The sequence below is a fragment of the Clostridium aromativorans genome, from assembly GCF_020908015.1.
GTDB lineage: Bacteria > Bacillota > Clostridia > Clostridiales > Clostridiaceae > Clostridium_B > Clostridium_B aromativorans.
On sequence record NZ_JAJJPB010000001.1, the window covers coordinates 230,686 to 461,371 of the forward strand.

224 protein-coding genes, 6 tRNA genes, 5 pseudogenes, 5 riboswitches and 3 other annotated features (2 of these 243 running past the window's edge) are annotated in these 230,686 nt (G+C 33.9%); of the genes and pseudogenes, 34 read left to right on the forward strand and 201 right to left on the reverse strand.

From position 1 onward, the window contains the following. The 7 genes from nadB to LN736_RS01115 form a co-directional block, all read right to left on the reverse strand. A protein-coding gene (gene nadB, locus LN736_RS01085; RefSeq protein ID WP_229980471.1) for an L-aspartate oxidase crosses the window boundary here: on the reverse strand, positions 1-917 show its 5' portion. 652 nt of this gene lie to the left of the window's left edge; 917 of the gene's 1,569 nt are visible here — the first part of the coding sequence; its start codon is at positions 915-917; its stop codon lies off the left edge, out of view. A gap of 48 nt (positions 918-965) precedes the next feature. Beyond that, a complete protein-coding gene (gene nadA / locus LN736_RS01090; RefSeq protein WP_326839058.1) occupies positions 966-2,027 on the reverse strand; it encodes a quinolinate synthase NadA in 1,062 nt (353 codons plus the stop codon). Position 2,028: 1 nt separating this feature from the next. Then, positions 2,029-2,931 carry a sensor histidine kinase gene (locus LN736_RS01095; RefSeq protein WP_229980473.1) on the reverse strand — a complete coding sequence of 301 codons (903 nt, stop codon included), beginning with the start codon at positions 2,929-2,931 and terminating at the stop codon, positions 2,029-2,031. Between the two features lie 16 nt (positions 2,932-2,947). Next, positions 2,948-3,700: a hypothetical protein gene (locus LN736_RS01100; RefSeq protein WP_229980475.1), complete on the reverse strand. Its 753-nt coding sequence runs from the start codon at positions 3,698-3,700 to the stop codon at positions 2,948-2,950. Beyond that, a complete protein-coding gene (locus tag LN736_RS01105) occupies positions 3,684-4,610 on the reverse strand; it encodes an ATP-binding cassette domain-containing protein (RefSeq protein WP_229980477.1) in 927 nt (308 codons plus the stop codon). The genes LN736_RS01100 and LN736_RS01105 overlap by 17 nt, the downstream gene beginning before the upstream one ends. 86 nt (positions 4,611-4,696) lie before the next feature. After that, positions 4,697-5,410 carry a response regulator transcription factor gene (locus tag LN736_RS01110; RefSeq protein ID WP_229980479.1) on the reverse strand — a complete coding sequence of 238 codons (714 nt, stop codon included), beginning with the start codon at positions 5,408-5,410 and terminating at the stop codon, positions 4,697-4,699. Between the two features lie 250 nt (positions 5,411-5,660). Continuing rightward, on the reverse strand, positions 5,661-6,107 hold the full coding sequence (locus LN736_RS01115; protein WP_229980480.1) for a DUF3021 domain-containing protein: 447 nt from the start codon (positions 6,105-6,107) through the stop codon (positions 5,661-5,663). Positions 6,108-6,529: 422 nt separating this feature from the next. Between LN736_RS01115 and LN736_RS01120 the strand changes: the two genes are divergently transcribed. Beyond that, on the forward strand, positions 6,530-7,003 hold the full coding sequence (locus tag LN736_RS01120; protein WP_229980481.1) for an alpha/beta fold hydrolase: 474 nt from the start codon (positions 6,530-6,532) through the stop codon (positions 7,001-7,003). An 11-nt stretch (positions 7,004-7,014) separates the two neighbouring features. On the opposite strand, the gene LN736_RS01125 is transcribed toward LN736_RS01120, so the two are convergent. Both LN736_RS01125 and LN736_RS01130 read right to left on the reverse strand, forming a co-directional pair. After that, the gene (locus LN736_RS01125; RefSeq protein ID WP_326839059.1) at positions 7,015-7,221 is read right to left on the reverse strand and encodes a type II toxin-antitoxin system RelE/ParE family toxin; all 207 of its coding nucleotides are present in this window, start codon (positions 7,219-7,221) and stop codon (positions 7,015-7,017) included. Between the two features lie 103 nt (positions 7,222-7,324). Beyond that, on the reverse strand, positions 7,325-7,588 hold the full coding sequence (locus tag LN736_RS01130) for a type II toxin-antitoxin system Phd/YefM family antitoxin (protein ID WP_179977960.1): 264 nt from the start codon (positions 7,586-7,588) through the stop codon (positions 7,325-7,327). Between the two features lie 47 nt (positions 7,589-7,635). On the opposite strand from LN736_RS01130, the gene LN736_RS18875 reads away from it, so the two are divergent. Beyond that, positions 7,636-7,767 (forward strand): hypothetical protein, encoded by a 132-nt coding sequence (locus LN736_RS18875; RefSeq protein WP_268253719.1) that lies wholly within the window; start codon positions 7,636-7,638, stop codon positions 7,765-7,767. Between the two features lie 100 nt (positions 7,768-7,867). Here the strand turns inward: LN736_RS18875 and LN736_RS01135 are convergent, their stop codons facing one another. From LN736_RS01135 to LN736_RS01150, 4 genes are read right to left on the reverse strand one after another with little or no spacing between them, the layout of a single operon-like run. Continuing rightward, positions 7,868-12,256, reverse strand: coding sequence for a coiled-coil domain-containing protein (locus LN736_RS01135; protein WP_229980483.1), 4,389 nt, complete (start codon positions 12,254-12,256; stop codon positions 7,868-7,870). Then, positions 12,256-12,993 carry a DUF6063 family protein gene (locus tag LN736_RS01140; protein WP_229980484.1) on the reverse strand — a complete coding sequence of 246 codons (738 nt, stop codon included), beginning with the start codon at positions 12,991-12,993 and terminating at the stop codon, positions 12,256-12,258. Before LN736_RS01140 ends, LN736_RS01135 begins: the two co-directional genes overlap by 1 nt. A gap of 4 nt (positions 12,994-12,997) precedes the next feature. Then, positions 12,998-14,491, reverse strand: a complete 1,494-nt coding sequence (locus LN736_RS01145) for a replicative DNA helicase (protein ID WP_229980485.1) — start codon at positions 14,489-14,491, stop codon at positions 12,998-13,000. Further along, positions 14,482-15,501: a Wadjet anti-phage system protein JetD domain-containing protein gene (locus LN736_RS01150; protein WP_229980486.1), complete on the reverse strand. Its 1,020-nt coding sequence runs from the start codon at positions 15,499-15,501 to the stop codon at positions 14,482-14,484. The genes LN736_RS01145 and LN736_RS01150 overlap by 10 nt, the downstream gene beginning before the upstream one ends. Positions 15,502-15,679: 178 nt before the next feature. Here LN736_RS01150 and LN736_RS01155 point away from each other — a divergent pair, with 178 nt between their 5' ends. The 3 genes from LN736_RS01155 to LN736_RS01165 all read left to right on the forward strand — a co-directional run bounded on the left by LN736_RS01155 (position 15,680) and on the right by LN736_RS01165 (position 17,234). Further along, positions 15,680-16,072: an ACT domain-containing protein gene (locus LN736_RS01155; RefSeq protein WP_150356560.1), complete on the forward strand. Its 393-nt coding sequence runs from the start codon at positions 15,680-15,682 to the stop codon at positions 16,070-16,072. A 170-nt stretch (positions 16,073-16,242) separates the two neighbouring features. After that, positions 16,243-16,401, forward strand: a complete 159-nt coding sequence (locus tag LN736_RS01160) for a hypothetical protein (RefSeq protein ID WP_229980487.1) — start codon at positions 16,243-16,245, stop codon at positions 16,399-16,401. Between the two features lie 434 nt (positions 16,402-16,835). After that, positions 16,836-17,234: a (deoxy)nucleoside triphosphate pyrophosphohydrolase gene (locus tag LN736_RS01165; RefSeq protein ID WP_229980488.1), complete on the forward strand. Its 399-nt coding sequence runs from the start codon at positions 16,836-16,838 to the stop codon at positions 17,232-17,234. Between the two features lie 14 nt (positions 17,235-17,248). Here the strand turns inward: LN736_RS01165 and LN736_RS01170 are convergent, their stop codons facing one another. From LN736_RS01170 to LN736_RS01190, 5 genes are all read right to left on the reverse strand, one after another. After that, positions 17,249-20,146 (reverse strand): DEAD/DEAH box helicase, encoded by a 2,898-nt coding sequence (locus LN736_RS01170; protein WP_407647091.1) that lies wholly within the window; start codon positions 20,144-20,146, stop codon positions 17,249-17,251. A 173-nt stretch (positions 20,147-20,319) separates the two neighbouring features. Then, the gene (locus tag LN736_RS01175; RefSeq protein WP_229980492.1) at positions 20,320-20,505 is read right to left on the reverse strand and encodes a hypothetical protein; all 186 of its coding nucleotides are present in this window, start codon (positions 20,503-20,505) and stop codon (positions 20,320-20,322) included. 541 nt (positions 20,506-21,046) lie between these two features. Further along, complete coding sequence (locus LN736_RS01180) at positions 21,047-21,295, reverse strand: hypothetical protein (RefSeq protein ID WP_229980493.1); 249 nt, start codon at positions 21,293-21,295, stop codon at positions 21,047-21,049. Between the two features lie 238 nt (positions 21,296-21,533). Next, positions 21,534-21,794: a Txe/YoeB family addiction module toxin gene (locus tag LN736_RS01185; RefSeq protein ID WP_229980495.1), complete on the reverse strand. Its 261-nt coding sequence runs from the start codon at positions 21,792-21,794 to the stop codon at positions 21,534-21,536. Further along, positions 21,775-22,053 (reverse strand): type II toxin-antitoxin system RelB/DinJ family antitoxin, encoded by a 279-nt coding sequence (locus LN736_RS01190; protein ID WP_229980497.1) that lies wholly within the window; start codon positions 22,051-22,053, stop codon positions 21,775-21,777. The genes LN736_RS01185 and LN736_RS01190 overlap by 20 nt, the downstream gene beginning before the upstream one ends. 399 nt (positions 22,054-22,452) lie before the next feature. Here LN736_RS01190 and LN736_RS01195 point away from each other — a divergent pair, with 399 nt between their 5' ends. Beyond that, a complete protein-coding gene (locus tag LN736_RS01195; RefSeq protein ID WP_229980498.1) occupies positions 22,453-22,923 on the forward strand; it encodes a helix-turn-helix domain-containing protein in 471 nt (156 codons plus the stop codon). Between the two features lie 322 nt (positions 22,924-23,245). On the opposite strand, the gene LN736_RS01200 is transcribed toward LN736_RS01195, so the two are convergent. The 33 genes and pseudogenes from LN736_RS01200 to LN736_RS01350 all read right to left on the reverse strand — a co-directional run bounded on the left by LN736_RS01200 (position 23,246) and on the right by LN736_RS01350 (position 56,958). Next, complete coding sequence (locus LN736_RS01200; protein ID WP_229980499.1) at positions 23,246-24,118, reverse strand: hypothetical protein; 873 nt, start codon at positions 24,116-24,118, stop codon at positions 23,246-23,248. After that, complete coding sequence (locus LN736_RS01205) at positions 24,087-24,905, reverse strand: ImmA/IrrE family metallo-endopeptidase (RefSeq protein ID WP_229980500.1); 819 nt, start codon at positions 24,903-24,905, stop codon at positions 24,087-24,089. Before LN736_RS01205 ends, LN736_RS01200 begins: the two co-directional genes overlap by 32 nt. Before the next feature lie 10 nt (positions 24,906-24,915). Next, complete coding sequence (locus LN736_RS01210; RefSeq protein ID WP_229980501.1) at positions 24,916-25,323, reverse strand: helix-turn-helix domain-containing protein; 408 nt, start codon at positions 25,321-25,323, stop codon at positions 24,916-24,918. Positions 25,324-25,457: 134 nt separating this feature from the next. Next, complete coding sequence (locus LN736_RS01215) at positions 25,458-25,658, reverse strand: hypothetical protein (protein WP_229980502.1); 201 nt, start codon at positions 25,656-25,658, stop codon at positions 25,458-25,460. Positions 25,659-26,209: 551 nt separating this feature from the next. Next, on the reverse strand, positions 26,210-26,449 hold the full coding sequence (locus LN736_RS01220) for a hypothetical protein (RefSeq protein WP_229980503.1): 240 nt from the start codon (positions 26,447-26,449) through the stop codon (positions 26,210-26,212). Next, entirely contained in the window at positions 26,434-26,838 is a 405-nt protein-coding gene (locus tag LN736_RS01225) for an AAA family ATPase (protein ID WP_229980504.1), read from the reverse strand. Before LN736_RS01225 ends, LN736_RS01220 begins: the two co-directional genes overlap by 16 nt. Beyond that, positions 26,814-27,299: pseudogene (locus LN736_RS19170) on the reverse strand (IS5 family transposase); the annotation flags it as partial. The gene LN736_RS01225 and the pseudogene LN736_RS19170, both read right to left, overlap by 25 nt. A 247-nt stretch (positions 27,300-27,546) precedes the next feature. Next, a complete protein-coding gene (locus LN736_RS01230) occupies positions 27,547-32,880 on the reverse strand; it encodes a DEAD/DEAH box helicase (RefSeq protein WP_229980505.1) in 5,334 nt (1,777 codons plus the stop codon). A 20-nt stretch (positions 32,881-32,900) separates the two neighbouring features. Then, the gene (locus tag LN736_RS01235) at positions 32,901-33,953 is read right to left on the reverse strand and encodes a hypothetical protein (RefSeq protein ID WP_106010495.1); all 1,053 of its coding nucleotides are present in this window, start codon (positions 33,951-33,953) and stop codon (positions 32,901-32,903) included. 1 nt (position 33,954) lies between these two features. Further along, positions 33,955-35,964, reverse strand: coding sequence for a hypothetical protein (locus tag LN736_RS01240; protein WP_229980507.1), 2,010 nt, complete (start codon positions 35,962-35,964; stop codon positions 33,955-33,957). A 4-nt stretch (positions 35,965-35,968) separates the two neighbouring features. Next, on the reverse strand, positions 35,969-37,546 hold the full coding sequence (locus tag LN736_RS01245) for a competence protein CoiA (protein WP_229980509.1): 1,578 nt from the start codon (positions 37,544-37,546) through the stop codon (positions 35,969-35,971). A 51-nt stretch (positions 37,547-37,597) separates the two neighbouring features. Further along, positions 37,598-40,849 carry a type I restriction endonuclease subunit R gene (locus LN736_RS01250; RefSeq protein WP_229980511.1) on the reverse strand — a complete coding sequence of 1,084 codons (3,252 nt, stop codon included), beginning with the start codon at positions 40,847-40,849 and terminating at the stop codon, positions 37,598-37,600. Positions 40,850-41,109: 260 nt separating this feature from the next. Next, positions 41,110-42,696, reverse strand: coding sequence for an SIR2 family protein (locus LN736_RS01255; RefSeq protein WP_229980513.1), 1,587 nt, complete (start codon positions 42,694-42,696; stop codon positions 41,110-41,112). Between the two features lie 34 nt (positions 42,697-42,730). Then, entirely contained in the window at positions 42,731-44,014 is a 1,284-nt protein-coding gene (locus tag LN736_RS01260) for a restriction endonuclease subunit S (RefSeq protein WP_229980515.1), read from the reverse strand. Then, positions 44,004-45,521: a class I SAM-dependent DNA methyltransferase gene (locus LN736_RS01265; RefSeq protein ID WP_229980516.1), complete on the reverse strand. Its 1,518-nt coding sequence runs from the start codon at positions 45,519-45,521 to the stop codon at positions 44,004-44,006. Before LN736_RS01265 ends, LN736_RS01260 begins: the two co-directional genes overlap by 11 nt. A gap of 45 nt (positions 45,522-45,566) precedes the next feature. Further along, complete coding sequence (locus LN736_RS01270) at positions 45,567-46,199, reverse strand: helix-turn-helix domain-containing protein (RefSeq protein ID WP_229980517.1); 633 nt, start codon at positions 46,197-46,199, stop codon at positions 45,567-45,569. 220 nt (positions 46,200-46,419) lie between these two features. Continuing rightward, positions 46,420-46,731 carry a hypothetical protein gene (locus LN736_RS01275; protein WP_229980519.1) on the reverse strand — a complete coding sequence of 104 codons (312 nt, stop codon included), beginning with the start codon at positions 46,729-46,731 and terminating at the stop codon, positions 46,420-46,422. A 13-nt stretch (positions 46,732-46,744) separates the two neighbouring features. Beyond that, on the reverse strand, positions 46,745-46,987 hold the full coding sequence (locus tag LN736_RS01280) for a hypothetical protein (protein WP_229980521.1): 243 nt from the start codon (positions 46,985-46,987) through the stop codon (positions 46,745-46,747). Positions 46,988-47,041: 54 nt separating this feature from the next. Next, a pseudogene (locus LN736_RS19075) lies at positions 47,042-47,110 on the reverse strand (CPCC family cysteine-rich protein); the annotation flags it as partial. Between the two features lie 41 nt (positions 47,111-47,151). After that, positions 47,152-47,361, reverse strand: coding sequence for a hypothetical protein (locus tag LN736_RS01285; protein ID WP_229980523.1), 210 nt, complete (start codon positions 47,359-47,361; stop codon positions 47,152-47,154). Between the two features lie 54 nt (positions 47,362-47,415). Next, positions 47,416-48,582 (reverse strand): phospholipase D family protein, encoded by a 1,167-nt coding sequence (locus tag LN736_RS01290; protein ID WP_229980525.1) that lies wholly within the window; start codon positions 48,580-48,582, stop codon positions 47,416-47,418. 212 nt (positions 48,583-48,794) lie between these two features. After that, positions 48,795-49,193, reverse strand: coding sequence for a TM2 domain-containing protein (locus tag LN736_RS01295; protein WP_229980527.1), 399 nt, complete (start codon positions 49,191-49,193; stop codon positions 48,795-48,797). Between the two features lie 106 nt (positions 49,194-49,299). Further along, a complete protein-coding gene (locus LN736_RS01300) occupies positions 49,300-49,977 on the reverse strand; it encodes a GIY-YIG nuclease family protein (protein WP_229980529.1) in 678 nt (225 codons plus the stop codon). Positions 49,978-50,195: 218 nt separating this feature from the next. After that, positions 50,196-50,612: pseudogene (locus tag LN736_RS01305) on the reverse strand (GTP pyrophosphokinase); the annotation flags it as partial. A 29-nt stretch (positions 50,613-50,641) separates the two neighbouring features. After that, positions 50,642-51,295 carry an SIMPL domain-containing protein gene (locus LN736_RS01310; protein ID WP_229980531.1) on the reverse strand — a complete coding sequence of 218 codons (654 nt, stop codon included), beginning with the start codon at positions 51,293-51,295 and terminating at the stop codon, positions 50,642-50,644. A gap of 72 nt (positions 51,296-51,367) precedes the next feature. Then, the gene (locus tag LN736_RS01315) at positions 51,368-52,357 is read right to left on the reverse strand and encodes a helix-turn-helix transcriptional regulator (protein ID WP_229980533.1); all 990 of its coding nucleotides are present in this window, start codon (positions 52,355-52,357) and stop codon (positions 51,368-51,370) included. A 59-nt stretch (positions 52,358-52,416) separates the two neighbouring features. Beyond that, entirely contained in the window at positions 52,417-53,004 is a 588-nt protein-coding gene (locus tag LN736_RS01320; protein WP_229980535.1) for a GGDEF domain-containing protein, read from the reverse strand. 238 nt (positions 53,005-53,242) lie between these two features. After that, positions 53,243-54,925, reverse strand: a complete 1,683-nt coding sequence (locus LN736_RS01325) for a hypothetical protein (protein ID WP_229980537.1) — start codon at positions 54,923-54,925, stop codon at positions 53,243-53,245. A 190-nt stretch (positions 54,926-55,115) separates the two neighbouring features. After that, positions 55,116-55,967, reverse strand: coding sequence for a DUF1186 domain-containing protein (locus LN736_RS01330; RefSeq protein WP_229980538.1), 852 nt, complete (start codon positions 55,965-55,967; stop codon positions 55,116-55,118). Positions 55,968-56,020: 53 nt separating this feature from the next. Beyond that, the gene (locus tag LN736_RS01335; protein ID WP_150356405.1) at positions 56,021-56,353 is read right to left on the reverse strand and encodes a DUF2399 domain-containing protein; all 333 of its coding nucleotides are present in this window, start codon (positions 56,351-56,353) and stop codon (positions 56,021-56,023) included. Further along, positions 56,314-56,484, reverse strand: a complete 171-nt coding sequence (locus LN736_RS01340) for a hypothetical protein (RefSeq protein ID WP_229980541.1) — start codon at positions 56,482-56,484, stop codon at positions 56,314-56,316. Before LN736_RS01340 ends, LN736_RS01335 begins: the two co-directional genes overlap by 40 nt. Further along, a complete protein-coding gene (locus tag LN736_RS01345) occupies positions 56,465-56,653 on the reverse strand; it encodes a hypothetical protein (protein WP_150356404.1) in 189 nt (62 codons plus the stop codon). The genes LN736_RS01340 and LN736_RS01345 overlap by 20 nt, the downstream gene beginning before the upstream one ends. 176 nt (positions 56,654-56,829) lie before the next feature. After that, positions 56,830-56,958 carry a DNA-3-methyladenine glycosylase I gene (locus LN736_RS01350; RefSeq protein ID WP_229980544.1) on the reverse strand — a complete coding sequence of 43 codons (129 nt, stop codon included), beginning with the start codon at positions 56,956-56,958 and terminating at the stop codon, positions 56,830-56,832. A 465-nt stretch (positions 56,959-57,423) separates the two neighbouring features. Between LN736_RS01350 and LN736_RS19080 the strand changes: the two genes are divergently transcribed. After that, the gene (locus tag LN736_RS19080) at positions 57,424-58,569 is read left to right on the forward strand and encodes a glycosyltransferase family 4 protein (RefSeq protein ID WP_150356403.1); all 1,146 of its coding nucleotides are present in this window, start codon (positions 57,424-57,426) and stop codon (positions 58,567-58,569) included. Positions 58,570-58,674: 105 nt separating this feature from the next. Here the strand turns inward: LN736_RS19080 and LN736_RS01360 are convergent, their stop codons facing one another. The 14 genes and pseudogenes from LN736_RS01360 to LN736_RS01420 form a co-directional block, all read right to left on the reverse strand. Beyond that, on the reverse strand, positions 58,675-59,634 hold the full coding sequence (locus LN736_RS01360; protein WP_150356402.1) for an SDR family NAD(P)-dependent oxidoreductase: 960 nt from the start codon (positions 59,632-59,634) through the stop codon (positions 58,675-58,677). After that, complete coding sequence (locus LN736_RS01365; protein WP_150356401.1) at positions 59,631-60,965, reverse strand: UDP-glucose dehydrogenase family protein; 1,335 nt, start codon at positions 60,963-60,965, stop codon at positions 59,631-59,633. Before LN736_RS01365 ends, LN736_RS01360 begins: the two co-directional genes overlap by 4 nt. Before the next feature lie 257 nt (positions 60,966-61,222). Next, the gene (locus tag LN736_RS01370; protein WP_150356400.1) at positions 61,223-62,569 is read right to left on the reverse strand and encodes a B12-binding domain-containing radical SAM protein; all 1,347 of its coding nucleotides are present in this window, start codon (positions 62,567-62,569) and stop codon (positions 61,223-61,225) included. A 30-nt stretch (positions 62,570-62,599) separates the two neighbouring features. After that, positions 62,600-62,812: a helix-turn-helix domain-containing protein gene (locus tag LN736_RS01375; protein WP_150356399.1), complete on the reverse strand. Its 213-nt coding sequence runs from the start codon at positions 62,810-62,812 to the stop codon at positions 62,600-62,602. Between the two features lie 10 nt (positions 62,813-62,822). Beyond that, positions 62,823-63,299, reverse strand: a complete 477-nt coding sequence (locus LN736_RS01380; RefSeq protein ID WP_150356398.1) for a DUF2975 domain-containing protein — start codon at positions 63,297-63,299, stop codon at positions 62,823-62,825. 296 nt (positions 63,300-63,595) lie between these two features. Continuing rightward, the gene (locus tag LN736_RS01385; protein ID WP_229980546.1) at positions 63,596-64,441 is read right to left on the reverse strand and encodes an EFR1 family ferrodoxin; all 846 of its coding nucleotides are present in this window, start codon (positions 64,439-64,441) and stop codon (positions 63,596-63,598) included. Between the two features lie 250 nt (positions 64,442-64,691). Further along, positions 64,692-64,976, reverse strand: coding sequence for a hypothetical protein (locus LN736_RS01390; RefSeq protein ID WP_179977976.1), 285 nt, complete (start codon positions 64,974-64,976; stop codon positions 64,692-64,694). Positions 64,977-65,126: 150 nt separating this feature from the next. Further along, entirely contained in the window at positions 65,127-67,742 is a 2,616-nt protein-coding gene (gene ppsA / locus LN736_RS01395; protein ID WP_229980753.1) for a phosphoenolpyruvate synthase, read from the reverse strand. Between the two features lie 234 nt (positions 67,743-67,976). After that, entirely contained in the window at positions 67,977-68,381 is a 405-nt protein-coding gene (locus LN736_RS18890; RefSeq protein WP_179977978.1) for an SDR family NAD(P)-dependent oxidoreductase, read from the reverse strand. A gap of 106 nt (positions 68,382-68,487) precedes the next feature. Next, positions 68,488-68,736, reverse strand: a complete 249-nt coding sequence (locus LN736_RS18895) for an SDR family oxidoreductase (RefSeq protein WP_179977979.1) — start codon at positions 68,734-68,736, stop codon at positions 68,488-68,490. A 252-nt stretch (positions 68,737-68,988) separates the two neighbouring features. Further along, a complete protein-coding gene (locus LN736_RS01405) occupies positions 68,989-70,113 on the reverse strand; it encodes a radical SAM protein (RefSeq protein WP_229980548.1) in 1,125 nt (374 codons plus the stop codon). Positions 70,114-70,303: 190 nt separating this feature from the next. Continuing rightward, a pseudogene (locus LN736_RS01410) lies at positions 70,304-70,420 on the reverse strand (DUF4180 domain-containing protein); the annotation flags it as partial. Between the two features lie 182 nt (positions 70,421-70,602). Beyond that, a complete protein-coding gene (locus LN736_RS01415) occupies positions 70,603-71,133 on the reverse strand; it encodes a GNAT family N-acetyltransferase (RefSeq protein WP_229980550.1) in 531 nt (176 codons plus the stop codon). A gap of 206 nt (positions 71,134-71,339) precedes the next feature. Next, entirely contained in the window at positions 71,340-71,807 is a 468-nt protein-coding gene (locus tag LN736_RS01420; RefSeq protein ID WP_229980552.1) for a MarR family winged helix-turn-helix transcriptional regulator, read from the reverse strand. A gap of 123 nt (positions 71,808-71,930) precedes the next feature. On the opposite strand from LN736_RS01420, the gene LN736_RS01425 reads away from it, so the two are divergent. After that, a complete protein-coding gene (locus LN736_RS01425) occupies positions 71,931-72,809 on the forward strand; it encodes a hypothetical protein (protein WP_229980553.1) in 879 nt (292 codons plus the stop codon). A gap of 311 nt (positions 72,810-73,120) precedes the next feature. Here the strand turns inward: LN736_RS01425 and LN736_RS01430 are convergent, their stop codons facing one another. From LN736_RS01430 to LN736_RS01445, 4 genes are all read right to left on the reverse strand, one after another. Then, positions 73,121-74,458, reverse strand: coding sequence for an MFS transporter (locus LN736_RS01430; RefSeq protein ID WP_229980554.1), 1,338 nt, complete (start codon positions 74,456-74,458; stop codon positions 73,121-73,123). A gap of 104 nt (positions 74,459-74,562) precedes the next feature. Further along, positions 74,563-74,762 (reverse strand) — a binding site (T-box leader). A 41-nt stretch (positions 74,763-74,803) separates the two neighbouring features. Next, positions 74,804-75,001: a binding site (T-box leader), on the reverse strand. A gap of 204 nt (positions 75,002-75,205) precedes the next feature. Beyond that, positions 75,206-75,676 (reverse strand): UPF0158 family protein, encoded by a 471-nt coding sequence (locus LN736_RS01435; protein ID WP_229980555.1) that lies wholly within the window; start codon positions 75,674-75,676, stop codon positions 75,206-75,208. Between the two features lie 49 nt (positions 75,677-75,725). Further along, on the reverse strand, positions 75,726-76,028 hold the full coding sequence (locus tag LN736_RS01440; protein ID WP_229980556.1) for a hypothetical protein: 303 nt from the start codon (positions 76,026-76,028) through the stop codon (positions 75,726-75,728). A gap of 142 nt (positions 76,029-76,170) precedes the next feature. Beyond that, complete coding sequence (locus LN736_RS01445; RefSeq protein ID WP_229980755.1) at positions 76,171-77,352, reverse strand: MalY/PatB family protein; 1,182 nt, start codon at positions 77,350-77,352, stop codon at positions 76,171-76,173. Positions 77,353-77,589: 237 nt separating this feature from the next. Here LN736_RS01445 and tnpA point away from each other — a divergent pair, with 237 nt between their 5' ends. The 4 genes from tnpA to LN736_RS01465 all read left to right on the forward strand — a co-directional run bounded on the left by tnpA (position 77,590) and on the right by LN736_RS01465 (position 81,318). Further along, positions 77,590-77,970 (forward strand): IS66 family insertion sequence element accessory protein TnpA, encoded by a 381-nt coding sequence (gene tnpA, locus LN736_RS01450; protein WP_106011221.1) that lies wholly within the window; start codon positions 77,590-77,592, stop codon positions 77,968-77,970. Next, positions 77,960-78,316: an IS66 family insertion sequence element accessory protein TnpB gene (tnpB, locus tag LN736_RS01455; protein WP_229980557.1), complete on the forward strand. Its 357-nt coding sequence runs from the start codon at positions 77,960-77,962 to the stop codon at positions 78,314-78,316. The genes tnpA and tnpB overlap by 11 nt, the downstream gene beginning before the upstream one ends. 88 nt (positions 78,317-78,404) lie before the next feature. Next, complete coding sequence (tnpC, locus tag LN736_RS01460; RefSeq protein ID WP_229980558.1) at positions 78,405-79,946, forward strand: IS66 family transposase; 1,542 nt, start codon at positions 78,405-78,407, stop codon at positions 79,944-79,946. A 445-nt stretch (positions 79,947-80,391) separates the two neighbouring features. Then, complete coding sequence (locus LN736_RS01465) at positions 80,392-81,318, forward strand: site-specific integrase (protein WP_229980559.1); 927 nt, start codon at positions 80,392-80,394, stop codon at positions 81,316-81,318. Here the strand turns inward: LN736_RS01465 and LN736_RS01470 are convergent. The 22 genes from LN736_RS01470 to LN736_RS01575 all read right to left on the reverse strand — a co-directional run bounded on the left by LN736_RS01470 (position 81,315) and on the right by LN736_RS01575 (position 102,650). After that, positions 81,315-81,815: a restriction endonuclease subunit S gene (locus tag LN736_RS01470; RefSeq protein WP_229980560.1), complete on the reverse strand. Its 501-nt coding sequence runs from the start codon at positions 81,813-81,815 to the stop codon at positions 81,315-81,317. The two genes, LN736_RS01465 and LN736_RS01470, sit on opposite strands and share 4 nt — an antisense overlap. Before the next feature lie 86 nt (positions 81,816-81,901). Beyond that, positions 81,902-82,147, reverse strand: coding sequence for a type II toxin-antitoxin system prevent-host-death family antitoxin (locus tag LN736_RS01475; protein WP_229980561.1), 246 nt, complete (start codon positions 82,145-82,147; stop codon positions 81,902-81,904). Between the two features lie 169 nt (positions 82,148-82,316). Beyond that, positions 82,317-82,574 (reverse strand): N-6 DNA methylase, encoded by a 258-nt coding sequence (locus LN736_RS01480; protein ID WP_326839060.1) that lies wholly within the window; start codon positions 82,572-82,574, stop codon positions 82,317-82,319. Further along, entirely contained in the window at positions 82,543-82,878 is a 336-nt protein-coding gene (locus LN736_RS01485; protein ID WP_179977986.1) for a type II toxin-antitoxin system PemK/MazF family toxin, read from the reverse strand. The genes LN736_RS01480 and LN736_RS01485 overlap by 32 nt, the downstream gene beginning before the upstream one ends. After that, on the reverse strand, positions 82,863-83,069 hold the full coding sequence (locus LN736_RS01490; RefSeq protein ID WP_229980564.1) for a DUF2281 domain-containing protein: 207 nt from the start codon (positions 83,067-83,069) through the stop codon (positions 82,863-82,865). Before LN736_RS01490 ends, LN736_RS01485 begins: the two co-directional genes overlap by 16 nt. 386 nt (positions 83,070-83,455) lie before the next feature. Next, entirely contained in the window at positions 83,456-85,045 is a 1,590-nt protein-coding gene (locus LN736_RS01495) for a type I restriction-modification system subunit M (protein WP_229980566.1), read from the reverse strand. A gap of 28 nt (positions 85,046-85,073) precedes the next feature. Next, a complete protein-coding gene (locus LN736_RS01500; RefSeq protein ID WP_229980568.1) occupies positions 85,074-86,330 on the reverse strand; it encodes a restriction endonuclease subunit S in 1,257 nt (418 codons plus the stop codon). A 74-nt stretch (positions 86,331-86,404) separates the two neighbouring features. Beyond that, positions 86,405-89,614: a type I restriction endonuclease subunit R, EcoR124 family gene (locus LN736_RS01505; protein WP_229980569.1), complete on the reverse strand. Its 3,210-nt coding sequence runs from the start codon at positions 89,612-89,614 to the stop codon at positions 86,405-86,407. Further along, the gene (locus LN736_RS01510; protein WP_229980571.1) at positions 89,611-90,186 is read right to left on the reverse strand and encodes a restriction endonuclease subunit S; all 576 of its coding nucleotides are present in this window, start codon (positions 90,184-90,186) and stop codon (positions 89,611-89,613) included. The genes LN736_RS01505 and LN736_RS01510 overlap by 4 nt, the downstream gene beginning before the upstream one ends. Positions 90,187-90,334: 148 nt before the next feature. Beyond that, entirely contained in the window at positions 90,335-90,763 is a 429-nt protein-coding gene (locus LN736_RS01515; RefSeq protein ID WP_179977993.1) for a DUF5655 domain-containing protein, read from the reverse strand. Positions 90,764-91,001: 238 nt separating this feature from the next. Beyond that, on the reverse strand, positions 91,002-92,447 hold the full coding sequence (locus tag LN736_RS01520; protein WP_229980574.1) for an ISLre2 family transposase: 1,446 nt from the start codon (positions 92,445-92,447) through the stop codon (positions 91,002-91,004). Positions 92,448-92,651: 204 nt separating this feature from the next. Then, positions 92,652-93,593, reverse strand: a complete 942-nt coding sequence (locus tag LN736_RS01525; RefSeq protein ID WP_229980576.1) for a transketolase family protein — start codon at positions 93,591-93,593, stop codon at positions 92,652-92,654. Then, complete coding sequence (locus tag LN736_RS01530; protein WP_150356745.1) at positions 93,593-94,417, reverse strand: transketolase; 825 nt, start codon at positions 94,415-94,417, stop codon at positions 93,593-93,595. The genes LN736_RS01525 and LN736_RS01530 overlap by 1 nt, the downstream gene beginning before the upstream one ends. Positions 94,418-94,691: 274 nt before the next feature. Further along, complete coding sequence (locus LN736_RS01535) at positions 94,692-95,042, reverse strand: type II toxin-antitoxin system PemK/MazF family toxin (RefSeq protein ID WP_150356746.1); 351 nt, start codon at positions 95,040-95,042, stop codon at positions 94,692-94,694. Beyond that, the gene (locus tag LN736_RS01540) at positions 95,002-95,322 is read right to left on the reverse strand and encodes a CopG family transcriptional regulator (RefSeq protein ID WP_150356747.1); all 321 of its coding nucleotides are present in this window, start codon (positions 95,320-95,322) and stop codon (positions 95,002-95,004) included. The genes LN736_RS01535 and LN736_RS01540 overlap by 41 nt, the downstream gene beginning before the upstream one ends. A 686-nt stretch (positions 95,323-96,008) precedes the next feature. Beyond that, the gene (gene alr / locus LN736_RS01545) at positions 96,009-97,172 is read right to left on the reverse strand and encodes an alanine racemase (protein ID WP_229980578.1); all 1,164 of its coding nucleotides are present in this window, start codon (positions 97,170-97,172) and stop codon (positions 96,009-96,011) included. Between the two features lie 105 nt (positions 97,173-97,277). Continuing rightward, positions 97,278-97,886 carry a germination lipoprotein GerS-related protein gene (locus tag LN736_RS01550; RefSeq protein WP_229980580.1) on the reverse strand — a complete coding sequence of 203 codons (609 nt, stop codon included), beginning with the start codon at positions 97,884-97,886 and terminating at the stop codon, positions 97,278-97,280. A gap of 83 nt (positions 97,887-97,969) precedes the next feature. Further along, positions 97,970-99,469, reverse strand: coding sequence for an NAD(P)H-hydrate dehydratase (locus LN736_RS01555; protein WP_150358448.1), 1,500 nt, complete (start codon positions 99,467-99,469; stop codon positions 97,970-97,972). Continuing rightward, the gene (gene acpS, locus LN736_RS01560; protein ID WP_150358449.1) at positions 99,429-99,845 is read right to left on the reverse strand and encodes a holo-ACP synthase; all 417 of its coding nucleotides are present in this window, start codon (positions 99,843-99,845) and stop codon (positions 99,429-99,431) included. The genes LN736_RS01555 and acpS overlap by 41 nt, the downstream gene beginning before the upstream one ends. A 122-nt stretch (positions 99,846-99,967) precedes the next feature. Then, positions 99,968-100,315 (reverse strand): DUF6514 family protein, encoded by a 348-nt coding sequence (locus LN736_RS01565; protein ID WP_150358450.1) that lies wholly within the window; start codon positions 100,313-100,315, stop codon positions 99,968-99,970. A 254-nt stretch (positions 100,316-100,569) separates the two neighbouring features. Beyond that, the gene (gene sleB, locus LN736_RS01570) at positions 100,570-101,268 is read right to left on the reverse strand and encodes a spore cortex-lytic enzyme (RefSeq protein WP_150358451.1); all 699 of its coding nucleotides are present in this window, start codon (positions 101,266-101,268) and stop codon (positions 100,570-100,572) included. 119 nt (positions 101,269-101,387) lie between these two features. Beyond that, complete coding sequence (locus LN736_RS01575; protein ID WP_150358452.1) at positions 101,388-102,650, reverse strand: magnesium transporter; 1,263 nt, start codon at positions 102,648-102,650, stop codon at positions 101,388-101,390. A gap of 212 nt (positions 102,651-102,862) precedes the next feature. Beyond that, positions 102,863-103,032: riboswitch (M-box (ykoK) riboswitch) on the reverse strand. A 308-nt stretch (positions 103,033-103,340) separates the two neighbouring features. Here LN736_RS01575 and LN736_RS01580 point away from each other — a divergent pair. Further along, positions 103,341-105,179 carry a YgiQ family radical SAM protein gene (locus tag LN736_RS01580; protein ID WP_150358453.1) on the forward strand — a complete coding sequence of 613 codons (1,839 nt, stop codon included), beginning with the start codon at positions 103,341-103,343 and terminating at the stop codon, positions 105,177-105,179. Between the two features lie 21 nt (positions 105,180-105,200). Here LN736_RS01580 and LN736_RS01585 read toward each other — a convergent pair whose 3' ends face one another. From LN736_RS01585 to LN736_RS01600, 4 genes are all read right to left on the reverse strand, one after another. Continuing rightward, entirely contained in the window at positions 105,201-105,875 is a 675-nt protein-coding gene (locus LN736_RS01585) for a hypothetical protein (RefSeq protein ID WP_150358454.1), read from the reverse strand. Positions 105,876-105,953: 78 nt separating this feature from the next. Next, positions 105,954-106,862 (reverse strand): YegS/Rv2252/BmrU family lipid kinase, encoded by a 909-nt coding sequence (locus LN736_RS01590; RefSeq protein WP_150358455.1) that lies wholly within the window; start codon positions 106,860-106,862, stop codon positions 105,954-105,956. A 175-nt stretch (positions 106,863-107,037) separates the two neighbouring features. After that, a complete protein-coding gene (locus LN736_RS01595) occupies positions 107,038-107,460 on the reverse strand; it encodes a CBS domain-containing protein (protein WP_150358456.1) in 423 nt (140 codons plus the stop codon). Positions 107,461-107,525: 65 nt separating this feature from the next. Further along, positions 107,526-108,194 carry a TVP38/TMEM64 family protein gene (locus tag LN736_RS01600; protein ID WP_150358457.1) on the reverse strand — a complete coding sequence of 223 codons (669 nt, stop codon included), beginning with the start codon at positions 108,192-108,194 and terminating at the stop codon, positions 107,526-107,528. A gap of 217 nt (positions 108,195-108,411) precedes the next feature. Here LN736_RS01600 and pssA point away from each other — a divergent pair, with 217 nt between their 5' ends. Next, positions 108,412-108,939, forward strand: a complete 528-nt coding sequence (pssA, locus tag LN736_RS01605; protein WP_179978054.1) for a CDP-diacylglycerol--serine O-phosphatidyltransferase — start codon at positions 108,412-108,414, stop codon at positions 108,937-108,939. 90 nt (positions 108,940-109,029) lie between these two features. Here pssA and LN736_RS01610 read toward each other — a convergent pair whose 3' ends face one another. The 3 genes from LN736_RS01610 to ppx form a co-directional block, all read right to left on the reverse strand. Then, complete coding sequence (locus LN736_RS01610; RefSeq protein ID WP_179978055.1) at positions 109,030-109,395, reverse strand: hypothetical protein; 366 nt, start codon at positions 109,393-109,395, stop codon at positions 109,030-109,032. Between the two features lie 69 nt (positions 109,396-109,464). Next, entirely contained in the window at positions 109,465-110,055 is a 591-nt protein-coding gene (locus LN736_RS01615; protein ID WP_179978056.1) for an acetate and sugar kinases/Hsc70/actin family protein, read from the reverse strand. 65 nt (positions 110,056-110,120) lie between these two features. Further along, positions 110,121-111,623 (reverse strand): exopolyphosphatase, encoded by a 1,503-nt coding sequence (gene ppx / locus LN736_RS01620; RefSeq protein WP_229980582.1) that lies wholly within the window; start codon positions 111,621-111,623, stop codon positions 110,121-110,123. Positions 111,624-111,845: 222 nt separating this feature from the next. Between ppx and LN736_RS01625 the strand changes: the two genes are divergently transcribed. From LN736_RS01625 to LN736_RS01635, 3 genes and pseudogenes are all read left to right on the forward strand, one after another. After that, complete coding sequence (locus LN736_RS01625; RefSeq protein ID WP_229980584.1) at positions 111,846-112,040, forward strand: hypothetical protein; 195 nt, start codon at positions 111,846-111,848, stop codon at positions 112,038-112,040. Positions 112,041-112,065: 25 nt separating this feature from the next. Then, positions 112,066-113,388, forward strand: coding sequence for a Ppx/GppA phosphatase family protein (locus LN736_RS01630; protein WP_229980586.1), 1,323 nt, complete (start codon positions 112,066-112,068; stop codon positions 113,386-113,388). A 13-nt stretch (positions 113,389-113,401) separates the two neighbouring features. Beyond that, positions 113,402-115,529 (forward strand): annotated as a pseudogene (locus LN736_RS01635) (RNA degradosome polyphosphate kinase). Positions 115,530-115,630: 101 nt separating this feature from the next. On the opposite strand, the gene LN736_RS01640 reads toward LN736_RS01635, so the two are convergent. The 35 genes from LN736_RS01640 to LN736_RS01810 form a co-directional block, all read right to left on the reverse strand. Beyond that, complete coding sequence (locus tag LN736_RS01640) at positions 115,631-116,857, reverse strand: prenyltransferase/squalene oxidase repeat-containing protein (RefSeq protein WP_229980588.1); 1,227 nt, start codon at positions 116,855-116,857, stop codon at positions 115,631-115,633. A 48-nt stretch (positions 116,858-116,905) separates the two neighbouring features. Further along, complete coding sequence (locus LN736_RS01645; protein WP_179978061.1) at positions 116,906-117,604, reverse strand: DUF4430 domain-containing protein; 699 nt, start codon at positions 117,602-117,604, stop codon at positions 116,906-116,908. After that, positions 117,594-118,310, reverse strand: a complete 717-nt coding sequence (locus tag LN736_RS01650) for an ECF transporter S component (RefSeq protein ID WP_150358067.1) — start codon at positions 118,308-118,310, stop codon at positions 117,594-117,596. The genes LN736_RS01645 and LN736_RS01650 overlap by 11 nt, the downstream gene beginning before the upstream one ends. Continuing rightward, positions 118,307-119,941: an ABC transporter ATP-binding protein gene (locus LN736_RS01655; protein ID WP_179978062.1), complete on the reverse strand. Its 1,635-nt coding sequence runs from the start codon at positions 119,939-119,941 to the stop codon at positions 118,307-118,309. Before LN736_RS01655 ends, LN736_RS01650 begins: the two co-directional genes overlap by 4 nt. Continuing rightward, positions 119,922-120,830, reverse strand: coding sequence for an energy-coupling factor transporter transmembrane component T (locus LN736_RS01660; protein WP_179978063.1), 909 nt, complete (start codon positions 120,828-120,830; stop codon positions 119,922-119,924). The genes LN736_RS01655 and LN736_RS01660 overlap by 20 nt, the downstream gene beginning before the upstream one ends. 111 nt (positions 120,831-120,941) lie before the next feature. Continuing rightward, positions 120,942-122,369 carry a cell wall-binding repeat-containing protein gene (locus LN736_RS01665; protein WP_229980590.1) on the reverse strand — a complete coding sequence of 476 codons (1,428 nt, stop codon included), beginning with the start codon at positions 122,367-122,369 and terminating at the stop codon, positions 120,942-120,944. Between the two features lie 297 nt (positions 122,370-122,666). Further along, a riboswitch (cobalamin riboswitch) is annotated at positions 122,667-122,848 on the reverse strand. Positions 122,849-122,957: 109 nt separating this feature from the next. Continuing rightward, positions 122,958-124,268, reverse strand: a complete 1,311-nt coding sequence (locus LN736_RS01670; protein WP_229980592.1) for an acetyl-CoA hydrolase/transferase family protein — start codon at positions 124,266-124,268, stop codon at positions 122,958-122,960. Between the two features lie 283 nt (positions 124,269-124,551). Continuing rightward, positions 124,552-125,802 carry a restriction endonuclease subunit S gene (locus LN736_RS01675; protein ID WP_229980594.1) on the reverse strand — a complete coding sequence of 417 codons (1,251 nt, stop codon included), beginning with the start codon at positions 125,800-125,802 and terminating at the stop codon, positions 124,552-124,554. Then, the gene (locus tag LN736_RS01680; RefSeq protein ID WP_229980596.1) at positions 125,777-125,989 is read right to left on the reverse strand and encodes a hypothetical protein; all 213 of its coding nucleotides are present in this window, start codon (positions 125,987-125,989) and stop codon (positions 125,777-125,779) included. The genes LN736_RS01675 and LN736_RS01680 overlap by 26 nt, the downstream gene beginning before the upstream one ends. Before the next feature lie 212 nt (positions 125,990-126,201). Then, a riboswitch (cobalamin riboswitch) is annotated at positions 126,202-126,401 on the reverse strand. A gap of 69 nt (positions 126,402-126,470) precedes the next feature. Continuing rightward, on the reverse strand, positions 126,471-127,577 hold the full coding sequence (locus tag LN736_RS01685; protein ID WP_229980598.1) for a M24 family metallopeptidase: 1,107 nt from the start codon (positions 127,575-127,577) through the stop codon (positions 126,471-126,473). An 87-nt stretch (positions 127,578-127,664) separates the two neighbouring features. Then, a complete protein-coding gene (locus tag LN736_RS01690; protein ID WP_229980600.1) occupies positions 127,665-128,456 on the reverse strand; it encodes an IclR family transcriptional regulator in 792 nt (263 codons plus the stop codon). A gap of 122 nt (positions 128,457-128,578) precedes the next feature. After that, the gene (gene larC / locus LN736_RS01695) at positions 128,579-128,818 is read right to left on the reverse strand and encodes a nickel insertion protein (protein ID WP_229980758.1); all 240 of its coding nucleotides are present in this window, start codon (positions 128,816-128,818) and stop codon (positions 128,579-128,581) included. A gap of 2 nt (positions 128,819-128,820) precedes the next feature. Then, positions 128,821-128,925 carry a LarC family nickel insertion protein gene (locus LN736_RS01700; protein WP_229980602.1) on the reverse strand — a complete coding sequence of 35 codons (105 nt, stop codon included), beginning with the start codon at positions 128,923-128,925 and terminating at the stop codon, positions 128,821-128,823. 69 nt (positions 128,926-128,994) lie between these two features. Next, a complete protein-coding gene (locus tag LN736_RS01705; protein ID WP_229980604.1) occupies positions 128,995-130,431 on the reverse strand; it encodes a hypothetical protein in 1,437 nt (478 codons plus the stop codon). Beyond that, a complete protein-coding gene (locus tag LN736_RS01710) occupies positions 130,431-131,048 on the reverse strand; it encodes a 4Fe-4S binding protein (protein ID WP_229980606.1) in 618 nt (205 codons plus the stop codon). The genes LN736_RS01705 and LN736_RS01710 overlap by 1 nt, the downstream gene beginning before the upstream one ends. 136 nt (positions 131,049-131,184) lie before the next feature. After that, positions 131,185-131,958, reverse strand: coding sequence for a 2-keto-4-pentenoate hydratase (locus LN736_RS01715; protein WP_229980608.1), 774 nt, complete (start codon positions 131,956-131,958; stop codon positions 131,185-131,187). Between the two features lie 25 nt (positions 131,959-131,983). Then, entirely contained in the window at positions 131,984-132,865 is an 882-nt protein-coding gene (locus LN736_RS01720; protein WP_229980610.1) for a molybdopterin-binding protein, read from the reverse strand. Positions 132,866-132,961: 96 nt separating this feature from the next. Beyond that, positions 132,962-133,759, reverse strand: coding sequence for a nicotinate-nucleotide pyrophosphorylase (locus LN736_RS01725; RefSeq protein ID WP_229980613.1), 798 nt, complete (start codon positions 133,757-133,759; stop codon positions 132,962-132,964). A 515-nt stretch (positions 133,760-134,274) separates the two neighbouring features. Beyond that, a complete protein-coding gene (locus LN736_RS01730) occupies positions 134,275-135,738 on the reverse strand; it encodes an aldehyde dehydrogenase family protein (RefSeq protein ID WP_229980615.1) in 1,464 nt (487 codons plus the stop codon). 98 nt (positions 135,739-135,836) lie between these two features. Further along, entirely contained in the window at positions 135,837-137,039 is a 1,203-nt protein-coding gene (locus tag LN736_RS01735) for an iron-containing alcohol dehydrogenase (protein ID WP_229980617.1), read from the reverse strand. A gap of 234 nt (positions 137,040-137,273) precedes the next feature. After that, complete coding sequence (gene dmpG, locus LN736_RS01740) at positions 137,274-138,287, reverse strand: 4-hydroxy-2-oxovalerate aldolase (RefSeq protein WP_229980619.1); 1,014 nt, start codon at positions 138,285-138,287, stop codon at positions 137,274-137,276. 1 nt (position 138,288) lies between these two features. After that, positions 138,289-139,161: an acetaldehyde dehydrogenase (acetylating) gene (locus LN736_RS01745; protein ID WP_229980621.1), complete on the reverse strand. Its 873-nt coding sequence runs from the start codon at positions 139,159-139,161 to the stop codon at positions 138,289-138,291. 489 nt (positions 139,162-139,650) lie between these two features. After that, positions 139,651-140,343 (reverse strand): HlyD family secretion protein, encoded by a 693-nt coding sequence (locus LN736_RS01750; RefSeq protein ID WP_229980623.1) that lies wholly within the window; start codon positions 140,341-140,343, stop codon positions 139,651-139,653. Positions 140,344-140,361: 18 nt separating this feature from the next. Further along, on the reverse strand, positions 140,362-141,123 hold the full coding sequence (locus LN736_RS01755; protein WP_229980625.1) for an efflux RND transporter periplasmic adaptor subunit: 762 nt from the start codon (positions 141,121-141,123) through the stop codon (positions 140,362-140,364). Positions 141,124-141,349: 226 nt separating this feature from the next. After that, positions 141,350-141,982 carry a prenyltransferase/squalene oxidase repeat-containing protein gene (locus LN736_RS01760; RefSeq protein WP_229980627.1) on the reverse strand — a complete coding sequence of 211 codons (633 nt, stop codon included), beginning with the start codon at positions 141,980-141,982 and terminating at the stop codon, positions 141,350-141,352. Beyond that, on the reverse strand, positions 141,969-142,208 hold the full coding sequence (locus LN736_RS01765) for a PD-(D/E)XK nuclease family transposase (RefSeq protein ID WP_326839061.1): 240 nt from the start codon (positions 142,206-142,208) through the stop codon (positions 141,969-141,971). Before LN736_RS01765 ends, LN736_RS01760 begins: the two co-directional genes overlap by 14 nt. Positions 142,209-142,323: 115 nt before the next feature. Next, a complete protein-coding gene (locus LN736_RS01770) occupies positions 142,324-142,713 on the reverse strand; it encodes a helix-turn-helix domain-containing protein (protein ID WP_179978070.1) in 390 nt (129 codons plus the stop codon). 261 nt (positions 142,714-142,974) lie between these two features. Then, on the reverse strand, positions 142,975-144,159 hold the full coding sequence (gene larC / locus LN736_RS01775; protein WP_229980631.1) for a nickel pincer cofactor biosynthesis protein LarC: 1,185 nt from the start codon (positions 144,157-144,159) through the stop codon (positions 142,975-142,977). Positions 144,160-144,379: 220 nt separating this feature from the next. Continuing rightward, a complete protein-coding gene (locus LN736_RS01780) occupies positions 144,380-144,967 on the reverse strand; it encodes a hypothetical protein (RefSeq protein ID WP_229980633.1) in 588 nt (195 codons plus the stop codon). Between the two features lie 19 nt (positions 144,968-144,986). Continuing rightward, positions 144,987-146,009, reverse strand: a complete 1,023-nt coding sequence (locus LN736_RS01785; protein ID WP_229980634.1) for a hypothetical protein — start codon at positions 146,007-146,009, stop codon at positions 144,987-144,989. A gap of 12 nt (positions 146,010-146,021) precedes the next feature. After that, on the reverse strand, positions 146,022-146,402 hold the full coding sequence (locus tag LN736_RS01790; protein WP_229980636.1) for a hypothetical protein: 381 nt from the start codon (positions 146,400-146,402) through the stop codon (positions 146,022-146,024). 278 nt (positions 146,403-146,680) lie between these two features. Continuing rightward, positions 146,681-147,610: a thiamine pyrophosphate-dependent enzyme gene (locus tag LN736_RS01795; RefSeq protein WP_229980638.1), complete on the reverse strand. Its 930-nt coding sequence runs from the start codon at positions 147,608-147,610 to the stop codon at positions 146,681-146,683. Positions 147,611-147,621: 11 nt separating this feature from the next. Beyond that, positions 147,622-148,797, reverse strand: coding sequence for a pyruvate ferredoxin oxidoreductase (gene porA / locus LN736_RS01800; protein ID WP_229980641.1), 1,176 nt, complete (start codon positions 148,795-148,797; stop codon positions 147,622-147,624). Positions 148,798-148,815: 18 nt separating this feature from the next. Further along, positions 148,816-149,112, reverse strand: coding sequence for a 4Fe-4S binding protein (locus LN736_RS01805; protein WP_229980643.1), 297 nt, complete (start codon positions 149,110-149,112; stop codon positions 148,816-148,818). Continuing rightward, on the reverse strand, positions 149,109-149,690 hold the full coding sequence (locus LN736_RS01810; RefSeq protein ID WP_229980645.1) for a 2-oxoacid:acceptor oxidoreductase family protein: 582 nt from the start codon (positions 149,688-149,690) through the stop codon (positions 149,109-149,111). The genes LN736_RS01805 and LN736_RS01810 overlap by 4 nt, the downstream gene beginning before the upstream one ends. Before the next feature lie 422 nt (positions 149,691-150,112). On the opposite strand from LN736_RS01810, the gene LN736_RS01815 reads away from it, so the two are divergent. Then, on the forward strand, positions 150,113-150,463 hold the full coding sequence (locus LN736_RS01815) for an alpha/beta hydrolase family protein (RefSeq protein WP_229980647.1): 351 nt from the start codon (positions 150,113-150,115) through the stop codon (positions 150,461-150,463). Positions 150,464-150,669: 206 nt separating this feature from the next. On the opposite strand, the gene LN736_RS01820 is transcribed toward LN736_RS01815, so the two are convergent. The 5 genes from LN736_RS01820 to LN736_RS01840 all read right to left on the reverse strand — a co-directional run bounded on the left by LN736_RS01820 (position 150,670) and on the right by LN736_RS01840 (position 155,698). Further along, complete coding sequence (locus LN736_RS01820) at positions 150,670-152,079, reverse strand: sigma 54-interacting transcriptional regulator (protein WP_229980649.1); 1,410 nt, start codon at positions 152,077-152,079, stop codon at positions 150,670-150,672. Between the two features lie 18 nt (positions 152,080-152,097). Next, on the reverse strand, positions 152,098-152,646 hold the full coding sequence (locus tag LN736_RS01825) for a molybdopterin-binding protein (protein ID WP_229980651.1): 549 nt from the start codon (positions 152,644-152,646) through the stop codon (positions 152,098-152,100). After that, on the reverse strand, positions 152,606-152,968 hold the full coding sequence (locus tag LN736_RS01830; protein WP_229980653.1) for a hypothetical protein: 363 nt from the start codon (positions 152,966-152,968) through the stop codon (positions 152,606-152,608). The genes LN736_RS01825 and LN736_RS01830 overlap by 41 nt, the downstream gene beginning before the upstream one ends. 183 nt (positions 152,969-153,151) lie before the next feature. After that, entirely contained in the window at positions 153,152-153,898 is a 747-nt protein-coding gene (gene larB, locus LN736_RS01835; RefSeq protein WP_150356984.1) for a nickel pincer cofactor biosynthesis protein LarB, read from the reverse strand. Positions 153,899-154,051: 153 nt separating this feature from the next. After that, the gene (locus tag LN736_RS01840) at positions 154,052-155,698 is read right to left on the reverse strand and encodes a nucleoside kinase (protein WP_179978344.1); all 1,647 of its coding nucleotides are present in this window, start codon (positions 155,696-155,698) and stop codon (positions 154,052-154,054) included. Positions 155,699-155,916: 218 nt separating this feature from the next. Here LN736_RS01840 and LN736_RS01845 point away from each other — a divergent pair, with 218 nt between their 5' ends. The 9 genes from LN736_RS01845 (at position 155,917) to leuS (ending at position 163,800) form a co-directional block, all read left to right on the forward strand. Beyond that, positions 155,917-156,597, forward strand: a complete 681-nt coding sequence (locus LN736_RS01845) for a DUF421 domain-containing protein (protein WP_179978104.1) — start codon at positions 155,917-155,919, stop codon at positions 156,595-156,597. Positions 156,598-156,608: 11 nt separating this feature from the next. Next, a complete protein-coding gene (locus LN736_RS01850; protein WP_179978105.1) occupies positions 156,609-156,989 on the forward strand; it encodes a DUF4363 family protein in 381 nt (126 codons plus the stop codon). 158 nt (positions 156,990-157,147) lie between these two features. Further along, positions 157,148-158,080: a class II fructose-1,6-bisphosphate aldolase gene (gene fba, locus LN736_RS01855; protein WP_229980655.1), complete on the forward strand. Its 933-nt coding sequence runs from the start codon at positions 157,148-157,150 to the stop codon at positions 158,078-158,080. Positions 158,081-158,248: 168 nt separating this feature from the next. Further along, positions 158,249-158,788 carry a class IV adenylate cyclase gene (locus tag LN736_RS01860; protein WP_179978345.1) on the forward strand — a complete coding sequence of 180 codons (540 nt, stop codon included), beginning with the start codon at positions 158,249-158,251 and terminating at the stop codon, positions 158,786-158,788. Between the two features lie 37 nt (positions 158,789-158,825). Beyond that, positions 158,826-159,704: a DUF5685 family protein gene (locus LN736_RS01865; protein ID WP_179978107.1), complete on the forward strand. Its 879-nt coding sequence runs from the start codon at positions 158,826-158,828 to the stop codon at positions 159,702-159,704. Beyond that, on the forward strand, positions 159,688-160,278 hold the full coding sequence (locus LN736_RS01870; protein WP_179978108.1) for a J domain-containing protein: 591 nt from the start codon (positions 159,688-159,690) through the stop codon (positions 160,276-160,278). The genes LN736_RS01865 and LN736_RS01870 overlap by 17 nt, the downstream gene beginning before the upstream one ends. A 30-nt stretch (positions 160,279-160,308) precedes the next feature. After that, positions 160,309-160,827 (forward strand): hypothetical protein, encoded by a 519-nt coding sequence (locus LN736_RS01875; protein WP_179978109.1) that lies wholly within the window; start codon positions 160,309-160,311, stop codon positions 160,825-160,827. A gap of 76 nt (positions 160,828-160,903) precedes the next feature. Then, positions 160,904-160,978 (forward strand) — tRNA-Gln (locus LN736_RS01880). Positions 160,979-161,074: 96 nt separating this feature from the next. Then, positions 161,075-161,285: a binding site (T-box leader), on the forward strand. A gap of 82 nt (positions 161,286-161,367) precedes the next feature. Then, on the forward strand, positions 161,368-163,800 hold the full coding sequence (leuS, locus tag LN736_RS01885; protein WP_229980657.1) for a leucine--tRNA ligase: 2,433 nt from the start codon (positions 161,368-161,370) through the stop codon (positions 163,798-163,800). 54 nt (positions 163,801-163,854) lie between these two features. Here leuS and LN736_RS01890 read toward each other — a convergent pair whose 3' ends face one another. After that, positions 163,855-164,643 (reverse strand): GTP pyrophosphokinase, encoded by a 789-nt coding sequence (locus LN736_RS01890; RefSeq protein ID WP_150358887.1) that lies wholly within the window; start codon positions 164,641-164,643, stop codon positions 163,855-163,857. 175 nt (positions 164,644-164,818) lie between these two features. Between LN736_RS01890 and LN736_RS01895 the strand changes: the two genes are divergently transcribed. Next, the gene (locus LN736_RS01895) at positions 164,819-165,619 is read left to right on the forward strand and encodes a DUF2225 domain-containing protein (protein ID WP_229980658.1); all 801 of its coding nucleotides are present in this window, start codon (positions 164,819-164,821) and stop codon (positions 165,617-165,619) included. Between the two features lie 41 nt (positions 165,620-165,660). Here the strand turns inward: LN736_RS01895 and LN736_RS01900 are convergent, their stop codons facing one another. The 4 genes from LN736_RS01900 to LN736_RS01915 form a co-directional block, all read right to left on the reverse strand. After that, complete coding sequence (locus LN736_RS01900) at positions 165,661-166,353, reverse strand: metallophosphoesterase (protein WP_179978112.1); 693 nt, start codon at positions 166,351-166,353, stop codon at positions 165,661-165,663. A 4-nt stretch (positions 166,354-166,357) separates the two neighbouring features. Then, on the reverse strand, positions 166,358-166,624 hold the full coding sequence (locus LN736_RS01905) for an EscU/YscU/HrcU family type III secretion system export apparatus switch protein (protein ID WP_179978113.1): 267 nt from the start codon (positions 166,622-166,624) through the stop codon (positions 166,358-166,360). Between the two features lie 48 nt (positions 166,625-166,672). After that, positions 166,673-168,388, reverse strand: coding sequence for a hypothetical protein (locus LN736_RS01910; protein ID WP_229980660.1), 1,716 nt, complete (start codon positions 168,386-168,388; stop codon positions 166,673-166,675). Between the two features lie 121 nt (positions 168,389-168,509). Beyond that, positions 168,510-169,136, reverse strand: coding sequence for an ECF transporter S component (locus tag LN736_RS01915; RefSeq protein ID WP_150358882.1), 627 nt, complete (start codon positions 169,134-169,136; stop codon positions 168,510-168,512). Positions 169,137-169,234: 98 nt separating this feature from the next. Continuing rightward, positions 169,235-169,351: riboswitch (FMN riboswitch) on the reverse strand. A 151-nt stretch (positions 169,352-169,502) separates the two neighbouring features. On the opposite strand from LN736_RS01915, the gene LN736_RS01920 reads away from it, so the two are divergent. Further along, entirely contained in the window at positions 169,503-169,763 is a 261-nt protein-coding gene (locus tag LN736_RS01920; RefSeq protein WP_150357884.1) for a glutaredoxin family protein, read from the forward strand. Between the two features lie 27 nt (positions 169,764-169,790). On the opposite strand, the gene LN736_RS01925 is transcribed toward LN736_RS01920, so the two are convergent. Continuing rightward, positions 169,791-171,944 (reverse strand): Tex family protein, encoded by a 2,154-nt coding sequence (locus LN736_RS01925; protein WP_229980662.1) that lies wholly within the window; start codon positions 171,942-171,944, stop codon positions 169,791-169,793. A gap of 120 nt (positions 171,945-172,064) precedes the next feature. Between LN736_RS01925 and LN736_RS01930 the strand changes: the two genes are divergently transcribed. Next, on the forward strand, positions 172,065-173,390 hold the full coding sequence (locus LN736_RS01930) for a M28 family metallopeptidase (protein ID WP_150357886.1): 1,326 nt from the start codon (positions 172,065-172,067) through the stop codon (positions 173,388-173,390). On the opposite strand, the gene LN736_RS01935 is transcribed toward LN736_RS01930, so the two are convergent. The 10 genes from LN736_RS01935 to LN736_RS01980 all read right to left on the reverse strand — a co-directional run bounded on the left by LN736_RS01935 (position 173,379) and on the right by LN736_RS01980 (position 184,637). Continuing rightward, positions 173,379-174,626 (reverse strand): MFS transporter, encoded by a 1,248-nt coding sequence (locus LN736_RS01935; RefSeq protein ID WP_229980664.1) that lies wholly within the window; start codon positions 174,624-174,626, stop codon positions 173,379-173,381. The genes LN736_RS01930 and LN736_RS01935 overlap by 12 nt on opposite strands. A 75-nt stretch (positions 174,627-174,701) precedes the next feature. Continuing rightward, a protein-coding gene (gene prfB / locus LN736_RS01940; RefSeq protein ID WP_150357888.1) for a peptide chain release factor 2 occupies positions 174,702-175,806 on the reverse strand; the annotation gives its coding sequence in 2 pieces (ribosomal slippage) (positions 174,702-175,739 and positions 175,741-175,806; 1,104 coding nt in all). Between the two features lie 23 nt (positions 175,807-175,829). Further along, positions 175,830-178,337, reverse strand: coding sequence for a preprotein translocase subunit SecA (secA, locus tag LN736_RS01945; RefSeq protein WP_150357889.1), 2,508 nt, complete (start codon positions 178,335-178,337; stop codon positions 175,830-175,832). A gap of 174 nt (positions 178,338-178,511) precedes the next feature. Further along, positions 178,512-179,039, reverse strand: a complete 528-nt coding sequence (hpf, locus tag LN736_RS01950) for a ribosome hibernation-promoting factor, HPF/YfiA family (RefSeq protein WP_150357890.1) — start codon at positions 179,037-179,039, stop codon at positions 178,512-178,514. 238 nt (positions 179,040-179,277) lie between these two features. Next, positions 179,278-179,472, reverse strand: a complete 195-nt coding sequence (locus tag LN736_RS01955; RefSeq protein ID WP_106008317.1) for an alpha/beta-type small acid-soluble spore protein — start codon at positions 179,470-179,472, stop codon at positions 179,278-179,280. Positions 179,473-179,577: 105 nt separating this feature from the next. Then, positions 179,578-181,713 (reverse strand): heavy metal translocating P-type ATPase, encoded by a 2,136-nt coding sequence (locus LN736_RS01960; RefSeq protein WP_229980666.1) that lies wholly within the window; start codon positions 181,711-181,713, stop codon positions 179,578-179,580. Between the two features lie 76 nt (positions 181,714-181,789). Then, complete coding sequence (locus LN736_RS01965) at positions 181,790-182,047, reverse strand: hypothetical protein (RefSeq protein WP_150357892.1); 258 nt, start codon at positions 182,045-182,047, stop codon at positions 181,790-181,792. Between the two features lie 27 nt (positions 182,048-182,074). Beyond that, positions 182,075-183,355: an HMA2 domain-containing protein gene (locus tag LN736_RS01970; protein WP_179978117.1), complete on the reverse strand. Its 1,281-nt coding sequence runs from the start codon at positions 183,353-183,355 to the stop codon at positions 182,075-182,077. Positions 183,356-183,363: 8 nt separating this feature from the next. After that, positions 183,364-183,810: a hypothetical protein gene (locus LN736_RS01975; protein WP_229980668.1), complete on the reverse strand. Its 447-nt coding sequence runs from the start codon at positions 183,808-183,810 to the stop codon at positions 183,364-183,366. A gap of 167 nt (positions 183,811-183,977) precedes the next feature. Beyond that, positions 183,978-184,637, reverse strand: coding sequence for a hypothetical protein (locus LN736_RS01980; RefSeq protein WP_179978118.1), 660 nt, complete (start codon positions 184,635-184,637; stop codon positions 183,978-183,980). Positions 184,638-184,872: 235 nt separating this feature from the next. Between LN736_RS01980 and LN736_RS01985 the strand changes: the two genes are divergently transcribed. Next, entirely contained in the window at positions 184,873-187,845 is a 2,973-nt protein-coding gene (locus tag LN736_RS01985) for a cation-translocating P-type ATPase (RefSeq protein ID WP_229980670.1), read from the forward strand. A 126-nt stretch (positions 187,846-187,971) separates the two neighbouring features. Here the strand turns inward: LN736_RS01985 and LN736_RS01990 are convergent, their stop codons facing one another. From LN736_RS01990 to LN736_RS02050, 13 genes are all read right to left on the reverse strand, one after another. Beyond that, positions 187,972-188,415 carry a C-GCAxxG-C-C family protein gene (locus tag LN736_RS01990; protein WP_150357895.1) on the reverse strand — a complete coding sequence of 148 codons (444 nt, stop codon included), beginning with the start codon at positions 188,413-188,415 and terminating at the stop codon, positions 187,972-187,974. Between the two features lie 52 nt (positions 188,416-188,467). Then, positions 188,468-189,448, reverse strand: a complete 981-nt coding sequence (arsS, locus tag LN736_RS01995) for an arsenosugar biosynthesis radical SAM (seleno)protein ArsS (protein WP_378060871.1) — start codon at positions 189,446-189,448, stop codon at positions 188,468-188,470. Positions 189,449-189,459: 11 nt separating this feature from the next. Continuing rightward, entirely contained in the window at positions 189,460-189,792 is a 333-nt protein-coding gene (locus LN736_RS02000) for an arsenosugar biosynthesis-associated peroxidase-like protein (RefSeq protein WP_150357897.1), read from the reverse strand. 341 nt (positions 189,793-190,133) lie between these two features. Further along, positions 190,134-190,649 carry a hypothetical protein gene (locus tag LN736_RS02005; RefSeq protein WP_179978120.1) on the reverse strand — a complete coding sequence of 172 codons (516 nt, stop codon included), beginning with the start codon at positions 190,647-190,649 and terminating at the stop codon, positions 190,134-190,136. 617 nt (positions 190,650-191,266) lie between these two features. Beyond that, positions 191,267-191,947: a ComF family protein gene (locus tag LN736_RS02010; RefSeq protein WP_150358607.1), complete on the reverse strand. Its 681-nt coding sequence runs from the start codon at positions 191,945-191,947 to the stop codon at positions 191,267-191,269. Beyond that, complete coding sequence (locus LN736_RS02015; protein ID WP_179978121.1) at positions 191,920-192,945, reverse strand: hypothetical protein; 1,026 nt, start codon at positions 192,943-192,945, stop codon at positions 191,920-191,922. Before LN736_RS02015 ends, LN736_RS02010 begins: the two co-directional genes overlap by 28 nt. Continuing rightward, a complete protein-coding gene (gene recD2 / locus LN736_RS02020; RefSeq protein ID WP_229980672.1) occupies positions 192,929-195,166 on the reverse strand; it encodes an SF1B family DNA helicase RecD2 in 2,238 nt (745 codons plus the stop codon). Before recD2 ends, LN736_RS02015 begins: the two co-directional genes overlap by 17 nt. A 109-nt stretch (positions 195,167-195,275) precedes the next feature. Then, on the reverse strand, positions 195,276-196,451 hold the full coding sequence (gene metK / locus LN736_RS02025; RefSeq protein WP_179978122.1) for a methionine adenosyltransferase: 1,176 nt from the start codon (positions 196,449-196,451) through the stop codon (positions 195,276-195,278). Between the two features lie 70 nt (positions 196,452-196,521). Next, positions 196,522-196,626, reverse strand: a riboswitch (SAM riboswitch). Between the two features lie 71 nt (positions 196,627-196,697). Then, a tRNA-Tyr gene (locus tag LN736_RS02030) sits at positions 196,698-196,782 on the reverse strand. Between the two features lie 5 nt (positions 196,783-196,787). Continuing rightward, positions 196,788-196,863 (reverse strand) — tRNA-Thr (locus LN736_RS02035). A gap of 21 nt (positions 196,864-196,884) precedes the next feature. Further along, positions 196,885-196,960, reverse strand: a tRNA-Val gene (locus tag LN736_RS02040). Between the two features lie 7 nt (positions 196,961-196,967). Beyond that, positions 196,968-197,052 (reverse strand) — tRNA-Tyr (locus LN736_RS02045). Positions 197,053-197,057: 5 nt separating this feature from the next. After that, a tRNA-Thr gene (locus tag LN736_RS02050) sits at positions 197,058-197,133 on the reverse strand. 275 nt (positions 197,134-197,408) lie between these two features. On the opposite strand from LN736_RS02050, the gene yyaC reads away from it, so the two are divergent. Then, positions 197,409-197,948, forward strand: coding sequence for a spore protease YyaC (yyaC, locus tag LN736_RS02055; protein WP_150358611.1), 540 nt, complete (start codon positions 197,409-197,411; stop codon positions 197,946-197,948). Between the two features lie 23 nt (positions 197,949-197,971). Here yyaC and mreB read toward each other — a convergent pair whose 3' ends face one another. The 28 genes from mreB to LN736_RS02195 form a co-directional block, all read right to left on the reverse strand. Next, entirely contained in the window at positions 197,972-199,003 is a 1,032-nt protein-coding gene (gene mreB / locus LN736_RS02060) for a rod shape-determining protein (RefSeq protein ID WP_150358612.1), read from the reverse strand. Positions 199,004-199,103: 100 nt separating this feature from the next. Continuing rightward, entirely contained in the window at positions 199,104-199,358 is a 255-nt protein-coding gene (spoIIID, locus tag LN736_RS02065; RefSeq protein WP_150358613.1) for a sporulation transcriptional regulator SpoIIID, read from the reverse strand. A gap of 195 nt (positions 199,359-199,553) precedes the next feature. After that, on the reverse strand, positions 199,554-200,261 hold the full coding sequence (locus LN736_RS02070) for a M23 family metallopeptidase (protein ID WP_150358614.1): 708 nt from the start codon (positions 200,259-200,261) through the stop codon (positions 199,554-199,556). A gap of 162 nt (positions 200,262-200,423) precedes the next feature. Then, positions 200,424-201,455 (reverse strand): stage II sporulation protein D, encoded by a 1,032-nt coding sequence (gene spoIID / locus LN736_RS02075; RefSeq protein ID WP_150357539.1) that lies wholly within the window; start codon positions 201,453-201,455, stop codon positions 200,424-200,426. A gap of 195 nt (positions 201,456-201,650) precedes the next feature. Continuing rightward, entirely contained in the window at positions 201,651-202,907 is a 1,257-nt protein-coding gene (gene murA, locus LN736_RS02080) for a UDP-N-acetylglucosamine 1-carboxyvinyltransferase (RefSeq protein ID WP_150357541.1), read from the reverse strand. A gap of 54 nt (positions 202,908-202,961) precedes the next feature. Further along, a complete protein-coding gene (locus LN736_RS02085; RefSeq protein WP_179978124.1) occupies positions 202,962-203,582 on the reverse strand; it encodes a hypothetical protein in 621 nt (206 codons plus the stop codon). A 352-nt stretch (positions 203,583-203,934) separates the two neighbouring features. Next, complete coding sequence (locus LN736_RS02090; protein ID WP_150357545.1) at positions 203,935-204,333, reverse strand: F0F1 ATP synthase subunit epsilon; 399 nt, start codon at positions 204,331-204,333, stop codon at positions 203,935-203,937. Between the two features lie 11 nt (positions 204,334-204,344). Next, on the reverse strand, positions 204,345-205,739 hold the full coding sequence (gene atpD / locus LN736_RS02095) for a F0F1 ATP synthase subunit beta (protein ID WP_229980674.1): 1,395 nt from the start codon (positions 205,737-205,739) through the stop codon (positions 204,345-204,347). A 12-nt stretch (positions 205,740-205,751) separates the two neighbouring features. Next, positions 205,752-206,603, reverse strand: a complete 852-nt coding sequence (gene atpG, locus LN736_RS02100) for an ATP synthase F1 subunit gamma (protein WP_150357549.1) — start codon at positions 206,601-206,603, stop codon at positions 205,752-205,754. A 24-nt stretch (positions 206,604-206,627) separates the two neighbouring features. Further along, a complete protein-coding gene (gene atpA, locus LN736_RS02105; RefSeq protein ID WP_150357551.1) occupies positions 206,628-208,139 on the reverse strand; it encodes a F0F1 ATP synthase subunit alpha in 1,512 nt (503 codons plus the stop codon). 4 nt (positions 208,140-208,143) lie between these two features. Further along, entirely contained in the window at positions 208,144-208,689 is a 546-nt protein-coding gene (locus LN736_RS02110; RefSeq protein WP_150357553.1) for a F0F1 ATP synthase subunit delta, read from the reverse strand. A 2-nt stretch (positions 208,690-208,691) separates the two neighbouring features. Continuing rightward, positions 208,692-209,171 (reverse strand): F0F1 ATP synthase subunit B, encoded by a 480-nt coding sequence (locus tag LN736_RS02115; RefSeq protein WP_150357555.1) that lies wholly within the window; start codon positions 209,169-209,171, stop codon positions 208,692-208,694. A gap of 58 nt (positions 209,172-209,229) precedes the next feature. Further along, complete coding sequence (atpE, locus tag LN736_RS02120) at positions 209,230-209,475, reverse strand: ATP synthase F0 subunit C (RefSeq protein ID WP_106008346.1); 246 nt, start codon at positions 209,473-209,475, stop codon at positions 209,230-209,232. Positions 209,476-209,516: 41 nt separating this feature from the next. Then, positions 209,517-210,200, reverse strand: a complete 684-nt coding sequence (locus tag LN736_RS02125) for a F0F1 ATP synthase subunit A (RefSeq protein ID WP_150357557.1) — start codon at positions 210,198-210,200, stop codon at positions 209,517-209,519. A gap of 17 nt (positions 210,201-210,217) precedes the next feature. Further along, on the reverse strand, positions 210,218-210,595 hold the full coding sequence (locus LN736_RS02130; RefSeq protein WP_150357559.1) for an ATP synthase subunit I: 378 nt from the start codon (positions 210,593-210,595) through the stop codon (positions 210,218-210,220). A 327-nt stretch (positions 210,596-210,922) separates the two neighbouring features. Further along, the gene (locus LN736_RS02135) at positions 210,923-212,101 is read right to left on the reverse strand and encodes an acetyl-CoA C-acetyltransferase (protein ID WP_150357561.1); all 1,179 of its coding nucleotides are present in this window, start codon (positions 212,099-212,101) and stop codon (positions 210,923-210,925) included. Positions 212,102-212,264: 163 nt separating this feature from the next. Continuing rightward, the gene (wecB, locus tag LN736_RS02140) at positions 212,265-213,413 is read right to left on the reverse strand and encodes a non-hydrolyzing UDP-N-acetylglucosamine 2-epimerase (protein ID WP_229980676.1); all 1,149 of its coding nucleotides are present in this window, start codon (positions 213,411-213,413) and stop codon (positions 212,265-212,267) included. A 15-nt stretch (positions 213,414-213,428) separates the two neighbouring features. Further along, positions 213,429-214,457 (reverse strand): MraY family glycosyltransferase, encoded by a 1,029-nt coding sequence (locus LN736_RS02145; protein ID WP_229980679.1) that lies wholly within the window; start codon positions 214,455-214,457, stop codon positions 213,429-213,431. Positions 214,458-214,500: 43 nt separating this feature from the next. Beyond that, the gene (locus LN736_RS02150) at positions 214,501-214,917 is read right to left on the reverse strand and encodes a deoxycytidylate deaminase (RefSeq protein WP_150357567.1); all 417 of its coding nucleotides are present in this window, start codon (positions 214,915-214,917) and stop codon (positions 214,501-214,503) included. A gap of 197 nt (positions 214,918-215,114) precedes the next feature. Next, on the reverse strand, positions 215,115-215,744 hold the full coding sequence (gene upp / locus LN736_RS02155) for a uracil phosphoribosyltransferase (RefSeq protein ID WP_150357569.1): 630 nt from the start codon (positions 215,742-215,744) through the stop codon (positions 215,115-215,117). A 68-nt stretch (positions 215,745-215,812) separates the two neighbouring features. Then, complete coding sequence (gene rpiB, locus LN736_RS02160; protein WP_150357571.1) at positions 215,813-216,262, reverse strand: ribose 5-phosphate isomerase B; 450 nt, start codon at positions 216,260-216,262, stop codon at positions 215,813-215,815. An 83-nt stretch (positions 216,263-216,345) separates the two neighbouring features. Continuing rightward, a complete protein-coding gene (locus tag LN736_RS02165; RefSeq protein ID WP_150357573.1) occupies positions 216,346-216,804 on the reverse strand; it encodes a low molecular weight protein arginine phosphatase in 459 nt (152 codons plus the stop codon). Positions 216,805-216,848: 44 nt separating this feature from the next. Beyond that, positions 216,849-217,901, reverse strand: a complete 1,053-nt coding sequence (locus LN736_RS02170; protein WP_229980681.1) for an L-threonylcarbamoyladenylate synthase — start codon at positions 217,899-217,901, stop codon at positions 216,849-216,851. A 62-nt stretch (positions 217,902-217,963) separates the two neighbouring features. Beyond that, positions 217,964-218,626: a ZIP family metal transporter gene (locus LN736_RS02175; RefSeq protein WP_378060945.1), complete on the reverse strand. Its 663-nt coding sequence runs from the start codon at positions 218,624-218,626 to the stop codon at positions 217,964-217,966. 122 nt (positions 218,627-218,748) lie between these two features. Further along, complete coding sequence (locus LN736_RS02180; RefSeq protein ID WP_229980683.1) at positions 218,749-219,384, reverse strand: hypothetical protein; 636 nt, start codon at positions 219,382-219,384, stop codon at positions 218,749-218,751. Between the two features lie 97 nt (positions 219,385-219,481). Continuing rightward, entirely contained in the window at positions 219,482-220,555 is a 1,074-nt protein-coding gene (gene prfA / locus LN736_RS02185) for a peptide chain release factor 1 (protein ID WP_150357581.1), read from the reverse strand. Between the two features lie 101 nt (positions 220,556-220,656). Continuing rightward, complete coding sequence (gene prmC / locus LN736_RS02190; RefSeq protein ID WP_179978131.1) at positions 220,657-221,529, reverse strand: peptide chain release factor N(5)-glutamine methyltransferase; 873 nt, start codon at positions 221,527-221,529, stop codon at positions 220,657-220,659. A gap of 24 nt (positions 221,530-221,553) precedes the next feature. Then, entirely contained in the window at positions 221,554-222,564 is a 1,011-nt protein-coding gene (locus tag LN736_RS02195; protein WP_179978132.1) for a DUF1385 domain-containing protein, read from the reverse strand. A gap of 273 nt (positions 222,565-222,837) precedes the next feature. Between LN736_RS02195 and rpmE the strand changes: the two genes are divergently transcribed. Next, positions 222,838-223,050, forward strand: coding sequence for a 50S ribosomal protein L31 (rpmE, locus tag LN736_RS02200; RefSeq protein ID WP_150357586.1), 213 nt, complete (start codon positions 222,838-222,840; stop codon positions 223,048-223,050). Positions 223,051-223,122: 72 nt separating this feature from the next. On the opposite strand, the gene rho is transcribed toward rpmE, so the two are convergent. From rho to ypeB, 6 genes are all read right to left on the reverse strand, one after another. Next, complete coding sequence (gene rho / locus LN736_RS02205) at positions 223,123-224,553, reverse strand: transcription termination factor Rho (RefSeq protein ID WP_378060947.1); 1,431 nt, start codon at positions 224,551-224,553, stop codon at positions 223,123-223,125. A gap of 230 nt (positions 224,554-224,783) precedes the next feature. Then, complete coding sequence (locus LN736_RS02210) at positions 224,784-225,128, reverse strand: hypothetical protein (RefSeq protein WP_229980685.1); 345 nt, start codon at positions 225,126-225,128, stop codon at positions 224,784-224,786. Positions 225,129-225,392: 264 nt separating this feature from the next. Further along, positions 225,393-227,006 (reverse strand): CTP synthase, encoded by a 1,614-nt coding sequence (locus LN736_RS02215; RefSeq protein ID WP_179978135.1) that lies wholly within the window; start codon positions 227,004-227,006, stop codon positions 225,393-225,395. A 268-nt stretch (positions 227,007-227,274) separates the two neighbouring features. Next, positions 227,275-227,583, reverse strand: a complete 309-nt coding sequence (locus LN736_RS02220; protein ID WP_150356174.1) for a ribose-5-phosphate isomerase — start codon at positions 227,581-227,583, stop codon at positions 227,275-227,277. Between the two features lie 121 nt (positions 227,584-227,704). Beyond that, the gene (locus tag LN736_RS02225; protein ID WP_150356173.1) at positions 227,705-228,118 is read right to left on the reverse strand and encodes a DUF1934 domain-containing protein; all 414 of its coding nucleotides are present in this window, start codon (positions 228,116-228,118) and stop codon (positions 227,705-227,707) included. 202 nt (positions 228,119-228,320) lie between these two features. Next, on the reverse strand, positions 228,321-229,691 hold the full coding sequence (ypeB, locus tag LN736_RS02230) for a germination protein YpeB (RefSeq protein ID WP_150356172.1): 1,371 nt from the start codon (positions 229,689-229,691) through the stop codon (positions 228,321-228,323). A 227-nt stretch (positions 229,692-229,918) separates the two neighbouring features. Here ypeB and LN736_RS02235 point away from each other — a divergent pair, with 227 nt between their 5' ends. Beyond that, positions 229,919-230,686, forward strand: partial view of an MGDG synthase family glycosyltransferase gene (locus tag LN736_RS02235; protein ID WP_179978136.1) — the 5' portion only. It continues 474 nt past the right edge of the window; the window shows 768 of its 1,242 coding nt (coding positions 1-768); it begins with the start codon at positions 229,919-229,921; the stop codon falls past the right edge of the window.

The following is a 230,686-nucleotide window of genomic DNA, read 5'->3' on the forward strand; positions in this document are numbered from 1 at the left end:
TATTTAGATGATACCTTATTCATCTCATGGAATATGGCCCTCGCAACAATATCCCTGGGTGCAAGCTCCATTCTTCTGTCATATTCTCCCATAAATCTCTTTCCTTCCATGTTTCTAAGTACTGCACCTTCTCCTCTTACGGCCTCGGATATGAGGAACAACCTGTCATTTGTATCTCCTGAATAAAAAGCTGTAGGATGAAATTGAACATATTCCATGTCCTTGAGTTTCACGCCTGCCCTTATTGCCATGGCAATTCCGTCTCCAGTGAGTACATCCACATTTGTGGTTTTTGAAAACAGCTGGCCTATTCCTCCTGATGCCATTATACAATACCGGGAGATAAAATACATTGATCTTCCTTTGTAAAATACCGTTACGCCGCAGCATTTCCCCCTGTTTTCCACAATATCCAGGGCAAATACATCTGGTATTATTTCTATATTGTGGGCATTTTCAGCATCTCTTACGAGCACTTCCATTATGCCCTTCCCCGTGGAATCGCCATTTACATGGAGTATTCTGGGTATGGAATGATTCCCTTCAAAGGATCTGTAGAAGTTACCCTGATCATCCCTGTCAAAATTCACACCAAGTTCAATCAAATTCTCTATGGCCTGCTGGGATTCATCTACCAGCACCTTCACGGCTTTTGCGTTATTCACATAACAGCCTGCATTCACAGTATCCTTTATATGGAGTTCCCTGTCATCATCTCCTATGCTGGCAGCAATACCTCCCTGAGCCATGTAGGAATCCGAATCATCTATTTCCTTTTCGCTGAGCACTGCTATCTTTAATTTTTTTGGAAGCATCAAAGCCGTGTAGAGGCCGGCTATTCCAGCCCCTATTATTACAATATCAAAATATCTACCTTCACAGGGTTCATTTTTAAAATCAACCAAATATCTTTTCATTCATATCACCAGCCTATTTTATAATTACTTGATTCCGATACCAACCTTTTACTCAATACACAACATTTTCTCCAGGGAGTTCTCAGCCTTTTTTCTGATATTTTCAGGCACTGATATTTCGTATTCCATATTTAAAAGACATGTATAAACATTTTCGAGAGATGTCATTTTCATATTCTCACATACGAGTCTGGGACTCATGAGATAAAACTTCTTGCCAGGATTATCCTTTTTCATCTTATGAAGCACACCTATTTCAGTACCTATGATGAATTCTGTATTTGAAGATTTACGGGCATGATCAATTATCTGTGAAGTGCTTCCAACAAAATCAGAACTTTCCCTTATTTCCCCGGAAACTTCAGGGTGAGCCAGTATTTCTGCTTTCGGATGCTCTTCCGATGTTTTTACAAGATCTTCCATCATTATCCTTGCATGAGTTATGCAGTGTCCGGGCCAGGGTATTATATGTTTTCCTCTTACTTTCTCAGCTATATAGCCGGCAAGATTTTCATCAGGTACAAACAGCACTTCATCCTCCTTCAAACTTTCAACAACCTTTACTGCATTAGAAGAAGTACAGCATATGTCACTTATGGCTTTGACTTCTGCTGAAGAATTTACATAACATACAACAGCTGCCCCAGGATGTTTGTTTTTCATAGTCTGAAGCTGTTTTGAAGTTATGGAATCCGCCAGAGGACACCCTGCATATTTTGAAGGAAGCAGCACTTTCTTATCCGGAGAAAGTATCTTTGCACTTTCCGCCATAAATCTGACGCCGCAGAACACTATAACTTCCTTGTCCATTTTTGCCGCCGCCCTGCTTAAGGCAAAGGAATCGCCTACAATATCCGATATATCCTGAACTTCAGGTACCTGATAATTATGTGCCAGTATACAGGCATTTCTCTCTGTTTTCAATCTTTTTATCTCATTTATTAAAAAACTTCTATCCATTTTTGTGCTCCTAAAATAATATTTTATAATTACTGTATATACATCAGTATATACCTTTTTTATTTTTTTAACAACACTATTATAAATACTTAATACAACGATTTGAACGTATAAAAAAACAGCAGAACTTTTAAAATCTGCTGAAACAATTTTAACGTTTGAAAGACAGCATAAAAGTCAGAGTATTATGCTTATAATCTGCAGTTATCCTACCCCGCTGTAGTTCCATCAGCTCTTTTGCAATGGCCAGGCCCAAACCGGAAGAGTGCCCGGAGCGATTAATATCAGCCCTATATGTACGGTTGAAAAGCTGTACTACAGTTTCGTCGCTTAAAGCTTCAGAATCATTGCTTATACTGATATGAACATGCTCTTCTGTCACTTTCAATTCAACCCTGCAGTATGACCTGGCATAGCGTATGACATTTTGAAACAGATTCAAGAACACTCTATTGGTGATCTTTTCATCCAGCAGCACCAACGGAACTTTTTCATCAAGATCCAGCTGCAGGGAGATACCTTTATCTTCAAAGTCCTGGTGAAACAACAGCAGACTGTCACACAGCAGCTGATATAAGGAGTGCGGATTCAGCTGCACAGGATACTCCCGGGCATCAACCAGGGACAAATCATATAGTGAATCCACCAGATTGTTTAAACTCTTCAGCTTATGCTGTACAATATTTAAATATTTTTCTTTATCTTTGATGGATAGATCCATATTCAAAACTATATCAATATATCCCATGGCAGAAGTCAGCGGTGTGCGCAAGTCATGGGAAAAGTTAGCCAGAGCTTCTTTATTCTGACGCTTCTCCTCAATATTCTTCAATTGCAATTCCTTATAGCGCTCAACTAAATGATTGATTTCAGCAGCCAGCTTTTCTGTGGTTTTATCAGGAGCAGCCACAGTAACCTGCTGATTGGTTTGAGAAATCAATTTAGTTAATTTTTTAACCTCCGCAGTTAATGTACGAATATTCATTCTGATAAAATAATGCTTTGTCAGACAGAGGACAGTTACAACTGTCAGTATACAGCTAATATAAATCATAACTCTCCTCCTTTCTCTAGGATAAATCCTTTTTCGTAAAAATTGCCAGCCCCATAATCAAGCTTACAAAAATAATCATCAGTCCCATCACCCAGCACTTCACATCAAAATAAGCACTGCCTGACATATAGTGGACTAAATTATTATCAATCAGTGAAGAAGGTGTCCATTTAGATATAGTTCTCAAAACACTTACTCTGCCGGCTAAAGTATCGATTAAACGTCCTAAAATACTGTAAATAAACAGCAAAATAAGCAGGTTCAAAACTTCTGAGACACCATTGACACTTAAAACATAACCTAGAACAAAACCGGAGGCAACAATGGGCAGTACATTGCTAAAGGCAATTAAAAATTGACCAAGAGTTGAATTATTCACCAAATCAAAAATAACATTACCGCTTAAAATGGTGACCGACAAAATAACAGCAGCCATAACAGCTACTCCCAGAGACAAAGCAATCAATTTTGACCAAAAGACAGCCCCTCGGGAATATCCGAAAGAAACCGCTGCACAGATTTTTGACTGACTCTTTCGTGTCAATATTAAAACAATTAATAAACATAAAACAATAATTAAAGTAGTCATACCAAATACATTACTGTAATAGAACATCCTTGTTCCGTAGGGAAAGATTGATTCCTTGAATCTGAAATACTGCAGTACCCCTGCGGCAGCCATGACTAGAAAGACACTAACTGCAATAAGCCCGTAGTACAGTTTTGAACGTATCAACCGGTAGACTTCACTTCTAATGAGATTCAGCATTATTATTACCTCCTATGAGCTCCAGAAAATATTCTTCCAGATTCTTGCTTTTAACTGTCATTTCCAAAATATCCACACTGCCTTCATTCAAAAGCCTATTGATTTTTTGACGGTCTTCAATATGATTGTAAACCTCCAGCTGCTGACCAGCTAAAACCCTATAGTCCATATCTGGAAAATGATTTTCCAATATAAAGCAGGCCTTCTTGGCATCATTGACACGAAGGAATATAAACTGCTGATTCATCTCCAATAGCTCTTTACGTGACAAATCCTGAATAATTTTACCTTTGTGAAGAAAAACAAAACGTGTTGCAATTGACTGCAGCTGTGATAAAATGTGACTTGAAATCAAAATTGTAATTTGATGCTCCTGGTTTAAATTAAGAAAAAGCTGACGCATTTCAGCCATTCCTTCCGGATCCAAACCATTGGCAGGCTCATCTAAAAGCAAAAAATCCGGTGAGGATAATAAAGCCAGTGCCAGTGACAGTCGTTGTTTCATCCCCAGTGAATATTCCGAGAATTTCTTTCCCTGATACTCTGCAAGTCCCACTATATTCAATACTTTTTTTATTACGGCTTTTTCAGGAATTCCCCGCTGCAGACGATAGTACTCTAAATTCTGGATGGCATTGAAGTTATCAAAAAATACATTGGTTTCAATCATGACCCCCATTCTCCTGCGGGCATTATGTTTACCGTAGGGTTCACCAAACAGTGCAATCTCACCCTTTGTAGGAAATATCTCTTCGGCAATCATCTTGAACAGAGTTGATTTACCTGCACCGTTTTTCCCTATAACGGCACATATTTCTCCCTGATACAGTTCAAAATCACTGCTTTCCAGGGCAACCTGATGCTTATACCTTTTCTCCAGATCAGTTATTTTCAAAACTGGTGTTTTCATCTCAATTCCTCCTTTACGCTTATCAGTTTACAAGGTGTTTTTTAAGAACCCTTAAGCAAATTATAAAGAAATCATAAAGATGATATCTAGACCAGTGAAAAGCCGATTCCCCAGATGGTTTTAATATATTCTTCTTTGGTAACAGCTGCAATTTTTTTACGAATATTCGACACATGGACACTGATACTATTGTCATTTCCCCGGTAAACATCATTCCACAGCAGTTCATACAGCTTGGCTTTTGAGAATACCTGTTTAGGATGCTTCAACATAATTTTCAAGATATCAAACTCCACATTGGTGAGATTCAACTCTGATTTTTCAACCATTGCCACATGTCGGCCTTCATCCAGAGTCAGTGCCTTCCAGTTTAAACACTTATCAGCCTGCCGTGAATAATTTTTACGCAGCTGGACTTCAATCCGTGCTGCAACTTCTTCACGGGCAAAAGGTTTGACCATGTAATCATCCGCACCCAGCCTCAGCAGGCTGACTTTGTCTTCAATCATATTTTTCGCAGAAACAACAATAACCGGGACAGATGAATGCTCCCTGATTTCTCCCAGCAATTCCTCCCCTGTCAGTCCAGGCAGCATAATATCCAGTAAAATCAGATCAAAGGACTGCTGCTGAAGTCTTAATCTGGCTTCCGTACCGGAAAAGCAGCAGGTTGCTTTGTATCCCTGCTCCTTTACAATCAGTTCCAGTATTCTATTGATGTCATCATCGTCTTCCACAATCATTATCTCCACTTGCTTCAAATTTTTCACCTCTCTGTTCGCTTCCCTAAATTTATCCATTAAATTATACTACCATTTCTTTTATAGGTAAATTTATTTTTTCTTCAGCAGCGCTATGTGATGTATTGGTCTTTAATACTGGGTTGATTTTAAAATATCTGCAACATGAAAAAATTATTTTGTCTTACCCCAAAAATCTGCCATGATCTGAATAAATTCACCTGGTTTTTCAAAATGAATATCATGTTCTGATTTTATTGTACGGGTTTTGCCTGCTTTAAAAACTTCTTTTGAAAACTGAAGATACTTATCATTTCACCCTGTCATTTTTAATTTTGTTGTTTATCTGCCTGATTCTATATTTCCACATGCTATACTGTATAAACCATATTATAATATATATTGCTATAAATATACCATAATAACTTACGATGCCGGCAAATGTATGCTCCATCCAATGTGAAAAATAAGCAATTGGCAGCATTGCAAAAGAGATTATAATAAAATGGACAATTGATTGTTTTATAATACTCCAGTTATCATTTTCCCATATGAAGGAGCTTGCACCCACAACGGCACCCAACACACCTGATAAAAGGAATTGCAGAACAACTGCACTGATTTGACTTCCGCATTGTGATGTCAAATCAGGAGAAACAGGTAAATAATATCCCTGAGTCGAAATCAAAGAAATTATGATTGTAATAGTGTAACCAATAAAAACTCCCAGAGGAAACCCTAAAAGCCCCCGGTACATTATTGCAAAGAACTATCAATTTTTATTTCAATCTGCATTGTTTCACTTCCTTTTCTCCTTTCACTTATAGTATAAAAAGTATAATTTGTTCTGTATATTGATTTCTTATAAACGGTCCTTTATATCATACAGATGGTAATCTATAGCTAATAGCTGTGCAGTGTTTTTAGTGCTGCACCTTGTAATATATAAATCATTTTATTACTATAACAACCATCTGCAATCCTTGCGTATACTTTTAAATCACAGTGGACAGCTAAGTAGATTTACTATATATTTTCCGATATAATTTTCATATAGATTTTTTATTGATAGTAAATTCTAATTACCTAATGTACTGTCTGTTCTTGTAAATAGCTGTAAGCTTGGACAATTTCACATGATATGGAGGGATATTGTGAGAAACAGAGTAGCAGGGAAGATTGAAATCGAAGGAGACACACTTTTTTACAAGGCAACAGGAATGGGAAAGCCTTTTTCTTCTAATTGCAGGAGGAGGTGGTGACGGAGACCTTTATTTACCTTTGGCAGATGAGCTTGCAAATCAGTATAAAGTTATCACATATGATCGCCGTGCAAATGCGAGAAGTACAATGAATTTTCCTGATCATTTCGATATTTCCCAGCAGGCAAAAGATGCCCTGGCAGTGCTGAAAGCTGCCGGAGAAAGCTCCGCAATAGTATTCGGCAACAGCAGTGGCGCGGTTATTGCCATTGAAATGGAGCGTCTTTTCCCCGGTAATGTACTGGGGGTAATTGTTCACGAGCCACCTATGGCCCGGCTTCATCCTGAAAGTAATAAATGGAGAATATTTTTTACAGCAAGAAATTTCGGCAAGAATGCAGTTGCAGATACAAAAGATATGGATTTAGATTCATCCATTCCCTATACTTAAGATTTTCTATTTTATAAAATATCTTTATGATTTCTAGCACCATAGAGAATGCGCATAATAATCACCTGTTGTTTATTATCATCCACCAGATAAAACGCAATATAATTATCTATTATAAGTTTTCTATAACCTCGCTGCTTCAATGTCTCATCTATTACCAAACTACAAGAATATGGAAAATCCTTAAGTCTTAGAATCTTACTTTCAAAATTGCTTATTAAGTTCTATGCTGCCTCGGGAGCAAAAAGATTTCCATAAATATAATCATATATTTGATCTAAATCTTCTTGAGCCTTCAGAGTAAATTTTAAGTCATACTCCCTATTTCCCATATTTCTCCCTCAGCTCTTTAAATACTTTTTCTCCATCTTTAAGCGGCATACCATCTGCAAGTTCTTTCTCCGCCTCAGATAATTTTTTATAAACTTCTAAAAGAGCCATTTTGCGCTCATAAATTTCCATACTCATTATTACCATATCACCATAACCATTTTTAGTAATAAACACTGGCTCTTTGCTTTTATGACATATTTCAGAAATTTCATTTGTATTTCTTAAATCTTTTATAGGCCTTATTTGCGGCATTTAAATCACCTCACTTTTATTGTGTCATAATTATAGCATAATTATGTATGAAATACAATGTAACTTCTGCTGTTTGTATAATGGCGTTGTCTGATAAAAAGTCAGATATTAAAATAGAAAATAAAACAGCTTTGAAACCTGATGAAATATCATCCGATACCAAAGTAAACATCAAGTGATTCTTAGGTTCAGATGAAGTTTGCTTATATTTGATCTATATTTAGACAGGTCAAATTTGTTAACCATTTCCTTATACTATATGGGCATATATACTCCCGGCTAAGTAAGCCTTGTTAAACTCTGTGGATCATTGTCCCTGAAAAATGCCTTCTTCATTTCCAGCTCTTTCGTCATAATCTGATTTATACCGTCGCTGGCTTCTCTGAGCTTGCAGCTGTATACAATTGGAAAATAGGTTCTTATAAATTTTCCTTCCGAATGTGCTGTAAGGGCTATTATTTGAAATCCAAGCTGTTCTGCAATAAAAAATACCGGATCCAGTACATGTTCACTGGAAGCCTTGCCAAAAGGATTATCCATTATAACTGCTCTGTGCCTTTTACAATCTGAAGCCATCCTGATTCTCTTCTTCGCCAGATAATTCAGTATGCCCAGAAACAAAGTCATGTTTTTGCTCCACTTTTCTCCGCCGGACCATTGATTTGATGTCTCCCATGAAAAAGGCAGACTGCTCATCTTTCCATCATTGGTCACTTTCCTGCATTTCACCTTTATGGTGTTCTGTTTCATCACATACTGCAGCAGCTGTTTTGACTGAAGCCATTTTTCAATGGATTTTCTGACTTTTTCCACATCTTCCTTGCCATTTTCATCCTTGAACTGATCCCCCTGAAGCTGATTCAGCATCCAGTCAATATATTCGGCCAGTCTTTCCCTGCCTTCTTTTTCATTCCATTCAGGTACTGTAAACAAAAATACCTCTTTCCACTTTCCATCAATCTTTATCCTGGTGCTTTTGGGAAGTCTCCTAAGTTCATCTGATATTGTCTTCAGATAGGAATGAAGCTGGTTTATAAACTGCTGAATTTCTCTGTCATGATTCCTCATGTCATCTTCTGTAATTTTAACTATGCGCATAATTCTTTCACTCATTTTATTCTGCCATTCTAAAATAGCTTCAAAATTTCTGTTATATTCTATACCTGTCACAGACATCTCTTTAAGTTTTACATCCAATATGCCATTTTGACAGAAATCAATAAAATTCTCCTTTTGTACTTTTACCCTGTCGGCTTTTTTATCTAGATTTCCGGCAATTTCATTCAGTTTTTTCTCCATTTCTTTTAAAACTTCCATTCTCTTATAGGGAAACCTCTCCTTTATATCTTCAGAAATAGTCACTTCTCCTGTTTCTTCTGCAGAAGATGGATATTTTGCATTTATGACTTTGATTTCCTGCAGGGCTTTTTCTATATCCACTTTCTGTTTCTCCAGGGATTCCTGTTCTGCTGTGAGGTAATCTTTTCTTCTATTTATATTTTTTCTTTCTCGGGACAAAACCTCAGGCACTCTCTCCAGGGGAATGGAAAAAGATATTATATCTTCATACTCGCCTTTAAAGTCCTTTTCCCTGATTTCATATTCATTTTTGCTATTTTGAAGTACGAGTTCAGCTCCATCATACTTTTTTTTCAGATTCTTCAAGGGCAATCTCATATCTTTTATTTCAACTGAAAGTTTATTTATATCCTCACCACTGTGGTAAATGAACTCTTCTTTTTCATCTATGGGAAATTCCAGTTCGTTTTTAAAAACTTCAAATTCGGACTCCAGAGAATTTTTCAATTCAACTGCACTTTTCATTTTCTGTTCAAGCAAATCTCTTCCCTTTTGCTTCCGGGCAAGTATATCCTTCAGGGCCATCCTCTCATCTTCAAGCACCTCCACACTTGTGAAAGTATATTTAGGATCAAATTCAAGTACCTCTGTATAAAGTTTTTGACCTTTTAGATTTTTAAGGGCAATGCAGAGACTTTTAAAATTATCTTCCAGATCCCTTTGTAATTTTGAGGATATGCTCTTCTCTCCATTGAGCTTTGAAAATTTCCTGTTATTTTCCAGAATATCTTCTTTTATCTCAGCCGCATCCATTTCACATTTTTTCTTTTTCTCTCTGTCATTTAGGTACTTTCTCGATTTTATTATTTTATTTCCCAGTACATTCTGTTCACCGCTTGAATCCTTTATATTATTGTTGAGTTCTTTTATCTTATCATCAATATGCTCAATTCTCTTCTCATCAGAGGATATATTTCCTGCTGTCACTGATATATTGTATTTGACACTCTTTTGATCTCTTTGCATGTCCATATACTGTTCATAGGGATATACTTCATAAAACTCTCTCACATCCATAAGCAGCTTACGGCATATTTCAACTTCCTTTTCCTTTTCAATTCGGATCTTGGTGGATTCATCAGCCTTTGACGCAATGCCCATTTTCCAGTTTTCAAAATTCTCCCGGAAAATGTTTTTCTTCCAGCTGGGTGGGAAAAATATATTTTCCTCTGTAATTGTATATCTATCTTCAATTTTTAATCTTGCTTCATTTTCATCCATTACTATAACAGGATGGGAAAGCTTACTGCAGTTGTCAGCTATCTTTTTCTTCAGCTTATCTGTCTCTGAACTGGAAGTTATTATGGATATAGTCCAGTAAGGATATACATTTTCACCGCCATCAAAAGCTCTTTGAAAATACTGGGTTCCGCTTTCTATATAATTGAATCCGTTTCTCCAGGCTCTAACCCATTTTTCTATAACAGGATCTGCAGTATAATACTCACTGTCACTGTAGTCATCCGCCCATCTGTGAGCTGTTCTCTCTTCAATTATAAGATTTTCCTTTTCTTCATAAAGACTTACGGCTCTATTTTCAAGCTGCTGCAGTATAGTTTCCTGTTTTGAGTACAATGAATCAAAGCTGAACCAGTTTCCCTTGAATTCTTTAAGTCTTTTCAGCAAAGCATCATGTTTTTTCCCATGGGCTTCCAGGTAGTCCCCAATACTGCTTTCCTCCCTTTTAAGCTCCTCCAGCTCTTCCCTTTTCATTTTGATATTCGTTCTCAGATCCTCTTTTTCTCTTTCAATGGATTTAATTTCTTTATTACACTCAAAAATATTGTTTTCCAGAACATCTATACGGAGCTGCCATTTGACTGCCTCTTCTTCAACACTTTCTTGTTCAGGATTGCTCAGTATTTCTCTCTCTATGGATTTCATATCTTCTTCAAGATATTCAATTTTAGCTTCCAGCCTGCTCCTATCTTCAATCAATTTTTTACCCATATCCTGAACCTTTGAAATTCTGTTTTCAATTTGTCTAATCTTATCCTCAATGTTTTTGAGATGATTCTCAGCTAAAGATCTTTCATTCTCCAGTTTTTTCTCCTGTTTTACATAATATCCTCTAAGGCAGCAGGAATTATCCTGAATTTTTTCAACAGTATCTACTGCTTTTCTGTCCCTATTGAATTCCTCAAGCTGGCTCTGTAAAAACTTTATTTTGTCATTTTGAATTTTGATACTGCTTTTATATTTTAAAAATCGGAGCCTCTCATAGACCTTCTGCTTTCTATTTCTAATATTCAGCATTCCATTATAACTGTCGGAAACTCTTTCAAAATTTCTCCTGTTTTCCTCCATCTTCACTTTCAGAAGTTGAAGCTTGTAGGAACTCTCCTTCTGTTTCCAGCTGTCTTCTTCCCTCTCCAGTTCTTCCAGCGCAGCACAGTTTTTATCTATTCTATTTTTATTTTCAGTCTGCTCTTCTCTGGCAAAATTATATACAGCCTTTACATTTTTCTTCATTTTACCAAATTTTAAATTCACATTATGGTAGTCCCTGTAAACTTCTACATATCTGTCTATTTCAGCTTCAATGGATCTGCTTTCCTCTACCCTGGCTTTCAGCTGCTTATATTTTTTAAAATGCTGTATCTGCTTTTCAAAAGTCTCGGCAAAATCCCTTGTTCCATCACCGGCTATAGCTTCTTCAACAGTTGGTATCAAAAGGTTGTCCACCAGCTGTCCCGTACTTCTGCAGTTATTGAAAAATTCCTCTACTCCTCCTTCTGCACTATTTATCAGTGCAATTTTCCTCCATTCCCAGGGAACTATTTTAAAATTTTTCTCTATATATTCCTGATATTCTTTTATGGTTGAAAATTCATGGGCATTTATCTTATTCCGGCTCATATTCAAATAGTATTCACCCATTTCCTCTTTTTCGGCAGGTCTCTTGTTTCCACTGCCGCTCTGTATCACAAAGGGCAGTTTTTCTATGGAATTTTCATCATTTTCTTCATATTCATAGACATATTTCAGAGAGCTCACCGATCCCCTGTTCATAAACAGAGTTACAGCTGTAAGTCCATATCTCCTGGGCTTTTCACTCAGTATCCACTCAATTGCTACATGTGCAGAAGTGTTTTCAAGCACCAGAGTATCTCTTATCTTCCTGTTTGCAACTTCCACATGGGGCAGCACAGCCTGAATGGCTGTCTGCACAAACACGGTTTTCCCTCCCCCGTTTGGAATCAAAAGGGCTCCATTGTGTCCATCAAACTGAAATATGTCGTCATTGAACCTTTTGGCACCATTTTCATAGATAACATTTGTAAATCTTATTCTGGAAATAGACGGCATTATTTTTCTTCCTTTCTATTATCAATATTGTACATAAAATCAAGTATACCCCTATTGTAGTCATATTCCATATAATACTTCTGAATTATGGTCCTGGCCTTTTCCGTAAGAGCCAGTTCCTCATTCCCAATGTCTTCTATAAGATCCTGAGACTCCAGAAAATGCTTTACTGTATTCAAAAAGCCCTTTCTGCTTGCAGTCCTGGCATCCTGAACTTTTGCAGTTTCCCTTATTTCATCTATATCCGTCCACTTTTTTACAACAGAGGACCAGTTATAATCGTATTTACTGTCAAGCTCTTTCAGCTTTTTATCCCCCTGTTCCTTCAGCGACGAAATCCTCTCATTCAAACTGGAAAGCCAGTCATTTAGAGATATGAAATCCCTGGTGGGTTCTATTGTCTGATAGCTGTCATAAAATTCTCCAAACAGAACTATTATTGATACGTACATCATGTATAAATCCACATTTACTGCCTTTGCAGGAAGATAGGTTTTTTTGATATAATCATTTGAAACGTGGAACACTGAATCTTTTAAAACAGGTATAAGATATATGTAATCCCCGGATAAAAATATGCTGCAGTCTACCTGCTTTGCGAACTGATCCACCAGCGATCTTATACTGTCATCGGACATGTAGAGATGAAGCTGTTCTTTTTCTCCATATCCCTGCACAGCCAGCACTGAATATATGCCAAATGCCTGCATCACCTGTTCATTACTGTAAAAAGCCATGTTTTCACTCCAATCTCAAATTCATATCTTTTATGGTAAATCTTTCTGTAACCTCTAATACTCCTTCTATTTCCTTTACACAAATACAGTCTGACTTCTGTGCAAATAAATCAAAAGATTTTCCAAACAGACTCTTTTCACTGCTTTCATAATTTTTCAAATTCACAGGAGATTTTTGATGAAGCAGGATCCAGTAGTTGTAAAAGCAGCGTCTTTCAAGTATATTTTCATATCCACTTCTTTTCATATATTCTACCACTTCCCTTAGGTCTATATCCTTCCCATCTCCTAAAGCATCAAGTAATATAGAAGTTATCTCCTTGAAATTATTTCCCTGGATTTCAATATCCTCCTCTGTGTCTTCCCTATCGGATACAGACAAAAAATCCTGGGATTTTTTAAGCCTGCTCCTGTTTTCTATCCTCTGTCTGGAAAAAACCGCCAGGGGTGACCATTCTTTATGCATTTCCAAAAACATGAAGGGCTCTATGAGCATTCTTGAAGCATGCAGGGGCAGTGGCGATGAAAACAATCTGCCGGTTATCTCCTGATCAAAATTGAAAGAATCTATTCCCGAATAATACAGTGCCTCCTGGGCTGCCTCAAGTGCCCTGGTCTTTAAAACTATACTTTCCTTCAAAAGCAGTCTGTGTTCATAATTGACCTGTCCCAATTCTCTGTCCACTTTAATTATGAGCTCATAGGCTTTTCTGTCTTTTTCATGGACTATCTCATTTCCCATTTTCTCCCCGGTGTCTTTCACAAAAGACTGCAGTTCGCTGAATTCCTCATCTTCCCGCTGCAGTCTTATATTGATGTCTTCAATTGTATTTTTATATCTTTCATAGATCTGATTTGAAATTATATTTCTGCTGACCTCATGCTTGATTCTCATTATTCTGTCACGAAGATTTCTCACATCGAGACTCATTTCGTCAATCTGCCTGAGTGCTCCTACAAATTCTCCCTTTTCCAGCTGCTTTCTTAAAACCAGCTGGTTTATGGAGAGCTGAAATTCATTGAAATACTCCTTTGTAGCAAATACAAGCTCCAGTCCCTGCTCATCAAGAGTATAGTACTGGGTGTTTTTTTCAAAATTCGCTCTCTCAGCCTTTATTATGGAATACTGAACGGTTTCCTCCCTTCCCGTTTCCCAATTGTAAAATTTTCTGGAATTTCTCTTTCCATTGGGCGGTCTGAAAATTTCTATTATATCTCTGGCAATCTTCTCAAAATCCTCGTAGTCAAGATCCAGCCTTCCCAGGTTAACCCTCTGAAAAAATTCGGCCAATTCCCTTATTCCAGTTTTTCTATTTCTCATGAGCATATTTTCAAAAAAGAACAATAGAGCCAGAAACCCCAAATTAAAGTAGTCAATGGGTTTATTGCTCCTGTCCCTTGAATTTTTATTAGACAGCTTGTAGAGGGGATCAAACAGTGCAAGCCTTTGAATTCTCTCTCTATAGTTTTCCGTAATGCTTTTTATATCTATGTCCAACAATCTTCCCTCCATATATTTTCAAGTTCCTCTTTTTTCAAAGCCTCCTGGGGCAAATACTTTCCTGAATGCAGTATATCCAAAATTCTTCGGCTTTCATCTCCGCTGAAAAATTTCAAGAAGTTGTCAACAGCACTGTGATTTTCAACCTGATTTTCCTTTCCCCTGCTGCAGGGCTTTTTGATGAGTTCACTGTAAAATTTCACTGCAATAGAGGCTTTTCTCCTTCCATTCAAGGAATTCCATATGGATATGCCTTCATTATCCAGATCTCCAAAATAATACAGTTTGTGTTTTCCAGTTACACCAAGCTGTCTTTCCAAAAGTCCTATATTGGAAACTATTTTCCATCCGGAACCAAATATGAGAGCAGTAAAATCAGTATCACAGAGCACGTCCACAAGTGCCATGAAAGTGGCTTTATTTTCCACAATCAAATGGCAGTATTCATCTTGGGGTCGTGAAAGTTTCTTTGGATTCACTGCCATCATAAGAGGATCACAATTGTTCATTATCTTCAATTTATTCCAAAGCCCAATCTTGTCAAGAAGTTTTCTGCCGGATTTTTCATCAATCCACTTTTCATCCCCTACAAGATAAAAAGATCTTTCCTGTGAAGTTGCATATTCCTTTGGCAGCCCATTTTTGCATATATATTCACTAATTTTATCGATATAGGGTTTATCCCTTTTTAATTCTTCAAAACTGCCGGCAAAATATTTTTGCAGGTCGATTTCACTGCTTATGCTCAAACTGTAATTCTGCAGAAAATCAATGTAGTCTTTTTTCAATTCATATTTATTGATGCCGAATTTATAGGGAAGTGGAATATCCTTTCCGTTATTTATTTCCGGCTTTTTTTCCACAAGTACATTATCTTTCACCAGCTCCATTATACAGCCGGCAAATTCGTCATATTTCATATTTCCCGGCACCAAGCTCTCCAATTCTCCCAGAGTTATAGTTGCTCTCTTATAGGATTTGAGATAGGAAATTATATCATCTTTCATCTTATCACCTTTATGTACAATTATTACCTGTTGCTCCCCGATTTGTTTGCAATAACCAATACAGTTATTATAGCATTATCTAATAAAAGTTCAGAGACAAAAACATTTCTTATGGGCAATTTCCATTTATGCTATAATTAATTCCATAAATATTCTAAATTTGGAGGGACAAAGAAAAATGGCAAAAAAGATATTAACACTGAAATTGTTAAAGGGAAAATATGGTGTCTGCAGATTGAATAAAACTCAATCAATACCTGAGTGGTCAAAAAAAGGTGAGTTTTTTTCCATAACAAAAACATCAGATGAACTATCAATCGTATGTTCTGAAAACAATATACCCAATGACGTAAAATGTGAAAAAGGCTGGAGAATTTTAAAAATCCAAGGTCCCCTTGACTTTTCCTTAATTGGAATCCTTGCTTCAATCAGTTTATTACTATCGCAAAATAAAATCAGTATATTTGCTATTTCTACTTATGATACAGATTATATCCTCGTCAAAAACAAAGACATAGATAACGCTGTAAAATCACTTGTTAAAGGGGGCTACGAAGTTGTGGATCAATAAATGATCACTATATGAATTTTTGCCATGTCTTTCTTGCTTTTAGTTTTCAGTAATTAGAGTATATGTTATAATTTAAAATGTAATAAGAAAATTTATGTGGTTACCTCTTCTTTATTCATGGGTGGATTATGGTTAATAATGTCTGCGTATGAAGATGAGGTGATGCATTTATGGCAGAAAGATATTTAATATTGTTCTTCAGTTTATTTTCAATAACTGCTATTTGTATAGTGGCATTGTCTGATAAAAAGTCAGATATTAAAATAGAAAATAAAATAACTTTGAGACCTGATGAAATATCATCTGATACCAAAGTAAACATCAAGTGATTCTTAGGCTCAGGTGGAGTTTGCTAATAAGGAATACTTTTCTCCACCTGAACCTTAGCAGAACTTATCCAGGCGCGTAGCAGTGCTTATCTCTCACTTTGAGAAGCTGGGAGTATTAGCAATGGTAGCGTTCGGATAAATAATTCTAAAAAAATAATAGATAGATCTTAGCCGGCCTATCTATTATTTAAACCATGTAATTTAATCAAGCAGACTAAATTCATAATCCACCCTTCTTATTACTGATATTATACCATAGAATATAAAAATTATACAGATAAATTTGTGAGTCATTTAAATATGCATTATTTAAGTTTTTATTAAATTCAAAAATCTTGTTAGCATTTTTCCTATCTGTACAAAATGAAATGTAATTCATTATAGAATTTTCAAAACTAACAGCTTTATGATACACTAATCAGGAGGTGTTGTTCATGAAAAAATTATTAAAAGTTGTTGGAGCAATTATAGAAAATAAAGACAAAGAAATCCTATGTGCTCTCCGTTCTCCCAAAATGTCACTTCCAAACAGATGGGAATTTCCAGGTGGCAAAATAGAACAAGGGGAGACTTTTAAACAAGCCATTGAAAGGGAGATCAGGGAAGAGTTGTCATGTACAGTTAAATTCATAGATGTTTTTAATGAAAGTACTTATGAATATGAAAAATTTATAGTGAACCTGATTACAGTTAAATGTAAATTGATATCTGGAACTCCGACAAAAAGTGAACATTCAAAATTAATATGGATGCCCAGGGAAAATTTACCTTCTTTAAACTGGGCACCTGCGGATATTCCAACCATGAAAAAACTACTGGAACAAAAAGTATAGCAAAATTAAATCTGCTATACTTTTTTGACAAATTCATTATACAATCCAAATGGCACTTGATTTTCCAGCTTTATCTTTACCGTTATAGGCTTTTCTCCCTGATACTCTATTACATTTCCCTTTCCTATATAGATATAGGGCTGAGTCAATCCATCTATCTGTCTGTATTTTCTTATAAAAATATGTAAATTTACACTTCTCCCTTTATTGTGTATTATATTTTGCCCTCTCTCAGAATTTTGAGATGTACTATTTGGGCTCTGCCACTGAAAAAGGCCTTCATTTATAAATTTATCCTTGTAATTAATACTTTCCTTAATTCCTTCTTCCTTATGCAAATCTACAAAAATAAAATATTCACTGCCATTACTTATAAGACCGCTTCCCCTAAAAGAGCTGTGAGCTTTTTCATAATTTGACAACAATGCAGTATCCGTCATTTTATACTGCATATACAGCTTAAAAAATGGCACTCCATAATACTTATTGGAAAATTCCTTCTCATATCTTATGAGTCCATAATTTATAATATCCTCTATATATTTTCTATATTCCCTGTTATGTGTTAACTTTTTAAAATCCCAGGCAGAATATAATTCTCTATCCTTTAATTCAAAACATCTAATAGTACCATTTATTTCAGCTTTGTCACAATAATTCTGATTCAAACATTTAAAAGCATGATGAATGCTTTTATCATCCACATATTCAATATGTTTTAAAATTTCATTTTTAGCCTGCTCAAGATTTATATTTTGATGATTTAAAAGATATTTTATTATGCTGAATTCATATACTCTTTTTATGGGCAGCTTTCCTGTGAATTTTTTCAGGACTTTAAAAAAGTCATCATTTTGCAGCAATTCTTTCAATCCTTCATCTTTTTCCATTTTAGCTACAAATGCAGTATAAATCTTTTCCTTATAAACAAACTTGAGTGGATCAGGTGCTCCGTCATATTTCATATAATCCATTAAAAAATATGGGACTCTTCCTCCATTCATCTTCTTAAACTCCATATACTCTTCCTTTAAATATTTCATGGAATTAAAATTTTCTTCATCCAGCTGCTTTAATATTCTCTCCTGGACAATCCTGTCCATTTGAATATTAGTACAACCGTGTAAATCCTCAAATTCGGTCGCCACTGCCACCTTCAAACTGTCCTTATCATAATATCTTGAACCATTAAGTGCTATGGCAATTAAAAATGCTCTTTTATAATTGCCTATAAAATCCAGCACCGTTAAAAAGCTCTTTTCCATGCACTTTCTAAGTCCTCGTCCAAGCTGCTGTATAAATACTACAGGAGATGTGGTAGGCCTGAGCATTAAAATCAAATTAACAGATGGTATATCTACACCTTCATTAAAGATATCCACAGTAAATATAATTTCCAGTTCATCAGTATCATCTTCAAGTTTCTCTATGTACTCTTTCCTTTCATCAGCAGAATTTTTTCCCGTCAGGTACACACTTTTTATACCCCGCTTATTGAATTCAGAAGTCATATATTGGGCATGGTCAATATTTGCACAAAAGCCTATGCACTTTCTCCTTTTTCCATCATATCCATAGAAATTCATCTTTTCTATAATAAAATCCACCCGTTCATTTACTTTGAGCCGCTTGACTATTTCGTCCACATCTTTCATGTTAACATCACTTAAATCAATAGAATCAATATCTGTTATACCAAAATAGTGAAAAGGAATAACTAAATTCAATTCCAGTGCTTCCCTAAGTCTAACTTCCAGTGCCACATTATTATCAAAAATATCAAATATACTCTCTCTGTCACATCTTTCAGGTGTAGCAGTCATTCCAAGTAAAAAATCCGGCCTGAAATACTCCAAAATTCTTTTATAAGATAAGCTTGATGCATGGTGAGCTTCATCTAGAATAATATAATCAAATTCATTTCTGCTAAAATGTTCTAAATAATTATTCATGGATTTTATTGTTGAAAATAAATAATCACAATTCAAGTCTTTGCTTGAACCTGTTAAAAGTCCTAATGTTCTATGTTTATTTTTCACCAGTTTTGAAAAAGTATTTTCAGCACTTCTTAAAATTTCTTCTCTATGAACCAAAAAGAGCATCTTTTTAGGATTGTAATTCATAATATCAAAAGCTGATAAATAAGTTTTGCCTGTACCGGTAGCTGCAATAATCAGTGCTTTTTTCTCACCTGAAGCCCTGAGTCTTTCTAAATTTTTCATAGCTTCGATCTGCATATCATTTGGCTTTACTATTTCATAATTACTAAAATATAGTGTTTCATCATGTCTTCTTTTTTTGATTTCTCTCAAAAAATTTCCATAGCTGTTTAAAAATCTATCATCTACAACAGAAGTTATTTTCCACAAATTTAAATATTCCTCAAGAACCTGGCAGCAAAAGCTGTCATCCTTTTTTAAAATTGTCCTCACATTCCACTCTACATTACTTTTTAAAGCCCTTTGAGTCATGTTGGATGATCCTATAATAATCTTGTAACTTTCACTATTTTCAAAAATATAAGCTTTAGTGTGAAAACCCTTATCTCCGGAAGCAATAAAAACTTTTAAATCAATATTACCAAACTTCCTTATTCTTTCGAGCGCCTTTGGTTCAGTAAAATTGAGATATGTAGAAGTTATAATTCTCCCTTTGACTCTCTTTTCTTCAAGTTCTTTAAAACTATCCAATAAAAGCTGTAACCCGCTGAAATTAATAAAAGCCACACTGAAATAAAATTTTTCACATTGACTCAGACACCTTTTGAGTTCATTTAACAGATTCCCTCTATGCGAATTTACTATTAATTTATTATTTACGAGATAAGTACTATCCTCTATTTCTTTATTTTTAATATCAAAGTATGTATTTTCCTGCTTTTCATTATTTATTTTATCAGGTATCGATTCCATAATTTTCATCTGCCCTTAAAATAATTTTTCAAATCTATCTGATAATTTACCCAAAAATCAAGTTTAATTTTCAAAAAATATGTTATAATATATTTAAAAGAAGCCATTGCGGTTTTAAATGTTTATACTTTTTTAGTTTAGTTTATTAAAATGCACTTGTGCCAGAGTGCATTTTAATTTTTTGAGTTTCTATCTTTATTATCATCAACGGTAATTGAAATTTCATTGCCACTGACACTGGAGTTATTCTTATATTTAAGAACAGCTCTTTCTTTCAAGTATGCGAGTATAGAAAAAATACCCACTACACCGACTATAGTAACACATACCATATCCGTAATAACAATATATCCACTCATGCCGCCACCTCCTCTGCTGTCAATTACCGCAACAGCTCCTTTTGTGAGAGATAAAACCCGGGAGGCGGCTGTCTAAAAAATATTTATACTCTCCTAAATATTATAAATCACTGTATGAATTTTTACTATGTCTTTCTTGCTTTTAGTTTTCAGCAATTAGAGTATATGATATGATCTAAAATATAATAAGAAAAATTTACATGGTTACCTCTTCTTTATTCATGGGTTGTCTGCGTATGAAGAAGAGATGATGTATTTATGTCAGAAGGATATTTAATATTGTTCTTCAGTTTATTTTCAATTACTGCTGTTTGTATAGTGGCACTGTCTGGTAAAAAGTCAGATATTAAAATAGAAAATAAATAATAGATAGTACCTGACAAGACCTATCTATTATTCAAACCTATAATTTAATCAAGCAGACTAAGTTCATAATCCATCCTTCTTATTACAGATATTATACCATAGAATATAAGAATTATAAGTCTCACTTCGTCCAAGTAACTTTTCCACTTAATTTACCTGATAAAATATGCCTTTATTAAGCTCCCTTAATCAGATCCCTGAGTTTATTTAAAAATTTCAAATTGTCCTTGTGATAATCAACATCCGGTTCTTTTTTCGACAATAGCTCTATTTTTTTATCCAATCCTCCAAAACTTATTATATTAGATGGCTTAACCAAATCAGTATCCAATTCTAAGTTTTCAAGCAACTCAATTAAATTTCCTGGCTTCTTGCCAAAATTTTCAATTATAAGTCTTTTCAATCCGAGGATTTTACTAAACAAGGGTATTCTGGTACAGAGTTAATTAATAATTTTAAAGAAATAACTGGAGAAGTAAGACCTGCAGTTGAATCCTTAATTGCTGAAGCAGATAGGGCAGCAACATAACAAAAAGGTACAGGTGATGAAGAATTAGAAGAAACTTTTTTAAAAATAATTCTACAAAAAATGTGTTCATGATGAACACATTTTTTGTATTTTGCTATATGAATAATTTTTATAATTTAAATCCTAAAAAATATTATTTTTCATAATGTGTCTTACATTGAGCTATTTCAATTTGATCATTTTCAATACGATATACTAAACGGTTGACTTCATCAATTCTTCTGCTCCAGAATCCTTGTAGTTCATATTTTAAAGGCTCTGGTTCCCCAATACCATCATACCCATTTCGATCAATATCTTTAATAAGTTTATTTATTCTTTTTAACGCTTTTTTATCCCGCGATTGCCAATAAATATAATCTTTCCAAGCTTCATCAGACCATAGTTTCTTCATTCTTCACCTCAACAATATCGTGTATTTTACCTTTACCCTCGTTAAGCTGATCTATAGATTTTTTCAAATGTTTCATATTAGATTCACTGTAAAATGGTTCACTGGCAGCAATATCAAAAGGTATCTTTCTTTCTCTCACAACTGCCCTCAAAAAAACATTAATTGCAGTAGTTGTATTCATGCCAAAATCTTCAAATAGACTTTCTGCTTTTTCTTTTAATTTTTCATCAACACGGATATTAATTGTCCTAAGAGCCATATAAATATCACCTCTTTTTTATTATATTATATAACAAAAAACTAATTTTGTGAATATATTATATATACATCATGTACATATTGTATTATTTTTATACACATAAATAGATAAAAGTCTCTAAAATTTTTCATTATAATTCTGCTAAACGATAAACATCATCTATGTCATCTTGAGAAATACCAAGGTATAACTTAGTTATAGATTGATTACTGTGGTTATACAACTCCATCAAAATAAGAAAAGGATTGCTTGAAATATACGGTGAAATAACCATAAATTCATTTTTTGCTTTATCTATATATGACGCATAGAATATTATGCACTGGAAATAATTAAGTTTTATAATTTTAGTCTAATAATGATATTATGTAAATACAAATCATTATTGGAGGTATAGCCATGCATAATGAAAATATTAATGAAAAAGAAGAAATTAAGGTGCTAAAGAAACTATTGAGAATCACTGATAATAAACGTATGCATGTCAGATATCAAGTTATATTATTGCATCTAAAAGGCTATACAAATGCTCATATAGCTAAAATAATGGACTTGAATCCCCATACTATAGGTATTTATATTAACTCATACAAGCGAAATAGAGCAGATGGCTTAAGAATTGGCAAAAGTAATGGCAGCCCTGGTTTTCTCAGCAAAGACCAGGAAAAAAAGTTATATGAAATAATAACTATAAAAACTCCGGACCAATTAGGGCTCGGAAACCGCAAAAACTGGAATGCCAACATAGCCCGTAAATGGGTTAGTGACAATTTCCATATCGAATACAGTAATAGAGGAATGCTTCAAGTGTTCCACAGATTAAATCTCAGTTATATACGGCCAACGTATACCCCTGGCAAAAGCAGATGAAAAAAAGCAGGAAGCCTTTAAACAAGAATTTGAGGTTTTAAAAAAACCTGATTGACGGAAATATCAACCATATTCTTTTTGAAACGGAAATATCAACCATATTCTTTTTGAAGATGAATCAATGATCCGGGATTATCAAGCTATTTCCAGGACATGGTTTTCAAAGGGTCGGCAGAGAATTATAGCGACCTATGGGTCATTTACACTTGACCTTTCTACTTAATTTACCTGACAAAATATGCCTTATATATTCATTCGATACTGAAACCACCAACGACACCTTTATTGAAATAGCAATTAAATACATAAATATAATTATCTATCAAAATATAATATTAAAAGTACTGTCCTTTAAATTTTCTATAAAAGCTTCATTGCTTAAAATTTCATCATGTTCTTCAACTGAAGTATCAAGTGCATTTTTTGTATACTTAACCCTCTTTTCATCTCTAAATCTTATAATAGAACAAATATCCTGTCTATAATTTATATAGTTATTTAAATAACTTTCTTTAATTATGAAATCATTAGATTTAAACGTTATAGAACTTTCTTTTAATTCTATAAACATACTATCTTTTGATAATTTTAACTTCGCAAACTCAATAAAATCATACGTATCCCTATCATTGGACAATATAGTTACAGTATGATTTGCCTTAAAATAGATATATGACATAGTCAAGGCCAAAACACTTATGGAAATCTCACCTGCATTTTTCTTTTTCATTCTTCCATTTTTAAGCATTTTACCTTCAAATCCATTATGATATAATAAGTTCAGCCAAACTTGATAATCTTCTAATTCTTCCAATGCTTGGCCTTTTTCAATATATCTCTTTATAAAACTTTTTAACTCACCAATTTTATATGAGGAATAGAGAAAAAATTTATACAGCCATACTGTTTTATAATTTATTAACTTTTCATAATCTCTCTCATCTACCACAAAAATTTTTATGCCTTTGTTGAAAATTTTCTCTATATAACCTACTCTTCCTTTTGAATCTCTTACTTCTTCATAAACCCAATTAGGTATTAGTAGCAGATCATAATTTGTCAATATTTTTTCTATACAAATATATTCACTTACATTTATTAAAAAACTAATTGTATTATTATCAAGGATCCCAATTTTTTTAGGAGTACTGGAACTTAATATTTCAATGAATTTCTTTACCTGAATTATTTCCATTATTTAGCTCTCCCTTCATTAGATCCTTGAGTTTATTTAAAAATTTCAAATTGTCTCTGTGATAATCAACATCCGGTTCTTTTTTTGACAATAATTCTATCTTTTTATCCAATCCCCCAAAACTTATTATATTAGATGGTTTAACCAAATCAGTATCCAATTCCAAGTTTTCAAACAACTCAACTAGATTTTCTGGCTTCTTATCGAAATTTTCAATTATAAGTCTTTTCAATCCAATGTCATTGAACACATCTACGGCATCCTCGTATAACTGGATTAATACAGCCTTATAGGGTGCTTTGAATACATCCACGCACCTGGCAATTTTATTTATGAACTCATCACTTTCCAGTGAATAATAATATTTATAGACATCTCCCAATAACATTCTGGCAGCAAAGTAATCTGCTTTTCTCTCATTCAGTTCCATTTTTTCCGCTTTTATATTGTGCTGTCCCTCAGCTATGGAATTATCATAAAGTAAATGAAATATTTCATGCCATGCAATAAAAAATTGATAAACTCTAGGCTGTGCTGAATTAATGACAGGTATTTTGAAATTATTTCTAATAAATATGGCTCCCCCCCAATATTCGTCATCTATTGGCAGCTGTATTAAATTATAATTTTTCTTTAGAACTTCAAAAGCTAACTTATCAAAACCAGTTATTCCAATTTTGTTATAATTAATAAAGAAATCACTTTTAAAGTTTTCAATTTCATTCCTTATTTTTTTATTTGCTTGTATAACTTCATTTAAATTCTGAGATGTTATATATTGAGACATATTTATCAACCTACCTATCCTCATTATAAACTTCATAAAGATCTATTATATCATCTAAAAATCCCAACATTCTCTTAGCACTGTCACTTAATTTATATTCCTCCGGTGCATTATCAGATGCTACAATTCTACATTTACTTTCTGACTCCAGATGTTTATAATCCATCAATTCTTCAAGATTTATATTAAAGGTTGCAATAATCTTATCCACATGCTTTTTTAGTGTTGTATTGTTGTCTATTTCACCCTTAACCAATTTATCAATAGTCGGTCTGGAAATACCAGCTAATTTTGAAAAAGATGACTTAGTGTACCCATTATCTCTAATAAATTGAAGAATGTTAGAGCCTATTTTATATCTATTGTCGTATATATAAGATTTTAACTGCATTTCACCATACTTTTCTGCTATATCCATACTATTACCTCCTTACTTATATTATAGACCAATATTGTAAAAAAAGATACATATGTAAAAAATATTTTTACATATGTATCTTTTTGAGCTTTTTACTTATAGATTTATATTATTATTAAAAATATTATTTATTTTTATTCATTTTCTACTTTTTCAAATTCACTTATATATTCCTTTAATATTGCTGCATTTTTAAGTAAACTTCCCAATCCACCAATAAATAATTTCCATGCATCTATAATATCTTCAAATTTTATTTGTTTCTCTAGTGGAGCAGCTGGAGTAATTATGTAATTAAATTTCTTTGCATTTTTTATTCCCAGTCTTTCATCCATTTGCAAAAGCATTTTTCATGTTAACAGATTCGGTTTTTTATATTCAAAACTTTTTAGTGAAATACAGTCTATTCCTGGATTGCTTCTATGTGTAAAAGGATTTCTGATTTCTTTAAAAATCTTCACATGTTCATCAGTATTAAATTGTTCCATAATATTTTTTATTAATCTAAATTCATCATTATTAATCCAAGAAATATTATTATTATAAATATCAATAATTTTCAGCTCTTTATTAATTTTCTAGCTTATAAAGTATTTCTCGTTCAACTAAATTATAATCTATATTAGCTATAATGTTTTCTTTAAGTATTATGCCTTCAATTGTATCATATAATTTATTTTAAACACTTAAAAATTCCTTTTTAGAAAATGAATATTTCATTTTATTTACCACCTGGTCTATTATTTCATAAATTTAATTACTCAATCATTGTGTATATCAGTATTATCGTAAATTACCAATGGAAATTCCTATGCAATTTTAATAGTAATCGTCTACTAATAACCCTATTTAATATACTTTACTTTCAAAAATTATAAATTATATATCATACTAAATTATCAAATCTTTTATCCGTATTTTTCATTAGATCAACTTGTGTTTTTGCCCAAGCTCCTCTACCAATATCTCGTATAGGTCTTGACTTATGTAAATATTTAATTGGTAAATTTTGAATAATACTATTAGGAGCCATAATATTTAAATCTTCAATCTTAGCTACTGGTTCAGTAGTCAAGAATTTTGGTAAACATTTATATGCATCTATTGCATCTAAACTTTTAACCAACTTTTTTCCACTACATATTTTATTCTTTCAAATTGTGCTTTATCTACTCCTGTTTTCTTATTCTTTCTTGTTTCAAATCCATTAAAAACCCATCCTGCAAATTTGGGTTGCCCCTTTGTAAGTATCAATTTATCATATTTATTTAAATTTATATATCTCGATTTACCCTGCTGCCAATCATTAATAAACATTGGTAATACTTCACCAATTAATCCAACACAATATGCAGAAAAAGAATCTGGGATACATGGAACTAAAAAATAATCTGAGCAATATAAAGCTGATCTCACTAATGCATTAAATACCGATGGTAAATCTACTAAAATGAAATCATATTTCTTATCATAATATTTTTCAATTTCATTTACCAAATGACGTTCTTTATACATTCACAAGCCCACGGGTTTTTTGCATTAGATTTTAGTTGAATAGTATATAAGACCTTCTTGAAAATAATATATTCTCTAATTTGGTTTGTACCGTATGCTTTATCTGCCAAGATATTACTATCTTTTATATCAATGTTGGAAAAAACATCTACAGCCTGTGTACTATCATGTAAATTACCAGATGATAATTGAAAATAGATTAGATTACCAAGCACGTCAACAACTGCATGAATTTTTATGATATATCCACCACAGCTTAGTCCAATATGCTGTTTTGTTTCACTGTTTATAAGCCCCTTTTTAGCACCAGTACTATGCTGGTGAGCTTTTATACATGTTGAGTCAATGCTTAATTTTTCATAATCTGCCTCTGAAGTTAATTCTCTAAAAATTGTTACTAAAGTACCATCATTACGCCACTTACAAAAACGGCTGCATACAGTTTTCCATGGACCAAAATGTTCTGGTAAATCATCACGCTATACTACACCACTTCTTGCAGTCCATAGTATGGCATTAAATATAAGTCAGTTATCTTTTGGAGATCTTCCTGTTTTTGCTATTGGAATTAAATTTTTTATTTGATCCCATTGTTCATCCAATATTTCATAACGTTTTCATGCCATATTTGCAACCTCCGAGTTTTTTATTTTACCTAAAACTCGATTTTTGCGCAATATTTAGTTTTCAGACACGATCTAATCTAATTTATAAATTAGATTTATTATAAATATATTTCTCTACTATTTTCCACACATTTGCAATAGACACCTTAAACAATCTATCAGGTATTAAAATTGTCTCTTTATCTCTATCTATTTTATTCATATTGCACATTGCAGGATATATTTTTATTTTTTTCTTTAGTGTTCCTATATTTATCCAATAATTATTTTCTCCTTTTATAATGTGACCTGGTTCTTCCTGCAATTGTGCTATTTCTTCAAGTGTTTTCATATAATCAATTTCTTTTTTTTGATCAACTTCAGCTAATTCACCCTTTCTCACCCAGTTTAACAACTGTAATCCTGCCTTGCGATCCAAATTTGCCCTGATAGATTGATTCCAAAAATTTTGCAAACAATTTGGGCATGCTGTTTCACAATTACATTTTTTTAATCTATTTTCAGCTTCGTCCATCACTTCCTCTATTAGATCTGCAACTCTATTTGCATATCCAGCTCCACTTGATAAACTATCATATAAATATATATCTACATAAATACTTTCCTTACCATATCTTAACCGATATCCTGATCTTAAATCACTAAATTCAATATCCAAGACCTTACTAGCTGCTAGTGCTAATGCTTCAGATAATGATGTCGCTGCGGGTATTACCCATATGTTTAAACTATCTTTAGCAATATTAATATATTCATTTTCCAATTTTAATTCTAAAACGAGCATATCAGTATGTATATCACAGCCCAAAAATACTTTTTGTCTCGTATGAGAACATTCTTGCATATCTTTCTTCCATTTATAAGAAACTTTATACGGTCTCTTTCGTTCTTTTTTATCTTTACCCGAGCTTACACATGGATCAATGGCACCACATTTAGTACATAAATCAAAACCTTCATCATCAGGTCCTTTATTGACGAGAATCAATTGCTGATCTTTTCTATTTTCCATACAAATCAGCCCTGTTTTTGATATTGAATCCATTTTACTTGTATCACCATAAACTGAAGCATAGGAAGGTTTACTTACAATGGAGTATTCTTGATTATCTCTCACTTCTGGAATTTTCATTCCATCTCTTGCTGTAAATCCCCAAGGTTTAATCAAAATTTCTTCCCTTAAACTACCTCCACACAATGGACAAACTCCTGTTTTGTTTTCTAATCCAAACCATCCACAGTCATGATTCTCACAACAATAAATGCGTTTATTATATTCATTCATCTTTAACCATGGTTCCGCAGCTTTATATGCATATTCCTTATTATACTTAGTATAATAATCATATAAACCGCCTGAAATATAGGACTTTTTATCAATAACAAGCATACGGCCCGGAGCATATTCACTAAGGGCAATATCAATACTTCTTTCAGGACTTTGTTCTACTTTACCATATTTATCTTCAACCCAAAAATGTACAATATCTCTTGGGAAAGAGTATGTTGGCAATAGGCCTTCCGTAAAGAGCTCATTCATCAATGAAATATATTTCTCTTTTTCGTCTTCTTCACATTTTTTACTTGCCCTGTAAATAATTGGATTTTTATTAACTTTTACTTTTATTTCTTGAAGCTGCTTTGTTATATCTTTTTCATATTTATCCCAACTAATTGAAATTTCATCAGGTATGAGTCTTCTTACTCTTTCTTGTGACAATGGTAATCTATCTTTTAGCCATTCAATGAAATTTAGATAATTGGGCTTTACTTCCTCTGAAAAGAAATTTATAACATCTATGTCAGCCATACTCATTTCATAGGACATAAAAAATTCTTGTAATAAAATCAAATTCAGATGTCTTCCGATTAGTTTTTCATTAGTATAGTCAATCCAGGGTATTCTGGGATTACCTGAAATAATCTCTCCTGGATGATTAAAATACCATGCATCATGCGGTCCATTTTCTGTATATGTTACAATGGTAGAAACAGCTGCACCTTTCCTTCCTGCACGTCCGGAACGTTGTTGATAGTTTTCCCTCATAGGCGGTATATTTCTCAAGCCAACTGCTGTTAATGACCCAATATCAATTCCTACCTCCATAGTAGTCGTACAACTTAAAATGTCAATTGGCTCACTATTCTTTTTTATTAAAATATTTCTAAAAAGCATTTCATTTTTTTCCGTAGTTGCCCAAACATCATTTTCTTGGCTTTTATGAGATAATTGTGCTGTATGCTCGTCAGTCACAAAGTTCTTAATTTTTCTTCCTTGTATCGCTTCTATTACAGGCTTTCTCCAAAAATCATATCTTTCTAAGTCTTTTTGTGACATCTCTGATAAATAATCCTTACTGCCACAATAAATACAACTATCAAATAAAGTAAATGTAGATGTGCCTGAACACCTATTGCATCTATACCATTTACCATTTTCATTTGTTTTTAACATCAAATTGCTCGACAGCAAATATCTATTATTATGAGATACATGGCTGTCTTTGTTTACATCAGTAAGCAGTAAAACAAAATTTCTTCTCATCTCTTCTATCTGATTTTTATTTATTCCATTTGACTTTAGTATTTCAATCAAATATTTAGGAAACTTATCTTCTTCTCTAATACCTAAGTTCCCTTTATCGAAAGGTAATATACTGTTCCTCACTTCATCAGATACTGATGGAAATATAGCTATATCTTTAACTAAAATATTTTGAATCCATGTATTATATATATTTCTAATAATATTTACATCTAATCCAGTATTTCTTTTTACTCCTTTTAATACTAATTCCTCCAATTCCTCTGCATCTTCACCTTTTTCTAAAAGAACAATTTGTCCTAAGCAAAGGTTATTAAAAGAACGATAACTATCACTGATGTTTTTTAAAAGAAGCTGATAAAACATTTTAGGTGGAGTTCCTAACCTTCTCGCCATTCTTTCATAATCTAACCCTTTTTTATTTTTACTACCATACATATCTCTATAACGTTCTAATTGTTCATTAAATTCTTTTTTTTCATCTCCATAAAAAAATGAAATATTATTTTCCTCAACAACCTTAAGAAATGCATAATACAATATATCAAGCGATTTCTGCTCTTCACCATATCTTTTATTTAACTCTTTTTGCGCCATAAAAATGGCTTGTCTTCCTGCATCTCCATCAGTCGCTATTGTCAAATCACGTGCTAGTGTAGCTGCACGCTGCCTACTGTCAGAAAACAGGAGCACTTTTTTTCCCTCATTCTTCAATTTTGCATTTTTAACTGGCTGATCTATCAACTGCTCTGTAACTAAATTGGCAAAAGGTTCATTTCCCCTTACCCTAAATGGTGTTGGATTATTTTTTTCTCTCCCGCAATTGGGACACATCTTAAAAGTATACATTTTTTTATCTTTATCATAAGTTCTCGGTATTAATACTCTAATAAATCCTTTTTTATTAGAAAATTCTTCTCCTTCATATAAAATTCCTGTCTGACTGTTAATATATCCAAATATAGATTCTTTTCTTGATTTACTATTTTTTACTCCCTCTTTAAATATATCATCTTTAGTTCTATACTTTGGTGCCAACCACAAATGTATTTCTCTAGGATTATCGATAAATTTACTGCTATCCTGCCATAAAAACGTGTGATATCCCATATCTTCACTTTCTTTAAATGCTCGAATAAATAATGTGCCACATCGTCTATCTCCGACAAGCTCAAAAACCCTTCCTCCACATTTAGGACATGTAAAATTAGGCTGATTGCTAATATGTCCTATTTTTATTCCCATTATTTCATGATTATCTTTACACTCCGGGTTTATACAAGCATATATACCATTTATTCCCCTGAATAATAAATGCACTTTAGCTGAAAGTAATACCTTACCATCTCTAGATCGTGATAATGCTCCTAATGCTAATAAAATCTCCGTTGCCTTTTCTGCATCTTCTTGAGAAACTCCTTTAAAAACACATTTGGCAATTTTCTTAAATGGAACAGCACTACCACTGCATAATCTAATCAGTTCCAACATAGGTGGATATTTAGATAATTTTTCATAGAGCCAATCATTATAATTATCTGTAATTTTCCCCCACTTGAATGATTGCGAGAGTATAATAAGCTGATCCTTTAAATTCTTTTCATCACCCTGTAATTTATCATAGTCAAGCTGTAAAAGGCAATTCACATCTTCTTTATTACCTTTTTCATGACCTAGTAGCAGCGTTTTCTCTCCTTCAATAATAGAAAATTTATCTTTTTTCAAACTTTGCCCTGTTAAACCACAAGCAAATTCTCGTAATTCCTTTTCACTGTTAGGCGGTACACTAGCACTAGTTAATATACATTTAACTTGTTCTCTGCTAATATCTAACTTATCCAATAGTCTTCTAATAAGTAAAGAAACTTCTCCCCCTGCAGCACCTCTATACATATGAGCTTCATCTATGACTAATAAAAGTTTATTATTTATTGAACGTTTTAACCATTTTCTTGTCTTTTCCCAAAAGCACTGCTCAATAGGTCTCATAAGCATAAATTCAAGCATACTGTAATTAGTAATAAGGATATCAGGGCATATTTTCTGCATTTCAGTACGCGTCAGAAGTTCAGCATCATTCTCCCCGGTTACTTGAATTCCCTTATCCAGGGCACAAATAAAAGCATTTAAATCTTTAGCTGGAATTTTTCCTGCTTTTTTCAATTCTTCATATAACATTTTCTTATATTCACCTTTTTGATAATATGTACTTTTCAATAATTTAGAAAGCTTCTTATTTTTATTTTTATCTTCTTTTCCTGAATAAGGTGTACGTCCCGTATACATACCAAACCTTAATCTTCTGACATCATTATTACTTTCCTGTTTCATAAGGTTCATATAAGCATCATCTGCTCTTCCTACAATATTGCGTATTCTTCCCAGTTGATCTGATACTAGAGCATTCATTGGATATAAAATAAGTGCTCTTATACCTTCTTGTTCCCAATTATTTATATCAGCAGCTGCTTGTCCTATCATCTCAGTTAATATAGGCCAAAGAAAACATTCTGTTTTACCTGAACCAGTCCCAGTCGTAACTAACATATCTTTATCATGATAAAAAGCTTCGAGTGCTTTAACTTGATGTGAAAAAGGTGTATCAAAAACACCTAAATTATTTTTTACTAAATAATCTAAGTATCTCTTTATATTTTCATCCAAATCTGCATTTTTAAATCCTTCTATCTCAACCTTATAATTTTGTGTTACTTCAATAAAAGGCTCCCGGAACAATACACCTTCTTCATTTAACATTGATTTTGTAGCTTCTAGTAACAAATCATTTTCTGCAAAATATTGAGCCTTAATATAATTTGCAAGTTTTTCCTTTAGCTTTTCATGTATCTTTCTGATTCCTAATTGACTCACTATTTTTCTCCTTTCTATAGTTATTTAAATACTACTTGAATCCCTAATCCATCCAGCATATCTTCTATATCTTCCCACATAAATACAGGAATTTCTCTTAAATAAATATCGTCATACGTTCTTTTAGGCCAGGATGACATTAAAAGTATTCTGGTCTCTGCATCAGGTAATCTACTATGGCAATGCAATTCTATTATTTTTCCATTTGTTTTTGCTTTAAATATTGCAGGCTTACCACGATAATAATCCAAAGCATACATAATTCTGTTTATCTCTTTCTCCCTATAATACCATTCATCCAGTTTGGCCGTAAAAAATTTTCCTTTTTCATGATACAGTAAAACATAATTGCATTTCTGATCACTTCTTCTAAGTAATGAAATACCATTAGGAATACATGATCTATTAAGTTTTCTCCAGGCTTTGCTGTGCCACAAGCCATTTTCTCCACTAAAATATTCATAGTCATCTTCTAATTCATCTAGCTGCCAGGAAGCATTTTCTTCTAAAGATCTATAATATTCCTCTAAGTTGCATTCAGGTATATTAAACACTTTCCTATAATTAGGTTCACATTGTTGCTTTTTATTTCTCCATTCTCCCAAGCCAACAGCACAAGCCCCTTTAAGACTACTGTTCCAATCTACACCACCCAAAATCAATTCATTGTTTTTAAAATATACTATTCGCTCAGGTGATGATGTCAGCCACTGTGTTTTACATGTTTTATTTATTTGATAACAAAAAATCAATTTTTCAATTATATAATTACTCAACTCTTTTTTTACTGACCGGGTGTCATTTACTTCTGTCCACTTTTTTAAATGAGGAATTGCATTAACTAACCCATTAGCAACATGTCTTAGTCTTTCATTTACATAGCGTTGACTTACGCATGGATATTCTCTTTCAGTTTCATTCATTATTTCAACATAGGAATTTCCTAGGATTTGAACTTTTGCCCATGCTGCCAATGCACAATATATCACTCTATTGCCATATTCCTCAGCCGTCTCGCCATCAAAAGGATACATTCTTAAATCTCTCGAAATTTGTAGTATCAATTCATCCATATCAATCACCTACTATAGATTCCTTTAACTCCTGTGCAAAATAATCAGGATAGTTATCTATATTACTCCCGATTTTTTCTCTTACATCATCTTTAAACATTGATTTTAAATCACATATACTTAAACATTTAAGAGCACTTCCCACATCTTCCATATTACACAAATAAGCTAGTATCAAACTTCTAGTAATTATATAGGAATCTTCAGCTTCAATATATTCAAGCAGTCTTTTTAGCTTTTTATAACTATCCTCTATATTCAATTTACTCTTTCTAATTGATTGCAATATTTTCATATTATCGGCATAATTATAATCAAATTGCACTACCGGTCTAATATTTGATATTTTAATAAGTGCCAAATATTCAAATAAATATGATGGTATTAAATTAGCCATATTAATATCTTCACACGATAACAATATAATTTTATTATCTTCTTTCGATTCAACATATTCTTTAAAGAGTGGAAGCAACAAGGATTCATTCATCTGACCTATTGCATTTTCTATTAAAATAACTTTAGCTTCAGAATTATGATAAAGATCTATCAATTCATTTACTTTATTATATCCTGGCGATAGAGTGATAATATAAGGTGTTTCTCCTGCATATGAACAACTTATGGCTTTGGCAATTTCTCTAGTCCTGTACCCAACAATAAGGGGTATCATTCTAGCTGCTAATACACTTATTATGTAATCTGACCATTCATATCTATCTTCCACTACACCTATATTTTTAAGATTATCTAATATTGTATTGCTCCATTCTTCTTCATCTATACCATTAAAAAGCTCCATTTTATTACACTTAATTTGATATTTAATATACAATTGCATGTTATTTTCTTTTTCTTGTAATTCTTTTATATTTAAAACCGAAGATTCTAGGGCTGATCTAATAAGTTCTTTATCAATATTATTAATAAAACCACTTACTACACCATTATATTCTTTTAATCTTTTCCGAGATTTTTCTTTTTCCTCATTTAAGTTTATAATTTCTTTTTTTAATTTTCTAACATTTTCCTTTAAACTATTCTTTTCATATATTTTTTTATCTATTACCAACTGATTCTCTTTTTCCCACCTTGCTTTGTATTCACTGCTATAATTTTCATATCGTCGATTTAATTCATTTTCTAGATACTCAATCTTTTTATTTTGATCTTCATTTATATTTTCTAACTTTTGATTTTTCTGCTTTTCCTTAATTATATTTTGCTGCCATTTTTCTTTGTTATCATTTAATTCTTTCTTGATTTCACCAATCTTAGATTCTAAAGACTCTGATTTCTCTTTTAAATAATCATAGTTCTTCTGTTGTTCATCTATATATTCATTTTTTTCATTAAGCATTTGATTTATATTTTCAATAGCCCTTTCTTTTTCCAAAATTTGTGAGCTTAAAATCTGATTTTCATTTTTGAATTTATTTTCTATAGCTTTAAGTTCTTTCTCATATTTTATTTCTAATTTTTCTTCTTCTTTTAGCACCCGCTTTTCTATTTTCCTGAGTTCAACAACCTTTTCAATACTGTTTTCAATCATTTCTCGTTGCTGTTCATTAATATAAATCCCATTTAAATTCAAAAATAACGAAACCCATTCCATACTTTTTCCTATATATTTTGACTCCATTTTTTCTAATAAAATATCTAATAACTTTATATAATTTTCTTCTCTATTACTTTGTATTGTCTTTTCTATATTTTGCATTGAGCCAAATTTTGATTTTATATATTGATTAATTTCATCTAACCTTCCACCTACATTTTTTTCAACAAAATTAATCACCACACTATTTTTTCGTTTAATCTCATTTGAAAAAACATTTGGTATTTTCCTTTGCAATACCAGTGAATTCATTTTTAAATCTGCTCCATCAAGTTCATTTCCAAACAGTTTTCTTTTTTTCTTTAAAAATTCTATCAGCCCAGGTGTTATAGGTAGAAAAAATTCTATTATTAATCTTATTTTACTTTTATCCAACTTTTCAAATTCAATCATTATATTATAAATTCTCCCCCATTTTATGTAAAAGTCCCTGCAGATTTACAGGTACTTTTTCTGTCCAAATCCACTTATATAAGATTTTATATATATCTTTGTTTTCTTTAGTAAGATTTTTTCTAAGCTTGTACATTAATATTTTATTTTCATAAGTTGCAGAACCTGTAACTCCTCCTCTATACATATAAAATTTTTCACGTATACCTTTCCAATTTATTTTTCTATACCTGCAAACTCTATTATATCTGTAATATATATTTCCAAATCCCCTGCAATCAATATTTATTGTTCTTCCATAATCTATTTTCTCTAAGCCATATTTACCCGAATATATACAATAATTACCTTTCATCACTCTTGCTATAATCGGAACATTAGAATCCATAGACAAAATACCTTTTTCAGGGACAGAATTATTATCCTTGTTATAATCGATGATATTTCCTCTAATATCTTTCATTATTATTTTAACTTCTAATAAATTTTTATAGTTTAATCTTTTTTTATAATTTAAAATATACTTAATCTCTGCTGAAACATTTGTATCGTCTGTATTGTCTAATATTTTTTGATCTTTAATTATTTTATTTGTAATTACAACGACTTTCTCACTAAATGCAGATATATCAGAGATTTTAAAGACTCTATTACCCGATAAAAAATACATTTTCCCATCTTGTATTTCGTAAAGGTATTCACTACTATTGTTAGGTAAATGATAAAACCATGCTGTATCACCATTAAAAGTAAGTTCTTTTCCATCACACACAGCAGGCGGCCACAAAGGTATAATTTCACTTATTTTATCAGCAAGATGATAACTTTTTCCTTCTATAAACTGTCTTACCTCTTCTGTAAATTTTATAATTTTCATCTCATATATATTAAATACTTTCTGTTTGCAGTTTTCTTTCAATTTAATTTGACCTACATTTTTAAATACAATACCATTAACCCAAGGTGCTCTTTCCAAAAACATCATTCTATATTTTTTACCAACATAAATATTAGCTTTTATAGCTACACGATATCCTCCATTTTCACTTGAGTAATATATGTCATTTTTTATATCAATGCCTTTTATTCCATACAGCCATTTCCTTTTTACTTCTTTAAATTCTGTACCTAATTTAGGTTTAATACTGATATCTATCCATTTGGTAATATCATATACTCTATAATAACTTAAATTTTCTATACAGCACCACTTCTTTTTGTTAATAAGAACTTCTGCCCGATTTTGTATCAATTTATTTCTGCAATTTTCACTTATAGTAGGAAAATAGGCACGGAGTTCAAACCTATTCCCATCATTACACAAATACAATGGAATTCCACCGTTCATCACATATGCAACATCAGTTGCATTATCAATTTTACTATACCCTAAACTTTCATGATACTCAGGACACATACGCTGCAAAGGTGTTCTCTCTTTTATCACATTATGTGCAAAACAAGGCTTTTTACCATTCCTCAGAACTAGTTTTTCTATACAATAAGGGCAAAAATATTGTTTCCATTGTAAAGCATTTTTATAATGTACTTTTCTGCCTTCTTTATCAATACCAAATTTCATTCTGTACCTCCACACAAATTACATAAGATTGCCAATATTCAATGTAGAATATCAGACTTTATAATACCCTTCATCTTCCGCAACTTTCCCATAACCTGAATATTCATGGCTTTCCACATTACCACACATTAATTCAGCCTGCTTCATTACAGTTTTCAAAGCACTTTTAGCCTGCTTGGGAGGATAATCATATTTTTTCAAAAGTCTCTTTATAATTCTCCTCATACCTGCCTGGGCACTTTTTCTTATACTCCAGTCAATAGTTATATTTTTTCTGATTGTTGCAGTCAGCTCATGAGCTATTTTCTTCAAAACATCATCTTTCATAAATTGTTTTACAGCATCATCTGCTGTCAGGGCGTAGTAAAAAGCAGCCTCATCTCTATTCATTCCCAAATCTTTTTCATTCTCCACATCTTTCTTCATTTCATTAGCCATTTTTATAAGTTCTTCTACAACCTCTGCATTGGTAATAGCCTGATTTCTATACTTATTCAGAGCCCTCTTGAGTTTTTCGGAGAATTTTTCCGACTTTACAAGATTGCCTTTCTCCATGGTCTTTATATTACCTTCAAGCAATTTTTTCAGCATTTCCACAGCAAGATTTTTATATTGTATATTTTTGATCTCTTCAAGGAACTCCTCTGATAAAATTGATATATCAGGCTTTTCAATACCCATAACATCAAATACATCTATTACTTCCTCCGATATTATGGAACGCTGAAGCATTTGGCTTACTCTTTCTTCAATCTCTCTTTTGGATTTTTTCCGGAGCTTTTTCTCCTGAAGCTTTGCAAGGCTTGCCTTTACACATTTAAAATAGCTTACCTCAAGTGCGGATTCTTTCCCTTCAGGTGTAGCCGCACAGAGCGAATGGGATTTTGCAAGTTCTACTGCTATCTGTTTGAATTCCTTCTGCTCTTTTTGAGATTTTCCCAATACAAAGTTCATTCCGCCGGTAATTGCCCTGATTCTTCCCGCCTGTGACTTACCCATATAATCGGAATAATCAAAACCGTACATCATGTTCTGTAAAATTTCCAGTTTTTCCAGCATGACAGCCACCGCTGCAGAGGTATCTATTCCAGTATTTTTCCTGTCATTGTCCGTATATTCATTCAAGGCTTTTTTTAAACTTTCAAGAATACCCAGATAGTCAACTATAACCCCGCCGGCCTTATCCTTAAAAACTCTATTGACTCTTGATATTGCCTGAATTAAATTATGGCCCTTCATAGGCTTGTCAATATACATTGTATGCAAAGATGGAACATCAAAACCTGTAAGCCACATATCACGGACAATGACTATTTTAAGTCCATCCTCATTATCCTTCATCCTTTTGGCAAGAGTATCACGTCTCTGTTTTCCTCCAATATGTTTTTGCATCCTGGGCTCGTCCGCAGCGCTTCCAGTCATTACAATTTTAATCTTACCCTTGTACAAATCATCACTGTGCCAATCCGGCCTCAATTTTACAATTGCATCATACAAATCCACACAAATCTTTCTGCTCATACATACAATCATGGCTTTTCCATCGACGGTTTTGGCCTTTTCCTCATAATGACTAACAATATCCTGGGCAAGTTTTTTAATTCTGTTAGGCGATCCAACCAATGCCTCAAGTCTTGACCATTTGGATTTATTCTTCTCCTTCTCCCTTTCTTCCTGACCTTCTGTAATTTCTTCAAATTCATCATCTATCTTCTTGAGTTCTTCATCATTGGTCTCAAGCTTTATTACCCTGTTTTCATAGTATATTTTAACTGTGGCTTCATCCTCAACAGCCCTTGTCATATCATAAACGTCTATATAATGGCCGAATACCGCCGGTGTGGATTTGTCTTCATTTTCAATGGGTGTACCTGTAAATCCTATAAAAGAGGCATTGGGCAATGCATCCCTCAAATGCTTTGCATATCCATATTTTACCTTACCTGTTTTAGTATCTGTTTTTGCTTCCAGACCATACTGGCTTCTGTGAGCTTCATCAGCAATAATTATCACATTTCTCCTGTCTGTTAAAACCGGCATTTCATCACTCTCCGGCCTGAATTTTTGAATAGTGGTAAATATAATTCCACCGGATTCCCTGTCATTTAACAGATCATAAAGTCCATTGATTTCTCTTACATTTTCTTTAACCTGCTGATTTTTCTGTTCATCGGTCAATTTTCTGACATCAGCCTGCCTGGGAGTCTGCCTGAGCAGATCTTCCGATTTGGAAAAGGTCCTGTACAACTGGTCATCCAAATCATTCCTATCAGTTATAACCACTATGGTAGGATTATTGAATTTTTCAGCAAGAAGCGCTGCATAAAATACCATGGTAAAGCTTTTCCCCGAACCTGTAGTATGCCAGACAACACCTATTTTCCTGTCTCCATGGGCACTTATTGCAATTTTAGTTTTCTCCAGTGCCTTTTTAACGGCAAAATATTGATGATACCCTGCAAGTATCTTTATTATGGTCTTTTTATCCCCAATTTTATTTCCATATGAATCCTTTTCCTCTTCTTTGGATTCCTGAAATAAAATAAAATTCTTAATTATATCAACAAATCTTTCTTTCTCAAACATTCCCTTAAACAGCACTTCGTACTGCGGAACAGACAGAGGCTCAATATTTTCTCCATCTATGGTTCTCCAATTCATGAATCTTTCTTCATTAGAGGTTATGGTTCCAGCTTTTGCATTAATTCCATCAGATATTACACAAAAGGCATTGTAGTTAAAAAGAGAAGGTATATCCCTTTTATAGGTTTGAATTTGATTGTAGGCATTTTCAATCCCTACATTTTCATCAGAAGCAGATTTAAGCTCAATGACCACCAGTGGAATACCATTTACAAATACTACAAGATCAGATCTTCTCTCTTCATTTTCAACAATGGTAAATTGATTTGCCACCAAAAACTCATTATTGCTATTGTTTTCAAAATCCACAATATAAGCTCTTTTTGTCCTTGCCAGTCCGCCTTCCATATAGGAAACTTCCGCACCCTCCGTTAAAAGTCTATGAAAATGCCTGTTGTTCTCCTCAAGCACAGGACTGTTAAAAGTTATTATCTGCCTGTAGGCATCTTCAAGGGCTTCCTCCGGCAAATCCCTGTTTATTCTAAACAGTGCATCCTTAACTCTATCCTTTAAAATGACATCCCTATAATCTTTCCTTTCAGGATAATCTCCGTCACAGGATATATCAGGAGCAAAGACATAATCATATCCAAGTTTCTTAAATATTTCTACAGCTGCCTGCTCCAGCTGATCTTCCGTAAAATTTTCAAGTGCACTCATGGCATAACCCCCTCCTTATACTTATTTTATCATCTTATATGACATTTTATACAAAAAACAACTATTTGCTTCTATGGAAAATTTTTATATTGCCTTAACAATCTTTTTCATGTATAATTTAAATATAATAACATATGTTAATAATATATTGCTTAAACGAGGCGGGTGATTTATTCCCTGCTATTCGTCAATTGGCAGTATTTAGTAGGTTATCAAGAATCTTAGTTGTTTGGTGGGTGATTTATTCCCTACTAAGTTGACTAGGATTCTTTAGTTCTATAATATTTTAACCAATCATATATCTTAATCAATCGTCTAAAATTAGTTTTATCAGCACTTCTACCATTACTAAAAATATCAGGATTATTTTTATAATAATCTCTTAAAAAATTGCCAAGTGATTCAATATCAATATTTTCCTCTTGTAAAAAGGAAATTAGCCATAAGCTCTTATTAGGATCATTATTTGATACAATATGATTTACAGTTTTATCAATGCAATCTTGTCTTTTTTTATTATTACGTATTGATCTGCTTAATAAATCCTCATATTTTGTCCTAATTGCATGCTGCACATATGCAGGTATTTCAACTGTCGCTTTTGATATATATTTGTATATTGGAACACTTCCCGTATTACGTTTAAGCAGTACAGGCAAACTTTCAGTAACTACAAGATTAGAGTCATAATTTCCATTATCAAATAGAACATCTTTAAATATTTCTTCAACCTTTAACCCACAATATCCTTTTTTACCAAATTCAGATAAAACTCCTACACCAATTACAACTTCTATATTATCCAGATTTTCATCATCTTCTATTCCAACAACTTTCATTTTTGTAGTAGGTTCATTATTAATAACCAAGTCATAAATTTCTTCCTTAAGTCTTCTTAATACAGCAGTATTATATTTAAATTTATTTTTTAGTAATGCTTTATATAACCTAGAATAATCCTTAATATATATCCTCGTCATATTTAAAGTTTTTTCATCTTCAAAAGATATACTATGAGTTGATATTTGATCCTCCTCACTTGAATTATTCCATTCTACAAAAATAAGCCTTTTTTTAAATTTCTCTAATTTTTCCTTTGAAAGACATTTCACTATGGCCTTTAAAATACTCTTAATATCTTTATCTTCAATAGAATACCCAAGAAAAATAATTGGATGTTCCAAGAAAATGGTCAATATCTTGGCTGCAAGATATGCATTATTTTCCTCAAAATTCAAGTAATCTTTCTCATTAATTACTATGGAATCCGGTTCAGTGCAACAGCCATGAATTTTATATATTTCACCTACTCCCTGTATATTTGAAAATATAAGCTCTTCTTGTCCTATAAATCTCCTATAATTATATAAACTGTCTTCTATAAAATTATCATAATTTGTTGTAATAACTGCTGCTATACTCTTTTTACCTAGTTTCTTGAACAATTTAATTTCATCAACATACTCTTCCTTAACACTTAGAGAATTATTTTTAATATATTTAGCAATTTCTATTTTCAATGGCGAGGCTCCTGCTAAGGCAAGTTCTTTATATTCTCTCCTACTCTCCTCAAACTTAGGATCTTCAAACCAAATATCCGATAAATCACATTCTATCAATTCTGCTATTTTCTGAAACTCACCAATTTTAAATCCCTCATTTTTAGCTTTTCTACTGTATATTTCAAATGCGAACTCATTATCTTTAGTCAATTTTGCCATTTCACGCAAAAGAGTTTCCCAATTTGCCAACCCCAAATATCTTCTAGAGATACCAGCACCAATAAATAGAACCGGTGCTGTATCAAAATTTCTAAATACATCTTCAAGTTTTTGTATTCTAATCACCCTCTTTAATAAATTAAATTTATTCAGTTGGTTCTCAATTGTTCAAAGGCACTCTTATTTCACCCGACATAAGTTTTGGAAGTAATGTATCTCTCAACTGAGTTAGCTCATTATTAATATTACAATTTAAAAATATTCTTTTCAACAAAGATAATATTATAATATCAAACTTATTAATTATACTTTTATCCGGAATTAATATTTTCAATGATTTAACTTGAACCTGATTTATACCTGGTTGTGCTGAATTCGCATTGAGATTTATAATATCTTTTGTCATACAATCTTGATCTAACCAAAAATAAAGGTAGCTTTGAGATATAAGTTCATTAGTTCTCAATATAAAAACATGGGAGTTTACACAACATTTTTCATGAGGATATCCATTCATAAATATTGTTTTTCTTCCTAATTTAGCACCATCTTTGTAAAGTAAAACGTCCCCAGATTTTATTATTCCTTTGTTCATATTTTTAAAATAATCATATGATACATACTTTTCTTTACTATAATTATATTTGCCTAATCCAATTATATTTTCAGCTCCTATACTTGGTATTCCCTTGTTTAAGTTACCCGCTCCACCTTTAGGTCTATTACCTGCTTCAATTGTATTTAGTACCTTGCCTAAAGCTTTTAGTTTCCACCCCTCAGGAATCATCCCCAGCTCACTTTGAACCATCTTTCCACCACTTGATTTATAAGGCTTCCCTTCTTCATTGGAAAACTCAAAATCCACAAACCAGTGTTTGAATATTAATTGAGCCATTTTTTCAAGAGTCTTGTTCATTTGATTGTTGACTTCTATTTTTTCATCCAGGGTTGAGAGGATATGGGCTATTGCTTTTTGTTCTTTTAAAGGTGGAATATATAAATTTATAACTTCTCCTAATCTAGTTTTAGACAATTCAGTCTGGCCAGTAGAACCTTCTGCTAATCTCTCAATATTTGAATGTTGCATAAAAAGATTATATCCTAAATATTCAGGATACACTTTTTCGTTAGCCCTAACTATAGTTACATGAGAATCACACGTAATAAGTTCTTTAACATTTTTAAGCTGAGCTACCCTTCCAAGTGTTCCTACACCTGTAGAATTTATAAGTATGTCATATGGTTTCAAATATTTTTGTTTTGAAATTCTTTTCTTATTAGGATTTGTAAGTCTTGATGCTTTAAAATTTACAGTATTATTTCTAATACATTTTTGATTAATTACAATAACCCCACCCTTGTTAGTGTATGATGGTGTTATCCCTCTAGAAATAAATTCACACACATCTATCAATTTTGCTTGCATCCATTTATCAGATATCATATCCAATCCCCCTAAGGTTTTTCCTTATCTCTTCTTCTAAGCAGTGGGATTTATCAAACAACTCTCCCAGCTCATCTGTCAGTGTTTTTATCTTTTCATCAAAGGGAATCCCATCATCTTCTGCTTCTTCTATTCCCACATATCTCCCTGGAGTCAATATATATTCGTTTTGTCTTACTTCATCAAGTTTTGCTGCTTTGCAAAAGCCCTTGATATCTTCATAGTTTCCATCTATATTTCTGTATCCGTGGTAGGTATCTGCAATTTTTTTTATGTCTTCTTCACTCAGCTCCCTGTGCCTTCTGTCAATCATTTCTCCCAAATTTCTGGCATCTATAAAAAGTATTTCATCTTCCCTACACCTAAATTCAGGATTATTCTTTCTATTTCTGTTTAATATCCACAGTGAGGCTGGTATGCCTGTTGAATAAAACAGCTTATCCGGTAATGCTACTATTGCATCTACCAAAGGTGCTTCAATTAAATTTTTTCTTATTTCTCCCTCATTTGAAGTATTCGAGCTTAGTGACCCATTTGCCAGTACTATGCCTGCACAGCCATTGGGAGCCAGATGATACACCATGTGCTGAAGCCACGCATAGTTTGCATTTCCCTCCGGTGGAATACCATATTTCCATCTGACATCTTCCGTCAATTTATCCCCACCCCAATCACTTATATTGAAAGGTGGATTGGCTAAAATAAAATCAGCTTTTAATGTTTTATGCAGATCATTATGGAAAGTATCATCATTATGTGGTCCTATATTTGCATCCAGACCTCTTATGGCAAGATTCATTCTGCAGAGCTTCCATGTAGTAGAGTTTAACTCTTGACCATAAATAGATAGGTCATTGATTCTTCCCTGATGTTCTTTAATAAATTTTTCACTTTGAACAAACATACCACCGCTGCCACAGCAAGGATCATATATTCTTCCCTGATATGGCTCTATCATTTCAACTAATGTTTTAACAACTGAAGTTGGAGTATAGAATTCTCCACCGCCTTTTCCCTCTGCATCGGCAAATTTTCCTAAAAAATACTCATATACTCTCCCAAGCAAATCCTTCTCACCATTTTTATGAAGTTTTATAATAGAAATTAAATCTATAAGCTCTCCAAGCCTTCTCTTATCAAGCTCTGGTCTTGCATATCTTTTATCTAAAACACCTTTGAGTGTAGCATTTTCTTTTTCTATTAAAATCATGGCATCGTCAATTAATTGCCCTATTTTTGGACTTTTAGCATTATCTTTTATATAATTCCATCTAGCTTCTTTGGGAACCCAGAATATATTCTCTGCTTCATATTCATCTCTATCCTCTTCAAAACCTTCTCCCTCTTCCACAAGTTCGTTGTATTTGGTTTCAAATTTATCAGAAATATATTTTAAAAATATAAGTCCCAATACCACATGTTTATACTCTGATGAATCCATGCTGCTTCTCAGTTTATCCGCAGACTTCCACAGTGTTTCCTCAAATCCAATATTTCCTGTTGACATTGTTTTTATTCCTCCCTGTTTATTCTTCTGTATTAAGCAATTGATCTAAAAATTATAATCATCAAATATTTCAAATATTTCACTTTCAAACTCATCCTGGCTTTCATCACTGTTTATTTTATCCGGAAGAACCTCCATGTAGTGTGCCAGTGCTTCGATGGTTCTATGTAGAACAACTTCCTGCTGAGCTTTGCTCAGCAATTCAGTAATAAGCCTATAGGTATCCATATATGGATTGTCATCTACTACATCCAAAGCTTGTTTAAATTTAGAAACAAGTTTTGCTTTTTCAATCTTTCTCTCAATTCTGTTCATCTCTTCTTTATCGTAGATAGGCACTTTATAGATACCCTTGGTGTCTTTTACCATGAACTGCTTATCATATTTTTCAATTACGGGATTTAATTCCTTTTTCAATTTTTCTTTTTGAATTTCAAGTTTTTCTATTTCATTTAACTCTTTAGGAAAATACTCTTTGCTAATTCCAAACATTTTTTCAAGTCTTGGTAAATATTTTTTGGGTATGCCCTGTTTGCCCTTTATCCACAAGTTAATATTTTGTTTTTTCAATCCAAGTTCTTTGGCAAGTTCTATATGCTGCATATTGTAAAGTCCTAAGATATATTCTAATCCTATCAATCCACCACCACCTAACTTAGGCCTCATTGTCTTAGTCAATACAATTATATTACCTCTTTTTATTGTCCCAGTCAATATTTTTTAATAAGAATTATATCATTTTGTTAAGTATGATTTAAATCTCATCTTTTCCATCAGTGTAAGCAAGCATAAAAAATGCCAAAAAAATAGGGCAAAATGCCCAATCTTATATAAAAATAGAAATAATTATTTTTATATATCTCATATTTAGTTTCTCCTATAATTCATCTAATCATTATCAATACTTATTACAAAATTGATCCATCCAGTCATCTAATTCATCATCTTCTTCTGCTTTCCAATTATCCAATAATTTTTTCACATCTTCTTTCATTTCACAATATTTCTTCTCAGCTTCACCATTACTGGAAGCAAAAGCTGTATGGACCATTAGGCCATAGATGCCTATGGTTATAGCAAATGGTGTATTACCACAATCCCGTTCAAGTATTATTCGGGCTTCATCGCCATAAGTTTCATCAATTATCACTATTCCATTTTCAGAGCCAACTTTACCAATAGTTATACCTTTTTTATACTTTTTCCACATTACTAAATGCTCCTTAATTATTCATTGTCCTATTTATTGGACAAAAATTGCAAATAGAACATGTCTCATTTTTCGAAAAAACTTTTATCCCCAAAACTGCTGAAAAGGCTAATTTCACTTTAGTCACCATAATTATTTCATGGCACAATTTCCCTGTAATTTTCTTATCAAGCAGTGGACAATAATGATCATACACCGTTAACTTTTTATACAATATTTCTCTATTAAAATATTTCTTGGCCTCATTAAGACTCATTGAATTAGCTCCACCACTATAGTCCGGTTGTTCTTTTTGCAGAGGATCATCCTCTCAGTCACACAGTCCACAAATATCCCAGCCATTTTCTTCATCTAACGACAATTCTCCACAGCAGGGACACCTATACCTTTTCCACTACAATCTCCCCAAATATTTTAATCTCATTTCAGTTCATTTATGCCACCGTCAAAAAACCCGTAATTTTTCTCAATGAAATCTATAAACTTATCCCAGAATTCATCTTCTGAACAGTTTTCTGGTACTGATACGTGGCTATCTATTTCAATTTCCTTGGTGTTAATAAACCCTCCATCTTCATTCTGGTCAAGAGCATAGAATATCCTATATTCGACTTTACGGTATTTTTTCACCCTCTCGTAATCTACATTTGAAGAATTTTTTATCCTTGACAAGTCCGTGTTATTTCATAAATTACCATTTTCATTATTATTCCAGTCAACTATCATGTTTGAATCCCTCATTCTGGTTTTTTTACCATTGTAGGCAATTAGGCAAGCTTTGGCAAATGATTCCCAATTTTCTTTTTTAAATTTCAGGACTTCATCAAAACTCAAACAGAGAATATAACATTCAATATTTTTAAATATCCATTCTTCTGAAATATTTGTTAATCGTTCTTCAGGAATTATATATTTCAAATCATATATATTTATTTTAGGATAAATTATTTGAACTATTGGCTTATTTTTAAATGGAAAAAGAAAAATCCTGTAGTTCATTATATTCATAGCTACATCTACTTCTCTTTTATTTTTTCTATATCTAAATTTACAAGAGCTTCTTACACTTATAGGTATATTATTTTTAATCAAATTATAAATTTCAAAAACCTTCTGTTCAAAATTTTTCATATTACATTCGTTAATTATTAAATTTAAAGCTTTATACTCTGAAATATTATGAACAATTCTATCATTTATTTTATTTAAATGATTTTTATCCTCCTTTTGTCCGTAGTTTTTACCACTCATAGTCCGATTCTTTTCCTTATATTGATGACTTTTCTTCTGTTTTACAACTTTTTTATCAACCTTTATAACTTGGTTCCTTATACCGTCTATCTGATTCTTATTTTTCTTGAAAACATCAAGTTTATTTTGTATTAAAGCTATTTTTTTATCATTTATTACACCGGCTTTATTCCATAAATTATTTATATCTTCCAGCATATTATCCAAATTATTTTCAATTAAAACACCATATTCTAAATTATTGTACATACCATTTTGAGTGAAATTAGCTGAAGTTACTATAGCTTTCTGCCTATCGATAATATAAATTTTGGCATGAAGATTAGAATAATACCTTACCTCTGAGTTTGGATTTTTAACTAACCTATCAATTATATTTATATCTGACGAATCATTTAAAAAATCTTCCAGAGAAAATCGTGTTAGCACTCTTAACTTTATTCCATTTAAGTCATAAATCATATCTATTAAAGGGTTGTTTGAAATATAAGGTGACATAATTATAACTTCATTTTTTGTCTTACTTATTAGATATTTCAACCTTTCTCCAATTGAATTAGATATGCCATGATGATTATACAAAAATTTTACATTCATCATAAAATGAACTTCTCCTTATTTTATTTTTCATCACTATATTCCATACTGTAATCATTGAAACTATTAATACAATACAACTCCGAATAAAACATTTACCGCAAATTGATGTCCTTTATCGTTATTTATCTATAATAATTTTTAAAAAATGAGTCGCTGCATAATTAATTATGCAGCAGCCCCATATAATTTAAAAATATAAAATAGACCTTGTATTATTGGTTATTATTAAGTAAACTATTTATAACTATCTGTTCTTCTTCCTCATATTCTTTCCTGACTTGTTTTGGAATTGTAAATAAATCAACTAAAAGCATTATAGCCAGTACTATAATACATATTAGGCCAATGATGGATGCTCCACCTCCACTAGCGCCTTCACTTGAAATAGCTGAAATGCCACCAGTTAAAATGGCTATCCATCCAAAAATCCCCAATACCAAATAAATGATACCCATTTTTTTATTGCCTAAATAAAACTTATGAACACCTAAAGAACCAAAGAAAATAAATAACACATACGAAAGTCCAACACTTTTTTTTCGCTTGTCCATTTCACTGTTAAGTATGGACATTTGTTTTTCTGTAAGCTGTTCCTTTTCCTTTATAGACATTCAATCTTCACCCCATTTATATATAATTTTTATATTGTATAATAATTTATAAATAAATTATTATAACATTTACAATGTTGTATTCTACACAATACCACTTAGAAATTTATTTAAGAGCAATATTCCATTCCGGCTGATTTTCTTTAATAAGCTTCCTTTCCAATGAACATATTTCTTCATCATCTTCTAAAGGCATGACATAAAATGTAACTTTACTCCCTATATTGTTGATTATGGAATTTATATGACAGTTGGTCGCCTGACCATCAATATAACAATTTCTCGGAGAAATACTAGCATACCCAGAATTTATCCTCTTATAGAAATTAAAATTACCTTTCACTCTCCCTATATACTTTATCTCTTCATTACATACATACATATAAATTCCCTTACATTTTTCCAGAGGGTTTTGTTCCATTTTAAATTTACAGAAAAGTTCATCACCATAAGGATTAAGAAATTTTTTGTAAAATAAATCATTATCTTGTTTAAGCCTGACAAGGAATAGACCCAATTTCATATTCATATATTCTTTGTATATTCGATAACATTCATCTTTCAATTTCATATATTTATCTTCAGTAAGAATTTCTCCTAATGTATGCGTACCAAATCTTGAAAATGTATCTTTGATATCGGTATCTTCAAACTTTAGCTTTATTTCTATAAAATTCTTACCACACTGATTAAAACTTTTATTCAATTTTGTGGGATTTAGCGTTTCTTTGTCAGATCTTATTTTTTTTAATGGATTTACATCTGCACAGTTTTTATGAGACATAATGACCTCCTATTAATAATGTATATATTTTCTCCTTTCCATATTCTCAAGAATCACTTGATTTCATTTATGCCGCCGAAAAAAGACCAGTAATTTCTCTCAATAAAATCTATAAACTTATCCCAGAATTCATCTTCTGAACAGTTTTCCGGCACCGATACACAGCCATCTATTTCAATTTCCCTGGTACATATAAATTCTCCATCCTCATTCTGATCAAGTGCATCAGATATTCTATCTGCAGCTTTACGGTATTTTTTCACCCTCTCGCGATCTGCATCTGAAGGATTTTTTATCCTCGACAAGTCCATATTATCGAATAGATCACACATTTTTACATGACCGGCTGTTTTATTTTTTACAATCCTGCCTATGTATTCATCATAGGTTTCGCCATATCGCCTGGTGAGAGCATCCAGTGCAGACAGTACTTCCTCGGAAAATCCCTGATCTCTCAGGTAGTCCAGCGATATATCAGTGTCTTCTACTACATCGTGAAGCACTGCACATATTCTCTCAGCTTCACTTCTTCTTGAAAACATCACCCGCAGAGGATGCAGTATATATGGCTGTCCACCTTTGTCAACCTGACCCTCATGGGCCTTTGCAGCTATTAGAATTGCCTTGTCCAGCATTATGTGTACCTCCTTAATCATCATATTTATCATTTTATCTCCCATACAAATAAAACTGTATCACTGACTTTTATATCATCTGGTTCGATACCCGGAGCATAAGATGACTGAACAGCCATACAATTTTCCTCTACCCCAGATCTTGTTTGAGAATAAAGGTGCAGTTCACTCCAATTGTAATCAATACTAACCAGATCCCCAAGAATGACTCCTGATGCTTTTGCTAAAATTTCCGCCTTGTGTTTCGCATTTTTGGCAGCACTTACCAAAAGCCTTTCACTGATAACAGATTTATCCTTAACAGAAAACTGTATATCCAGCTGTGGACTTATTTGCGTTTTTGCAATAGCAGCAAATACCTTTGACATTACTTCTGTGTCAAAATCAAACTCAATTTTTAAACTTTGCCTGCAAATGTATCCATCAAATTTGCTTCTATAATTGTCGTTATTATCACGATAACTTTCATAGTGTGTTTTTATATTAAAACTTGTTGTTTTTAGATCTTTTTTGTCAAAACCTGCTGATTCAATTGCATTTTGTAAAATCTCTACTGAATCAGCCGCAAGTTCCATTGTCTTGTCATAATTATAATGCTGCGATTCAAGGTTCATGGTAATAACAATTAAATTCGGCTTAACATTGATACTGCCTGTGCCTTTCACCCTAATTAAATGTTCCATTCAAACAACCTCCTTCAGTTTTATTTCATATGCTCAAGAATCATTCGATTTCAATTTTCTTATATAAAAAGCTCATCTGTACATCTCTCTCATTCTGTCTATAGTCTCTATCATTTCTTCTCTGAATCTATCTGAGCTCAAGACCTCCACAGAATCTCCCTGGCTCAAAAGCCACATCTTTATTCCCTTCCCGAATACCCTGGCCTCCACCATATACTCGCCCTTTTTTTCTTCTACTATTCTGGCATTAGGCAGTTTGTCTAAAACTGCTTCTATAGATCTGCCTGTATACCTGAATCTCACTCTTTCCAGCTCTCCTGCCTGCATGAACTGAATTAACTTTCTGAACTCCCCGTCTTTAAATCTTTTGCTGTAATCCACCTTGTATTTCCTGTCTGTAACAATTAGTTTTTCAATTCTATCCACCCTGTAGATAGCGGGATATTCATAACTTTTACCTTCTATTAAAGCTATAAGATAAAAATAGTATTCAGAAAACAACAGACCCTGAGGATACAGGGTCCTTTTCGAAATTTCATTCTCTATCTTTCCGCCTGTTCCGATTTTGAAATACCCAATTTCCAGTATATTTTTATCTTTTATCGCAGCACTTATTTTCCAAAGCTTATCCAAAAGCTTTTTCCCATGTTTCGGAGGAACATAATTCATGAGCTCGTTGCCTATAATGTATTTGATATTCTCCCTGTCCTTAGATATGCAATTATCAAGAAGTTTGTAAATTATATCTTTTATTTCCGCTTTTATAAAACCTCTGCTCTCTAAAAGCACCTTGGAAACTGCCAGTATTTCTTTTTCGCTTAGATTTTTCTCCTGCCCGCCTTTTAAGATATATCCGCCTTTTTCTCTGTCTGATACAATTTCTTCTCCCATTAGCTCGCCATCAGATTGGTCTTCTACAAATTTCTTTATGTCTTTTATATATCTGTAAAAAGTTCTTTCATTGATATTGAATTTATCTATTACATCATTCTTTAAAATCACTTTTCCTTCTTTTAATTGATTGTATATAGACAGTACTACATCTGCTTTAAATCTCTCCATATATATGTGCCCTTCCTTATATTTTGTTAACATTTTATTAACTAATTATACATATATATTTATAATTCCTTCTTTTTTTGCAATTTTTTCTTATACATTTCAAAATCCGCATTTTTTATTAAATCCTCCACAGACATTCCACACTGCATTCCTTTCCTGCACTCACAAAATCCACAGCTCAAGCTGAAATTATAATTTTCATTATTCTCATTGTATTCCTTTAATTTTTCCTCAATTCTATGCCAAATTTTATGGACTTCCTCCATTGCAGCGCCTGGAAATACCACTAGAAATTCATCCCCGCCCATTCTAATTACAAAATCAGTTTTTCTAATACTGCCTTTCAGTATTTTAGCTGTATTTATCAAAAGCTTATCGCCTTCTTGATGTCCAAAGTTATCGTTTACTGTTTTCAATCCATCTACATCAACAAAGCAGACAACAAGATTTATATTGCCTGTCTTTAACAAATTAAGTTCTTTATCCAGCAGCTCCAGACCTGATCTTCTGTTTAACACTCCAGTCATAGCATCTGTACTTGCATAGTAATTCAATTTTTCCCTTTCCATATACAATTTTTCGAGCACAGTGTCCTTTTCCCGTAAAATCCTGATAAGCGTTTCCCTGTCCATATCCTCATAATCCACACAATACCCCGCCTTTAATGTTTGTATTCTATATTTTTATTATATACAACTACAATGACATGGACTGTCAGTACCAATAAAAGTTTTTGACAAAAAATAAAAAAACCAGTTAAAGCAGATAAAATCACTTTAACTGACCCTTATTTTGGTTTTATTTTAGAAAAGTCTGCTTCAATTTTCAAAAGCTCTTCTATTTCCAAAAGTTCTTAAAAACTGATTTTCATCTTCATCAAGATCATCAGCATTTGATCTTTCCCATTTCATCAAGAAATGCCGGCCGTCTCCTGTAGATAGTACCCAGCACATTTATAATTTCTTTTGCCTTTTCCTTACCGGCTATCTTCTTATATCTCTTTATAATTTTACAAACTCTTTTGTACTGCACCCTGTTTGATGCTTCTCTTGCACTTTCCCGGATATTTTTTTCATATAATTTTATAACCTCTTCTCTGTGTTTATCAATAAGCAAGTAGGCATATTCTTCTATACTGGATGGATTTTCTTTAACATATTTCATCAATTCATCAATATCTTTTTCTTGAACTATAAGTTCAAGGTAAACACTTTTTGCCTGCCAGTTTTTACAGTTTTTTATTTCTCTTTTGATATTATTGTAAAAGTTTTTGTAATTTCCGTTATTTAGCTTTTTAAGCTCTCCATAGTATTCAAACCTACCATCAAATAATAGCTCTTTTGCCAGTTTCTCCTGTTTTTCCTTCAATGAAAGTTTTTTATAGGCCCTGTATCTTATCTTTTTCCATTCCAATACTAATCCAGCATAATTTTTGTCCTGTTTTTCACCTTCAAGTGCCAGTTCTATAACTCTTGAATAGTTTCCTGCTTTCATGAACCTGCCTATAAGTATTCTTCTGAAAGATGAAAATCCAATATTTTTCTCTATAAACTTTTCAGATTCTTCTTTGGTACCATATTTATCTATAATATCAAACAGTATCAACAGCATTCTTTCAACCCCATATTCATTGTAGCTATTATCGGGCATGCTGTTGAGCAAATCCTCTATTTTGATTTTAAGCTGATTCCTAAATTCCTCATTATCTGCAAACCCGGAACAGATTTGAATCAAATTAATTCTATAATCATCCCAGCCATCAAAAATATTATTTTCAGCTTCTTTCAGTAATTTTTTAAATGTTTTTCTTCTTGTATCTACATCTTTAGAAAAACGTGCAATTTTACCTATAGTTTCTATTGTCTCCGACACAAGCATTCCTATATCTCCATCTGAATCATCTGCATATTGGAAAGCTTTCACGGATTCACGCAGAATCATAAGGGCAATATCTAATGAAATCAGAGGATCATTGCCAATTTCACATATTTCTTTTATTCTTTTCAGTATAACCTCCATTTCGCTGGCAAAATCACAGACTTCCATGTAGGAAATAAAACCATCTCTTCCCTTGTATTTTCGTACTATCGAATTCATAAGTTTTTTACATCTGCTGATTTCCTGTTTTTTATCAACCGGTGAATATTTAAAAACTATTTTGTTCTTTAAATTATCATCATCCTCAACTATATCTTCTATAATATCCATCAACTTTTCTTTTGAAAAGTTTTCCAACATTTTTTTTACTTCAGGTTTGCGTTCTATTTCATATTTCTTGAATTTATCAGTTGATTTTCCATTTAATATCTCATTCAGCTTGAAATAAGCTGCAGCTTGATGTTTGCATACAGGTCCAAAATCATAAGGGCAGTCGCAATTTGAATACAGTATATCTCCACCTTCATCTATTTTTATATCTACCCGGTATTTTTCGCTTCCTTCTACAAGAAAAACATATTCACTATTCCCGTTTTTATGGAATTCGACTATGTTTCCATTGTTATAATAATCATATCCCCTGTCTAAAATTGTTTTACCTATGTGCTTCTCAAAATCATTTATGTTCACATTCTATTCCCCATTCTTTAAAAATTCTATTTGTCTTATAAGTTTATTATTTTAAAGTATATACACTTAAAATTCTACCTTGACAATATCAGCTCCATGGATTTATATAAGAGACATGTAAACTTATTACCTGACCATGCTTTCTGGAAGAAAGCTTTATTTTGTACCATATACTCCCGTAAATTTTCAGCTATTTTTTTCTTTGTTTCTTTTTAGAGGCCTTTGCCTGTTTTCTTTTATTTTTTCTTTTCTTGTTATTTTTATTTATATTGCTGCCTTTTTTTGCTTTTTGAGGATAAGTATCCCTTTCTTGAAAACATGCCCACCATTCCAACTCTTTAATTGTATCCTCAATAAAACTATACTGTGTACCTTTTAATATGACTTTTTCATCTTTGCTACCACGGGGGATATTAAATTTTACATCTTCCCGACTTATAAAAGAGGGTTCTATCAATTCTTCGTCAAAAACTTCTTTAATATCTTCCAGTAACTCAAAAGCTTTTATATCACAACAAGCACTTATGAGCCCTCCCCAAACCTGGGAAAATTTTCTCTCGAGCCCGCCATTAAATAATGTTTTATAATATTCTATAACTTCACTTCTTGAAACAATTTTCTGAGAAAAAAGTACAAGGAAAACTCTAATTGCTGATACTCTTACATATTCATTAATATTACTGTTTTCAATTAACCTCTTAATAGGCTCAACATCACTATCACAAACAGATGCAATTATTCTATCTAAATCTTCTGTAATGGTATCTCCCAAAACTCCAAAAGGTATATCCCCGGGTAAACTAATTAAATCCATGATTAATGGGAAACTTTTTTTCTCTCTAAACTGGGCCAGCAAATAAATCGCATATATATGGCCAAAATAATTTTCTTTTCCTATAACTTCCTCATAATTTTCTTTTGTATACATTAATATTTCCAGTAAATCAGGTATAAACTCTTCTTTTTTATTTATTATTTCCCTTAATTGCTCTTTAGGAAATCTATTGTTATAGTATTGTATTTGTTCAAGTAATTTGTTCAATGTTAAAGTACCTCCCTGTAAATTTAATTTTCTCTATAATAACAGCATTGTATTCAGAAATCAATTTTAAGTCTTACCATTGACACTATATCCCTGTAATCCTCCACGCCGTATCTCCATAATACAAGCTTTGATTCATATCGAAGCTTCAATTTATCCGCCATGATTATTCCCTCTCGATCCAGATCTCCTGAATAATATATCCGTACACCATTTTCCACTAATTTATCCATTAAGACAAGGGATGCCAGTTTGAAGTTTCCAAAAATGCATATGAGTGACGGCCTGGTTTTCAGGGCTCTATGGAGTATCCCGCTAAACACGGTGGGGTTTTCAAATACAGCCATCAGCCACTGTTTTCCACCGGCTTCCTGTACTTCATCCAATATGCCTTCATAGAACAGATGCCGGCTCTTTTGGTATTCAAGTTTTTCCTCTTTCCCTGAACAAAGCCTGTGCCGCTGAATTGATAAAAGGCATTGTTTGTAAGTTCCTTTTTATTTCCTCCTTTTTTCACTGTTAAATATTCTGGCCCCTATTTTCTTGCTTATATTGTTCACAAGTATATCCTCAAAAAACTGTCTGTCACCTTCTTTAAGCAGCATCTCATTTTCTGCTGTTTCATCAGCTTTATCAAAAAAGGATTTACAACATGGGATTTCTTGAAGTTTTCTCTCTGTAGGCACGTACTCTGGGTTTAACCACTTTCACCTCGAGTTTCTCTTCAAAATTCCGCTGTTTATACTTTCAGTACTTCTTGCAGCTGCTTTAATATGTTTCATGTAGAAGTAATTTCTTTCATTGCAGTCACCTGTTTTCCAGGCAATCACTATTACAGGTATCGAGCTTTTATTGTCTACATTTATATATCAGCAACATTATCAATGCAACTGTATATAAAATAAAGTTTCGGGCGACAGCATTTTGTTAATTTTAATTTATTGTCAATAATAAGCATGCCAATTGCCTGCATAAATGAGTAGACGATCACCGGACCGACAAAACGGTCTGAGCCGGGACACCTCCATCAAACTCCCAATTGTTTATAATCGGAACAGAATCAACGTAGCTCCATAAAAAGTATCCTCCAGTCATTTTTGATATACTGCCATTATATCATTTTTAGCCTGACAGCAGCTTGTCATAATAAAAAGACAGATACGCCGAGCAATCCCAATATTAACTGAAATTCATAATTTTTATCATAAACTTAACATAAACATGCAATCAAAAAATGCCTATGAGAGATACTATTATATTGTAAATTTCTCTTACATGAGGCAGTTCAAAATTAATTGATAATAGCAGTTTGCCACAGAGGAATATACCTTATTTTAATGTGAAAAGAAATGCATTAGGCAAAGGAGGTCATTTTAAGAGATACATTTTATTTAGATATGAACAAATTTAGAAATCTAAAAAATTATAATCTAACAAGGGATATAGGAGGGATAATGTGAAGGTAGCTATTTTTACAGATACTTTTTTACCTCAGATAAACGGAGTTACCAATACCTTAAATAAGCTTATAGAATATTATGAAGCAAATAACATTGAATACTTAATATTCGCACCTGATAATGATACAGAGAAAAACGAAAGTTACAATATCCAAAGGTTTTTTAGTATAAAATTTTTTCTCTATCCTGAATGCAGAATAGCTTTCCCCAACACTTTCAAAGTAAGTGCTTCATTATCTAGTTTTAAGCCGGACATAATACAACTCATGACCGAATTCAACATGGGAATGACTGGATTAATGTATGGGAAAAAGCACGGCATACCTACTGTATCTAATTATACAACTAATTTTTGTCAGTATCTGAATTATTATAATTTGGATTTTTTAAATAATTCCGTATGGGCTTATATGAGATGGTTTCACAATCAAAATAATTTGACCTTATGTCCGTCGGAAGAAATAAAATTTTATCTTAAAAAGAAAGGAATAGCAAATACAGATATTTTTTCAAGAGGCATAGATTCCAAAAAGTTTAACCCTGAATTGAGGAGTGAGGATCTAAGAATGCAGCTTGGCATCAATAATAAATTGGTGTTTTTATACGTAGGCAGGGTTTCACCCGAGAAAGACTTAGATATTTTAATTGATGCTTACGGACAAATCTACAATAAATATAGGGACAAAATAGCTCTTATTATAACAGGAGAAGGTCCATATCTGGATAAATGTAAAAATGATTTTCCAAAAAATACTATATTTACGGGATTTAAGAAGGGAAGAGAATTAGCACAAATTTATGCCTCCAGTGACATATTTGTGTTTCCTTCCTCAACAGAAACTTTTGGAAATGTAGTACTTGAGGCTATGGCTTCTGGCATCCCTGTTATAGGTGCTGACGCAGGGGGAGTTAAAAATATCATCGACCACAGAATTAATGGCCTTAAGTTCAAGGCAAGGGATATGAACGAGCTAATTGGTTTAATGGTAAAGTTAATTGAAGATGAAAATTTGAGAAACACATTAAGGACAAATGCCAGAAATACTGGGCTGAAAAGATCCTGGAATAAGGTTTTTAGCGGACTTATGGACACTTATAATAATATTTTACTTAATAAAAAGAATGGTGTTATCAGTGCTTAACTATGTTATAAAATCAGGCGGGACTAAAATTACAGCAAAAACCTATTGACGGTAAACAGTAAATTTTCAATGTTATATTTTCAAAAAAACGGATGGTTGTAAAAACTATTCGTTTTTTACTCCGCCGCAATACCAATCATAAAATTTTTCAATGCCCTGTCTTATATTAACTCTGGGATTATACCCAATGAATTTCTTTGCCCTGCTTATATCCGCATAAGTAATGGGCACGTCACCTTTTTGCATATCCATTCTATTGATAATAGCCTTTTTGCCTACAACATCCTCTATGATCTTTATTAAATCATAAAGAGAGATGATTTTACTGCTTCCAAAATTAAATATTTCAAACTCAAAATTTTTGTCTATCAAAGAAGCTATTCCATCCACTATATCGTCTATATATGTGTAATCCCTTTTACTTGAACCATCACCAAACATATTTATCGGTTTACCTTCATCTATATTCTTTGTGAACACGTGTATTGCCATTTCCGGTCTCTGCCTTGGCCCGTAAACAGTAAAGAATCTCAAGCAGGCCGTACTCATTCCATATAATCTTGTATAGGTTGAACAAAACAATTCTGCAGCTCTTTTTGCAGCAGCATAAGGTGAAATTTGAAGATCTACACTGTCGTTTTCTGAAAATGGAAGTTTTGAATTAACCCCGTATACAGATGAAGAAGAGGCTTCAATAAATTTTTTTACTCCTCTTTCAGCGCATACCTGAAGTAAATTTACAGTGCCTTTAATATCTATATCAACATATTCAAGGGGATCTTTCAGGGAGTTCCGTACACCCGCCATGGCAGCTAGGTGTATGACCAGTTCTATATCATTTTCAGCAAATATTCTATTTACCAAATCCCTATCAAGTATGTCACCTCTATATAGTGTATAGTTATCATTTTTCAATGCCATCTCAATGTTTTTTTCCTTTATTTCAGAAGCATAGTAATCATTAAAATTATCTATATTTATCAATTTGTATCCTAAATTCAACAACCTATCACACAAATTAGAACCTATAAATCCCGAACCACCTGTAACCAATATGCTGTTCATTTTCTGCCAACTCCTTCGTAATCAAAGCCAATCTTTTTCATTTCCTGTGGTTCATATACATTCCTAAAATCTAGAAACAGAGCACCTTTCATATTACTTTTAATTTCATTTAAATTCATGCTTCTAAATTGATTCCATTCGGTGGCTAAAACAACTGCTTCCGCATTCTTACAGGCTTCATACTCATTCTTGCAGTAATTAAATTGAATTTCAGAATAAAATTTCTGACAGTTATCCATAGCTATTGGATCATATACATTAACTTCCGCCCCCTCTTCAATCAACCTTTTGCCTATGTAAAGAGCCGGTGATTCTCTTAAATCATCCGTTTCAGGCTTGAATGACAATCCCCAAAGCGCAATTTTTCTACCATGTAAATCATTGTTGAATCTATTCTTTATCTTGCTGATCATTCTTTCTTTTTGTGCATCATTTACTTTTATAACAGTTTCTATAATTTCAGACCTCACACCAGCTTCTTTTGCTATATGTACTAATGCTTTAGTGTCTTTTGGAAAACAGCTTCCCCCATATCCTGGACCAGGATGTAAAAACTTGGAGCCAATTCTCCCATCTTGTCCCATAGCTTTGGCCAGTTTGTGAACATCAGCTCCAATTTCCTCGCATATATTTGCCATTTCGTTTATAAAAGAAATTTTAGTCGCAAGAAAAGCATTGGAAGCATACTTTATCAACTCTGCAGTTTCCAGATTAGTTATAACAAATGGCACACTTATAATATACAGTACTTTATAAATTTGCTTCATTATTTCCTCGGCTTTTTTGCTTTCAACCCCCACAACAACCCTATCCGGATGTGTAAAGTCTTTTACGGCAGCTCCTTCTCTTAAAAATTCTGGATTGGATACTATATCAAAGTCATAATTTACATTTCTCGCATTAAACACATCCCTTACCTTTGCTTTTACCTTTTGTCCCGTTCCTACAGGAACCGTGCTCTTATCCACAATGATTTTATATCCATTCATATATTTCGCCACTTCGCAAGCTGCATCAAGTACATACTGCAGATCTGCCGAGCCGTCTTCCAGTGGAGGGGTACCAACTGCAATAAATATAACTGTCGAATTTTCAACGGCATATTTCAAATCATTTGTGAAATTCAATCTGCCTTGATTCATATTTTTCTTTACTATATCATAAAGCCCAGGTTCATATATAGGCATTTCTCCATTTTTCAACTTTTCTATCTTATCCAAATCATTATCCATGCATATGACATTCATGCCAAATTCTGAAAGACATGCACCGCTGACCAAACCTACATACCCTGTCCCAATAACTGAAATATTGTTGTTAAACTGAACCATCAATTTACCCTCCCAAATACTAAAAATAATTAACGCTGTTAATTTTCTTCACAAGCCCTATGAATACATTTCTTAGCCTTTTTAAAATCTTTAGTATCTTTTTATTGTAATTTGCAAATCTCCAGTTCCCCAACAGTCAATATTAACTAAATTTCAAATAATCTTATATTTAATTACTCTTAACCACATTTTCACAACTATTATAGCATATGAGAAAGATAAAACACAGCATAAAAATAGGTGATCCCAAACTTCACTTATTTTATACAATAAGCCAGCCATCTAAAAAGCCTTCCTACATTTTCAAAAGAAACTAGTCTGCACAATAATTCAGTCAGCTTTCCAAACTTCCTATAAAATAAATTAAATGCTAAAAATGGAATCCATTGATTTTTAGATTTTGGCAGTCTCTTCATTATATTTTTAAACGTGTATACTTCTCTATATATCCATAGATAGCCATTATATAATTCTTCTGCTGTCATATTTTTGGGTTTATATACAACATGTGCAGTATTATAATTTGACAAATTATAATCTACAATTCTATCTTCTTCTATCAATGCTGAGTATAACTTTGTGCCGGGATACGGGGTGAGGATATGCGAAGTCACCGTTTCTATCTTATTTTTAATTATCCATTTCAATGTATCTTTAAATACGGAGATATCATCTTCATCTAGTCCGAAAACAAAACTTGCATTTATCATTATTCCTCTTTTGTGAATTTCATCTACAAGTTTCTCATATCTGTTTACACTGTTTTGTACCTTGTGGACACTGTCTATTGACCTGCTGTTTATACTTTCAAAACCTATAAACAGACTTTGGCAGCCAGACGCCTTCATTTCATCCAACAGTTCAGGCATGTCCACTATATTGGAAGTAACCGCTGCATTCCACTTCAGCTTAAGAGGTTTTATTTCCTTTAATAATTTTTTTGTCCATTTGGGATTCCCAATAAAATTATCATCAATAAACATTATATGTCTCGTTTTTAATACATTTATATCTTCAATCACATCATCTATGGGCCTATTGATATAAGTCCTAAGTACATTTTTGCAACTATTATAGCAGAAATCGCATTCAAAAGGACATCCTCTGCTTGTACTAATTATATTAGTATATAAATACTTTTTATCATCAATAATATGATAGTTTGGCGACACTATTTCTTTTCCGGCAATATTTTCCATGTCACAGTATATCTTCTTAAGTAAATTATTTTCTTTGTCCCTGAGAATTTTTATCCATACTCTCTCAGCCATTCCCACGCATATTGCATCAAAACTATCAGCAGCTCTCTCTGGATCTGCTGTAATATGTATACCTCCTGCAATTACTGTTACTCCACGATTTTGAAACTCCTTCGATATTTCCACCGCCCTGTTCATAACATCTACAGTAACAGTTATTGCTGCCAAATCCACAGGCTCGTCAAAATCTATCTTTTCAACATTTTCATTCTCAATAATAACTTCATGCTCCTTCGGCGTAAGATTTGCTATTGTGAGTAATGCCAATGAAGGGCTCATTCTTGTTTTCAACTTCGTATCCATAGGTCTTGGCAGCATTGCAGGTTGAATCAATTTAATTTTCATACATTGCCTCCTCAAACAAATTCAGCCAAATTATCGCGAATCATTTCTGTATTCCAAAATATCTCCAGGCTGACATTCCAAAGCCCTGCAGATTGCATCTAAAGTTAATAGTCGAATTGCTTTTGCCTTTCCATTTTTTAATATAGAGATGTTTGCCATGGTTATTCCAACTTTTTTCGAAAGTTCTGTGACACTCATTTTCCTTTTGGCCAACATAACATCAATGTTGATTATAATTGCCATGTTATTCACCTCAAATCGTTAGATCATTGTCTGATTTTATATCTACCGCATCTTTTAAAAGCTTTTGGAGAACAGCAGCAAAGACTGCGATCACAAATGAAGCAAAAGCAATGACCAATCCCAGTGCTACAATACCCGGGGCATCGTCCGCATTCGCTATAGGAACTAAAAATGGTATTAGTACTGCATATATAATGCTGATTGTAATAGCACAGTGTTTTATATTCTTCAAAGCTGTTACAGATAATTCCGAGAAGGCTTTGTTTCTGTCAATATAGCCTAAAAGTCTCAAGGCTTGGTACAATGCAGCAAAAAACGGTATTGCTGAAAGATAGGCACCTATTAAAACAGGCCAATAATGCAACTTTGGATAATGTTCTGCTGCTCCGTTAGCTATTGCAGGCAGGCAAAAAATGCATAATGCAAGTACTATAATTCCAACAAGAAAAACCACTATCTTTAAAAAAATTGTTGATCCTGGTTTCATAAAAAGCACCTCACTTATTTATTGTTTATTTGATTTTAACATATATTTTATTGTTTTACAATATATTATTATCGAATTAGATTGCATATTTATTGTTATTTTATTGTAACCCGATTTACAACCCTCAATAGCAATACGAGAAGCTACTTTGTAAAACTAAATGCAATGTTTGTAATCAACAACTTAATATTTGTAAAGGAAAATTTATCGAAAGATAAAAAGCATCCAAGTTTTAACCTAGATGCATTTTTATACTTAATAATTATCTATTATAAACCATGTGATCAGTCCTGCGACTAAATATCTTCACAGGTCAATCCTCTTATAATATCCTCAACTTTAATATTGGGATTGTGATATCTTCTGCGCCCGATTGTTTTCCTTCCATATTCTATTGCTTCATGTGGGCACCACTGAATACAGGCAAGACACCGCTCACAGCGATGCTGCCAAATCGGATTCCGGTCTTCTATTTTTATATTATTTACAGGGCATACTCTGGCACACAGACCGCAGCCGCTGCACTTTCCGCTCACCTCAAATTTTTTGTCCCATTCGGAGATCCCTTTGTATAAATAACTGCAACTGGCTATCTTACTAAGAAGCCTAGCCTTTCTTTTAATCGGCCAAACCTTTCCGCCCGCAACTGCCTCTGCAGCTTCATCTGCCTTTTTCATTGCATTTTCTATAAGCTTTTGTACAACACCTTTGGCAAAGGCTTGATACTTCACGATATAATTTCCAGGCATTTTTACTCCAGCTGCATAGGACAGACAAACACCCTTTTCTTTCAAAATATCGTCCAGCATTCCCAAAGTGTCCGCTCCATTCCCACCGAAATTTATAAATGCAAAGCAGTAAGTTCCTCTAATGATATTGAGGTTTTGTGCAAAGCGTTTTACAAGTCTCGGTAATCCTATATAAAAAACGGGAAAGACGAAACCAATCGGATTATCAGGACCGCCAACAGGTTCATCCGTCGCCCCTACAGCCATGGACTTAATTGTACAGTTCTCAAGTCCCTTTGCGATTTGTCGGGCTATTGACAACGAATTGCCCGTAGCGGAAAAATAATAAATTGTCGGATTCATTACATGTGCTTCCTCTTTTATTGTTCTCCTGACTATTTCCCCAGCATTCATTTATTTCACACCCTTAATAATTATTTATCATAATTATACCTTATAATCAGAAAAATTAAATTATCTGATCCAATCATTTAATTTTTATTCACATTTGACGGTCATAAGCCTGTCTATAACCCCAGTTCAATGGTTTCAATTAGTATATAAAGTAGGAGTACCGTTTATTATAACAAATTTCCCATAACTTGCACTACTCTGGTTACCCCTCCAAGACTTAGTAGATGTTCTCCTGCTTTTTTAGAATTATTTATATAAATAGATGTTCTGTTAAAATCATCAATTGTACTCTTAATTGTTTCTGAGGGACCCCATACATCAAGCCTGTCATAATGCTATTCTGACTTCCACGATTTATATAGGCTACAGTTTCCGGTATGAGTTTACTAAAATCAAATCTTTTATCAATATAGATATTATTTTTCTCACATGGATTTATTTGTTCCGCTGCAATATATATCTGAAAATCAGTTCCTTCAAATGCTTTAATCAAATTATCTACAACTGTCCTCGGCTTAATTGTTCCATAATCCAACTTGTAATCTTCTTTTTTTCTTGAACTCTAAATAATTGTGCCAGCTTGACTAATCTTTTTCCCATAAACATAGGAGCTCCAAATGGTGATGAAATTGGTGCATAATAGTTTTTTACATTCTCTATGTTTCTATAATTAACATCTTCCCCGTTACAGGATTTCTACATAGCCTTCTGTTCCATTAACCCGGATTCTCTGTCCGTCATTTATCAGTCTGGTGACATTTTCTACTCCCACAACTGCCGGCAAACCATATTCACGTGCGATAACTGCTCCATGGGTCATAAGTCCGCCAACTTCGGTGACCAGGCCTTTTATGGATACAAACAATGGTGTCCAGCTGGGGTCAGTAAAGTAGGTTACCAGTATATCCCCCTCTTCCAGATCAGCATCTTCCATATTTAAAATGACACGTGCCCGTCCCTCTACAACTCCGGAAGAAACAGGCAGACCTGCAATAGCTCCTTCCGGGAGATTCTCTTGCTTGTATTCACCTGCAATAATTTCGCCATCAGAGGTGATAACCCGCGGCGGAGTTAGTTTTTCATATGATTTGTACTCCTCTTTTCGCCTTTCTATGATCTGGTAATCCAGTTTATTTGTGCATACCACTTCCCGAAGTTCTTCGAAGGTGAGATAGTATATATCTTCTTTTTCATTAATAACGTCCGCTTGGACGAGCTTAACGGCTTCTTTCAGCAAAGCCTGCTTATAAATGAAGTAGCGATTAACCATGCCGTACTTTGGATATTCCCTAAACCCGCTGAAATTCCGGATCAGATCTATCATTCCTTTTGTTTCTCTGGCTTTTTGTTCACCATCCGCTAATTGCCTCAATTTATCCAATAACTCCTGTTCTTTTTTCAAAGCTTCCTGCCGTCCCTCCTCAAATTTCCGCCTACCAGCTTCAGGCTGGAAATTTTTGATGTTACTGAGAATCATGGGAACAAGTGCAGAGGGTTTTTCGCTCCAGCGAGGTTTGGTAATATCGATTTCTCCGGCACACCGCATTCCGTATTTATTGAGATAAGCACAGACAGCCTCCCGGGTTTCCTGTCCGCCATTAAACTTAACCAGGTCATCCAAAAAATTATCATCTTTTACATGTTGTAAATAATCAATTATCTGCGGATAAGGACGGATAACATCTGCTACATCCAGCAGCGCCAGCCCCATTTCCGAGGTAATATTGTTTGGCACAGACTGAGAAAGGATGTCTGCTGTGTTTTTTTCACCTAACCACTTCTCCATTTTTTCATTGATCCATAATGAAGCATCCATAGCAGCCATAAACACACGGGAACTTTGCGTGTCAAATAAAACCCTCCTTAACTCCTGAATATCTTCCAGAATAAAATCAAACAAATCCGATCCTGATGACCTCCGCATATTTTGTTTCAGCTCTTCTATGGATGTTTCACTACTTTTAATCAAATTAGAAACAACTAACGGATCGCTTTTGATCTGTACCCGGAAACCTGCAGATGACACAATTTTATTGCCTTTATCTGAACTCTGTTCTTTTTTATCATCTGGTACGAATTTTATAAAATCTCCTCGTTCTATTACAGTCATGAGCGCATCTTTCATAAGCGGATCGTGCTGTCCCATGGTATCCAACAAGATTTTCCTGCTGTCAGAGGAAGCAAGCATCTGTGTAACATCAACAAACAGCCTTCCGCCAGCTTTATGCATGGGTGCTCTGGTGGTCATCAGGAAAAAAGACAATCCCAACGGTTTCATGGGATCGGTCATCATTTGCTGGTGACCCACGGATACATAAACATGATTTTTCTGATCATCTGCTTCAGGTATGGGGTACAAAGTAGTGATTGGCCGGCTCTGCACAATGTAAAACGTATCATCTGCCAGACACCATTCCATATCCTGGGGACAGCCGAAATGTTCTTCGATCTTCCTTCCCAGATGCTCAAGCTGCAAAATCTGCTTCTCCGACAGCACTTGCTTCTTCTGCTTTTCAGGCTCAATCTTCTTCTCTTTCGTACCGCCGTCTTTTAAGGCATAAACAGCCAGTTTCTTGATGGATATCTTCTTATAAATAATTCTACCCTCACGCACCTTATAGTTATCTGCATTTACCAGGCCGGAAACAAGTGCCTCACCAAGTCCGAAGCCGGCATCAATGGACAATACCTTCCTATTGGAAGCGACGGGATCGGCAGTAAACAAAATCCCTGCCGCCTGAGGGAAGATCATCTTCTGAACAACTACAGACAGGTAGACTTTACGCTGGTCAAAACCATTTCGAAGGCGGTAAGCTACTGCCCTCTCGGTAAACAGCGATGCCCAGCACTTGCTTATATGCTTTAGAACGGCCTCCTTTCCGACAATGTTCAGATACGTGTCCTGCTGACCTGCAAAGGAGGCCGTTGGTAAATCCTCTGCAGTTGCACTGGATCGTACTGCATAGGCATTTTCTTCTCCGAGCCTTGCGAGAAAGCGGGTGATCTCTTCACTAATATCTTCAGGGATGGCTGTGTCTTCGATGATCTTTTGGATTTCACCACTGAGTTTACTGATTTTATCTCGGTCTCCCGCTTTCAGAAGTGATAACTCATCCAGTAATTCATCAATGGACGGCGTTTCCTCGATAATTCTTTTAAAGGCTTCAGTAAAAACACAGAAGCCATCTGGTATGTGTATTCCTTCAATCCTGGAAAGTTCCCCCAGATTTGCGCCTTTACCTCCCACAGCCATGAGCTTTGTTTTGTCAATGTCCTTAAAGCCAAGCACATAAGAACTCATATGTTTACCTCCCTTGGGTTCCACAATAATCCCTCCAACAAATCACATTAACGTGCTATTGCATTATAACACTGGCAGTTGGGAACAAACAGTCTGCATTTACAATTATTTATATGTTATAATTAAGATGGGAATTGTTAAATATTCAAAGAAGGAACTTTATTTTCACTTGTAACATCCACTGTTTATCCAGAAAGCATCCATTTTCAATTCACTATGTCACATGCTCATAATTTATCTCTTATCTTTCCCTGTCATATACCTGGCAGTCATCTTACTCATGATTTTTCCCATTTTTAAAGGAAACAGATAGCAGATCAATATCTGTATCTTTTGCCCCAAGCTATGGCAGATAATAAAAGATTTATTTTGTATGTGCTTTGCAAGACCGGTACCGACCTTTTCCGGATCGACCATAAATTCTTTGGGAACAGGCAGAGGTTCTGCTGATTTTGTCCTGGTAAGAGGCGGGTGAAAAATATGAAAACTGATGCCGTAATTTTGGTACTCAATATTAAGACACTTGGCAAGTGCTTCAATCGCATCTTTACTTGAAGAATAGGGACTGATATTGACAAATCCCATCACACTAACGCAGGAACTTGTAAATATGACTTTGCTGTTCCTTTGACTCTTCATATAAGGCAAAAGCCTTGGATAGATGAAGCGCTCCGTAATAGTTCACTTCCATTACATGATGATACGTTTCCTCACTGGTCTGCTCCATACTTTCAAATGTACACAGTCAGGCATTATGTACAGCACAATCAATGCTCCCGTATTTTTTGACGCTTTTACTTACGCAAATCTCCATTTGCTTCAAGTCGCGAACATCACAGGTCAGCGAAAAAAGAGAATCATATTCTTCACACAAACTGCTGAGATTGTCGGTTTTTAAATCCAGAACAGTTACATTATAACCTTCTGATAAAAGCTGCCTGGCCAGATAATAACCGATGCCATTTGCTGCCCCCGTAATTAAAATGTTTTTCATAGAAGACCATTCCTTTCAAATGATTTAAAGATTATTATCTTTCCACGAACCTAATCCTGCTACTATTTCATCTTCTATATATTCATTCCAAGGTATATTTTTACTTTTAACAATTGTCTTCTTAACGCTCCTTGTTGATATTTATATTTATGATGTTGATCCTCGGTCTTTTATGTCATAACGCTTCTTACAAAGCGGCTGCCAGTTGCTTTCATACCAGAACAAAGTTCTGCCACTTCTGCTTTGAACCCTCTAAAAAATCATCTCACCCGGTTTATAGCCCTCAGACAATTCTTCTTCACTTAAAAACTTGAAATTGTCATCACCCAGTATGGGTAAAAATGCTTCATATGGAATCCTGGAAAACTCACAGGCATAATTGCTGGCTCCGAACCATTTGCCCTCCTTGCTGCTCAGGTTCAAGTCTCTGGCAAATTTTGTATAGTTCGAGCAATCATGAACCACTAAATCCCACTTTTCTTCATCGGCTGTTTTCATGAATTTCAAAGTCAGTTCCCTGCTCCAGATTGGAGATATGTAACCCTGCCTGGAAATATACATGTCTTCTCCATAATAATTGTTTATGTTATTCTCATTCAAGTGTAATTCTGCACAATTGATAAAATCAAGTTTTGTCTCCAAGATGGCCTGCTTTTTCATGAAAAAAATTTGGAAAAACTCAGGAGTCATTGGAGTTTCAATACCTACACTTTTAATATATTTTTTTGCTGTTCCGATATTTTCAATCACCTTGTCCGAACACTCAGAAGCACCCAGGTTGAAACGTATCTCGTCAAGGCCGGCTTCACCTAATGCTTTCAATGTTTCCTCTGTAGCTAAAATGCCATTTGTATACAAATGTTGATGAACTTGAGCATCACTAAATTTCCTTATTACCGGATAGTACTTTTCTATTTCCATAAACGGCTCTAAATAGACATAGCAAATGCCAGTGGGTTTCTTCTGAATGGAAAGAAGCAAATCAATATCCTTGTCATAAAATCTTGTGCCTCCAATTTCCCACATACCTTCGCCGACTGGAGGAATATTTTCCAGCTCTCCATAATCATAACAGAACTTGCACTCCATATTGCACTTGTTGGTTTTCCTGATTGCATTCAGACCAGTACCAAACAGACAGGAATGGCACCCCTGGGGAAATTTACTTTCATTTCCCACAAAAAAAGTTCTGTTCTTAAAAGTTTTCAAACCTTTAATTTTCGACATCAATATGTCATTTCTATGATCAATGACTGCCTCAATTTGTGCAAAGGCAGAGTAAACTATTTCCTGCTGCTTTGTCATAATTTCTTCTTCCTCAGGCAGTGTTGAAAAAAATTCAAACCATTTCAGCGCATCTCTCTTTGAAATCTTCATAATATATCCTCCTCTAAGTCTGCATTTCACAGTTCTAATTCTAACTCTTCCTTTTGCTGTATGGCAATTATCAACTCCAATATAACTTATAACTGCATAAAAGTCTCCTTGACCCGTCCTTATTATACCATCATCATATAAAAACTAGCTAAATATCAACATACCAAGCTAGTTTCACTTTAGAATTTTTTCAATCCATCAACAGCATCCTCAAAGATACAAAGAAAATATCTCTTCCCCTATTACTTTCATATATAAAATCTTTCAGCGGCTTGCTTGTGTAGACGGAAAAATCGCCGACAATGCCTACTTCACTGCCATTGTCAGTAATTTTTTTATATTCATAACGGGACTTTCCTCCTCATAAATTTCGATTTTTATCTCTAATGTTGACTTATATATAAGATTCATGTGTATAATTATTTCATCAGAATTTTGCAGAGCGAAAAGTACATCGCGGAATTTTTTATTGCGGTGACACAGGTTACCTTACTCAAAAAATTCTTTACAATAAACCACAGTTCCCTTAATGTTATCAAGACTTCCCTTCTCAAGCTCCAATGCCATAAACGATTCATCCGGTACATCAAACGGTGCTTTAATTTCCCATGTGCTTGCAGGTTTAAATCCAAATCGAGGATAATACCTGTCATGTCCAAGAACAATTACAGATTTGAAGCCCATTTCTTCTGCAAGCTTCAGACTTTCCTCAATCAAGCCTGTTCCAATACCTTTGTTCTGATATTCAGGCAAAACCGAAACAGGAGCCAGTGCCAACGATTCGTATTCCTTTTCACCATCTTTAATAATTAGCTTTGTCATCAGGCTATGACCTACAATTTTTTTGTTAATTTCGGCAATAAGAGAAAGCTCCGGTATAAATACATCGCTTTTTCTCAATTTAGCTACCAAAAACTGCTCTCTATGATCACTGTGCTCTTCATTTTTAAATGCTTTTTCCACCACTTTTTCGGAAAGTCTGCAGTCTTTTTCAGTTTCCTGTCTTATAATTATATCCATTCGTAAATATCCTCCTTTCCAGTATCTCAATTGTGAAGTTTGACTTTCCATGTTCCTTCCAATCTTTTTGAAGTTCTTTGTTAGGATGATTTCCTAATAAACAGATTTATATATGGATGTTTTTCCAGCGCCATTAACATCGGCAAATAATACTTTTATGATATTGAAGAATATTTTTATCCAATGGGAATGCTTTATTTATACTTTTACTCTTGACTATCAACACCTGCATACAACCTGGTAATCATAGTGTAAAACAAATGGATTTCTTCATCAGAATACTCATAAAACAAACTATTGAGTTTTTCATTGTGAAAATAAAAAACTTCCTCAAAATAGCTATCACCTTTTTCCGTTAGCTGAATTGAGGTATTTCGCTTATTAACAGGATTTTTCCGAATGGTTATAAAACCTTTCTTCTCCAGTGATGCAGCCAATTTCTTTATATTTTGTCTGGAGGAACCTGACAATTTCCCCAAGTGAGTAAAGGTGGTTTTACCAGTTGTATGTTTTATCATCACAAGCAGCATAAATTGTTTCAATGTGAGAAATGGATCGGCTTTATCAAAAATTGTCTGCAGACGATTTTGCAAAATAAATATACTCGCAAAGATACCACGTGTTTCTTTTTCCCGCTCACCGCTATAATTTTTAATCATATCATCAATCTGCATAACGTTTTCCCTTTCATTAACAAAAACTTATCCATTATATCCATTTACATTATAGTAACTAGTTGCTATAATGTAAATGGTAACTAGTTACTATATTGATGTCATACATCAAGGAGGGCTGTAATGAAGATGAATAAAACAAGCAACTTATTGGTGATTTTCATTATCATCTTAGCATCAATTGCTTCTGCATATGGTTTTTTTTCAAATAATGCTATCAATGAAAATCAAACAATTCAGACTATTCATAATGAAACCGTCAGGCTTTATGGGAAAGGATTATATCATAATGAATCAGTATCTATGGCAGCACAAGTAAGAGCTCAAGACGTTGTTACACTAGTCTTTGCCATTCCCCTACTGCTGGTTTCGTTGATTCTGAACAAGAGGTCCCTCAAAGGAAAATTGTTGTTGGTAGGAACATTAGGTTATTTTCTATACACCTATATGAGCTATTCGTTTTTAGCAATATACAACAATTTCTTTCTGATTTATGTGTTACTGATGTCACTGTCGTTTTTTGCATTTATAATCAATATTACTTCACAGGAACTGCAGAATTTGGAGAAATGCTTTTCAGCCGCCATGCCCAGTAAGCCTGTTGGAATTTTCATCATCGTTATCGGCATTATTATAAGTTTGATGTGGTTAGGCAGAATCGTTCCCACCATTGGTAATAATACTGTGAATGGTTTGGAGCATTATACTACTTTCGTTATTCAAGCAATGGACTTAGGAATTGTCCTTCCAGTGACTGTAGTAAGTGGTGTTTTGCTATTGCGAAAGAAAAGTTTAGGTTACTTGCTTGCCCCAATCATTATCATTAAGGGCATAACATTACTGTTAGCTATTGATGTGATGGCTATTTCCATGGCAATTAGCGGTGTTTCAGTTTCACCGGCTGAACTAATTCTTTTTCCATTATTTACCGTGATATTCACTATGATTTTGTGGATACTATTCAAAAATTTTAAATCAATAGATAATATTTACACATATTAAAGAGACAATTTAGTTAAATCGAAGCATTTTCATAGCCCTTTAGCACAAACTCTCTCAATGCCGCATTCAAAATTACGCTCCGTCTCTACAGTTCTAAATCCAGCAATTTTATAAGCATGCAATGTCCTCCTTTTTTGATCTGTCAGGTAAATAAATTATATCATTATTCACCTGACAGATTAAAACTCCCTTGGTTATAAAGAACTCCAGGACTTTTCTGAGAGTTAACATATATTTCTATATTATTATTCTAACACATACTAACCGGACAAAATGAATTATTAAAATCCATACTTTCAAAACTTAGGCACTTAAATTTCATCCAGGGATTTTTGTTTTGTTTCAACTCCTAACACAGCAATAATAAATGCCACTACTACAAGTATGCATCCAAGTACTATAAAAACAGTTCTGGTATCATAGTTTTTAAGTATCCATGCTACTCCATAAGGACTGAATATAGTTGCCAGCCTTCCTACTGCATTACAAAATCCTGAGCCTCTAAGTCTTATGTCTGTGGGAAACAATTCCGGAACATAAATGGCAAGGCCAAGTGTAAGAAGTATATATATAATTACAGTGAGGAAAAAACCCATAGTCAATATTACACCCATAGTATTTTGTGAAGCATATGCATATCCAAGTGCTCCTGCTGCAAGCATAAATATAGTAAGGCACCATTTACGCCCTAATTTATCTACAATAAAACTCCCAATTAACGCTCCAAGAGGTGCACCTATCATCATTATGGTTGTATATCCCAATGATTTGGAAACATTTATGCCTTTTCTCAGGAAAAATGTAGGTGCCCAGCTTACAAAAGTATATATTAAAGTGTTTATGGCAATCAGTACTACACAACCTACAATAGTTCTCGAGATCATATTTTTACTGAATAAATCACTAAACTTCCCCGATTCTTTATCATGTTCCTTCCTTATGACACTAGGTTGTGATATGGAATTATCAGCTTCCTTTTCTGCTTCATGGTAAAATATATTTACAACATGCTGTGCATTTTCTTCCATTCCTTTGGATTCATACCATCTTGGGGATTCAGGCATACTTTTTCTCATATACCATACAATTACGGAAAATACACCTACAAATACAAACATCCATCTCCAGCCAAACCGTGGTATTATAAGATATCCCAGAAATGCAGCCGCCGGTGTAGAAACATTTGTTATAAGCGAAAGCATGGACACCCACTTTCCCCTGGTTTTTGAAGGCACAAATTCTGCAAGCAGTGCATATCCTGTAACAATTTCAGCACCGAGTCCAATTCCCATTATTCCCCTGCAGACTATTAAAAAAATCATATTGGGGGAAAATGCAGCTACAAGGGATGCTCCACCAAATATCAAAAGGTTCAGCTGATAAGAAAATTTACGTCCAAAACTGTCTCCTAAAAATCCAGTGATAAGCGACCCTATCAAAAGCCCTAAAAAAGTTACAGAAATAAAAGCAGCATTTAAGCTTATGCTTGACCATCCACTTTTTAACAGCACACCTAAAACTCCACCTGCCAGATATACATCAAATCCATCTAAAAATATTCCAAGACCGATGAGCCATAAAATTTTATAGTGTAATTTGGATATTGGAACATAATCCATTTTTTCCGAAATATAATTGACTTCTTCCATTAAAATACCTCCATTTAGTAAACAAAAATTTAATATTTTTAATATATAATTTCACTGGCCAGTAAAAATTATTTTCTAAAAATAAGCATAAAAAATAGACCTTTCTATGGGGCGAAAGGTCTATCGCGGTACCACCCAAATTTATAACTTGAATATTTTAACGGCGTCACTGCCGGCAGAATCCTACTAATTTTCAGATTGCAGTTTAAGGGTGAGTTTCAATATAGTATAAATGTGCTTTTTCACCATGAACACTCTCTTTAAAAGTATATCTATATTTACTTATCCCTGGCATTACTTTTACAATATTAGGTTTTCATCAAAATAAAAAAGCGGTATTGTTTCTCTTGGAGCGAGAAACAATACCGCGGTACCATCCAAATTTTTTTCTTAATAAAATAACGGATTCACCCGATACAGTCTACTTGTATTTCAACCGATAACTCAAGGACGAGTTTTCAATATATAAGTATTGTGAATTTACAGCAAACATCACTCTCTTTAAATATCATATATTTACTTGATTCCTGTCATAGTTCTTAAATTTAATTTTTCCTAAATTATAGTACTAATTTTATGTATTGTCAAGATTTAGATTTGACAAACTCTTTCACTGTCTGCAGCATCATCGCTGCATTTTGTTCAAGTCTTGATAGAAGTCAAGTTATACATATAGATTCTTAAAAAAGATAAAATAATAAAAAAAATTCTGTAAATGTTTAAAAAGCTATCTCACAATACATATATTTATCTGCTAATTTCCAATCCATTATCACTACACCAATCTAATGCAATTTTATTAAATTCATCATCCTTAAACTTGTACCATTCCTTTTCTACATTAAATCTTATGACTGCATCCTTGAATCTCCTAAAGGCTCCCTTTCCATTTAATGCATTCAATAGTTTATTGGATATTTTATCATTATCTAAGGAATAACAAAATTGAACCATAATATCATACTCATTAATATCAAATTTTGATGGCAATGAGATATAGTTATCCCAATTTTCTTCCACGTCAATAGCAGCTTTAACATCATCCAGCTGCCATTCTAACAGCCTCTCTACATCATCTTCATCATAATTCTCAGCCATTCTTCTTGTCTCGTCATCTATATAAATAATTTTACCTGTAATCTTATTATAATAACAGTTTCCCCCATCATCAGCTAATTCTATTGCTTGTAATACATCTTCCATTTTAACTTTTCCCATTTTTTACATCTCCTTAATCATTCCATACTATAAATCATAAAATATATGGTTAGCCTTTTATGACCTCTTTTAAATGTTCATATCCATTTTCCGTAAATAAATAGTCAATTACTCTATTTTGTTTCTTAACAATAGTCCTACAATGTCCAATTAGACAATTTGCTTCTTTCTTAAATGTCATCTCTATATTTCCAAATAGTTTCGAATCAAAACTTGCTTTATAAAAATCCTGTCTATTCAAATGTATACAATGAATAAAATTTAGAATATTAAACTTTATTTCTTCCTCTAAAGTAATTTTCTTAAGTCCATGCTTAATCATTTTCTTTAATTCTGCTTCACTAAATAACATAATAACCATCCTTCACAAATAAAAACGCATTAATTATCAACCACATTTTCCAAACTTAAATGAAGTGTAAAATACCGTGATTCAGGGAGTCGCCAAAGTGGACATGCTCTTCTTTCTTGCGCAAATACAATCTGCACTGCTTTTAGTTGATATCTTCCAGGCTTTTTTCAATATTCTCTAAAGCTTTCTTTAATATGGTTCTGGGACATGCAAAGTTGATTCTTTGGAAATGTTCTCCTCCAGCGCCGAATATATAACCATCATCCATTGCAACTTTAGCTTTCTTCCGCATCAATTGCTGAAGCTCTATATCCGTCAAGTTAAAATCACTAAAATCAAGCCATGCCAAATAAGTTCCCTCCGGCCTAATCATCTTTACTCTTGGAATTCGTTCTTTTAGAAATTCATCAATAAAATCTAGATTATTTTGAAGATATATAATGAGTTGTTCAAGCCATTCCTCGCCTTTATTGTATGCTGCTATTTGAGCAACAGATGCAAAAGTTCCTGGAGCGATATTGATTGACGATAGTTTACGATTTAATTTTTTCCTTAACTTTTCATTTGGTACTATAATGTTAGAAACCTGTAACCCTGCAAGATTGAATGTCTTTGAAGGCGATGTACATACAATTGAGTTCATCTCAAATTCCTCAGAAACCTTACCAAATGGAATGTGACGATTGGGAAGGTATATTAAATCCGAATGAATTTCATCTGAAACTACCAATATATCATTCTTTAAACAAATCTCCCCTAATTGCTTCAGCTCTTCACTTGTCCATACACGCCCAACTGGATTATGTGGACTGCATAAAAACATTAGCTTAGTTTTACTATACTGAGCAATTGTTTCCAATCCCGAAAAATTCATTTCGTATTTTCCATCATTGAGCACCAACGGATTATTGACAATATGACAGCCATTATTAGTGATAACATTGGCAAATGGATGATAGACAGGATTTTGAATTATCACTTTATCACCTGGACAGCAAAATGTTTCTACAATAAAATTGAGTGCCGGTATTATTCCCGGCGTAAAAAGCATCCATTCCTTTTCAATATTCCATCCATTCCTCTTTTTCTGCCAATTAACTGCAGCCTCCATAAATTCATCACTCTTATGACCATACCCAAAAATACCATGCCGCGCCCTATCTGTTATCATTTCGACAATTGGCTCAGCTACTTTAAAATCCATGTCTGCAATCCACATTGGAATAATTTTTTCATCTCCAAATTTTTCTTTAAGAAATTTTTCAGACCATTTTATAGAATCTGTTTTTCTTCTATCAATGATTTCATCAAAGTTATATTTTATCATAATATTTCCCTTTCCCATAATTGTAAATTAACTTTACTATACAATATTATCGCTTAATTTTATACATTGAAATAGTTTTTTACAAATAAAATTGCTTCACTGCCCACATATTGATACGTAAGCGTCAAACAAGAAAGTGGATGGAAAGTGTTCAAAAAATGTGAGATAATCTTCTAAAATAAGTTTTAAAGTTTTTCAAGTTAGCTTTAAAAACTTTAAAAAGGAAGGTTTTATATGGATGTACAAGAAGCAACTCAAAAATATAGAATGAATGAGTGGATTAAAATTATACGTGAATGCCGCAGCAGTGGCCAGACTGTGAAATCATGGTGCTCGGAAAATGACATTAGGATCAACAGATATTATTATTGGTTGAGAAAAATACGTACTGCTGCTTGTGAAGCTCTCCCTTCCAAAAATCCAAAGGAACAGATAGTTCCCATAAATACTTCCAAATTATCAGGTGTCATTTCCACAGATGCAGCCTATGTTTCTCCAGAAACATATCAGGCTGATATTATTATCCGTTTTGGTCGTGCAGTTCTTGAAATTCACAACGGTGCCTCAGGCAGTTTAATTGAAAATGTTATGAAGGTGCTGCAAAATGCTGGGTGATATTTCAAAGGCAGAGAAAATATATATTGCAACCGGACATACAGATATGAGGAAATCAATTGACGGACTGGCTGCCATCGTACAGAAGAATTTTGAACTGAATCCATTTCAGAACAGTCTGTTTCTCTTCTGCGGACGGAAGAGAGACAGATTGAAAGCACTATATTGGGAAGGTGATGGATTTGTGCTTCTATACAAGAGGTTGGAAAATGGATGTTTTAAGTGGCCTAAAGATGCAGAAGCAGTAAAATGTATAACACCCCGGGAATTCAGATGGCTTATGGAAGGCCTGTCCCTGAATCAGCCAAAGGCTGTAAAGAAAGTAGATATACAAACTGCCCTCTAGTGTCAGAGAAATCTGAAATCATGCGGTTTTATAGAAATTTATGGTATAATAACAGATATAAAAAACGAGTGAAGGAACTGTCTCAATTATGTATACCAAAAATGAAGTTATAGAACTTAAAAATCGCATAGCACAGCTGGAGAAGGAGAATAAAACTCTCCATGAGACAGTTGAATTTCTGACACATAAATTATTTGGCAGGAGCAGTGAGAAGACTTCTGTAATTGCAGGACAGATAAATCTTTTCAATGAGGCAGAAGTTTATAGAAACCCTTCGGCACCGGAACCGAATTTACAGGAGGTATCAAACTACAGGCGTAAAAAATTTGATGGTCAAAGAGCAGAACTGCTTAAAGATATTCCACATCATACAGTAATCTGTGGCCTTGAAGAGGATGAACGTTTCTGTGAAAAATGCGGGACACCTTTGAAAAGCATAGGAAAAGAATTTATCCGTACAGAAATAGAATTCATTCCGGCAAAGGTACGTGTTATAGACTACTACCGTGAAACTTATGAATGCAGGAAATGCCGCAAAGAAGGACTTCCTTATATAGAAAAATCACCAATGCCATATCCGGTAGTACAGCATTCCATGGCCTCACCATCTACGGTTGCCCACATCATGTATGAGAAGTATGTAAATGCTCTTCCTCTATATCGTCAGGAAAGGGAATGGAAGTCATTGGGAGTAAAACTCAGCCGTGCGACTATGAGCAACTGGATTATGGTTGCATCCAAAAGCTGGCTGATGCCACTTACAAACCTGATGCATAAGAAACTCACAGCCGAGAAATATTTACATGCAGATGAGACGCCTGTACAGGTACTTAAAGAACCCGGCAGGAAAAATACATCAGAATCCTATATGTGGCTGTACAGTACATATGCAGGCAGTAAGACACCAATAAGGTTGTTTGATTACAAACCTTCAAGAAGTGGGGACTGCCCACAAAAATTTCTAAAAGGCTTTAGAGGATATCTCCATACGGACTGTTATAAAGGTTATAACAAAGTTCCGGGAATAACAAGATGTCTGTGCTGGACACATCTCAGGAGATATTTTGTTGAAGCACTTCCAAAAGACATAAAAAGCCCTGAAGCTACACTTCCGGCAGCAGGAATTGATTTCTGCAACAAACTCTTTGCAGAGGAAAGATCAATGAAAGATCTTATGCCGGATGAACGAAAGAAAAAGCGTCTTGAAACGGAAAAACCGATTCTTGAGGCCTTTTGGGGGTGGCTTGATTCCGTAAAAAACAGCTGCCTTCCCAAATCAAAGCTTGGAAAAGCTGTAGATTATGCTGTAAATAATAAAGAAGGATTTATGAATTATCTTCTAGATGGCAACTGTGCTATTTCAAACAATCTGTCTGAAAACAGTATAAGGCCTTTCACTTTAGGAAGAAAAAATTGGCTCTTTAGTGGAAGTCCACGAGGTGCTGAAGCAAGTGCAGCAGTCTACAGCATGATTGAAACGGCTAAAGCTAATGGATTGGAGCCATACAGCTATCTTGAATTCCTGTTTAAAAATCTGCCTGGTGTCCAATTTGAAGCACATCCTGAATTCTTGGAAGAATACCTGCCCTGGGATCCATGGGTTCAGTCTTCCTGTAAAAATGACAAGTGATAGATTACGACCATTTGAGATGTATTTCAAATGGTCACTTATTTTTTACCTACACCACACCAGGTAATTTATCGCTTACATTGATACTATTAAAAGCCACTATTTAAAACAACTTAACATGACAAAATATAAATAATAATCTAAACATATATTTTCTTCAAAAAGCGGTGATTTTTCACTTTTCTTCTTTTACTTGCTCCACTTAGTATGGTAAGCGCTAGGCACAGAGCCCCACCCTTGGTATAAGATACCTGTTAAGAATAATGCTGAGGTAAAAATACTAACTACTAAATTCCAACATATGGTTATAATAAGAAAATAGGTGCATTTTTTCAATTATTGATTTGCACACATTAATTATTTCGGAAGAATTAAACAAGCAGCATATCATTTAAATGATCAGCGTGAGGCAATTTTCGATAAATCAAAAGGAGGAAATTTAATAATGTTAGAAAAAGTAAAAGGAACTGATTTATTTTGTCAATATTATGGGAAATGGATTACAGTCTACAAAGATGGTGCTATAAGAAAAGTGACTATGGATAAATATCTTATGACTAAAAAGTGGCTTGAAAAACTTATTCCAAACCTTATAATTTGCGATTTGAATCGTATAACCTACCAACAATTACTCAATGACTATGCTGCCTGGCATGAACGTCAAACAACGATGGATTTCCATCATCAATTAAAAGCTGCTATTTTGGATGCAGTGGATGAAGGTTTAATTGACAGGGATCCTACGCGAAAAGCAATAATCAAAGGAAAAACTCCAAGAGATAAAAAAACAAAGTACCTGAATCAGTTTGAGCTGCATACTCTATTAAGCAATCTTGATTTAAAGTCTGAAGTAAGCTGGGATTGGTTTATACTATTAGTTGCAAAAACCGGGATGCGCTTTTCGGAAGCATTAGCACTTACACCTAAGGATTTCGATTTTTCACATCAGATTCTTTCAATCAGTAAAACATGGAATTATAAAGGAAATGGCGGCTTCCTTCCAACAAAAAATCAATCCTCTGTACGCAAAGTAGAAATAGACTGGCAAACAGTAATTCAGTTTTCTGAGTTACTAAAGGGATTGCCGGAAGATAAACCTATATTTACAGAAAACAAAGTATATAATTCAACTGTTAATGATATATTAACAAGACACTGTAAGAATGCAAAAGTTCCAGTAATCTCAATTCATGCATTACGCCACACCCATGCCTCCCTTTTGTTATTTGCTGGTGTATCAATTGCAAGTGTGGCAAGAAGATTAGGGCATGCTAGCATGACAACAACCCAAAAAACCTATTTACATATTATTCAGGAACTTGAAAATAAAGATGTAGATTTGGTTATGCGTTCATTGTCAGGGTTAAGTTAACCAGGAATCATTATCAGAAATGACTCACGCTGATGAAGGGCGATAAGGTTGTCGAGATTATCAAGGAAAGCTCCAATTTTTCTCTGTTCGGTTATGGACGGTACTGGAATCTCTATTTTAATAAAATCTGATTCATGAATACGCCATTGACCGTAGATGACACCCTGGCGCCATTTGACCATTGCATTAATAAAATCTTTGCGAACCAAACGGCGTCCCAAGAAATCAGAATCTGCTATCCCTGTTGGTTGAAAAATGCTGTAAACAGGTGAAATAGAGGCTTTTCCATACTTATTCAAACCGATTGATCCGGTTTCGAGATTATTTGAACTGTAAATAAAGTCGCCAAATTCTGTCCGCTTATACAGCTTGTTTTCTGCATCAGATACCAATGAGCTTCGGTCGTATCGTTCTCCTTTTGGTGCAACACCCTCATTCGCAATGAAAGCCATAAGTGGATATTCATCGTTCATAGGTGCTTGCTCATTGCGTTCCATTAGCAGTTCCCCAACCTTACGCTGTTCCCAAGCAAGTGTGGGAAAGTAAATGCATTAGCTCTAGATTTTATCTTATTATATATATTTCATCTATCAGCCAGTTCTTTAAAAGCTTCTATATTTTCTTCAAGAATTTTATCTGCAATCCTATCAAGGGTCTGTTCTTCAGATACATCTTCTTTAGTAAATTCTTCAAAGTCCAAAACTACATACTTGGGCTTGTTATTTTTCATAATAATTACCGATTTGTCCTCATCAACCATCCTGGCTACTTTAGAAAAATTCTGGTTAGCCTCTGACATTGAAACTATTTTTTTAGTATTTACCAGCATTAAAACCCCTCCTTAACACTATAATATGTTTATATTATACCATAAGTAGGATAAAAGTATCCTACTTATATAAAATTTTAAATCGCATCTAACTCACACTGTTCCCAACACCAGCAAATCTAAATTTTACACCTAAAATTTTCAATTGTTCATTAATCTTTGCTTCAAGTTATGCAATTTCCTTATTATCTTGTTCTAACTGATTATTCACTTCTTCCAAATCAATTGGAGCTTCTTCAAAAGTATCAACATAACGTGGAATATTCAAGTTAAACTCATTTTCCCTGATTTCCTCAATTGATGCCACATGGGCATTATTTAACGTCATATTGTTATATAGAGCAAACTGCCCTAAAAATCTTTTTATATAATAAGTTTTACTTATAACTTCATTTTTAGCCTTCTGCGAAGATTCTAATAACCCTATCTGTTACCTCTTTTATTTTTTCTTCATTCAAATGCCCAATCTTATACAAAACTATATCTCTGTCAGCTGTAAATATCTTATTAGGTCTGATATTACTATTTTTTATCAATGATCCCTCTTCAAAGTCACTATTCTTCAATTTTATTGAATATGAATCAAATACATTTTGACTTGTTATTTGGGAAAGAATTAAATCATATCCTTCTAGATCAGCTAATACTAAGGCCGGTCTCTTCTTCGATTGCGATAAATCTGAAAAGGGGAAAGGTACAACGACTACGTCACCCTTTACAAGTCTTCCCATGCTTTATCCTCCTCAGGTTTAAGCCAATCTTTTGCTAGATTCTCTTCACTTGCTAATGTTATATCATCTATCTTTAAATTGCTTTTTCTATTTTTTTTAAATTCTATATAATCTATATAATCAGCTACTTCCTGCAATAAGTAAGGTGGTAATGTTTCAATTTTTTTTACTAAGGCATCCTTATTAATCATATAAATCACCTTCCTGTATATTCTTTATTTTACTATTATTATACCATATTAACTAAAACATCATTGTCTAAATTCGTTGGTTTCATATTACAATGCCGTACCTTTTTTAGGAATATAGAAAAAATCCTGATATTCCCTTTCTATCTTTTAATAACTCTATTTTTCTGTCTATTCCGCCTGCATATCCCGTAAGGAACTTACCACCACTCACCAATGTTATTTTTCCAAGTGGTGAATTATATCTTTCGATATAATTTCATATTCTACACCTCGTCCATTTTCCCGTTTTTTATTGTTCCAACGGGAAAAAATTTGAAATCCGTATTCTTTTAAGTTACTTTATCTGAAATTGCACCCAGCTCACACTGCTCCCAGCACCAGCAAATTTAAATTTTTACACCTAAAATCTTCAATTGTTCCTTAATCTTTGCTTCAAGTTCTGCAATTTCTTTATTGTCCTGTTCTAACTGCTTATTTACTTCTTCCAAATCAATTGGAGCTTCTTCTTCAAAAGTATCAACATAACGTGGAATATTCAAGTTAAACTCATTTTCCCTGATTTCATCAATTGATGCCAAGTGAGCATATTTATCAACATCTTTGCGTTCCTTAAATGTATTGATGATTTTATCTATATTTTCATCATTCAAGTTATTTTGATTCTTTCCCTTTTCAAAATCACTGCTTGCATCAATAAATAATATGTCTTTAGTTTTACGATTCTTCTTAAATACCAAAATGATTGTAGGTATACTTGTCCCATAGAATAAGTTAGGCGGCAGACCAATAACTGTGTCAAGATAATTTTTTTCAATCAGAGTTTGACGGATTTTGCCTTCTGCTGCACCGCGAAACAGCACACCGTGAGGCAGAACAATAGCCATTGTGCCAGTGTTGTTTAAATGATATATACCGTGTAATACAAAAGCATAATCTGCTTTTGAGGCTGGTGCCAATTTCCCATAATCGCTAAAACGCGGATCTTTTAATTTAGTTTTATCATTATCCCATTTCGCAGAATACGGTGGATTTGCAACCACTGCATCAAAATTGCGCGGGTGGTCAATCCCTTTTCCATCTGGTCCATCCGGCCAATCGTTTTCCAGAGTATCAGCATTATTTAATGTCATATTGTTATAAGACACATTATGCATCATTAAGTTCATACGGGCCAAATTATATGTTGTTGTATTCAACTCTTGACCAAAATACTTTATAGGAGTACCATCAGGCAATTCTTGTCCAACAGTAAGCAGCAGGGAACCTGAGCCCATTGTCGGGTCATATACATTGAAAAATTCATTCGATTTTTCTACACCGCTGGTGACTATTTTAGCCAAAATCTTACTTACTTGATGAGGTGTATAAAATTCCCCACCCTTTTTACCAGCACTTGCAGCAAATTTACCGATTAAGTATTCATAGATTTCACCTAGAATGTCTTTCCCATCATCTCCCTTGTATTCAATTTCATCCACTAACTTAACTACATTGTTAAGTGATTTTGCACGTTCATTTGTAGAACTTCCAAGACGTGTATCTCCCAGGTTAATATCGTTGAATATACCGCGGAAATCTTTCACCGCTTCTTTATTTAATTCCGCATTCTTATTAAAGTTATCAAAAATAGTTTGATAGTCGCTGGGAATAACCTGTGAATCATTAATTTTATTAATCAAAGACTTCCATGTATCATTCGGCGCAATTGCATATCCCAAACTTGATGAAATATCTTGTAAATAGTCAGCCAAATCTACACCTGCCGCTTGTTTTAGATAAGCATCATTGATAGATTCTCCCTCTGCAGCGTCAATAACATTATTTTTTACCAAATACTGTTCTTGATGTTCCGAAAGATATCTGTAAAACATAAATGCCAAGATATAGTTTTTGTACTCCGACGCATCCATTGTGCCGCGCAGTTCATTTGCCATAGCCCAAAGTTTACTGGTAATTGTTTGTAGATTATTGCTCATTGTTTTAATTCCTTTCTTTTAAATTATTTCATATAAACATCTGTTGTAGTAATGCTTTCTTTTGTTCCTGCAAATGATTTAACTTACGTTGATGAAGGGTGATAAGGTGGTCGAGGTTTGATAGGAATTTCCCAATTTTATTTTGTTCTTCAACTTGAACAGGAATATATGCCGTTAATTTAGCAAATTCTTTCATTCCAATTCCCTTTGCTGTACCACCAGAAGCATTAGCATTTAAACGTGCTTGAACCAGTGGACTTCTCAATAGTTGAGCCAAGAAATCATTGCACGTTTTACTATTGTCTGTCTTGAAAGCAACTGCACGTTGATTAAGGATATAACCCTCTTCATCAGGCACTTGAGCCACATTTCCAAGGGGTGCTTCAGTAGTAAAAAGAACATCACCTTTTTCTAATCTTTGGTCTCCCATCCAACGTTCAAATAACTCTTGATTTCCATACTTTGCTTCAACTGATTTATCAATGTATCCATCTTTCACATTCAAAGCAGAGAGAACTAAATAGCCTTCATCTCCCCATTCCATACCAAACTTAGTAGGACTTTTTCCACGATAATCTAGAACTTCTTCAACATTATTAATGAGCTTACGCTGTTCCCAAGGGTCAGTAAATCCCGGAAAGCGAAGTTCCGGAAAATTCTCACCTTTTTTGGGGAACATTTTTTGTAACAAACCTTTCTTCTCATCCTGCAGGTGATTTAACTTACACTGATGAAGGGTGATAAGATTGTCAAGCTTCTCGAAAAAATCGCCAATTTTATCTTGTTCTTCCATACTTGGAATCAAAATCGGCATCTTTGCCATTTGTTTACCGGATATTTCCATAAACGTAGATCCAGCTCCATTTGTTTCACCGTACTGTTTTAATTCGTGAGTACGAGAAAAAATAAAGTAGCTATCTAACTCATCTTTATGCGGAACGATAGATTGAAAACCTTGGTTAGTACATCCTTCTTTTGCTAATATAGCAGTGTTTCCGATACCAGCACGTGATGTAAACAACACAGTGCCAACTGGTAAAATTTTTGCTGAACTCTTTTGCAATCCAAGTTCAGTGATTTTCTTTTGGCTATTATCAACGTAAATTTGTTTACCAATCTCTACAGGAGAATACCAGTCTACGTCACCATCCCAATATTTAGGATTGCCCGTACTAGGAGTGCCTCCACCAATAATTTCAGCAACCTCACCTAGCTTACGCTGTTCCCAAGGGTCGGTAAATCCTGGAAATCTTATTTTAGGTACATTAGCTTTATTTTTATCCATTTTATCTCCTATCTTAACTGTCAATTGATAATTAGCAGTTTAATAATTAATTTTAAAGTTTTATTAGATATAAATTAGCTTTCAGCATGCTCATCAGCCAATTCATAAATGGCTTCACGCAAACCGTTGCGGTACTTGATTTTCGACAAAGATTGTATCTTTTCGTCATGTGACAGCGTCTTATAATCCCTGCTTGCTTTGGCAATTATATCCCGGATTTGACCGGTATCATCTAAATCCTGTATACTATAACGATGATGACTAAATAATTCACGCATTTGGGCACTTGTGATAATGTCTGTAATTCCCCACTTCACCCGAAAATCCAGGAACATTCTATCAAGGCTGACATTGTTGGCCGCCTGAATAATTTGTTCACTATCTCTCAATTTTACTGGATATTTAAGATTATAACCTTCGGTTGGAAAATGCTTTTTGATAATAGCAATTGCTGCATTCATAACCTTCGCAGCGTAATTTCTGTCTTCCAAACCAGTGGCAAATTGATCAATTTTTTCTTTCGTAGCTTGTGCTTCCTGACTCCTGCCCTCATGCACCTGGTTTAATAATTGTTCCACCAATTCAGTTAAATAATCATAATCTATTTTCACATCCTTGACATGGGTCATTTTCAACTCAATTTGATAAAAAGGAATTTTCTTTTTCTTCGACATAAACTGTTTAAGCTCATTGGTTAAAACTGTGGTAAGCATGGTTTCTTGAGCACCTGTCATGCCTAATTTTTCAACTAATTCATCAGGATTGTCGTAGTTGAAACCTGCTGTATTTCCATCAACTTCTTCAGGGGTATATTGTTTTAATTTAGCCATGCCAGCATTATAATCACGCAGCAAATCAAACATATATTCTTTTTGTTTCTCAGAATATGGTAATTGCTGGAATTCATTAGTTAAGCTGTCTAATTTCTCAACAAACTTTTTAACTTCATTAAACTCATCTTCAAAAGGTTTAGCGATAATACCATCTCTTTGATTGGATTTACGCTGCTCATTTTCTGATAAAATTGCTGAATCTTTATTGGCATAAATTGCGAGAGCTTCATTCATCAGCTTCTCATTTTGAGCAGGCCAGCGATAGTTCACAATACGCCCCCAGGGTTTTTCCTGCATGTCAGCAATACGATTTGTCCTTGAATAGGCTTGAATAAGTCCGGCTCCTTTAAGTGTTCTATCTACATAAAGTGTATTAAGTTCCGGTGCATCAAATCCAGTCAAAAGCTGATCTACCACAATCACAATATCCAGGAAGTTCTTATCCGTAGCAGTTTTATTCAAACGACTAGTAACATCCTGTGTATATCCAGCTACATCATCCATGCCAAAGCTTGTACCAAATTCTTTGTTATAGGCCTTTATAGCATCATATAAACCTTGATTGGCGACAAGCATGCTATCATTATTGGATGAGTTCTGGCTAAATGTAACTGCTACTTTTAATGTCTGACCACCATTTTTCCTATTCTCATCATTTACTCGCTGAAATTCACTAAAATACATCATTGCCATTGGAGTACTGGCTTTCCCGCCACCAACATGAGTGGTAAAGAGGGCATTATATTTACCTTCATTTGAACGATTTCTCCAGTTCTTGAAAATATCTTCAACTACTAACTTGATATGATCCGGATTTTCATCATAAAAGCTTGGTTCAACTGCGTCATCCATATCTTCCTGACTTAGATTATTGATCTTCTCTTTAATCTGTTGTTCAGTCCACTTCGGATAGCGTTCCCGGTAGAAATTTGGCAGATATTTGGTTTTCATTTGCTCTTCATCAATGGTTGTTTCAAAATCCACTTTAAAACCTAAAACATTTCTGTCTGCAATTGCTTCACGAATAGTATAGGCATGTAGCAGTGGTCCAAAAATGTCTTCAGTTCGCAAACCGCTGGTAGTTTCATCAAACATGGGTGTTCCTGTATAACCAACCCAGGCGGATTTTCTAAAAGCCTTTTGTATCTTTGCAAAACTTTCGCCGCCAGTTGAACGGTGTGCCTCATCCACGATAAATACAATATTTTTATCAGGTGCTTTAAAAGATTTACGTTTCACTAAAGTATCAAGTTTTTGAACAGAAGTAACAATGATACTATTATCTTTGCTCTTTAATTTACGGCTTAAATCAGTAGTATTATTGGTATCTTGAACACTTCCAATCATATCTTCACCAGCATCCGGGTCATAGGCCCTGTAATTTTCATTTGTCTGTTTCGTTAAAGCAATTCTATCCACTACGAAGACAACTTTGTCAACTTTGGGCATGCGGCTTGCAAGCCATGCTGTTTTAAAACTGGTTATGGTTTTGCCGGAACCAGTGGTATGCCAAACATAACCTACTTTATTTGTACCCAGTTCAAAATCAACTTTCTTTAATTTTTCAATTACATTCTGAGTGGCGTATACCTGATATGGACGCATTACTTTTAACATTTGTTTGTTTTTTGTGCCATCCAAAATCATATAATTAGTAGCCATCTGATGTGCCATTGGAATACTTAGCATTGAATCCGCAAACTCTTTCCAATTACGAACAATGGTATTATCACTTTTACGCTGCCAGTTAAAAGCAAAGTCCTTATTGAACTTATCCGGCGTGGTATTAGCCATATACTTCACGTTATTTGGCGTAATTGCCACCAATATTTGCAAGGTGGAAAAAATATCACGATACTGGTCTTCTTTGGAATATTGATGTATTTGATTCAGCGCTTCATTGACATCATGCGTATCACGTTTTTCTTCAATTTGTATGATAGGCAAACCATTAATAAGAAGTGTAGTATCAAAACGACGATTTTGTTTCCCGGCGATAATTGCAGGGCGTTCAATTTGATTGACTACCTGGTATACCGTATCCCCAGCACCGATTTGTTTTTGATCGAAAACCGTTAAAAACACGTGACGGCCGTCATCTAAATCAATTTCAATCTGCGATACACCATTGAGTCCATATAAAAATTGTCCGGCTTCATATGGTGTTTGAATATCAGATATAATCTTTTTAACTTGATTAAATTCAACAGTACTTAGTGGATGATCAAGTGTATTTTGATTGTGCCTCTCAAGAATTTCTTTGAAGTTATCCCAAAGCTTACCTGTAGTTTTAATTTTTGGTTCATACTTCCACAGCTTTGTTTTCACACAGTAATCAGCAGATTTTTCACTAACCTTAAAACCGCCGATTCCTTCCAGGTATTCAGGTTTAGTTATGGTTCCACTGGTAATATATTGTATTAATTCAGTTTCAAATTGCTCTTCATTCATTTCTCACCTGCCTCCTCTAACTTGGATAATATGATTTTTGTTTCAAGTTCTGCTGCCCTATTTTTAAGGGCTTGCAGCCTTAACTGATTAAAATAAACTTGTCCTATAATTTTTTGCTTATCTATGGAAGGTATTTTCGGTATTTTAAGCTCTTTAAGCTGCTTGAGGGTATATTTTAAAACTTGTGAACCCTGCAGTCCCAACACAAACTGTTTCTTAATTGTTTTGTTTTCATTAATGAGATAGACCAAAAACTTCGGATCAATGTTATTGCCAGGTAACAACTTAACGTAGTTTTGCGTATAAAGATATCCCTCGTGCTCTTTTCTTACCATCGCTGCAGTTCCCGTGATTAAACTAAACACCACATCACCATGGCATAAGGTATTTACTTTGTCATTGGTTCTAACTTGTTTATTGTCCGCACCGTTTGAAATAATACCCACCAGATCATCCGTTAAATCTGTTTGACTATAATAGGCAAAAAGCGGTGCTTTCTCATCAAACACTTCAGTAATTCTAAACTGGGGGGATCCACTTACTAATTCAACCAATTCACTCAACTTTTTCATAAAATATTGTGCCTTTCTAAAATTAACTTTATTTACTACGATGTAATCATATCATAAAAGAATTTTTATTGCAACTATAAAAATGTAATTTTTAAAAATTACATTTTTAGATTTTAATTATTTTTTCGATACTTACTTTCGCATTAAATTAATTCATCTCATAAGCTTTATCAATATATTCCTTAGCCTTCTCAAAATCCTTAGCATTTTTTATTGTAACTTCCAAATCTCCAGTTGCCCAATGTTCAACTTTACTCACATCTCTTGTAAAACCATTTTCAAGCACAATATCTTCCGGACTTAACCTTAAATATAACATTATGCTTTTCGTTCTAACCTCTACACATACAATATTTTTTATTTTCTTAAATGCACTATACAATTTCAATTTATTTTCTGTAACATCATCACCTAATGCCAAGATATAGTCTCTAATAGAATAATACAATTCTATTAATTTTGAACTCGTCGTTTCCAATTGTTCATCAAAGGTTTTATCTGTGCTCTGCTTAACTACTTTTTCTGTATTTGTGTCCTTAAATGCTGTAGCTACATTAGAATTTATGAGGTCAAACATCAAAAGTTCCTCTCCAAATTTTTTATATCGTATTAAGTCTATATTCCTATTTATTTGTTTTACAGCATATTCATCATATTTGGTAAAATCTCCTGCTATGCAAAGTCACAGTAAAAATTTATATGGCGCAGATTTTCCCTCAATATGAATACTCTTCCTTTTTTATTATGGGCGGAAACTGTCCCTTGTATTTTAAAAATGCATTTTTGATACTTATTACAATAATTTTAATGTGAAATTAAATGCCTGACAGGCTTTTTAGTATTTCTCTGGTTCTCGTAACTTTACCCTGTCCATATATTATGCTGCTTTTCATACTTTCATTATATTTCCCGGCTTTTTTCTGCCCTTTTATAAGCGCTTTCACTTCGGCATTTATGGTTTTCCTGGATTCTTTCAATTGTTCTTTGATAATTTCATTGATATCTATGAAGTCTATAACCCTCCCATTCCTCAATATAGTCCTTAACTTCCCTTTTAATTCGTCAGAATGTTTCAGACATAGAATTTTACTCATATGGTTTGCCCCGTCTATAGACCAGGCTGTCCCGTTGCCTTTCATTCTTGAAGCTACTACATTCCTTATAGTACTCTCCATAGTACCCAGACCTCTATATTCTATACCTCCAGGCGGCGGTATAGTGATATCATCTCTGTCCTGGTATCTTGCAAGTGCATTAAAATTGTTCTTATAGTAACTGTACAACTCTTTCAGTTCATCATTTGCTTTTTTATCTGTCTCTAAATTTATAAGTTCCTTAATTTTTTCCAATGCTTCATCGTACTTTTTTTCTTTTAAGAGCTTTTTTACCGTCTTTCTGGATTCTTCGTCCTTAATCTTACGATTTGCCTTCTGGAATATATGAAATAGATCCAGCTGGTATATTTTCTGGATGTCATTTTCTGTTTCAGCGCTAATCCATGGGGCTCCATCACCATTTAGAATAGTATACTGAATTTTATCCTGGTTGTATACTTCTGAAATATGGCTGTTTATCAGGTTATCAAAGTTACTGCCTTTTTCATACCCTGAAAAATACCTGGTCCCAACAGTCCTATATCCATCATTCTTTTTAACCCATCCTTCGTATATTTTACCTACCTTGAGTTCCTGTTTATTCTTCTTACCCTGTATTTTTAAGTAAACCCCATCCTTTTCTTCAAAGAGCACATTCACTTCTCTTTTACCTCTAAGTTCTCCTTTGAGGTATTTTGCAACCCTGTTATTTTCAATCTTTTCTATAGCACTGCCAAAGTAGTCTGCTTTATTTTTTATAGTCTGGTGGCTTACTTTTGTTAATGTGGATTTTTCTATTTTAGCTGCACTTTTCCTGTAAGAGCTGTCAACCGCGGTATCTATCATTTTCTCAATTAAATTTTCACTTGTTCTGCCCACCAAATTTAAATTCAGTGCATCATCCATGAGAAAGACTCCCCGGTTATTGTATTTATCTATATAGTATCTCCTGCTGAAGGTCAAATCGCCCATTATTGTCTGAATAGTTTTTTCTGTTTTGAACTTATACCTGTATCTTTTGGTATCCCTACTTTCAAATATCAAGTTGTCTACATTTTCCAGCATGAGCTTAATCCTTGATAGACCTGCTTCACATACAATACCATAAACTTCCTCTTCTATATTATTGAAATTCAATTCTAATTCATCTAAAATTATATTGTTCATACTAAAGCTCCTTTCTATTTTTTATGGCAATTTAATTATAAAAAGTCTTTAGTATAAATAAAAGGCCTTTCAGCCAGGTAATTGCTGGAGGCCTTTCCTTATTTTCTGCCTAAAAATATTTTACTTACTCTATATGAAATTATTATTACGGAGAATTTAGCAAAAGAGATGCCCTTATAAATCAGCATCTCTTCTAACCCATATTTATTTTAAAGACAGTCCTTTTTTAACAGCTTTAACTATATCATCTCCGGTCAACCCATAAGCTTTTAAAAGTTCATTGGGTTTTCCACTTTCCCCAAAAGTATCTTTAATGCCTATCCTTATAACTGGCGTAGGCAAATTTTCACTTAACACTTCACATACGGCAGAACCCAGCCCACCTATAATACTGTGTTCTTCCGCAGTTATAACTACACCGGTTTTTCTAGCAGTTTCCACTATTGCTTCTTTGTCTATAGGTTTTATAGTATGTATATTCAAAACTGATACCTTTATTCCCTCTTCAGCCAGAGTATTATAGGCTTCCAATGCTGCCTCTACCATTATCCCTGTAGCAATTATAACTGCATCCTTTCCTTCCCTCATTTTTATAGCTTTCCCTATTTCAAATTTATAATCCTCATTATTATTTATAACGGAAACTTTAGATCTTCCAAGTCTCACATAACAGGGTCCTTTCACTTCAGCCACGGCTCTAACTGCTGCCTCTGTCTCCACTGCATCGCTAGGACAGATAACTGTCATGCTGGGAATGCTCCTCATAAGGGATATGTCCTCTACCGACTGATGGGAGGCCCCGTCTTCGCCTACTGTAAGTCCTGCATGAGTAGCACATATTTTAACATTTAAGTTTGGATAGCATATGGAGTTTCTTATCTGTTCAAAGGCTCTCCCAGTAGCAAACATGGCAAAAGTGCTTACAAAGGGTATCTTATCACAGGTGGATATCCCAGCTGCCACCGCCATCATATTGGCTTCTGCTATTCCCATATCCATAAACCTTTCAGGATAAGCTTTTTTAAATCCGGCAGTCTTGGTGGATTTCGAAAGGTCTGCATCAAAGACCACTACTTTTTTATTTTCAGCTCCCAATTCTACAAGAGCTTTCCCATAAGCTTCTCTAGTTGCTATTTTATTTGACATTACTCTTCACCTCCTATATCCCTTAATGCCTCTTCGCATTGTTCTATGTTGGGTGCAGAGCCATGCCACCCTACCTGATTTTCCATGAAGGATACCCCCTTGCCCTTGACAGTCTTACAAACTATAGCAGTTGGTTTATCTTTAACTGATTTCGCCTCTTCAATAGCATCTATAATCTGCTTAAAATCATGTCCATTTATTTCTATAACATGCCACTTAAAGGCTTTAAATTTTTCTCCGATGGGATAAGCAGACATTACCTCTTCACAGGTGCCGTCTATCTGAAGTCCATTTGCATCTATGAAAGCTGTCAAATTATCCAACTTATAATGAGCTGCAGCCATAGAAGCTTCCCAGACTTCACCTTCTTCAAGTTCGCCATCTCCCAACAGGGTATAAACTCTATAACTTTTTTTATCGATTTTACCGCCAAGTGCCATACCAACAGCAGCAGATATTCCTTGTCCCAAGGATCCCGTAGACATATCAACACCAGGAGTTTCATTCATATTAGGATGTCCTTGAAGTATAGAACCCAGTTTTCTAAGAGACTTTAACTCCTCCACACTAAAATATCCTCTTCTAGCAAGAGTACTGTACAGTACTGGAGCCGCATGCCCTTTTGAAAGTACAAATCTGTCTCTATCTAAATCTCTGGCATTTTCAGGATCAACATTCATCTCATAAAAATATAATGTAGTTAAAATTTCAACTGCAGACAGTGAACCGCCTGGATGGCCTGAGCCAGCCTTAGTCAGCATTTTTATTATGTCTTTTCTTATAACTGATGCAATCTTTTTAAGCTCTTCTATATTTTTTTTCACAACTTCAACCTCCTACTAATACTACTAATCAAGTAATTCTCAGGCCCAGCTGGAGTTTATTCACAGAGAATGCTTTTCTCCACCTGAACCTCGGATAAAAAACTTTAACTTTATTTTAACACAAAGTTTTAATTTCATATATATAAAGCACCACAAAACTTCACCCCTGTGCTCTAAGCACCGGGGCTTATAATCAACAACAAAACCTGAATCCAGGTTTCTGTTAAAATTAAAAATTATAGTAAATTATACGTCATTGAGTTCAATTGAAAATCTATTGAAGCCCAATACTTACTAAAAGTGCATTATCTACTTTTTTCATATCACTATCTGTCATATGACCAATTTTTTCTTTCAATCTTCTTTTATCTAAGGTTCTTATTTGTTCCAGCAGCACTACCGAATCTTTATTGAGGCCATAGGCCTCTGAAGATATTTCCACATGAGTCGGAAGTTTTGCTTTATTTATCTGAGAGGTAATAGCTGCAACAATTACGGTTGGACTATATTTATTACCAACATCATTTTGTATGATAATAACAGGTCTTACCCCTCCTTGTTCAGACCCAACTACAGGGCTTAGATCAGCATAAAATATATCTCCTCTTTTCACTATTGTCGTCATCTGGCAAATCACTCTCCGAAAGCTTCGCTTCATATTCTTTTAATTCCTTTATGTCACTTGCAAAGCCCATTTCTGAAAATTCAAGATTAAGTTGTGCCATTTCCCTATATCCTTTTTCCATTTCTGATATTCTATTTAACCTTTTTTTCTCACTAATATATAATATGATAACTTCCCTAATAAATTCACTCCTTTTTTTGCAATCTTCTTTAAGTGCCTTGTTGAATTCATTATATAGTGTTTCTGAGAGGTCTATTACTAATCTTTTAGAATTTGACATATACAAATTAATACCTCCTATTACCCTAAGCGAAAGATTATACAAGCTCATTATAGTACCAAATCTGTAGGCATGTCAAAGAAATTATCTATAATTTCACCAATTTTCTACTTGTATTTTTTTACATAGGGTTTTTTATCTCTATAACTATTCTAATATAACTTTTTAATATTTCTATTTAAGCATATTACAATCTATATGTAAAAATTTTTAGATATTAATTTAAATATTGTATGTATCAGCTTTTATATTATTTACAAAACCGCACCTATACAATTTCAAGTGCATATTGTATTTGGAAAATCGATATCAACAGGCATTAATTAATCCTAACAATTATGTAATACTATGTAAACATAGATATAATTTCATAATGCATATTATTATTATGTTATACCATTTTTTTAATTTATATTCACAATATTGTCATATATGAAATCATTGTATATAATTCATTAAAAAATACAGCCTCATAAAATGCACCACATAATTATAAATTTACCATAAGGGCTGCGTGCAAATGTTTCATAATTTTAATATATGTAATTTCAATTCAACATCTAAATAATTATATTTCTTACTGAAAAAAACACTGATATTCGCCTCAATCAGTTAAAAATACATACGAAGGTTCAGATGAAAAAAATTATTATCTATGGAAAAACTACACCTGAACCTAAAAATCATTAAATCAAGTAATTTTTAACTTTAACTACTTTTCCATTTTTTATATACACTCTTGGAATTCTCTTGTTCATCATACAGAGTATTTCATAGCTTATAGTACCCAGGATCTGTGCTGCATCCTCTGCATCAAACTTGAGGCCATCTTTCTCTCCTAGAAGAACAACTTCATCTCCTACATTGACCTCTCCTACATCAGTGACATCTACCATACATTGATCCATACATATGTTTCCCACTACTGGAGCAAATTTTCCGTTAACTATAACCTTCGCTTCCCCAAATAATCTTCTGGTATATCCATCAGCGTATCCTATCGGCAAAGTGGCAATTACACTTTTCCTGTCGGCTTTAAATTTCCTTCCATAACCTACATACTGCCCAACTTCCAGTGTTTTTACATGAACTACATTGGCTTTCAAAGTCATAAGAGGTTTTATATTCAACTGATTCTTGTCCACTTCGTGGGAAGGATAATAACCATAGATTATTATTCCAGGTCTGACCGAATCACAATAGGTATCTGGAAGTTCCATTATAGCTGCACTGTTGGCTATATCTCTCATATTTATTTTTATACCTTTGTCTGTTAATTTCTCATAAAATAGTTTATATTTTTCAAACTGTTCATGAGTATATGTCTTATCTGTCTCATCTGCTGTAGAGAAATGTGAAAACAAGCTTTGTATTTCTATATTGGGCAATTGGCTTATTTTATAAACTTCATCTACACTGTCATCATTTATCAAAAATCCTATTCTACCCATTCCCGTATCCACAGCAATGTGTATCTTTGCAATTTTCCCCTTATCTAAAGCCTCCTTAGACAGCTGACATGCATATTCATAGGAAGGAGTTATGGACTCTACATCATAATCTACTACGTCACTAATAAGGGTATGGGGTATTATACCAAGTACCATTATAGGCGATTTTATCCCATTTTTCCTAAGCTCTATGGCTTCATCCAAAACAGCTACCGCCAGTCTTTCTACTCCATTCTCAAGAAGAACCTGTGAAACTTCTACTGCTCCATGTCCATAGGCATCAGCTTTCACAACTCCTATTAATCCCTTACTACCCACTTTTGATTTTATTTGACCTATGTTGTATGTAAGATTATCTAGATTAACTTCCTCCCATACTGGTCTATAATTTCTAAACATCGACACATCACCTCTATATATAATTGAAAGAAAATAAATAATTTTAGGACATTAACTTAATTATATACCTTTTCTATAGGAATTGTGAATAAAATTATTTCAATATTAATTTATATCAAAAATATTTTCACTCAACTCCACGTTTGCCTTAAAATCACTATATTCCACATCTACTTTTTTTCTTCCAGTAGAATCAAATATTTTCAAGTAAGTTGGCGTATTATGCTTTAAATTCACATATAATTCAGCTTTACTGATGTTTTTATTATTACCAGGTATATCCAAATGCACAACCTGATACTGCTCATTATTTACCTTCTTAAAGGAGTTGTCAATCTTTTCATTGGTATAAAGCAGTGATATATACTCTTCTATAAAACAGAATTTAAACAAGCTATTGAAATTTTTTTCCATACTGTATTTACCACTGTTGTCACTATTTTTAACAAATATTTTATTTCCTCTGTATACAATTACTCTGTCTTTGCCCAGTTCAAATCTTTCTCCATATCTGCTGTCATAATACTGTCTGCCGCCGTAATTTATTTGCTGTTTCTCATTTTCTATCTGAATATTCACATTACAGCTATAACTATCTAGGTCCTTTAAATAATATATTATCTTTTCCGTGTTTTGAATATCTCTTCCATGGAATAAAAAAATAGCAAGTAAAACAAAAGATATACCTATCCCCATTAATAGTTTTTTCTTCATGCCACTCCTCCTGATCTAAAGCGCTCCACTATTAATCTATTCTACCATACCCTTTGATATTACTATTTTTTGGGGTTGATCTTCTACTGCATCAATTCTTTTATTGAAAAAGGAAGCTGTTTTAAAACATGACTGGCATTTACACAAAACATATATTGGGATAGTTTCTCTCCAGAGTATCCATGCACAAAAGCAGCTATACACGCCGCTTCAAAAAGATTATACTTTTGAGCCGCAAAAGAAACTATAATTCCAGTAAGGCAGTCCCCCATACCTCCAGAAGCCATAGATGAGTTCCCCACAGGATTTACGGCCACTGCATTTCCATCTGTAATAATAGTATTATATCCTTTCAAGAGTACAATTACATCATTTTCAGCTGCAAAATCTCTAGCTACCTTTATTCTGTTTTTCTCTATATATTGAATATCAAATCCCGTGATTCTAGCCATTTCTCCTAGATGGGGAGTCAAAATCACTCCACATTTTTTGTTCTTTAATATATGTAAATTCCCCATCAGCACATTGATTCCATCTGCATCAATTACAACATTTTTTTTAGATACATTTAGAATCCTATCAACCATATTCAAAGTTCTGTCATTTACTCCCATACCTGGTCCTATGGCAATAGCATCACTTTTCTCTATGGCCTTCTGCAGCTTTGAATCATCTTCCAGCTGAATTGTCATACCCTCTACTAGTTTTGAGCTGAGTACTGGCTGAATATTCTTATAGCAGCCTAAAGTAACAAGTCCCGCACCACTCCTTACAGCTCCCTGAGTGCATATATAAGCGGCTCCTGTAAACCCTTGAGAACCAGCTATAACAAGCACTCTGCCATAATCGCCTTTGTGCCCAAATTTATTTCTCCTCTTTAACTTTTCTTTTATAAAATTTTTTTCTATTATAAATTTAGAATCGATAAATTTTCCAACAGCAATTTTGGGAATTCCTATATCCTCAACTGTTACCTCTCCTGTAAATTTATCACTTCCATATCTTAAAAAACCCTGCTTATACAATTGAAATGTAACAGTTTTATCCGCCTCTACACAATTGCCCATTATCTCTCCCGTATTCCCATTAAAACCAGAAGGAACATCTATAGAAATGGTATATTTACTATTTTCATTTATCAACGATATGACAGAATCCTGTATGCCCTGTATATTTCTAGAGAGTCCAGTACCAAATATACCATCAATAATAACCTGGCTTTCTCTTATACTTTTTCTAAGTCTCACCATATCTTCTAAAGAGTTAACCTTATCCAGACTCATATGGAGAACTTTTAATATATTATAATTTATTTTGCATTCTTCACTCATGCCCTCCTCTTTCCCAACTAAAAATACATGAACTTCTTTATTTAAATTATATAGATGTCTCGCTATTGCAAAACCATCTCCACCATTGTTGCCCTTTGTACAGATTATACAAAAACTATTATAATTTTTTAAATCTATATTCGCAATTACTCTTAAAGCCGCGTTTTCCATTAGAACAATGCTGGGTATTTTTAATTCACTTATAGCATAATTATCTATCTTCCTGCATGTCTCTATGGATGCTATCCTCAATCTCATCCACCTCCATCACTGCATATGCTATGGCATTGTCCACACCATGTGATATGCTCAAATGTATCTTATAATTGCCACATTTATTGGCCATCAATTTAGCTTTTCCCTTCAATATCACATTAGGTCTGCCAGAAGCTGCTCTGTCTATTTCCACTTCTTTAAAATCAAATCCTCTAAATCCGGTACCCATTGCTTTTACCACTGCTTCCTTTGCTGCAAATCTTCCAGCCACAAATTCAGGTCTTAAATTTCTATTTTTAAGATATTCTATTTCATTTTTACTAAAAATTCTGTCCATAAAATTAGCATGTTTACTAATGGCTTCTTTAATCCTCCTAATTTCAACTATATCCACTCCAACTCCAAATATCAAAATTACATTTCACCCCCAATTCATTAATTTAATTATACCAGTATTTATTATATTATATTTGTTTTTCAATGCAGTAAATAATAAATTAAATTTATATAAAAAAAGAGGATTTCTCCTCCTTTCTAATAAGCTATATAATTTATCTGTTTGTCAAAGTCCAAAATATATTCATCTACATAATCTCCGAGTACATCAACTAAATGTATGGGTGACACCTGGTTGTCATATAACAACTTCAGTAAATTATGTACTTTATATCTCTCAGGGCTTATATTTTTAATACACTCCCTTTGTACATTTACCAGTTTGTTTTCCAGTATATCCTGTCTTTCCACTTCAATTCCATAGGATTGAACCTGTATAACCTCATTTTTGTAGGTAATGGCAACCTTTTCCTTTAACAATCTGTAAAGATACACATATTTTTTATCTCCTATTATTTTACTAAGGCTAAAATTCTCAACTATCATAAACATTTTCCCCCTGTAATTATTAGCTAATATTATTGACTTACACATATATTAGCACATGCCCACAAAAAAATGTGTCAGTTCATGATTAGATGGATTATAAATTATCCCTTATATATGACAATAAAAATCTCTCAACTCCACAGGTAAAAGTATAAATATACTTTTATTCTATTTATTAACAGTTTTTATTGAAATTCTATGTCGAAATTTTATATATATTGACTATATATTTTTATAGATTTAACACTATTCTATCTGCAGAATCTATGTTTACCTATAATTTTTATAAGAGGTCTTGACCATATCCATGAACTCGTTGCCGTTGCAGGATTAAAATAATATATGGCCCCATCAGAAGGATCCCAACCATTTAGTGCGTCTCGAGCTGCATTTATGGAATTCTGTTCCATGTTAGCATGAATCTGACCGTCCACTATGGCAGTAAAAGCTCCCGGCTGATATATGACTCCTGGTACTGTAGAAGGGAATCTAGGATCCCTGGTCCTATTTAGTATTACAGCTCCTACAGCTACTTGTCCTTCATAGGGTTCTCCCCTTGCCTCTCCATTTATCAAACGGGCTATAAGCATGACATTCTGATTGTTGCTGCCAGATGCAGTGCCGCCACTTGAAGTATTTATACCCAAAGCAGCCAATGTAGCATCTCCTACTATACCATCAGGAGTCAATCCATTCTTTGATTGAAAATATTTTACAGCAGTATAAGTCTGATATCCATATGCCCCATCTACACTTCCATTATAATAGCCCCAGTTTTTAAGTTTTGTCTGTATCTGACTTACCACATTGCCCTTGGATCCATAGGAATAAGCTATGGCTTTTACAGCATTATCATAAGGAAGTAAAAACAGAGAAGTGAATATATATGTGAACACTATGGCAAGTATCAATATAAGTTTTATTTTAAAGTTCATAGACTTTTTACCCATATGATCATCTCTCCTTTAGTATTTATTAAACTTGTATTTATTTTTACGTGAACATAGTTTATGCACAAATACAATAAAAAATACATAAAGAAAAGCTGTCAAATGACAGCTTTATAATTTTATCCAACTTTTCTCAATCTCTTTTTCCAGCTCGGTATCAATATATCTTCCACGATATCATTTATGACCACTATACCGCACAACTTCTCCTCATCATCTACCACGGGAAGGGAAAGTAAATCATATTTTGAACAATTTTCTATGGCCTTACTTATATTTTCATTATGACTTACACTTACCACATCATCTATCATGATCTCTTTCAATTTAGTTTCGGCGCTGGACAATATAAGACTCTTCAAAGATACAACCCCTTGAAGCTTTCCTTTGTCATCAATAATATATATATAATAAGACACTTCATCCTCTGGATTGATTTCCCTAAATAACTCAATGGTTTCATTGACAGTTATATTTATATTAAATGAAATAAAATCCTTTTTCATTATACTTCCCACTGTCTCTTCATTATAATCCATAAGAGTTCTTACTTCCTCAGCATCTCCTTTTTTCATATTCAAAAGCATCCTTTCTGCAGTGTCTTCATCAACCTCGTCCAGGATATCTGCAATTTCATCTTTTGGCATATTAAACAGTACTTCGTCTCTTTTAGACTGACTCAAATTTTCCAGAATGTTCGCCTGTATTTTGGGTTCTATTTCCTCCAGTGTATCTGCCGCCAGATCTTGATCTAAACTTTCAAATACTTTTTTTCTATAATTCACATCCATATCCTCTAATATATCTGCCAAATCTGCAGGATGAAGTTTTGATAATTTCTTATATGGAACTGAAAGCTTTAAATTATTATTCACCATTTCTAAAGACTCCACATTATCCCACATTATAAGGCTGTCCTCTGGTTTCTTATTGAATATATCATAAAACTTCTTTATAATATGTTCCACGCCAAATCTTCTTCCTAAGGCCAAGGTACCTGTATCAACAGCTACAACCCTGTACTCACCAGCTATTTTTGCAATTCTGAGATCATTGACCCTAACTAACTTTTTTCCATTTATATCTACAATCTGTTTATCTAGAAGATGCTTTGACAAAAGGTATGAATAACTCTGAAGTATTATTCCTCTTATACCTTCTCCTCTAATTATTACCCTATTATTATCTTCATAAAAATTTATATTTTTACATTCACAATTGGAAACTTCCGTACCATTCTTTATCTTATATCCTATAGCTCTTGGCATGCCATGATCAGTGGATACATATATGTCCACAAGCTTTCCCACATACTCATTGAATTCATCATACACTTTCTTATAAAGAATTTTACTCAAAAAGAAACTGGTTAACTTTTGCATAAATATTCCTCCTTTGACTTACGGAGAAATATTTAAAAACAACAACTGTACAACGCACATCAAAGTTTAGGAATCTATTTAAATACCTCCCCGTAGGCACTTATTAAATTTTGTAATAAGTCACACCGACCTCCATAAGGTCCGTTTTCCATTTAACTACACCACCTAAATTAAAAAATTAAAAAGAGCCTCCAAGGCTCTCCTCACAAACTAAAACTTTCTAATCGTCTGAGTTTTAGCACTATATAGCTTTAGACTAAACCAATCCAGCTGCATTAGATAAAACCTTAATCCGGTAATATCTGTTGACCCATTGGCATCTCTCGATGTTTCCGGGCATCAGCATATGTCTATATAGGAGCCTCACCTAACATAACAAATTGCAAACATATGATATTATCATTTACACTATAATTATATTACAAATTTGCCAAAATGCAATAAGTAAATGCTAAATTTATCAATATTTATTTACTATTCACTTATTAATACACTTTTCCCTTATTTTGCTCAATATAATTTTAAATATCATGTTCTCTTTTATCTAAATCTTTTCCCATCTATTTATATTATATACTACACATTTATTTTGGTACACATACTTTTCACTATTAGCCATCAGCTGCCCTATAGGTTATTACTCTATATGTTATAATAAAAGCAACAAAAAAACAGAATGGAGAATTTAAATTGAGATTAAATAAAAATTTTCTACCAATATGCAAAAAAGATATGGAAATAAATAATATAAACCAACTTGACTTTATATTTATAACTGGAGATGCTTATGTAGATCACCCTTCCTTCGGAACTGCCATAATATCCAGGATTTTAGAAAGGGAGGGATTCACAGTAGGTATAATAGCCCAGCCAAATTGGAAAAATACAAATGATTTTAAAAGATTAGGCAGACCTAAACTGGCATTTTTAATTAACTCTGGAAATATGGACTCCATGGTCAATCATTATACTTCTTCCATGAAAAGAAGACATGAAGATCTGTACTCACCAGGGGGGAAACCCGGATATAGGCCCGATAGAGCTGTAATAGTATATTGTAACAGGGTAAAAGAATCCTATAAAGACGTTCCCATAATAATAGGTGGTATAGAGGCCAGCCTGAGAAGATTTGCCCATTATGACTACTGGAGTGACAAGATAAGAAGAAGTATTCTTCTGGATTCCAAATCCGATCTGCTTGTATACGGCATGGGAGAAAAATCCATAGTACAGATAGCAAACCTGCTAAAATACGGCATGGATATCCAAAGTATCACAGATATAAGAGGAACTGTATATTGCTCTAAGGACAAAAACCATTTAGGGAAATATATAGAAGTACCTTCCTTTGAGGAAGTGCTGAAAGATAAAAAATCCTATGGAGATAGCTTCAAACTGGAATATTTAGAACAGGACGCCATAAGGGGAAAAACACTGGTACAGAAACATGGAGATCACTACATTATCCAAAATCCCCCTCAGTATCCATTGACAGAAGAAGAAATGGATATAATATACAACCTTCCTTATACCAGAACTTATCATCCAGTATATGAAAAAGCAGGAGGCATACCTGCAATAAAGGAAGTACGTTTTTCCATTACCAGCCACAGGGGATGCTATGGCGGATGTTCCTTTTGTGCCCTGACTTTCCATCAAGGAAGAACCGTTCAGAGTAGAAGTGAAAACTCCATAGTCGGCGAAGCAAAACTTCTGACTACACTGGACGACTTTAAAGGCTATATACACGACGTAGGGGGACCTACTGCAAATTTTAGACATAAAGCCTGTAGAATTCAAGAAAAAACAGGAGTATGTAAAAACAAACAGTGCCTATTTCCCCTTCCCTGTAAAAACCTCATTATAGATCACAGTGAATATTTGAGTTTATTGAAAAAAATAAGAAAAATACCAGGAATAAAAAAGGTATTCATACGCTCTGGAATACGATATGACTACCTGATAAATGACAAAAATACAGACTTTTTCATAGAGCTGTGCAAATATCATATAAGCGGCCAGTTGAAGGTAGCCCCTGAACATATAAGCGACAAAGTATTGGCACAAATGGGTAAGCCTAAAATGGACGTATACAACAGATTTGTAAAAAAATATTTTGAAATAAACAAAAAACTAGGTAAAAAACAGTACCTTGTGCCTTATTTAATGTCCAGCCATCCTGGAAGCGATTTAAATTCAGCTGTAGAATTGGCCCTGTATATTAAAAAAATGGGTTATACTCCTGAACAGGTTCAGGATTTCTATCCTACACCAGGAAGCTTGTCTACAACTATGTACTATACAGGCATTAACCCTATAACCGGTCAAAAAGTTTATATTCCAAAAAAACAAAGAGAAAAAAATATGCAGAGAGCTCTTTTACAATTTTCCCTTCCCCAAAACTACAAACTGGTAAAAGAAGCTCTGATTTCCGCCGGCCGTGATGACTTAATAGGAAGCGATCCTCACTGCTTGATTTCCAAGAATCCACCCAGGAAAAAGCATTTACATAAACACTTCCAAGGCTAATTTAAAGTACAAAGTTGAAAATCAACCGGATTTGATATTTGAATAGTGATTTTTCCTCACTTTGTTTAAAACATAAATCCATACAGCAGTCCAGCTTACATCACCCAGCACTGGCTGCACTAATACTTTTACATCCAGGAGCCAGGCTATTAGTTCTACTGAAGTTATACATGCCGCCAATACTATAATGTATATACCAAATTTATTCGGATTATTTTTACCCATAAATCCCAGTACAAAGAATATCACCAGAGTATTAAATACTATATATGGCCAAAATATGTATGAACCCTTAGAAAAAGTCATAGTATATCCTAACACAGCAGGATACTGCTGTGCATTTTTCAATATAACTTCATAATTATGCATTATAAAACCATATAATACACATAGTACAGCAGATATTACAAATATATAATAAAATTTGATATTGTCCTTTCTCATAAAAATATACATAGCAGTAAAAGCTATCAGGGGAACGGCAATTAGATTTAAGAAAAAGGGTATTTTAAGCATATAAAGATATTTTATGTTGTCTGCCAAAAATAAAATAAGAATACAAATATATCTAAATAGCATGGCTATTAAAATAAAAAGTGTTATTATTTTTACCTTATTTGGCAAAAATTTAATCCAGGCAAAGCCCTGTATAATCATTATAAACATAATAGGTAATAGACAAATATAAAACGTCATATATTCTCCTTCTCTTAACAGCACTCTAGTTTATATTTATTAATATTGCCTATCTTATATTACTATTTTAAACAAAAATTATATACTCTCTCCATATTTTGAATTCATGTTTACCCCTAAAACCTCTATCCCGCCTTTTATACATTCTATTGTAAGAGGAAAATCAGGACCCCTTTCACCGTCTATATCGGTGACTATATCTTCATTGCAGTCCACTTCTATTTTATCTGATTTAAAATATATAAGGCCTGCAGTATTTTCTAAATGATCTCCTCTCAGCATTTTTATAAAAAGCGTAATCGTGTCTTTTATCACTCCCGCCTTAATTATTATGACATCCAATAGTCCATCATCTATTCTGGCTTTATAAGCAAGATTTAGATTTCCAGCAGTCTGTCCGTTAAACACCATCATCAAGTACATATCTCCATCAAAAAATGCAGTTTCAGATTTCACCTTTATTTTAAGCTTTCTTAAATTATGGAGCTGCTCCAAGCCTTTAACATAATAAGCCAATTTCCCTATGGTATTTTTTAAATTCACATCGGTCTTTTGGGAAACATCCGTAAATAACCCCGTACTTGCCACATTTATAAAATATTTGTCATTTACTTTACCCAAATCCAAACTTCTAGGTTCACTATTTATTATCTGCTCACAAGCCCTTCCTACATTTTCAGGTATTCCTATAAATTTTGCAAAATCATTAGCTGTACCCACCGGAAGAATAGCTATAGGTATATCTATATTTAACCTTTTCATATGGTTTACAGCAGTATCCACCGTTCCATCTCCACCTGCCACTAATATGTAGTTATAAGTTTCATCTAACCCCTTAAAAGCCTCTTCCATATTAACACCAGGGCTAATTCTAAATGGAACTATTTCATATCCATATTTTTGATGTATTTTAATCACTGTATCTATACCCGACACTATAGTGTTCTCTCCCGAATATGGATTATAAATAAATTTTACTTTATTCATACTGAACTCTCCTATTACACAAACTTAATAAAATATGCGCTATTGATTCAATTATATTGAATTAAAAATTTAAATTTTTATTTACATCACCTGATATTATATCACCTAAAGTAATAAATCCACAAGATTACTGGTAATTCCTGTGGATTTATTCATAAATTATTAAATTCTATTTTTAGGATATGCCTGGCTTAGATATATTACTCAATGCATCTCCTGCCTGTTCATTGGACTTGGAGTTAGTAGCCAAATCACCCAATGACACCATACCCACAAGATGTTCATTTTCCACTACAGGAATTCTTCTTACCTGTCTTTCACTCATTACCCTAGAAACATCTCTCAAATCCATGTCTGGAGAACTTGTTACAGGGTTTGAAGACATTATATCCCTTACTGTCTTAGAATTATAGCTCTCACCCTTAACTGCCGATCTTATTGCAATATCTCTATCTGTTATAATTCCTATAACTCTATCCCCATCACATACTGGAACAGCTCCTATATTATTCTGTTCCATAATCTCAGCTGCCCTCTCTATGGTATCGTCAGCTTTCAGGCTAATTACAGATTTAGTCATTATATCCTTAACTTTCATTTACAAACACTCCTTTAAATTTAGATTACATAGAATATTATGTCCTAAATCAAAGATTATGTTGCTTATAAATTATTGGTATTTTTAGATATTCTCCTATGTACATATAAAGAGCAAAAGGCTATAATACATAAAATCATTATGGGTAATATGAACTTAATAGAAAAGGGATCCTCTAGATTTTTTCCCATCAATGAATAGGTAACCATTTCTGGCAAAGTTCCTATTAATGTGCCAAAAATAAAATCACTGTACTTCATCTTTGTAAGCCCTGCTGCATAACTCAATGGATCATAGGGAAACACAAAAGACAATCTCATTATGGTCATAACTTTAAATCCATATTTTTCTATATTTTTGTCCAATACTAAAGCTTTTCCTTTTAATATCTTGTCTACAAAAGAACGCCCTAAATATCTGGATAAGAAAAAAGCTACAGTAGCTGATCCAAAACATCCAATCATGCTCAGTAAAACTGCTATATGAGAATTAAATATATTCCCTGCAACAATGGACATAAGGGATGCTGGAAATATAATAAGCAGTGGCCTCAACGTATACATGACAATAAAGACAACAGCAGAGAATTCCCCGTAACTCTGTATATAACTCCTGATCCTATATACATTTATATTACATAATTTATCTTTATAAACAAACAATACGATTATGATAAATAAAACCAAGATGGCAAATATTATAGATTTAACAAAATTTTTATTATTCTTTCTCATGAATTTCCAACTATCCTTTTTACATGACTTTAAAGTTAAATTGGTAAAATATAAAGCATATTTTCAATAAAAATTTATGAACTTCCAACTAAAAAGAATTTAATCTACTTATTAACTATTTTTATAAAATGAGTTATAATTATTTTATGTAATTATATACTTTTTACTCGTTTTAAGCAATAAAATATTTTATTATTTTTTTAAGGAGTGATCCACAGTGGCTAAAATAAAACTAGCTAAAAGTACCGTCCCAAATGCATTTACTCTTACTAACCTCAGCTGCGGTATAATATCCCTAATAATGTCCTTTGAAGAAAATTATATATGGGCCGGCTTGTTTATATTGCTGGCATGTTTGGCTGATAGATACGACGGAAGAGTTGCTCGATTTTTAAAGGTATCCAGTGATTTAGGCAAAGAACTGGATTCACTGGCAGATTTAGTTTCTTTCGGAGTGGCTCCTTCAGTTCTCGCATTTAATCTCTATAATTTTTCTAACTTAGGCCTATTGGGCTATCTGCTGGTACTGCTGCTGCCAATATGCGGGGCATACAGGCTGGCAAGATTTAATATTACTGAATTTGATGGACAATTCTTCGGTATTCCCATAACTTTTGCAGGTATGTTCATGTCACTTTATTGTTTGATTACATTGAGACATCCTCTTCCTTCAGAAGTTACAATTCTACTTATTATAATACTTTCATATCTTATGGTATGTAAGTACAGATTTAAAAAATTTTAATCCTATATCTTAATAAAATTTTTTATAGGTACCAGTTAAACTTGTTGTTTAATGTAATAAAAGAAGAATAGGTACAGATCGGCTTTTTGCTTATTCTTCTTTTGTATTATCATCATATATCGTATCTAAGTTGTTCAAAAACAACTCTTCATCTATTTCTGTCTCCATATATTGTGCTTTCATTTTTCCCCTGATGATTTCAGTTCTCATTTTGCAATACTGTGCATATTCTACGGTAGATTTATCTATGGCACTTATGAGCTTATCGAGTATATCACCCAATTCATCTACCCTATGAAGAGCATCTTTTACCTCTTTCTTATGGGCAGATGCTATGGAATTTAATTCCCCTGCTCCTCCTATAAGTAATCTATAACAATTGGTTAGTTTAGACAATAAATCTGTCAGGTTATTTATATCACAATAATATTCTTCAATTATCTTTCTATGAGACATATCTATCACCCTGACTAAAATTTATAATATACTATAATATTTATATTAAAGTTATAATAAATTATAACTTCATACCTTCTTTAGCCTAACCTTTATAGAAAACATCTCCTCAAACAAAACTGATTTATTATTTAATTTCAAAAATATTTTTCCTATATTATCACTTTTTACATGGATGTATAGATAATTATCTTCTAAATTTATTTCCTCAAGAGCAGTATTCAGCCTATGCGTATGATCTAGGGCATCAGACACTCTTAGAATTGCTATTAATTTTAACAGTTCTTTTTTTTTCATTATATCATACAGTTGAATGTCACAATCCACATTTTTTCCGTGGCTACCTGCAATTATAGAAAGGCAATGCTTTAATTCCCATGGAACGGCCTGAAAATTTTCTTCCTGCAGTATTATATATTTAGTATGACGTTGATGGTTTGACTTGTTTATAAAACAGCCTACATCATGTAAAATTGCACTGCAGCTTAGAAGATTTCTGTAGTAGGATCCTATCAAATAGGACTTTTTATTTAGTTCATCATATATCTGGCCGGCAAAATTTTCTACTTTAATTTCATGATCTAATATATTTCTGACATTGTATTTTTCAGCGGTCTTAAATACATCATTAATTTTTACATAATCATATATATCGAGCATACAAAATCCTTTCATAATTATTTATACACTACAAATAATATGAAAGGATTTCTTTTTATATGAACTCATTTTACCACAAGCACTTTATTAAACACTTTATAAAAATAATCCTTGCAGTCATCAATCATGCCCATCTCAAGCAAAGATTCTTTTTTTGAAACTATATTTAAAATAACCTTTTCCTTTTCAATCTCAATGTCTATATCCACAACGTTGCCATCATATGCTCTATCAAGAGACCTTGAAATATAAAACACCAAAGACAATTTTTTAATCATTTCAATATCACTGCAATTTAGGATCTTGCCAAAATAATCAGTTTTTTTAATTTTGCCTTCTTCAAAATTGGACACTACAAAGGCTGTCATTATCTGTTCTCTATGGGTAAGTCCATATATCTTCAGGTTTCTCACAATGTAAAAGGAATAATTTTCCTGGCTCCCAAATCCCAGTGAAATACCACATTCACTGAGCATAACTGCAGACTTTAATATTCTATAATCCTCATCCTTCATGGATAACATATCTGAAAAAACTGCACATAATTTCTTGGCAAAGCCCCACACCAACTTTAGATGATCTTTATCCAGATTATAATTATTCATTATGTTATTCAATGAAAAATCAAGTATATTTTCAACAAGAGGAGGATAACCTTCTATTAATTTTCCATAAAGCAGTCCCTGCCTCAACCCGCTTTCACTGATACAGAGTTTTTTAGTATTGCAGTACTTTATCACTGTAGCTATACAGCAAATGGCGCCTACAAATATGTCCGCTCTGTCTCTGGATATTCCCCTCACTTTTTTATACTGAGAAATACCCATGTTCTTTAAAAAATTGTATATATCTATAACATCTTTAGAAGAAATTATATAATTATGAGGGTTATTAAAAGGATAATTGATTTTATTTCTATGTATTTTGCCAATAGTCCTGTGACTTCCTCCGATACCTATAAGAGACATACCAGATGCTTCTTTCAGCCAGCCTATTTTATCAAAATTTGACACCAGAAAAGCCTCTAGTTCTTTTATTCTTTTTTGGTTGTTTCCCTTAATGGAAAGAAATTTATCTGTGAGTGTAATTGCTCCCATTGGAATACTTATACACTCTTTTAGCTTTCTATTTTTAACCAGTATGAATTCAGTGCTGCTTCCACCTATATCCATTAAAAGTACAGATTTAACATCAATGCTGTTAACTACTGCCAGATAATCAAAATATGCTTCTTCATCTCCCGAAAGTACTCTTATATCTATTCCTATTTCTTTTTTTGCCCTATCTATGAACTCTCTCTGATTGGAAGCCTTCCGCACTGCTTCTGTGGCAACCGCCACAATCTCAGTTACATCATTTGAATCACATAGTCTTTTAAAATGAGATAATGCAATAATGGCCAATCTGATTTTTTCTTCACTTATGGCTCCATCAGCTGTCATATTCCTTCCGAGTCTTACTATGGACTTCAATTCATCTACAAACTGATAATTTCTTCCATTCATAATTTTTACAATCAAGACTCTCATGGAGTTAGAACCAATATCTATTATTGCCAATTTTTTCATAGCGTATCTCCTTATATGAAATTATAACTATTTACAATATACCTATTATATTATATAAATTCAGCAAATATTTCAACAAATATCTGGAAGTATATTTAAGGGTATGTTATTTAAATGTTAAAATCCTGTTAAGTTTAAAGTATTCACCACCCTCAATAAAGTATAATTTAATTGTTCATAATATAATTATTGCACTTAAAATTTATATTGGAGTTGATGTACATGAAAAGCATTAAATTGTCACAGACAGTAGCAGCCATAGATGCTGGTTCCAACTACTTGAGAATGAGTATTTCCGACATAGATCATGACGGTCACATCAATGTACTGGAAGATTTAATCAAACCTACCAATATAGGAAGAGATACTTTTTCAAGCGGCAGAATATCTGTTGATACTATTCCACAATACCTGTAATGACATAAAGGGATTCACACAGGTAATGAAAGATTACAAAATAAAAAATTATAAGGCTGTATGCACCAGTGGAATACGTGAAGCTGAAAACAAGCAGTATATCCTGGAGCAGATAAAACTCAGAACAGGAATAGAAATAGAGGACATAAATGTATCACAAGAACGTTTTTATATAATGAAAGCTCTAAAATACAATATATCTGAATTTAATTTTTTTGATGAAAAGACCACATTGGTTATAAATATAACAACAGGTTCAGTGGAAGCTTCCATTTTTGAAGATAATAAATTAAAATTTACAGAGCATATCCAAATAGGGTCTCTCAGGTTGAAAGAAACCTTTACGGGTTTGGAAAATAAGATTATGAATTTCTCCAATTTAATGAAGGAATACGTTGAAAGTAAATTATACTGGATAAAATCCAATACAAAGCATTTAAAAATAGAAAACCTCATCATAATAGGAGGCGAAGTACATACAATTGTCAATTTAATCAACAGCAGGGGCAATAATTCCAAAATGAATAATATAATACTTGGAAAAGATTTTAAATCACTGTACAATGAAATTAAAAATATGACTGAGGATCAAATCACTTTTAAATATAAAATCAGTGCCATTAAAATGAACCTTTTGCTCCCCACGCTGATTTTATTCAACTGCTTTTACAAGATGGCAAATACGGAAAGTATATACAACCCCAACATAACTTTAAGGCTTGGGGTCTTACAGGATCTTTCTGATAAGATTTTCAACCTTCCCCGTAAATCAAAGCTTATAGATGATATTTTAAGTTCTATAGATCATATTGCCGACAAATATAAGATTGACAAAATCCATTCCAATTACGTAGAAAAAATTGCACTGTCAATATTTGATCAAACTTTAAAAATTCACAAGATGGGGGAATCTGAAAGATTGTATCTGCAGGTATCCAGCAGGATTCACGATGTAGGACAATTTATAGATGCAGTAGATCCTGAAATTCAAGCTTATAACATAATAATAAATCAGGATATAATGGGATTTTCATATAGAGAACTAAACATAATAGCCAGCATAGCCAAATACCATTGGGATATAATACCTAAAGAATCAGATTATAATTATTCCATTCTGGATTCCAGAGATAAGATGGTCACATCTATGTTGTCTGCCATTTTAAAATTATCAGAGGCACTTGATACATCCCATCTTCAAAAAATAACAGATATAAAACTTACGAAAAACGGCGACATGCTATTTTTCAATACTACATCTGAAAAAGACATAAGCCTTGAAGAATGGGCTTTTAACAGTAAGGCAAACTTTTTTCAGGAAGTTTTCGGTATAAAACCAACAATTTAAGGAGGCTCAATTTATGGGTAAATTCAACAAAAGTAAAAATTTTATAAACAGAGAGCTAAGCTGGATAGAATTCAATAAGAGAGTACTGGAAGAGTGCAGAGATACAAATCATCCTCTATTTGAACGTCTGAGATTTCTTTCTATAACCTGTTCCAACCTGGATGAATTTTTCATGGTAAGAGTTGGCTCTCTCATGGATCAGATAAAGGCAGGCTTCAACAAACCGGATCCTTCAGGATTGACTCCAAAAGAACAGCTGGCAGATATATATTCAAGTGTGACAAAATTGGTGGCAAAGCAGTGCAGTTATTATAATCGTTCTTTAAAAATAGCTCTTGGAAAGGAAAACATAAAATTTCTAAAACCTCAGGATTTAGATGAAAATCAGAGCAAATTTATAAAAAACTACTATCGCAAGAATGTTTTTCCCGTTCTGACTCCAGTACTTTTAGACAGCAGCAGTGCTTTTCCACTGCTTTTAAACAAGAGTTTAAACATAGGTCTCATCATCGAGAAAAAAGGAGTCAAATCTTTCGCTACGGTTCAGGTACCCTCGGTACTTCCAAGGATAGTGGTGATACCAAGTGAATCAAATTTTAACATAATACTTCTGGAAGATATTATAAAATCAAACTTAAAAACTCTTTTTGGTACCGAAAATATATTATCCTGCGGATGTTACAGAATAACGAGAAACGCAGATATGGCTGTGGATGAAGAGGGTGCAGAAGATCTTCTTGAAGCCATAGAGGAATCTTTAAAGCAGCGTAAGTGGGGTGCTGCAGTAAGACTGGAACTTGAAAGGGGAATAGACAAGGATATAGTGAGAACCCTTGAGAAAGAACTGGAAATCTCAAAGACTCAGGAATATATCTTAAATGTTCCACTGGACTTGACCTTTTTAAATAAGCTCATATCCGTAAAAAAGTACAAATATCTGTGCTATGAGCCTATAAAGCCATTAAATCCACTTAAAGGGATGGAAGATGAGGACATTTTTTCCATAATATCAAAGAAAGATATACTCTTATACCACCCCTATGAGTCCTTTGAACCTGTTATAGAATTTGTAAAGCAGGCTGCAGAAGATCCTTCAGTACTTGCCATAAAGCAGGTGCTCTACAGGGTCAGCGGAAACTCTCCCATTGTAAGATCTCTTATAAAAGCAGCCGAAAATGGAAAACAGGTTACAGTGCTCGTGGAATTAAAGGCAAGATTTGATGAAGAAAACAACATAATATGGGCAAAGCAGCTGGAAAAGGCAGGATGCCATGTAATCTACGGATTAGTGGGACTTAAAACGCACTGCAAGCTTCTCTTAGTAGTCAGGAGAGAAAATGACGGAATAAAAAGGTATGTTCACATGGGCACTGGCAATTACAACGATGTAACTGCAAAAATATATACGGATTTGGGTCTTTTCACATCAAATCCCTATTTTGGTGAAGATGCATCCGTAATATTCAACATGCTTTCAGGTCATTCCATTCCAAAAGAACTTAAAAAGACCTGTATAGCTCCACTTAATTTGAGAGAAAGGTTTCTATATCTCATAGAACGGGAGAAAAACAACGCTCTAGATAGCAAACCTGCTAAAATAATTGCCAAGATGAATTCACTGGTGGATAAACATGTAATTGAAGCTCTGTACGACGCATCCTGTGCAGGAGTAAAAATCCAGTTAATCGTCCAGGGGTATATGTTGTTTAAGGCCAAAAATAAAGGGTGTCAGTGAAAATATAAGTGTAATAAGTATCGTGGGAAGGTTCCTCGAGCACAGCAGAATATATTATTTTTACAATAATGGTGAGGAAGCACTGTATTTATCCAGTGCAGACTGGATGAACAGAAATCTGGACAGAAGAGTGGAACTTTTATTTCCCATAGAAGATACAGATGTAAAGAATAAATTGAAGGGAATACTCAATACACAGTTAAACGACACAATCAAAGCTAGAATGCTGACCAGCGACGGTTCTTATTCTCATATAGACAAACGCGGCGGGAAACGGGCCCTGGACAGCCAGAAATTATTTTACGAGACAACCCTGGATCCGGACAAGAACTCTTTAAGTAAAACGGAGCTCTCCAAAAAGAAATGGAGGGAAGAAGGTTTTCAGGTACGTCAACCTCAAGTATAAAAATAAAGTTTAGAGTTCAAATATCAAATATAGTAGATTTTCGGTTTTACCCGAAAATCTTTATCATTTGATATTTTATATTTGAACTTTCATAAGAGGAGCTAATTTCTAAATATGCTGCCGGTCTGTTCTTTAAACATTTTATAAGCTTCCAGTGCCTCCGCAGCCTGTTCAGTAGAAAGAGGATCATACACATTCTGCTTATTATAGCTGAATCCTCCATCTTTTAATTTATAACTTAAAAGTTCATCTATCAGGTTTTTGTTGTTTTTCGTAAATTCACTGCCTGTAGGATCTATTCCATTACTGCAGAGAGCTATGATAACCTGAGATAAACTCTGGCTGTTCTCTACACCCATAGAGGAATATCCTGCATCACTGCCCTGCATGGAGGAAAGTTTTGCAATTCCGGCATCTACGACCTGCTTCACATCTTCTCTATCTCTATACGGTGCCAGAGCTGTGAGTGCCATAGATGTCATATCTGTATCCGCTTTATTACTCGTAATACTCCATCCATTATCCTCTGTCCTGGCAGATACTATTTTATCTATGAATTTATCTCTACTAACAAGGGCATCATTTGGCACGTCAAAATTTCCAGAATCCAAAGCTATAAGACCAAATATATAGGCATTTATACCCTGGTTATCCATGCCGGCATTATTGTATATTTTTTCTACCAGATTATATCCTCCAAAACTTGTAGAATCCTTGCCCAGTAATGATAGGACAATTACCATTCTCTCATAATCCGTAGGGGCAAAAGAATCGGCTTGTGATGAAGTCAGGCTGTTTTCAAAAGAAGTCCAATAACTTGGGGGAACTTCCTCTCCACATCTATATACCACCAATGCTTGCCAATCATCTTGGATCCCATCTTTTAAAATTTTATTCACAGTTGCATCAAGTGTACTTTCCACCTGAGACTTATAATTATAATCTTGAGATACAGAGCTCAATTCGAAAGTGTATTTAAGACTACTTTTTAAATACCTGCTTTCTGAAGAATGAACTCCATTTCCTACATTTAAAGAATAAACTTCCCCCTGCTTATATCCGCCTTCCGGAGCATCTACCTTTACTTTGCTGCTGTCAAGTAATTTTATACTGACATTTACTAAATTTCCTTTACTGTCCGTTACAGTTATGGCATTTTTGGTCTGATCATCAAAACCCACAGGTTGACTAAATTTTATAGTCCATGATCTATTAGAATCAGTTATAGTTTTATCTACAGAAGCCGCTTTCACAAGCAGCGGTTGAACCAATAGTATTGAAGTCACAGCCGTGCTTAAAACGGCATACTTTATCTTTGATCTTAACATTTTACATTTCCCCCCATATACAATTATTTAACAAATATAATCTAATCGTTACATACCATTTTTAACATACTTCCAAATCACAGAATCCCCACTCTTCAACACATATTGTCCACTTCCTATATTGGCCTTTACAAATTGGGACTGTCCTTTTTTCTTCACATAATAACACCATCCGGACATGGGTCCTTCTGCCCTCTCTTTCAGCCCATTTATATCTGAGAAATAAATTGTAGAACCAGTTCCCTTTGTTGTGTAACTTATCTTGACTCCATCAAGAACCTTTTGAGTTACATATCCTACGGTTTGTCCATCTATACCATTCAAATTTTTTTGTAAAACAACTCTATTTCCATGAGCTTCATCAATAATCTCAATAGAAGACTGCTCTACCGACTTTTGAGAACTAGCACCGGGTGCACTGGAATTTTGTGAAGAACCACCTTGAGTTGAAGAAGTCTGTCCAGTTTTGCTGTTTACCTTTGAAGCTCCATCTAAACTGCTGGAAGCAGAATTTTTAGACGATTTGCTGGAGACAGCAGGATTTCCCTTTTCATCTTTAGCACCACTTTGGCTTTTCCCAGCTTGAGCTGTACTATTTGACTTATTTTGGGCTTTCTCTGCACTTGCCTGTTTATTTGAAATAGTGCTGGTATATACGTTCTGAGCCTTGATCGCAAGCGCAAATATAACAGCGCATACCACAACAGCAGATACAATTATTATATACTTTTTCTTTTTATTCTTCATTAATTTCATCTCCCTTTTTAGTATTCATGTAACTTATAATCAATCTCCTATTATAGCGCTGAAGCACCGGTAAAAACCTCTTGTAAAATATAACTGAAAACACAAAAGAGCTGATTCCATGGAGAATATCAAAAGTCAATCCCGAAGCATAAGCAGCTAAAATTGAGCCTAAGTTTATAGGTTTTACGAAAGCCAATATATACTGAATGTTCATAATCCAGTCAAACATAAAGCCAAACAAAAAACACAGAATTGAGAATTTAAAAGTTGAAATTTTTCTGCCGCTCTTCCCCAATATCCCTGAAATGATTCCCACAAGCCCCCAGGAAAACATCTGCCAGGGAGTCCAGGGTCCCTGACCAAAAAATATATTGGATAAAAATGCAGTAGTGCTTCCAATTAAAAATCCCTCATAAGATCCAAATACAAAGCCAGAAATTGCCACTAAAAAAGTAACCGGTTGTATATTTGGAGCAGCAGCAAATACTATTCTGGAAACAGCTGCAAATGCACTTAAAGTAGCTATTATAGCAATTTCCTTAGTACCTGAGTGACTTTTTTCAAAATAGAAATAACTCATAAAAAGTATTGCAAAAACACTCACAGTGCATATAAGTGAAACTCCTGTTTGAAAATTACTTCTAACCGTAAGTGCCATTAGCACTATGATTATAAGAGAAGTAACTACAATAATAAATTTTTTCATATTGAACACCTTTCAATGGCTTCTTCCAGGGTAAATATACTATCATCCTTATCCCTCAACAATTTGTTCATGGAAGTTGTATAAAATATTCCATCTCCCAATACCTGCCTCTTATTTCCGTCTGCCACAATTCTCCCATTGAACATAATCATGTATCTTCTGCAAAAATTACTGGCAAAATCTGTATCATGAGTCACCAAAATAATGGAAGTACCCTTTCTATTGAGATTTTGAAGTAATTTCCCCAATTTGTTTTTAAGTCCACTCTCAAGGCCTCTCGTTGGCTCATCCAGTAGAATCATATCAGGCTGTAATACAAGTATGGAGGCTATGGCTACCCTCTGACGCTGACCGCCGCTTAAATCCCTTGGGTTTTTATCCTTCAGATCATATATTTCAAGTTCTTTTAAAACGCTATTCACTATTTTCTCATCATATATCCCATAATTGTCCATGGTAAATTTAACTTCTTCGTAAACACTGTCCTTTGACAAATAATCATTGGGATTTTGAGATATATATCCTATATGTCTGGCTATCTGCCTTATATCCATTTTCGAAGTATCTTCTCCATAGAGCCTTATGATGCCTTCATGCTCCACAAGTCCCAGAATAGTTTTTAAGAGAGTGCTTTTTCCGGCACCGTTGGCTCCCAATATTGCAATAAATTCACCATTTTCCACAGTAAAATTTATATCTCTCAAAACTTGTTTAGAGCCATATTTACAATTTAATTTGTTTACAGAAATCACTTCTTTGTCATTATTCTGGAATTCAGCAGCAGCAACTTCATTTCCTGATTTTACATTCAATGAGCTGTTTAGAATTTCCACCCGGGCGTCTTTAAAATTTTGCGGCATTTTATTAAAATTCATTTTTTTAAAGAACTTGAGATAATCGGGCATAAACATAAATTGTCTTTTATTACAATTATAATAAAAATCTCTCTTATCTTCAAATAACTCCAAAGTCCCATCATTCATGATAGCTATGGAATCCACAGTATCAAACCACCTGTTCACTCTCTGCTCTATGACTATTATGGTTATTCCGAGTTCTTCATTTATTTTTTTAGTTATATTCAGCATTTCTTCTGCAGAAGAGGGATCCAGCTGTGAAGTTGGTTCATCCAGTATTATACAATCCGGCATATATACAAGGGCAGAGGCCACTGCCACTTTCTGTTTTTCCCCTCCTGACAGGGAAGCAATATCTCTATCAGCAAGATGAAGTATTCCCGAAAATTGAAGTGCCTCATAAACTCTCCTCTTGATCACATCTTCATCCACTCCTATATTCTCCAGTCCAAATGCTACTTCCCTGTGGACTCTATTCATCATAAGCTGTTTTTCAGGATCTTGAAATACCATGGTTACCTTTTCTGCTCTTTCCCTATGGCTCATATCTTTTAAATATTTTCCACCTATTTTTATTTCCCCGCCTATGGTACCGCCATAAAAATTAGGTACTGTACCAACTATTGCCCTGGCAAGAGTCGATTTTCCAGATCCCGATCTTCCTGCTATTAACAGAAAATCATTTTTTTCTAACTGTAAATTTATATTTTTTAAAGACCTCTCTTTTTCCATAGGATAAGTAAAATTCAAATCCTTAATCTCTATATATGCCATACTTTTTCTCCTCGCCGTTCAATATTACAGTTAATGAAATAGCTACTATAAAGGCAAAAATTACAGCTATTCCGATGTTGATGAAATTCACAATGGTTACACCATCGTATATGTTAAATTGCACCCATCCTTTAAACTGTGCTGTTCCATAAAATATAATAAGGGCAGTACTCAAAGCTATTATCTCCCAGTCCCTCGCTTTAAATTTCTGCCTTTCATAGACACTTCTGCTTCCGCTTAAAAATCCTCTGACATAGGCTGCCTCACCTATGTTAAAAGAGCCTTCCATGGAATCCTCAAGAAGTATGGACATCACAGGAATATAACTTGCAGCTTTTTCTCTGGCTTTTTTCTTGTCAAACATCACACCTCTTACCTCATATATTTCCTTTAAATTTCTAAATCTATCCTTCATACTGGGTATGAGCTTGAAACTTATCATGAGCATGAGAGTGGATTTGGGCATTATGGATGAAAAATAGGAAACTGCCCTGTCAGAATCAACCATAAGCTCGAGTATTATAAAAAGATAGATTACCGCCAGAAATTTAAGGGACATCACCAGGGCATATATAAACGCCTCCAGTGTAAATCTTCTATTAAACAGATAAAACAGTGTTGTTCTTCCGGAACTCACAAAGAGTACATTCAGCAAAATTATAAAAAAAGCAATTGGGAAAAAATAGTACAGTGCCGTTTTGAATTTGTGCTTTTCACTGCAAAACACCGCAATAAACAGGATAAAGACATATACAGATGACAGTATCACCGGGTTGTCGTTGGAAAATATTATTACCATCATGGACATGAAAACCACAGAAGCGGTCAGCACGTGGTACTGTTTAAAATCAATGAAATACCTGGATTTTTCTTCATCTTTATAAGTCATGGATATTCACTTCCTTGTCAGCTGTTTAAAGAATGGCCGCAATCCCGAATAACAGCCATTCTTTAAGTATTCCCTAAAATGCTATTTTATTGTCATATGCTATTTGATAGATCACTGATTTTTATCTACAGTATTCATATCTGAATTACCCATATCTTCATAAGTCCAATCATGATAATCAAGTTTTATGATGTCTTTCGCTTTTGGCTTTATGGACTGAATACCTTCACTGGCGAATTCTTCATTTATATATATGAACCAACTGGTACCATGAGACCAATCTGGAGCAGATTCATTTAAATAACTCTGCCCATTAACGGATATAGAATTTATATAACCACTTCCCGCATCTATGTTGTCCACCATAGTTTCCAAATAATCCAATGCAATCTTACTAGTATCTATTTTGAAAATTTGTTTTTTTAAAAGAGTTGCTCCATTATTTTCAGTAAGCTCCAAGGTAAATGTCTCCTTATTTTCACCGTCATTATTAGTGGACTCTCCATTGAAATAACGAACCAGATCGTCCAAAATCACAGCTGGAACTACCGCAGTTCCGCCCAATGCAGTAATAATGGTTTTATCTGACATGTTCTCTTTTAAAAAGTCAGCTGTTTTCGAAGCAACAGTATTGTCAGTCAAAACAACAGGTGCAGATTCTGTAGCTGCAAGAGCTGAGCCGGAAAGCGCATCTGCAAACTCATCCCCATTGGGTCCATTTCCCCTTGCCACATACACATTGCTAAAGTTAAGATCAGATTTAAAATTCTGAAGCACGGCCAGATTTGTATCAAACCTGGTGGCGCCTCCAAGTCTTACAGCATTTGTAAGAGAAGATTCCAGATTGCTGGATATAACCCCAGTGCCGCCTATTATGTACGTTTTTTCTATATTTCTGTTTTTCAAGTAATTTTTCACTACCTGAGGAAGAACATCGCTCTGTGACAGCAATATGGGCATTCCCTTTTTAGCAGCTATTGAAGCTATCGAAAGGCTGTCAGCATAGCCGTTTCCAGATGCAACTACAATATTGCTGACATTTTCCAATTCTTCTGCTATTTTCACAGAGGTCTCATATCTATCTTGTCCACCTAATCTTTTCACAGCGCTGACACCAATATCTTTTAGCTGTGATTCCACATTATCAGATAAAGAGCCTGTCCCCCCAATCACAAATGCCCTATCCACTTTGAGCCTTTTAAGCTCTTTTATAGTTTCATCACTTAGCGAGTCCTGTCTTGAAAGTATTATAGGAGCATTATATTTTTTTGCAAGAGGTGCTGCACAGAGTGCATCTGCATAGCCATATCCCTGAGCTATAACAGCAGTAGCCGCACCATATTTCCATCCCTCCTGACTTATTTTTAGAGACGTTTCTATTCTGTCCTCTCCCCAAAGCCTGTTTTCATTTGCAGTTGTACTCATATTGCCGGCACTGCTTGAATCCGCATATACATTTCCAGTAAATCCGGATAAAGCAATGCCAATTACAAACAAAAGCATGACAATCTTGCCGATAATTTTTTTCATACCTTCCATATCATAATCCCTCCCCTAAATCAAGTGATTCTTAGGTTCAGGTGGAGTTTGCTAATAATGAATACTTTTTCTCCACCTGAACCTTACAAGAACTTATCCAGCCGCGTAGCAGTGCTTATCTCCCACTTTAAGAAGTTGGAAGTATTAGCAATGGTAGCGTTCGGATAAAAGATCAAATCAATTCCAATAATAAAAGGACCCCTAAGGATCCCACTATTTACATTCAATTATAGCTGCTTATATATATTTTGACACTAAAAAACAATTTAATAAAATGCATCATGTTTCCCTCCGAAAAAATCAACAAAATGTCAGGCAGGCTTCCTGGCTCAGACTCATCTTACTCCCTTATCTTCCCAGATATATTACCAGTGATACAAACAAGGTTTCATCCTCCATACAGTAGCGGTGGGACTGCAGTATTTTCTATACTTTTCCTTTTAAATATTTAAAACATCACCTAACATCAAATATTAAATTTTACAAATCATCTGTTGCTCTTACCGTTAAGTATAAGATATAAATTTTATTCAGTCAATATATTCAGTTAAATAGAAGTCGTAAAAGAGAAATGGATTACACTTTATTTTAATAACCGCAATTAAATCTATTTTCAAATTCACTTATCAGTTCATCTCTAAATTTCGGATGCGCAATTTTTATAAGCTCTCTAGCTCTTTCCTTTAACGATTTACCTCTAAGCTGTGCAATTCCATATTCTGTCACTACATAATGCACATCATTTCTTGAAGTAGTAATTGCTGATCCCTTGCTTAAGAAAGGCACTATCCTTGATACCGTACCTTTTTTTGCAGTAGATGGTATAGCTATAATTGATTTACCATCCTTAGCCATACTAGCTCCTCTCATGAAATCAATTTGTCCTCCAACTCCACTTATCTGCTTTAATCCCACACTTTCAGCAGTTATTTGTCCCATCAGATCCATTTCCACACAGGAATTTATGCACACCATTTTATAATTTTTCATAATAACCATGGGCTCATTCACATAATCCACAGAGTCGGATTCAACCATGGCATTGTCATTTACAAAATCATATAATTTCTTAGTACCCATCAGAAAAGTCACAACTAGCTTTCCTGGATGGAGAGTCTTTTTCTTGTTTGTTATTACTCCAGACTCAACTAAATCCACAATCCCATCAGATATCATCTCAGAATGTATTCCCAGATCTTTTTTATCTTTTAGAAATGAAAGTACAGCATCGGGAATAGCTCCTATTCCAAGCTGAAGGGTTGACCCATCTTCTATTAAAGAAGCACAATATTTCCCTATTTTCTTTTCTACATCTCCTATTTTAGAAGGTGCCATTTCAACCACAGGATGTGTATTTTCAACTATACACTCTATATCAGAAATATGTATGAAACAATCTCCAAGAACTCTTGGCATATTTTCATTGACTTCTGCAATAACAATTTTAGCGCATTCTGTTGCTGGCTTTATAAAATCATTGGAAATTCCAAAACTACAGAAGCCGTGATTATCCGGTTTACTTACCTGTATCAACGATACATCTAAAGGGATATATCCTTCCTTAAAAAGCCTTGGCATTTCATGAAAAAAGCATGGAACATAGTCTGCTCTTCCCGAATTGACAGCATTTCTTACACCTTTACTTACAAACAACGAATTATAATGAATATATTCCTCAGTACCTTCTTGTGCGTACTTACCTTCAGATCTAGGCAGCATACTGTACAAATTTAAATTCTTGTATTTCTCTTTGTTCTTTACCAAAGCATCAAGAAGCACTAAAGGCTCTGCACATCCAGTTCCAAAAACTACATTATCACCTGATTTGATTTTAGATACAGCTTCATCTGCACTTACCAATTTACTCTTATATAAATTTTCCAATTTTGTAGAGATCATTTTAAAACCACCTTTCAAAAAATTTTATAAAATTAGGGATAAGTAAATTTCCACTCAATCCCAGGGATCTCTTGATCTACTCTGCACAATAAAAAAGAGAATCCAAAAGGATCTTCTTTCATATTTTAAATAAACCTGAATGTTAAAAATATCACTTACTACTGGATATTAAATTTTTATAAATTATTTATTGCCTTACTTTTAAGTATAAGATATAAATTTTATTCAGTCAATAGATATTCAAGCATAGATTTTTATCTATAAACACTACTTTCCTTAATTTCTATGTGATATCTTCCAATAATATTTTACCGGAAACCAATTTGGAAAGGGATATATCCCTGATATTTGTCAAATTACTATTGATAAAATTATTTTGAGCCATTTTTTTATACAGCTTTGAAATTAATCTATTAAACTTTATAATTACATTACCAGGTGGAACAATAACAGGTATATTCCTCAATTCCGTGAGAGAAATATATTTCTGGCTGTTTCCCGTTATTCTAGTCTTTATGTAATTCTTCATTCTATCCGAGGACAGATACATAAAAATAAACTCTGCCATCTCTTTATTTGATGATGTCTTTATAAGCCCTACATTTTTTATGGTGTAATCTATACATTCGTCTTGAACAAGCAGTGTGTTTCCTATACTTCCAATCATCGTTATTAAAATATCAAGCTTTTCTACCCTGCTTCTTATATTAATTCTTTTGAAATCCTCCTTAGATATAAAATTAACATTTTTAAATTCTATGCTATTGTTTTTTATATTCCTGGAAGTTATAAGTTTATATCCTGCTTCTTCCTTTTTAGGGGACTCATGGGTTCCGTCTGTTACAGGAACTATATCTTTCATTTTTTCTATTCTCCAGCACCCAGGTATATTCCCCAATTCACTTTTTCTGAATTCATCCTGACTAAAAGGTATAAAATCCACAAAACAATATTGAAAAATAGCATTTGCCATTTCATTAATAACTTTGTTCATCTGATTATTCAATTTAATTTTATTATCTAATGAAGAAAGAATAAAAGCAATTTTTTTCTGCTGATCCATAGGCGGTATATATATTTCTAAATTCTCAATTGCTTTCTTGGTAAGAGTTGTTCTAACACTGCCTTTCATGACCATGGAAATTAATAAATTCTGCGTTTTATCCCACATCAAAAAATATTTCAAAAAAATAGGATCAATAATATTCTTTTTTACTCTTATTACAGAAACATGTTGATTTACCATACCTCCTATTATATCTTCAGGTACCAGTGTGAATCTCAAAGAAGAACTTAATCTCATATTGATCAATATATCCCCTTTTTCCAGCTTTACACTTTTGATTCTCTCTGCCGCACTATATTCAATAAATGAAAGTCCCTCATAAATAAATATACCATCGCCTATATTATGGCTTCTTACAAAAGGTACTACAGATTCTTTACAAATTTCTTCAGTAATTTTTACAGATGAGCCTCTACTTATTCTGGAACAAATTCTCCCGAGCTTAGCTTTTTCCCATAAATTTCCCATGTTCTATTTCCTCCAAATTATGTTTTATCAATATATCCAACCTGTAGCTTTCATCCATTTGATTGTATAATTTATCAATAAGTTTTGACATTTTATTTTCAAATATAATCTCTTTAAAGCTTCTATTTTCTTTATTCAGACAATACTTATCAAAATTATCTTCAGTTTTTTGCAACTTTTTTTCCATTTATCTTCGCCTCCTAAAAACACTTTCTTTACTGCACAATAAGAAAGAGAATCCAAAGGGATCCTCTTTCTTTATCTTAAATACATCTATTTACAAGTTAAAATATATTACATCAAACAAAGACTATATAAAGTGTTGTTTTCACAATACTTTTAATCTTCCATTTACGCAACAAATATCACTTAAGTTATGTAATATCTCTCCCTCCGAAAGAATTAACAACATATCAGGCAGGCTTCCTGGCTCAGATTCATCTTACTCCCTCGTCTTCCCGGATCTATTTCACCAGTGACATAAATAAGGTTTCATCCTCCATACAGTAACGGTGGGCTGCAGTGTTTTTTACACTTTTCCTTTTAACTGCTATCTTGATATCATTTAAAATAGCAGCACCTAACAGTACATATTAAATTTTTATAAAATACATTCCTTATTAGATAGTATATATCAAAATTTTTTATAGGTCAATTTTGAAATCAATTTATTTTTGTATCATCTTTTTAGAAAATTCAGTAAGCAGTTCTGCTCCCTCTTCCCTAACTCTCAATACATCAGTTATGCGTGGTCCCCCTACACTTTTTTTATATATAGTAGGCAATAACAAATCCACAACCATATTTTTATCTATTACAGTATCTCCGTTACGCTTTATAATTGGATAAAATTCAGACTGCCTAATTCCAACTCCATATCCAGCAATATCTAAAAAGTTTTTTCCATACCCCGCATTACTTATCACTTTAAAAACAGCATCATAAACAGCACCAACAGATATTCCCGGTTTCAATGCATGAATGGCTTTATCCTGAGCCTCAACCAAAACATTATATATCTTTCTGGTTTCAGGCTCCACCCTCCCAAGTGCTATAGTTCTGCACATCTTTGACGTATATCCTTTATAGGATGCTCCCAAATGGATTACAATGGCCTGATTATTGTCTATAGTATAATTGCCTGCATAAGGATGAATTATAAGCTGCCTTTTCTGTATCAGTACTTGCATTCTAAAAGTGGATCCTTCAGAACCAGCTTTCTGCATTGCATATTGCGCCTCTGCAAGTACTTGGACTTCAGTCATTCCAGGCTTTATTGAACTGACTGCAGCTTCCATCCCTTCTTTTAAAAATTCGCTGGCTTTTCTAATATACTCTACTTCACTTTCATCCTTTACAGAACGTATTTTATAACATATATCAGTTATGTCTGAAAATTCCATTCCTTTTAAGCCCATACGCAGTGCATCAAATACACTGAATTCTACAAAATATTTACTAAAACCTACGTTTGGAGAATTAAACCCCATATACCTTATTACCTGTACCAGCTTCCTGCCTAGATTACTCTGCGGAAAATCATATCCAACTACGTTTAAATGGCAACATTTTTGTTTTATAAAAGCCAAATCCATAGCTAAAGTTATGCAGACAATACCCCCCTTTGAAGGTACAACCAATGCCATACATTCTATATTAGTTAATCCAGTATAGTAGATTAAGTTTTCCCTGTCCACCAACACAGCCATATCTATACCTGATTTTAAAATCTCCCTTTGAAGTTCTAAAAGTCTTTTTCTATATATATCACTCATAAAATTATCCCCCATTTGTTTATCAAATCAAACGTGGATTAAATCCTATTCTATCAAAAATTACAGATATCTCTTAAAATTTATTCTCTATAAATTTTTGTACTTCTCCGTTTTATATCCCAATGTTTCAGAGATTTTAGCAACAATACGTTTTAAATCCTTTGCTATGGATTCCAATTTTTCATCACTCATCCTGCTGGCAGGACCTGATACACTAATAGAACCTACAGGATATCCGTTATAATTTATGATAGGTGCGGCTACACATCTTAATCCCACTTCCAATTCTTCATTATCAATACAGTACTCTCTTTTTCTGATCTCCTTCAGTTCATCTCTCAATTTATCAGGATCTGTAATTGTATTACACGTAAATTGATTAAAATCAGTGTTTTGAATTATATTATCTATGTCCATCTCAGGCATAAAAGCCAATATAGCCTTACCTACTCCAGTACAATACATATAAACACTCCTTCCAAGCTGTGAACTCATTTTAATAGCACTTTCGCCTTCAACTTTGTCTATATATACCGCCTGATTTCCATTGCATATGGCTAAATGAGCCGTTTCGTCATACTTATCTACCAATTCTTTTAAGTATGGGAATGAACTGGCCCTTAAATCCATACCTTCTTCAACTAATTTCCCCAATTCAAAAAGCTTCAGCCCTAATCTATATTTCCCATTTTCTAAATTTTGCTTTAAATATCCTCTGCTTTCCAATGTGCTAAGGAGTCCAAAAGTTGTACTTTTATGCAAATCCAGACGATTGGCAATCTCCGTAACACCTAGCTCATTATCTTTTTTAGAAAAACATTCCAGTATCTGCAGTGCCCTATCCACTGATTGAATTAAGTTCGATTTGCTCTTTTGCATCTTCTATACACCTTTTCCCTTTATAATTACATTTATTATCAAAACTGCTAAATTTACATATTTTTATTATACTTTTATTTCATATATTTGTCAGCCGATAATTTTACTATATTATATATTTTTTACAGATATATTATATTCTCCAGCTTTGCTGCAACGCTCATAATATTCAGGAAATAATTTGGTATTTGATCTATAAAAAATTCTATTTTCACTGAAACCTTGCCTAAAGGGATAGGAGTTCTTTCCATCTTATAGGGCATCATATATTTATGGAATTTAAATAACTTTACTCCAATAGTAGTAATTCCCTTAAATATTATTTTCAGGAGTTTATTCACATCTTTTTGAAACTCACTCATATTCAAAATACTGACAATTCCATTTTCCTTGCATTAACCAAGGCCTTCAATATCATATTTCCACTTATTCCTTCAGTACACTGAAAATAATCTTCTTCATAAGCCATTCCTCCTAAAAATTTTATATATTCAGCCTGCACCTGAAATAAAAAGATGCAGGCAAATGCTTAATCAAATTACTCTTTCAATACAGACATATCGACACCTCTCTGACGAAGCCATTTAGGAAGCAATTTCCTGTCAACTCTTTCACTCACTTCTGGTGCCTTCTCAAGAAGCAATGCTGCAAGAGATTCACTTACATTTAGTGCTCCCATTGCCCCATCAAATATAATTACATTCTTAGTTCCCGTAGCAGTATAGGCAAAATTAATGGCAGTTTCAGTATCCTTCACTAAAGCTGCATAGTCCATATAGTTTAAATTCAGCGGATCTCGGTTAAACAGCTCTGCCTGTTCGCTTCCTACGACCAAAGTAGGTATATGCTGTGCAAAGAAAGCAGAAGGATAACCTGTCCAAGCATAATTGTGAATGCACATCTTTATTGCAGGATTTATAGGAGGTATACTATCAAGCAGAGGTTTCCCATTCTTCCCATAAAAAGCTTCCGTATACCAGGTATATGGTGGAAGAGGTCTATCTAAATCATATAAATCCGTATTTGCCCCTGCAAAATTGGCATATATTACTCCGGCTGAAAATACATAGGGAACAGGACATGGAAAATCAAGTACAGCTATACACTCATCTATTTCACCAAACAGTGTCATTATCTTTCCATATTGTTTGCACCCAATAAAAGTTACTTTATTGTTTAATTCATACAGATCATTATTTACATCCACCCCCACGATTCCATTCGGAGCAACATCAAGAAAAGCTGCAAATGCAAATTTTTTCTGTACGAAATCCGAATCAAACAGAGCCCTTGCCACAAAATTCGCACCCCTTGGCCCAAGATTCTGGTGATAAGTAGATCTTGTCTCAATACGTGCATAGGACATTCCAAAAGGCTTTACTGCCTTATCCACCTGACGGTGAAAATGTACTTCTCTAACATCACTGTGATGTGTATGCACTATCCAATCAGCATCATAAACCTTTTTAAGTCCATATAATGTGCCTATTTCAGTCTCTATAGGAATACCCTGATCTACCGGAGCTACTCCTATTGCCTTTCCGTTAAAATACTTATCCAATTCATACCTTTTTATATATTCTTCAGTTTCACGAAAACGCATCCCAACACCTGCACGTAATCGTATATCCCTACATCCAGTCCTCTTTTCTATTACATCTTTCACAGTTTTCAAAAGTTCTGCATAGGGCTGCCCTCCTAAAAGAGTAAAACCATGATGAGAAGCCAAGATATTTACTGAATGCTCAGGCTTTATCATACTCATGTCAACTTTCATAAGAGCTTCCTCTGCAGCCTTTCTCACTCTTTCTATACCATTTTCTCCAGGGAAAATCACATCCGGCAAATCAGGAAACAGTTCTTTTAAGTAAATCGAAGTCATACCTGGAAGATCTGCTGCTCTGGTCTTTACCAGAGAGGGATCAATACCATATTGTGATTTTTTTGGAGATATTGGCGCAATTGCTGGTCTCATTATTTATCCTCTCCTTTCCTACACCCATCAATAATTTTATCTAATACTTCCCTGTCCTCTTCAAAATAGAATCCACGAGAGGAATATTTCTTTTTTACTTCCTCCGGCAAATCCCATGCAGTGGCCGTTTTACCATACCACTGCCATCCTCCTTTAATTGGATTAAGTTTACATCCTGCAGCATCCAAAAGCCTTAGTATTGGCTGTATGCACTCTATTGTACAGCCTGTACGGATTCCAGTTTCAAGTGAAACCTCCTCAGGAGTTTTGGCTCCCTTTAGAATAGCTGCAGCTACTTCCTCTGCTCTAACTCCTACACAATAACAAATTGTCTGTTCTGGATGGAGATGTGCTTTTACACAGAGATCTATTATATCTTCGTAACCTACACTGCTTATATCTACACCAATCTCAATAACTTTATCCCTTTTTGTCATAGTTATAGCATCAAATGGACATCTTTGTTCACAATTTGCACAACCCCTACACCTGTCGACATCAACTAAAGCTTTATGATCTTCAACTTTTATAGCAAGAACAGGGCATACTTTCTCACAAGTGCGGCATGCCCTACACTTTTCATTATCCACACGGGGTAAAAGTGTAACTTTTTTCATTGTATTTATTCCCTCCTTAGTATAAAATAATTACATGAATCTATTTTCCTAATTGTTTATTAGGTTCTATATTTTCCTCCTATATAAAAAGTCATATTTTAGCAATAGGAGGAGAATATTCAAATTTTACCTGGTACTAAATAAATTTTACACTTACACTTCCAAGACCATGAAAAGAAACCGTAAATATATCTCCTGCCTCGGCTTTTTCTGCTGCTGTGAATGCACCTGCAAGGATGATCTCTCCTTTTTCAAGTGCAATATCAAATACACTGAGTTTATTTGCAAGCCATGCTACAGCCGCTGCAGGATTTCCCCAAACTTCTGCACCTACACCACTGCTTACCATTTCTCCATTTTTCTCAAACATCATTCCAATAAGCTTTAAATCTAAATCCTTTATGGAAGCCATTCTGCTCCCAAGCACCAATCTTGCACTGGAGGCATTATCCGAAATTGTATCTGCCAGTTTAATCTTCCAATCTTTAACACGGCTATCAACAATCTCGAAAGAAGGGAAAATTCCTTCAGTAGCCCTGTAAACATCTGCAATAGTTATTCCAGGCCCCTTGAGAGTTTCTTTCAGAACAAATGCCAGTTCTCCCTCTACTTTCGGTGCAATGAGATCACTTCGATTTAAAGTATCACCTTCTAAAATAAGCATATCATCCAATAAATGACCATAATCCGGTTCATTTACACCAAGGAGCTTTTGCATTCCACGACTTGTAAGTCCAATTTTCTTCCCTATTATCTTACGTCCTTGAGAAAGCTTCATGTCAATTCCTGCAAGTTGTATATGATATGCATCCTCAATACTCAGATTAGGATATTTTTCCGTAAGAGGGCCTACGGGGATTTTAGATGCCTCCGATCCCAAAAGTTTTTTTGCTTCTTCATTGTAATTCATATTTTCATCCTCCACTTCATATTTTTCATTTCATTTTATTTCTCCATCGCTGGCGTAAAGCACTGGCAATAGTTTCTGCCAATAAATCCTTATCAAGTCCACTTTGAATTCCTTTTATCAGAATATCACAGCCTAATTTAGCTTCTTCATGGGGTCCCGGTAGAGCAACTATATAACTCATTCCAACCTTTCCCACTCCAATTCGAACTCCTTCTTTATGGTGCCTGTGGTAGTCTGGCTTAAATTTTAAAATCCAAGGCGTACATGCATCTTTGTCTATTCTCAGTATAGCCTCTACATTAAAATCTTTGTCTTCGGCTCCAACCCCTCCTGTAGTCACGATCAACCCATATCCTTCTTCAAGCGCTTCTTCTATGCTGTTTTCAGCATCCAATACATCATCTCTTAAAACTCCTCCAAATTTGGCCTTATACCCGTATTTTCCCAAAGATTTTATGATATATGGAGAATTTGTATCCTCTATTTTGCCAGCTATGACTTCTGCACCTGATGCAAACACCTTTACACGCTTTGAAACTGCCTTCTTGATCTGCCTAGTAAGCCCTGCTGATTTTTCCAGAACATCCTTCGCTTCTTTAGAATCAAGCCCAATAAGTCCAAGTATGCCTTCAGAATGTACTGCAGCATCACTTCCAAGCTCTACTCCAGAAATTTCAGACAGTTTAGAAAGTATCTCTTTTTCTTTTCCTATTACAGATTCAGCCTGAACCTTACGTTTCATAATATCAAATGCCAAAAGTCCCGATCTTACATCTACAACCATGATTTCCCTGGTTGTCATATTAAGTACCTGGGAAACTTTCTCTGCAATTTCATCTAGATTAGCATTTTTTAAATTTACATCGTCAATCCAAAAAGTGGTCTTTTCAAGTAAATCCCATTCCATTAAAATCATCCTTTCAAAATTTTTATCTCACGGCTACCATTATTTATTTAAAAGTTTAAAATATAAAATGCAAATAGTAAATCATGGATTTAAGAATTACTTGACAACATCCAGGCTAAAATCCAGCATTGGAGCATCGATAATTGCCCTTCCTACATCCACAATATCGGCACCATAATCTTCTATAATTTTAATATCCTTCAAACTTATTCCACCAGAATATGCAATTTTAATATTCTTAGAGCTCTTATATTTACTCGCTATGCTGACAACAGATTTTAAATCGCCTATATTCCCCGTATCCACCATTAGTATCCCTGCTCCAGCTTCCACCGCCTGAATTGCTTCTTCCACTATAGAATTTATTTCGCCTCTAAGCTGTACCACTATAATTCTGGTGCTGTCATATTGTTTAGCTCTTTTAACAGCTTTTTTAACACATCCCAAAAGTCTAACATAATTTTTATCAAGATATACAAAAGGTTCATCTATTATACGAGTTCCTATTCCCCCAGAGAGAATGGATTGTCGAGCATCTCTTTTGATTTCAACTGGGATTTTTTTAAATGCACCGCACACAACTTTTACATTACAACCTGCTTCTCTGGAAAATTTATATGCAGCAGTGGCAATTCCTGAAAATTTTCCAATAGCTCCTAAAAGCATCTCTTCGGCCTTTACAATCTGTTCTGCATCTCCATTTCCTGAAAATACACAATCACCTGCTTTGACCTTATCCCCTTCGGAATATATTTTTTTACTTTCTATCCTCAATTCATCCGCCACTTTTTTTAACCTTTGACTTCCGGAAAAAACTCCTTCTTGTTTAGAAATTATTTTAAAATTCCATTTATAATTCCTTATATCAGAAAAAAGATACTCCCTAAGTTCCACAATTACTTCTCCTCTCATAAGATTTTATAATAAATTTTATTTTCGAATATAATATATGTAATTACCCATTTTAGCTTTATACACTTTTATATTTATCTTTGATAAATATTTCATATGAATTTCTAGAATAATAAAATGAATTTGGTTTTTTTCAATTTATTTATGCCCCAATTTTACTTATCCAAAATAGACAAACAAATAATTCGAAAAATTTTTTGTTCACTTCAAATGTTGACCTATATTTTATTAATGCTATCTTAGCAGCACAAACAATTAGTTTATATAAAGAGTTATTTATAAATACATGATAATGTTTTCTATTATAAAATAATATTATCATATATTTATAATGGAATAAATTATTTCATTATAAATCAATTCCTTTATAAAATTTTCAAAGATTTCAATTATTACAATTTAAAACCTTAATATTATTGCTAAATAAATTTCACAGCAATAACTAAAAATGAAATTGTAAGAACAGGTTAACCTGTCCCTACAATTTTATTCAAATTCTAAAAAGGAAACTGACGAGGTACTTTCTGAACAGAAATCCATTTCACCGTTGTAAAATCACCAATTGTCCATTTTGCTCCACAATATCTGCCAAAACCAGATCCTTTTTCACCACCAAATGGAGCGCCTGAATCAACACCAACAGTTTGATCATTAACATGAATCATACCAGTTTCAATCTGTTTTGCCACTCGAATTCCACGCTCAAGTAAACCGGAGAAAACAGCTCCACTAAGCCCTACATCGCTATCATTCGCAACACTGATTGCTTCTTCCTCACTATCTACAGGTATAATTACCGCAATAGGACTAAAAAGCTCTGTTTTTGCAATTGTCATATCATTTTTTACATTAGTAACAATAGATGGGCTCATCATGTTACCATTAACTTCGCTGTGTACCTCGATCTTTGCGCCCTCTTTCTCACAATTATCCAGAACTTCAAGCGCCCTATTAATCTGTTTTTTAGTGATCATTGGACCGATAATAGTATCTACATCATTTGGATCGCCAACTTTAATTTTCTTGGTTAGTTTTTTGAATTTATTAACAAACTCAGAATAAACCTTTCGATCAACAATCATACGATTAGTTGATATGCAGATTTGACCCTGATGAAAATAACGTCCAAATGCTGCAGCTTTTACAGCTTGATCTATATCTGCATCATCTAGAACAATGAAAACATTATTTCCCCCCAGCTCCAATGATGCCCTTTTAAGGTTTTTACCTGCAATCTCTCCAATTCTTCTCCCCACATTTGTAGAACCAGTAAACGAAATAACCCTTGGAATTGGATGCTCCGAAAAATAATCACCGATTTCACCTGGATCAGCTACTACAACATTAAAAATTCCTTTTGGGAAACCTGCATCCTCTAATATTTTTGCAATTACAAGTCCACCAGAAATAGGAGTCAAAGAAGCAGCTTTAAGCACAACACCGTTCCCAGCCGCAAGTGCTGGTGCCACACCACGAACACTTAAATAAAGAGGCCAATTCCATGGTGAAATAATTCCAACAACACCTACAGGAAAATAGTATGCTCTATTTTCTTTGCCAGGAATACAAGAAGGGAATATTTCATCTTTCATCATCATTGGGTACTTAGCTGCTTCTTTAATATCTGTAATACAACAATCCACTTCAATCTCTGCCTTAATTCTTGCACTTCCACTTTCATCAATCAATAATTTAATAAGCTCTTCTTTTCTCTCTTCAAAAAGCTGTGCAGCTTTTTCCATTAGAGCTATTTTTTCATAAGCAGACACTTCTGACCAAGCTAACTGAGCCGATTTCGCTGCTTCATAGGCTTCATCAATATCTTTTTTCCCACCAAGCTTAAGTTTGGTTATCTCTTCGCCATTGTATGGATTGGTAATAGTATTTATTTTTGCGCTTGAACCTTCTTTCCATTTTCCATCAATATACAATTTATTCCATTTTGCGTAATTTATTGACATGACTTATTCTCTCCTTTTATTTTTTATTACCAGTTATATTCCATAACTAATCCATAGTAACATGTAGTTTAAAACTTCAAATATATTCAAAACAGTTCTTAAAAAATGCCCTCACCTATTCGCCCCTCATAACTTCGCGTTACTAGTTCTGTTGCAGCTTCTTTTGTCATCTTGCGTTTTGACCAAAGGTAGAATGCTGTAATCCATGGACAATTTGTCATCAAATCAACCAGTTTTGGAATATCATCTCTACTTCCGAACTGAGCCCAAGTCAACGGAAGGCCAACATCAATGATTAATTGTTTAACTGCAAAAATAGCTGATTTAGCTGCTTCGCGAACACTCATCCCACTAGTATTTTGTCCAAGTGCAGTTGCAATACGTGCCATTTTTTCCATACAATGTCCCATATTATATTCCATAGCATATGGCAAACCTATGGCACATCCAACACCATGAGGTACATGATATATAGAACCTAGTGTATGTGATAATGCATGACCCTCAACAATTCCTGGATCCTCAAAAGCAATCCCAGCCATCATGGAACCATAAGCCATTTTTACTCTGGCATCGAGGTTGTCACCTTCGTAAACGGCTACAGGTAATGCTTCTGCAATCAATTCAACCGCTTTCATTGCAAGTGCATCAGTTATCGGGTTTTCCTGTTTAGCCATCATTGTTTCAATAGCATGTGATAATGCATCTATACCCGTAGCGGCAGTAACTTTTGGTGGCATTGTCAAAAGCAATGTTGGATCAACTATGGCCAGATCCGATAAAATATATGGTGTACTAAAGAATCCTTTTATATTATCTTTTGAATAATTAATTATTGCATACATTGTAGACTCACTGCCAGTTCCTGATGTAGTCGTTACTGCAATAAAGGGAGCACCCTTCGATGGAAACGTATAAGTTGGTAAATAATCTGCTACTTTACCAGGTATTTTCAGTAATTGAGCAGCCATTTTCCCAATATCCATAGCACTTCCACCACCAAGACCTATAACAAAATTGCCTTTCTGTTCACGAGCAAAATTAGCAGCTTTATCACAGATGATATCGTCTGGCTCAGGAATTCCTTCGCTAAAAACCGAAGAAGTAAAGCCCTCCTTTTTTAAAGATTTCTCAATCCTTTCAACTGCACCTGTAGCTACAACACCCGGATCTGTAACAATAATTGCTTTTCCTTTAATCCCCATGCTCTTAATATATTGTCCAATTTTATCAACTGCATTAACTCCAAACACTTTTCTCTGAGGAGTAAAATACTCCACCTGTTTCATCGTTGGAAACATTTAAACATTCACCCTACCTTTTTAATAATAAATTTAAGTTTAATAATAAATTAATAAATTTATTTGCCTTAATACTCCATTTATCACTTCCCTTCAAGGTTAAAATTATAAGAATAAGTTAACTTGTTCTTGCAATTATATAAAATATACATATAAAAAAATTAGTAAAAGCACTAAAATCATTCTATATGTAAATTTTTTCAATGATTAATCAGTGTAACAACTTAAATTATATTACCCTCTATTTTTCGATAGTTCATATGCAACATCTATAATCATATCTTCCTGGCCGCCAACCATTTTTCTCTTTCCTAATTCCACCAATATATCCCTTGGGTCTAAATTAAATCTTTTTGCTGCATTATAAGTATGAAGTAGAAAGCTCGAATAAACTCCTGAATACCCCAACATCAAAGGAGCATTACATACAACCTGCGGGCGTTTCATAATTGGTTCTACTACATCTTCTGCTACATCCATGATTTTGTAAAAATCTACACCAGTTTTATAGCCCAGCTTCTGGAGAAGTCCAGCTAAAACTTCTATCTGTGCATTGCCTGCTCCAGCTCCCAGTCCCCTGCATGCTCCATCAATAAACGTTGCCCCTGCTTTAATCGCTGATAAAGAATTTGCGGTAGCTAATGTTAAATTATTATGGGCATGAAATCCCACTGGCACATTCAATGCATCTACAACTGCACTGATTCTATCTGTAACTTGTTCTGGAAGCATTGCCCCTGCAGAATCTGCTATATTTACATAATCTGCTCCATAGGATTCGAGTAGTTTTGCCTGCTCAACAACCTTCTCGACTGGCACCATATGTGTCATCATCAAAAATCCCACTGCCATCATGCCAAGCTTTTTAGCCATGCCTATGTGCTGCTCACTTATATCCGCTTCTGTGACATGAGTTGCAACTCTTACTACCTTAGCTCCATAGTTGCATGCCATTTTTAAATCCTCAACAGTCCCGATTCCCGGTAGTAAAAGTACTGTAAGTTTCCCATTTTCAATTACATCACTTGCTGCTTTTAAAAGTTCTTCTTCACTTGTTTTAGACCAGCCATAATTATAAGAAGATCCTGCAAGTCCATCGCCGTGGGATAATTCGATATACCTAACTCCTGCTTTATCAAGTCCTGATATTATGGCTTTAACCTGTTTTACGTCATACTCATGAGAAACAGCATGACTTCCATCTCTTAAAGTTGTATCCACTAAATTTATAAATTTCTTTTCACCCATATTATTTCCCCTCCTCTGCAATGATTTGTTGTGCCAACCTTTCGGCTGTCCTCACAGCAGCAGATGTTATTATATCAAGATTTCCAGAATACTTAGGTAGGAAATCTCCTTGACCCTCAACCTGTACAATAACTGTCACCTTATTTCCATCAATAATAGGCGGTACTCTAAGCTTATAACCAGGTACATAGACCTCTATTTGTTTCACTATTTCATTTACTGATTCAGTAATAGCTTTTATGTCTGGATTTTCAACCTGTACATATATAGTATTGGTCATCATAATAGGCGGCTCCGCTGGATTTAATATTATTATAGCTTTGCCTTTTTTTGCCCCTCCCACAACTTCCAATGCTTTCGCTGTTGTCTGCGTAAATTCATCAATATTTTGTCTTGTTCCTGGGCCAGCGCTCTTTGATGCAAGGCAGGATACGATTTCTGCATACTTCGCTCCTGCTACTCTATTAACAGCATATACTATAGGTACAGTAGCTTGTCCTCCACAAGTTACCATATTTAAATTTGGCTCTTCTTTTACCTTATCAAGATTTACACAGGGAATTACATAGGGTCCAACAGCTGCCGGCGTAAGATCAATGGCTATTTTACCAGCTTTCTTGAGCAGCGGTGCATGTTTTAAGTGGTGCTGTGCTCCTGTAGCATCAAATACAATTTTAATGTCTTTCTCAGGGAGTATTGCATCAATTCCTTTTATTGATGTATTAAACCCCAACTTTCTTGCCCTTTTTATACCCTCTGATTCAACTACACCAGTCATCATAGCTAACTCAATATATTGGCTTCGTATAATTTTATACATCAAATCAGAACCAATATTTCCAGGACCAATAATACCTACTTTGACTTTATCCATATTTACATCTCCTCTTCTTAGAACAAAAATTAATTTGTACTACATTATCGTATTATGTTTTTATTATTTTTTTAAAAAATACTATTTCCTAATTAAAATTAATAAAATATCGTTTTCAAAAATTCTAAAAATAAATGTCTCTCTCAATTTACATCAGTTAACATACATACTTATATAATAAATTTAGTAAATACACTTTTGTTCTATATTATCGTACTGCATTCTTTATTTTTTTCATTAATAGTATTATACCCAACAATATTACAAATGTCAACAATTTATATTTTAAATTTTAAAATACATTAAAATATAGAATTTAATATTGTACAATTGTATTTTGCCAATTATTTTACATTGTCGTACTACGTTATTATATAATTGTATTTAAAAACATGTGCGATATTTTTATAAGTTACCTACAAATTCAACTATTTCTTTAAATAAAAAAATTCAGGTATATGATAATTATTGATCATATACCTGAATTTCTTATTTATTTACAACACGAATTTTTACCGATGCATTGTCACCTATGGTAAACTTACCTTTCAAGTTACTGGAGCTGTCAAATTTGATTTTTACAGGCACTTTTTGAACTGTTTTTTTATATTTTCCATCTTTCGAGTAAGAATTAGGTTTCAGTGCATCTTGAGACATCTGCCCTACGGATTGAACTTTACCTGTAAATTTCTTTGATCCGTATTCATCTATTGATACATCCACCTTCTGTCCATACTGCAGCCTTCTGGTTTCTGTCTCATCCACATTGGCAATTATGTAATAACTATTCGGATCAGCCAGAAGTGCTATGGTCTTATCCGGAGACAAGTTATCTCCAACATTGGCCTGTTTTTTTACAATCAAGCCATCAATAGGTGCCCTTATGAGAGATTGATCTACATTTGAATCAGGAAGATTTCCCATATCCTGACGTGCTATTATCTCATCCTTTACAACTGTATCGCCTTCATCTCCATCAAATTCCAGCAATTTTCCACGAATCTGCGGACTCACATTGATCAAATCCGCAGTAACTTTTGCATCGTCAGTGGAAACATAGTAGATATGCTCATACACATAATGCGAGATCAAGCTCACCACTATTACTGCAGCAGCTATGAGGACTCCTAAAATCATCTTTTTTCGATTTTCTCTTATAACAGAAATTATATCAAATTTCATATTAACCCACCTCTTCTATTACTGCAATCCAACTTCTGCAAACATACCTGGTTTTAAAAGTTGGTTTTTATTATTTAAAGTTACTTTCACAAGTACATCTGAACTTCGTGGATCCAGTTTTGAATTTATGACGGCTATCCTCCCCGAAAACTCGTCATCTGATATATCAGGTATTTTTACAGCTACACTTTGTCCAACATTAATCTGATTTAAGATACGAGCTGGAGCATATGCATTTACATATAAATTATCCGTATTGACTATTGAGATAATCGATTCACCTTCAGTTACCGTGTCCCCTATATTTGCATTTCTCGAACTCACCGTACCTGAAATAGGCGCCTTAATAACAGCAGCATCCAGTGCTTCCTGAGAGGCTTTCAACTGCGATTGAGCCTGGGCAAGCTGAGATTGATATCCGCTGACATCAGAAGAATTTGAATTTTTATTACTTTGAGCATTAGAAAGACCAGTCTGTGCAGCACTTACCGCCAGTTGTGCTTCATCTACCTTACTCTGAAGCTCTGTGGTATCCAATCTAGCCACTACATCTCCAGCCTTCACTTTTTTGCCCAGATCTGCAGACACTTCCACAACTTTTCCAGTAATATTTGAACTCACATCTATGCTGTCATTTGTCGCAATCTTTCCACCCATAATAAATACAGTATCAGTGCTTGGCCCATTTATGCTGATAGACTTGCCGCTGCTTTCATTACCAGAACTGCATCCACTAAAAAGCAAACCTATAACTAAACAAAATAAAACAACTCTCTTCATTTGAACCCTCCCTATGAATTACAATTGCCCTGAACTACATAAAAGTTCACTTACATTCAACACTTATTCTATTCCATAAATGTCCCCACTTCAATAGCACTACAAAAAATCTTAAAATTACCTTCAAACTAAAAAATTCTCTAAAAAGCACCCTCTACCAATCACTTCAGCGATAAAGAGTGCCCTTATGCTATTTAATTAAACGGATTTCAAATAAATTCAAAACCTACTTAAATTTATATATTCCCGTACCCGTATTTGTCTTTAAGATATTATATGCCTCAAGTGCCTGCACTGCTTGTTCTGTTGCCATAGCATTATATCCTGTGCCTTTTGTGTGACTGAACCCGCCTCCGGATACCTCATAACTTAAAAGTGCATCTACAGGTGTTTTTCCATTTTTGATAAAAGCAGAACTTGCAGGATCTATACCATTTGCACAAAGACCTATTATAACCTGAGAGATGCTCTCGCTGTTGCTAACTTTCCAGGAAGAAAACCCACCATCACTGTCCTGTATGGAAGACAATTTGCCAACGGCCTTGTCAACGGCATCTTTTACATCCGTTCTATCCTTATAAGGCGCCAGAGCCGTAATAGCCATACCAGTCATATCCGGATCCGCACTATCTCCTGCATAATCCCAGCCATAGTCTTCTGTCCTATTTTCTAAGATTTTATCTATCAACTTATCTCTTGTCCAAACGGAACCTGACGGAATTTCAAAACTTCCGGAATCAAGGGCAGTAAGTGCAAACACATAGGCATTTATCCCCTGCTCATCTATTTCAGTATTATTATAAATCTTATCTATAAGATTATAACCCTGAAAATTTGTAGGATCCTCACCTACTGCCATAAGTGCAAGAACAGTTCTTTCCAGCCAGCACTTCTATCACTCCCTTCGATTTTGCATCCAGAAATTCCATCCACTGTACTATTAGATCATCCTTACTTCTCTCAAATTTTTCGTCAGATAATTTTGGTATCTCTAGAAAGTGAACTTCCAGTATGTCAGTCAATTTATACCCTGTTTCATCTTCTGCCATCAGAAAATTAAGTCTTATTCTATAATATTTTATTATTCAAAGTTAAAAATCAAGAGTTAATAGCTTTAGCTGATTTTCGGTACCAACCGAAAATCTTCATTTACCATTAACTCTTCACTATACATTTTAAATTGAATTTTTAAAAAATCATTTATCTGATATAAGGCAAAATCAATTTCACCATATTTTCTATTAAATCCAGTTCTCTCTTGGAACACCTTCCAAGGAGTTCATACAATACGGAATTATCCTCAGTGCCGGACAGCTTGTACTTTCTTAAATTTTCCCTAATCATAATATTTTTACCATTGTCTTTCTGTTCCCCATATATTAAATAATCAGTGGTGACGTGGAGACAATTGGCTATCCTGACTAAAGCTGTAAGGCTCATCTGCCTTTCTCCTCGTTCTAATTGTCCTATATAAAGTGTAGAGAGATCTACCATTTCAGCAAACTTTTCCCTCGTTAGATTTAGCTCTTCTCTCTTCCCTCGAATTCTACGGCCTACTTCCTGCCCATTAATCGATTCCTTATTCTTCACTTGTCTTCACTCCTGTCCTTAACCTCTTACTTTAACTTTATACATAACAATTAATTAATTAAATAATCTATATGCTGAAAATTTATATATGCAATAAGCATACTTAGCTGATACATTATAGATACACTTATATTGATTAGGAAAATTGAGGTGTTAAATCCATAAAAATGAAGAATAATTTAAATGAACTTTCAGGAGACTAAAAATAACAGCAAAAAAATTAATATCCCGGGCTATATTGCCCGGGATATTTGGGAAAAATTATATGATATTTTGTCTGGCAGCAGTCTGCTTTACTATATCGTATACCTTTTTAATAGGCATGTCATACTCCTCTGCCCTTTCACAACACTCTTCATATTCAGGAGATATATTTGAAATTTTGCTGCCATAAAACGCTACTTTTACAGAAAACTCCCCCAATTCCGTATTTATTTTTTTGATTTCATAGGGCAGCATGTATTTATGAAAATTGAACACTTTTACTCCAATAGTAGTAGTCTCCTCAAATATAATTTTTAAAATTCTATCTAAATCCTCGCCGCCAGCATTAACACATAGTATGCTGCCAATTCTATTCTTCTTCATAAAAGCTGTCTGCAGGTATATATCCTTCGCTCCTGCGGAGAACAGTTTCTGAGATATGTATTCATAGAACTGGGGATTCATATCATCTATATTGACTTCTATTTTTACTGCCTCTCCCTCTTTTACAAAATTTCTATTTTTGCTGTCTTCCAAATCTCCTATACAAATTCTAAGCAGATTAGGTATTTCAAGCTCCCTATCCCCTGCCCCATAACCACAGCTTTCTATATTCATAGAAGGTATCTCTACAAAGTTATCGCAGAGAGTCGAGATAACAGCAGCACCCGTAGGGGTAACCAGCTCCTTCTCTATCCCTTTTGAATATATTTTTATGCCATGGAGCAGCTGAACCACCGCAGGTGCCGGTAATGGTATAATACCGTGAGCACATTTTGTAAATCCTGTGCCTATGTGTATAGGAGAACAGTATATCTTCTCAATCTTCAAAAGGTCCAATCCAATAACTGCACCACATATGTCAATTATGGAATCCATTGCACCCACTTCGTGAAAATGTACGGCCTCCACAGTAGTATTATGCACTTTAGCTTCTGCCTCTGCAAGATTTGTAAATATCCTTATTATGTCCTCCTTAACTTTTCCCTTGAGCTCACTCTCCTGCAGGATAGTTTTAATGTGACTCAGATGTCTATGGACATGCCCTTCCTCTACAATGACATCTATTTTTGTACCTCCTATTCCATTTTTCAATACATGTCTTGATTTTAAATCAAAAGGTACTTTAATTTTCATAAGCTCCTTTTTTAAAGTGTCCAGTTTTAATCCCGCATCCACCAGTGCTCCTAAAATCATATCTCCGCTTATTCCGGCGGTACACTGAAAATAAGCAATTTTCATATTTTACCCTCCCTAAAAAATGACTATGAAAGTAGTTTTTATGTGAATTTACTTTCATAGCCATATCAATTTTATCCGAACGCTACCATTGCTAATACTCCCAAATTCTTAAAGTGGGAGATAAGCACTGCTACGCGCCTGGATAAGTTCTTCTAAGGTTCAGGTGGAGAAAAGCATTCCTTATTAGCAAACTCCACCTGAGCCCAAGAATCACTTGATCCTATAATATTCTCATACATATTCTGCCGTTTTCTATAGTCACTGCACTCCCTCTGCTGTTTGGCCCACATCCATCTGTAATAATAAGTCCCAGATTTACATCATATTTTATCATATTAGATAATATACTAAGTGCTCTATTAATAACTGATTTATTTTTTAGCATAGATTCCCTGTATATCTTTTTAGCTGTGATTTCATCACTTCTAACTATAAATCCAGGTCCTCCAGGTACTGAAACAACAACTAGTTCCCCCTCCAGGCTCTCTATATCTTTACCTGAAGAGGTTATGTCACTTTTAGGTGATCCAATTATTCCACCGGTAGACTGATGAACATCTCCAATAACAATGCTTACACCCAAAGCCTTTATATAATGAGGCGATATGGTTTTCACCTTTTCAGCCAATCTATAATCAATAAAAAATGGATCTTTTAACCCGTTAAATTTTATTTTTTTCAGCTCCAGAAGCTTATCCAAACTTTCCTGTCTTTTATTTTTATCACATATTCCACATATAATTATAGGATAAGACTCTTCAGTTACAGTTTTTATCATAAAAGTAGTAAGATCATCTATATTATACACAACCATTTAATCTAAAAAATTATACATCAAGAGTTTCTTTTATAACAAATTCAGTACTATTTATTCTTGCCGGTTTCTCCACACCCGGTATAATATCGTCCGCTTTTGCTATAATTTCCTCTTTAGACAACTTTTTAACTGGAGCTTTTAGAGAGTCAAAAGTAATACCAACACTTGCCAGCTCTGCCTGGGCTTTTTCAGTAATGTTGTCAAAATCTATATCAGCACCTAAATATTTGGCAATTGTTAAAACTACAGGAGAACATCCAATGTGTTTTCCCGGAATCATACCAGCTTCCAATGCATCGATAGTATATTTGGCAAGAACTTGTTTAGGAGCTACTATACAGGGAATATGTTTTTTAAGGGTTTTTGCGTACTCCCCTGAACCATGGGCTGTATCTCCTGCTTTGAATTGTCTGGTAGGAAATACTCTACCATATTTTTCAGCAACAGTCATTCCAATTCCCACGGATATAAATTCTCCTGTGTATCCTATAAGGACATCCTGATCCTTCATTATCTGAAGCTGTCCAAAAATAGGCAGTAATATCTCTTCCATAGTAACTACATTCATCATCTCAGTGGCAGAATTATTGTTAACAGCCCTGCCTGTCATAACTGCATTATGCACAGGTATCATCTTTTTTGCAGGATTAGGCCCTCTAAAAAGCTTTCTGCCGTTGTAATATTTTTTCCACTGGGCAAGATGTGGTTCTTCAGATATCAACTGATCTGTAACTTTCATTTCTTCCATTGGAAGCATTCCAAATTCCTTATGGATTTTTCCATTATCCGATGCAGCCATTTTAACTATAGCACTATCCAGCACAATACCATCACTGCTGGTGGTGCAGGCATCCATATCAAAAACATTTATGCCAGCCGGTCCTTTTATTTGCTGAGCTATTTTTTCAATTGCCTGATCTATTTCAAGCCCTGAATTTTCAATATCCTTTTTGTCTACAAATACTATATTCAAAGGAATTAAAATGTCTCTGACCTGACCCTGTTTTATCATTCTATATAACAGCTTTTTCACGATTATTCCTCCTTAATGTTTCCCCAAAGGTGGCCTTCTGTCTTCTACTTCTTCACAATCTGCAGTTTCCACCTCTTCAGTAGGATGTATAATATTGATAACCTCTAAAATTGCCTTTTTGGCTTTTCCATCTTTATCAATTCCTTTAACAACGACAGTGTGCATAGTTTCAGGAACTCTTGGTATGACAATGAGTTCAACTTTCTGAACATCTTCTCTTTTTGCAAGTTCCTCTACTGAAAGCTCAATTCTTCCTGTTCTAAGAGACTGCATTTTTGCACATTTCAAATTTTCAAGACCTCTGATTTCAATGGTTTTATCTGGAGTATTTTTAACAACAGCCCTCTTCATCTTTTCAATAAATTCTGGAAGCTTAGTATGCATCAATTTCATAATTCTCATCTCCTCAACTTAAATAACATTTAGTTATACTTACATACATTAAAAATAGGAGCAAGTTTAATGCCAACTGTGTAAATTTTCAATAATGTTTATGTTTTCATTTCTTATAACATACAATAGGCACTAAAACCAATAAAATGTTTATTTATTCATAATCAGCATATAGTATTTTGTTAGATTTTATTACATTAATTGTTATAATTATAACACTATTATTAAATATTTTAAAAATCTGGCATAAAACTTTCTCCTAAAATTTAAAGGCTCAGCTATAAATTACACTTTTTAAGAAGTTCTTCCCAATTTTTATCTACTTCTTTTTGAATTGCATCTATCATATATTCATTTCCAGGCTTAAATAGATGTTTAAATCTCCCCTGTGGTTTTAGCCATTCAGTTATGGGAAGTTTCTTCTTTGGTTTGTAATTTAATACATATTTACCGTCAATTATTTCATACAGCGGCCAGAAGCAGGTCTCAACAGCCAAATCAACTATCTGAAGTTCCTTTTGAGTATCACATCTCCAGCCTCTTGCACAAGGTGTAAGTACATTTATAAATGCAGGCCCTTTCGTATAAATTCCCTTTTCGGATTTTTCATAAAGGTCCTTCCATTTTGAGGCAACCGTCTGAGCTGCATAGGGAATATGATGTGCAGCTATTACACTGGTCAAGTCTTTTCTATACTGCTGCTTTCCTGGAACTGCTTTTCCCTGGGGAGAAGTAGTAGTGCTCGCACCAAAAGGAGTGGCAGAGGATCTCTGAATTCCGGTATTCATATATGCTCCATTGTCATAGCAGACATATACGACATCATGTCCCCTTTCCATAGTAGCAGAAAGTGATTGAAGCCCTATATCATAAGTCCCTCCATCTCCCCCAAAAGTTATAAATTTATAATTATCTTTTACCTTACCCTGTTTTTTCAAGGAATTATACGCAGTCTCAACACCACTTATAGTGGCTCCTGCATTTTCAAATGCAGAGTGAATGTAAGAATCCTTCCAGGCAACATAAGGATACAGGCATGTTGAAACCTCCATACATCCAGTGGCATTTGCAATAACTGCCTTATCTTCAGTCTTCAATGCCTTGAGCACCCATTTCGCCACTATTGGTGCACCGCATCCAGCACACATCCTATGACCTGCAGTTATTCTGTCCGCTTTTTTCGATAATTCTTTTAAATTTACTGCCATTTTATCTCCTCCTATTCTCTAACGCCCAGATAGTTGTAAATTTCATATTTCCCTGCAGCTAGATCTTCTCGAAGTCCTGCGTAAACTTCCTTAATGCTGTCTACAGTCACATCTCTTCCGCCTAATCCATAAATATAACTTTTCACAACTTTATTGTCTCCAATTCCATATACAGCACTTCTTACTTCTTTGAAAAGAGGTCCACCTGTAGTGGCAAATGAATCCGTTTTATCTAAAACAGCCAGTGCTTTCACATTTTTAAGTGCCTCAGCTATTTCAGGTGCCGGGAAAGGCCTGAATACCCTGATTTTAATAAGCCCTGCCTTTATTCCGTTTTCTCTCAGCTCATCTACAACTACTTTTGAAGTCCCTGCTGAGGATCCAATGACAACTATTGCAATTTCTGCATCGTCCATTTTGTATTCTTCAAAGAAATTGTACTTTCTTCCCGTAACTTTTTCATATTCAGCTGCAATTTCAAGAATAACTTTTTTTGCATTTATCATTCCCTGAGCCTGAAGCCTTTTGTGCTCAAAATAATACTGATTTCCATCAAATGTTCCCAAAGCAATAGGAGTATCCCCAAGAAGAAAATAGTCGTCCTTATGCTCCCCCACAAATTTTTTCACTTCTTCTTCTTCAAGAAGTGCCATGTTTTCAATCCCGTGACTTGTTATAAACCCATCATAACATACCATTATCGGTAGTCTTACATCGGCATTTTCTGAAATTCTAACCGCCTGTATGAAATTGTCATATGCTTCCTGTACGTTTTCACTATATATCTGAAGCCATCCCGAATCTCTCGCACCCATAGAATCACTGTGATCATTGTGTATGTTAATAGGCCCTGACAGTGCCCTGTTAACTGCTGCCATGACTATTGGCCTTCTCAATGATGCGGCAATATAAAGTGGCTCCCACATATATGCAAGTCCATTTGAAGATGTAGCAGTCATCACTCTTGCACCAGCCGCCGAAGCACCTATACATGCACTCATTGCACTGTGCTCTGATTCTACAGGTATAAATTCTGTCTTAACCTGTCCATTGTTTACAAATTGGGAAAAATACTGTGGAACTTCTGTAGATGGAGTTATAGGATATGCTGCTACCACATCCGGTTCAATTTGCCTCATTGCAGTTGCAACAGCTTCGTTACCGCTTAAACTTACTCTTTTTGCCATGTTCATCACCCTTTCCTATTATTCCTCAACCAACTGTATGGCATCAAATTTACATTGGGCAGCACATAAGCCGCATCCTTTGCAGTGGTCATAATCAATACCTTTTATCTTTTCATTTTCAACTATTATAGACATATCCGGACAGAAAGCCCAGCATAAAAAACAATTTTTACATTTTTCACTATTCCATATTGGTTTTGTAGTTCTCCAGTCTCCGGTTTTAAATTCATAAGCATTTCCCGTATCGATAATTACTCCTCCAGGAGTTGTATCCTGCCATTTACATTCTGTGGAATAATAACTCTTATCACTCATATTTTTTGTACCTCCTTTAGAGATCTTTTCAATGCAGCCATATTGCCGTTTATTACCTGCGGTTTAGTTGCAAATTTATGTTTGAAGGAACCTTCCATGTTCTTTATGAAATCATCTTCATCCATAACTTTAGAGATTTTAACTATAGCCCCTAACATAGGTGTATTAGGAAAATTTTTGCCAAGTTCTTCCTCGGAAATCTTTCTAGCATCAATAGTGTATATATCTCCCTTAAAATCATTAAAACATGATTTTATTTCCTCAGGTTTTTTTGATGTATTTATCACTACTGCACCGGAATCTTTCAAACCAGCTGTAACCTTTACACTGTTTATGAGAGTTTCATCTACTACTACTACATAATCCGGTTTGTAAATATTGCTGTGTATTTTAATAGGCAAATCACTAACTCTGTTATATGCAGTTATAGGTGCTCCCATTCTCTCCGGGCCATACTCAGGAAATCCCTGAACATATTTACCTGTTTTAAACGCAGCTTCGGCCAAAAGCAAAGATGCTGTTTTAGCACCTTGTCCTCCTCTTCCATGCCACCTGATTTCAATAATATTATTACTCATCATTAACCCCCTTCTAAAATCTAAATAGAAATTACATTTCAATATCCTTCATTTATAACAAGCAATTCTGATGCCAATTAAATCAATCTTATTTGCTTCTTTCATTTTTATGTAATTTATCAGGTAAAATAAGTAATAAAAATATGGGGAAATTTTAGGCATGAAAAAATATCGCCAATTAAAGTGTTGTAATTACAACATTTTATAACAATAGACTAACATGATAACTCTTTTTATAAAGATTTATTTTTTTAACCATATTATTCAGAATACTCGCTATTTTGGACTTATTTAGAATTTTACTTTCAGATATGAAATTTTTGGCACATTATATGCTGAAGAGTGTCCATGTATTAAAATTACACAAGATTGTATCAGAATTACACAATGGAGTATTAAAATTTACACAAGGGGGTAATAATTTGAAAAACGTTTTAAAAAAGCACTTTTTCGTAAAAGGTAGAGAGGAACTGTCTGTAATGATTCACAATTACAGAGAAAAAGCTGATGGAACACCTATTGTAATCCTTTGCCATGGCTTTACCGGTGATAAAATAGGCCCCAATCAACTTATATTAAATCTGGCCAAAGGCATAGAGGCTGCAGGATATATTGCAATACGTTTTGACTTTGCAGGTTCAGGTGAAAGTTATGGGGAGTTTTCAAAAGACACCACCATATCGGGATGGCAGCAGGACTTAGATACCATAGTCAGTTGGGTAAAAAGCAGTCCGGAATTTTCTGGATCTCCCATTATACTCTTGCGGTCATAGTTTAGGAGGCCTTATTGCACTATCCTACCCAAACGATGATGAAATTAAGGGACGAATGGCTCTTTCTTCAGTAGTACATCCTGTTGAAACATTTAGTGCAGAAGGTATATTTGGAAAAGAATTATGGGATAAGGCGGTTTCAGGAAAAACGATTTCTAATTATACATGGAAAAGAGGCTATTTCGCAATAGCCCCCAGCACAGCACCTAAAAACCTTTTTGCTTCAATCTATACGCAACCTGATAATACTTGATATCTATACCTTTTTTATTGAGCACTTTAGCTATCTTTCTAGGTCCAAGGCCTTTTTTTCTCAATTCCAAAATAATATTATCTATTACTTCAGGATCACTTTTTAACTTATCATCAAGATTTCTACTCTTATCATTCTCAGAAGTACAAATGGAATCAACAGGCAGATGCTGTACATCCACTAAAATGTTCAAATTGGAATCTTTGACATTGCTTATAAGAGGTGCGGCACAGTCTATACTTTGATTGACTATGTCCCTGAATTGTCTTATATTTCTAGGATAATATCCATTCAACAATATCTTTTTGGCTTCATCTGAAAACATCACATTTAAATTTATATTATATTTATCATATACATTTGCCTCATATCTATTTATGAATTCAATAAGTATTTGAATTTTATCATCAATTGACCTTTCCCTTAAAGGCGGCAGATACAAATCATACTGACCAAGTCTCTGATATAATTCCGGCAATAGTACTTCTTCCAAATTTTTTGTAGAAGCTGCTATTACTATGACATTTATAGGTATATCACGGCTTCCTCCGATACGTCTTATAGTTCCCGATTCTATAGCTTTAAGCAGAAGATTCTGATAATTATCTAATGCGTGGGCTTCATCTAGAAATAGAATACCCCCATTTGCCATTTCAAACAATCCCTTTTTGTCTTTTGAGCCAGTAAAAGAACCCTCACTGCATCCAAATATCTCCATAGCTGCAATATCAGTGTTTGTAAACTGGGCACAATTTATTTCAATAAAAGGAGCATCTGGCTTTATTACCCCTATCTCCTTGGCATAATAGTAGATGCACCTTGCCAAAAGGGTTTTTCCCGTGCCAGACTCACCGGTTATAATGCAGTGCCTCGGGCCTCCAAGAGCTCCTACAGTTTTCCTTGCTTTTTCAATAGTTGAGCTCAAACTTGAATCAGAGCCTATGATATTCGAAAATGCATCGTTTTTACTTTTTAATGAAATCTTGTGTCTGAGACTTCTTATTTTGTTATTTAAGTTTTCCACTTCAGTAATATCGGAAAATATTGCAAATCCACCCTCTAATTCCCCATCTACAAATATGGGTTTTGCTTTTACCATATACTTTCTTCCATTAGTGTGATTTACTTTCCCGTAAAATACCGTCGTCTTCTCATCTATTACCTCCAGCAGTGCAGCCTGAGGGTAGTATTCGGATATATGATTACCAACCATGCCTTTAGGTGTGCAATTTACATACTGCGCAGATATTTCATTGACAAAAATAAGGTTCCCCTGTTTATCTACAACATTCACTCCCTCATTCAGCGAGTTAATAATATCTATAAATGTATCATTTACTTGCAAAAATTCAAAGCTTTTCATTATCTTATCAACACCAATCTAATTTTTAGGGTATTTTGATAAAACTGCACTGGATATTCTGTCAACTATAACATTCAGGTCTTTTTCGTCTTCAGTCAAACATTTCATACAGGCCTTAGCTGCTTCAACGGCTTCTACATAAGGCCCTGGCACATTTACTACCAAAGTATTGCCTTGCCTTGCTGCGACAAGTTTAGACCACATATGACCATTTTTGCCATATATCTCTTTGTACTTGTATTCACTTATACATTTTTCTATAGCACTATGGGTAAAATCCTTGGCCAGAGTAGATACATACCTGTGCCCTCCTCCGGATCCTCCTATGAAAATTACCAAATCTACATTTTCATGGATGCATTTCTCAAGCCGTTTTATTATTTCATCTTCATTATCAGATACTGGCTTTAAACGTGTAACTCTGCATTCAGGATACTGTTCTAGAATCAACTGCATTATTGCCGGACTATTTGTATCGGTTACAACTCCGCTTAAAACTTCATTCCCTGTTGGTATAATAACAACGTTATTTATCAATATTATTCCACCTTTCCTTCTGACATCCATACTGCTGTCCCTTCGGAATATTATCTATATTTACTTCAACTATCTTTTTTGCGGAATCAATTTTAGTAAGTTCTGTAGCTGTAATTCCCTCCACCGTGGAAATTGCCTTTATTATTCCACTTTCATCTTTTAATATGGCTTCAGGATCTACATTATAAACATCCATTTCTATGGATTCTCCCGTTACCCCGATTACCCTTATTCCTCTCTGTATAAATTCTGAAAGTTTTTTCTCAAGTTCAAAGGGCTTGAGTCCTCTCACATTCACGCCCTTTATCCTCACAACTGTCTTGTCTATATATGCTATTACCGAATCATCCATATTTAGCCCACTTCCCATAAATTAATTTTGCCGTATAAAAATTTGAATATACATTTAAAAACTATTTTAATAAATCTAAATTATTTAGACACAATTTACTTTTAATTTTATCACAATGTGTAGAAAAATGTCTACATATAAAAAATTTTTCCACATGCATACTTTTATGAAAAATACTTCATATTACAGTTTATTTATAATACTTGCAAGGTAACCTGCTCCAAAACCATTGTCGATATTTACTACACTCACTCCGCTGGCACAGCTGTTGAGCATGGAAAGAAGCGCTGTTATACCTCCAAAATTTGCCCCATATCCTACGCTTGTAGGCACTGCAATAACCGGCTTATCTACAAGCCCTCCTACCACACTCGCAAGTGCCCCCTCCATTCCTGCAATCACTATAACTACTTTTGCCTGTCTTATAATGTCCATCTTATTAAACAGCCTGTGTATCCCAGCTACCCCTGCATCAAAGACCTTTTTTACCTTATTGTCAAATATTCTGGCAGTTTCAAATGCCTCCTCCGCCACAGGAATATCAGATGTACCTGCAGTCACTATTGCAATATAGGAATCCGTTTCCTTCTGTTCCTTTTTCCTTATGGTTATAGTCCTGCCCGCCTTATTATATTTTGCATAGGGACAAAGTTCTCTTACTGCTCTGTACATCTCCTCGTCTGCCCTCGTTCCCAATATATTGTTTCCCTTTGTAAGCATAAATTCTACAATTCCCTTTACCTGATCCACGGTTTTCCCTGCACAATATATGACTTCAGGATATCCAACCCTTATTTCCCTGTGATTGTCTATCATAGCATATCCCAGATCCTTAAAGGGTAAATCCTTTAATATCTTCACGCCCTCATCCACATTCACTTTCTGCTCTCTAACATCTTCCAGTAACTTTTTCAAGTCGGCTTCATCCAATTTTTTCACCTCATAGACAAAATATATTAAATTTAAACATTTCCTTCAATAATAATTATATTGATTATGCTTATAATTTTCAACTAATTATGGACATGAGTTTAAAAATAACTAACAGTTCACATGTAACGGTGAACTGTTAAAATCAAACTTCTAATCTTCGAATTCGCTTCCTCCTATAAATTCCCGTAAAATGGAATTGGATGGAACAAATTTTTTGTCCACGTCTTTAAAAAAGTGGAGAAAACTTTTAAGCCTCAAAGCTTCATAATATACTGGACTTGAACTCTTTATTTTTTCCAGCTGCTCAAGGGCATAGTTTTTCAATATACAGAGTTCATATACCAACGTTGAATTAAACATAACATCTGCATTTTCCTGAAACACAAAAATATTTTTTTCCTCTCCTCTTTTTACAGAAGGCCACATCTTCAAAGTATCTTCACCATTATATCCTCTAAAAAGGTAATCTCTCACCATCCTTCTTATAATTCTCACATCAGTGGTTGCTATCCTATTATGATCGTCTACATTCAACTGAGTAAGAGCACTTATATATATTTTAAACTTATATTTTCTAGGTATAGATTGGGTGAGAACTTCATTTAAACCATGTATGCCCTCAATTACAATTACGCCATTATCTGGAATCCTTATTTTTCTGCCAGCCCACTCCCTGGCTCCTTTTTTAAAATTAAATACTGGAATTTCAATCTCTTCACCTCTCATAAGAGCTTCCAGGTGATAGTTGAAAAGCTCCAAATCCAGTGAATATATAGATTCAAAATCATAATTTCCATTCTCATCCCTAGGAGTATGCTCTCTATCTACAAAATAATCATCTAAAGATATAGGAACAGGTTTTATTCCATTTACTCTTAACTGAACTGCTAGTCTCTTTGCAAAAGTGGTTTTTCCCGAAGAAGTAGGGCCTGCAATCAAGACAATTTTTACCTCTTTTCTGTCATTTATCATATCCGCTATATTCGCTATTTTCTTTTCATGAAGAGCTTCTGCCACTCTTATAATATCTACAATTTCTCCATTTTCCACCTTGTTATTCAGGGAGCCTACATCTCCTACATCCAGTATATTTCCCCACTGTTCTGTTTCGTAAAATATTTTACTCAATTTCCTATATTCCACAAACTCAGGAAGATGATAGGGATCTGACTCCACAGGATACCTCAATATAAATCCAGGTTTATAATACATGAGATCAAATGTTTTCAGTACTCCAGTGGAAAAAGCCATGGAGCCATAAAAATAATCATATCTTCCATCTAATTCATATAATTTCACTTCTTCTGTATTTACATGATTTAAAAGCCTGACCTTATCCTCCATATTATAGCTTTTGAAGATCTCTATAGCTTCTTTCCTGTCCATACTTATCTTTCTTATAGGTATGTCCAATTTTATTATATCCTTCATCCTGTTTTTTATCTTTTTTATATCTTTTTCCAAAAGTGGAGTATCTTTATGGATTTCTCCAAATATCCCCTTGCTCAAAGAGTGCTCTATAGTTACTTTAGATTCAGGGAACAAATCGTATACAGACTTAATCAGTACAAATTGAAGAGTTCTCACATAGGTTTTGTTTCCCAGAGCATCTCTTATATCTACAATTTCAAAACTTCCAGATTCTTTTAACGGACTTGTAAACTCAAAATATTCTCCATTTACTTTGGCCAGTACTGTAGGTATATCCGGCGGTTCATAATTGTCCTTAAATATTTTATATAAAATTGTATTATATTTTACTTTAATACTTTTGCATCCCAATTTAAGGTTTAACATATTCTCTTCTCTGCTTCTCAAGGTATTGGTATTTCTATACCTCAAGTCAGTAGCCAGTTCATTCATAACTTCATCCCCTCAATTTAGTGTCATTATTATTATACTTCATATTTGCCCGGAAATGTTCTCATTTTACTCATATTTTTTTATATTAATGTAAGAATATAAATAAGTAAAAAATTTAAAAGTATTTAACCTGAAAGGCGATGTGATGTTTTATGTTTACAGTACTTATTAGAACAATTATATTATATTTACTTGTGGTAGTATCCATGAGACTTATGGGTAAAAAGCAAATAGGAGAAATGGAACCCTTTGAATTAGCCGTGGCAATAATGATATCTGAATTGGCATCTCTTCCCATGCAGGACACCAGAATATCTATAACACACGGTATAATCCCCATAATAACTCTTTTGACCCTTCAAACTCTACTGGGACTTCTGCAGCTTAAGAGTGAAAAAATGAGGTTTATTTTCAGCGGCAAACCAAGTATATTGATCAATAAAGGCAAATTGGACTTAAAGAAACTGACAGATGAAAAATTTAATATAAACAATTTAATGGAAGAATTGAGAATGCAGGGATATTTCAATCTGTCAGATATAGAATATGCTATACTTGAGACCAGCGGCCAGCTTTCTGTCATACCCAAAACAGAACTCTCTCCCTCAACTAAACAGGATTTAAAGATAAAACCAGCCCAGGAAGGTTTACCTATAACCCTCATATTAGACGGCAAAATAAATTTTAAAAATTTAATTACAGCAAAAAAAGATGAAACCTGGTTAAACCAGATGATGAAAAAAAACAGCATATCTTCTGCAAAAGACGTTCTCGTGGCCATGCTGGATTCAAAAGGGAAATTTTACTGCCAGTTAAAAGAAAAAAATGAATAGGACGTGATTACATGAAAAGTACAATAATATCTTTTTCCATATTTATGCTGATGATTTTTTGTATAATATTTTCAATAAATTATCTAAATTCCATATGCACAAGATTGCAAAATTCAAGTATGCAGATAGAAAAGTCAATCCAATTAAACTCCTGGAATGAAGCTTATAAAAGTTCTCAGGATTTTATGGCGGAGTGGAAAAAATATTCTCCAAAACTGTCTATTTTCTCAGATCATGATGAAATGGAAGATATTAATAATGAATCCTATAAACTCATGAACCATATACTTTATAAAAATTCGGAGGAATCCCTGTCCTCTACAAATATAATACAGAATTCACTGGAACATATACTTGAAATGCAGCGGTTAAATATTCAAAATCTACTCTAATTTTTGCAGATTTATGTTAAATACTGCAAATAATTTTCTTCAAAGACTACAATGTCACTATGAAAAACAACAATTAATAGTTTATAATATAAGGTGAATAAACAACAAATATAATTTTTTAACATAAAATATTTTATTATTGAAAGGTGGAATATTAAATGGCATTAGTTACTACTAAGAATATGTTCAAGAAGGCATACGATGGTAAATATTCAATAGGTGCTTTCAACATCAACAACATGGAGATAATTCAAGGTGTGGTAAATGGAGCAAAAGCTAAAAATTCTGCTGTTATTTTACAGTGCTCCGCAGGTGCATTAAAATATGCAGGTCCAAAATACTTAAAAGCCATGGTGGATGCCGCCATAGAAGAAACCGGAATTGACCTTGCCCTCCATCTGGATCACGGCCCTGATTTTGAAACTGTAAAACTATGTGTGGAAACAGGTTTTACATCGGTGATGTTTGACGGATCGCATTTGGATTATGAAGAAAATATATCAAAAACTAAAGAAGTCGTGAAATACGCCCATGAGTACGGCGTGGTAGTAGAAGCAGAACTTGGCATTCTTGCAGGAGTTGAAGATGACGTATCTGCATCAAAACACACGTATACGGATCCAGATCAGGCAGCTGATTTTGTAGATAAAACAGGCGTGGATTCCCTGGCTATAGCCATAGGTACTTCTCACGGGGCATATAAATTTCCGCCAAATTTCAAACCTAAGTTGAGATTCGACATACTGGAGGAAGTTCAGAACAAACTGCCTAATTTCCCCATAGTCCTGCACGGAGCTTCATCTGTAGATCAAAATGCTGTGGCAACCTGTAATAAATACGGTGGGGACTTAAGCGGTGCCAAGGGAATCCCTGTAGAAATGCTCAGAAAAGCTTCTTCCATGGCAGTCTGCAAAATAAATGTGGATACGGATTTGAGATTGGCCATGACTGCTGCTGTAAGAAAAACTTTCGGCGACAGCCCAAAAATTTTTGATCCTAGAAAATATCTGGGCGCTGGAAGAGATGCTGTACAAAAAGTGGTGGAAGACAAAATAGAAAATGTACTGGGTTCGGAAAATTCTCTAGCATAAAAAATCACATATATATGAATATTTAGGAGACCTTCCATGAATCTAAGAAAGTCTCCTGATTTTTTATACTCATAATGAACTTAATTTTTACATAATTAATTTTTGACGATTGATTTTTATGGTATAATTCAAATAGTAGCAATCTGCAGCACCAGGAGGTGAGCTTATATAAAAGAGTGTGAAACAAGAATAATAAAAATAGAACCCGATAATATACGCTTGAGGCTGAGCAATGCCGCAGCTTTAAAAGTTAAAATGGAAAATCAGACAAATTACATATACGACTTTGAAGACAGAAAATTGATAAAAGGCAGAGGTTATGCTCGAATAAGGATAGTGGAGGATTTAATACATAATTCCAATCATTTTTATATGACTACAAAAAAACTTTTAAGTCAGAAAAAATATAAAGTAATGGAAGAAAATGAAACAGAAATATCAGACTGGAAAGCTGGTAAAAAGATTTTTGAATCCCTTGGATTAAAATTACTGCAATCAATAAGCAAATATAGGGAAAGCTATAAATACAAAGACAGCTTAATTGAAATAGACATAAACGATAGATCATTCTGTCCATTTGCCTATGTAGAAATAGAGACCAAAAATGACAGCGAGCTTGTTGAAATAGTTGATTTACTGGGATATTCCATAAAAGACACCACTTCCAAAACTATATATGAAATACTGCACAAGGATACACAATTTTGAATGCTGCAAAATACTTTAATACTAAATAGGTGAATATATGTTTGGTTATGTAACTCCTTATAAAATGGAACTTAAAATAAAAGATTACGAAAAATTCAAAGCATATTACTGCGGATTATGCAGATCTATTAAACATAACATTGGAAATATTCCCAGGATTTTTTTGAATTATGACATGACTTTTCTAGCAATACTTTTAGATTCTCTGGAAGACGGTAGACAAATTTATACTAAAAAAAGATGTGTTCTTCATCCTATGAAGAAAAAAATCATTTTAAAGGATAATACTTCTTTAAAATATGCAGCTTTTTGCAATATATCTCTTACCTATTTCAAACTTCTAGATGACACAAATGACGATATGTCTATAAAGAGCAAGATACTGTCTTCTTATTTAAGAAGCTACCTGAGTTCTATGCCTGAAGATTTCAAGAAAAATTTTCAGATTATAAACGACAAACTTCAAAATTTATACAAGCTAGAAAAAAATCTGGAAAACAGATCCATAGATCTCCTGGCTCATCCCTTTGGAGAGCTCACCGGTTTTATATTAAGTTCCTCTAAAAAAGATACCGTCAAAAATGATCTTTATTTTCTCGGGTATAATCTTGGAAAATGGATATATATTATCGATGCATTGGACGATTTAAATACAGATATGAGCCACGGAAAATTCAATGCCATAAATCACTGCTTCAATAGCGAAAATCTACATTTCGAAGAATTTTCAAAACGTATAGAAACGAGAATAGATTTTATTTTAGGCACCTGTGCCGCACAATGCATGAATGCTTTTAAGGCACTTCCTGTAAAAAGAAATGAAGAATTACTTTACAACATAATACAATATGGACTTTTAGATAAAATGGATAAAGTTTTTAGAAGGGGCGTTTACAAAGATGAAAAATCCATATGAAGTACTTGAAGTAAAAGAAAATGCTTCAAAAGAGGAAATAAAAAAGGCTTACAGAAATCTGGCTAAAAAATATCATCCCGATCAATATGACAATAATCCATTAAGGGATTTAGCCGAAAGTAAAATGAGAGAAATAAATGAAGCTTACGACTATCTGATGAAAAATAATCCAAACAACAGCTATGAGAATACAGACGACAATTCCCACAGCGGAAATGGCTCTGCCATGTATCAATCTGTAGAGAATAATATCAACAGCGGTAATTTTAGAGATGCTGAATCGGAACTTTTAAGAATGGGTACAAGAGATGCTGAATGGAACTATCTTATGGGAATCTTAAATATGAGAAAAGGCTGGTATAATGATGCCTATAACAACCTGAGTACTGCCTGCAGGTTAGACCCAAATAATTTTAAATACCAAAGTGCCTTAAATAGATTATCCGGAATGAACAGTTCCTACAGACAGCCTTATTATGGAAACCAGAGAAGAGATCCTGACATATGCAACATCTGTGCTACCCTATACTGTCTGGATTGTCTTTGCGGTGGTGGAGATTGCGGCGGTTGCTAATAATTAACGAATTGACGAGGTGATTTTAAAATGGCAGAAAAAACAAATGCAGCTTCTAATATAGCTAAAGGGGGACTTTTAACTACCATGGGCGTTATTCTGATCTATATAAGCAGTATAGTTCCTTTAAATCAAGGCTTTATACTGGCTTTATCCTCATTGCTCATCCCCCTGGCTGTACTGATTACAAATTTGAAAAATGCCTTTACAGTTTATGCTGCCACTTCGCTTTTATCTTTACTTATATGCGGATTAAAAATAACAGTAATAGCTTATATAATATTTTTTGGTCTCTACGGATTTACTAAATATTATATTGAAAAGTTGAGAAAATTACCTTTTGAAATCATAGTTAAGCTGGTTTTTTTTAACTTATGCACAGTTTTACTACTTTTAATATACAGTTTGTTCTTCCCTGGACTTTTAAAAATAAATTTTCACTTTTATATAATTATAGCAGGATGGCAGATAGCATTTTTAATATATGATTACCTTTTAACTCTATTTATAAACTATATAAACAAATATTTAGCTAAAGGACTAAAATAATACAAATTCCGTATGTATACTATTGACATATGAATTTTTGATGATATAATATTTAGTGTTGAGATTCACATAACAGTGCCCATTAGCCAAACGGTAAGGCACCTGTCTCTGGAACAGGCATGTGTTGGTTCGAATCCAGCATGGGCAGCCAAAAAAGAACTCTTTATAAAGAGTTCTTTTTTAACAATTTTTTAAATTAATTCTTGACAAAACATTACTTAATATTATAAAATGTGAAATAAGTCAATATAAAGCTTTGAATAAGGAGTAGTAGTATTCTCATATACCACTAAAGAGAGCTGTTGTCAGGTGAAAAACAGCGTGAAGATGATATGAACTCACCTTAAGAGCTTATCTGAAAAATCAGATACGGTAAAAAAGCCGTTATCTTTTAAGGGAAATCAACTTATTGATTTAATTAGAGTGGTACCGCGGAAATTTAGCTTTTCGTCTCTTAAAATTCTAGAGACGAAAGGCTTTTTTAATTGTGCATCAATGATAAAGTTTAATTATAAAATTATGAGCAAAGGAGAAGATTTTATGTATAGTGTTGAAACTGATAAAAAATGGCAAAAAAAATGGGAAGAAACAGAGCTCTATAAATTTGATAAAAATAATCTAAATAATAAATTATATGTATTGGAGATGTTCTCCTATCCATCTGGCAGCCAGCTACATGCAGGTCATTGGTTCAACTATGCTCCTGTAGATTCCTGGGCCAGACTGAAAAGAATGCAGGGATACAATGTATTTCAACCCATGGGATTTGACGCCTTTGGCCTTCCCGCTGAGAACTATGCTATAAAAACCGGAATTCATCCAAAAGACTCCACTGAAAAAAACATTGAAACCATGGAAAAACAGCTTAAATCCATGGGTGCCATGTTCAACTGGGAAAATGAAGTCATTACCTGTCATCCTGATTACTACAGATGGAATCAATGGCTATTTTTACAGTTATACAAACATGGATTAGCTTACAGAAAAAATGCACCTGTGAACTGGTGTCCCAGCTGTAAAACAGTACTCGCCAATGAACAGGTAAAGGAAGGCTGCTGTGAACGCTGCGGCACTGAGGTAACTAAAAAGGATTTAACCCAATGGTTTTTCAAAATCACAGACTATGCAGAGGAACTGCTTCAGGATCTGGATATAATAGATTGGCCATCAAAGACAAAGGCCATGCAAAGGCATTGGATAGGCAAATCCACAGGTACTAATGTAACTTTTAAGGTGGCAGATTCTTCTTTAGAATTCAGTGTATTTACTACCAGGGTGGATACACTATTTGGTGTCACTTATGTAGTCATATCTCCCGAAAATAATTTAGTAGATAAAGTAACTAAAAATGTCTATAAAGATGAAGTTGAAAAATATAAGGAACAGGCAAAAAAACAAACTGATATTGAAAGGCAATCCATAACAAGAGAAAAAACCGGTGTATTTACTGGTTCCTACGCCATAAATCCCATAAATGGTAGAGAAGTTCCCATATGGGTAGGAGATTACGTACTCAACACTTACGGCACTGGTGCCGTAATGGCAGTTCCAGCTCACGATGAAAGAGATTATGAATTTGCCACAAAATATAAGCTTCCTATCGAAAGAGTTATAGAGGGAGGAGATTCTCTTCCATATGTAGAATACGGGAAGATGATTAACAGCGGTAAATTCAATGGATTATCCACTGTGGAAGGTAAAAAAGCTGTAACTAAAGAACTGGAGAAAATGGGGATGGGTTCTGGCACAGTAAATTACAGGCTGAGAGACTGGCTTGTATCAAGACAAAGATATTGGGGAACTCCTATTCCAATAATATATTGTGATAAATGTGGAGTAGTTCCGGTACCAGAAGATGAGCTTCCCGTAAGACTTCCTTATAATGTGGAATTTTCTCCTGATGGGAAATCACCTCTTTTAAAATCAAAAGAATTTATAAATACAACCTGTCCTCACTGTGGAGGTCCTGCCAGGAGAGAGGCTGACACTCTTGATACCTTTGTATGCTCTTCCTGGTACTACTTAAGATATGCAGACAATAAAAACGATAAACAGGCTTTTGACAAAGACACAATAGATAAAATGCTGCCTGTGGATATGTATGTGGGCGGTCCGGAACATGCATGCATGCACCTTCTATATGCCAGATTTATCACCAAGGCACTCAGGGATATGGGATTTCTAAATTTCGACGAACCTTTTCTGTCTTTAAGACATCAGGGTATAATACTTGGGCCTGACGGTCAGAAAATGAGTAAATCCAAAGGCAACACCATATCTCCAGACAGCTGCATACAACAATACGGTTCTGACGTATTTAGAATGTATCTGATGTTTGGATTTGATTACGCAGAAGGTGGTGCCTGGAGTGAAGACGGCATTAAATCCATGGATAGATTTGTAGACAGAATAGAGAGACTCGTAAATTCTATAAAAGAAATACTTAAAAATAAAGATAACAGCAAGACTTCCATGGACAGTGCGGAAAAAGAATTAAACTATGTAAGAAATTTTTCGATAAAATCCGTGTCGGAAGATGCCGGCAAATTTCAATTCAATACAGCTATTGCCAGAATTATGGAGTTTACAAATGCTCTTTCAAAATACACCCAGGAGGATAAAAAGAATTTACCCCTGTTAAAAGACAGCATACTTGATTTTATAAAAATCCTAGCTCCTTTTGCCCCCCATTTTTCAGAAGATCAGTGGGAGAATTTAGGTATGGACTACTCCATATTCAATGAAAAATGGCCTGAATTTAATCCAGATGCTCTTATAAAAGATGAAGTTGAAATGGCTATACAGATAAATGGGAAGATACGATCCAAGATAAATATTCCTACAAATTTAAATGAAAAAGAAATAGAGAAATTATCTCTTTCAAGTCAAAATATCAAACCTTTGTTAGAAGGTAAGGATGTAAAAAAAGTCATAGTAGTAAAAGGAAGACTTGTAAATATAGTTGCAAAATAATTCAGTAAAAGGGCAGCTTTAGCTGCCCTTTTACTATTTAAAAATAATTCAATTTTATTTATATACTTGAAGCGCCTTCTCTGTAGAATGTAATAAATTAGACAATTCAAAGACTTCTCCCTCTTCAGTCAGTTTATTTAACTGCATCTGATATCTGGTAGCTTCAGTTAATTTACCCATAGATGACAGTGTCAATATGTTATTCATTATATCCGAGACCAGACTGGATTTTACCTCAAACAGCTTTTGTGCATCTTTTATTTCATCCTTGATTTCAAGCATTTGTTCATCAAGTTGAAATGCAGCATCTGCCGCACTTTTCAATTTTAATTTAATGGCATCTGGTATATCATGTTTATATTTATAATTTAGAGAATGTTCCGCAGTAGCCCAAAAATTCATTGCCAGTGTTCTTATTTGAAATTCAGCTAATATCTCAACCTCCCCATCCGACATATTCACGGGATACTTGATCACCATATGATAGCTTCTATAACCACTTTCTTTTACATTGGTTATATAGTCCTTTTCATACATTATCTCCATATCTTTTCTATTTCTAACTATATTAACTACTTTACTTATATCATCTACAAACTGGCACATTATTCTGATTCCTGCTATATCCTCCATTTCATATCCTATTCTATCCAAGGGTATATTAAACTTATTTGCCTTTTCCAGTATACTTGATATTTCCTTTACTCTTCCTGTAACAAACTCTATAGGTGAATATTCATTTTTTCTCCTATACTCTTTTCTTATGCTCCTAAATTTTACCTTCAATTCCTCAACAGCTTGATTATATGGTAGTAGAAATGTCTTCCACTCTCTTATTGCCACATAAATCACCCCTAACAGATATTATAAAATTAATTCATCTAGTACAATAATACTATTATATCAAAAATATGGAAAGTTTAAGAACTATTATTTTAACTAAATTTTTGATATAATGGTTAAAGAGGGTTAATTTATATTATAAAATTTATATGATCAATAGTAAAGGTGATAGAATATGTCTAGAGAAATATCCTTAAATCCAGAAAGTTTAAAATCAAAAGACAAGCAAAAATCCATGTTGTACGATAGAAAAATAACCTGTCCTGTCTGTGAAAATTCCTTTAATGCCAGGGCCATTAAAAAATCTTCATACAGGATAACAAAAAGGGATTCAGATTTTTTTATAAGGTATTCTATAATAAATCCCTATTTTTATGACGTATGGGTATGTGATAACTGTGGTTACGCTGCTATAAAAAACGATTTTCTTCATTTAAATGAACATGATGCAGATACAATAAGGAATAAGATTTCCCCTAAATGGCACCGCAAAAATTACCCAGAGGTATATGATATTGAATTAGCTATTCAAAGGTACAAGCTATCTCTTTTAAATTATTATGTCATAGATGCCAAAGCCAGTAAAAAGGCAATTAACTTTCTAAAAATTGCCTGGATGTATAGGCTTAAAAATGATAATGAAAATGAGATAAGATCCTTAAATCAGGCATTAGACAATTTTAGCACCGCATATTACAATGAAAGCCTACCAATATGCGGCATGGACAGGTACACCACCACCTATCTCATAGGTGAACTTATGAGACGTACAGGAAAAGAAGAAGAATCATTGAGATGGTTCAGCCAAGTAGTAACTTCTACTGCAGCATCTTCAAGAATTAAAAATATGGCCAGAGATCAAAAGGATCTTGTAAAAGATTTTCTTAAGAATAAATCACTGCCTTCCGAAGGACAGCCTAAAAAAATTCTCAAAGAGAATAAAGCTCACGGCCTATTCGTTAAATTTCACAAATAGCAGATGATCTGGCAAATAAATTTTTCCCTTATAGGATAAACTTATCTGCCAATTATTATTTTAGGATCAAAATCTATATAATCTGCAGAAGTCAATATATACTCTATTCCATTTAAATCTCCTGTCACAGCTTTTAAAGAGGTTTCTCCATGGAGATGTCCATATATAACTTTTTCTACTTTATATTCCTCAAATATATCTTTAAATCCTGAACTCATAAATTTTTCACCTATGGGAGGATAATGAATGGCAGCTATGAATTTACTGTATCCCGCTTCTACTGCACAGCTCAATGAATTCCTCATTCTCATAAGTTCTCTTTTATATATTTTTTCATCGTGTTGGGAGAAATTTTCACTACCTGGACAATTCCATCCTCTAGTTCCGCACAATGCATAATCCTTATATGGGAAAAAATTATTTTGTATAAAACTCATATCATCATATAAACTGTTCAATTTTGTGATGCCGTTCCACCAATAATCATGATTTCCCTTTACCAATATTTTTTTCCCCGGAAGATGATGAATCCACTGCAAATCCAAAAATCCATCTCCCATATTCATAGACCAGGATATATCCCCTGCTATAATCACCGTATCCTCACAAGTTATTTTATTCATCCAATTTGATTTTATTTTTCTATCATGTCCAATCCAATTGTCCCCAAAAATATCCATAGGCTTATCCCCAGTCATATCTAAATGCAAATCTGATATTGCAAATAAAGCCAAATCATCACCTTCTACTTATATTTTCATCTATATCTATTACATATGCTATAACCTTAGCCACCGCATCATATAATGCAACAGGTATATAGTTCCCTACATCTACATTGATCAAAAGATCCGCCAATTCCTTGTCATAGACTATAGGAACTCTATTTTCTTTTGCTTTCTCCAATATATTATCTGCTATCTGTCCTATACCTGCAGCAGTGACCATAGGCGACTCATAGCTCTGTTCATATTTTAAAGCTGCTGCCTTTTTTCTTTCACTCATTCTTTTATCCTTACCTTCCTTCCCCCTTTTTACTCCGTTAAATATGGTTCATACTCTAGCATTGAGTATACTTATATCCTTGTCCTCAAAAAATTCCCCGCAGGTGGATATGTTCATTTCTTCTACCTTCTCATGAAATCTGACATCTACATTATACCCCACATCCGATAAGCTCTCCAGTATTTTCTCGTGCTCTCTGCTAAGTAGATCCAGCCATTTTTCATTACATTTAATATCTATATCCATATTGTGACCATTCACAGTCAAATAGGTATCTACTACTCCCATATTTTCAGTGCTTATAGAAGCAGCTATTTTGACATTTGTGGAATCTATTTTTTTCCCTTTTTTCCTTTCATCTTTAATCATAAGCCTACACTGATAATTGTTCTGATTCAAATTTATGGGAAGATCCATATAATAATAGGAATTTGAAATAGTATTGAATATTTTAAAATCATTTATATTATTATTCAGTATATGATTTATATTTTCGGAAATATCATTTTTGCCGCTATTTTTTTGTTCTAATATTTCTCTCACAATATCTTTCATATCATTGATCTTTGCATCTATTTGATCTTTTATCTGTACAGCAATTTGTCCTATATTATTTTCACTTGCAGCTCTGCCTCTATGTGAAACATAAGGCATGATCCTATCTTTTACAAAAGAACTCAGAACATTATCAGGATGAACTTTACCTGAATCCCCCATACCACTTGTCTCTCCGGTTGTTTCAATAGTTTTACTCTTTATATTTATTTCATTTTTGGAAGTTTCCTGGCTTTTCAAATTCTGTACACCTAAATTTTCTTCAGCATCTGCTGCAGTTTTCAAAGCATTTGTCTTTAAACCTATGCTGCTTTTTTCACCCTCCAGTTTTGTTTTTAAACCTGTCCTGTCTTCTTCACCCTGGAGTATGGCAAATTGGTTTTTACTTTTATCAATAATGCCCACATTGTTTTCTTTTAAACTATCTTCAGCATTTTTAGCCTTATCCTGTAATTGGATATTTTCAGATTGATCTTGCTGGACAATTTGTTTTGGTAAAAGCTGTCCAAGATTCTTAACTTCATTATATATAGTTCCCTTGTTTTTGAATATACTGTTAAAACTCTTTATATTATTTTCATCTAATTCTATATTGTTCTCCAAAAAAGTAAACAGATCATCTCCGTTTATACTCTTTAGCTGGTTAAAAAATTTTTTCAAAGTAGTATTTGTAAATTTGCCTTCTTCACTGTCGGGTGATAGATTTTTACTGATTAAATATTTCTGAATAAAGATATCCTGTTCCTCCGGATTCTGTTTTATCTTGTTCATAAATTCCAGTACACTTTTTATGTTGGAAATATTATCTTTTGTAAGCGGGATTTCATGTTTAACCATTTTATATATAAGATCATAATCTTCATTACTGAGATTAAAATCATTTTCTTTGATAAACAAACTTATGGGATCATTGCCACTGTTATTATGCTCTCCTTCTGAATTCACAATTTTTAATTTTAATTTTCCATTTTCAAACCCTTCTACTTCCAGTCTTATCAATTGATTTTCTAATATATTCTGATAACTTTCCAGTTCACCTGAAAATTGCCATCCATCTAAAAGCTTTAAAAGTATTTCTCCTGTTGATTTATTTAATTGCATAACTCTAGCAGAAAATTTCTCTCCTATTTGAAAAGAAAGCTTTGCAGATATTTTTTTATTATTTACATTATAGGTGCTGCTTATATTCCAAATCCCTGACAAATTCATCACCCTTTTTAATTTACTAAAAATTTTTGTTCTATATATAATTTATCGTATGAAATCCCTGTTTCATAATAAAAAAATCCGGGAATATCCCAGATTTTCTTATTATGACTCCTCAGTTAAGTTAATTTTTATTTTCTGCTAACTTCCCATCTCTTGCCTGTTCCTGCTTTAATATTGGAGATACACTCTTATAGAGAACAAGCGTAAGGGCTGTAAGTGCTATTCCCTTTAACAGATTGAATGGCACAATGGCAAATAATACCAGTGTATTTAAATCCGTTACGCTCCCATTTATCTTTCCTGCCACCGCTACCATTGCGCTTATAGGAAAATTAAGTACTTTTTCATAAAGAGGAAGTAGTATAAAATAATTTAGCAGTGCAGCTGCTGCCGACATGGCAATAGTTCCAGCTCCAAGGCTGATTACCGCTGACTTTTTGGTTTTCTTTTTACTGTATATATACCCTGCCGTAAAAACTAAAACTGATCCTACTGCAAAATTGGCAACTTCACCTATAAAGGCAGTCTTTCCGTTAAATATCCCATGAAGTATATTCTTCAAAAATTCTATGGCAATTCCAGCTCCTGGTCCCAGCGCAAAAGTTCCCATCAAAGCCGGTAAATCACTTATATCAATTTTCAAAAACGATGGGAATATTGGAAGGGCAAATTCTATAAACATAAGCAAAAAGCCAACTACTCCCAGTAATGATATTTTTACTAACCTATTTAATTTGTTATTTTTCATCAGTTGACACCCTCCTAAAACATCAAATATAATCTTCCAGGTGAGCAAACATAATAAAAAAACCTGATAAATAAATACCAGGGCTAATAAACATTACATTCTCACTTCTTCCATCCAGACTTTACTGTCGGCCTCGGAATTTCACCGAATCATACCCTTTGGGGCTCGCGGGCTGTACCGCCGGTGGGGAATTACACCCCGCCCTGAAGATTACTTTTTAATTTTCAAATTCATTATAATACTTTTATACCCATACTTCAATATATTTTCTTAAATTATATTGTAAAAAATACATTACTTTGATATATAATTAAGTTATAAAATGTAAAAGCTATTAAAAAATATATAAAGTTGGGTGATGTAATAATGAAACCTGTACACATGTTCGTAACAAGCTGGTGTCCTTACTGCAGGCAGGCACTGTCCTGGATGAAGGAACTTCAAAACAAAATTCCTGAATATAAAAATATCAATGTTGAAATAATTGATGAAGAGAAACACCCAGAAATAGCCAAAAAATATGACTATTATTATGTACCTACATATTTCGTAGGAAACACCAAAATTCATGAGGGAGTTCCATCCCAGGAGATAATAAGGAAAGTTTTTGAAAAATCCCTTCACTAGAAAAATTATATATTATTGGGAACCGCTTTACTTCATGCTAAGAGAAATCCTCTTTCTCTTAGCATCCACTTCAAGCACGGTCACCTGTACAATGTCTCCTACCTGTACAACATCAAGAGGATGTTGTACAAATTTATCTGAAAGCTGGCTTATATGCACCAGTCCGTCCTGATGTACCCCAATATCCACAAAAGCACCGAAATCAGCTACATTTCTAACTGTACCAGTAAGTACCATTCCAGGTTTAAGCTGGTTTATATCCATAATACCTGTCTTAAGCACAGGTTTTGGAAGCTCTTCTCTTGGATCTCTTCCTGGTTTTTTTATCTCTTTTATTATATCTTTTAAAGTGGGTATTCCTACCTGAAGTTTTTCAGAAAGAACTTGCATATCTATCCTTTCCACTCTATCATCAATATGGGAGACATCTTGTTTTTTAAGATCTTCTGAAGTATACCCCAAAGTTTTTAAAAGTCCTCTTGCCGCACTATAGGATTCGGGGTGTACTGAAGTATTATCCAGCGGTTCGGCGCTTTCCATCACTCTGAGAAATCCAGCACACTGCTCAAAAGCCTTGCTGCCAAGTCTTTTCACCTTTAAGAGTTCTTTTCTGCTTTTAAATTTTCCATTTTCCTCTCTGTAGACTACAATATTAGCTGCTATAGTTGAATTTATTCCTGATATATAGGATAAGAGAGATGGCGTTGCTATATTTAAATCCACCCCTACACTGTTTACACAATCCTCTACCACACCTTTTAGTGATTCATCTAATTTTTTAGGAGCAATATCATGCTGATACTGTCCCACTCCTATGGATTTAGGATCTATCTTAACAAGTTCTGCAAGTGGATCTTGAAGCCGCCTTCCTATGGATATAGCTCCCCTTAAGGATACATTTATATCTGGATATTCCCTTGCTGCAAGTTCAGAGGCAGAATAGATGGAAGCTCCCGCCTCAGATACTATGACATAATAGAGATCCCTGTTTTTCTCTGCTTTTACTTCTTTTATAAGTCTTCCTATTACTTCTTCAGACTCTCTGCTGGCAGTTCCATTTCCAAGAGATATAACATCAACATTATATTTATAAATCAGCTCTTTGAGTTTTTTTATAGATCCATCTATATCGTTTTGGGGAGCAGTAGCATATACTATGGCAGTATCTAAAAGCTTACCCGTATCGTCCAGTACCGCAATCTTACATCCATTTCTAAAACCAGGATCATAGCCAAGTACATTTTTGCCTTTTATAGGAGGCTGCATTAGAAGGGCCTTTAGATTGGCCTTGAATATCTTTATAGCCCCTTCCTCTCCCCTGTCCGTAAGTTCAGATCTTATTTCCCTTTCAATAGCAGGGTAGATCAGTCTTTTTAAAGAATCTCCAATACTTTTTTCTATATATGAATCAGTTATACTGTTGCCCTTCAAGCAGTGATTTTTTAAATAAATTATTATATTATCCATATTGCAGGTTATTTTTACTGATAAAACCTTTTCTTTCTCGCCCCTGTTTATGGCAAGTATTCTATGGGCGGGAATGGATTTAACCGCCTCTTTATAATCATAATACATTTCATAGGGAGTAGTTTCTTTACTTTCCCCTCTGCTTTCAATTACACCGTTGTCATAGACAAATTTTCTTATCCATTTTCTATACTCAGCATTGTCAGAAATAATTTCACTTATTATATCCACAGCGCCATCTAATGCTTCATCTATGGATTGAACTCCTTTTTTATCACTTACAAATTGTTCCGCATATCTTCCTATATCTCCTTTAAAATTCCCGTCTAAAATTACCTGTGAAAGTGATTCAAGTCCTTTTTCCTTTGCAATAATAGCCCTGGTTCTCTTTTTAGGCTTATAGGGTCTGTATATATCTTCTACTTCCGTAAGAGTAGTGGCATTTTCTATAGATTTTTGCAAATCTTCTGTCAGCTTGCCCTGCTCCCCCACTATTCTTATGATATCTTCCTTTCTTTCCTTAAGATTCCTGAGATATACAAGCCTTTCTTCAAGTTTTCTCAAAATCACATCACTCATGCTTCCAGTTAGCTCTTTCCTGTATCTGGCTATGAAAGGCACTGTATTTCCTGAATCTAAAAGCTCAATTACATTATCTATATATTTTTTATTTACTCCCAGCTCCAGTGCCAGCGTATTTGTTATATTATCCATATTTTCCTCCTGATAGATTTTTGTCTGAAATAATGCAGCTAAAAATATATTACAACAGTTATATACATTTTGGCAAATTAATATATTTATAAAGACATCAATTAAAGAGGTTTATTTATAATGAAAAATTTCATGCTGCGTTTATTATTTGCTGTATTGTGTCTTACCTGTTCTTTGAGTTTTCAATACTGTTATCTCATAACCCCTTTAGACTCAGCTGAGGTAAAACACAATATCTCCTATTTATCCTCTGATTCATTTAAAGGAAGGCTTCCCGGCACTCTGGAAAACTATGAGGTAGTAAATTTTATAAAAAATTACTTTCAAAATCAGCACTTAAGGCCCTACAAAGGCAACTATCTGGAGAACTTCAATGTACTTTACCCCAAAAGAATAGAAGGTGTCCCCTATCTCAGGGTAATAGACAAAAATGGTTTCATAGTACGGCAATACAAATATGGAGCGGATTATAAAGAAGATATGCTGAATTTCAAGGACAACAAAATATCCTTTAAAAAATCCGATATTCTTGTGGAAAGGGGAAACAATTTCCAAATATACCAGAACGGCAAATATTTTGTATTCTACAATCCAGAAAACGATAATCTGAATTTCAGAAGTTCCTTTATGGCAAACTCCAGTCAATCCATGTACGTAATGGTAAAAAAACAAACTGCCCAAGATATAAAAAAATATGTAGATTCTGGTTATGAAGTCAGTTGTTTCATTCCCATTGAGAATAAATTAACATCTGTATACAATATAATAGGATACATAGAGGGAAAAAATACAAACCTCCCGCCTCTTGTTTTATGTGCGCATTTTGATCACCTTGGCACTGATCTATCTGGAAAAGTATACAGCGGATCTCTGGACAATGCCTCTGGTACCTCTTTTTTACTGGGACTTGTAAAATATATAAACTCCCTTGGAAAGCCGGATAGAAATATAGTAATTGTATCTTTCAATGCCGAAGAATTTGGCTGTCTGGGTTCAAAGGCCTTTGTCCAAAAATACTATAATGAATTAAAAGGCTGTAAAGTAATAAATTTTGATATGATAGGCAGTGATAAAAAAATACCTCTCACTATAATGGGCAGTAAATGGGACACAAAAAAATCAAGTCTTGTCCAAGAAATAGCTAATTTGTGCCGCAAAAATAATGTGGAATTTAAATATACCTTTGAAAATTCCAGTGACCACGAATACTTCAGAGCTTATGCTATAGATGCTGTTACTCTGTCAGATGAAGATATGTCAAAAATACATACGCCGGAAGATAAAAATAGATATATAAGTACAGCTTCTATAAGCAGGTGTTTTAGTATAGTCTCGGATGAAATATTAAATTATGCCTTTAGTAATAACTTTTATGTTCTATACTGCCGCATTTCATTTATATTATCTCTCTTAGGCATACTGATAATATTGAAACTACGTATCTGAAAAAGGTTTTGCACTTTTTTTCCTGAATTCAATAAAAATCATTATTATAACAGCAACTATAAATATAATTGAACCACAGCTGAAAAATCCAAATTTTCCACCGAATTTTTCCATCACTACACCTGCAAAAGCACTCCCAAGAGGGGTGCTTCCTATATTTAAAAGAGAATATATGCTCATCACCCTTCCTCTATATGCATCTTCAGTATTAAATTGGATTATGGTATTGGCTTTATTTAAAAAAGTAAGATTGAAAAATCCTATGAGCACAAAAATCATACTTACGGATATAAAATTTTTTGTGAACAGAGTTACTATCTGTAAAATTGCAATTATAAAGGAATTTATAATAAGATAATATCTAGCTCTAATTCTCCTGCCCTGTCCTGCCATAAACATGGCTCCAAGAAGAGAACCCAGACCTATAAGGCTCATTAGCAAACTATAGGTCCTGGCTCCGCCTTCCATGACTTCTTTTGCAAAAACAGGAACAATCACATTGCTGTTGAACGCAAAAGTACATACTATTGCCATCATGAACATTGTGGATATCAATATTCTTTTATGTACTGTATACAATATACCATCTTTCAGATCTTTAAGCAAATTGGATTCAGTATTTCTAATTACGGGATTTCCCATATGTTTTATCTTGACTATCCCATATATTACAGGTATGAAACTGACGGCATTCATCAGGAAGCACTGGAACACTCCGAGATCATCCATTATTATTCCCGACGCCGCAGGTCCAATTATACGTGACATATTGAATACGGTGGAATTTAAGGATATGGCATTGGGCAGATCTCTTTTTCCCACAAGTTCAATAAAAAAGGACTGCCTGGTGGGCATATCAAAGCTTGTTATGATTCCATTTATAGCCGCCAGCAGAGCAAGTATCCAGTATTTGCTCTCACCCATATATACAAAAAAGCTCAGTGCAAAAGCCTGCAGCATATAGGATATCTGGGTTACAAGAAGAATCCTTTTCTTGGGATGCCTTTCCACAATTACACCACTTAACAGGGTTATTAAAAGCACCGGAGCATATTGAAACACACCTATAAGTCCAAGCAAAAAAGGAGAATTGGTTATTTTATAAACGTACCAGCTCAGTGCCGTATTCTGAATCATGGTTCCCATAAGTGACAAAAATTGTCCGGATAAAAAATATCTGAAATCTCTATGATTAAGTGAAATAAAGGTATCTTTGAATTTTGTTCCAGTGCTCAATGTCATAGCCCCTCCCAACTGTTTAAAATTAATATACTGCCTGATAATTAAAATCCGGCAGTATATTAATTACATCTATTTTGTTTGCTGATTTAAATATCCCTTTATAAAATCATCTATATTACCGTCCATTATGGAAGATATATTTCCACTTTCAACACCTGTCCTGTGATCTTTTACCAGTGTATAAGGATGAAACACGTAGGATCTTATCTGACTTCCCCATCCCATATCCTTAAGCTCTCCTGTCAAATCCTCTATTTTGTCTTTATGTGCTCTCTCCTTAAGTTCTACCAGCTTTGATTTCAACATTTTCAGTGCCTGCTCCTTGTTGTAGTGCTGGCTTCTTTCATTTTGACACTGGACAACTATGCCTGTAGGTATATGGGTTATTCTAACAGCTGATTCAGTTTTATTTACATACTGTCCCCCTGCGCCTCCTGCCCTGAAAGTATCTATTTTTAGATCTTCAGTTCTTATACTTATATCCTGACTCCCTGTGAGTTCAGGAAGCACCTCTACTGACGTAAAAGAGGTCTGTCTTTTCCCATTTGCATTAAAAGGAGATATTCTAACCAGTCGGTGAATTCCCTTCTCTGCTTTTAAATATCCATAGGCAAATTCTCCAATAATTCTCAGAGAAACACTTTTTATTCCAGCATCATCCGCAGCAAGCATATCCAATGTCTCAATTCTGTAACCTTTTTTTTCTGACCATCTTGTATACATCCTGAGGAGCATTTCCGTCCAGTCCTGCGCATCTTTTCCTCCTACTCCTACATGTAAATTCAATATGGCATTATTTCTGTCATACTCACCATTTAGAAGCGTTTCCGTTTTGAACTTTTCTACATGAAACTGTATATTTTTTACTTCACCTGATATATCCTTAGGTGAAATACTCTCATCTTCCGATGCAATTTCAATGAGAACTTTAGCATCCTCTATTCTCTGCAGGAGACTCTTGTATTCATTGAGCTTATCCTCAAGATCTTTTTCCTCACTGGATACCCTTTGAGCTTCTTCTACATTATCCCAAAAGCCAGCCTTTTGCATTTTCATCTGGAGTTCTTCTATTCTATTTTTAGAACCTTCTATGTCAAAGTGAATCCCTCATTTGCTCTATACTCTGTTCCAGATCATTTAATTTATTCATATCTTCTTCCAATTGAAATACCATTTAATCACTCTCCTTTTATAATTTTAGGCAGTTCTTCCGCAACAATTTTTATATTTTTTACCGCTGCCGCAGGGACATGGATCATTTCTTCCCACAGTCTTCGCCTTTCTTATAGGTTTCTTTTTTACCACACTATCCTCCTGCTGATTAGTACTTACGTTTCTAGCTACTCTTTCTCTTTCCGGTGCTCTCTCTATCTGTACATGAAGCAAATACTTGATTGTATCCACTTTGATATTGTAGATCATTTCATTGAACATCTGACTGCCCTCAAATTGATATGCCTGGGCAGGTTCCTGCTGCCTATAAGCTCTGAGCCCAATAGCTCTCTTTAGATGCTCCATATCATCTATGTGATCCATCCACCTTGTATCAACAACCCTGAGAAGAATAACTCTTTCAATTTCTCTCATCTGTTCCGGGGTAAATTCCTTTTCTTTCTCCTCATACATTTTTATCCCTATATCTGTAAATTTAGCTTTAATTTCTTCATTGGAAAGATTTATAATATCATCTTTTTTAACAGAACCCTTGGGTATATAAATTTCCTCCATATAGTCAATCAGTTTCACTATTTCATCTTCAAAATCCTCTTCTATACCAGATATATGAGAATCTACAATAGAAGATACCAAATCCTCTATCATCTTTAACATATCATCTTTCAAATCCTCTCCCTCAAGGACTTGAGATCTCTGTCTATATATGATTTCCCTCTGCTTATTTATAACATCGTCATACTGAAGAAGTGTTTTTCTTATGTCAAAATTATTTCCTTCCACTTTCTTTTGTGCATTTTCTATGGCATTTGTAACCATTTTACTCTCTATGGCTTCATCATCTTTAAGCCCCAGTTTTTCCACTACACCCTGAAGTCTGTCTGAACCAAATATTCTCATGAGATCATCTTCAAGAGATACATAGAATCTTGAACTTCCAGGATCGCCCTGACGGCCTGAACGACCTCTGAGCTGGTTGTCAATTCGCCTGGATTCATGCCTCTCTGTACCTATTATCTTAAGTCCTCCCAGGGCAACAACACCTTTTCCGAGTTTTATATCAGTACCACGGCCAGCCATATTGGTAGCTATAGTAACAGTCCCCTTTTCACCTGCATGAGAAATTATCTCCGCTTCTTTTTCATGAAATTTAGCATTTAAAACCTGATGGGGAACTCCCTTTTTCTTAAGCATATCTGATAGAAGTTCTGATTTCTCTATACTCACAGTACCTACCAGCACCGGCTGACCCTTTTTATATGTTTCGTATATTTCATCAGCTATGGCATTGAATTTTCCCTTTGCACTTTTATAAACAACATCTGGATAATCTTTTCTTATAACCGGTTCGTGTGTAGGTATAGCTATTACATCCAGCTCATATATCTCTCTGAATTCATTTTCCTCCGTTTGTGCAGTACCTGTCATACCGGATAATTTATTGAACATTCTAAAATAATTCTGGTAGGTAATGGTGGCAAGGGTCTTGGATTCTCTCTCAACCTTGACTCCTTCTTTAGCTTCTATGGCCTGATGAAGCCCGTCACTGTATCTTCTCCCCTCCATCATCCTTCCTGTAAATTCATCCACTATCAGTACTTCTCCATTTTTCACCATGTAGTCCTTATCCCGCTTCATTATATAATTGGCCTTTAGGGACTGAACCACATAATGTTGTACTTCCATATTTTCAGGATCGGCATAATTGTCAAAATGAAAGAAAGTTTCAGCTTTTTTTACACCTGTATCTGTAAGTATGACTGCATTTGCCTTTTCATCTACCGTATAATCTTCTTTTTGCAGGGACTTTGCAAAACTATCTGCAACATTGTAGAATTCAGTTGATTTTTCTCCCTCTCCCGAAATAATAAGCGGTGTCCTTGCTTCATCAATCAGAATTGAGTCAACTTCATCCACTATGGCAAAATTCAATCCTCTTTGAACTCTCTCTTCCTTGTATATAACCATGTTGTCTCTCAAATAGTCAAAGCCAAATTCACTGTTTGTTCCATAGGTTATATCACACCTATAGGCTTCCTGACGCTGTTTTTGATCCATATCATGCAAAATAACACCCACTGTAAGACCTAATGCCTCATATACAGGTGCCATGGAATCCCTATCCCTTTTAGCAAGATAATCATTCACAGTTACTATATGCACTCCCTTGCCGGTAAGAGCATTTAAATAAGCCGGTGCCGTGGCAACCAGAGTTTTACCTTCACCGGTTTTCATCTCTGCTATCCTCCCCTGGTGCAATACCACTCCACCTATTAACTGTTCTTTGTACTGTTTCAACCCTACATTTCTATATCCTGCTTCCCTGACAACTGCAAAAGCTTCAGGCAGTATCGAATCCAGAGATTCTCCCTTGGAAATTCTATTCTTAAATTCATCTGTTTTAGCTCTCAACTCTTCATCACTAAACTGCTTCATTTCAGAATCCATACTATCTATTTTATCCGCTATAGGGATAATTCTTTTTACTTCCCGTTCGCTGTACGACTTAAATAATTTCTGAAAAAGTTTCATTTTTTTTTCATCCTCACCACATTAAATTTTATAAAAATACATGCTTTTTAAATTATATCATCTAACTATTAGCTATTCAACTCATAGAAATAATAGTTTACTTTAGTTTAATAATATAAGCTGTATTTTAAAGTGTAAAGAAGAGGAAGCTCCTGCTTCCCCTCCAGTAATAATCTAAAATTCAGGTTCTATTAAACCATAATTTCCATCCCGTCTTTTATAAACTACATTTACTTCCCCATTTTCAGCATCCCTGTATACAAAAAAGCTGTGGCCTAAAAGCTCCATCTGAAGTACTGCCTCCTCTGACGACATAGGCTTCACTGCAAATTTTTTAGTTCTTACTATTTTATGTTCTTCTTCGTTTTCTTCTGCATCATTTGGTATAAATTGAAATCTTAGAGATTCAGAATTGTTTCTTTTCAAAAGCTTTGTTTTCTGCTTGCGTATTTGTCCTTCTAATTTATCTAAAACCAGATCTATTGAAGCATACATATCTCCATTTTCTTCTTCGCCTCTTAGTATAACTCCATTAAAGGGAATGGTTACTTCGATTTTTTGCCTGTTTTTCTGTACACTTAATGTAGCATGAGCCTCTACATCAGGGTTGAAATACTTATCAAGCCTAGATAATTTTTTTCTCACAACATTTTTCAATGCATCAGTTATCACCATATTCTTTCCAGTTACAATTATTTTCATATTTTCAGCCCCTTTCCTATAGTTATTCTAAACTGATTGAGTATGTTTAGAATCAATATACTTTTATTTGTTAATATTATTGTAATACTACTAATTATAAATTACAATAGCTACCTATTTAAACAATTTCACTTCAAATAAAATTCATGCTTAAATTAAAACATTTATAGAACTTCTATTAAAAATTCACATAAAAAAACCTGTACTTTATAAAAAGTACAGGTTTTTTTCATCAGATCTACCTTAAATTTTGCTCATATGCTTCTATCATTTTCTTAACCATATTTCCACCTATTGAACCAGCTTCTCTAGCTGTTAGATCTCCATTATACCCATTTTTCAAGTTTACTCCAACCTCTTTTGCTGATTCCATTTTAAATTGATTTAAAGCTTCTTTAGCTTGTGGAACTACTGGTTTATTACTATATGCCATAATACACACTCCTTTTTATAGTAAATTTTACTGCTTACAATTACAGTTTGTACATTACTGCAAAAATTATTCTAGGTAATTGATGGATCTTTTAAAAAGCATCTATTATTTTAACAATCTCGGACCCAACCTGACTCTTTCATTCATGACTAAAGCCAAAATAGAATTTATTGTATCTATTGACTTTGCAGAAAATATATCGAATTTCCCGAAAAAAGCAATAGTTCCTAAAAAAATATTAAATAAATTTGACATTGTAATATTTTGCTGTATGACTCTGTATGCATTCTGAGATAGCATTATTAGATCATCTAATTTATTAATATCCTCATCAAAGATAATACAATCTGAATTAAATTTAATCTCATTACTGGAATAGTTTGCAAAGCTCACACTTATATCTGCGGCTCTCATTGCCATAATATCATTTATTCCATCTCCAACCATCATAACAGTCCCCTGAGATTTCTGGTCTAATATAATTTGAAGCTTTTCTTCACTATTACAACCGCCATAGACATTTTTTATTCCCAATTTATCGGCAATATATCTACCTTTCTCACAACAGTCACCTGTTACTAAAGATATGTTCTCCACATGATTGAATTCAAGCTTATTGATCAAATCGCAAGCACCTTTTCGTATAGCTTCCTTCATCACAATCAGACCTGCTACTACATTATCTATACTCACAAGCATAGGACTGTATAGGCCGCCTTCATAATATGCGTACCTTTCCAGAACATCATTTAAATCAACATTATTTTCCTTAAGAAAACCATTATCTCCAATCAATACTTTATGGCCATTATATCTCGTACTTATTCCTTTCGAAGGTAATAAAACTATTTTTTCCAGCTTTCCCTCTGCCTCATAAAAACTTGTTTCCATTGATATACCCTGAGAAATATTCGGAATCTCTTCACAGTTTTCGCCTTCACAGGCAGAACATATTTTCAACAAGTCCTCAATTGTGTAATTTTCATTAAAGGATTCAATATGGGCAATGCTCATGTTCTTATAAGTAAGAGTTCCCGTTTTATCAAAAACTAAGCTATTGATATTGATAATTTTTTCGAGAGTGTTGGGATTCTTAATATATATGTCATACTTACTCAGCCAATGTACATAATTCTTTATTGCCGTACTCAATGCCAATTCTGAGGATGCCGGGCACAAAAGCAATATTATCGACAGTGCATTTAATATGTCACCTGTAAACACATAGTTTAAGGCTGACAATACCATCGCAGCAGGCAGCGCCCTCTCCTGATATCTTATAACACTTTTTCTTAAGTTCAGCTTATCAATAGAAATATCCTCTTTCTCAAGAGGTTCAGCTAATCTCGATATTCGAACTTTCAGTTCTCCAGATATCACAACAACCCCTTCATATACTTTGCTGCCTTCTTCTATTAAAGATACAAGAGGCTGTCCCGTATAGTAAAAACTATTTACTGCAGCTCTTCCCTCCAGAACTTTTCCATCTACAGGAATAACTTCCCCTTTATGGACTAATATAGTATCTCCTACTTCCAATGATTTAACTGAAGTCAATATTTCATTGCCATCACCTGTAACAATCCAGGCTGTATTGGGAGGATTAGCTGTACTCTTTCTCAACAGGCACTGGCACTTTAAATCCGCAGACACTTTTATATAATCTGTAAAATCAGTCATCAAAATCAAAAATAAACCTTCTGTACTTTCTCTAGAAATAGTCAAAATCAGACCGGCCAACTTTAGAAAAACATCTGGATGAGGATATATGCGCCCTGCGAGCCTATTATAAGCACTCCTAAATACAGAATATCCACCTACTATTGTTACAAGAGAGGCCATTTCTACCATAGCAAGACTCCCGCTTAAAAAAAATTTTCCAAACAGAAGCTGTTTAATTTTAAAAAATAAATATACTAGAGTGGATCTTATAAAATTATTTTTAACAATATTCCTTTTATTTTTAATATTGTAGTATGAATCATAGGCTTTGAAAATTTCATCATTATAATTTATTTCAGAAGTCAGTGTCTGCTCAATACTATTTTTAATTGACTTAAGATCGGTCTTTTTTTCATCATACAAAACCAGAATAGTTCCAATATTATAATTTACCTTACTGTATTCTACTCCATACAGACCTTCTGTATATATATCAATATATTTTGCCAATCCCTTGTTTAAATATGCTTCATCACATTTAAATCTCACTCTTCCAGGTAACACACTCAATTCCCTCAACTTTAAAATTCATCCTCCTTGCAGCACTAAAAATTGTTAACTTTTTCACTCTGCCTTCTGATTACAATTACACTTATCAGCGTTTAAACATCAACGACCTCATTACATGTTTATACAATCTCTTATTATTCACTTTTTGACACTCTTGAAAGAAAAAGTTGCCCAAATCCGTTATGGATTCAGACCATAATGATAATATCTTTTCCTCAGATGAAGGATTATTCTTAATTTCCTCTAGACTAAAAATCAATAAGTCCTGTAAAACTGCTTCAGCTCTATTTAAGCTATCATTTATTAAAATTGCATTAGCTGAAATATCTGCATTGTTTTCCATATATAAAGCTCCTTGTATATAAATATTTTAGTTCGTCAAATAACGTAATTTAATGTAGGGTATTTTATTGAAACTTTCATAAAAATCAAATTTCAATTTTAAAATCAAAACCATAAGCAAAGTATTTAAAATATAATAGATTATAGAATATAAAGGCGTTAAATAATTCAATACTGCAAGTAATATTCCCAATATGTTCAATGTAATTGCTGTATTTTCAACTTGAACATTTACCTCCCTGCAAAAATAACCCAATTTTATTAACAAAATCAATTTATCCATACTAGAATATTTCAAATTAATATCTGCCTTTAAGCTACTCAATTCATTGTACAAACATATAACACAATCACTGCACATATAGCTCAATTCATTTTCAGGGAATTTCCCTGTAACTATTAGAATAGTATTACTATCAGATTTATCAGTTATCAGACAATTTTTCTTTCCATCCAGGTCATTTTTATCCAATACTTCTATTCCCAATACATAGCCAATATAACGTATAATACCATCTTCACTGTTTCCAATTATAAATATATTGTTAATTCCCAACATACGTATATTATCTATAATCAATTTCATGTTATCATTAATTGGATCATCTAATTTCCCCAATATGACTAGCTTTTGTATTTCATATTCGTTTAAATTCATAATGTCCATATCCCGTTCATTGAATCCATTTCTAAAGATGTCATCTTCTATTAACAAAGTATTAACATTACTGAGGAAACTCATTGAAGTGTTATCTTTCAAATATATATTTTCCATATTCAATTTAACCGACGCATAGTAATAGGAGGATGCCCTTACGCCAAACAAAATTCCTGGATAACTCAATACAAATATAGAAATAGTATTGATAACATTACCAGTAAACACAAATACAATAGCTGCTATGCCCATTGAAATTTTTAATATTTTACTGGAGATACTGTATTCATCTCTATATACTTGTTCTGAAAGCTTTTTTTTAAATAAAAAGAAAGGATTTACTGCATCAATTAGAGTCTTTAGCAGAGAGCTCTTATCTATATTCTCAACAGCTGCTACTTCTGGACCATTAAAAGCTTTTTCTATTATAACCACTATTTTGTTCTCGTCAATTTCATTCTCATTATAATATATAAGAACATTTCCTGTATTTTTACTCACATGAAAAGACAATATACTATCATATCTAGTCAATCCACTTCTTACCCTGAGTATCCTTTGCTCATTTTTCAGTAAACCCTTTACATTGACTCTGACTCTTCCTGGAAGTGAGGAGATAATTTTTATTATATCAATTCCTGCAGCACCCATTTCAAGTCCTATGCCTCATCCATTGAGGTCTTACGTTTTCTTTTGCGCTGATATTGCGCTTCTGCCACTATATCCTCAAATTCTTCTTTTGCTCCACAAGCCAATTCAGCAGTTTTGTCTATCACTGCAAGAACTGAACCTACAGCGCCCACTGTTAACTTTCGCAGGGGGCTGAAAAGTGCTTTCCCTACTGAAAAATCTGTTTTTTCGTCATCCACGTTCTTATTATTGTCACCAATATTGTCAAGTTTAGATAATATATCTTCTACATTTTTATTGATCTGTTGAAATCTATCATTCATAGTTTTAATATTATTTTTCAAATCAGATCTATCATCCTGAAGTTTCTGCATCTGGGTACTTATTTGACTATATTTTTGTTCAAGTGCATCCAATTTCTGCTGCATCTTTTTCTGTAATTCTTCTACATGAGCTTCATTATTATCGTTATTCATTTCCAATCAACCTCTTTCTAAAGATTATAATCAAGTTTATTATTCACAATTTTTCTTTAATAATACATAATTATAACAATTTCTCCTTGAGAATAAACCAAATAAAAAGAAGCTCTGATAAAACAAAGTTTCTTCTCACATCATCGGCTTTTATTCAACAATTCTATTTAAAAACTTGCAGATTTTAAGTTACGTGCATCAAGTATATTCTCAATGTTATTTATACTCATAATGAAGGCTTTAATTAATTCATTTTTTAAATTTACCCTTACATTTATCAACAACCCCTTTATTTGATTGTATATTAATTCTTGATGTTTTTTCTTTTGATTTGCCAGGTTATTTTTGCTTAATATATTTTTACCTGAAATGCTCTTTTTTAGCATTTCCTTTACTACACTACTCCAGCATATTTTATTTAAAATACATGATATACTAAGATCTATAATATCTTCGCAAATTCTAGATGTTATTTGAGTAATTTCAATACTATTAATCGTCCCCCCAAGAAGATCAACATAATAGTCTTCTATTGATCCTATTGATACAGCACTCAAATGCAAATATCCCATATTTTTAACAATTTCCATATTGACCTTAGATAATATACTCTCTATGCACTCTTTAACCTGGCAATCCGACAATACTCCTTCTGCAAAGTTCTTTTCCCCGTGTAACGTCAAATTATCAGCCAGCATCCGAGAATAGACAACTGCTTGTTTCATATGGACAGAAAAAAATATATCCAGCTCTCTTTCCACTAGTAAAATACAAGACATTTCAAGTTCACTTATATTGCTTTGGGAATAAAAATGTGAACCCTTCATAGTATCCTCCTATTACAATTCACAAAAGATTCTATCATTAAATAATATCTATTTAAATTCAACATCCGTTTTTATTATTTTATTACTCAAAAGTAAACTGGACATAAAGCAAATGTTAAACCAACGTTAAAGTAAAAATCAAGGAATAATTTATAATTTTATCGGAAAATATAATTAAGTAATCCAAAATAAATCAATTCAGCAGTTTACAAATGGGAAAGGTAGATGTAACAGAGTGCTTCATTCAAATAATAATATCAAAAATCGTATGGACGACTATGATTTTTTATATAAAAGAATAAGGATACCAATTAAATCTGTTTATAGAAACCAATCGGCGGTATCTCCAATAACTAAATATATCATGTCTATAAAAGGAGTAAAATTAGCCAAAGCCAATACCATAACTGGTAAAGTATTGATCTTATTTGATGAAGATATAGTATCAGAGAGATACATCGAAAAACAGATCAATATTTATATAAAAAAAACTAAAGTTATTCATGATTCCAACATAATTAAAATCAATAATATAAATGAAGAAACAGCTCTGCCAATTGGTTTTGAAGATAATACACCAATATCAAATGTTTCAACAATTAACAACTTAACACCATGGCATACAATGGATAAAGATCAAATTGAGACTATGCTGAATGCGAGCCTCAAATACGGTCTGACCAGTAAAATGGCATCAAAAAAAATAAAAGAGCTTGGATTAAATGTGCTATCAGAGAAAAAAAGAAGTTCGCTAATCTCTAAAATTTTGGAAAGTTTCAATAATTTTTCAATAAAATTACTCCTTGGAGTCAGTGCAGTTTCATTTATCTTGGGACAGATTCCAGATGCCATAGCTATACTCAGTATAGTATTCATTGAAACGGTACTTGGGACTGCCCAACAGCATAAGGCAGAGAAATCCATGTATTCTCTAAAGGATGTAATGGTGCATAAAGCTAGAACACTTAGAAATGGACATGAAACTTATATAGATGCCAAGCATTTAGTTACAGGTGATATAATCTTAATTCAGGCAGGAGATAAAATACCAGCCGATGCCAGAATAATTGAATGCTACGATTTAAAGTCCACTGAAGCATCACTAACTGGCGAATCCACTGCTGTAACTAAATCCGCTGATCTATGTCATAAATACACTGAACTTGGCAATAGACACAACATGCTGTTTATGGGAACTAACGTTATTTGCGGTACAGGTAAAGCAATTGTAGTGGCCACAGGAATGAATACTGAGATAGGAAAGATTGCTGCAATGCTTCAAAACATAAAATCCCAGGCAACTCCTCTCCAGATAAAAATGCAAAATTTTACTGCCAACTTAACCAAAATATGCCTGGCCTGCTGTGCATTTATCGGTTTTGGTGCCCTGCTTGCCGGTAAAAGTCTTGTCCAGGTTTTAACCATGTCAGTAAGTTTTTCTATAGGAGCTCTGCCTGAAAGCCTTCCAGCTATTGTCACCGTTGCCATGGCTTTGGGAATACAAAGAATGAGTAAGCAAAACGTCATTGTAAGAAAACTGACCGCCCTGGAAACATTGGGTTCCACTAATGTAATTTGCTGTGACAAGACCGGAACTCTTACCATGAACGAAATGACAGTTAGAAGAATTTACACGGACAGATGCCTGTATGATGTAACTGGCTCAGGCTACAACCCCAAAGGCAGTATCAATCTTATCGATGGAAATCCTACAGGAGAAAACTGCCTTAAAAACCTGTTAGCTGTTGGAGTAATCTGCAACAATGCATTCTTAGTAAGAAACAACAATAAATGGGCTGTGCAGGGTGATCCAACAGAGGGTTCTTTAATAACCGCCGCCCGTAAACTGGGATTAGATGAAAATATGCTCAGAAATTTTAATCCCCGTATAAAGGAAATTCCCTTTGATAGTTCCAGACGATTCATGACCGTAATAATAGAGAAGTCAGAAGGTAAAAATGCCTTTTGTAAAGGTTCGCTGGATTCTGTTATCGAAAAATGTAAAACTATTTATGAAAATGGAATAGAAAGGCTTCTAACGTCAACGGATAAAGAGAGACTTATGTCAATAGGCGATGAAATGGGGAAAAATGCTCTCAGGGTTTTAGCTTTTGCATATAAGAAAATTAACTGTAAAGGTTCTGAAAACGTCGATAATAATTTCGTCTTCCTGGGGATAGTTGGAATGGAGGATCCACCAAAGAAAGGTGTCAAAGATTGTATAAAAAAATGTCACAGAGCAGGCATAAAAGTTGTCATGATCACAGGTGATCACAAAAACACCGCAGCTGCCATAGGGAGAGAGTTAGGTCTATTAACCAATGGCCTGGTTATGTCAGGAAACGAACTGGAAAATATAACAGATGAGGAATTAGACTGTAAAATTTGTAAAGTACAAATTTTTGCAAGAACTTCTCCCGAGCAGAAGCATAGAATCGTAAAGGCTTTTAAACGATTTGGATATGTAGTCGCTATGGCAGGTGACGGTGTTAATGATGCCCCTGCTATTAAAGAAGCCAACATAGGTATAGCTATGGGAAATAATGGAAGTGACGTAGCTAAAGATGTTGCCTCCATAACTCTTGTTGACGACAATTTTTGTACAATAGTAAAAGCTATTGAAGAAGGAAGAGCTGTCAACAATAATATAAAAAATTCCATGAAGTATCTGTTGGCAGGTAATCTTGGTGAAATAATTGCCATTGCCCTAGCCTCTACTGTAGGAGGAATACTACCTCTTATTTCTATACAAATACTATGGACAAATTTAATTTCAGAAAGTATTTTAGGTTCTGCTTTAACTACAGAACCATCCAGTGATGACGTGATGAATTCGTCACCTTTGAAAAGATATGAACCTTTGATCAGCAAAAAACTAGGGTTACAAATTGCCAGAAGGGGTCTTGGAATAGGTTTAACTACCTTTGCAATATTCGAAGGATCTCTGATTTTGGGAGCAGGTTTAAATAAAGCTCGGACTTTAGCTTTTTCCAATCTAATCTGTTCTCAATTTTTAAACCTATACGATTGTAGGGGAAATAAACCTGCATTGTCCAATAGGTATATAAACATTGGAGTTGCTTCTTCCATGGCTATGCTGCTAAGTATAATATATCTACCATTTATAAGCCCGTACTTTGGAACACAATCATTAACACTATTGGATTGGGGTGCTGTAACAGGAATGTGTATGATCAGTAGAATATAATTGAAACTATATTTTAACATGGAAATATTGTAAACTGCTGGCCATAAGCCAGCAGCAATTTATAATATATTCTCAATGAATTCAAAATAAACATTAATTGTTCTAAAAAATTTATTTTTTTCTACATTATTGTACATCTTCCGATAATATCCCGGATAAAATCTCTGTAACATAAACTGTTAATTTCGGGCAAAAACTCAAGAGCAATCCCTTTTCCAGAATAATTTTCATTTCCTCTGGTTTACTGATGTCATATCCCAATAATTCCCTGCAAACTGTAGAATTATATCTCATTAAAAATTTTTTCCTGAATTCAGTTACTTTAGCTACATTTTGATTTTTGACGTCGGGGGTATTCTTCAAATAATGACCATATTTAAGACCAATTGCTATCAACGCACCAATAACTGCACCGCAGGTTTCTCCGGAGAACATGCCCCCGCCAAAGCTGGCAGCAATTTTATTTGCCTGTTTTACATCAATACCCAGTTCTTTTGCAAAATTGCTCAGCACTACCTGTCCACAGTCAAAACCTTGTTCAAACAATTCTACAACTTCATTTTCTCTCATCGGCATTTCCTCCCCGTTTTTGAACAAATTTATCTGCTATATTTGTCAGCATTTAAGCAATAGTTCCTCCACAGCTAGAACCACTGCCAGCTGTACAAGCATAGCAATGATCTCCAAAAACAATTTTTCGAGCAGCCACAGACTTCCCCTTTAAATCTTGAATTTGGTGTTTGCTCTCTGCTGTCCATCCTCGTGCCTGATTAAAATCGCAGTCATACAACAGGCCATCCCATCCTACGGATAGCTGATTACGGCACATCATATTTTCCAGTGTCTCAGGGTTAAAAGCAGACCACAAGCGATTCATGTAAGGTTTCAAATTGCCGCTTCTCTCTAAAAATTTACCAAATCGGCCAATAGGGCTGTTTGTAATTGTATACAGTTTATTAAATGTTATTCCATATTGTTCCATCAATTTTCTCTTATATTCCAGAGTCAAGCTATCTTGTTTTGGTGGTAAAAAAGCACCCCCAGGATTGTATACTAGATTCAACACCAAATCCGGTGTTTTACCATATCCCAATTGATTAAATTTTCGCAGCATATCAATACATGCTTTAAAAACTCCAATGCCTCTTTGCCTGTCGGTATCCTTTTCTGAGTAGTACGGCAAAGAGGCTACAACTTCCACATTGTGATGAGCGTATAATTCAGGCAAATGAGTATAACCTTTTTCTGTTAAAATAATCAAATTAGAACGGACTATAGTATGTATTCCTTTTTTTGATGCTTCCTCTATCAACCATTGAAAATCAGGATTCATCTCAGGTGATCCTCCCGTAATGTCAAGCACAGAAAATTTATTTTCTTCAAATACCTGAAGACAATCCTTCATAGTTTGGCGGCTCATGATCTCAGTGCATGTGGGTCCAGCATCCACGTGACAATGCTTACAAGATAAATTGCAGCGATTTGTAATATTTACTTGCATGATATCCAATTGGGACCTTGTCCTACAAAATTTCTGACCCTTAACTCTTTCTGAAAAAAGAGGAATTCCATCAATTTGTTCCAAATATAAATTCTGTTTCATATTCATTTCCTCTATAATTCCAGCTTTTTAATTACGTTCTTTGCCTGCATACCATGAGCTAATGTGGCCCCACCTCTAATAGCCGCAGCAACATGAACGGCTTCGATCATCTGTTCCTGATTCACACCCATTTCCAGAAGTGCCTGTGTATAGGAATCAATGCAATAAGGGCATTGAATGGCATGTGCCACTCCAAAAGCAATAAGTGCTTTTTCTTTAGCTGTCAACGCACCATCAGCAAACACATGGCTATAATAATCCATAAATTTTTTCCACATTTCAGGTGCATCCTCTCCCATGTTCCCAAACTGAAGTAAATCCTCTGGATTGTAATAAGTATTCATTATTTTTTCCTCCTAATAGATTAAATATAATATTAGACATTGTCTAACATCCATACTATGATCCTATAATTTCATGAATAGCATGTCAACAGTTTTAATTAATATCGTTAATATAGAGCGGTTAATCAGTACATTTCATGTTTTTTCTTTAGGTTATTTGCAACCATACAGCAAATTACCATCCCAACCATACTTAACCCAAGCCACAATTCTAAGAATACTGGAATATATTTTATTAAATCCCTCATAATAATCACCTTTCTTAAAAATTCTCTTTCTGGTTTTATTGTCAGGCTGGAAATTAAGATTCCAACCTGACAACCTATGTTATTCCATATATCCTACTTATGTGTTCCGATGTTTACAGTTCCAGATTTATTTCCAGCAGTTCTATTAATACTGCCACTCTGATGTCCGCTGTCTTTATTTATTGCTCCGCCTTTATTGCCAGCTTTTTGATTTCCAACATTTTTTGATGCAGGCGTAGTTTTATGCCCTTGTCTTGATGCAGGTTTATATCCTGATGTAGAATAAGTAAATATAGCCAATACTCTTGATTCTTGATAACTATTTATAACATTTGCTGCAACCAAATTATCAAGTCCAATTTTGAAATTTCCTGTAGAATTATACACCGCTAATATTCTAGATTCCTGATAGGAATTTATGACCCCTGATGCTACCAGATTATTAAGTCTTGCTGTGAAACTCCCATAGGAATACTTGTAAACAACTCCTAGTTTTGGTGCGGGGCCATTATATCCTGGAGCAGCACTTACTGTTGTAGCAACTCCTGTACTTAATATTGGTGCAATAACCATAGCAGCTGATATTACTTTGTATTTCATCTTTAACATTTTCTTGTACCTCCTGAATTAAATTATTTAAAGTTAAATTTAACTTTAAATATAGTATATATAACTACTATGGTTAAAATATATTATATTTTTGTAATTTTCATGTGATACGTTATTTCTGTGCTGGTTGAAAATGCAATGGTAGCATTTGGAAAATCATACATTATACTCATCCTTTCAAATAATCATTCTTATTTTCGCTAAGGTTATTTCCTTAGACCACTTATAAGTATATATGGTTTCCATTACAGCTTAGTGTCATATTTATTAACTGTTTGTAATAAATTTTACCATCCTATGAACAAAATAAAAATAATTACCAATTAGGTCGGGAATTTTTATTTTAAAAAGGAAATATGACAGTCTATAAAGGACTGCCATACCGCACTATCAGTGCATTGTCGAGCTAGCTGACCTGGTCTTTGACCCCACACTCGCCTGCTGGAATTTTCACTACCCGGATTTATCCTCTCATTACTAACCCTCTCGCGTTTACAGCGGCAGGACTTACTTCTAAGCCGCACCATGCTCATTAAATATCTTATTTAACTTACGTGGATCGTTTTGCCTGCGACTGGCATCGACTTTCAACCACAGACCTAGCTCAACTATTAAAATTATACCCTACTTTTCGCTCCAGTCAATATATTAATTTTTTTTGCTCCATTTTTCAAAAGTTCAGAACCACAGCAAAAAGCAGTGGCTCCAGTAGTTAAAACATCATCTACCAACAAAACACTTTTGCCTTTAATACAACAGCTATTGTAAACTTTAAAACTTCCATATATGTTGTTCCATCTTTCTTCCCTGCTCAATCCTATTTGATCCATAGTATCTTTAGTCTTAGTTAAACAATGCACAACAGGTTTCCTAAAATGTTTTCCCAAAGTTCTCGCTAAATATTCACCCTGATTATATCCTCTCTTTTTAAAAGACTTCCTTGTCATGGGAACATATGTCAGCACATCAAAATGTATATTGTTGTTGCATATTGTATCTTTCATATAAGATGCTATTATATCCCCCGACTTAAAAGAATTCTTATATTTTAATTTTATTATAAGTTCCATCATGGCACCTGAATAATATGAACTGCTGTAACAGTTAAATTGACAGTTGTTGCTTTCAATTTGAAATCTATCCCTGCAAATTTTTATATTATCCTTACAAGTCCTACATATATTTTCACCGTCATATATATCCTTCTTGCAGAGTACACATTTCTCATCATTACAGTATATCAATCCCAATACACAATCCCACAAAAAAGCTAAATTTTCAACAAACCCATATCCCATGCTTCTCTGTTAAAGTTCCTGGTTATATCTCCGGCTTTTTCCATATCTTTCGTTTCTAAATTGGCTACCAATATAACCTCTCCCTTTACGTTCCTTCCACCTCTTTTCATACTCCCACATAAATAAACAAATTCTTTGTAGTTAAAATCCATATTATCAGCAAAATATACCATTATATTTGAATTTTTGCCATTAGATATAATCTGCTTGAAACTATCAGTTATCAATATTGAATCCTTCATTTCAAAAAACTTGCTCACAGATTTTTTACAGGATTCCTCTTTTTTGGTATAGCACAAGATATTTTTACATAAATTTTTACAATAATTATGTGTATAAGAATAAACGTTTGCTGCTTTAAATTCATCCGGAACATATATTATTGCTTTCTTACCTTCACTTAAAGACCATTTCAAATAGTCATATACTACAAATGGTATGTTCTTATTCATATCAAATCTAGTGAGTATAGTTCTAGGTTCTACTATAGGGCCTTCCCTCCCAATGGGGAAAAACAATTCTCTGCTATTTTCAAATATATTTTCTATGGAATATACAATCGCTTTACCCTGTTTATAAGTAAGTCTATCAATTAAATTAACTACCTCATATTTGTTGTATATCGAAAAGCTATTTATATCATCGTATATTACCAGCTGAAATTTCTTTTCTAATTTAAGCGCACTATGAAAACTACATACTTCAAGTAAACAATTCATATCGTTTCCTTCTTTTTTTATGTAGGCATAATTCCTAAAATCCGTATATTTTTTTACATTTTTTATTATACTAACTCTATTAGGTTTCTCATCCGTAATATAAATTACATTTTTATTTTGTCTAACATAGGTTATAATAATATCTATAAAAAACTCGGAAGAATTGTATGGAACAGAAATAATGCTTAGAAAATGTTCTCCAGACCCATTCCATTTCACTATTTCACTCTTTATTTGCTCCATTTTACTTATAAAATTCGTACTATTCCAAAGTAACATCCGTTTCACTCTCCATTATATCCATTATTCTGTATTTTAATAACGAATACCTTTCAAAACTTCTATTGTTATTTATCATAAAACTTAAAGCCCTTAAATCTCCTACCAATACCACCATCTGCTTTGCTCTAGTTATGGCAGTATACAATAAATTCCTGTTCATCAGCAAAGGAGGCCCCATAAATATTGGAAGAACAATTACCGGAAATTCGCTGCCTTGACTTTTATGTATAGTTATTGCATAAGACAAATCCAATTCATCTAAGTGCATACTATCATATACGACCCTTTTGTCCTCATCAAATACAACAGTCAATGTATTTTTTTCCTCATCTATGCACTCGATATATCCAAAATCGCCATTAAAAATTCCTATACCTTCTTCTGGATTTTGTTCTGAAATTCCAGTCCATTTCAAAGTATAATCATTTTTAATCTGCATTACCTTGTCACCCACTCTAAAGACAGTATTCCCAATTTTCTTTTCCTTCTTTTCCAAAGATTTTGGATTTAACACTTCCTGAAGTCTTGAATTTAAGTTGGATACTCCCAAAATCCCCTTCCTCATTGGAGACAATATCTGAATATGCTGCATTTTATTCCACTTTTTATTGAAATTTGGCAATCTTCTATCGATCAATCCCATGAGTATATCCATTATAGCAGAGGGTTCTCTACATTTTATAAAATAGAAATCCTTTAGTTTTCTGTTTAAAATAGGCATTTCCCCTGAATTTATCTTATGTGCATTCACTATGATCATGCTTTCCCTGGATTGTCTGAATATCTCCTTTAATCTAACTACCTTAATACAGCCACTATCAATAAAATCTCTGAGTACATTCCCCGGTCCCACTGAGGGCAGCTGCTGGGCATCTCCTACTATTACAAGTCTGGTTCCAACTGAAATAGCCTTTAATAAATTATTCATAAGCATTATGTCTATCATAGAAGCCTCATCTATAATTACCACATCACATTGAAGAGGTGACTCTTCTCCTCTAGAGAAAAACATGGATTCCTCATCATTTTCTACTCCCATATCAAGCAGCCTGTGTATAGTTTTTGCCTCTCTTTTAGTAGCCTCTGACATTCTTTTTGCTGCTCTCCCAGTAGGTGCACCCATAAGGACTTTATAATTTGCCTTCTCAAACAACTGAATTATACAATTTATAATTGTGGTTTTTCCCGTACCAGGCCCTCCTGTTATTATTTCTACACCATTTTTTACCGCTCCTTCAATAGCTTCTTTTTGAGAAGGTGCAAATTCAATGTGATTTACATTCTCAAAATTTTCAATCTCCTTATTTACATCAAAGCCTATATTCTCATAATTTGAAAAAGCTAGGGTTAAAATCTTTTTGGTTACACTCAATTCGCAATAGTAATATGCCATCGGAAACACACATAGTTTATCCTCATATTTTTCTAATTTTATTTTGCCATTTATTGAGTTCTCATATATATTCTTTTCTAATTCTTCTTCAGTTACTCCAAGTATATCTTTACCTTCCTTTATAAGTCTGTCTATGGGCATATAAGTATTTCCTAAACTACAAAACTGATTTACTACATACCTTATTCCGCTCTGTATCCTAAAATCAGAATTCTTTTCTATTCCAAGACTAGCAGCTATTCTATCGGCCGTTTTAAATCCTATCCCACCTATTTCTTCCGTAAGTATATAGGGATTTTCTTTTACCTTACGCACAGAATCACTTCCAAATTTCTTGTGTATTTTTACACACTGATTTGGAGTTACCCCATAAGTTTGTAAAAATATCATTATGTTCCTTATCTCATTTTGCCTGGAATAAGACTCTGCTATTAGAGCTATTTTTTTCTCTCCTATACCTTCTATTTCCCTTAGTCTATCTATGTTATCATCTAATACATGAAGAGTATCTTCTCCAAATTTCTTGACTATTTTTCTTGCAGTGACAGGTCCTATGCCCGATATTATTCCTGAAGCTAAATATCTTTCTATACCAGTAATAGTATTAGGCACTATTTCTTCAGAAACTTTAACTTTAAACTGACGCCCGAACTGAGGATGCAGTACCCATTCCCCCATGACCTTTAAATTCTTTCCCTCAGTTATATAGGGTATACAGCCTACTATAGTTACTATGTTCTCTCCTTCTTTCATTTTAGCAACTACATATCCATTGTCCTTATTTTGAAATATTACATCTTCTATAGTTCCCTGTAAATCCTGCATAGAATCTCTCCCATTTCAATATAACATATCATTTGAGTATAATTATAACACATCAATCCAATTTTAAAAAAGCTCTGTATAATTTATCATATACAAAGCTTTTGAATTTCTAAATATATTTTTTTATATCTTCGACTTTATCTAATCTCTCCCAGGGCAAATCTATATCTGTTCTTCCAAAATGTCCATAGGCTGCAACCTGTTTATATATAGGTCTTCTTAAATCCAAATCTCTTATTATAGCAGCAGGTCTCAGATCAAATACCTTTTCCACTATGTCAACTATTTTCTCCTCTGGCATTTTTCCTGTACCAAAAGTATCTATATTTATGGACACAGGCTTTGCTACTCCTATGGCATAAGCAAGTTGTATTTCCAATTTATCTGCCACACCTGCAGCTATCAAATTCTTCGCCACCCATCTTGCAGCATAGGCAGCTGATCTATCCACTTTAGTCGGATCTTTTCCCGAAAATGCTCCGCCGCCATGTCTTCCATATCCACCATAGGTATCCACTATTATCTTTCTTCCTGTAAGTCCTGAATCCCCTTGGGGTCCACCAACTACAAATCTTCCTGTAGGGTTTATAAGATATTTAGTATTTTCATCTAAGAAATCGGATGGTACAATTGGCTTTATGACATTCTCAATTATATCTCTTTCAATCTGTTCTTTAGTTTCCAATTCATCATGTTGGGCAGATACAACTATAGTGTCAACTCTAATGGGTTTATCGCCCTCATATTCTATAGTAACCTGAGTTTTACCATCCGGTCTTAAATAGTTCAAGATACCATCTTTTCTGACCTGAGAAAGCCTTTTTGCCAGTTTATGAGCTAGGCTTATTGGCATAGGCATGTATTCAGGAGTTTCATTAGTGGCAAATCCAAACATCATACCTTGATCTCCGGCTCCTATAGCATCTATTTCTTCCATTTGTCCTTTTTTTGCTTCTAAAGACTTATTAACACCAATTGCTATATCTGATGATTGTTCATCTATTGAAGTTATCACAGAACAAGTATCGCAATCAAATCCATATTTAGCCCTGGTATATCCTATTTCCTTTACAGTTTTTCTAACTATTTTGGGAATATCCACATAACACTTAGTCGATATTTCTCCCATAACCAATATCATGCCTGTAGTGGTAGCAGTTTCACAAGCTACTCTTCCATAAGGATCTTGTTCCAATATAGCATCCAGAATAGCATCTGAAATCTGATCACACATTTTATCCGGGTGTCCTTCTGTAACTGATTCAGACGTAAATAATTTTCTCACTTTCAATACCTCCACACTATATAAAAATAAAAACCTCTTCAAGTAAGAAGAGGTTAAATAATTAACTGCTCTCTTATCTTGCAAAGTCAACTTGCAGGAATTGGCACCTTGGCAAAATTTCTACTGGTTGCCGGGTTTCATCGGGCCATTTTCCCTCCACCTCTCTGGATAAGAGCTTTTATTATGAGCTTACAATATTTACAAAAAATCCTTATAAAATAAAAAACACTCCAATAGTGCTTTTTATGGTGGAGGAAGATGGATTCGAACCATCGAAGTCACTGACAACAGATTTACAGTCTGCCCCCTTTGGCCACTCGGGAATTCCTCCACATTTGGTGCTGGCAGTAGGCTTCGAACCCACGACCTACTGATTACAAGTCAGTTGCTCTACCTGCTGAGCTATGCCAGCTTATTTTGTTATATAAAATAATGGTGGGCACAACAGGGCTCGAACCTGTGACCCTCTGCTTGTAAGGCAGATGCTCTCCCAGCTGAGCTATGCGCCCACAGTATTGGTGGAGGAAGATGGATTCGAACCATCGAAGTCACTGACAACAGATTTACAGTCTGCCCCCTTTGGCCACTCGGGAATTCCTCCACATTTGGTGCTGGCAGTAGGCTTCGAACCCACAACCTACTGATTACAAGTCAGTTGCTCTACCTGCTGAGCTATGCCAGCTTATTTATATAAAACCACATTTTAGATAAAATATAAAGGCATTTAACGTTTAACGTAGTTTAGTATACATTTTTACAAGATTATTTTCAAATTTCATATTTGAGTAAAATTTAATATTAAACGTTTATTTCTCTGCCTACCTCGTTATTTCTTTTAAAATCATATACCTCTATTTTAGTCCTAATAATTTACATGATTTCATCATATAAATTATATATAGTGTTTGCTGTGAACATTATCCATAAGCATTGTATACATAAAAGAAGGTGAATATATTGAGTAAAATAAAATCCAATTATAAAAACCCACTGGCATATTACGATTTAGCCCATTTTTTAAAAGATCACATCAACAAAGACACCGTTATAGTGTGCATTGGTACAGATAAATATATAGGAGATTGCCTTGGTCCTCTAGTAGGTACCCTATTAAAATGCAAGCATTTTCCTCTACCCGTTTATGGTACAATACCAGAGCCAATACACGCTTTAAACATTGAAAGTAAGTTAAACGAAATAAAATTGCTTCACCCCAATAATAATATTATAGGAATTGATGCTTGTCTAGGTGATCATGAAGCCATAGGTGAAATACAGGCAAGAGATTTCCCTGTACACCCTGGCAAAGGAGTAGGAAAATCTCTTCCAAACGTAGGAGATTCATCAATAATAGGGATAGTAGACTCAAACAGCAGTGAAGATGTATTCAGCAATACCAGCAACATACGCTTAAACCTAATTTTAAATATGGCTGAAGTAATACTCTATTCATTGATTCACTCATACTACCTCTACTACAATAAGATATTATTATAATATATATGATTTTACTCTTTTATTTAATCTATTAAAGTTATGTCATCGCCTGTAAAAATAACTTCCATTTTATCCAAATATTCAAGAACTTTACCTGTACCTAAAGCTACACAGGATATTGGATCTTCGGCTACATAAACGGGCACACAGGTAACTTCCTGTATTAAATCACTTAAGCCATTTAGCAAAGCTCCTCCTCCAGTCATAACTATGCCCTTTTCCGCTATATCTGCAGATAGTTCTGGAGGAGTTTTTTCCAATACCGCCTTGGTTGTATCTGCTATAGCATTTACAGTTTCCTTCAAAGCTATTCTCATCTCTTTAGAAGATATTTCCATGTTCTTAGGAAGTCCAGTGATTAAATCTCTTCCCCTTATTTCCATGCTATTTTCTTCATCCTTGTGAAATGCAGAACCTATTTTTATCTTTAAGTTTTCTGAAGTTCTCTCACCAATCATCAATTTATGTTCTTTTCTAATATATTTCATTATAGCTTCATCAAATTTGTCTCCTGCTACTTTAATTGAAGCCCTTACCACTATTCCTCCCAGTGAAATTATAGCCACATCGGTGGTTCCTCCTCCTATATCAATTACCATACTTCCACTCGCTTTAGTTATATCGATTCCAGCACCTATAGCTGCAGCCAATGGTTCTTCAATTAAAAATACTTTTTTTGCACCTGCATTTTTAGCTGCATCGATTACAGCTCTTTTTTCAACTTCAGTAGCCTCGCAGGGAATGCAAACAACTATCCTTGGCGCTGACATTCTCTTCTTCCCACAAGCTTTTCCTATAAAATACTTCAGCATTTTTTCCGTTACATCGTAATCGGATATAACTCCATCTTTTAACGGACGAATTGCAACAATATTACCCGGTGTCCTGCCTATCATCTGCCATGCTTCTTCTCCCACAGCCAGCACTCTATTTTTACTCTTATCTATGGCAACCACAGAAGGTTCTTTTAAAATTACCCCCTTGCCTTTAATATATACAAGCACCGTAGCCGTACCTAAGTCTATTCCCATATCAGTTCCTATATTAAAAAACATCCCTTTTTTCACTCCTACTCTAACTTGCTTTTCATAATAAAATGTAAATACATTTACTATTAATTATAATATCATATTATAATTATAATGGGAATGTTTTTTAACCTTCAATAGCTTTATATTTCATTTTGGTGGCCTTTCCACCTCTTATATGTCTTTCTGCTTTATTATAATCCAATATACTCTTGGCCTCCTGGGCAACCTGTGGATTTATTTTTGGCAACCTCTCAGTCATATCTTTGTGTATAGTACTTTTACTGACTCCAAAAACTTTAGCGGTTTTTCTTATAGTAGCTTTAGATCCTATTATATATTTAGCAACTTCCATAACTCTCTCTTCAATATAATCTTTCAAACTCATTCAACTCCTTCATACAAAAATGTTATTATTCAAAACTTTCTATTATAAAATCGTTTAAACATTTTCTACGTAATTTAAAAAACTTTTAGTATATACTTGTCCTTCCATATATAAATATGCCCCTTTATACCTTAAAATTCATTGTATATGAGCCATTTCTCTATAAAACCTAAGAGAAATGGCCAAATATTAATATTTTATATATTTACCTGGATCAACAAATTCTTTTCCCTTCAAAACAGCAAAATGTAGATGATTCCCATATTTTTCATAGGCTGATCTCAAAGTAGTCTTGCCCACTATTCCTATAACTGCTCCCTTTTTTACCGTCTGACCTGCACTGACTTTAACGTTTGGATCTAAATTAGAATAAATGGTCTTCAATCCATTTTGATGATCTAATATGACTTCCACTCCATCTTGCGTTGCAGTATTTACCGCTTCTACTTTTCCATCCATTGCTGCAAATACTGGTTTCCCCAAATCTGTTTGTATATCATATCCTAAGTTGGGTCTGTATGTTCCAGTAGAATTCCAATATACCGGATCTTCTGAAAATCCTCTTGCAATAACTCCCTCCACTGGTTTTTGGAATGAAGTACTCATTGAATTGGATACTCCTTTCGAAACCTCCTTCTCAGCATTTGCCTGGCTGTTCTCTTTAACTTGAAGGGCATTGTCATAGCTTGAAGAAGGATTTTTATCCGCCTTTGCAGTTTGCTTAACCTGCTTTTGTTCTATGGCTTGACTTTTCTGCAGCTCAGCACTCTGTTCTTTATTGTTTTTTGCAGTCAGCAGTGCAACTGTTGCAACTATACAAAGACAAATAAATAATATTACGTAAAAACCCTCCTTTTTCAAAAAGTTAATCGCTTTATTTGAAAATTTTTTGTCCATATGAACACCTCCTTTTTGTAGTTTGTCCAGAGAATAACAAAAAATACATATTTTATAAATTTTTTTATAAATTTTTTGTAAAAAAAGGGAATGCTGTAAAACCGTTTTTAAGAATAGTTTTACAGCATTCCCTTTTGTAATATGCCGCATAGAATATTATGTTTACTTTAGAAATAAAGATACATTTTTTAAACTTATACCAGTATAATAATGACTTAAAATCTGCATGTAATTTTTACCCTCTTTAGCCATAGTATTGGCCCCCCATTGACTCATTCCAACTCTATGCCCATATCCCAGGCATTCAATATAAACCTTGTCTTTAAAATATACAGTAAAATTTGTAGAATTCAGCCCCATAATAGCTCTAAATTTAGTTCCAGAGATAGTAACCGAACCAAGTTTAATCTCCTTGACTGCTCCTCCTTCCGTTCTGTCCTGTACATTTACTTCTTTAGATAGGCTTTTTAAACTCAGTCCCGAGCTAGGATAATACATGTTTACCTTATCTACAAAGTTCTTATAGGACATTCCCACTGAAGTTTTATATTTATTATGTGCACTCTCTTCCTCTGGGCTTTTCACGCTCTTCAAATACCCCTCTCCTTCTTTAAATACATCTTCTGCATTTTCCGTCCTCCCTCCACTTATGGCAAAATAATAAGGTTCCATAACTAATTTACCCTTATAGGACAATACCTGCCCCGATGTAGCTTGTACAGCTTGTTCTATCTTATCCCAGTATTCTTCAGCTTTTGCCTTTGGCCAGGTATTCATCCTATTCTCTTTGCTTTGAAACACCTGACATGCCACAGTGTCACATACATCTGCTCCTGTATTACTCTTATATTTTTTCCCACCATATACTTCCATATGGGCAGCTCCAAAAGTTCTCGCTGCCACAGCTTGAGCTTTAAGGGCCTCTTTTGAAAATTCCGCTGGCATTTCACCTGCCACCACTCCCAGAACATAATCCTCCAAACTCATTTCTTCTATTTTATGTTTCTCGGTTATATACACTCTTATACTTTTTGAATTGTCATGATCTTCTCTGAATATTATATTTTTTGATTTCATTATAAATTCTGGCAGACTATCCCCTCCATTTTCTTTTCCCACTATGATGAAAGAAAGTACAATGATAAAAAGTACACTCATAAATATCAATATTGCAGATTTTTTTAAAAAGTTCATGATTTACCTCTCTACTATTCCACACCCATCTATATTTTCAATAGTATATTCTTATTATTATTACATCTAAAATATTCCAATCACAGACATATTTAAAAACCTCTATTAAAGCTGTACAATAATTCTGCAAATATAACTGCACATTAAAAAAAAGAAGATCTTGATTAATCTTCTTCTCTACACATCATTAAATTATCAATTTATCCTCTCAATATCAGCACCTAATCCTCTGAGTTTTTTTTCAATATCCACATATCCCCTGTCTACATGATATATATCAGTAACTTCTGTTTCTCCCTCTGCTGCCAGACCACAGAGTATTAGAGCAGCACCAGCCCTAAGATCTGTTGCCCTCACTTCTGCTCCTGTAAGTTTATCAACTCCCTCTATGACAGCACTCCTTCCATCTATCTTTATGTTTGCTCCCATTCTTTTCATCTCCACTGCGTGCATAAATCTATTTTCAAAAATAGTCTCAGTTATTATACTCGTCCCTTTAACCGTACATAAAAGGCCAGTCATCTGAGATTGCATATCAGTGGGAAATCCAGGATAAGGCATTGTTTTAATATCTATAGGTCTTAGATTTCTATCTCCATCTACAATCAAACTATTTCCTTCCACTCTTATATACACTCCTGCTTCAGTTAATTTAGCAATTATAGGTTTTAAATGTTCCTCATTTATGCCATTTATTTTAATTTTGCTTCTGGTTATGGAAGCAGCAACCATAAAAGTTCCAGCTTCTATTCTGTCACATATGGGTTTATGAGTACTTCCCCTTAAATCTTTAACTCCTATTACATGAATAGTCCCGGATCCTGCCCCTACAATTCTAGCACCCATGCTGTTCAAAAATTTGGCCAGATCTTTTATCTCCGGTTCTTCTGCTGCATTTTCTATTATAGTTTCTCCTTCAGCCATTACTGCTGCCATCATTATATTTTCCGTAGCTCCCACAGATGGAAAATCTAAATATATTTTACTGCCTATTAACTTTTTAGCTTGTGCCTCCACATATCCATGTCCTATATTTACTTCTGCTCCAAGAGCACTAAAACCCTTTAAATGCAAATCTATAGGTCTAGTTCCAATATTGCATCCCCCTGGGAGAGATAATTTAAATCTACCAAACCTAGATATCATAGGACCCATTATTAGAAATGAAGCTCTCATTTTTTTTACCAGCTCACTACAGGGACTGCAGTCCCTTATATTGGAAGTATCTATTATAATCTTATTTGCATTTTTATCTATATTTATATCTGCAAATATACTTCTCAGTATATCGCTTATTACAAAGACATCTTCAAGCATCGGGACTTCCTCTATTATACATTTGTCCCCACTTAAAATACAAGCTGCTATAACAGGTAACACAGAATTTTTAGCAGTACTGATGTTTACTTCTCCATGCAGTTTATTTCCTCCCCTAACCACTATTTTACTCATAATGTTCCTCCATTCTATAATTTGCTGATATGTTAATTATTTTGTACTACTATACTAGTATGTTGTCATTATTTCCGGTGTTCCCATAATTATATAGATTCCAGTAGAGTATTTTACAACAGAATAATTAAAATCTATCAAATCTCCGTTACTCTGTATTGGATCAAACATATGAGTATATGCAGTAGAGCTGTATCCTTGATTTAAGGGCACAGTTTTGATATTAGATGTACCTATGTTTTTCAAAGTATCCTCCAGTTTTCTATTTACAGTTGTAACGTTCCCCATTTGTACCTTAGCTTTTACATATTGATAGTACTGACATTTTTCTCCTACATTAGATAAACATTCTTCAACCATATTCTTTAGATATGGCAATTCATAATCATCACATTTTTCAACAACATTAACAGTTATAATATTATGATTTTCATACTGAACACTTTCTATGTAGCCATTTATGTAACTATGGCCAAATTCTATTGAATATAATCCATTATTTCTCAAAACTTTTTTGTCGAGTTTTTCATATTCAAGTAAATTCTGAAATATTCTATTTACAACTTTTTCTCCCTGTTCATCAGTGCTAAAAACTGCCATGACATTACATTCCTCAGGACTACTATGAGTATCATCCAGTATATATTTAAATAGATCAGCTTTTTTTTCATTCAAAACAATATTTTTTGGAAAACTTAAACTACCTACACTACTTCCATAAGCTTTTACATAGTACTGAAAAGAAAATATACACAATAATAAGCAAAATAATATTTTTATATTTTTCATATAAAACAGTTTTGTGAAAATATTTCACAAAACCTTCCCCCCTTTTCTCTTAAACATTATGGACAACTTTTATACTAATATTCAAAAAAAATAAAATTCCATAGAAGGGACTTTATATTAATATATAAATTTACTCAATAAAAGGTGCATATTTTCAAATAAAAAACACTGCCAAAATCATTATATAAATGAAGTTTGACAGTGTTTTTTCACATTTAAATAAACTATAAAAACACATCTATTGCTTTAGATTAATTCTAGCCAGCGCTCTAGCAAGTGCCAGTTCTGCTCTTTGTACATCAATTCCATCTCTATTGGTCAGTCTTTTTTTTGCCCTATCCCTGGCCTCTTCTGCTCTCCTTATATCTATTTCCTCTGGCCATTCACAAGCATCACACAAGATTTTTAATTTATTTTCTTTTACTTCCAATATTCCAACAGATGTAAATGCCTTTAGTTTCTTGTTATCTTTTTGAACAATCACTGTATCAGCAGGTCTCAAAGTAGTTATTAAAGGCATATGATCTGGAAGAATTGTTATGCCTCCTAAAGTACTTTCCGTTATCAATTCTATCACTTCTCCCTCATAAAATTCCCTATCGGGAGTAAGGATAGTCAATTTTAACACTTCTGACATATTAATCTCCTTTAACTCTGTGCCATATTTTTAGCCGCTTTAACTACTGAGTCAATAGTCCCTTTAAAGAGAAAAGCTGCTTCAGGCAAATCATCATATTTGCCTTCGAGTATTTCTTTAAATCCTCTTATAGTTTCCTTTATAGGAACATACTCTCCCTTATAACCTGTAAATTGTTCCGCAACAGTAAAAGGCTGAGATAAAAATCTCTGTATTCTTCTCGCTCTCAAAACCACCAGTCTGTCTTCTTCTGACAACTCATCTACACCTAGTATAGCTATAATATCCTGGAGTTCACTATATCTTTCGAGTATGTTTTTAACTCCTGAAGCCACTTTATAATGCTCTTCTCCTACAATTCTAGGATCCAGAATTCTAGAAGTAGATGCCAGTGGATCAACTGCAGGATAAATTCCAAGCTCTGATATAGATCTAGAAAGAACCGTAGTAGCATCAAGATGTGTAAAAGTAGTTGCCGGTGCCGGATCAGTCAAATCATCTGCCGGTACATATACAGCCTGAACAGATGTAATAGAACCCTGCTTTGTAGATGTTATTCTTTCCTGCAGTGCACCCATTTCCGTGGCAAGTGTCGGTTGATAACCAACAGCGCTAGGTATCCTACCAAGAAGTGCAGAAACCTCTGAACCTGCCTGGGTAAATCTAAATATATTGTCAATAAATAAAAGCACATCCTGACCCTGATCTCTAAAATATTCTGCCATGGTAAGGCCTGTGAGCGCAACTCTCATCCTTGCTCCAGGCGGTTCATTCATCTGCCCAAATACCAGGGCAGTTTTATTTATGACACCAGAATCCTGCATTTCATAATACAAGTCATTTCCCTCTCTTGTTCTCTCTCCAACGCCCGTAAAAACAGAGAGTCCACCATGTTCTTTGGCTATATTATTTATAAGTTCCTGAATAATAACTGTCTTGCCAACGCCAGCCCCTCCAAACAGCCCTATCTTTCCACCTCTTTGATACGGTGCAATTAGATCTATAACTTTAATGCCGGTCTCAAACATCTCAGGTTTTACAGATTGATCTTCAAAACTTGGAGCTGGTCTGTGAATAGGATAATATTTATCTGATTTTACTTCTCCCTTTTCATCAATCGGCTGACCTAACATATTAAAAAGTCTTCCCAAAACTTGTTCTCCTACAGGTACAGATATAGGTGAGCCAGTATCTACGGCTTCCATTCCTCTAACCAACCCATCTGTACTCTCCATAGATATAGTCCTCACTATATCATCCCCCAAATGCTGAGCAACTTCTGTAACAATTTTTTTATCTCCTGATTGTATATCTATGGCATTGTATATGTTAGGAAGGTTTTCTGTATTAAATTTTATATCTACTACAGGTCCTATAACCTGAATAACTTTGCCTATATTTGGCATCAACGTCCCTCCTTACTTCAGAGCTTCTGCTCCTCCAATTATTTCGGTTATTTCTTGTGTTATGGCGCTCTGTCTTGCTCTATTGTATTTGAGATTCAAATCACTGAGTAAGTCATTTGCATTTTTAGTAGCCCCATCCATTGCTGTCATCCTGGAAGCTTGCTCGCTAATCTTTGAATTTATCATACAATTAAGTATTTTCTGCTTTAAGTGCAGAACCACCATATCATCTATCATCTTATCTGCAGATGGTTCAAATTTTATAAGAAAATTTCTCTTTTCACTTTTGTTACTCTCCAGCGGGAGTAATTTTTCAACAATTACATTCTGTCTAACTGTAGAAATAAATCTAGTATATACTATATTAACTTCTCCAACTTTACCACTTCTATAAAAATCCAGGGCTTTATACACTATAGTACTTGCCTCTTTTACCGTAGGAATATCGGGAATATCCACATATTCTGCCTCTGTACTGTACCCAAGTCTCTTAAAATACATTCTGCCCTTTTGGCCTACAGCTATCAAAAGAGAATTATCCCTCTCTTTTGATATAACGGCATCTGTTTCATTTACAACATTCACATTGAATCCCCCACATAATCCCGTATCTGAATTTAAAGTTATGTAGAGCTTATTATTGGAACCATTGCCCTTTATATAAATATTATTTTTCTCAGCTTCTAAAACAATTTCATTTACAATAGAATTAAAAAGTTCACAATATTTATTATTTACCTCAAGCTTTCTTCTAACTTTTCTAAGTTTAGAGGTGGCAATAAGTCCCATGGCCTTTGTTATCTTTTGGGTACTAGTTATTGATTTAATTCTTCTTTTAATTGTAACAAGTCCTGCCCCTGCCATACTTCACCTCCCGCAGAGCAAATATCACTCTGCTAAAAATATTTTTTTGAATTCTTCTACAGCACTGCCAAGTTTGTCACTGAGTTCATCCGATAAAATCTTCTTTTCCAGAATTTCCTTTCCAATTTCACCATGATGAGTATCCATGTAATCAAGAAATTCTTCTTCAAATTGGGAGATCTTTTCAACAGGTACATCCATTATATAATTTCTGGAAGCAGCAAATAATATCATTACCTGCTTTTCTACAGGCATTGGTTTATATTGAGGCTGCTTCAGTATTTCCGTCAATCTCTTTCCTTTTTCAAGCCATCTCTTTGATTCTTTATCCAGGTCAGAACCAAATTGAGCAAATGAAGCAAGTTCTCTGTATTGGGCTAAATCGATCCTCAGTGTTCCAGCAACTTGTTTCATAGCTTTAATCTGCGCATTACCTCCAACTCTAGATACTGATATTCCTGCATTTATTGCCGGTCTCTGCCCTGCATAGAAAAGCTCTGTTTCAAGAAATATCTGGCCATCTGTTATTGATATGACATTTGTCGGTATATATGCAGTAACATCGCCTGCCATAGTCTCTATTATAGGAAGTGCAGTAAGAGAACCTCCTCCTAGTTTGTCTGAAAGTTTTGCCGCCCTTTCCAAAAGTCGTGAATGAAGGTAGAATACATCTCCAGGATAGGCTTCCCTTCCTGGTGGTCTACGAAGCAGCAGCGACATCTCTCTATAGGCAACAGCATGTTTAGACAGATCATCGTAGATAATAAGTACATCTTCTCCCTTATTCATAAAATACTCACCCATAGAACATCCTGCATAAGGGGATATATACTGAAGCGGTGCTGATTCCGACGCAGATGCAGATACAACTATGGTATAATCCATGGCACCTGTTTCCACTAAATCATTCACTATATGCGCTACAGTGGATTGTTTCTGTCCTATAGCCACATAAATACATATCACATTTTTTCCCTTTTGATTTATTATAGTATCCATAGCAATGGCAGTTTTACCTGTCTGCCTGTCTCCTATTATTAACTCTCTCTGTCCTTTACCAATTGGTATTATGGAATCTATTGCCTTTATTCCAGTCTGGAGCGGTTCTTTAACAGATTGTCTTGTTATAACTCCGGGTGCAACCAGATCTACAGGTCTAGTTTCACTGGTTTTAATAGGACCTTTCCCATCTATAGGTTGGCCAAGGGAATTTACCACTCTACCCATAAGGGCATCACCCACAGGTACTTCTACTACCTTACCAGTCCTTTTGACTGTATCTCCTTCTTTTATTCCCTCTTCAGAACCTAAAAGAACACAACCTACATTATCCTGTTCAAGGTTTAAAGCCATACCATAGACATCATTTGGGAACTCTAAAAGTTCTCCAGACATACACTGGTTAAGGCCATAAACTCTGGCAATACCATCACCAATTTGAATTATTGTACCTGAATCAACTGTCTCTATTTTTTTTTCATATTTTTGTATTTCATCTTTTATAATTGAAGTTATCTCTTCAGGTTTTACGTTCATAGGCTCACCTCTGTTCTCCTTTAAGCATTATTTTTTTCATTTCAGAAAGTTTTGACCTTATAGTACCATCAATGACTTCATTATTTACATCTACATAAACTCCGCCTATAATACTTGGATCTATTTCTTCTTCAATCAAAATTTTTTTATTAAATTTTTTTTCTAATTTCTGAATCAGATCTTTTTTCTCATTGTCTTTCAATGGGATAACTGTCTTTACTTTTGCGACAACAGTATTGTGTTTTCCAAGATATATATCCTTCATTTCCTTGAGTTTTCCATCTAATTGCTTGATTCTTCCCTTATCTATAAGAATCAATAAAAATGAAAGAATATCTTTATTTACTCTATCTTTAAATATTTCTGTAAACATCCTTCTCTTATCTGCTGTGCTGACCTCAGGATGTTCCATAATCTCCAAAAATTTAGTATCCTTATTTATGATATCTACGACCTGTTTTAATTCCTCCAGGTACTCCTTTACTTTCCCCTTTTCCTCCGCTATCTCATAGAGTGCAAGAGCATACCTTCTATCTAAATATTCATACATAATTAGATACCTACCTTAGCTATAAAATCCTCAATAAGTTTCCTGTGCTGCTTTTCATCAATAGAACCCTCTAAAGCTTTTTCAGACACTAAAAGAGCCAGATCAACCACCTGATTTTTTATCTCATCCTGTGCCTTTTCTCTCTGTCTATCCGCTTCAATCTTTGCCCTGTTTAATATAAGTTGAGCCTCTTTATGAGCATCACCTAATATATCTTCAGAAACTCTCTCGGCTTTATTTTTATAATCTTCAACAATAGTTCTACCCTCTATTTTTGAATTTTTCAACAATTCATCGTGCTGAGCTACCAGTTGTTTTGATTTTTTTTCATTTTCAACAGCATTTTTAATTCTAGAATCAATTTCATTTTGCCTATTAGTGAGGGTAGTATCCACAGGTTTAAAAAAGAAATGTTTTAAAATAAAATACAATATAATAAAATTTATTATTGTTATAACAACTCGAGTCAAATCAATTTGCATACTGAACTTCAATCCTCCCCTCTAAAATTATATGTAAACTGGTGAGGTATAGATATAATCAAACTCTAAATACTAAAATAAGAGCTATCAGCAAAGAATAAATAGCTGTTACTTCTGATAAAGCAGCACTTACAAAAAATGTACTCAATATCTTACCACTTGCCTCTGGCTGTCTGGACACACCTTCAACTGCTTTTGCTGCAGCATTACCAACTCCAATACCTCCTCCTAAACATCCTATAGCAGCTAATCCTGCACCAATTGCTGCCATTCCCGATATGAATGTATTTGCATCTAAATTCATAATAAAAAATCCTCCTTAAAATAAATATTGAATATAAACCATTATTCTTCAGCTATAACCTTTATATTCATTACTGTAAGCATAACGAATACTATCATCTGTATAGAACCATCAAATAAATCAAAAAAAGCATGTAAGGGAATCGGTATCAATAATTGAGAAAACCATGCTATATTCCCTAGTCCCTTATACACCATTCCAATAATTACAGCACCTGCTGTTAAATTACCAAACAGTCGAAGACTCAGTGAAACTGGTAGGACTATTCTCTCTACAATATTGAGTGGCAGCAATGGTACTGCTGGTTTAGCATAAGCACTAAAATAACTTTTAAGCCCTTTTTTCTTGATAGCATTGTATTGAACTAGAATAAAAGTTATAAGTGCAAGCCCCACTGCCACACTCAGATCCTCTGTTGGAGCCCTTACACCTACAATAACAGGAGCGATATTCATCACCAATATATATATCGCAAGAGTTCCCACATATGGTATAAATGATACATACTCTTTTCCCATATTATCCTTTACAAGATTTTGTATTGATTCTACAATGATTTCAATAACAGTTTGCTTTTTATCAGGTACTTTTTTCATACCATTAGTGAAAATTTTTGCCAAAATGGCTAAAATCACAATAATAACCCATTGTACCATAATGCTAGAAGTTATTGGAATTTTAAGTGATCCCAAATGTATTAGGAACAATGGCGAAAAGCCTTCCACTTCATCACATCCCCTCTTTATTCTATATTGTTTTTATTACTTTCTATAACTGAATATATATATACTCCCAATAAATGAGAAGTATAGCCAAATAAATAGGCAATGGTGTTATTTTTATTGTAAGAAAAAATAACATATCCTATGCCCGCCGCAATGACAATTCTCATGATGAAACCTATGATATATAATGAACTAGACGAATTGGGAAGCTTTTGAAATACGAAGCCTCCCACTACAGCATTTATAAAAAAATTAAAGATTGCCACCAGCATTCCTATCAATGTAAATAATCCATAATTTTTAAAAATCAACTGTATTAGGCAGGCCATTGCAACAATAAATATTAGATTGATGATGGACACCTTTTTCACCATGCTCAAAATATGTTTATCCATTAAGTTCCCCCGTGCAGAAATAAACTAATAAAATTATATACCTTAAAAATATAATCTAAAAGTTCTATTTTTTCGATTAATTGATTGTTTTTATGTAATTTTCGTCAATTTATATGATCTTAACCCATAATTGCTTATTAAATCTATGCTTTTTTAAATTATAATTCAATATAGTATATTATTTACTTAAATACATTACAACTGTATGATTTAATCATACAATTATTACAAAAAAAACACAAGGGTTATGTATTTCACAAATTAATTTTGCTAAAAAACATAACCCTTGCGTCTATGTTATAAATTTTACATTATTAAATACAAATTTTATCTCTCAACTATTATGGCAGTACCCATTCCACCACCTATACACAATGTTGCAAGGCCTTTTTTAGCATCTCTTTTCTTCATTTCATAAAGCAGTGTAGTAAGTATTCTTGCACCGGAACATCCAACTGGATGTCCAAGAGCTACTGCTCCGCCGTTTACATTTACCTTGCTCATGTCAAATTTTAAATCTTTAGCCACAGCTAAACTCTGAGCCGCAAATGCTTCATTTGCCTCTATCAAATCCAGGTCCTCTACCTTTAAATTAGCCTTTTCCAATGCTATTTTAGTTGCATAGAAAGGACCATAGCCCATTATCTTAGGATCCAAACCTCTTGTCCCATATGAAACGATCCTTGCCATTGGCTCTATTCCCAATTCTTTTGCTTTGTCTGCGCTCATCACAACTAATGCTGCAGCTGCGTCATTTATTCCCGAAGCATTTCCTGCTGTAACAGTTCCATCCTTTTTAAAAGCCGGTTTTAATTTGGATAAAGTTTCGACTGTAGTTCCAAATCTAGGGAACTCATCTGTATCAAAAACTATTTCTCCCTTTTTTCTATCTTTTATGGTAATTGGAACTATTTCATCTTTAAATCTTCCGCTCTTTATAGCTTTTTCTGCTTTTTGTTGAGATGACGCTGAAAATTCATCCTGCATTTCTCTAGTTATATGCCACTGTTCAGCTACATTCTCTGCAGTAATTCCCATATGGTAATTGTTAAAGGCATCAAACAAACCATCTCTCAACATGGAATCCACTAATTTCCCGTCGCCCATTCTAGCTCCCCATCTAGCGTTTTCAAGTAAATATGGAGCAGCAGACATGTTTTCCATTCCTCCAGCAACAACTATATCGTCATCTCCAACTTTTATGAGCTGAGCTGCTAGACTAACTGCCCTAAGACCTGAACCACAGAGTTTATTCAAAGTAAATGAGGGAACTTCCACAGGAATACCTGCATATACAGCAGCTTGTCTTGCTGGACTTTGTCCAAGACCCGCCTGCAATACATTTCCCATTATAACTTCATCTACGAGTTCTGGTTTAATATTTGCCCTTTTTACTGCCTCTTTTATAACTGCAGTACCTAATTTTACTGCAGAAACATTTTTTAAACTTCCCCCGAATTTTCCTATGGCAGTCCTTGCAGCACTTACAATAACTACATCTCTCATAATTAATCCTCCTAAATTAAATTATCTATTTCTAATTTACAAAGTTTTCTGTCATCCTCTTTATTATACTAGCTAATTAGACTTTTATCAATATTTTTGTTAAAAAAAACACAAAGATTTTAGCTTTAATAAGGTAATCCCTGTCAATTTCCAAATAAAAATTTTATTGAAACTCCTTATATTCGCCACTTTCTATATTAAAATACTGTAAAATAGCTGCTGCTATTCTTCCAGATGCTTTACCATCCCCATATGGATTTATGGCTCTGCTCATTACATTGTATTCATCTTGATCCAATATAAGTTCATTTGCCAATTTAACTATGTTATCCTCATCAGTTCCGGCCAATTTCACTGTGCCCGCTTCTACAGCTTCTGGTCTTTCAGTTACATTCCTAAGTACCAACACAGGTTTTCCAAGATGAGGTGCCTCCTCTTGAAGACCACCTGAATCAGTCATGACCATATAGCATTTATTCATCAAATTATGAGTTTCTTTTGTGTCCAGAGGCGGCAGTAAATGTATCCTTGGAATATGATCCAATATTTTATACACCACGTCCTTTACTATTGGATTTAAGTGCACAAGATAAATAACTTCTACTTCGGCATTATCCTGAACAATTCTTTTAAGTGCATTACAAATATTTCTAATTCCCCTGCCCCAGTTCTCTCTTCTATGAGCAGTTACCATTATAATTTTTCTGTTATCATAGTCTATCTGATTTAGTTCATTATTGTTAAATACATAACCTTTTTCCACCGTAAAATTCATAGCATCTATAACTGTGTTCCCTGTAACAAATATTTTATTTTCAGGTACCCCTTCTTTCAGAAGGTTATTTTTAGAACCTGTGGTTGGCGCAAAATGCAGGTCAGCTATAGCTCCAGTAAGTTTTCTATTCATTTCTTCGGGAAAAGGAAAATATTTATCATAAGTCCTTAGACCAGCTTCCACATGGCCTACTGCTATTTTCTTATAAAATGCCGCCAGAGCTCCTGCAAAAGTGGTAGTAGTATCTCCATGAACAATAACTAGATTCGGCTTTTCTTCATCAAATATATTTTCAAGCCCCTGAAGCACCCTGGTAGTTATTCCCGTCAAGGTTTGTTTACTCTTCATTATGTTCAAATCAAAATCCGGTTCAATTTTAAAAAGCTCCAAAACTTGATCAAGCATTTGTCTGTGCTGAGCTGTAACACAGACTTTATTTTCTATATTCTCTATGTTTCCAAGCTCCTTAACTAGGGGAGCCATCTTTATTGCTTCAGGTCTTGTGCCAAATATTGCAATACTCTTGATCTTTTTCATATAAAATCCTCCATTTTACTCTCTATGTTTAAAAAAACCAGCTTTCCAGGCTATCAAGATTAAAATAATCATTACTATAATCAGCAAAAAATAGGATCTCTGCGCATTTATCTCCATGGCTACTATGGAAAAGCTGCCAAGAACTGCACTTATAATGTACATTATCATAACCGCCTGTTTCTGGGTAAGCCCCATATCCAGGAGCCTATGGTGCAAATGTCCCCTGTCTGCCTGCATGATAGGCTTCCCATTTATCTTTCTCCTCACCATAGCAAATAAAGTATCGTAGATTGGTATTCCCAAAGCAAGAATGGGCACAGCTATAGAAAAAGCAGCTGCAGATTTAACAGCTCCCTCAATAGATATAGCTGCAAGTAAAAAGCCCAGTAATTGTGCTCCTGTATCACCCATGAATATAGATGCTGGATTAAAATTATAAGGCAAAAAACCTGCTGTAGCTCCTGCTAATATAATTGTAAGTATGGCAGCTTCGTTTCTTCCATTCAGTACAGCTATAATAAAAATAGTTATGGATGATATAAGTGCAATGCCTGCAGCCAACCCATCTAATCCATCTATTAAATTCAATGCATTGGTAATTCCAATCACCCAAATCAGTGTCAGTGGAATTGACATTATACCTAAATTCACAAATTGATACAATCCACTGAATGGATTGGTAATCAATACTATCTTAATTCCATAAACTATTAAAATCAAAGTTGCTGCCAATTGAAATAATAATTTACACCAGGGCTTTATATTGAACTTGTCATCTAGAAATCCTCCTATTACTATTACAGTAGAACCCAATATAAGGCCAATTTCAGAATTTGTAAGCCTGCCTAATTTTAAAAATAGAGTGACCATAAAAGAAATGTATATGGCCATTCCACCTAAAAGTGGTATTGGTTTATTATGTACCCTCCTATTATCTTTAGGGATATCCACAATTTGTAATTTTATAGCATACTTTCTAACAAGTGGTGTAATAACAGCTGAGAGTGCTGCTGAAACTACTGCAAATAAATATAAATTATCCATAACAACCTTCCTCAATCACATCTTTTGTTCTTTAGATATTATGTTATTCTGCTCTTTTTAAACATATTAATTCAATTTGCGGTGCTTTTTCAAACCAATTAATTTCAGGTTTGTAATCTTCAGAATACACCACCCTCTTAATACCACAGGTAATTATCAATTTTTGACATTCTGGACACGGCATATGAGTCACATACAGCGTTGAATTTTCTCTATCTTCTGGCGATACTTCTAGCAAACAATTCACCTCTGCGTGAATTGTCCTTATACAATGATTATTTTTAAGATAACATCCAACCTCATCACAATGCTCTAATCCTCTGGGACTTCCATTATAACCAGTACCCTTTATTCTTCTGTTTTTAACAAGAACTGCCCCCACATGCAGCCTAGGGCATGTACTTCTTTCCGCAACCTCAAATGCTATATCCACGAAATAATTATCCCAATCTTTTCTCATCGACAAATATCTCCTTGCTTCATAAGAATATACTATATATTATAAACTATTGAATGATATTTTAAAACAATTGATGCTGCTTTTTAACAGGTATCCTCTTCAATACTTCCTGCTAATTTATCTCTATCTTCAATATGCAAAAGCCCACCTATATTACAGTGGGCTCTAGAACATTGTCCAGTAAGCTAAAAGGCCTATCACTTCGTTCCATATAATCTATCTCCAGCATCACCAAGACCTGGTACTATATATCCATTTCCATTTAATTCTTCATCTATAGCTGCGGTATATATATGTACATCAGGATGAGCTTCCACTACAGCCTCAATCCCCTGCCTTGCAGCTATCAAACACATAAGTTGTATATTCTTTGCACCCTTTCTCTTTAACATAGATATAGCATCTATAGCTGACCCACCTGTCGCCAGCATCGGATCAGTCACTATTATCTCTCTCTCTCCTATATCCTGCGGCAATTTACAAAAATATTCTACAGGCTTTAACGTGGTCTCATCCCTGTAAAGTCCTATATGACCTACTCTTGCTGCAGGTATAAGCCTTAATATTCCACTTACCATGCCAAGTCCTGCTCTCAATATAGGTATTACAGCCACTTTTTTCCCGGAAAGCATTTTACAGGTTGTCTTTCCTATAGGAGTCTCTATTTTCACATCTTCTGTCTGAAAATTTCTAGTTACTTCATAGGCCATAAGCATAGCCACTTCCTCTACAAGATCTCTAAAGTCCTTAGAACCTGTATTTTTGTCCCTTATCAAAGCTAATTTATGCAATACAAGGGGATGAGTTATTTGTGTTATGTTATTCATTTCAATTCCTCCAATTTAATAAATGAATATTTTACAGTTTAAAATTATAGTCTAAAAACAGTAATAGTCTATTTACTATATTTTTTTTCTATTTCAGTAATTTTATCTATTCTTCTTTGATGCCTGCCCCCCTGAAACTCAGCAGATAAAAATGTATCCACTATATCAACTGCAAGCCCTGAACCTGTTACTCTCTGTCCCAGTGCAAGTATATTTGCATTGTTATGTTCTCTACTGGCATGAGCACTAAAAGTATCTCCACAAAGTGCCGCTCTTACTCCCGGTACCTTATTAGCGGCAATGCTTATTCCAATACCAGTGCCACATATAAGTATGCCGAAATCATAGTTCTTATTGGAAACTTCTTCTGCAACTTTTAGTGCATAATCAGGATAATCACAAGAATCCTCTGAAAAAGTACCAAAATCTTCAAATTTCATATCTTTTTCCCGCAAGTATTTCATTACTTCCTTTTTTAACGGAAATCCGGCATGATCACTCCCTATAGCGATTTTCATAAAAAATACCTCCTAAAATATATTATTATTTGATCCTCAACATTATCTGAGCACATACCCGCAAAAAAAGAAGATAATAACATCTAATCAATGCCCATATCTTCTTTTAACTTATTTACTAACAATAAAATGCTATTTTCCAACTGACTATATGTATGTTCATACTCAACAATACTTTTTCCAAAAGGATCCTCTATATCCTCCTTTAAAGAAACAAATTCATTTAAAGTATAGATTTTATTTCTGAATTGATGAAAATTTTTCTGCAGTATATCTTTTATATGTGAAGTCATAGCCAAAACAATCATTGAATTCTTAACCATATACTGATTTACCTGAACAGCTTTTCTATTACTTATGTCTACATTTAAATTTTTCTTTATAACCAATGCAGAATTTTTAGAAGCCACACTATTATCAAATGCCATTATACCTGCAGACAAAGCTTTTACATCCGTCATATTACCTATGGAATTGAATATAGCCTCTGCCATACAACTTCTGCAAGTATTACCTGTACAAACAAACAGTATGTTTTTCACAAACCAGTCCCCCTAAAGTAAAAGTACCCTATGAACAGTATACCTTACACCTTCATAATATCAAACCCTGCAGATTTATTTAACCTATTCATCACAGCAACCCCAATACCTTTTTCTTCAAAAGCTTCAGACAATATAATATCAACTTTTTTATCATCGAAACTCCTAAGGGTTTCAAACAAATTCTTAGACACACTAAGCATATTACTTCTACTACCTAAAGAAACTACTAATCCCTTTTTATAAAAATCTTTTGTTTCATCCGTAGCAATTACCCCTACCACTTTATTTTCATCTATATAATTTTGCACCATTTCATTAATTTTTGCAATAGTTTTTTTCAAATCTCCGTTGACTATTTTTACCGGAGCATTGGGAGCATAGTGTCTATATTTCATTCCGGGTGCTTTAGGTCTTATGTTCTTATCCGGTTTTTTCATAACTGCAGGATCTATATAAACTTCTCTATCTATTTTCCTCAACATTTCAAGTGTTATTCCACCTGGCCTTAATACACAGCTAGGTGTAACTGTACAATCCACTACTGTAGATTCCACCCCCACCTGGCACATCTCTCCTCCCAATATAAAATCCACTTTCCCATTTAAATCTTCTATACATCTTTCAACATCTGTTGGACTTGGACGTCCGGATATATTGGCAGACGGTGCTGCAATGGGAACTCCTGATTTTTCAATAAGTTTTCTAGCTATTATATTAGATGGCATTCTAATTCCCACACTGGGAAGTGATGCACTGGTAGCATCCGGTATAATAGATGATTTAGGAAGAATTACAGTCATAGGTCCAGGCCAAAACTTCTTCATAAATCTATAAGCTATATCCGGTATATCATGCGTCAAAGTTTCTATCTGTTTTATATTCCATATATGTACAATTAAAGGATTGTCCTGTGGCCTGCCCTTAGCTTTAAATATTTTCTTTACCGCTCTTGAATCAAGAGCGTTAGCTCCAAGACCGTAAACAGTTTCTGTTGGGAAAGCTACAAGCCCACCTTCTCTTATTATTTTTCCAGCCTCCTCAATAATCCCTTCATCTAAATTTGTCTCATCTATCATCTTTATTTTCGTATTCATCTGCTAATAAACCACCTTTTATTTTAAAACTACAAGTTTACTATTTTTTAAATGTACATAATTTACAATACCTGTACTATTATAAGCCCTAGGATAATACCACAGAGAGTACCAAGTGTACTTGTTACACCTTCCCATAGTTTTGAAGATTCCGGTATCATCTCTCCACATACCACATACAGCATTATTCCAGAAGCTATAGAAAGACATGCTCCTAACACATTTTGAGATATATTTGCTATGTACGTACCTGCAAAGGTTCCTAAAGCCGTTGGAAAAGCTGTTATAAAAGCATAAAAAAGTATCTTTGGAATTTTTACTTTAGATACCATAAGAGGTGCCGATACGGCAATACCTTCCGGTATATCGTGAATTGCAATTATAATACTCATCTTCAGTCCGAGGGTACTGCCTGCTGCAAATCCGCATCCCATTATTATCCCCTCTGGGAAATTATGGATCATAAGGCCAAGTGAAGCCATAAATGCCATTTTCATATGTTTATTGCTGCTGTTTATATTCACCTTTGCATCAATTGTGGAAATGATCACAATACCTAAGACTGCAAATATTATGGTCAGGCCAAAACTCCATTTTTCAACGGACTGGGGAATTAAATCAAATACTACTACAGATAACATTATTCCCCCTGCAAATCCTATTATAAAGCCCAGCAATTTATCAGACGGTTCTTTCACTGCCACACCTAGTGAAGCCCCTATCATAGTACCTGTAAGAGATACTAAACTCCCTATTGCTACTATGTCAATTAAATTTATACTCAAAAAATCACCTTATGCTTATTATTTATATTTCATATTTATTTTAATACTTCATAATATATGAATTATATTTTTATTTTTCCATTCTTCCAGGTGTAATTTTCTGAGTTCTGTCTATAAAATTTTATTTTTTCTACAGCTTCCTCTGTAAAATGCGCATAGACACAGCTTCTGTACACTGTATCTAAAAATGAATATTTATTCAATTGGCCTCTCTTTATTATAGTATAATAAAAACTCTCTTCAGGCCTTAAAATTTTCAGCTTGTTGTATTCATGGGCAACATAAGCATGTCTTTTGAGAAATTCTCTGTGTACGAGTACCATTCTATCACTTCTGAATTTAGATGTCGAAAGGAGAATAATTCTAAATTCACTTTCATCCGCATTTCTCCGCATATAGTTTTCCACATGCACCAGTACAATTTTATCACATATTATATTTAACCTTCCATTTTTTATTCCCATATTTACTTTCAACTTATATCCGTCATAAATAAAACTCAATGAAGAATTGTCAATTCTTATGATAATAGCCAAAAAAATAAGTGTTTCAAGCACTATAAGGTAAGTTATGTAAAATGTGTAAAATTTACCTGTCAAAATAAAATATCCCGGGAGTATAAAAAAAATAAGGCCTGTAGAAAGCAGAAGTATCTTATGGGATTTTTTTTGCTTCCTAATAGCTTTATCTATATTCATACTTTCCCGTTAAGTGGAGTTTAACGGTTGTTTCAGCTCCTTCCATCTTATATATTACCCCGTATTCCATACTTTCCATAATCATTTCACATATATGTTAGTTACTGCCAATGGCTTTCATTTTCTCCGCCTGATCTGAAGTTATAAGGGCATCTACTATTTCATCTATATCTCCATCTAGAAATGCATCCAATTTATATAGTGTCATTCCTATTCTATGATCTGTAACTCTTCCCTGAGGATAATTATAGGTCCTTATTCTTTCGCTTCTATCGCCCGTTCCCACCTGACTCTTTCTATCTTCTGCTATACTTGCATTTCTCTCAGCTTCTGCCTTTTCATAAAGCCTTGATTTAAGTACCTTCATGGCTTTTTCCTTATTCTTAAGCTGGGATTTTTCATCCTGACAGGATACAACAAGTCCCGTAGGTAAATGTGTAATTCTAACAGCTGAATCCGTAGTATTTACACATTGTCCCCCATGACCTGATGCTCTAAAAACATCTATTCTTATATCGTTTGGATTTACCACTACATCCACATCATCTACTTCTGGAAGTACTGCTACAGTTGCAGTAGAAGTATGAATCCTGCCGCTGGATTCTGTATCTGGAACTCTTTGAACCCTGTGAGTACCGCTTTCATATTTTAACCTGCTGTAGGCTCCCTTTCCTTTTACCATAAATACAATTTCCTTAAATCCACCTATATCCGTAGCATTTAAGCTTATGGTTTCTATTGTCCACCCCTTGCGCTCTGCATATCTGGTATACATTCTTGTAAGATTTGCCGCAAATAAAGCTGCCTCTTCCCCTCCTGCTCCACCTCTAATTTCTACAAATACATTCTTATCATCATTAGGATCTTTAGGAATAAGTAGAATCCTTAATTCATCTTCAATTTCATCTATGCGCTCTGTAAGATTTTTTACCTCTTCCTGTTCCATTTCCCTCATTTCTTTATCCGTTTCCTCTTTAAGCATATCCTTATTGTCTTCTAGATCCTGAACAGCCTTTTTATATTCCCTGTATTTCACAACCACTTCTTCCATTTCGGCATGTTCCTTACACAGTTTTTGCCATTCTTTTTGATTTTCTATAACCGCAGGATCGCTTATTTTAATGGATAATTCCTCATATTTATTTTCTATGAAATCAAGTCTTTCTAACATAATTTTTATCACTCCGTATAAACATTTTCACAATACATTATTATATCATAATACTTTTATTTATAGCAATAAACTTGGAAAACAGAAAATACCTGTTAAATTTACTCTATAATTTTTCCCCCAGCCACCGCACTGATTACTCTATCTTTCCCTGATAGGTCTTTGACACAGGATATATTTATAAAGCCGTATTTTTTCAATATACAGCTTACTTCATCTTTTTGATCATCACCTATTTCAAGCATAAGTACTCCCCCTTTATTTAAAACTGTCAAACTTTCTTTCGCAATTTCTCTATAAAAAACCAGCCCATCTTCTCCTCCACAAAGTGCTTCATAGGGTTCATAGTTTTTTACATCTTCCATCAATGTATCCATCATACTTTTTTTTACATAGGGTGGATTTGATATTATCATTTGAAATTTCATTTTATTTTCAATAAAATATTGAAGTAAATCACTCTTTATCACTTCAACTCTTTTTTGTAGAGAAAATCTTTTTATATTTTCAGTTGCAACCTTTAAAGCTATAGGGGATATATCACAACATTTTATATTTACATTATTTATAAACTTAGCTATAGACAATCCAATTGCCCCAGTTCCACAACACAGGTCACATATATTGTGAAAATTATTACTCCTTACTTTATCTAAGGCCTGTTCTACTAAAGTTTCTGTATCCGGCCTTGGTATCAGCACACCGGGTGTTACCAGAAAATTTAGCCCCATAAATTCACATTCCCTCAATATATATTTTACAGGCATCTTTTTTTCCCTTAACTCTATATATCTACGATAATCTTGGGCCTCCTTTTCAGTAACTTCATAATCGCCATTTATAAATATAAACAGTCTGCTCTTATTTATAGCCTTTCCCAAAAGAAGCTGTACATCCAAAATATAACTATTTATTTCTTCATTTTTTAAGATTTCATATCCATATTTTAAAAGTTCATTTATCTTATTTTTCATAAAAATTCTCTACTTTCATTGAATTCATTTCATTGTACTTTTACATATTCCCAGCTGTACTCCTTCTCTATCTACGCTTACTATATCTTTTATCTGTCCATCTTCATTATACTTGCTTTTTTCATCTTCACTTTCTATCCCCTCCGCATACTTCAGTGCCACAATGGCCACTTCCAATTGACTATAGTCTGGTTCCTCTGTAGTCAAATTTTGAAGCATAAGTCCTGGATAGGATAAAACCCTTGTTAAAAATCCATTGCTTTTCCCCATCCATCTTATAAGTTCATAGGTAACCCCTGATACTAGAGGCAATAATGTTATTCTACATAAGATTCTCTGCCAAATATTTCCCCATCCGGTTAACGAAAAAAGTATTATACTTACTATCATGACTAAAAATAAAAAATTTGTACCACATCTTGGATGAAGTCTGCCAAATTTAGCTGCATTCTCTGGAGTTAATTCTTTTTCATTTTCATAGCAAAAAATAGTCTTATGTTCGGCACCATGATATTGAAATACTCTTTTTATATCTGACATCTTACTTATCACATATATATATATCAAAAATATGGACACTCTGATTATACCTTCCACTATGTTAAGAGATATAGAACCGCGTACTCCAAATTTTTTAAATACATTTGCTGCAAAAGTCGGAAATATGAAAAATAACAAAATTGCTATAGTAAGAGATATAATAAGAGTTATACCTATGAGTACGGCTTCACTTTTTTCCTTAAATATACCTTCAAACCAATCATCAAATTTCGTAGGTTCCTCTTCTTCTTGAAAAAACGTTGCTGAATAATTCAATGTATTTATACCCACAATCAATGATTCTATTAAAGATACAAATCCCCTTATAACAGGTAACCCAAAAAATTTGTTTTTCTTACTATAGGGTATACTCTCCTCCCTGTTAACTACAATTTCACCATTGGATTTTCTAACAGCGATAGCTATACCGTGGATCCCTCTCATCATAACTCCTTCTATTACAGCTTGACCTCCAACAGATGTTTTTCTTGACATTGTATTCACCTCTCATGCAATCTATTTTATCTAAAGGCTTCACCTTCATTTTAAAGCTCAAAGTTGCAAAAATTAAATATCAACTCTTTATATAATCAAATATATTCTAACAGAGGTATTAAATATATTAAAGTATTTATTTGATTTCTCTATAATAAATTAGCCCTACTCACAGAAATTTTTGGCTGTTTGTTGACTTAGCACTATGCCTGTGTTATAATACAGGAGTTAAAATTAGAGTTTCGTCATATAAACTTGAAAGAGGTGAACAATATGAAAAAAGGCATACATCCAGAATACTATCATGATGCGGTAGTTAAGTGTGCATGTGGAAACACCTTTACAACTGGCTCCACAAAAAAAGAGTTAAAGGTGGAAATATGCTCTAAATGCCATCCTTTCTTCACTGGTAAACAAAAGATAGTCGACGCCGGTGGAAGAGTTGATAGATTCTTAAAGAAATTTAATTTGAAAAATGAAGAATAATTACAATAAAATATACAATTTCTCATTTTATTATAGGACCTGTCTTTAAGTATAAAAAGACAGGTCTTTATTCTAACGCTTATCTAATGATTTATTCAATTCCATCTTGCTTGCAATATTCATAAACTCTACATTATTCTTTGTTTTTGCCAATAGGTTTATTAGTTGTTCAGTAATATTTTGAATGTTGTCATCATATAGCACTTTTCTTATATTAAAAGCAGTTTCCCTTTCAAGTTGGCTTTCAAAAAGCAAATCCTCTCTTCTCGTACCAGACTTATATATATCTATAGCAGGGAATATTCTCCTTTCCTGAAGCTTTCTGTTTAAATGCACCTCCATATTTCCAGTGCCTTTAAATTCTTCAAATATCATATCATCCATTCTACTTCCGGTTTCAATCAATGCAGTAGCAAGTATAGTGAGGCTTCCTCCTTCTTCTATATTTCTAGCAGCACCAAAAAACTTTTTTGGCATTATAAGTGCTCCCGGATCCAAACCTCCTGAAAGAGTCCTACCAGTTGGAGTTATAGTCAGATTATATGCTCTGGAAAGCCTGGTGATACTATCCAAAAGTATTACTACGTCCTGACCTTGTTCCACCATTCTTTTGGTTCTCTCAAGCACCATATAGGCAACTTTAGTATGATGTTCCGGTTCTTCGTCAAAAGTAGAATAAATTACTTCTCCATTTATAGATCTCTGCATGTCAGTAACTTCTTCAGGTCTCTCATCTATAAGTAAAACTATAAGTTTTATTTCTGGGTGATTCTTTGAAATACTCTGGGCTATTTTTTTTAGAAGAGTAGTTTTGCCTGCTTTAGGTGGGGCAACTATAATTCCTCTCTGTCCTTTGCCTATAGGTGATATTATATCCATAAGTCTTGTAGACAGATTTGAACTTTGAGTTTCTAACCTTAATCTCTGATTAGGATATATAGGAGTGAGTGTTTCAAAAGGTTTTCTTCCAACTGCTCTTTCTGGATTCTCCCCATTTACTTTTTGAACGTACAGTAATGCTTTAAACTTTTCTCCTTCTTTTGGAATTCTAACTTTTCCGCATACCTCATCACCGGTTTTTAAATTGAATCTTCTTATTTGAGATGGGGATACATATATATCGTCAGGACCTGTAAGATAATTTTTACCTCTTAAAAATCCATAATTATTATTTTCAATTATCTCAAGCACTCCTCTTGCACTATCTGATTCGCTTATCATTTCCTTAAGCTTTTCTCTTTTTTCATCACAATTTATCCTTTGTTCCTGTGATTTAGATTCGTGAATTTTATTCTCTGATGTTTTTATACCATGTTCCAACTCCTTGTGTTTGCTTAACTCCTCATTTTTAGGGCTTATTTTCTCTCTAAGTACGATACCGTTTTTATTTATATAAGCAGGAGAAACCCTTTTTATTTCTTCAATTAATTCAGATTTTTTATATTTAGATATATTTTTGATCTCGAGGGCCTTTGCAATATCTTTCAATTTTGCAACTGTCATATTATCTATATCTTCACTGTTCAAAAAGTAACACCTCACAATTATTAAATTTTATATTTTAACGTAATCTTGGGAAAATCAAAATAAAATTGAAAATATAATATAAAAATACTATATTTATAAGTAAAGAATTCCTATTATAGAAAGGTTACATTTCAAAATACATTATACCCCTTTTTTAGACTTTAATCCATCTCATTTTATAATAATTATAAATAAAAATAAAAATATTATATAAGTGCATATATTTTTTCCTTGATCTCATTATACTTTAAAATTTTATTTTTTATAACATTATAATTGCCTATATACAAGATTGGGAATCCCAGAATCTCACAGCCTCCAATTATAATATCTTTTCTAACCAGATAATTGATGTTATATCTAAAATAATGAATATTCCCACACAGTTCACATTGAACACTCAAAAGTAAAATTTTATTATTTACAAGACTTATCTTTAAAGAGGTGAAGCTCTCATTGATTTTATTTACATCAAATACGGAAAAATTTTTAATATCATATTTTCCTTCTGAATTTCTAGCAGCAACACTTATATTTGTTTGAAGTATCATAAAATTCACCCCTAATTTACACTTTAATTTACACTTTAATTTAAAATTTATTTTACAGCTATGCAATTATATTCTATAAATATCTCCAAAATCCTTCATAATTTTATTTTATTTTTCTCTATCGATCTTATTTCAATTCACAATTGATTTAATATAGAGTTGTAGAAGATTTTCAGCAGGAGCCAAAAATCTTCTACAACTTGATATTTACACTTTGGATTTTTAAATACACAATAAGAACTAAGCACTTTACTCAAAAATCACCTAGTCATTCAATTTCCCATAATCTAAAGACGCCCTTATAAACTCTCTAAATAAAGGATGTGGTCTATTGGGCCTGGATTTCAATTCTGGATGAAACTGTACTCCTACAAACCAAGGATGATCTTTTATTTCTACAATTTCAACTAATCTCGAATCAGGACTGACTCCAGAAAGTACCAGCCCCGCTTTTTCTAACTTATTTCTATAAAAATTATTAAATTCATATCTATGTCTATGCCTTTCATGTATAACTTCTTCTCCATAAGCTTTAAAAGAATTACTTTCATTTAAAAGCTTACATGGATAGCTGCCTAATCTCATGGTACCGCCTTTTTTATCTATATCCTTTTGATCCGGCATCAAATCTATAACAGGATATTTGGTATAAGGATCTATTTCCGAACTGTGGGCTCCTTTATAACCAAGCACATTTCTCGCAAATTCTATTACAGCACATTGCATTCCCAGACATATGCCAAAGAATGGTACTTTATTTTTTCTAGCCCATCCTGCAGACAATATCTTTCCATCTATTCCCCTATCTCCGAATCCTCCTGGAATAAGTATACCATCTGCATCTTTTAGATAATCTCCTATATTTTCTTCAGTAACATTTTCAGAATTTATCCATTTTATATTAACTCTCGCCCCATTGGCATATCCACCATGATTCAACGCCTCAACTACAGATATATAAGCGTCATGAAGTTCTACATACTTTCCAACTAAAGCTATATTTACACTTCTCGATAACTTCTTTATTCTATTTACCATCTCTATCCATTCAGTATTGTCTATTTTACCACTTTTTAGTCTTAATTTTCTGCATACCAAATCATCCAATCCTTCTTGATGAAGCATCAGTGGAACTTCATATAAATTTTCAGCATCTAAATTTTCAATTACAGAGTCTCTCTCTACATTACAAAATAACCCTATCTTTTCTTTTAATTCATTGGAAATCAATTTCTCTGAACGGCATACTATTATATCAGGCTGTATTCCAATGCTCCTCAATTCCTTAACTGAATGTTGAGTAGGTTTAGTTTTTAATTCTCCCGACTTTTTTAAATAGGGAACCAATGTAACATGTATAAAACATACATTTTCTATTCCCACATCATATTTTATCTGTCTTATAGCTTCCAAAAAAGGCAGTGACTCTATATCTCCTACCGTTCCGCCAATTTCAGTTATAACCACATCAATATCTTTTTCCTCCGCTACTTTATATACCCTGGACTTTATCTCATTCGTTATATGTGGAATCACTTGAACCGTACTTCCTAAATACTCTCCCTTTCTCTCTTTTGATATAACTGACCAATATACTTTTCCTGTAGTAACATTGTTGTTTTTACTTAAATTTTCATCTATAAATCTCTCATAATGGCCTAAATCTAAATCTGTCTCTGCTCCGTCATCTGTAACAAAAACCTCTCCATGTTGATATGGACTCATAGTACCTGGATCTACATTTATATATGGATCGAATTTTTGGATTGAAACTTTAAGTCCTCTATTTTTCAAAAGTCGTCCCAATGAAGCTGCTGTTATTCCCTTCCCCAGCGAAGATACTACTCCCCCAGTTACAAATATATACTTTGTATTCATAAGTTTCTGCTTTTAAAAGCAGTGTCACCCCCTGTTTTTTATCCTGGTAAAATTTAAATTGCATATTTTTTAAATAAATTATTTGAAAAAAAAGCATAAATAATTTTCAAAAATTTTCTCATATATTATTGACAAAATATCTAATTAGTTTTATAATGAAAAATACCCTCACAAATAAAATAGTATGTTTTGTCCAAAAACATACTTAATATGATACCATATTTTCTATTTATATTCTAGGTTTTTTTGCTTTTATAAAACATTTATTTTATTCTACTCTATCTATTAGCTCTTCTGCTTCAAAATACATATCTCTTATACGCTTGTTTAATAGTAATTTTTTTTCCGCTTTTCTTATGTTATTTTTCATGTTATTCCTATTTACAGAGGGAAAATCTTTTTTTAATACATCTAGATCATAACACTCATACTTATTAACAAGTAAAAAAAACAGATATTTGCAGGATTCATCTTTTAAGATCTCCAACAGTTTTTTTCTATCCAGTCCTTTATATTTACACAATATCTCAATAATTTTGGAATATACTTTTTCTTTATCATTAAAATATCTTCTCAATATACACCCTCCTTTTTTACACTTATCTGTTTATTTAATTATTGCCATATATAAAACTTTTAATCAAAAATAAAATTTTTAGACTGAAAATTAAAAGTGAAAAGCTAAAAGTTGACAGCCGCTACTTGGTTTTTATATTCACCTTTAACTGTGTATCCTGAGCAGTTTGTCCTGCTAAACTCATGCTATAATTAATCAATACATCCCCTCCATTTTCCCCTACATCTATGTTTATTTCATTAGTCTTTATCTTCAATTCTATAGCCCCATAAGGTGTCTTATACATAGATCTACTTCTTTCATACTTATTAAAATCCATTTTAGCATTAGTGCTCCCCATTCTTATGAGAGATAATTTATTATTTTTTATTTTTAAAGTAGTAGTAGTTCCCTCCATTCCAGATAACTGAGTTTCTTTATAAACCGCATAATAACAGTCATTTTTTTTGTAAAAGTCTCCGGGAGTAACTACTTCTATAACTTCATTATTATCAGATTGCTTACTGGATAAAGATATAATTGCCTTTTTCTTCATAGTTAAACTTTAACCTGCCTTTCTAATTTCTACATCAACAAAATCTTAAAATTTACTTTATTATATCAAATGGGCCAGGATTTTTATAGAATTTTTACTTTATTTTTGGGTATGATTCAAGCAAAAATATACCCTATAGGTTAAACACAGCCTTATTTCTGCATCTACCTTTTAGGGTACATTTATATTTTATGATTATAGGCTATATAGTTAACTCTCCATTAGGAGTATTAATTATTTGAATTATCTTTTCTTCATATCCAGTTTCAGCATTTATATAGACTTTAAAATCATCATTCTTATAATCTCCAGAAAATTCATAACACAATATTTCACTATTCGCTTCCGTAGGGATTATAACAAGCCTTCTGCCGGTTATATTCAATCTCTTCCCAACTTTTTCTTTGGCCTCTTCATAGCTCATCTTTGGGGTTGATATTTTCCTTTTTTCAATATGAGACATTAAATACTTATCTGCTTCTACACCTATGATATCCCCATTATCCAAAGCTATTTTTAATTTTATTTGATCCGGATATATTAATATATTATTTTGATTATACACATAACTTATTACTGCTATATTATTATATCTCAGAGAGTAGGTAGGAACCATATTATCGTATCCTAAATTTTTCAAGTATCTTATTCCTATATTCCGGGATTTTTCTGCAGATATGGAGCTGTTATTTACAGCTCTATCATTTATCAAATAGGATATCCTTCCGCCTTTTTTGCTTATTTCACATATTACTCTGTCTCCTTTTCTATTTCTATTTTTTAGGGCAGCAGTAAATCTATATACATCTATGTCAGCTTTTCCCTTAACAGAAGATACATTCAGGCTCTCTATTTTTGCCTCTCCTATTATTTTTCTAGCTATAGCTTCTGCTTTCTTTTCTGATACCTGTTTTTGCGAATTAATTTTAGGTTTAACCTGCAGTACATTGTCTGAAAATGGCCCATCATAAATCAATGCCGGATACTGAACTATTTGCTTCTGCATACCTTGAAATTGTTCAGATATAGAATTATCATTATTTTTTGCAAATGCACCAGTAATTTTTTTTCTTATTTCTCCCCACTTGACCTTTCCCTGATTTATATTATCAGCTGTAGCTTTCAGCTGACCCTCTAAAATTACGGACTGTTTTTTTAATCTCTCTATATTGTCATAATCATCATTGGTCAATTGTTTCCCGCTAGTAGATAACTTGCCTAAATTATAGCAAAAATCTCCAGTTTGGCTTAAAAATTTGCTGGTGCCAGATATTGTCGGCTGATCTACTGGAAGGGAATGTAATTTATCATTAGCTATACCAGAATATCTAAATATCTCTTCAAAAACAACTATCGCCTGTTCTCTTGACCCTACTATAGCTGCTTTTGTTAAATTTACTCTTATATTTTGCACTGCATCTATAAGCTCATACATGCTTTTTCCATATTCACCTTGAAGATAATTTCTATAGTCATTTCTTTCCAGAGTCATAAGAACTGCAAAAGTACTTGAAAATACTACAATCAAAATTACTAATGCCGTGTATATAATTCTCTTTTTTGCAATTTTCACAGAACTCCACCTCTTTCTCACAGAGAGTTTTACTGGTAAATTCAATCTTTGTTCATATTATTTGCATTTATTCAATTGTTATGTATTATTAGTTTAATAATGTTCATAAAAGTCAATACTATTTTATGGATTATTATTAATTTTTTCTTAAATGTTTATTAAATGAGTTTATTATTCTTACTACATTTTATATAATAAGATTACATACTTAATCAGAAGGTGATTAGATGAACGTTTTAATTCTCTCAATTTCCGCTGGAGGCGGACATGGTAATGCCGCTGAGGCGCTAAAAAGCTACATATCCTTGAGAGATCCAGCATCAAAGGTAAAAATTGTTGATGCCTTAAAATATATAAATCCCATAATAGATAAAGTAGTAATAGGCAGCTACTTGAAGTCACTAAAAGTATCTCCTTCTTTATATGGAAAATTATACAGTTATTCAGAAGGCGATTACACAATCACAACTACAATAAGTTCAAAACTTATTGAGTCTCTGACTTACAAGCTACTTCCTCTTATAAATGAGTTTGATCCTGATATATTAATATCTACTCATTCATTTACTACAGAAATGTTGTCTGTATTGAAATCAAAATATCATATAGGCATACCTTGTATGTGTATAATTACCGATTATTATTCTCATACTTCCTGGCTTCATCCTTATATAGATGCCTATGTGATTTCCAATAAAGACATGATAAAAAAGATGATGTCTAAAGGCATACCAAAAGACACCATATATAATTTAGGTATTCCCGTTAAACCTGAGTTTAACATAAACTATAACAGATGTGATACATTGAAAAATTTAAAATTGTCTCAATCGAAATTTACCATTTTGGTTATGGGAGGAAGTTTAGGCTTAGGTAAAATAGCAGATATATACAAGGAACTTGATAAAATAAATGAAGACATTCAGATAATAATCATAACTGGCAAAAATAAAAAGCTCTATTCGGAACTTTTAAAAATTAAAATGTCTTCTTCT

What these genes read in the sequence shown, in the direction of transcription:
- LN736_RS02090 (WP_150357545.1), bottom strand. Translation starts at nt 204,333, where the DNA reads ATGTCAGAAGTGTTAAAATTGACTATCCTTACTCCCGATAGGGAATTT.
- LN736_RS01565 (WP_150358450.1), bottom strand. Translation starts at nt 100,315, where the DNA reads ATGATAGTTGAGAATTTTAGCCTTAGTAAAATAATAGGAGATAAAAAA.
- LN736_RS02210 (WP_229980685.1), bottom strand. Translation starts at nt 225,128, where the DNA reads ATGATACTTCAAACAAATATAAGTGTTGCTGCTAGAAATTCAGAAGGA.
- LN736_RS01140 (WP_229980484.1), bottom strand. Translation starts at nt 12,993, where the DNA reads ATGGCTTTTTACAGTAATGAACAGGTGATGCAGGCATTTGGCATATAT.
- LN736_RS01980 (WP_179978118.1), bottom strand. Translation starts at nt 184,637, where the DNA reads ATGAAGGGTTCACATTTTTATTCCCAAAGCAATATAAGTGAACTTGAA.
- LN736_RS01505 (WP_229980569.1), bottom strand. Translation starts at nt 89,614, where the DNA reads ATGAATGAAGAGCAATTTGAAACTGAATTAATACAATATATTACCAGT.
- LN736_RS01670 (WP_229980592.1), bottom strand. Translation starts at nt 124,268, where the DNA reads ATGATCTCTACAAAATTGGAAAATTTATATAAGAGTAAATTGGTAAGT.
- LN736_RS01760 (WP_229980627.1), bottom strand. Translation starts at nt 141,982, where the DNA reads ATGGCAGTAGGTGAGGATCCTACAAATTTTCAGGGTTATAATCTTATA.
- prfA (WP_150357581.1), bottom strand. Translation starts at nt 220,555, where the DNA reads ATGTTAGAAAGACTTGATTTCATAGAAAATAAATATGAGGAATTATCC.
- LN736_RS02145 (WP_229980679.1), bottom strand. Translation starts at nt 214,457, where the DNA reads ATGGATAATTTATATTTATTTGCAGTAGTTTCAGCAGCACTCTCAGCT.
- LN736_RS01755 (WP_229980625.1), bottom strand. Translation starts at nt 141,123, where the DNA reads ATGAAGAGAGTTGTTTTATTTTGTTTAGTTATAGGTTTGCTTTTTAGT.
- LN736_RS01515 (WP_179977993.1), bottom strand. Translation starts at nt 90,763, where the DNA reads ATGTTTGACCTCATAAATTCTAATGTAGCTACAGCATTTAAGGACACA.
- LN736_RS01275 (WP_229980519.1), bottom strand. Translation starts at nt 46,731, where the DNA reads ATGTGGAAAAAGTATAAAAAAGGTATAACTATTGGTAAAGTTGGCTCT.
- larC (WP_229980758.1), bottom strand. Translation starts at nt 128,818, where the DNA reads ATGAGTGAGTTTCAAAAAGATGTGAATAAACTCCTGAAAATAATATTT.
- LN736_RS01475 (WP_229980561.1), bottom strand. Translation starts at nt 82,147, where the DNA reads ATGCTGGTAAATACTAAAAAAATAGTTTCAATGTCAGAGGCTAACCAG.
- recD2 (WP_229980672.1), bottom strand. Translation starts at nt 195,166, where the DNA reads ATGCAGGATTTACAGGGAACTATAGAAGATGTAATATTTCAAAATAAG.
- LN736_RS01850 (WP_179978105.1), top strand. Translation starts at nt 156,609, where the DNA reads ATGAAAAGTACAATAATATCTTTTTCCATATTTATGCTGATGATTTTT.
- LN736_RS01910 (WP_229980660.1), bottom strand. Translation starts at nt 168,388, where the DNA reads ATGAATTTGTCAGGGATTTGGAATATAAGCAGCACCTATAATGTAAAT.
- LN736_RS01955 (WP_106008317.1), bottom strand. Translation starts at nt 179,472, where the DNA reads ATGGCATATAGTAATAAACCAGTAGTTCCACAAGCTAAAGAAGCTTTA.
- LN736_RS01970 (WP_179978117.1), bottom strand. Translation starts at nt 183,355, where the DNA reads ATGGGTGCTGCAGGAATTGATATAATAAAAATTATCTCCTCACTTCCA.
- rpiB (WP_150357571.1), bottom strand. Translation starts at nt 216,262, where the DNA reads ATGAAAATCGCTATAGGGAGTGATCATGCCGGATTTCCGTTAAAAAAG.
- LN736_RS01495 (WP_229980566.1), bottom strand. Translation starts at nt 85,045, where the DNA reads ATGAGCAATAATCTACAAACAATTACCAGTAAACTTTGGGCTATGGCA.
- LN736_RS01810 (WP_229980645.1), bottom strand. Translation starts at nt 149,690, where the DNA reads ATGAGTAATAATATTATTGAAATCAGGTGGCATGGAAGAGGAGGACAA.
- atpA (WP_150357551.1), bottom strand. Translation starts at nt 208,139, where the DNA reads ATGAACGTAAAACCTGAAGAGATAACTTCAATTATAAAAGATGAAATA.
- LN736_RS01250 (WP_229980511.1), bottom strand. Translation starts at nt 40,849, where the DNA reads ATGAGTGCACTTGAAAATTTTACGGAAGATCAGCTGGAGCAGGCAGCT.
- LN736_RS01610 (WP_179978055.1), bottom strand. Translation starts at nt 109,395, where the DNA reads ATGTCTCATAGAAAGATAATTGAAGAATATTATTGTGATATAAATAAC.
- LN736_RS18875 (WP_268253719.1), top strand. Translation starts at nt 7,636, where the DNA reads ATGAAATACAATGTAACTTCTGCTGTTTGTATAATGGCGTTGTCTGAT.
- LN736_RS01830 (WP_229980653.1), bottom strand. Translation starts at nt 152,968, where the DNA reads ATGGATGATTCGGTAATAGCATATATAGACAAGACAGTTGTGAGGATA.
- LN736_RS01615 (WP_179978056.1), bottom strand. Translation starts at nt 110,055, where the DNA reads ATGCTCGATATATATGATTATGTAAAAATTAATGATGTATTTAAGACC.
- ppx (WP_229980582.1), bottom strand. Translation starts at nt 111,623, where the DNA reads ATGAAAAAATTGGCAATAATAGATATTGGTTCTAACTCCATGAGAGTC.
- LN736_RS01160 (WP_229980487.1), top strand. Translation starts at nt 16,243, where the DNA reads ATGGCAGAAAGATATTTAATATTGTTCTTCAGTTTATTTTCAATAACT.
- LN736_RS01365 (WP_150356401.1), bottom strand. Translation starts at nt 60,965, where the DNA reads ATGGTTCAGTTTAACAACAATATTTCAGTTATTGGGACAGGGTATGTA.
- LN736_RS02150 (WP_150357567.1), bottom strand. Translation starts at nt 214,917, where the DNA reads ATGAGAAAAGATTGGGATAATTATTTCGTGGATATAGCATTTGAGGTT.
- LN736_RS01290 (WP_229980525.1), bottom strand. Translation starts at nt 48,582, where the DNA reads ATGATGAATGTAAAATTTTTGTATAATCATCATGGCATATCTAATTCA.
- LN736_RS02195 (WP_179978132.1), bottom strand. Translation starts at nt 222,564, where the DNA reads ATGTCAAGAAAAACATCTGTTGGAGGTCAAGCTGTAATAGAAGGAGTT.
- LN736_RS01700 (WP_229980602.1), bottom strand. Translation starts at nt 128,925, where the DNA reads ATGGCTTATGAAGAAGATTATTTTCAGTGTACTGAAGGAATAAGTGGA.
- LN736_RS01095 (WP_229980473.1), bottom strand. Translation starts at nt 2,931, where the DNA reads ATGATTTATATTAGCTGTATACTGACAGTTGTAACTGTCCTCTGTCTG.
- tnpA (WP_106011221.1), top strand. Translation starts at nt 77,590, where the DNA reads ATGGATGTACAAGAAGCAACTCAAAAATATAGAATGAATGAGTGGATT.
- LN736_RS01375 (WP_150356399.1), bottom strand. Translation starts at nt 62,812, where the DNA reads ATGGCAATTATAATCAACATTGATGTTATGTTGGCCAAAAGGAAAATG.
- LN736_RS01525 (WP_229980576.1), bottom strand. Translation starts at nt 93,593, where the DNA reads ATGTCAAATAAAATAGCAACTAGAGAAGCTTATGGGAAAGCTCTTGTA.
- LN736_RS01170 (WP_407647091.1), bottom strand. Translation starts at nt 20,146, where the DNA reads ATGGAATCGATACCTGATAAAATAAATAATGAAAAGCAGGAAAATACA.
- LN736_RS01840 (WP_179978344.1), bottom strand. Translation starts at nt 155,698, where the DNA reads ATGTTAAACCTTAAATTGGGATGCAAAAGTATTAAAGTAAAATATAAT.
- arsS (WP_378060871.1), bottom strand. Translation starts at nt 189,448, where the DNA reads ATGAAACAGAATTTATATTTGGAACAAATTGATGGAATTCCTCTTTTT.
- LN736_RS01510 (WP_229980571.1), bottom strand. Translation starts at nt 90,186, where the DNA reads ATGAAAAAGTTGAGTGAATTGGTTGAATTAGTAAGTGGATCCCCCCAG.
- LN736_RS01150 (WP_229980486.1), bottom strand. Translation starts at nt 15,501, where the DNA reads ATGAAAGATGATATAATTTCCTATCTCAAATCCTATAAGAGAGCAACT.
- LN736_RS01865 (WP_179978107.1), top strand. Translation starts at nt 158,826, where the DNA reads ATGTTTGGTTATGTAACTCCTTATAAAATGGAACTTAAAATAAAAGAT.
- LN736_RS02070 (WP_150358614.1), bottom strand. Translation starts at nt 200,261, where the DNA reads ATGGACAAAAAATTTTCAAATAAAGCGATTAACTTTTTGAAAAAGGAG.
- LN736_RS01720 (WP_229980610.1), bottom strand. Translation starts at nt 132,865, where the DNA reads ATGGAATGGGATTTACTTGAAAAGACCACTTTTTGGATTGACGATGTA.
- atpE (WP_106008346.1), bottom strand. Translation starts at nt 209,475, where the DNA reads ATGAATTTAGATGCAAATACATTCATATCGGGAATGGCAGCAATTGGT.
- LN736_RS02180 (WP_229980683.1), bottom strand. Translation starts at nt 219,384, where the DNA reads ATGAATATAGATAAAGCTATTAGGAAGCAAAAAAAATCCCATAAGATA.
- LN736_RS01240 (WP_229980507.1), bottom strand. Translation starts at nt 35,964, where the DNA reads ATGATTGAATTTGAAAAGTTGGATAAAAGTAAAATAAGATTAATAATA.
- LN736_RS18895 (WP_179977979.1), bottom strand. Translation starts at nt 68,736, where the DNA reads ATGAAAAACATTTTAATTACGGGGGCAGCAAATGGCATCGGTTATTAT.
- LN736_RS01825 (WP_229980651.1), bottom strand. Translation starts at nt 152,646, where the DNA reads ATGGATGTCAGAAGGAAAGGTGGAATAATATTGATAAATAACGTTGTT.
- LN736_RS01435 (WP_229980555.1), bottom strand. Translation starts at nt 75,676, where the DNA reads ATGGGAAAAGTTAAAATGGAAGATGTATTACAAGCAATAGAATTAGCT.
- LN736_RS02010 (WP_150358607.1), bottom strand. Translation starts at nt 191,947, where the DNA reads ATGGGATATGGGTTTGTTGAAAATTTAGCTTTTTTGTGGGATTGTGTA.
- LN736_RS01645 (WP_179978061.1), bottom strand. Translation starts at nt 117,604, where the DNA reads ATGAAGAATAAAAAGAAAAAGTATATAATAATTGTATCTGCTGTTGTG.
- LN736_RS01300 (WP_229980529.1), bottom strand. Translation starts at nt 49,977, where the DNA reads ATGTCTCATAAAAACTGTGCAGATGTAAATCCATTAAAAAAAATAAGA.
- LN736_RS02115 (WP_150357555.1), bottom strand. Translation starts at nt 209,171, where the DNA reads ATGCAAATTGATTTGACTCGAGTTGTTATAACAATAATAAATTTTATT.
- LN736_RS01680 (WP_229980596.1), bottom strand. Translation starts at nt 125,989, where the DNA reads ATGGAAAAAAAGTTGCAAAAAACTGAAGATAATTTTGATAAGTATTGT.
- alr (WP_229980578.1), bottom strand. Translation starts at nt 97,172, where the DNA reads ATGTTTAGAAATTATAGACCAGTATGGGAGGAAGTTAATCTAGATAAT.
- mreB (WP_150358612.1), bottom strand. Translation starts at nt 199,003, where the DNA reads ATGTTTTTTAATATAGGAACTGATATGGGAATAGACTTAGGTACGGCT.
- LN736_RS01490 (WP_229980564.1), bottom strand. Translation starts at nt 83,069, where the DNA reads ATGATTAATAAGGATGCCTTAGTAAAAAAAATTGAAACATTACCACCT.
- LN736_RS01550 (WP_229980580.1), bottom strand. Translation starts at nt 97,886, where the DNA reads ATGAAGAAAAAACTATTAATGGGGATAGGTATATCTTTTGTTTTACTT.
- LN736_RS18890 (WP_179977978.1), bottom strand. Translation starts at nt 68,381, where the DNA reads ATGAAGAGTCAAAGGAACAGCAAAGTCATATTTACAAGTTCCTGCGTT.
- LN736_RS01640 (WP_229980588.1), bottom strand. Translation starts at nt 116,857, where the DNA reads ATGTTAAGATCAAAGATAAAGTATGCCGTTTTAAGCACGGCTGTGACT.
- LN736_RS01185 (WP_229980495.1), bottom strand. Translation starts at nt 21,794, where the DNA reads ATGAAGAAACTATGGTCTGATGAAGCTTGGAAAGATTATATTTATTGG.
- LN736_RS01790 (WP_229980636.1), bottom strand. Translation starts at nt 146,402, where the DNA reads ATGAAATTGATGCATACTAAGCTTCCAGAATTTATTGAAAAGATGAAG.
- LN736_RS01115 (WP_229980480.1), bottom strand. Translation starts at nt 6,107, where the DNA reads ATGTACCGGGGGCTTTTAGGGTTTCCTCTGGGAGTTTTTATTGGTTAC.
- LN736_RS01650 (WP_150358067.1), bottom strand. Translation starts at nt 118,310, where the DNA reads ATGAAAAAATTTATTATTGTAGTTACTTCTCTTATAATCATAGTGCTA.
- LN736_RS01370 (WP_150356400.1), bottom strand. Translation starts at nt 62,569, where the DNA reads ATGAAAATTAAATTGATTCAACCTGCAATGCTGCCAAGACCTATGGAT.
- ppsA (WP_229980753.1), bottom strand. Translation starts at nt 67,742, where the DNA reads ATGAGTTCTTATGTGCTTGGCTTTAAGGACATTGACAAAACAAAGCTC.
- LN736_RS01665 (WP_229980590.1), bottom strand. Translation starts at nt 122,369, where the DNA reads ATGGAAGGTATGAAAAAAATTATCGGCAAGATTGTCATGCTTTTGTTT.
- larC (WP_229980631.1), bottom strand. Translation starts at nt 144,159, where the DNA reads ATGAAAATTGCTTATTTTCAGTGTACCGCCGGAATAAGCGGAGATATG.
- LN736_RS02000 (WP_150357897.1), bottom strand. Translation starts at nt 189,792, where the DNA reads ATGAATACTTATTACAATCCAGAGGATTTACTTCAGTTTGGGAACATG.
- LN736_RS01805 (WP_229980643.1), bottom strand. Translation starts at nt 149,112, where the DNA reads ATGAGTGATAAGAGTTATTATTCCACAGAATGTAAATGGCAGGATACA.
- hpf (WP_150357890.1), bottom strand. Translation starts at nt 179,039, where the DNA reads ATGAAAATAATTGTAACTGGAAAGAATATGGTGATAACTGATGCATTG.
- LN736_RS01210 (WP_229980501.1), bottom strand. Translation starts at nt 25,323, where the DNA reads ATGGATATAGCAGAAAAGTATGGTGAAATGCAGTTAAAATCTTATATA.
- LN736_RS02005 (WP_179978120.1), bottom strand. Translation starts at nt 190,649, where the DNA reads ATGTTAAAGATGAAATACAAAGTAATATCAGCTGCTATGGTTATTGCA.
- LN736_RS01105 (WP_229980477.1), bottom strand. Translation starts at nt 4,610, where the DNA reads ATGAAAACACCAGTTTTGAAAATAACTGATCTGGAGAAAAGGTATAAG.
- LN736_RS01235 (WP_106010495.1), bottom strand. Translation starts at nt 33,953, where the DNA reads ATGGATGAATTGATACTACAAATTTCGAGAGATTTAAGAATGTATCCT.
- LN736_RS01420 (WP_229980552.1), bottom strand. Translation starts at nt 71,807, where the DNA reads ATGCAGATTGATGATATGATTAAAAATTATAGCGGTGAGCGGGAAAAA.
- LN736_RS01205 (WP_229980500.1), bottom strand. Translation starts at nt 24,905, where the DNA reads ATGTCTCAATATATAACATCTCAGAATTTAAATGAAGTTATACAAGCA.
- LN736_RS01215 (WP_229980502.1), bottom strand. Translation starts at nt 25,658, where the DNA reads ATGGATGAAAGACTGGGAATAAAAAATGCAAAGAAATTTAATTACATA.
- LN736_RS01870 (WP_179978108.1), top strand. Translation starts at nt 159,688, where the DNA reads ATGAAAAATCCATATGAAGTACTTGAAGTAAAAGAAAATGCTTCAAAA.
- LN736_RS01175 (WP_229980492.1), bottom strand. Translation starts at nt 20,505, where the DNA reads ATGAGTGGATATATTGTTATTACGGATATGGTATGTGTTACTATAGTC.
- sleB (WP_150358451.1), bottom strand. Translation starts at nt 101,268, where the DNA reads ATGGGTAAAAAGTCTATGAACTTTAAAATAAAACTTATATTGATACTT.
- porA (WP_229980641.1), bottom strand. Translation starts at nt 148,797, where the DNA reads ATGGCAAAAAGAGTAAGTTTAAGCGGTAACGAAGCTGTTGCAACTGCA.
- LN736_RS01360 (WP_150356402.1), bottom strand. Translation starts at nt 59,634, where the DNA reads ATGAACAGCATATTGGTTACAGGTGGTTCGGGATTTATAGGTTCTAAT.
- LN736_RS01310 (WP_229980531.1), bottom strand. Translation starts at nt 51,295, where the DNA reads ATGGAACATTTAATTAGGGTGAAAGGCACAGGCAGTATCAATGTTAAG.
- LN736_RS02015 (WP_179978121.1), bottom strand. Translation starts at nt 192,945, where the DNA reads ATGTTACTTTGGAATAGTACGAATTTTATAAGTAAAATGGAGCAAATA.
- rho (WP_378060947.1), bottom strand. Translation starts at nt 224,553, where the DNA reads ATGACAGTTGCAAAATTGAAAGATATTGCAAAGGCCCTCGAGATCAAA.
- LN736_RS01655 (WP_179978062.1), bottom strand. Translation starts at nt 119,941, where the DNA reads ATGGCATATATAGAGATTAAGGATTTGAATTTTACTTATCCTATGGAA.
- LN736_RS02130 (WP_150357559.1), bottom strand. Translation starts at nt 210,595, where the DNA reads ATGGATAAACATATTTTGAGCATGGTGAAAAAGGTGTCCATCATCAAT.
- LN736_RS01895 (WP_229980658.1), top strand. Translation starts at nt 164,819, where the DNA reads ATGTCTAGAGAAATATCCTTAAATCCAGAAAGTTTAAAATCAAAAGAC.
- LN736_RS01100 (WP_229980475.1), bottom strand. Translation starts at nt 3,700, where the DNA reads ATGCTGAATCTCATTAGAAGTGAAGTCTACCGGTTGATACGTTCAAAA.
- LN736_RS01130 (WP_179977960.1), bottom strand. Translation starts at nt 7,588, where the DNA reads ATGCCGCAAATAAGGCCTATAAAAGATTTAAGAAATACAAATGAAATT.
- LN736_RS01540 (WP_150356747.1), bottom strand. Translation starts at nt 95,322, where the DNA reads ATGTCAAATTCTAAAAGATTAGTAATAGACCTCTCAGAAACACTATAT.
- LN736_RS01730 (WP_229980615.1), bottom strand. Translation starts at nt 135,738, where the DNA reads ATGTCAATAAATTACGCAAAATGGAATAAATTGTATATTGATGGAAAA.
- LN736_RS01715 (WP_229980608.1), bottom strand. Translation starts at nt 131,958, where the DNA reads ATGAATTACAATGAAGAAGCAAAAAAACTTTTGGGATCGGAGGCATCT.
- LN736_RS01535 (WP_150356746.1), bottom strand. Translation starts at nt 95,042, where the DNA reads ATGACGACAATAGTGAAAAGAGGAGATATATTTTATGCTGATCTAAGC.
- LN736_RS01110 (WP_229980479.1), bottom strand. Translation starts at nt 5,410, where the DNA reads ATGGATAAATTTAGGGAAGCGAACAGAGAGGTGAAAAATTTGAAGCAA.
- LN736_RS01745 (WP_229980621.1), bottom strand. Translation starts at nt 139,161, where the DNA reads ATGGATAAAGTCAAAGTAGGTATTATTGGTCCTGGAAATATTGGTTCT.
- LN736_RS01585 (WP_150358454.1), bottom strand. Translation starts at nt 105,875, where the DNA reads ATGACGTTTTATATTTGTCTATTACCTATTATGTTTATAATGATTATA.
- spoIID (WP_150357539.1), bottom strand. Translation starts at nt 201,455, where the DNA reads ATGAACTTTTTAAAAAAATCTGCAATATTGATATTTATGAGTGTACTT.
- LN736_RS01470 (WP_229980560.1), bottom strand. Translation starts at nt 81,815, where the DNA reads ATGGAACGCAATGAGCAAGCACCTATGAACGATGAATATCCACTTATG.
- LN736_RS01750 (WP_229980623.1), bottom strand. Translation starts at nt 140,343, where the DNA reads ATGAAATTTGATATAATTTCTGTTATAAGAGAAAATCGAAAAAAGATG.
- LN736_RS01925 (WP_229980662.1), bottom strand. Translation starts at nt 171,944, where the DNA reads ATGGATAATATAACAAATACGCTGGCACTGGAGCTGGGAGTAAATAAA.
- LN736_RS01415 (WP_229980550.1), bottom strand. Translation starts at nt 71,133, where the DNA reads ATGGATATAATTATAAGACAGGAAACTGAAAAAGACTGCAGACTTTCC.
- LN736_RS01245 (WP_229980509.1), bottom strand. Translation starts at nt 37,546, where the DNA reads ATGAAATTTGGTATTGATAAAGAAGGCAGAAAAGTACATTATAAAAAT.
- LN736_RS01195 (WP_229980498.1), top strand. Translation starts at nt 22,453, where the DNA reads ATGCATAATGAAAATATTAATGAAAAAGAAGAAATTAAGGTGCTAAAG.
- LN736_RS01590 (WP_150358455.1), bottom strand. Translation starts at nt 106,862, where the DNA reads ATGAATAAAGTAAAATTTATTTATAATCCATATTCGGGAGAGAACACT.
- prmC (WP_179978131.1), bottom strand. Translation starts at nt 221,529, where the DNA reads ATGAAAAATAAGATAAATGAACTTTTAAAATATGGATATGAAATCTTA.
- LN736_RS01575 (WP_150358452.1), bottom strand. Translation starts at nt 102,650, where the DNA reads ATGCAAAAGTTAACCAGTTTCTTTTTGAGTAAAATTCTTTATAAGAAA.
- LN736_RS01265 (WP_229980516.1), bottom strand. Translation starts at nt 45,521, where the DNA reads ATGTCAACAGGAAATATTGGATTTGAGGAAACACTGTGGAAGTCTGCG.
- tnpB (WP_229980557.1), top strand. Translation starts at nt 77,960, where the DNA reads ATGCTGGGTGATATTTCAAAGGCAGAGAAAATATATATTGCAACCGGA.
- LN736_RS01915 (WP_150358882.1), bottom strand. Translation starts at nt 169,136, where the DNA reads ATGAAAAATAACAAATTAAATAGGTTAGTAAAAATATCATTACTGGGA.
- LN736_RS01405 (WP_229980548.1), bottom strand. Translation starts at nt 70,113, where the DNA reads ATGAAGATTTCAAAGAGAGATGCGCTGAAATGGTTTGAATTTTTTTCA.
- LN736_RS01930 (WP_150357886.1), top strand. Translation starts at nt 172,065, where the DNA reads ATGAAAAATTTCATGCTGCGTTTATTATTTGCTGTATTGTGTCTTACC.
- LN736_RS01190 (WP_229980497.1), bottom strand. Translation starts at nt 22,053, where the DNA reads ATGGCTCTTAGGACAATTAATATCCGTGTTGATGAAAAATTAAAAGAA.
- LN736_RS01315 (WP_229980533.1), bottom strand. Translation starts at nt 52,357, where the DNA reads ATGGAGAGATTTAAAGCAGATGTAGTACTGTCTATATACAATCAATTA.
- LN736_RS01660 (WP_179978063.1), bottom strand. Translation starts at nt 120,830, where the DNA reads ATGACTTATAAAGATGAAGAAAAATCCAGGTATTTCATTGATTTTAAA.
- LN736_RS01735 (WP_229980617.1), bottom strand. Translation starts at nt 137,039, where the DNA reads ATGTTTCCAACGATGAAACAGGTGGAGTATTTTACTCCTCAGAGAAAA.
- murA (WP_150357541.1), bottom strand. Translation starts at nt 202,907, where the DNA reads ATGAGTAAAATAGTGGTTAGGGGAGGAAATAAACTGCATGGAGAAGTA.
- LN736_RS01845 (WP_179978104.1), top strand. Translation starts at nt 155,917, where the DNA reads ATGTTTACAGTACTTATTAGAACAATTATATTATATTTACTTGTGGTA.
- LN736_RS01485 (WP_179977986.1), bottom strand. Translation starts at nt 82,878, where the DNA reads ATGGGAAGACTTGTAAAGGGTGACGTAGTCGTTGTACCTTTCCCCTTT.
- LN736_RS01520 (WP_229980574.1), bottom strand. Translation starts at nt 92,447, where the DNA reads ATGAACAATATAATTTTAGATGAATTAGAATTGAATTTCAATAATATA.
- LN736_RS01595 (WP_150358456.1), bottom strand. Translation starts at nt 107,460, where the DNA reads ATGAAAGTTAAGGATATAATGACTAAATCTGTAATTAGCCTGAAAGCT.
- LN736_RS01465 (WP_229980559.1), top strand. Translation starts at nt 80,392, where the DNA reads ATGTTAGAAAAAGTAAAAGGAACTGATTTATTTTGTCAATATTATGGG.
- LN736_RS01990 (WP_150357895.1), bottom strand. Translation starts at nt 188,415, where the DNA reads ATGAGAGAAAATGAAGTTGTAGAATTGTTTGAACAAGGTTTTGACTGT.
- LN736_RS01710 (WP_229980606.1), bottom strand. Translation starts at nt 131,048, where the DNA reads ATGAAAAAAGTTACACTTTTACCCCGTGTGGATAATGAAAAGTGTAGG.
- LN736_RS02170 (WP_229980681.1), bottom strand. Translation starts at nt 217,901, where the DNA reads ATGAATACGAAAATAAAGATGATAGATGAGACAAATTTAGATGAAGGG.
- LN736_RS01625 (WP_229980584.1), top strand. Translation starts at nt 111,846, where the DNA reads ATGAAAAGCATTAAATTGTCACAGACAGTAGCAGCCATAGATGCTGGT.
- LN736_RS01975 (WP_229980668.1), bottom strand. Translation starts at nt 183,810, where the DNA reads ATGAATAACGATAATAATGAAGCTCATGTAGAAGAATTACAGAAAAAG.
- LN736_RS01280 (WP_229980521.1), bottom strand. Translation starts at nt 46,987, where the DNA reads ATGAGTCTTAATGAGGCCAAGAAATATTTTAATAGAGAAATATTGTAT.
- fba (WP_229980655.1), top strand. Translation starts at nt 157,148, where the DNA reads ATGGCATTAGTTACTACTAAGAATATGTTCAAGAAGGCATACGATGGT.
- LN736_RS01225 (WP_229980504.1), bottom strand. Translation starts at nt 26,838, where the DNA reads ATGTATAAAGAACGTCATTTGGTAAATGAAATTGAAAAATATTATGAT.
- LN736_RS01135 (WP_229980483.1), bottom strand. Translation starts at nt 12,256, where the DNA reads ATGCCGTCTATTTCCAGAATAAGATTTACAAATGTTATCTATGAAAAT.
- LN736_RS01705 (WP_229980604.1), bottom strand. Translation starts at nt 130,431, where the DNA reads ATGAGACCAGCAATTGCGCCAATATCTCCAAAAAAATCACAATATGGT.
- LN736_RS01675 (WP_229980594.1), bottom strand. Translation starts at nt 125,802, where the DNA reads ATGGGAAATTTATGGGAAAAAGCTAAGCTCGGGAGAATTTGTTCCAGA.
- rpmE (WP_150357586.1), top strand. Translation starts at nt 222,838, where the DNA reads ATGAAAAAAGGCATACATCCAGAATACTATCATGATGCGGTAGTTAAG.
- LN736_RS01200 (WP_229980499.1), bottom strand. Translation starts at nt 24,118, where the DNA reads ATGGAAATAATTCAGGTAAAGAAATTCATTGAAATATTAAGTTCCAGT.
- LN736_RS01920 (WP_150357884.1), top strand. Translation starts at nt 169,503, where the DNA reads ATGAAACCTGTACACATGTTCGTAACAAGCTGGTGTCCTTACTGCAGG.
- LN736_RS02175 (WP_378060945.1), bottom strand. Translation starts at nt 218,626, where the DNA reads ATGATAGGGGCTTCACTAGGTGTGGCAGTGAAAGAACCGTCTGATAAA.
- LN736_RS01795 (WP_229980638.1), bottom strand. Translation starts at nt 147,610, where the DNA reads ATGGCAGTAAATTTAAAAGAATTATCGAAAAAAGCGGACAGAATAACT.
- LN736_RS01165 (WP_229980488.1), top strand. Translation starts at nt 16,836, where the DNA reads ATGAAAAAATTATTAAAAGTTGTTGGAGCAATTATAGAAAATAAAGAC.
- LN736_RS02215 (WP_179978135.1), bottom strand. Translation starts at nt 227,006, where the DNA reads ATGAATACAAAGTATATATTTGTAACTGGGGGAGTAGTATCTTCGCTG.
- leuS (WP_229980657.1), top strand. Translation starts at nt 161,368, where the DNA reads ATGTATAGTGTTGAAACTGATAAAAAATGGCAAAAAAAATGGGAAGAA.
- LN736_RS01440 (WP_229980556.1), bottom strand. Translation starts at nt 76,028, where the DNA reads ATGTTATTTAGTGAAGCAGAATTAAAGAAAATGATTAAGCATGGACTT.
- LN736_RS01630 (WP_229980586.1), top strand. Translation starts at nt 112,066, where the DNA reads ATGAAAGATTACAAAATAAAAAATTATAAGGCTGTATGCACCAGTGGA.
- atpG (WP_150357549.1), bottom strand. Translation starts at nt 206,603, where the DNA reads ATGGCAGGGGCAGGACTTGTTACAATTAAAAGAAGAATTAAATCAATA.
- LN736_RS01905 (WP_179978113.1), bottom strand. Translation starts at nt 166,624, where the DNA reads ATGAGTGAAAGAAAAAAGGCAGCAGCTTTAAAATATGAACAGAGCTAT.
- LN736_RS01690 (WP_229980600.1), bottom strand. Translation starts at nt 128,456, where the DNA reads ATGCAAAAGAGCAAATCGAACTTAATTCAATCAGTGGATAGGGCACTG.
- LN736_RS01295 (WP_229980527.1), bottom strand. Translation starts at nt 49,193, where the DNA reads ATGTCTATAAAGGAAAAGGAACAGCTTACAGAAAAACAAATGTCCATA.
- LN736_RS02135 (WP_150357561.1), bottom strand. Translation starts at nt 212,101, where the DNA reads ATGAGAGATGTAGTTATTGTAAGTGCTGCAAGGACTGCCATAGGAAAA.
- LN736_RS02110 (WP_150357553.1), bottom strand. Translation starts at nt 208,689, where the DNA reads ATGTATGAATATTTAGATAGAAGGTATGCTCTTGCACTCTATGAGATA.
- LN736_RS01875 (WP_179978109.1), top strand. Translation starts at nt 160,309, where the DNA reads ATGGCAGAAAAAACAAATGCAGCTTCTAATATAGCTAAAGGGGGACTT.
- LN736_RS01965 (WP_150357892.1), bottom strand. Translation starts at nt 182,047, where the DNA reads ATGGAAAACAATGCAGATATTTCAGCTAATGCAATTTTAATAAATGAT.
- LN736_RS02225 (WP_150356173.1), bottom strand. Translation starts at nt 228,118, where the DNA reads ATGAAGAAAAAGGCAATTATATCTTTATCCAGTAAGCAATCTGATAAT.
- LN736_RS01600 (WP_150358457.1), bottom strand. Translation starts at nt 108,194, where the DNA reads ATGAGAAAGAATAATAAAAATTTTGTTAAATCTATAATATTTGCCATC.
- LN736_RS01425 (WP_229980553.1), top strand. Translation starts at nt 71,931, where the DNA reads ATGAAGATGAATAAAACAAGCAACTTATTGGTGATTTTCATTATCATC.
- LN736_RS01820 (WP_229980649.1), bottom strand. Translation starts at nt 152,079, where the DNA reads ATGAAAAGCTTTGAATTTTTGCAAGTAAATGATACATTTATAGATATT.
- LN736_RS01385 (WP_229980546.1), bottom strand. Translation starts at nt 64,441, where the DNA reads ATGAATGCTGGGGAAATAGTCAGGAGAACAATAAAAGAGGAAGCACAT.
- LN736_RS01260 (WP_229980515.1), bottom strand. Translation starts at nt 44,014, where the DNA reads ATGATATCTGATAAATGGATGCAAGCAAAATTGATAGATGTGTGTGAA.
- LN736_RS01380 (WP_150356398.1), bottom strand. Translation starts at nt 63,299, where the DNA reads ATGAAACCAGGATCAACAATTTTTTTAAAGATAGTGGTTTTTCTTGTT.
- LN736_RS01685 (WP_229980598.1), bottom strand. Translation starts at nt 127,577, where the DNA reads ATGAGTGATATATATAGAAAAAGACTTTTAGAACTTCAAAGGGAGATT.
- wecB (WP_229980676.1), bottom strand. Translation starts at nt 213,413, where the DNA reads ATGAAAAAGATCAAGAGTATTGCAATATTTGGCACAAGACCTGAAGCA.
- tnpC (WP_229980558.1), top strand. Translation starts at nt 78,405, where the DNA reads ATGTATACCAAAAATGAAGTTATAGAACTTAAAAATCGCATAGCACAG.
- LN736_RS01500 (WP_229980568.1), bottom strand. Translation starts at nt 86,330, where the DNA reads ATGGATAAAAATAAAGCTAATGTACCTAAAATAAGATTTCCAGGATTT.
- secA (WP_150357889.1), bottom strand. Translation starts at nt 178,337, where the DNA reads ATGAAACTTTTTCAGAAATTATTTAAGTCGTACAGCGAACGGGAAGTA.
- LN736_RS01430 (WP_229980554.1), bottom strand. Translation starts at nt 74,458, where the DNA reads ATGGAAGAAGTCAATTATATTTCGGAAAAAATGGATTATGTTCCAATA.
- atpD (WP_229980674.1), bottom strand. Translation starts at nt 205,739, where the DNA reads ATGCCAAATATAGGCAAAGTTATTCAGGTTATAGGACCTGTAGTAGAT.
- dmpG (WP_229980619.1), bottom strand. Translation starts at nt 138,287, where the DNA reads ATGGGTGAAAAGAAATTTATAAATTTAGTGGATACAACTTTAAGAGAT.
- LN736_RS01155 (WP_150356560.1), top strand. Translation starts at nt 15,680, where the DNA reads ATGGCAAAAAAGATATTAACACTGAAATTGTTAAAGGGAAAATATGGT.
- upp (WP_150357569.1), bottom strand. Translation starts at nt 215,744, where the DNA reads ATGAATAACATAACACAAATAACTCATCCCCTTGTATTGCATAAATTA.